This is a genomic window from Paenarthrobacter nicotinovorans, from assembly GCF_007670255.1.
Lineage (GTDB): Bacteria > Actinomycetota > Actinomycetes > Actinomycetales > Micrococcaceae > Arthrobacter > Arthrobacter nicotinovorans_B.
The window spans coordinates 1-194077 of the sequence record NZ_SZVS01000008.1; the positions used below are offsets into that span (position 1 = coordinate 1).

General features: G+C 64.5%; 145 protein-coding genes, 1 tRNA gene and 3 pseudogenes. 79 read left to right on the forward strand and 70 right to left on the reverse strand.

Annotated elements, in window-relative coordinates:
• Positions 1 to 199 precede the first annotated feature (199 nt).
• Both greA and FDP28_RS13175 read right to left on the reverse strand, forming a co-directional pair.
• Positions 200 to 694, reverse strand: coding sequence for a transcription elongation factor GreA (gene greA, locus FDP28_RS13170; protein WP_144661899.1), 495 nt, complete (start codon positions 692 to 694; stop codon positions 200 to 202).
• Between the two features lie 152 nt (positions 695 to 846).
• The gene (locus FDP28_RS13175; protein WP_144661900.1) at positions 847 to 1305 is read right to left on the reverse strand and encodes a DUF4307 domain-containing protein; all 459 of its coding nucleotides are present in this window, start codon (positions 1303 to 1305) and stop codon (positions 847 to 849) included.
• 88 nt (positions 1306 to 1393) lie between these two features.
• On the opposite strand from FDP28_RS13175, the gene mca reads away from it, so the two are divergent.
• Both mca and FDP28_RS13185 read left to right on the forward strand, forming a co-directional pair.
• The gene (gene mca, locus FDP28_RS13180) at positions 1394 to 2299 is read left to right on the forward strand and encodes a mycothiol conjugate amidase Mca (RefSeq protein ID WP_144661901.1); all 906 of its coding nucleotides are present in this window, start codon (positions 1394 to 1396) and stop codon (positions 2297 to 2299) included.
• Positions 2300 to 2405: 106 nt separating this feature from the next.
• Positions 2406 to 2711 carry a hypothetical protein gene (locus FDP28_RS13185; RefSeq protein WP_144661902.1) on the forward strand — a complete coding sequence of 102 codons (306 nt, stop codon included), beginning with the start codon at positions 2406 to 2408 and terminating at the stop codon, positions 2709 to 2711.
• Between the two features lie 37 nt (positions 2712 to 2748).
• Here the strand turns inward: FDP28_RS13185 and trhA are convergent, their stop codons facing one another.
• The gene (gene trhA / locus FDP28_RS13190; protein WP_144661903.1) at positions 2749 to 3390 is read right to left on the reverse strand and encodes a PAQR family membrane homeostasis protein TrhA; all 642 of its coding nucleotides are present in this window, start codon (positions 3388 to 3390) and stop codon (positions 2749 to 2751) included.
• A gap of 107 nt (positions 3391 to 3497) precedes the next feature.
• Between trhA and FDP28_RS13195 the strand changes: the two genes are divergently transcribed.
• Complete coding sequence (locus FDP28_RS13195) at positions 3498 to 4301, forward strand: isoprenyl transferase (protein WP_144661904.1); 804 nt, start codon at positions 3498 to 3500, stop codon at positions 4299 to 4301.
• 237 nt (positions 4302 to 4538) lie between these two features.
• The gene (locus tag FDP28_RS13200; protein ID WP_144661905.1) at positions 4539 to 5933 is read left to right on the forward strand and encodes a PhoH family protein; all 1395 of its coding nucleotides are present in this window, start codon (positions 4539 to 4541) and stop codon (positions 5931 to 5933) included.
• Between the two features lie 103 nt (positions 5934 to 6036).
• On the opposite strand, the gene FDP28_RS13205 is transcribed toward FDP28_RS13200, so the two are convergent.
• On the reverse strand, positions 6037 to 6702 hold the full coding sequence (locus FDP28_RS13205; RefSeq protein ID WP_144661906.1) for a GNAT family N-acetyltransferase: 666 nt from the start codon (positions 6700 to 6702) through the stop codon (positions 6037 to 6039).
• 33 nt (positions 6703 to 6735) lie between these two features.
• On the reverse strand, positions 6736 to 7497 hold the full coding sequence (locus tag FDP28_RS13210; RefSeq protein WP_144661907.1) for a hypothetical protein: 762 nt from the start codon (positions 7495 to 7497) through the stop codon (positions 6736 to 6738).
• Positions 7498 to 7558: 61 nt separating this feature from the next.
• Between FDP28_RS13210 and FDP28_RS13215 the strand changes: the two genes are divergently transcribed.
• Positions 7559 to 8110, forward strand: a complete 552-nt coding sequence (locus FDP28_RS13215) for a prepilin peptidase (RefSeq protein WP_144661908.1) — start codon at positions 7559 to 7561, stop codon at positions 8108 to 8110.
• A 65-nt stretch (positions 8111 to 8175) separates the two neighbouring features.
• Positions 8176 to 8649 (forward strand): NUDIX hydrolase, encoded by a 474-nt coding sequence (locus FDP28_RS13220; protein ID WP_144661909.1) that lies wholly within the window; start codon positions 8176 to 8178, stop codon positions 8647 to 8649.
• Between the two features lie 19 nt (positions 8650 to 8668).
• On the opposite strand, the gene FDP28_RS13225 is transcribed toward FDP28_RS13220, so the two are convergent.
• From FDP28_RS13225 to FDP28_RS13245, 5 genes are all read right to left on the reverse strand, one after another.
• Positions 8669 to 10264 carry an MDR family MFS transporter gene (locus tag FDP28_RS13225; protein ID WP_144661910.1) on the reverse strand — a complete coding sequence of 532 codons (1596 nt, stop codon included), beginning with the start codon at positions 10262 to 10264 and terminating at the stop codon, positions 8669 to 8671.
• Positions 10261 to 10947: a TetR/AcrR family transcriptional regulator gene (locus tag FDP28_RS13230; protein ID WP_144661911.1), complete on the reverse strand. Its 687-nt coding sequence runs from the start codon at positions 10945 to 10947 to the stop codon at positions 10261 to 10263. The genes FDP28_RS13225 and FDP28_RS13230 overlap by 4 nt, the downstream gene beginning before the upstream one ends.
• Positions 10948 to 11064: 117 nt before the next feature.
• Complete coding sequence (locus tag FDP28_RS13235; protein WP_144661912.1) at positions 11065 to 12492, reverse strand: class II fumarate hydratase; 1428 nt, start codon at positions 12490 to 12492, stop codon at positions 11065 to 11067.
• 87 nt (positions 12493 to 12579) lie between these two features.
• Complete coding sequence (locus FDP28_RS13240; RefSeq protein ID WP_144661913.1) at positions 12580 to 13194, reverse strand: carbonic anhydrase; 615 nt, start codon at positions 13192 to 13194, stop codon at positions 12580 to 12582.
• Positions 13195 to 13203: 9 nt separating this feature from the next.
• Positions 13204 to 13911 (reverse strand): DUF4245 domain-containing protein, encoded by a 708-nt coding sequence (locus tag FDP28_RS13245; RefSeq protein ID WP_260842466.1) that lies wholly within the window; start codon positions 13909 to 13911, stop codon positions 13204 to 13206.
• 201 nt (positions 13912 to 14112) lie between these two features.
• Here FDP28_RS13245 and glpX point away from each other — a divergent pair, with 201 nt between their 5' ends.
• The gene (gene glpX, locus FDP28_RS13250; protein WP_186313628.1) at positions 14113 to 15135 is read left to right on the forward strand and encodes a class II fructose-bisphosphatase; all 1023 of its coding nucleotides are present in this window, start codon (positions 14113 to 14115) and stop codon (positions 15133 to 15135) included.
• A gap of 365 nt (positions 15136 to 15500) precedes the next feature.
• Here the strand turns inward: glpX and FDP28_RS13255 are convergent, their stop codons facing one another.
• From FDP28_RS13255 to FDP28_RS13275, 5 genes are read right to left on the reverse strand one after another with little or no spacing between them, the layout of a single operon-like run.
• Positions 15501 to 16436 carry a lipid II:glycine glycyltransferase FemX gene (locus FDP28_RS13255; RefSeq protein WP_144661915.1) on the reverse strand — a complete coding sequence of 312 codons (936 nt, stop codon included), beginning with the start codon at positions 16434 to 16436 and terminating at the stop codon, positions 15501 to 15503.
• Between the two features lie 3 nt (positions 16437 to 16439).
• Positions 16440 to 17690, reverse strand: coding sequence for a mannose-6-phosphate isomerase, class I (gene manA, locus FDP28_RS13260; protein ID WP_144661916.1), 1251 nt, complete (start codon positions 17688 to 17690; stop codon positions 16440 to 16442).
• Between the two features lie 41 nt (positions 17691 to 17731).
• The gene (locus FDP28_RS13265) at positions 17732 to 19372 is read right to left on the reverse strand and encodes an LCP family protein (protein WP_186313629.1); all 1641 of its coding nucleotides are present in this window, start codon (positions 19370 to 19372) and stop codon (positions 17732 to 17734) included.
• A gap of 11 nt (positions 19373 to 19383) precedes the next feature.
• The gene (gene purE / locus FDP28_RS13270; protein WP_144661917.1) at positions 19384 to 19947 is read right to left on the reverse strand and encodes a 5-(carboxyamino)imidazole ribonucleotide mutase; all 564 of its coding nucleotides are present in this window, start codon (positions 19945 to 19947) and stop codon (positions 19384 to 19386) included.
• Positions 19944 to 21131: a 5-(carboxyamino)imidazole ribonucleotide synthase gene (locus tag FDP28_RS13275; protein WP_144661918.1), complete on the reverse strand. Its 1188-nt coding sequence runs from the start codon at positions 21129 to 21131 to the stop codon at positions 19944 to 19946. The genes purE and FDP28_RS13275 overlap by 4 nt, the downstream gene beginning before the upstream one ends.
• A gap of 179 nt (positions 21132 to 21310) precedes the next feature.
• On the opposite strand from FDP28_RS13275, the gene FDP28_RS13280 reads away from it, so the two are divergent.
• The gene (locus tag FDP28_RS13280; RefSeq protein ID WP_144661919.1) at positions 21311 to 21877 is read left to right on the forward strand and encodes a GtrA family protein; all 567 of its coding nucleotides are present in this window, start codon (positions 21311 to 21313) and stop codon (positions 21875 to 21877) included.
• A 36-nt stretch (positions 21878 to 21913) separates the two neighbouring features.
• Here FDP28_RS13280 and FDP28_RS13285 read toward each other — a convergent pair whose 3' ends face one another.
• The gene (locus FDP28_RS13285; protein ID WP_144661920.1) at positions 21914 to 22609 is read right to left on the reverse strand and encodes a TIGR03089 family protein; all 696 of its coding nucleotides are present in this window, start codon (positions 22607 to 22609) and stop codon (positions 21914 to 21916) included.
• Positions 22610 to 22984: 375 nt separating this feature from the next.
• Here FDP28_RS13285 and FDP28_RS13290 point away from each other — a divergent pair, with 375 nt between their 5' ends.
• Genes FDP28_RS13290 through FDP28_RS13300 form a run of 3 tightly spaced genes read left to right on the forward strand, consistent with a single transcriptional unit; the run spans position 22985 to position 28603 of the window.
• Positions 22985 to 23530 (forward strand): WhiB family transcriptional regulator, encoded by a 546-nt coding sequence (locus FDP28_RS13290; protein ID WP_144661921.1) that lies wholly within the window; start codon positions 22985 to 22987, stop codon positions 23528 to 23530.
• 11 nt (positions 23531 to 23541) lie between these two features.
• Positions 23542 to 26910 (forward strand): glycosyltransferase family 2 protein, encoded by a 3369-nt coding sequence (locus tag FDP28_RS13295; protein WP_144661922.1) that lies wholly within the window; start codon positions 23542 to 23544, stop codon positions 26908 to 26910.
• Entirely contained in the window at positions 26903 to 28603 is a 1701-nt protein-coding gene (locus tag FDP28_RS13300; protein WP_144661923.1) for a DUF5719 family protein, read from the forward strand. Before FDP28_RS13295 ends, FDP28_RS13300 begins: the two co-directional genes overlap by 8 nt.
• A 7-nt stretch (positions 28604 to 28610) precedes the next feature.
• Here FDP28_RS13300 and FDP28_RS13305 read toward each other — a convergent pair whose 3' ends face one another.
• Positions 28611 to 29129, reverse strand: coding sequence for a metallopeptidase family protein (locus FDP28_RS13305; RefSeq protein ID WP_144661924.1), 519 nt, complete (start codon positions 29127 to 29129; stop codon positions 28611 to 28613).
• Positions 29130 to 29271: 142 nt separating this feature from the next.
• On the opposite strand from FDP28_RS13305, the gene FDP28_RS13310 reads away from it, so the two are divergent.
• The 5 genes from FDP28_RS13310 (at position 29272) to FDP28_RS13335 (ending at position 33957) form a co-directional block, all read left to right on the forward strand.
• Positions 29272 to 29649, forward strand: a complete 378-nt coding sequence (locus tag FDP28_RS13310) for a DUF3499 domain-containing protein (RefSeq protein WP_186313630.1) — start codon at positions 29272 to 29274, stop codon at positions 29647 to 29649.
• A gap of 173 nt (positions 29650 to 29822) precedes the next feature.
• Positions 29823 to 30041 (forward strand): Trm112 family protein, encoded by a 219-nt coding sequence (locus FDP28_RS13315; RefSeq protein WP_144661926.1) that lies wholly within the window; start codon positions 29823 to 29825, stop codon positions 30039 to 30041.
• Positions 30042 to 30111: 70 nt separating this feature from the next.
• The gene (ahcY, locus tag FDP28_RS13320; RefSeq protein ID WP_144661927.1) at positions 30112 to 31590 is read left to right on the forward strand and encodes an adenosylhomocysteinase; all 1479 of its coding nucleotides are present in this window, start codon (positions 30112 to 30114) and stop codon (positions 31588 to 31590) included.
• Positions 31591 to 31695: 105 nt separating this feature from the next.
• The gene (locus FDP28_RS13325) at positions 31696 to 32928 is read left to right on the forward strand and encodes a L,D-transpeptidase (RefSeq protein WP_144661928.1); all 1233 of its coding nucleotides are present in this window, start codon (positions 31696 to 31698) and stop codon (positions 32926 to 32928) included.
• A gap of 204 nt (positions 32929 to 33132) precedes the next feature.
• Positions 33133 to 33957, forward strand: a complete 825-nt coding sequence (locus tag FDP28_RS13335) for a pentapeptide repeat-containing protein (protein ID WP_144661929.1) — start codon at positions 33133 to 33135, stop codon at positions 33955 to 33957.
• A gap of 30 nt (positions 33958 to 33987) precedes the next feature.
• Here the strand turns inward: FDP28_RS13335 and FDP28_RS13340 are convergent, their stop codons facing one another.
• A complete protein-coding gene (locus tag FDP28_RS13340; RefSeq protein WP_144661930.1) occupies positions 33988 to 34794 on the reverse strand; it encodes an RDD family protein in 807 nt (268 codons plus the stop codon).
• 138 nt (positions 34795 to 34932) lie between these two features.
• On the opposite strand from FDP28_RS13340, the gene FDP28_RS13345 reads away from it, so the two are divergent.
• From FDP28_RS13345 to FDP28_RS13360, 4 genes are all read left to right on the forward strand, one after another.
• Positions 34933 to 35928, forward strand: coding sequence for a stage II sporulation protein M (locus FDP28_RS13345; protein ID WP_186313631.1), 996 nt, complete (start codon positions 34933 to 34935; stop codon positions 35926 to 35928).
• Positions 35929 to 36065: 137 nt separating this feature from the next.
• Positions 36066 to 37184 carry a TIGR01906 family membrane protein gene (locus FDP28_RS13350; RefSeq protein WP_144661931.1) on the forward strand — a complete coding sequence of 373 codons (1119 nt, stop codon included), beginning with the start codon at positions 36066 to 36068 and terminating at the stop codon, positions 37182 to 37184.
• A gap of 140 nt (positions 37185 to 37324) precedes the next feature.
• Positions 37325 to 37744: a hypothetical protein gene (locus FDP28_RS13355; RefSeq protein ID WP_222120643.1), complete on the forward strand. Its 420-nt coding sequence runs from the start codon at positions 37325 to 37327 to the stop codon at positions 37742 to 37744.
• 5 nt (positions 37745 to 37749) lie between these two features.
• Positions 37750 to 40308 carry a DUF4132 domain-containing protein gene (locus FDP28_RS13360; protein ID WP_186313632.1) on the forward strand — a complete coding sequence of 853 codons (2559 nt, stop codon included), beginning with the start codon at positions 37750 to 37752 and terminating at the stop codon, positions 40306 to 40308.
• Between the two features lie 3 nt (positions 40309 to 40311).
• Here the strand turns inward: FDP28_RS13360 and FDP28_RS13365 are convergent, their stop codons facing one another.
• The 3 genes from FDP28_RS13365 to FDP28_RS13375 are packed head-to-tail and all read right to left on the reverse strand — an operon-like array spanning position 40312 to position 44308.
• Entirely contained in the window at positions 40312 to 40794 is a 483-nt protein-coding gene (locus FDP28_RS13365; RefSeq protein WP_144661933.1) for a hypothetical protein, read from the reverse strand.
• Positions 40795 to 40800: 6 nt separating this feature from the next.
• On the reverse strand, positions 40801 to 42633 hold the full coding sequence (locus FDP28_RS13370) for an AMP-dependent synthetase/ligase (RefSeq protein WP_144661934.1): 1833 nt from the start codon (positions 42631 to 42633) through the stop codon (positions 40801 to 40803).
• 10 nt (positions 42634 to 42643) lie between these two features.
• Complete coding sequence (locus FDP28_RS13375; protein WP_397321060.1) at positions 42644 to 44308, reverse strand: dolichyl-phosphate-mannose--protein mannosyltransferase; 1665 nt, start codon at positions 44306 to 44308, stop codon at positions 42644 to 42646.
• 253 nt (positions 44309 to 44561) lie between these two features.
• Here FDP28_RS13375 and rsmI point away from each other — a divergent pair, with 253 nt between their 5' ends.
• Positions 44562 to 45452 carry a 16S rRNA (cytidine(1402)-2'-O)-methyltransferase gene (gene rsmI, locus FDP28_RS13380; RefSeq protein WP_397321061.1) on the forward strand — a complete coding sequence of 297 codons (891 nt, stop codon included), beginning with the start codon at positions 44562 to 44564 and terminating at the stop codon, positions 45450 to 45452.
• 159 nt (positions 45453 to 45611) lie between these two features.
• Complete coding sequence (locus FDP28_RS13385) at positions 45612 to 47093, forward strand: NAD-dependent succinate-semialdehyde dehydrogenase (RefSeq protein ID WP_144661936.1); 1482 nt, start codon at positions 45612 to 45614, stop codon at positions 47091 to 47093.
• A 151-nt stretch (positions 47094 to 47244) separates the two neighbouring features.
• On the opposite strand, the gene FDP28_RS13390 is transcribed toward FDP28_RS13385, so the two are convergent.
• From FDP28_RS13390 to FDP28_RS13400, 3 genes are read right to left on the reverse strand one after another with little or no spacing between them, the layout of a single operon-like run.
• Positions 47245 to 49746: a transglutaminase TgpA family protein gene (locus FDP28_RS13390; RefSeq protein WP_144661937.1), complete on the reverse strand. Its 2502-nt coding sequence runs from the start codon at positions 49744 to 49746 to the stop codon at positions 47245 to 47247.
• Positions 49743 to 51194 carry a DUF58 domain-containing protein gene (locus FDP28_RS13395; protein ID WP_144661938.1) on the reverse strand — a complete coding sequence of 484 codons (1452 nt, stop codon included), beginning with the start codon at positions 51192 to 51194 and terminating at the stop codon, positions 49743 to 49745. Before FDP28_RS13395 ends, FDP28_RS13390 begins: the two co-directional genes overlap by 4 nt.
• Before the next feature lie 10 nt (positions 51195 to 51204).
• Positions 51205 to 52302: an AAA family ATPase gene (locus FDP28_RS13400; protein WP_144662033.1), complete on the reverse strand. Its 1098-nt coding sequence runs from the start codon at positions 52300 to 52302 to the stop codon at positions 51205 to 51207.
• Positions 52303 to 52466: 164 nt separating this feature from the next.
• Between FDP28_RS13400 and FDP28_RS13405 the strand changes: the two genes are divergently transcribed.
• The 5 genes from FDP28_RS13405 (at position 52467) to FDP28_RS13425 (ending at position 58585) form a co-directional block, all read left to right on the forward strand.
• Positions 52467 to 53363, forward strand: a complete 897-nt coding sequence (locus FDP28_RS13405; protein ID WP_144661939.1) for a TatD family hydrolase — start codon at positions 52467 to 52469, stop codon at positions 53361 to 53363.
• Positions 53364 to 53654: 291 nt separating this feature from the next.
• A complete protein-coding gene (locus tag FDP28_RS13410) occupies positions 53655 to 54809 on the forward strand; it encodes a resuscitation-promoting factor (RefSeq protein WP_144661940.1) in 1155 nt (384 codons plus the stop codon).
• 26 nt (positions 54810 to 54835) lie between these two features.
• A complete protein-coding gene (gene rsmA, locus FDP28_RS13415) occupies positions 54836 to 55717 on the forward strand; it encodes a 16S rRNA (adenine(1518)-N(6)/adenine(1519)-N(6))-dimethyltransferase RsmA (RefSeq protein ID WP_144661941.1) in 882 nt (293 codons plus the stop codon).
• Positions 55714 to 56706: a 4-(cytidine 5'-diphospho)-2-C-methyl-D-erythritol kinase gene (locus FDP28_RS13420; RefSeq protein WP_144661942.1), complete on the forward strand. Its 993-nt coding sequence runs from the start codon at positions 55714 to 55716 to the stop codon at positions 56704 to 56706. Before rsmA ends, FDP28_RS13420 begins: the two co-directional genes overlap by 4 nt.
• A gap of 43 nt (positions 56707 to 56749) precedes the next feature.
• Complete coding sequence (locus FDP28_RS13425) at positions 56750 to 58585, forward strand: ABC-F family ATP-binding cassette domain-containing protein (protein ID WP_144661943.1); 1836 nt, start codon at positions 56750 to 56752, stop codon at positions 58583 to 58585.
• Between the two features lie 125 nt (positions 58586 to 58710).
• Here the strand turns inward: FDP28_RS13425 and FDP28_RS13430 are convergent, their stop codons facing one another.
• Complete coding sequence (locus FDP28_RS13430; protein ID WP_144661944.1) at positions 58711 to 59112, reverse strand: VOC family protein; 402 nt, start codon at positions 59110 to 59112, stop codon at positions 58711 to 58713.
• 125 nt (positions 59113 to 59237) lie between these two features.
• The gene (locus FDP28_RS13435; protein WP_144662034.1) at positions 59238 to 59837 is read right to left on the reverse strand and encodes a TetR/AcrR family transcriptional regulator; all 600 of its coding nucleotides are present in this window, start codon (positions 59835 to 59837) and stop codon (positions 59238 to 59240) included.
• Positions 59838 to 60113: 276 nt separating this feature from the next.
• On the opposite strand from FDP28_RS13435, the gene FDP28_RS13440 reads away from it, so the two are divergent.
• The 10 genes from FDP28_RS13440 (at position 60114) to sufU (ending at position 74833) form a co-directional block, all read left to right on the forward strand.
• Positions 60114 to 60185, forward strand: a tRNA-Gln gene (locus FDP28_RS13440).
• 123 nt (positions 60186 to 60308) lie between these two features.
• Positions 60309 to 61808: a bifunctional UDP-N-acetylglucosamine diphosphorylase/glucosamine-1-phosphate N-acetyltransferase GlmU gene (gene glmU, locus FDP28_RS13445; protein ID WP_144661945.1), complete on the forward strand. Its 1500-nt coding sequence runs from the start codon at positions 60309 to 60311 to the stop codon at positions 61806 to 61808.
• Positions 61805 to 62785 (forward strand): ribose-phosphate diphosphokinase, encoded by a 981-nt coding sequence (locus tag FDP28_RS13450; protein WP_011774071.1) that lies wholly within the window; start codon positions 61805 to 61807, stop codon positions 62783 to 62785. Before glmU ends, FDP28_RS13450 begins: the two co-directional genes overlap by 4 nt.
• 320 nt (positions 62786 to 63105) lie before the next feature.
• Entirely contained in the window at positions 63106 to 63684 is a 579-nt protein-coding gene (locus FDP28_RS13455; protein ID WP_144661946.1) for a 50S ribosomal protein L25/general stress protein Ctc, read from the forward strand.
• Between the two features lie 120 nt (positions 63685 to 63804).
• The gene (gene pth / locus FDP28_RS13460) at positions 63805 to 64389 is read left to right on the forward strand and encodes an aminoacyl-tRNA hydrolase (RefSeq protein WP_144661947.1); all 585 of its coding nucleotides are present in this window, start codon (positions 63805 to 63807) and stop codon (positions 64387 to 64389) included.
• Between the two features lie 142 nt (positions 64390 to 64531).
• Complete coding sequence (locus tag FDP28_RS13465) at positions 64532 to 67264, forward strand: LuxR C-terminal-related transcriptional regulator (RefSeq protein WP_260842469.1); 2733 nt, start codon at positions 64532 to 64534, stop codon at positions 67262 to 67264.
• Between the two features lie 41 nt (positions 67265 to 67305).
• Positions 67306 to 69963 (forward strand): AAA family ATPase, encoded by a 2658-nt coding sequence (locus FDP28_RS13470; protein ID WP_144661948.1) that lies wholly within the window; start codon positions 67306 to 67308, stop codon positions 69961 to 69963.
• Positions 69964 to 70430: 467 nt separating this feature from the next.
• Complete coding sequence (locus FDP28_RS13475) at positions 70431 to 72920, forward strand: ATP-binding protein (protein ID WP_144661949.1); 2490 nt, start codon at positions 70431 to 70433, stop codon at positions 72918 to 72920.
• Positions 72921 to 73000: 80 nt separating this feature from the next.
• Entirely contained in the window at positions 73001 to 74326 is a 1326-nt protein-coding gene (locus FDP28_RS13480) for an aminotransferase class V-fold PLP-dependent enzyme (RefSeq protein WP_144661950.1), read from the forward strand.
• Positions 74327 to 74362: 36 nt separating this feature from the next.
• Complete coding sequence (sufU, locus tag FDP28_RS13485; protein ID WP_144661951.1) at positions 74363 to 74833, forward strand: Fe-S cluster assembly sulfur transfer protein SufU; 471 nt, start codon at positions 74363 to 74365, stop codon at positions 74831 to 74833.
• On the opposite strand, the gene nhaA is transcribed toward sufU, so the two are convergent.
• From nhaA to FDP28_RS13505, 4 genes are all read right to left on the reverse strand, one after another.
• Positions 74830 to 76119 carry a Na+/H+ antiporter NhaA gene (nhaA, locus tag FDP28_RS13490; RefSeq protein ID WP_397321059.1) on the reverse strand — a complete coding sequence of 430 codons (1290 nt, stop codon included), beginning with the start codon at positions 76117 to 76119 and terminating at the stop codon, positions 74830 to 74832. The two genes, sufU and nhaA, sit on opposite strands and share 4 nt — an antisense overlap.
• Positions 76120 to 76267: 148 nt before the next feature.
• Positions 76268 to 76489 (reverse strand): SCO4848 family membrane protein, encoded by a 222-nt coding sequence (locus FDP28_RS13495; protein WP_144661952.1) that lies wholly within the window; start codon positions 76487 to 76489, stop codon positions 76268 to 76270.
• Position 76490: 1 nt separating this feature from the next.
• Complete coding sequence (locus tag FDP28_RS13500; RefSeq protein WP_144661953.1) at positions 76491 to 76988, reverse strand: DUF2505 domain-containing protein; 498 nt, start codon at positions 76986 to 76988, stop codon at positions 76491 to 76493.
• Between the two features lie 47 nt (positions 76989 to 77035).
• Positions 77036 to 78565 carry an SDR family oxidoreductase gene (locus FDP28_RS13505; RefSeq protein ID WP_144661954.1) on the reverse strand — a complete coding sequence of 510 codons (1530 nt, stop codon included), beginning with the start codon at positions 78563 to 78565 and terminating at the stop codon, positions 77036 to 77038.
• Positions 78566 to 78673: 108 nt separating this feature from the next.
• Here FDP28_RS13505 and mfd point away from each other — a divergent pair, with 108 nt between their 5' ends.
• Entirely contained in the window at positions 78674 to 82306 is a 3633-nt protein-coding gene (gene mfd, locus FDP28_RS13510) for a transcription-repair coupling factor (RefSeq protein ID WP_144661955.1), read from the forward strand.
• A 4-nt stretch (positions 82307 to 82310) separates the two neighbouring features.
• Entirely contained in the window at positions 82311 to 83105 is a 795-nt protein-coding gene (locus FDP28_RS13515; protein ID WP_144661956.1) for a metal-dependent hydrolase, read from the forward strand.
• Positions 83106 to 83184: 79 nt separating this feature from the next.
• Here the strand turns inward: FDP28_RS13515 and FDP28_RS13520 are convergent, their stop codons facing one another.
• From FDP28_RS13520 to FDP28_RS13570, 11 genes are all read right to left on the reverse strand, one after another.
• On the reverse strand, positions 83185 to 83412 hold the full coding sequence (locus tag FDP28_RS13520; protein ID WP_144661957.1) for a hypothetical protein: 228 nt from the start codon (positions 83410 to 83412) through the stop codon (positions 83185 to 83187).
• 53 nt (positions 83413 to 83465) lie between these two features.
• Positions 83466 to 84158 (reverse strand): deoxyribose-phosphate aldolase, encoded by a 693-nt coding sequence (gene deoC / locus FDP28_RS13525; RefSeq protein WP_144661958.1) that lies wholly within the window; start codon positions 84156 to 84158, stop codon positions 83466 to 83468.
• 147 nt (positions 84159 to 84305) lie between these two features.
• The gene (locus tag FDP28_RS13530; protein ID WP_144661959.1) at positions 84306 to 85172 is read right to left on the reverse strand and encodes an FAD-dependent oxidoreductase; all 867 of its coding nucleotides are present in this window, start codon (positions 85170 to 85172) and stop codon (positions 84306 to 84308) included.
• A gap of 160 nt (positions 85173 to 85332) precedes the next feature.
• Complete coding sequence (locus tag FDP28_RS13535; RefSeq protein ID WP_144661960.1) at positions 85333 to 86676, reverse strand: patatin-like phospholipase family protein; 1344 nt, start codon at positions 86674 to 86676, stop codon at positions 85333 to 85335.
• Entirely contained in the window at positions 86673 to 87077 is a 405-nt protein-coding gene (locus tag FDP28_RS13540; RefSeq protein ID WP_144661961.1) for a hypothetical protein, read from the reverse strand. Before FDP28_RS13540 ends, FDP28_RS13535 begins: the two co-directional genes overlap by 4 nt.
• Positions 87074 to 87556 (reverse strand): hypothetical protein, encoded by a 483-nt coding sequence (locus tag FDP28_RS13545; RefSeq protein ID WP_144661962.1) that lies wholly within the window; start codon positions 87554 to 87556, stop codon positions 87074 to 87076. The genes FDP28_RS13540 and FDP28_RS13545 overlap by 4 nt, the downstream gene beginning before the upstream one ends.
• The gene (locus FDP28_RS13550) at positions 87553 to 88524 is read right to left on the reverse strand and encodes an acetoacetate decarboxylase family protein (RefSeq protein WP_144661963.1); all 972 of its coding nucleotides are present in this window, start codon (positions 88522 to 88524) and stop codon (positions 87553 to 87555) included. Before FDP28_RS13550 ends, FDP28_RS13545 begins: the two co-directional genes overlap by 4 nt.
• Complete coding sequence (locus FDP28_RS13555; RefSeq protein ID WP_144661964.1) at positions 88521 to 89594, reverse strand: alpha/beta hydrolase; 1074 nt, start codon at positions 89592 to 89594, stop codon at positions 88521 to 88523. The genes FDP28_RS13550 and FDP28_RS13555 overlap by 4 nt, the downstream gene beginning before the upstream one ends.
• On the reverse strand, positions 89591 to 91564 hold the full coding sequence (locus FDP28_RS13560) for a hypothetical protein (RefSeq protein ID WP_260842470.1): 1974 nt from the start codon (positions 91562 to 91564) through the stop codon (positions 89591 to 89593). Before FDP28_RS13560 ends, FDP28_RS13555 begins: the two co-directional genes overlap by 4 nt.
• Positions 91561 to 94215: a GMC oxidoreductase gene (locus FDP28_RS13565; protein WP_186313633.1), complete on the reverse strand. Its 2655-nt coding sequence runs from the start codon at positions 94213 to 94215 to the stop codon at positions 91561 to 91563. Before FDP28_RS13565 ends, FDP28_RS13560 begins: the two co-directional genes overlap by 4 nt.
• Positions 94216 to 94365: 150 nt before the next feature.
• Positions 94366 to 94797, reverse strand: a complete 432-nt coding sequence (locus FDP28_RS13570; protein WP_144661965.1) for a hypothetical protein — start codon at positions 94795 to 94797, stop codon at positions 94366 to 94368.
• Between the two features lie 113 nt (positions 94798 to 94910).
• Between FDP28_RS13570 and FDP28_RS13575 the strand changes: the two genes are divergently transcribed.
• Positions 94911 to 95504: a dihydrofolate reductase family protein gene (locus FDP28_RS13575; protein ID WP_144661966.1), complete on the forward strand. Its 594-nt coding sequence runs from the start codon at positions 94911 to 94913 to the stop codon at positions 95502 to 95504.
• Positions 95505 to 95675: 171 nt separating this feature from the next.
• Positions 95676 to 96107 (forward strand): LexA family protein, encoded by a 432-nt coding sequence (locus tag FDP28_RS13580; RefSeq protein ID WP_144661967.1) that lies wholly within the window; start codon positions 95676 to 95678, stop codon positions 96105 to 96107.
• Here the strand turns inward: FDP28_RS13580 and FDP28_RS13585 are convergent.
• Positions 96104 to 97114 (reverse strand): LacI family DNA-binding transcriptional regulator, encoded by a 1011-nt coding sequence (locus FDP28_RS13585; protein ID WP_144661968.1) that lies wholly within the window; start codon positions 97112 to 97114, stop codon positions 96104 to 96106. The two genes, FDP28_RS13580 and FDP28_RS13585, sit on opposite strands and share 4 nt — an antisense overlap.
• Before the next feature lie 137 nt (positions 97115 to 97251).
• Here FDP28_RS13585 and FDP28_RS13590 point away from each other — a divergent pair, with 137 nt between their 5' ends.
• Positions 97252 to 98718 (forward strand): sugar porter family MFS transporter, encoded by a 1467-nt coding sequence (locus FDP28_RS13590; RefSeq protein WP_144661969.1) that lies wholly within the window; start codon positions 97252 to 97254, stop codon positions 98716 to 98718.
• 21 nt (positions 98719 to 98739) lie between these two features.
• Here FDP28_RS13590 and FDP28_RS13595 read toward each other — a convergent pair.
• The 4 genes and pseudogenes from FDP28_RS13595 to FDP28_RS13610 all read right to left on the reverse strand — a co-directional run bounded on the left by FDP28_RS13595 (position 98740) and on the right by FDP28_RS13610 (position 101513).
• Positions 98740 to 100046: pseudogene (locus tag FDP28_RS13595) on the reverse strand (FAD-dependent oxidoreductase).
• The gene (locus FDP28_RS13600; protein WP_144661970.1) at positions 100043 to 100459 is read right to left on the reverse strand and encodes an arsenate reductase ArsC; all 417 of its coding nucleotides are present in this window, start codon (positions 100457 to 100459) and stop codon (positions 100043 to 100045) included. Before FDP28_RS13600 ends, FDP28_RS13595 begins: the two are co-directional and overlap by 4 nt.
• On the reverse strand, positions 100456 to 101166 hold the full coding sequence (locus FDP28_RS13605; RefSeq protein ID WP_144661971.1) for an aquaporin: 711 nt from the start codon (positions 101164 to 101166) through the stop codon (positions 100456 to 100458). Before FDP28_RS13605 ends, FDP28_RS13600 begins: the two co-directional genes overlap by 4 nt.
• Positions 101163 to 101513, reverse strand: a complete 351-nt coding sequence (locus tag FDP28_RS13610) for an ArsR/SmtB family transcription factor (protein WP_144662038.1) — start codon at positions 101511 to 101513, stop codon at positions 101163 to 101165. Before FDP28_RS13610 ends, FDP28_RS13605 begins: the two co-directional genes overlap by 4 nt.
• Positions 101514 to 101688: 175 nt before the next feature.
• Here FDP28_RS13610 and FDP28_RS13615 point away from each other — a divergent pair, with 175 nt between their 5' ends.
• Positions 101689 to 102987: a Y-family DNA polymerase gene (locus FDP28_RS13615; protein ID WP_144661972.1), complete on the forward strand. Its 1299-nt coding sequence runs from the start codon at positions 101689 to 101691 to the stop codon at positions 102985 to 102987.
• 13 nt (positions 102988 to 103000) lie between these two features.
• On the opposite strand, the gene FDP28_RS13620 is transcribed toward FDP28_RS13615, so the two are convergent.
• Genes FDP28_RS13620 through nirB form a run of 3 tightly spaced genes read right to left on the reverse strand, consistent with a single transcriptional unit; the run spans position 103001 to position 107830 of the window.
• Positions 103001 to 104158, reverse strand: coding sequence for a uroporphyrinogen-III synthase (locus FDP28_RS13620; RefSeq protein ID WP_144661973.1), 1158 nt, complete (start codon positions 104156 to 104158; stop codon positions 103001 to 103003).
• 12 nt (positions 104159 to 104170) lie between these two features.
• Entirely contained in the window at positions 104171 to 105205 is a 1035-nt protein-coding gene (gene cobA, locus FDP28_RS13625) for a uroporphyrinogen-III C-methyltransferase (RefSeq protein ID WP_144661974.1), read from the reverse strand.
• 12 nt (positions 105206 to 105217) lie between these two features.
• The gene (gene nirB, locus FDP28_RS13630; protein WP_144661975.1) at positions 105218 to 107830 is read right to left on the reverse strand and encodes a nitrite reductase large subunit NirB; all 2613 of its coding nucleotides are present in this window, start codon (positions 107828 to 107830) and stop codon (positions 105218 to 105220) included.
• 282 nt (positions 107831 to 108112) lie between these two features.
• On the opposite strand from nirB, the gene nirD reads away from it, so the two are divergent.
• Positions 108113 to 108505 carry a nitrite reductase small subunit NirD gene (gene nirD, locus FDP28_RS13635; protein ID WP_144661976.1) on the forward strand — a complete coding sequence of 131 codons (393 nt, stop codon included), beginning with the start codon at positions 108113 to 108115 and terminating at the stop codon, positions 108503 to 108505.
• Between the two features lie 3 nt (positions 108506 to 108508).
• Here the strand turns inward: nirD and FDP28_RS13640 are convergent, their stop codons facing one another.
• The 4 genes from FDP28_RS13640 to FDP28_RS13655 form a co-directional block, all read right to left on the reverse strand.
• A complete protein-coding gene (locus FDP28_RS13640; protein WP_144661977.1) occupies positions 108509 to 110257 on the reverse strand; it encodes a phospho-sugar mutase in 1749 nt (582 codons plus the stop codon).
• 100 nt (positions 110258 to 110357) lie between these two features.
• Positions 110358 to 111980: a glycoside hydrolase family 32 protein gene (locus tag FDP28_RS13645; RefSeq protein WP_144661978.1), complete on the reverse strand. Its 1623-nt coding sequence runs from the start codon at positions 111978 to 111980 to the stop codon at positions 110358 to 110360.
• A gap of 81 nt (positions 111981 to 112061) precedes the next feature.
• Entirely contained in the window at positions 112062 to 113663 is a 1602-nt protein-coding gene (locus FDP28_RS13650) for a glycoside hydrolase family 68 protein (protein ID WP_144661979.1), read from the reverse strand.
• 466 nt (positions 113664 to 114129) lie between these two features.
• A complete protein-coding gene (locus tag FDP28_RS13655; protein WP_186313634.1) occupies positions 114130 to 114930 on the reverse strand; it encodes a purine-nucleoside phosphorylase in 801 nt (266 codons plus the stop codon).
• 116 nt (positions 114931 to 115046) lie between these two features.
• Between FDP28_RS13655 and FDP28_RS13660 the strand changes: the two genes are divergently transcribed.
• A complete protein-coding gene (locus tag FDP28_RS13660; protein WP_144661981.1) occupies positions 115047 to 116456 on the forward strand; it encodes an NAD(P)H-quinone dehydrogenase in 1410 nt (469 codons plus the stop codon).
• Positions 116457 to 116569: 113 nt separating this feature from the next.
• On the opposite strand, the gene FDP28_RS13665 is transcribed toward FDP28_RS13660, so the two are convergent.
• The 4 genes from FDP28_RS13665 to FDP28_RS13680 form a co-directional block, all read right to left on the reverse strand.
• A complete protein-coding gene (locus tag FDP28_RS13665; protein ID WP_144661982.1) occupies positions 116570 to 117301 on the reverse strand; it encodes an MBL fold metallo-hydrolase in 732 nt (243 codons plus the stop codon).
• 110 nt (positions 117302 to 117411) lie between these two features.
• A complete protein-coding gene (locus FDP28_RS13670) occupies positions 117412 to 118974 on the reverse strand; it encodes an FAD-dependent oxidoreductase (protein ID WP_144661983.1) in 1563 nt (520 codons plus the stop codon).
• A complete protein-coding gene (locus tag FDP28_RS13675) occupies positions 118971 to 121169 on the reverse strand; it encodes a molybdopterin oxidoreductase family protein (protein ID WP_144661984.1) in 2199 nt (732 codons plus the stop codon). Before FDP28_RS13675 ends, FDP28_RS13670 begins: the two co-directional genes overlap by 4 nt.
• Positions 121170 to 122582 (reverse strand): MFS transporter, encoded by a 1413-nt coding sequence (locus tag FDP28_RS13680; RefSeq protein ID WP_144661985.1) that lies wholly within the window; start codon positions 122580 to 122582, stop codon positions 121170 to 121172.
• Between the two features lie 294 nt (positions 122583 to 122876).
• Between FDP28_RS13680 and FDP28_RS13685 the strand changes: the two genes are divergently transcribed.
• A complete protein-coding gene (locus tag FDP28_RS13685; RefSeq protein WP_144661986.1) occupies positions 122877 to 124286 on the forward strand; it encodes an MFS transporter in 1410 nt (469 codons plus the stop codon).
• A 65-nt stretch (positions 124287 to 124351) separates the two neighbouring features.
• Here the strand turns inward: FDP28_RS13685 and FDP28_RS13690 are convergent, their stop codons facing one another.
• The 9 genes from FDP28_RS13690 to FDP28_RS13730 form a co-directional block, all read right to left on the reverse strand.
• A complete protein-coding gene (locus tag FDP28_RS13690) occupies positions 124352 to 126166 on the reverse strand; it encodes an acetyl/propionyl/methylcrotonyl-CoA carboxylase subunit alpha (RefSeq protein ID WP_144661987.1) in 1815 nt (604 codons plus the stop codon).
• Between the two features lie 105 nt (positions 126167 to 126271).
• On the reverse strand, positions 126272 to 126943 hold the full coding sequence (locus FDP28_RS13695; protein ID WP_144661988.1) for a Maf family protein: 672 nt from the start codon (positions 126941 to 126943) through the stop codon (positions 126272 to 126274).
• Positions 126944 to 127161: 218 nt separating this feature from the next.
• Entirely contained in the window at positions 127162 to 129687 is a 2526-nt protein-coding gene (locus FDP28_RS13700) for an MMPL family transporter (protein WP_144661989.1), read from the reverse strand.
• Between the two features lies 1 nt (position 129688).
• Positions 129689 to 130399 (reverse strand): TetR/AcrR family transcriptional regulator, encoded by a 711-nt coding sequence (locus FDP28_RS13705; protein WP_144661990.1) that lies wholly within the window; start codon positions 130397 to 130399, stop codon positions 129689 to 129691.
• A 140-nt stretch (positions 130400 to 130539) separates the two neighbouring features.
• Complete coding sequence (locus FDP28_RS13710) at positions 130540 to 131022, reverse strand: YbjQ family protein (protein WP_144661991.1); 483 nt, start codon at positions 131020 to 131022, stop codon at positions 130540 to 130542.
• 87 nt (positions 131023 to 131109) lie between these two features.
• Positions 131110 to 132543, reverse strand: a complete 1434-nt coding sequence (locus FDP28_RS13715) for a dicarboxylate/amino acid:cation symporter (protein ID WP_144661992.1) — start codon at positions 132541 to 132543, stop codon at positions 131110 to 131112.
• A 900-nt stretch (positions 132544 to 133443) separates the two neighbouring features.
• Positions 133444 to 135126: a DUF885 domain-containing protein gene (locus FDP28_RS13720; protein ID WP_144661993.1), complete on the reverse strand. Its 1683-nt coding sequence runs from the start codon at positions 135124 to 135126 to the stop codon at positions 133444 to 133446.
• 71 nt (positions 135127 to 135197) lie between these two features.
• On the reverse strand, positions 135198 to 135434 hold the full coding sequence (locus FDP28_RS13725; RefSeq protein ID WP_260842471.1) for an acyl-CoA carboxylase subunit epsilon: 237 nt from the start codon (positions 135432 to 135434) through the stop codon (positions 135198 to 135200).
• Entirely contained in the window at positions 135431 to 137014 is a 1584-nt protein-coding gene (locus FDP28_RS13730) for an acyl-CoA carboxylase subunit beta (protein ID WP_144661994.1), read from the reverse strand. Before FDP28_RS13730 ends, FDP28_RS13725 begins: the two co-directional genes overlap by 4 nt.
• A 217-nt stretch (positions 137015 to 137231) precedes the next feature.
• Here FDP28_RS13730 and FDP28_RS13735 point away from each other — a divergent pair, with 217 nt between their 5' ends.
• From FDP28_RS13735 to FDP28_RS13820, 18 genes are all read left to right on the forward strand, one after another.
• Positions 137232 to 138110, forward strand: coding sequence for an SDR family oxidoreductase (locus FDP28_RS13735; protein WP_144661995.1), 879 nt, complete (start codon positions 137232 to 137234; stop codon positions 138108 to 138110).
• Positions 138111 to 138177: 67 nt separating this feature from the next.
• Positions 138178 to 139101, forward strand: a complete 924-nt coding sequence (locus FDP28_RS13740) for a biotin--[acetyl-CoA-carboxylase] ligase (RefSeq protein ID WP_144661996.1) — start codon at positions 138178 to 138180, stop codon at positions 139099 to 139101.
• Positions 139094 to 139687 carry a PH domain-containing protein gene (locus FDP28_RS13745; protein WP_144661997.1) on the forward strand — a complete coding sequence of 198 codons (594 nt, stop codon included), beginning with the start codon at positions 139094 to 139096 and terminating at the stop codon, positions 139685 to 139687. Before FDP28_RS13740 ends, FDP28_RS13745 begins: the two co-directional genes overlap by 8 nt.
• On the forward strand, positions 139677 to 140876 hold the full coding sequence (locus FDP28_RS13750) for an adenylate/guanylate cyclase domain-containing protein (RefSeq protein WP_144661998.1): 1200 nt from the start codon (positions 139677 to 139679) through the stop codon (positions 140874 to 140876). The genes FDP28_RS13745 and FDP28_RS13750 overlap by 11 nt, the downstream gene beginning before the upstream one ends.
• A gap of 163 nt (positions 140877 to 141039) precedes the next feature.
• A complete protein-coding gene (locus tag FDP28_RS13755) occupies positions 141040 to 147174 on the forward strand; it encodes an Ig-like domain-containing protein (RefSeq protein ID WP_144661999.1) in 6135 nt (2044 codons plus the stop codon).
• Between the two features lie 250 nt (positions 147175 to 147424).
• Positions 147425 to 153520, forward strand: coding sequence for an Ig-like domain-containing protein (locus tag FDP28_RS13760; RefSeq protein ID WP_144662000.1), 6096 nt, complete (start codon positions 147425 to 147427; stop codon positions 153518 to 153520).
• Positions 153521 to 153585: 65 nt separating this feature from the next.
• The gene (locus tag FDP28_RS13765; protein WP_144662001.1) at positions 153586 to 154557 is read left to right on the forward strand and encodes an AAA family ATPase; all 972 of its coding nucleotides are present in this window, start codon (positions 153586 to 153588) and stop codon (positions 154555 to 154557) included.
• A gap of 56 nt (positions 154558 to 154613) precedes the next feature.
• On the forward strand, positions 154614 to 156017 hold the full coding sequence (locus FDP28_RS13770; RefSeq protein ID WP_144662002.1) for a DUF58 domain-containing protein: 1404 nt from the start codon (positions 154614 to 154616) through the stop codon (positions 156015 to 156017).
• The gene (locus FDP28_RS13775; RefSeq protein ID WP_144662003.1) at positions 156014 to 158524 is read left to right on the forward strand and encodes a transglutaminase-like domain-containing protein; all 2511 of its coding nucleotides are present in this window, start codon (positions 156014 to 156016) and stop codon (positions 158522 to 158524) included. The genes FDP28_RS13770 and FDP28_RS13775 overlap by 4 nt, the downstream gene beginning before the upstream one ends.
• Positions 158514 to 160115 carry an RDD family protein gene (locus FDP28_RS13780; protein WP_144662004.1) on the forward strand — a complete coding sequence of 534 codons (1602 nt, stop codon included), beginning with the start codon at positions 158514 to 158516 and terminating at the stop codon, positions 160113 to 160115. The genes FDP28_RS13775 and FDP28_RS13780 overlap by 11 nt, the downstream gene beginning before the upstream one ends.
• Positions 160112 to 161020, forward strand: coding sequence for a PP2C family protein-serine/threonine phosphatase (locus tag FDP28_RS13785; protein WP_144662005.1), 909 nt, complete (start codon positions 160112 to 160114; stop codon positions 161018 to 161020). The genes FDP28_RS13780 and FDP28_RS13785 overlap by 4 nt, the downstream gene beginning before the upstream one ends.
• Positions 161007 to 162890, forward strand: coding sequence for an FHA domain-containing protein (locus FDP28_RS13790; protein ID WP_144662006.1), 1884 nt, complete (start codon positions 161007 to 161009; stop codon positions 162888 to 162890). The genes FDP28_RS13785 and FDP28_RS13790 overlap by 14 nt, the downstream gene beginning before the upstream one ends.
• On the forward strand, positions 162887 to 164623 hold the full coding sequence (locus tag FDP28_RS13795) for a serine/threonine-protein kinase (RefSeq protein ID WP_144662007.1): 1737 nt from the start codon (positions 162887 to 162889) through the stop codon (positions 164621 to 164623). Before FDP28_RS13790 ends, FDP28_RS13795 begins: the two co-directional genes overlap by 4 nt.
• Positions 164624 to 164671: 48 nt before the next feature.
• Complete coding sequence (locus FDP28_RS13800) at positions 164672 to 165376, forward strand: hypothetical protein (RefSeq protein ID WP_144662008.1); 705 nt, start codon at positions 164672 to 164674, stop codon at positions 165374 to 165376.
• The gene (locus FDP28_RS13805) at positions 165373 to 169821 is read left to right on the forward strand and encodes an FtsK/SpoIIIE domain-containing protein (RefSeq protein WP_144662009.1); all 4449 of its coding nucleotides are present in this window, start codon (positions 165373 to 165375) and stop codon (positions 169819 to 169821) included. The genes FDP28_RS13800 and FDP28_RS13805 overlap by 4 nt, the downstream gene beginning before the upstream one ends.
• Before the next feature lie 47 nt (positions 169822 to 169868).
• Positions 169869 to 172166, forward strand: coding sequence for an NAD-dependent DNA ligase LigA (gene ligA / locus FDP28_RS13810; RefSeq protein ID WP_144662010.1), 2298 nt, complete (start codon positions 169869 to 169871; stop codon positions 172164 to 172166).
• Positions 172163 to 172987, forward strand: a complete 825-nt coding sequence (locus FDP28_RS13815) for an inositol monophosphatase family protein (RefSeq protein WP_144662011.1) — start codon at positions 172163 to 172165, stop codon at positions 172985 to 172987. Before ligA ends, FDP28_RS13815 begins: the two co-directional genes overlap by 4 nt.
• Before the next feature lie 10 nt (positions 172988 to 172997).
• Positions 172998 to 174206 (forward strand): AAA family ATPase, encoded by a 1209-nt coding sequence (locus tag FDP28_RS13820; RefSeq protein ID WP_144662012.1) that lies wholly within the window; start codon positions 172998 to 173000, stop codon positions 174204 to 174206.
• A gap of 19 nt (positions 174207 to 174225) precedes the next feature.
• Here the strand turns inward: FDP28_RS13820 and FDP28_RS13825 are convergent, their stop codons facing one another.
• Positions 174226 to 175593, reverse strand: a complete 1368-nt coding sequence (locus tag FDP28_RS13825) for an LLM class flavin-dependent oxidoreductase (RefSeq protein WP_144662013.1) — start codon at positions 175591 to 175593, stop codon at positions 174226 to 174228.
• 320 nt (positions 175594 to 175913) lie between these two features.
• Here FDP28_RS13825 and FDP28_RS13830 point away from each other — a divergent pair, with 320 nt between their 5' ends.
• Positions 175914 to 176426 (forward strand): GNAT family N-acetyltransferase, encoded by a 513-nt coding sequence (locus FDP28_RS13830; RefSeq protein WP_144662014.1) that lies wholly within the window; start codon positions 175914 to 175916, stop codon positions 176424 to 176426.
• 55 nt (positions 176427 to 176481) lie between these two features.
• A complete protein-coding gene (locus FDP28_RS13835; protein WP_144662015.1) occupies positions 176482 to 176862 on the forward strand; it encodes a RidA family protein in 381 nt (126 codons plus the stop codon).
• A 9-nt stretch (positions 176863 to 176871) separates the two neighbouring features.
• On the opposite strand, the gene FDP28_RS13840 is transcribed toward FDP28_RS13835, so the two are convergent.
• Together FDP28_RS13840 and FDP28_RS13845 are read right to left on the reverse strand one after the other, a co-directional pair.
• On the reverse strand, positions 176872 to 177531 hold the full coding sequence (locus FDP28_RS13840) for a response regulator (RefSeq protein WP_144662016.1): 660 nt from the start codon (positions 177529 to 177531) through the stop codon (positions 176872 to 176874).
• On the reverse strand, positions 177524 to 179221 hold the full coding sequence (locus FDP28_RS13845; protein WP_144662017.1) for a sensor histidine kinase: 1698 nt from the start codon (positions 179219 to 179221) through the stop codon (positions 177524 to 177526). Before FDP28_RS13845 ends, FDP28_RS13840 begins: the two co-directional genes overlap by 8 nt.
• A 198-nt stretch (positions 179222 to 179419) precedes the next feature.
• Between FDP28_RS13845 and FDP28_RS13850 the strand changes: the two genes are divergently transcribed.
• Positions 179420 to 180910, forward strand: a complete 1491-nt coding sequence (locus FDP28_RS13850; RefSeq protein WP_144662018.1) for a CitMHS family transporter — start codon at positions 179420 to 179422, stop codon at positions 180908 to 180910.
• A gap of 59 nt (positions 180911 to 180969) precedes the next feature.
• On the opposite strand, the gene FDP28_RS13855 is transcribed toward FDP28_RS13850, so the two are convergent.
• Entirely contained in the window at positions 180970 to 182487 is a 1518-nt protein-coding gene (locus FDP28_RS13855; protein WP_144662019.1) for an LCP family protein, read from the reverse strand.
• Between the two features lie 149 nt (positions 182488 to 182636).
• On the opposite strand from FDP28_RS13855, the pseudogene FDP28_RS20800 reads away from it, so the two are divergent.
• The 12 genes and pseudogenes from FDP28_RS20800 to FDP28_RS13905 form a co-directional block, all read left to right on the forward strand.
• Positions 182637 to 183056: pseudogene (locus FDP28_RS20800) on the forward strand (cytochrome c oxidase assembly protein); the annotation flags it as partial.
• A gap of 119 nt (positions 183057 to 183175) precedes the next feature.
• A pseudogene (locus FDP28_RS20805) lies at positions 183176 to 183310 on the forward strand (cytochrome c oxidase assembly protein); the annotation flags it as partial.
• Positions 183311 to 183325: 15 nt separating this feature from the next.
• A complete protein-coding gene (locus FDP28_RS20810) occupies positions 183326 to 183457 on the forward strand; it encodes a hypothetical protein (protein WP_260842474.1) in 132 nt (43 codons plus the stop codon).
• 61 nt (positions 183458 to 183518) lie between these two features.
• The gene (gene gatC / locus FDP28_RS13865) at positions 183519 to 183815 is read left to right on the forward strand and encodes an Asp-tRNA(Asn)/Glu-tRNA(Gln) amidotransferase subunit GatC (RefSeq protein WP_144662020.1); all 297 of its coding nucleotides are present in this window, start codon (positions 183519 to 183521) and stop codon (positions 183813 to 183815) included.
• Between the two features lie 5 nt (positions 183816 to 183820).
• Positions 183821 to 185365, forward strand: a complete 1545-nt coding sequence (gene gatA, locus FDP28_RS13870) for an Asp-tRNA(Asn)/Glu-tRNA(Gln) amidotransferase subunit GatA (RefSeq protein WP_144662021.1) — start codon at positions 183821 to 183823, stop codon at positions 185363 to 185365.
• Entirely contained in the window at positions 185365 to 186873 is a 1509-nt protein-coding gene (gene gatB / locus FDP28_RS13875) for an Asp-tRNA(Asn)/Glu-tRNA(Gln) amidotransferase subunit GatB (RefSeq protein ID WP_144662022.1), read from the forward strand. The genes gatA and gatB overlap by 1 nt, the downstream gene beginning before the upstream one ends.
• A gap of 102 nt (positions 186874 to 186975) precedes the next feature.
• Positions 186976 to 187542: a DUF5666 domain-containing protein gene (locus FDP28_RS13880; protein ID WP_144662023.1), complete on the forward strand. Its 567-nt coding sequence runs from the start codon at positions 186976 to 186978 to the stop codon at positions 187540 to 187542.
• 294 nt (positions 187543 to 187836) lie between these two features.
• The gene (locus FDP28_RS13885) at positions 187837 to 188871 is read left to right on the forward strand and encodes an ABC transporter permease (RefSeq protein WP_144662024.1); all 1035 of its coding nucleotides are present in this window, start codon (positions 187837 to 187839) and stop codon (positions 188869 to 188871) included.
• Between the two features lie 42 nt (positions 188872 to 188913).
• Positions 188914 to 189837 (forward strand): carbohydrate ABC transporter permease, encoded by a 924-nt coding sequence (locus FDP28_RS13890; protein ID WP_144662025.1) that lies wholly within the window; start codon positions 188914 to 188916, stop codon positions 189835 to 189837.
• Between the two features lie 50 nt (positions 189838 to 189887).
• A complete protein-coding gene (locus FDP28_RS13895; protein ID WP_144662026.1) occupies positions 189888 to 191546 on the forward strand; it encodes a type 2 periplasmic-binding domain-containing protein in 1659 nt (552 codons plus the stop codon).
• Between the two features lie 121 nt (positions 191547 to 191667).
• Complete coding sequence (locus FDP28_RS13900) at positions 191668 to 192702, forward strand: LacI family DNA-binding transcriptional regulator (RefSeq protein WP_144662027.1); 1035 nt, start codon at positions 191668 to 191670, stop codon at positions 192700 to 192702.
• A 16-nt stretch (positions 192703 to 192718) separates the two neighbouring features.
• The gene (locus tag FDP28_RS13905; RefSeq protein ID WP_144662028.1) at positions 192719 to 193912 is read left to right on the forward strand and encodes a Gfo/Idh/MocA family protein; all 1194 of its coding nucleotides are present in this window, start codon (positions 192719 to 192721) and stop codon (positions 193910 to 193912) included.
• Positions 193913 to 194077 lie beyond the last annotated feature (165 nt).

Sequence of the window (194077 nt, forward strand, 5' to 3'; positions counted from 1 at the left end):
ATGTCCACGATGTCCTGAGACAGAGTGTCTACGAAGTCATGAGACAGAACTGTCCATTAAGTCATGAGACTCCACAGCTCCACTGAGCCCTCATAGCGACGTTTGCTGTCCCCCAGTTGGGTAGCCGGGCAACGCAAAACGCCGACCCCCTCCGCGAAGGAGGGGGCCGGCGTCGTCGTTTTATGGCGCTGTGTAAGCGTTAGCCGGAGTACGGCTTGGCGGAGACGATCTCCACCGCGATTTCCTTGCCGTTCGGAGCGACGTAGCTGAGGCTGTCGCCTTCCTTGTGGCCGATGATGGCCGCGCCGAGGGGCGACTTCTCGCTGAACACGTCGAGGTCGGAATCTCCGGCAATTTCGCGCGAACCCAGCAGGAAGGTCTCTTCGTCGCCGGCGATACGGGCAACAACCAGCATGCCGGGTTCGACGATTCCGTCGTCGGCCGGTGCTTCGCCCACGTGGGCGTCGCGAAGAAGGACGGTCAGCTGACGGATGCGGGCTTCAATCTTGCCCTGCTCTTCCTTGGCTGCGTGGTATCCGCCGTTTTCCTTGAGGTCGCCTTCCTGGCGGGCAGCTTCGATCTTCTGGACGATTTCCGCCCGGCCAGCGCCGGAAAGGTGGTCCAGCTCAGCCTTCAAGCGGTCGAAAGCTTCCTGGGTAAGCCAAGCCGCAGTGGCGCTGTTGGTGGTAGACACGGATTTCTCCTCTGGATCTGACAATGCAAAAGACCCCGCCTCGCTGGCCACTCGTACAACTCAGTAACCAACTTAACGGGGTGAAGGTTTCATCCATTGTAGTAAATCCTCTGGACGAACCCAAACCGGTTGAGCCGTGGGTCACACAGTTGTTATTTCCCGCTGTCCACTATCCAGCAGTTGTCCACCACGCCGGAGACAGCCGGGGACTCGGTCCGCAGGGTTGTCCGCTGGATGGTGGTCCGCCCGCCATCCGGGGTGTTCTCGGGCGGGTTTGCGCCAATTTCGACCACTTCCCAGCCCACCACGGCGAACTTGGAGTCCAAGGCCTTGATGGCACACTTTGCGGTGGCACCGGGGGATTTGGTGACCTGGTAGTCCACTTCGGCCTGGGTGTCGTCCACGGTGCTGTAGCCAATGTCTTTGAACGTCACGGGAGCCTGCGCGGACCCGGTTGCCACATAAGCGGCCAGTCCGATGGCAACCACCAGGGCGGCGATGACGATGTTCCGCTTGGTTTTGCGTGTCATGGCGCGCTTTTGGCCGCCGTAGCGATTGGCTAGGCTGGTGCTTGCCGGTACGTGGGTGGCCGAAGGGTCCTCTGAAGTCACCCATCCAGTTTAGTGCCGAACCGTGTGGCTCCTTGCCGCCGCACGAGCCACACCCCTGAGACCAGATCCATGAAAGAGGAGCCGTCACGTGAGTGCGTCCAGCAGTTCCGACCAGCAGCTGCGGCTGCTCGCCGTCCACGCCCACCCGGACGATGAGTCCAGCAAGGGTGCAGCAACCATGGCGATGTATGCTTCCGCCGGTGTGGAGGTCATGGTCGCCACGTGCACGGATGGATCCCGTGGGGACATCCAGAATCCCGCCATGGAGGATGCCCCGCATCCCAAGCGTGACATGGCAGGCGCGCGCCGCCTGGAGATGGCCAATGCGGCAGCTGTCCTGGGCATCCAGCAGCGTTGGCTCGGCTTCGTGGACTCCGGACTGCCTGAGGGTGACCCGCTTCCGCCGCTGCCGCCAGGATGCTTCGCGCTGCAGCCGCTTGAGCGGGCAACTGCTCCGCTGGTGCGCTTGGTCCGGCAATTCAAGCCCCACGTCATCCTCAGCTATGACGAAAACGGAGGATACCCGCACCCGGACCACATCATGGCCCATAAGGTAGCCGTCGAGGCTTTCGAGGCCGCAGGCGATCCTGAGCGTTATCCCGGCATGGGCGAACCGTGGACGCCGGCCAAGCTCTATTACGACCGCGCCTTCAGCCCTGCACGTTTCCGTGCCCTGCACTTTGCCCTGGAGGAGGCCGGCCTGCAGTCTCCGTATGCTGAGCGGTTGGCGGCATGGTTGGAGGCCGACGCCGAGGGGCACACGCCGCCCACCGGCGGTCATGAGACCACTACGCAGATCGACTGCGGCGACTTCTTTGAGGTCCGCGACGACGCCCTGCGGGCCCATCGGACCCAGATCGACCCCGTGGGGTTCTTCTTCGCCGTTTCGCCCGAGCTGCAGCGGACCGTCTGGCCGTGGGAGGACTACACCCTGATCAAGTCCCGGGTGGGCTCCGAGCTGCCGGAAAAGGATCTGTTCGCAGGGATAAGATAGGAACACCAGTAGTTTCTATCGTTCGTAGAAATTGCTGTATGGCCCTCCAGCATCCCGGTTCCGGCTCGCCGGCCGGCACGCACCAGCTCCCATAGAAGGTTTGACCGTGCACCACTTGATTCTCGCCCTGACTGTCACTCCGTCGCCCGATCCCACGGGCACGCTGCGACCTGGCCTGTCCGAGGATCAGGTGACGCCGGGTACTTGGGGCTTTGTCCTCACGGCCTTCATCGTGATCCTCACGACCTTCCTGATCGTGGACATGGTCCGCAGGATCCGGCGCGTTCGCTACCGTGCACAGGTGGAGGAGGCCCGCCTGGCGGCTGAGGCCGGTGGATCTTCCGAGGACGGTAACCCGGGTGGGGCGGGCGGCCCCGCCGACGGGAACGACGACGGCGGCCAGGCTCGCTGAAGGCGGCGCGGGACAGGCCTGGGCCGAGCGCCCGGGACTAGCTCAGTACCGCCATCATGATGGCGATGAAGTGTGCCGCGAAGGCAAAAACTGTAAACGCGTGGAACAGCTCATGGAAGCCGAAATGCTGCACGCTGAAGTTTGGCCTCTTGAGGGCGTAGAACACGGCGCCGGCAATGTATAAGGCTCCGCCGACGCAAATGAGGACCGCTGCAGGGGCGTTGGCGGCGAAGAACTGCGGCAGGTAGAACAACGCGCCGCACCCGAGGGCGATGTACACCGGCACGTAGAGCCAGCGCGGGGCGTGGGTCCACAACACCCGGAACAACACCCCGATGATTGCTCCGGACCACACCAACCAGAGCAACGTGGTGGCTTCAGGGCGTTCCAGCAGGGACCAGGCCAGCGGTGTGTAGCTGCCGGCGATCACCAGCATGATGTTGGTGTGGTCCAGGCGCTTGAGCAGCATGCGGACCTTGGAGGACCAGTTTCCACGGTGGTACACGGCGGAAACGCCGAACAGCAGGAAGCCGGTCAGCGCATAGATGGCAGAGGTGATTTTGCGGTCCGGGGTCGGGGCAACTGTCACCAGGACGATCCCTGCTGCAAGGGCGAACGGGGCGGCAACCGCGTGGATCCACCCGCGCCAGCGGGGCTTGGTTTCGAGGAGCTCGGCCATGTTTCAAGAGTAACCTACGTTTCGGTAGGTTACTTCTGGGTAACAAGTGTCGAGCGGTTTTTGACTGCCTGCTGCACCGGCTCACCACGTTGGGAAGGTAGCCTTGGATGTGCGTCGTCGTACAAGCAAGGAAGTCAGGTGAGTGTCCGGTGGAGCTGCCCGGTTTCCTCTATGGCTTCTATGAGCGCAAACTCCTGCGTTCCCTCCAGCAGGACCAGATCCCACGCCACATCGGCGTGATGGTGGACGGCAACCGCCGCTGGGCGCGACAGTTCAATGCCCCGACCAGCCAAGGACACCAGGCTGGGGCCGACAAAATCCATGAGTTCCTGGGCTGGTGCCAGGAACTGGGCGTCAAGGTCGTCACGCTCTACATGCTCTCCACCGACAACATGAACCGGTCCGGTGAAGAGCTGGACCTGCTCATGGGCATCATCGCCAACACCATGGACCGCCTGGACGAAGACGAGGACGTGTCCGTCCACGCCATGGGCGCCCCGGAACTGCTCCCGGACTATCTCGCCGAGCGACTGAATAAACTCACGTCCCGCACGCCGGTCCATGAAAAGATCCACGTAAACGTCGCCGTCGGCTACGGTGGCCGTCGCGAAATCGTCGACGCCGTCAGGGAACTTCTGCACGACGCCGCCTCCAAGGGGCGGACCATGACAGAAGTTGCAGATGAACTTTCGGTGGACGACATCTCCCGCTTCCTCTACACCCGCGGCCAGCCGGATCCGGACCTCGTCATCCGTACGTCCGGTGAGCAGCGGCTCTCCGGCTTCCTGATGTGGCAAAGCGCCTACAGCGAGTTCTATTTTTGCGAAGCGTTGTGGCCTGCTTTCCGCAAGGTCGATTTCCTGCGGGCCTTGAGGGATTACGCGGGCCGGCAACGCCGCTTCGGAACCTGACCACGCGCCGGTTCACTGAAAATTAACGAGCCCGACACGCGACTTGCCGGGAACGGATTGCGGAAATGAATGTGTCGGGGATTACGTTAATCCCATCAGCAGGCAAAACCGCCCGCTGATCGGGGAGGCCAGTATATGGAGCGGAACATCGCACCAGTTACATGGGAGGCCACGCCCGGCCTTCCGGCCGAGCCGCTTCACCATTAGGCCGGGCGACCGCCCGGGGCTGGAGTCGATGTGGCTATTTCTGAGCAACTGCCCGCAATGGTTTCCGACGGGGAAAGTGCAGCTACCTCTCGCGCCAAGCGGGTCCCACAAAAAGCGCGGGCGGCAACGTCCGCCACGGGCCGCAGCTATGTGATCGATACCTCCGTCCTGCTTTCCGATCCCCACGCATTGCTGCGGTTCGCCGAGCACGAGGTCATCGTTCCCATCGTGGTTATCAGCGAGCTCGAAGGAAAGCGCCACGATCCCGAATTGGGCTATTTCGCCCGGAAGGCCTTGCGCCTCCTGGACGACCTCCGCATCGAACACGGAGGACTGGACCGGGCCATACCGCTGGGCAACGATGGCGGCCTCCTCCGGGTGGAAATGAACCACATTTCCCCGGATGTCCTCCCGGCAGGTTTCCGCGGGGGCGACAACGACAGCAGGATCCTGGCAGTGGCCAAGAACCTGGCCAACGAGGGACACAACGTCACAGTGGTGTCCAAGGACCTCCCAATGCGGGTCAAGGCCTCGGCCATGGGACTGCAAGCAGACGAGTACCGCAATGAACTCGTCAAGGACTCCGGGTGGACCGGCATGGCTGAGATCGAAGCCAACGACGACGAAATCACCACGCTCTACGGGCACGAACCGGTCTTCATACCGGCGGCGGCCGAACTTCCCGTCAACACCGGACTGGTCCTTCTCTCCAACCGGGGCTCCGCTTTGGGCCGCGTTGGGGCGGATAAGCAGGTCCGTCTGGTCAAGGGCGATCGGGACGTCTTCGGTCTCCACGGCCGCTCAGCCGAGCAACGGCTGGCCATCGACATGCTGATGGATCCTTCGGTGGGCATCGTGTCCATCGGCGGACGGGCAGGCACTGGAAAGTCTGCGCTTGCCCTCTGTGCGGGCCTGGAAGCTGTGCTGGAACGCCGGGAGCACCGCAAGGTGGTGGTCTTCCGGCCGCTCTACGCTGTGGGCGGCCAGGAGCTGGGCTACCTGCCGGGATCCGAGTCGGAAAAGATGAACCCGTGGGCGCAGGCCGTGTTCGACACCCTCGGCGCCCTGGTCAGCCAGGAAGTCGTGGAAGAAGTCATGGACCGCGGCATGCTTGAGGTCCTTCCGCTGACCCACATCCGCGGGCGTTCGCTGCACGACGCTTTCGTCATCGTGGATGAGGCACAGTCGCTGGAGAAGAACGTCCTCCTGACCGTCATGAGCCGCATCGGGCAAAACTCCAAGATCGTCCTTACCCACGATGTCGCCCAGCGCGACAACCTCCGGGTGGGGCGGCACGATGGCGTGGCTGCCGTGGTGGAGACCCTCAAGGGACACCCGCTTTTCGGCCACATCACGCTGACCCGGTCCGAACGGTCGCCGATCGCGGCCCTCGTGACGGAGCTTCTGGAGGGGGCCGAAATCTAGCCCCATCGACCAGGTGCAGTGCCGGCGAAGGCCAGACATCCTCTGCGTGCTAGCTCGTTCCTCGCTTTTGACGCACGCTGCCGGATGTCTGGCCTTCGCCGTGTCAGCCACCCGCCGGAAGTTGCCGGATCCCCAGGTATTTGAGGAGTCCTTCGTGGCCCTGTACCTGGAGGGTCCAGTCGGGGCGTTTGAAGGTGGCCGGGGTGAGACGGACCCTTTGGACTTCCTCCACCTTGTCGCCCCAGCCATCGCGGAAGACGCCGTTGTGTTCATAGCCAAGGCTCGCGGAGACACCCAGCGACTTCCCGTTCCAGACGGCTGCGTCGGATTCGGCCACTTCAGCGTCCAGATAGTCGAACGCAAAGCTCACGACGGCGGCACGCATCTCCTTGCCGAAGCCCCGGCCCTGCGCGGACTGCTTGAGCCAGGAACCGGTACTGACGGTCCTGAGGGTCTTGAAGTTCTTGGCCCCAAGGTCCTGGACGCCCAGGAATTCGTCATCGTGCCAGACCGCGAGGAGGAGGGTCCAATCATCCTTGGTAAAGTTGCCGCGACAACGCCAGTACCACTGGGCCATGTTGGGCGCCAGCTCGGCATCGGGCATTTCGGCCCATGGCATGCTGAACGGGCTCTTTCCGGGTTCGTGGATTCCGGAGCGGGCCGCGTCAACCGCGGCCGGGATGTCGTCGTCGAGAATCGGCCGGACAGTCAACCTCGGGGTGGTGAGGGTGAGTCCGAACGGGGGCCATATATCTGCCAGCGATGTCATCGCCGTAGCCTAACCCGAAAAGACTGGGAGCCGTCAGGCGGCGGGGCCAATGTCCCAGGGAATGTGGCGGCGGACATCCGTCAGGTTCATGGATTCGGCCAGGAACAGGTCGTCCAGCATGTATTCGTCCACCCCCAGGATCTTCAGCCAATGGCCCACGCCGGACGTATCTCCGTCCAGGCTTTGACTGGCAACGCAGACCCCGGTTCCGGCGTCGATCCTGATCAATGTCCTTCCGGGGTGGACCAGGGGTTGGGCGGGATCCGAGGGTACATAGGTCCTGCTGGGAGTGACGATGGTTTCCAAGGCTGGACGGCCTTCGTGGTCCACTGAGCGGGGCTCTTCGAAGAAGACGCGGTTGGTGTCGGGGAACTCGAGGGGAACGGGAGAATTTCCGGCCAGCTCAACGGGATCCAAGGCTGCGGCGAGGCGACCATTACCGAAGGAAGGTTCTCCGTAGAGGGCCTCGGGACGGCGTCGGACCAAGCCGGCGTCGTCATAGACAGGCGTCACCAAGTGCGCGGGAAGCAGCCAGGAGCGCCGTGTGGCGCTGACGTACATGTCATCCCGGGAGTCGTTGATGCCGGTGGTGCTGTGCAGTAACTGCCCATCGCTTGTCTCCAGGCGGAGGGCTCCAGGGCGACGAAGCCAGGCTCTGACAATGTCGGCTCCGGTTCCAGGCCGCTCAAGGTACTCAAACCGCAGGGTTGTCCACTTCCATGGCGAAGAGCGGCATAGATTCCGGAATGTGGAGGACAAGTCAAAACCCGGTACATCTGCACTGTAGCGCCCCATATCCACAGTGTACCCAGACGTTCAAGCGGGCTGGACGGGCAAATCGGGGTAGCATCCGAGGGTGATCCGCCGACTATCCGAACTTTGGCCAGACAGCCCTTTGGCGTTCTGGCTGCTGGCGGCTGCGTGCCTTTACTTCGTGGTGATGGCGGTCAGGCTCACCGTCATCGACATCAGAAGCCACCTGCTGCCGAACCGGATCGTGCTTCCGTCCTACGGCGTGGCGGGCGTGCTGTTGCTGGCCGCAGCCATGTTGGTGGCTGCCTCGGGGGCGGGAACAGGCAAAACGGCCTCGGCAGCGCTGTTCGGGGTGCCGGGACTGGCGGCAGTAGCCGGTGGCGCGGTTCTGTGGTTCTTCTATTTCGTGCTGCGGTTCATCCATCCGCCTGGGATGGGCTTTGGCGATGTGAAGCTGGCCGGAGTGCTGGGGCTTTACCTTGGTTACCTCGGCTGGAGCCACGTCTTCGCGGGCACCTTCGCGGCGTTCCTCCTGGGCGGGCTGTGGAGCCTGGCAGTCCTGGCCACGCGCCGGGGGACACTTCGCTCAGCAATCCCCTTCGGCCCCTTCATGCTCGCCGGTGCGGTCGCGGCAATGGTGCTGCTGCCCGCATGAGACTAGCCTGTCAGCAAGGCTGCAACAGCGGCAGGATCGATCTTTCTTGTGAGGAACGCTGACTCATGGGTGCACCGGATTTCGTGCTGAAACTGCGGGAGAAGATTGGACATGACCCTCTATGGCTCCCGGCCGTGAGAGGAGTGGTGTTCGACGACGCCGGCAGGGTGCTGCTGGGCCAACGAGCCGATAACGGACACTGGGCCCTCATCACGGGGATGCTTGAACCCGGCGAGCATCCGGCGCCGGGGCTCGTGCGTGAAATCTTCGAGGAAACAGCAGTAGTTGCAGAGACCGAGCGGATCGTCGGCGTCGGGGTTGTTGGTCCGGTGACCTTTCCCAATGGTGACGTCTGCGACTTCCTGGACATCATCTTCCGCTGCAGGTATGTCTCCGGGGACGCCAGGGTCAACGACGACGAGTCCCTTGCGGTGGGATGGTTTGCTCTGGACGAACTTCCCGATATGAGCGCCGGGAACCTTGAAGCCATCCGGCTTGCCACGGAGCCCGAGGGCCCCGTGGCATACCAGACTGAGTAGCGCGGGCTCAGCAACCTGCCTAGCGGCGGGCCGCTTCGAGCTCTTCGGCTTCGGCACCGCCGATGGCTTCGCCACGGGCCACCATGCCCGCAGTATCGGAGAGTGGAATCTGCTTCAACGTGATCGCCAGGATCAGCGCAATGGCGATGAACGGAACCAAGTACCAGAACACCGGCGCCAAGGAGTCGGCATAGGCGTTCACGATCGCGTCCCGCAACTGCTCCGGCAGTTGTGCCAGTGCCTGCGGGTCCAGGGTGCTGGTGGACTGGGATGCTTGCTCGGCCGATGCCCCTGCGCCCGTGAAGGCTTTGGTGAGCGATTCGGCCAGGCGGTTGGTGAAGATGGAGCCAAAGACAGCGACGCCCAGGGAGGCACCTACTTCGCGGAAGTAGTTGTTGGTGCTCGTTGCCGTGCCGATCTGGTCAGCCGGTACGGAATTTTGCACCACCAACACGATCACCTGCATGATCAGGCCCAGCCCGGCACCAAAGATGAACAGCTGCACGCAGATCATCCAGATAGGTGTCTCGGCGGTCAAAGTGGTCAACCAGAGCATGGCCAGGATGGTCAGGGCCGCACCCATGATCGGGTACAGCTTGTACTTGCCCGTCTTGGAGATCCGGATACCCGAGAAGATCGAGGTACCCATAAGGCCCACCATCATCGGGAGCATCAGGAGGCCTGACTCGGCGGCGGAGGTCCCGGAGGACATCTGCAGGAACGTGGGAACGAAGGCGATGGCTGCGAACATGCCCAGGCCCAGCGTGAAGCCGATGGCCGTGGCGTTGATGAAAATGGGGTTCTTGAACAGGCTCAGCGGAATGATGGGGTCCTCGGCACGGCGCTCAGCCATGACGAAGGCGAAAGCGGCGAGGACCATGCCGGCGCCAAAGGCCCACGTCAGGGGAGAATCCCAGCCTTCGTCCTTTTTGCCGCCGAAGTCTGTGAAGAAGATCAGGCAGGTGGTGGCTGCGGAGAGGAAGATGACGCCCAGGATGTCGATCTTCTTTTCGGCTTTCTTGTTCGGCAGGGTCAGGGTGAACCAGGCCGTGATGAACGCGGCGATGCCGATGGGGATGTTGATGTAGAACGCCCATTCCCAGGTGAGGTGGTCAACGAAGAAGCCGCCCAGCAGGGGACCGGCTACAGCCGAGAGGCCGAAGATGGCGCCCAGCGGGCCCATGTACTTGCCGCGCTCCTTGGCCGGAACGATGTCGGCGATGATGGCCTGCGAAAGGATCATCAGGCCGCCGCCGCCCAGTCCCTGGATGGCACGGAAGATCACGAAGCCCCAGAAATCGGTGGCAAAAGCACAACCGACGGATGCCAGTGTGAACAGTGCGATGGCCACGAGGAACAGGTTCCGCCGGCCAAGGATGTCGCCAAACTTGCCGTAGATGGGCATCACGATGGTGGTGGCCAACAGGTAGGCAGTGGTGATCCAGGCCTGGTGTTCCACGCCGCCAAGCTTTCCGACGATGGTCGGCATTGCCGTGGAGACGATGGTCTGGTCCAGGCTGGACAACAGCATGCCTGCGATCAGCGCGGAGAAGATGATCCAGATTCGTTTCTGGGTCAGCAGCAAGGGTTCTGCTGCCTTGGAGAGTGTACTCATGCGGGGTCCTTCGGGGTTTCAAGGGGGTTGTTGCCCAGTTGGTGGTTCGTGGCCAGCGGCTGGGCAAAGAGTTTCCGCGCGGCATTGAGGTTTTGTTCGAGGATCCCGCGGTAACTGCGCGTGTTGTCCTCTGAGAAGAACTGCTGGGCCGTCTTCTTGGAAACCGCACCGAACAGCACTGTTGCTGTCATGACCTCGGGGTGTTCGGGATCCAGGCCTTCGCGGGCGGCCACCAGTGCGGCGAATTGCCGTTCCCGGGCCTCCCCTTCGACCGTGAGCCGTGCGAGGAGTTGAGGCTCGGCCGTAACGGCGGCAATGAACTGCTGTACTTCCGTGCGGCTGATGGACGAACGCTCCATGAGCGTCACGGTAAGGACGTGCAGTGCTGCCAGGAGAGTGCCCGAGATGCTGCCGGGTGTGCGGGAAGGGTTCTCGTTGAAGGCCTCCAGCACGTCCTCGGGAAGTTCATCCGAGAACGAACCGATCACGGCGTCTTCCTTGGTGTGGAAGTAGTTGAAGAAGGTCCGGCGCGAGATCCCTGCTTCTTCGCAGACTTCCTCGACGGTGAAACCGTTCAGGCCACGGGCGGCCGTAAAGGAACGCGCGACGGCGGTGATCGCCGTCCGCGTCGCGGCCCGCTTGCGCTCGCGGAGGCCGCCGTCGATATTTGCACTATTGCTCACAAAGTAAAGTTTTGCACCCTAACGCCTAAAGTGCAAAAACTCCGGGTACGACGACGGCCGGTACCTTCCGTGCGGAAGGTACCGGCCGTCGTCGTGCTTTGGGTCTTGCTCCGGCAGTTACGCCTTGTGAGCCGGGGACGTCATGGTGGTGACGTCGAGGGCCTTGTCGAGGTCGGCCTCGGACACCTTGCCTTCGCCCTCGCCGACGAAGCCGAGCTTCTCGGTAGCCTGGCGGATGGTCAGGCCCTCCTTGACGGCGATCTTGGCGATCTTCGCGGCGTTTTCGTAGCCGATGTACTTGTTCAACGGCGTCACGATGGACGGCGAAGCCTCGGCCAGGAAGCGGGCACGCTCGACGTTGGCGGTGATGCCGTCGATCATCTTGTCGGCCATGACGCGGCTGGTGTTGGCCAGCAGGCGGATGGACTCGAGCAGGTTGGCGGCCATGACGGGGATGCCGACGTTGAGCTCGAAGGCGCCGTTGGTGCCGGACCAGGCGATGGCGGTGTCGTTGCCGATGACCTGGGCGCAGACCATGATGGACGCTTCGCAGATGACCGGGTTGACCTTGCCCGGCATGATCGAGGAGCCCGGCTGCAGGTCGGGGATGGCGATTTCGCCAAGACCGGTGTTGGGGCCCGAACCCATCCAGCGGAGGTCGTTGTTGATCTTCATGAAGGAGATCGCGATGTTGCGCAGCTGGCTGGAGCCTTCGATGAGGCCGTCGCGGTTGGCCTGGGCCTCGAAGTGGTCGCGGGCTTCGGTCAGCGGCAGGCCGGTGTCGGCTGCGAGCAGTTCGATGACGCGCTCCGGGAAGCCGGCCGGGGTGTTGATGCCGGTACCGACGGCGGTGCCACCAAGGGGAACTTCGGCAACGCGGGGGAGGGCTGCGTTGATGCGCTCGATGCCGTAGCGCACCTGTGCCGCGTAGCCACCAAATTCCTGGCCCAGGGTGACGGGCGTGGCATCCATGAGGTGCGTACGGCCGGACTTGACGACGTCCTTGAACTCCACGGCCTTGCGGTCCAGGGAAGCGGCCAGGTACTCGAGCGCCGGGATCAGGTCGTTGATCAGGGCCGAGGTGGCGGCGACGTGGACGGATGTTGGGAAGACGTCGTTGGAGGACTGCGAAGCGTTGACGTGGTCGTTGGGGTGGACCACCTTGTCGCTGCCTGCGGCGGAGAGGGCGCGGGAAGCCAACTCGGCGATGACCTCGTTGGTGTTCATGTTGGAGGACGTGCCCGAGCCGGTCTGGAAGACGTCAATCGGGAAGTCGCCGTCGTACTTGCCGGTTGCCACCTCATCGGCTGCTGCGGCGATGGCCTCGGCGAGCTCGCCGTCGAGCACCCCCAGTTCAGCGTTCGCCAGTGCGGCTGCCTTCTTCACCCGGGCAAGGGCTTCAATGTGGGTGCGCTCGAGCGTCTTGCCGGAGATGGGGAAGTTCTCCACAGCACGCTGCGTCTGGGCGCGGTACAGGGCGTTCACGGGGACGCGAACTTCGCCCATCGTGTCATGTTCAATACGGAACTCAGTGGTGGAAGTCATGGGGCTAGCTTATGGCGATTGGACGCTTCACAGAAAACCCGCAGGGGAGTGCTACGTGCCCCGGCCAGGTGGCCGGGGCACGGCTTCCTAGAGCTCGCCGATCGCGGAAACAAGGGCCGCTTGGCCCTCGCCGAGTTTGTAGGAAAGGCCGATGACGGCCACGCGGCCATCCTCAATGGCGTCCGAAATCACACGCGAGCTGTCCGCCAGCCGTTCAGCGGTCTGCTTGACGTGCTCCACCACCATGTCGTTGACGTCTTCCTGGCCGTTGCGCTTGGCCGTGAGGACCGAGGGGGTGATGCGTTCGACGAGGTCGCGGATGAAGCCCGGCGGCATTTCACCCGTTTCCACGGCGCCCTTGGTTGCAGTCACGGCGCCGCAGCTGTCGTGGCCCAGGATGGCGATCAGGGGAACCTTGAGTTCGCTGATGCTGTACTCGAGCGAACCCAGGACGGCGTCGTCGATCACCTGTCCGGCTGTGCGCACCACGAAGGCATCGCCCAGGCCGAGGTCGAAGATGATCTCTGCGGCCAGGCGTGAATCCGCGCATCCGAAGATGACGGCGAAGGGGTTCTGGCCCTCGAGCAGGGACGAGCGGCGGGAAGCATCCTGGTTGGGATGCCGGGATTCGCCGGAAACAAATCGTTCATTGCCCTCGCGGAGGCGTTGCCAGGCCAGGGCTGGAGTCAGTTTAGTAGGCACCTTATTACTTTACGGTGCAGGTGTTGCGGGCTGTGAAACTGTTGCGCTGCTTTGAGCGGACGATGACGCGGTTGCCGTGCCCTGGTCGGCGGACTTCACGACGGCGTCGGCCAGTTTGGCGAATTCCTCAAGGCTCGCCGTGCCGCTCAGGATGATGGTGGTCCCCTTGTACTCGAGGACCATGCTGCGCTTTTCCTTGCCGGAGTCACGCAGTTCCCAATCCTGCCCGCCGGCATTGCGGGTTCCGGTCACCGGCAGGTTGCCGGTCTGCTGAAGGGTCCACGTGGGGTTGGCTTTGTTGGTCTGGGTGAGGCCGATGAAAGCTTCCTTGGGAGTGAGGAAACCAACCTCCCAAGTGGGGACGCCCGTTCCGCTTCCGGACTCCCAGCGGGCGTAGTTCGGGCGGAATGTGTCGCCGGTATCCGGCGTCACGGGTGTGAATCCCGCCACACCTTCGGCGTTTTTGGCGATGGAAGCTACGTCAATGGCGGGCCTGAAGCCCTCTCCCTTGGGAGCCGGGTTCATCAACACGATGGGCAGGAAAGCCAGTACGCAGACCAGAAGGGCGATGACCATGCCAATGACGGAGGCGTTGGCCCGTTTGGCAGCTTTCGCCGCGATGACGGGCTTGAAGGGGGCTTCCGGGGCATTGATGGGGTCGGCCGCCGCGGCTTCAGGTTGATTGCCGGCAGCGGACTTGTCCTGCGTTTCACTCACCACTCAATGATCCCTTATCGGGGCGGGGAACACACATCGGGCAACCTCACCACCGGTATTGCGGCCGGTGGTCATCCAACCACCCTGAGTGGACGTGGCGACTATGATCGTTGGTAGAGGAACCCCGGGTTGCCTTTGTGCAACCTTGCCCGGTCCCGTGAATCGTCACTCGAAGAAGAGGTTCAAGTGTCTCCTGCACCAATGACCCAGCAGTATTCCACGATTTCGCCGTCGCTCGCCGTCGGCATCGACGAACCCGACCGCAACCTTGCGCTTGAACTCGTCCGAGTCACCGAAGCCGCGGCTATTGCCGGTGGCCACTGGGTAGGCTTCGGCGACAAGAACAAAGCTGACGGCGCCGCCGTCGACGCCATGCGTTCGTTCCTTCACACCGTCCACTTCAACGGCGTCGTGGTGATTGGTGAAGGCGAAAAGGACGAAGCCCCCATGCTGTTCAATGGTGAACAGGTTGGCGATGGCACTGGTCCCGAGTGTGACGTTGCAGTCGACCCCATTGATGGAACCCGCCTCACCGCGCTGGGCATCAACAACGCCCTGGCAGTGCTGGCAGTTGCCGAGCGCGGCTCAATGTTCGACCCCTCGGCTGTCTTCTACATGGAGAAGCTCGTCACGGGTCCCGAAGCTGCCGACATGGTGGACCTTCGCCTGCCCGTCAAGCAGAACCTGCACCTGATCGCCAAAGCCAAGGGCGTCAAGGTCAACCAGCTCAACGTCATGATCCTTGACCGTGATCGCCACCGTCCGCTGGTCGAAGAGATCCGCGAAGCCGGTGCGCGCACCAAGTTCATCATGGACGGCGACGTCGCAGGTGCCATCGCCGCTGCACGTTCGGGCACCGGCGTCGACGCCCTTATGGGCATCGGCGGCACGCCTGAAGGCATCGTCGCAGCGTGCGCCATCAAGTCCCTCGGCGGCGTTATCCAGGGCCGTCTCTGGCCGACGTCGGACGAAGAGAAGCAGAAGGCGATCGACGCCGGACACGACCTCGACCGCGTCCTGTCCACCAACGACCTCGTTACCTCGGACAACTGCTACTTCGCAGCCACCGGCATCACCGACGGCGACCTCCTGCGTGGTGTCCGCTACCAGAAGGACCGTGTCCTGACGCAGTCCATCGTGATGCGTTCAAAGTCCGGCACTGTGCGCTTCGTCGATGCTGAGCACCACGCATCCAAGTGGGAGACGTACGCGCGCAAGGCGTAACCTCTCCTAGCAACTGAAGGACGGCGGGCATCGCTCGGCGGCTATCTCCTCGTACCTCGTCGATTTGATGCCGCTTTCGCGATGAGGCGCCTTTCGCTTTCCGGGTGCGTTAGTGCCGTGCCCCCAGTCTTAGCGCGTTTTGGGTGGTGCCGCCATAACCTACTTTGCCGCCGTCGAAAGCCCGACGGCGGCACCCGGGTGGGTGCCCGACGTCGGCCTTCCCGGGAGCGCGGCGCCGCATGTGCCGCCGCCACCTGCTTTGAAGCCGTGGGCAGCCTGACACGCCGCCACCAGCGGCGGGCCCCGACCCGGGCGCCCGCAAAGTGGGTCGCAGAGGCACGCCACTACACCAATACCGGGCGCCTTTAGCGGAGCTTGTCGCGGACCTTCCGGGCCAGCTGGTATGCGCCGTAGCGGAGTTTGTTGACCGGGAGGTCCCAGGTGCCGGGGTAGGAGACTTCGCGGCCACCAAAGGACTTCTTGAAGGCCGTGAAGCCGGCCCACTTGTGGTCGGGCTGGTCCTCGGGTGCCACGCCCCAGAGATCCACGTGCTTAAGGCCTTTTTCCTTGGCGTCGGCTATCAGCGTGACCAGGAGCGGGATGCCGGCACTGAGTTTGCGGTGCGTGTCATCCAGGGCGGCGTGGGCATAGACCCGGGTGTCTGCGGAGTCGTAGGCGAAAGCGGCGGCGATGGGCTCGCCCTCAAGCTCGGCAATGAACAGGGTTCCGGCGCCTGAGGGCAACAACGACGCCGCGACCTGGGTCAGGTATTCGTCGCTTTGCGGCTTGAAGCCATTGCGCGCCGCCGTCAGGTGGAGGAAGTGCAGCAGGATCGAGATATCAGACGGGTCCTGGGAAGCGCGGAACGTCACGCCCTTTTTGTGGATGTTCCGGTACAGGTTGCGGTTGGTCGGCTTCATGCCGGCCAGGACATCCTTGAAATCTCCCTCCAGATCCACCACCCAGCTGAGTTCGGGCTGCTGGTTGACCGGCGCGGGCCGCAGGCCCCGTGCGCGAAGGAGGGGACCGGCGTCGTCCGCTGTGAAACCTGCCGCAGCCGGTTCCATGCGGACGAACACTGCGTGCTCCGCCTTGGCCAAAGCCACCAGCGCTGCCGTGGCGGCGTCAAAGGCTTCCACCGAATCTGCCACCGGTCCGTAGGGTGCATAGATGACTTTGCCCGCCGGGTTCTTTTCCTCGATGGCGAGGAAGCTCCAGCCAGGACCGGATTGTTCGTGGACGCGGCGACCCAGGGAACGCTGGACTGCCGCCCACGCGGGCGTTTGAAGAAAGAATTCCATGCGTCAGTTCCCCAAGCCCGTGGTCACGGCGAAGGCAATGGCGGTTTCGGTGGCGCCCTGGACGGGGTGGACGTTGACCGGAGCCTCGATGTCGGGGATGAAAGCGGCGGCGCCGCGACCAAGCTGGAGATCGCTCTTGGGCGAGTCGAGCAGCACGGAACCGGAAACAACGACGACGACGGCCGGCCCCGTCTGCGCCAGCGGCACCGGGGCCGCGTCGGGGGCCAGCTCGATGCGCTGGAGCTGGAACTCCTTGAAGGGCGGGCGGTACAGTTCCTGCCCGAATTCCGTCCCACTGGCCTCGACACTCGGAACTCCGAGCGCCTCGAAACGCACAGTCTTCAGCAGCTCGGGAACATCCACATGCTTGGGGGTGAGGCCGCCACGGAGGACGTTGTCCGAGGACGCCATGACTTCGACGCCCAGCCCGTGCAGGTAGGCATGGACGTTGCCCGCCGGCAGGTAGACAACCTCGCCGGGTTCCAGGGACAAGTGGTTCAGGAGCAGGGAAATGAGGACCCCGGGGTCGCCGGGGAAGGCTTGGTTGATATCGAGCATCGCCGTCAAGGCCTGGCGGTGGGGCTCCAACGGCGCTCCCGCGGCCAGGACCGCGACGACCTCGTCGATGGCATCGGAGACCGCGCTGCCGCCCTCGATCAGGCGGCTGAAGGCAGCCTTCAGTGCCGTCGCCGGTTCGGCTTGGCCGAGGTCGGAGACGACGTCGGTGATCACCTGCGGAATGTCGACTGCAGCGGAGTCCAGGACATGGGCCAGGTGCTCGAAGATGCCGCGGGAATCAGCAGGGGAGCGGAAGCCGCACAGCGCCTTGAAGGGCGTGAGGGCAAAAATCATTTCCGGCTTGTGGTTGTCATCGCGGTAGTTGCGGTCTGCGGCGTCGGGGGCGACCCCGGCGGCATTCTCCCGCGCAAATCCTTCGCGTGCTTGTTCGAGGCTCGGATGGACCTGCAGGGACAGCGGTTGTTCAGCCGCCAGGAGCTTGGTGAGGAACGGCAGGCGGGGACCGAACTCGGCGAGGCTTTCCGATCCGAGGTTACGCTGTGGGTCGGAGGCGATCAGGGCGTCCAGGGGCTGGGTGACGCCATTGGGGTGGATGGCCGTGGAGGGGGAGTCCGGGTGGGCTCCGATCCACATTTCTGCCTCGGGACCGCCTGACGCCTGCCGCCCCAGCAGCTCGGCGATCGCCGTCGTCGAACCCCACGCGTAGGGTCGCAAAACATTCTCAATCTGGTACACGAAAGAAAGTCCTTATCGTTGCGCTGAACGTGGGGTGGAACTTACAGGGGTGCGCACTGGCCGTTGGTGGCCACGAGGTCGCGGATGCCCTGTTCATCGCCTTGGGCCTTGAGTCCGTTCAACAATTCGATGGTGATCGGCGTGCCGTCGGGGGTGGTGGTCACAGGAGTGAAGTCCGCCGACGGTGAAGGCAGCTGGCTCGCAGGCACCAGGGCGCTGACAGCTCCGGAGGCCATGACAGCTCCGGCTCCCGCCGCGGCACCGCTGCTGCCGGAGGGCACGACGGCGTCACTGGCCTTGGGGCTGTTGCTGGAGGGAGTCAGCAGTTCCTGGACCTTGGAGTGGATCACGTCGAAGTCGGGAACCGTGGAGAAGGAAGCATCGAAATCCGGTGGGCCGATGGTGAGGCGTTTGACCGGCTGGTTCTTGGACTTCAGTGCGAGATCCACGAAGCTGCCCAGCTGGTTGGACGAGATATTGGAATCAACCACCTTGGTTCCGGCGTTGGCGATGTCCTCGAACTTGGTCAGGAGGGTGGCAGGGTCCAACTGCTTGAGCATGGCCTGCTGCACGCACTGCTGCCGCGCAATCCGGGCGTAGTCGTCCACGAATTCCCGGGAACGTCCGTACCAAAGGGCGTGGAAGCCATCCAGGTGCTGGTCCCCCGCCGGAATCCAGCCATCGGGCATCCCGTGGATGCCGTTGGCCTCGTCGGTGACCGGGCCACTGATCGGTACCCAACCGCCGGCCTTGATGCGGATGCCGCCCATGGCGTCGATGAGCTTGGCAAAGCCGTCCATGTCCACCAGGACGTATGCCTGCACGGTGATGCCGAGCGTGCCGGAGACTGCTTCCAAGGTTGCTTGGGCGCCGGGGTCCTGGACGCCCGGGTAGAGGTCTTTGTACTTGTTGGTGACCTCGGTGTTGACGGCGTTGATGAGGCATTCGTCGCCGCAGTTGTAGCCGTCCGGGTAGATCTTCCGCATGGGCGATCCCTCGCTGAACTGGGCGTTCTGGAGGTTGCGGGGCACGGAGATGATGGCGCTTTCGCCGGTCTTTGCATCGACGCTGATGACGGACAGACTGTCCGGACGTCGTCCGGTCCGGTCATCTCCGGCGTCGCCGCCCATCATCAGGAAGTTGTAGCGGCCGTCCACGGGGTCGATGGCCGGACCGGCTTCGAAAATGCTGCCGATCGCGTTACGGCTAACGTTCAGGACATAGGCGATGTAACCGAGCGATCCGCTGGCGAGAATCGTGGCAAGTGCCACTACTACGGCGATGATGGGCCGCATTCCAGGAGCGAGGAGCGTTGGCCTGATGATCCGCAGGGTGTTGAGGAACAGATACGCCCAGCCCAGGGCGAGGGCCACCAGGACCACAATGATGAACAGCGACCCGACCGGGTGGGTCACAATGCCCAGCAGCAGCGTCCGGTTGGCCACAGCAAGGACGATGGTCACCAGCGCCAGCGCCCACACTGTGAGCGTCACGCGCAGGGCCAGGCGTCCAAGCTTGCGGTCGCCCGCGACGATCTGGGCACTGCCGGGAATAAAAAGGGTGAGGAGGACCAGCACGAAGGCGCGTTTGGTCCGCACCGGTGCACTGGCACCGGATGGGTAGCGGACTGGATCAGTCAGGGCGGAACCGGGCTGACTCGGGTTCTTCTGCATGGTAGTCATCCGCTGCCTTCCTAGCGGCTGCTCCGTGCTGAAGCGTTGTCCGGGGAGAAGACTTCCTCTACTTTGCGGCGAAGGTTTTCGCCCTTCTTGCTGGCCACATCGTTGAGTTCCTGTGCGAACGCGAGAAGGTCGCCCCGGAGCTGTGCAGCCAATTCGTCGGTGCCGGATGCGAGCACGCGTACGGCCAGGAGCCCTGCGTTGCGGGCACCGGCGATGGACACAGTGGCTACGGGAACTCCGGCCGGCATCTGCACGATCGACAGCAGGGAGTCCATCCCGTCGAGTGTCTTGAGCGGAACAGGAACACCGATGACGGGAAGCGGAGTTACGGAAGCCAGCATGCCCGGCAGATGGGCTGCGCCGCCGGCACCGGCAATGATTACGCGAAGGCCACGCTCATGCGCACTCTGGCCGTAGCTGATCATTTCCGTCGGCATGCGGTGGGCGGAGACCACATCTGCTTCGAAAGGGATGCCGAACTCGGCCAGGGCGTCCGCGGCTGCCTCCATGACGGGCCAATCGGAATCCGAGCCCATGACGAGTCCTACCAGCGGGGCTTGCGGTGTGGTCGTCATACGGTCTCCTCGAGTGGGGTCTGTTCGGGCTTGCGGCCATCACGGATGATGTTGGCCACAGTGGTTGCGCGCTCACGTACGGAGTCGACGTCGGCCACGGAGCTGCCGACGAGGTTGACGTGACCGATCTTGCGGCCGGGGCGAACGGATTTGCCGTAGGAGTGCACCTTCGCGGCGGGCTCGTACGCCAAAGCCGTGGGGAAGGCCTTGAAGAGGTCCTGGTTTTCCCCGCCAAGGAAGTTCTTCATGACAACGACCGGAGCCAGGGCATCGGTGGCACCCAGCGGCAGGTTTAGTACGGCGCGCAGGTGCTGTTCGAACTGGCTGGTGATGGAACCATCCTGGGTCCAGTGGCCGGTGTTGTGCGGACGCATGGCCAGTTCGTTGATCAGGAATCCCGCCCCGACGCCCGGAGTTTCGAACAACTCCGCAGCCATCACGCCGGTGACTCCGAGCTCGTTGGCGATGCGGAGGGCGGCTTCCTCGGCGGCGGCAGCGACTTCCACGGCAATATTCTGGGCCGGGGCAATGACTTCGTCGCAGACGCCGTCAACCTGGATGGTGTGCACCACGGGCCAGGCGCGGGACTCACCGCTGGGAGTGCGAGCCACCAGGGCGGAGAGCTCGCGGCTGAAGTCCACCTTCGCTTCGGCCAGCAGGGGACTCATGGCCTGGAACCAGTCCTCGGTCTCCAAGGCCTCGGCGGCGGAGTCGACGATCCTGACGCCCTTGCCGTCGTAGCCGCCGCGTGGCGTTTTCAGCACTACTGGCCAGCCGATCCTGTCCCCGAAGGCAACGAGCTCGTCCACGGTGTGCACGGCAGACCATTCCGGGTTGGGCAGGCCCAGCCGGTCGATGGCGGCCCGCATCACGAGCTTGTCCTGGGCGTTGACCAAGGCATCGGGACCGGGCTGAACGTTCACGCCGGCATCCAGCAGGGCTCGCAGGTGCCCCGTGGGGACGTGTTCGTGATCGAACGTCAGAACGTCCAGGCCTTTGGAAAACTCCAGGAGAGCGTTCAGGTCCTTGTAGTCGCCAATGGGGGCGGTAGCCACGGCGGCAACCGCCGAAACGTCCTCGCCTTCGGCCAAAACGCGCAGTTCGAAGCCCAATGCGGTAGCGGGCGGAGCCATCATTCGTGCGAGTTGGCCGCCGCCAACAACGCCAATTACTGGAAAAGTCACAAGGTTCAGCCTACCGAACCAGCGGCAGGATCACTGATTCTGTGGCTCATTTGGGCGCTTTTATCCCCGGTTCTTTACCCTCTATTGGCGTTCTCACAGCGTACTCCCGGGCAGTACGTGGAAATCGGCGCTAAAATGGTCAAGGCCCATCGGCCCACTTTCAACGGCCATGGAGGGTCATGATCACCACACTTGCAGATCGCATCCGCGGACTTGCTTCGCTCTTCTGGCGCGAAGTGGCCAAGTTCGGCGCTGTTGGTGGTGTTGCGTTCGTTATCGACAACGGCCTCACGTACTACCTGATGCACGGCCCGATGACGGACAGCCCGTCCAAAGCGCGTTTTGTTGGTGCCGTGGTGGCAACAATCTTCTCGTGGATCGCCAACAGGTTCTGGACTTTCCGGCATCGCAGGCAGGACAACGTCGTGCGCGAGTTCGTGATGTTCGTCATTATCAATGGCATCGGCATCGGAATCTCGACGGGCTTCACGTTCATTGCCAACTACTGGTTGAACATCACGGACAAGAACCTGCTTTTTGCGGCCGGTGTAGTGGGCATTCTTGTGGCCACGGTAGTCCGGTTCTTTGCCTACCGCTTCCTGGTCTTCAACAAGGAACTGGATCAGGAACCGGAATTTTCGCACGACCACGAACTTCTGGATATCCACCCCAAGGCCAAAGCCGGCGCGGAAGCAGGAGCAGGCAACCCGGCAACCGGCGAGCTTCCTTCCATCAAGAAGCCCTGACGCCCGATACCCCGGGCCGCTGCCGAACGGCTGACACTAGGAGCGGCTGACCCGCTCGTTGTCCAAGAGGTGGTCGGTGACCTCCACGTCGTCGTGGACGAGTACTACGGAGCCGTCCTCTTTCCATGCGCCGAGGGCCGCGGCGAGGCATGATTCCAATCCATCGCCAGTGCGCACCAGAAGCCGGACTGAAGGCTGCTGCGCAGCGGCGAATCCTTCCAGCAGCCCGGAGTGCAGGTGCCCGTCGGAACCGCGCACGGCGGGGCTTCCACCCTCGGGGTCGTCATGTGCCATGAAGACGTCGCCATGGGAGCGGACTTCTGCCGCGTAATCCACGACGCCGGATGGCAGCTCTCCGGGCCAGCGCATCGCAAGTGCCGCGAGCGGCACGGCGACCACCGCATCGAAGCCGGCCCGGGCGCCGTCGTCGGGCTTGTCGGTAACCAGGAGATCTGCGGAGCTGCCGTCCAGGACAACCTCCATACCCAGCTGCCAGGCAGCGAGAGCCCATACAAAAGACTTCCAGTGGGCCGGCAGGTCCAGGCGGATGGCCATGCCGGGTTCTGCGTCGAGTTCGTCCTGGAGCAGGTTGCTTGTTTTTGCCACCCAGTTGTCCAAAACGCGCCCGGACAGTTCCACCCGCTCGGAGTCGGGGCCGTACCAGGTGAGTCGGGGCGATGTTGAGTGCCCGGACCGGAGGGTGGTCATCAAGTTCACTGCCGGAATGCTCATGGGTCAATCTTGCCACGGCGGTCCCGCGCCACTGCCGGCAACAAGGCGTCGGATGTGATTTGCGCTACAGGCGGGTTTGTCCAGTCGCTGGTGGTGTCCGCCGCGCCTTTGCCGATTCCGCGGAAATTCAACGAATGTTCACACAAGCGATTCAGCGGTCCCGTTTCCCGCTGGTTTCGATTGGGGCAAGGCGCGGGATCTTGGGCGTGGCGCATCCCACTTTTCCACAGCTTCTTGATTATTATCCCGGCGCGGCTTGACTGACTGTAGTTACACGCGTGTAATTAGTAATCAACGCCGCTGCACAGACATCCCGAACACCACCGGGGGTCGGAAATACATCCAAGCAGCAGCTGCAAACTCAGGAGGGACGCCATGGGGCAAGCGTTGCGTATCCAGGAAGATGCAGTCGTCGCAGAACATGCGTCGGTGAAATACCGTTCGCGGGAAGTGCCGGGTGACTGGTACGTGGACCCTGCGGATCCGGAAGCGGCAGACCGTTACAACCAGAATGTGCAGCAGTCTTTGGAGGACCAGGCAACGGCCCTCCTCGCGGCACATGAGGCGTTGATCGGTGACCTGCCGTCTGGCCCGGAAGATGACCTCGACGATCCTCCCATGGAGCTGCGCCGTCCGCTTGAGACGCCCGGGCAGCCCGTCTGGATCGGTCTCCCCGGCCAGGGGGAATTCGACGACGAAGGCGAGCTTGGCTGGCAGACGGACGCGCTGTGTGCGCAGACCGATCCCGAAGCGTTCTTCCCCGAGAAGGGGGGATCCACCAGGGATGCCAAAAAAGTCTGTGGAGCCTGCAACGTGCGCTCACAGTGCTTGGAATACGCTCTGGCCAATGACGAGCGGTTCGGTATCTGGGGCGGGCTTTCCGAGCGGGAGCGCCGTCGGCTAAGGAAGCGAGCGGTCTAATTCTCAAGGAAGTGCACGTTACCGCCGTAGTGGTTTCCCACGACGGCGGTAACTACCTGCCCAGGACATTGGCGGCATTGTCGGACCAGACGCGTTCGGCAGATGCCGCCATTGGCATTGATACAGGTTCCACGGATAACTCCTTGGGTCTGCTCCGCGGTGCCTTCGGCGAAGGCAATGTCACCACCTTCCAGCAAGCGAAGAGCGGCTTCGGCGCTGCTGTCAGCGCGGGTCTTCAGGAGCTTGCTCCTGCAGGGACCCGCACCGGCGAGGGCCAGCCGGTGGAGTGGATTTGGCTGCTGCACGATGATGCCGCCCCCGCTCCGGACGCCCTGGCAGAGCTGCTGCACGCCGTCGAGCGCGCGCCGTCGGTAACCGTTGCCGGTTGCAAACAGCTCGGCTGGGACAACGGCCGCCACCTCGTGGATGTCGGACTTTCAACGAGCCGCTGGGCCGAGCGCCTGACCCTGATCGATGCCGACGAAGTGGACCAAGGCCAATACGACGCCCGGTCGGATACGTTTGCCGTCAACTCCGCGGGGATGCTGATTCGCCGGGATGTCTGGGAGCAGCTGGACGGGTTCGATCCCGCGCTGCCAGGCAGCGGCGACGACGTCGATTTCTGCTGGCGGAACTGGCTCGCCGGCAACCGTGTGGTTGTTGTGCCCTCTGCCCGCATGTTCCACGTGGAGCACCGCCCCCATGGCTTGGGCACGGCTTCGGCAGCGCGAAAAGCCCAGATCCATCTTCGGCTCAAGCACACGCCGTGGTGGAAGGTGCCGTTCCAGGCTGTTGGCGCCTTCTTCGGAGCTCTCGTCCGGCTGGTCCTGAGCATCCTTGTGAAGGAACCGGGGTACGGCTTCTCCCAGTTCACAGCAACCATCGCAGCATTGATTCGTCCTGTCGCGATTGCCCGGGGGCGCCGCGTCGCCGCCAGGACGCGGCGGGTCCATCGTTCCGTGGTGCGCGGCCTCCAAACGCCGACGCGGGAGGTCCGGGCCCATCGGCGATCCCTGTTGGAAGCCATCCGCCCCGGTGAGGACTCCCAGCCCTCCAGCGATCTCCTGGCTCCTGAGCCCAGCGGCGATGCCGCAGATGACTTCGCAGCGCTGGCCACGAACGAGCGGGGCTGGGTGGGGACCGGCGCTGTTGCCGCAGCCTGCATCGCCCTCGCAGCGGCCGTGGTCGGGTTGCTTGGACTCCTTCGCTCCGGTTCTGTCACCGGGGGAGGGCTCCTGCCTCTTTCGGAATCCCCTGCGGACATCTGGGTCAACGCGTCTACATGGTGGATCTCCCTTGGTGCCGGCTTGCCGGGCCACGGTGATCCTTTCGGCTACGTCTTGTGGATTCTCACCCTCCTCGGAGGCGGGGACGGGAACGCAGCCATGGCATGGCTCCTCATCCTCGCGATGCCGTTGTCCGCTGTTGGTGCCTGGTTCGCATCGGGCGCGTTGACCACCAAGCGCCGGTTCCGGACCGTGGCAGCCTTGATCTGGGCGGGATCTCCGACTCTCCTGATTTCCATCAATGAAGGCCGCATCGGTGCCTTGGTGGCCCACCTGATGATGCCGCTGCTGCTGCTTGCATTGGTGCGGGCATCGGGATCTGCCATCGGGCAGCCGAGGGCACCGTATTCCACGACGTCCCACGCACCCTCCGGTGCCAGGCTCGCTCCTGTCCGCAGCAAGCCCGGCATTAATGGGACGCCTTCGTGGACGGCGGCAGCTGCAGCCGGTTTGGCCATGGCTGTGGTCACGGCATCGGCGCCATCGTTGCTGGGTCCCGTCGTCGTTGCCGTTGTCCTGGCTGCCGTGGTGCTGGGGCAGCGCGGCAAAACCATGTGGTGGTCGTTGCTGCCCACTCTTGCTTTGTTCCTTCCCTACGGCCTTTCCGTACTCGACAGGCCCCGCTCCCTGCTGGCTGATCCCGGACTTCCCCTCGGGTTCGATGCCGCCCCGCTGTGGCAGCAATTGCTCGGCCAGCCACTGGCATTCGGGATCGACGGCGGTCTGACCGGACTGTCGCTGTTCGGTCCGGGCCCTGTGCCATGGGCGTTGATCCTGGCCTTGCTCATTGGTGTGCCCGTCGTTCTGCTCGCCGTGGCGGCGTTGTTCCTGCCCGGCAAGCGCACAGCCCTGGCGCGGGTGTTCTGGCTGGCCGCCCTGGCCACCTTGGGAAGCGGCTGGCTCGTGGGGCACGTGGCCACCGGCGTCAACAACAACGTCATAGTCGGGCCTTTTACCGGCCCGGCCGTGTCCGCCTCGGGGATGCTTTTGTTGGCTGCTGCCTTGCTCGGGGCTGAGAAGATCTTCTCCGCGAGCCGCGGAACGTCTGATCCTGGCCGCCGGAGGCTTCCGCTGCGACGCGCTGCTTCTGCCGTCGTGGTGATCCTGCTGGTTGCGGGGCCTTTGGCTGGAATGGGAGCCTGGGCTGCGCAGAACGTCCTTCAACCCTCGACTTCCACGGGTTCCCCGGCGGTTTCCAAAACTCCGCAGTCGGCCGGGTCCCTGGGTGCCCACCGCCAAGTGTGGCCCACCGGGTCCGGCACGCTGCCCGCTACCGCCGTCGATCGCGGCCAAGGGCCCGAGCGTTCGCGAACCCTGGTGATCACCAGTGGCGAGCAAGGCGCCTTCACATCCTCACTCATGCGCGGAGCCGGAACAACGCTGGACAGCCTGTCCACGATCGCTTCCGCCAGGACCATCATGGGCGCACCGGGCCGGGAAGAACTCACGAGCGATGACGCCGCCACCGCATCGTTGCGGAGGGCCGTGGCGACGATCGTGGCCAGCACGGGGGTGGATCCCCGCCCCGACCTCGAGCAACTTGGCGCGGGCTTCGTGGTGCTGAAGGCTGCGGACAACGCGGACCAACTGACCGCGAGCAGGATCGACGCCGTTCCGGGACTCGTTGCCGTCGGTCAAACGGATGCGGGCTGGCTGTGGCGTGTGACGCCGCGCGGCCAAGCGGCGGCCAATGCTGCCGATGCGACGCACCGCGTCCGTATCGTCAACGGACAAGGTGCAACCGTGGGCACGCTGCCCTCCGACGAGGTGGCTGCCAAAGCCAGCGTCCCCTCCGGAGACGACGGCAGGAAAGTAGTGCTGGCTGAACGGGCTGATCCCGGCTGGTCGGCCCTGTTGGACGGCAAGCCGCTGACGCCGACAACATCCGGGTGGTCGCAGGCATTCGACCTCCCGGCCGGTGGCGGCGAGCTTGAAATCCGCTACACGAACCCGTGGGCTCTGTGGCTGGGAATTCTGCAGGTAGTGGTCATCGCCTTGACAGTCCTCCTGGCGATTCCCATGCCGGCCCGCCGTTCCCGCACGGGCATGTCGAGGGATGAAGTCTCCCTCCGTAAGGAGTACAGCAGTGTCTGAGGACCAGAACAACACGGCCGACGAAGCAACACCGGCGGCTGAGGCGAATCCGGCCGAGGACCCATCCCGCAGCAAGAAGTCCTCCCGCAGCGGGAAGTCCTCCCGCACGAAGGGTCCGCGACGGTCCAACTCGGGCATGGTCACCGGAGTGCTCTCGGCTGTGGTCATCCTGGCTGCCGGCGGAGGCGCTGTGGCTGCCACGTCGATGGTTCCCGGACCCTCCGGCGGTACCGGCACCGACATCCGTCAGGCTGACGTTCCGGCCGGCCGGGCCCTCGGAGTCTGCCCCGAACCGGCACGGCTGGTCAGTGGGACGGTGGTGGGTACGGACGCCGACTTCAGTCCCGTCTCGACCACGGCCTCAAGCGCCCTCAACGCTGTAGTCCTGAGCAACCCCGCTGGAACAGTTCCCGGCAGCAAGGTCACGGCCCTGGGTGGCGGGGCAGTCGCTGAGATTGCGAAGACTCCCACAAGCACTCCAACGCCTACGGCGGGGCCACCGGTTCTTGCAGCAGGTGTGGCGTCGATCAGCCCGGTGACCTCGCCGTCTGTGGTGGAGGCGGCGCCCATTGGAAATGAGCAGGCGACCATGGCCGCCAACCTCGGCTATTCGGCCACGGACGGTGACCTCCGTGGCCTGGCGTCCGCGCAGTGCCAGCCGCCAAGCAATGATTCATGGCTGCTGGGCGCGAACACCTCGGTTGGGCGCACCGCGGTCCTCAACCTGAGCAACCCCTCTGAAACCCCCGCCACGGTGAACCTCGACCTCTTCGGCTACGAAGGCCAGATACAGGCCCCGGGAGCCAGGGGACTGCTGGTGGCTCCGGGAACCACCCGCTCCTTGAACCTTGCGGGGCTGGCTCCGGGAGAATCGCAGCTTGCCGTCCACGTACGCAGCACTGGCGGCCCGGTGGCGGGAACCATCCAGCAAAGTGTGCTGCGTGGGCTCGCTCCCGGCGGAGTTGAATACCTTTCCCCGGGCGACGGGCCATCGAACGTCCAGGTGATGTCCGGCGTCGACATCCAGGACGCGGACGGCGTCAAAGCCCTGTCCGCAAAGTCCGGATTCGCCGACGCGGTGCCGGCCCTCCAGATCGCCGTTCCCGGTTCAACGGATGCAGTGGTGCAGGTCAGCCTGTACGGCGCCAATGGCGAGCGGAAGCTTCCCAACGGGGGAGTGGTCACGGTCAAGGGTGGTTCCGTTGCCACGATGAATCTTGATGGCGTTCCGGCCGGCAGTTACACAGTCCGTGCCAGCTCCGACGTTTCGTTTGTGGCATCGACCAGGGTCACCCGTGGCGCCAAGGCTGAAGATGCCACGGATTTCGCGTGGTCACCGGCATCGGCGCGACTGGGTAGCCAGCATTTGGTGGCCGTTCCACGTGATGGGCTGCGCTCCCTGAGCTTTGGCGTTCCCGAGGGCCGCGCCACGGTCAATTACGCTCCGGTCACGGCCGACGGCAAAGTAGGCAAGGCTGTTGACCTTGACCTGGCCGGCGGCACCACGTCTGTCATCGAGCTCCCGGCAAAGTCCGGAGACTCCGTCATAGCCGGATACGTGGTTTCTGCGTCAGGCGATCCCGTCTACGGCGCGATGATCCTTGGAAAACAGGGCCGAAACGACGTGTCCGTGGTGGCGATCCAGGATGCTGCGGCGGGGTTGGAGAAGGTTCCCGTCACAGTCGGCTACTAGCCGGCGGTTACTGGTAGCGGCGGCGGTACACAGGGTCCAGGGTTTCGGGGGGTACCCCCAGCATCTCTGCCGTGTACTCCACCACAACGTCATGGACCAGATCCTGCAGCTCGTCGCGGGTGGTGGTGCCCTGCTCCACCACCCGGCGGAAGACTGTGATCATGGGCGGTTCGCCGCGACCGCCGGGAGTGTAGGCACCCATGGGCGCCGGGTTGCCCGAGGCGACCAGTTGTTCCAGGTTCGGCGGGATCTCGTCCACCGCGAAGAGGACGCCGTCCAGTTGTTTGCCCCACATGTCCTGGAGGCGTTCGGCGGAGTCAAGCACCATGTCGTCGAACCGCTCCGAGCGGGTACGGAAACCTGGGAGGTTGGGAAGCATCAGCTCGCCCCTCAGCCCCCTGCCGTGGCGGTTGCGACGGCGCTGCCGGAATCCCCGCCCGCTTGATCCGGCGTGTTCCTGTGTCTGATCGCCATCGGCGTCAGTCCACCGGACGGTAAATCCGGGAACATGTGGCTGTGACTGCATATATCGACTTTAGTCCCGGGTAACGGCCAGCGCGACATCATTGTCCACACCGCGCCGAAGTCGCCGGAACCACGCCCTGCATTGGCAGCCACGGGGCCTCAATGCGCACCACACGTACCAAGTGGCGCTAATCTGGGATGTTGTGGGTGCTATTCGTCAGTGTTCAAGATCAGCCTGCCGCCAATCTGCGGTGGCCACTTTGACGTACGTGTACGCAGACTCAACGGCTGTCCTGGGTCCGCTTGCCACCTATGCGGAGCCGCATGCGTATGACCTCTGCACACAGCACGCCGACAGCCTCACGGTTCCGCGCGGCTGGGAAGTGCTGCGCTTGGCGATGCCTGCGACACCCCCGCAGCCTGGTCCGGATGATCTCCTGGCGCTGGCGAACGCAGTCCGCGAGGCAGCGTCAGCCGCCCCGGAAACACCTGCAAGGCAGAGCCATCCGCACATTGAAGCACCGGCCAGCGCCGAAGGTACGCGCAGGGGCCATCTCCGCATTCTCCGCGAACCGTCCTAAGGTTCCACCGCCGTAAGTTCCACCGCCGTTTGAGCGGACGACGGCGGCCTGTGCCGCCGTCGGGACCCAAACCGTCGCGGTGAACCAAAGCCTGCGCTCCCGCGCGGTAGTCTGGAAGCTGCAGATAAATCCGCCAGCGGCGCCAGGCCGGCGCCACCCAGGGAGCATCATTCATGCCAAAGGTCAGTCCTGAACTGTTGTCCATCCTGCGCTGCCCCGTGACGGGTTCACCGTTGGTCCAGGAGGGCGAGGAGCTGGTGTCGACAGCTGAAGCCGCGGACGGCACCAAGCCCCGCTACTCCATCGAGGACGGCATTCCGCTGCTGCTGCCTCCGGAGCTGCTGGCTGCGGCCAATGCGGCCGGCTCGAGCCAGCACGACTCCAAGGCCTAGCAGCCCGTTTTCCTACCGGGCTCGGATTCACAACGCACGTTTAACACCCGCACGGCACCTAAGGACTTCCATGACTTTCGACTACAAAGTGGCTGACATTTCGCTCGCTGAGGCAGGCCGCCACCAAATCCGGCTTGCTGAGCACGAGATGCCCGGCCTGATGTCGCTTCGCGCCGAGTTCGGCGCTTCCCAGCCGCTCAAGGGCGCGCGGATCGCCGGCTCGCTGCACATGACGGTCCAGACCGCCGTGCTCATCGAGACGCTCACGGCGCTTGGCGCGGAAGTCCGTTGGGCCTCCTGCAACATCTTCTCCACCCAGGACGAAGCCGCCGCTGCGATTGTGGTCGGCAAGGGAACTCCGGAGGACCCCCAGGGTGTTCCGGTCTTCGCCTGGAAGGGTGAAACCCTGGAAGAGTACTGGTGGACTGCCGAGCAGATCCTCACCTGGCCGGGCGCCGACACCAACCCCGAGTTGGGTCCCAACATGATTCTCGACGACGGCGGCGACGCCACGCTGCTGCTGCACAAGGGCGTGGAGTTCGAGGCAGCGGGCGCTGTCCCGGCGGCAACGGAAGAGGACCCCGAGGAATATGCGATCATCCTCGACCTCCTGCGCCGGACGCTGGCTGAGGACCCGCAGAAGTGGACCCGTATCGCAGGCCTCATCCAGGGCGTCACCGAAGAAACCACCACGGGTGTCCACCGTTTGTACCAGTTGGCTGAGCAGGGCAAGCTCCTCTTCCCGGCCATCAACGTCAACGACTCCGTCACCAAGAGCAAGTTCGACAACAAGTACGGCATCCGCCACTCCCTTCCGGATGGCATCAACAGGGCCACCGATGTCCTCATGGGCGGCAAGGTCGCCGTCGTCTGTGGCTACGGCGACGTCGGCAAGGGCGCGGCGGAAGCGCTGCGCGGCCAAGGTTCGCGCGTCATCGTTACCGAGATCGACCCCATCTGTGCGCTTCAGGCGGCCATGGACGGCTACCAGGTGGCCAAGTTGGAGACGGTGCTGGGACAAGGCGACATCTTCATCACCACCACCGGCAACAAGGACGTCATCCTTGCCGAACACATGCTCGGCATGAAGAACAAGGCGATCGTGGGCAACATCGGCCACTTCGACAACGAGATCGACATTGCCGGCCTGGCCAAGGTCGAAGGCGTCAAGAAGGTCCAGATCAAGCCGCAGGTGCACGAGTGGGTCTTCGACTCCGGCACGGACAAGGAGCGCTCCATCATCGTGCTCTCCGAGGGCCGCCTGCTGAACTTGGGGAACGCCACCGGCCACCCCTCATTCGTGATGAGCAACTCGTTCGCCAACCAGACGATCGCCCAGATCGAGCTGTGGACCAAGAAGGACCAGCCGGAGGGTGAACGCGAGTACCAGAAGCAGGTTTACGTTCTTCCGAAGATCCTGGACGAGAAGGTGGCACGCCTGCACCTGGATGCCCTCGGCGTGGAATTGACGGAACTGAGCAAGGAACAGGCCGAGTACCTGGACCTTGACGTAGCAGGCCCCTACAAGCCGGAGCACTACCGCTACTAGGGGCTCTCCGTAATCCACAATCGATGGAGAAAGGCCGGCACGCGATCAGCGTGGCCGGCCTTTCGACTAGAATTGGGTATTCAGTATGGCTTGCCGGGGGACAGGATGACGGGAAACATGACGGAAGTCGCCAAACGGAAAACGGGCAAGGTCCTTGCCATCATTGGGATCTGCGCGGCCATTGCCGTGGGCGGAATCGGCGTGGCCACCGTGCCTGGACTGCTGCCCGGGTCCTCGCAGGACACCGCCACCGCCCCGTCTCCCACCCCGACCGTGGAGGCCAAACCCGTAGAGGTAGGCATCACCCCGTTGGACGGCGCGGTGGAGTGGAACCCAGTGGTAGGTCCCCAGATCAAGGCAGTCAACGGCAAGGTCAAGAATGTCGTGTTGACCCCAGCTGATGGCGGGACTCCGGTGGTTGGCAAGATCAGCCCCGATGGCACCACCTGGACCACCCAGGAAGTCCTGAAGTTCAAGACCAAGTACAACTATTCCTATACGGTGGTGGACACTGCGGGGAAGGAAACCACCAAGTCCCAGAGCTTCACCACGGTGTCGGCCGCTTATGAGGCAGATGCATCCATCTACCCGCGAAACGGCACCACCGCCGGTTCCGGCCAGCCGATCGAAATCAACTTCAGCGAGCCCATCCTGGACAAGGCGGCCATGGAGAAGCGGGTGGCCATCACAGTCTCTTCCGGCCAGCCTGTCGCGTGGCATTGGTACTCGGACAAGAAGGTGCGCATCCGGCCTGAGGCATTCTGGGCTTCCGGAACCACTGTCACCGTTGACATGAAGCTTCTGGGTGTCGACTTCGGCAACAACATGATCGGCAATGGGGATGTGGTGTCCACCTTCACCACCGGACCGCAGCGGATAGCAGTGGTCGATGACACCACCAAGACCATGAACGTCTACTCCGACGGGCAACTGGTCCACACAGCCCCTGTATCCCTCGGCGGCGAGGACTGGTTGTCGCCCACGGGCTACGCGGTCATCCTCGAACAGGAACGCAAATCCAACTTCAACGCCGGCAGCATCGGCCTCAAGCCCGGAGACAAGGGCTACTACCCGCCGATGGTAGTGGACTATGCCAACCGGCTGACGTGGTCCGGAGTCTACGTCCACCAAGCACTTGAGGCTGCGTGGGGCGCCATCGGCAGGGTAAACGTCTCGCACGGTTGTGTGGGCCTGCTGCCGGATGACGCCGCATGGTTCTTCAACAACATGAAAACCGGCGACGTCGTGCAAATCCTGAACACGGGGGCACCGGCTGTTGAACCATTGGAAGGTTTCGGTGACTGGAACATTCCTTGGGCGAGCTACGCCCAGCGGTAATCCAGCTGTTAGGATCGGCGCAGTGATTATTTCTTGCGCTCTTTGACCCGGACTTCTCCTTGACCCGGATTTTCTGTGCCGACCATCTGTTGGCCTCCGGTTTTGTGCTGCCCTCCATCGTGATGACAGGTGTCCCTGAGGGGAACCCGCTGACGGGTTCCCCAGCTCCTTCCACCGGACCCACTTCATCACCTGGAGCACCATATGACCACCCAACCAACCCTTCGCCCGGACTGCGGCAATTGCTTTGCGCTGTGCTGCACTGCCTTGGGATTCGCCCGCTCTGCGGATTTCGCCATCGACAAGCCTGCAGCTTCGCCGTGCCCAAACCTGGATGCGGACTTTTCCTGCACCATCCATCAACGGCTGCGGCCCCGTGGGTTCACAGGCTGCACAGTTTTTGATTGTTTCGGTGCGGGCCAACTGGTCTCCCAGCACACCTTCGGTGGGACCAGTTGGCGGGAGCGCCCCGCTTCCGCACCCGGGATGTTCGCCGTGTTCAAAATCGTCAGGCAGCTCCACGAGATGCTTTGGTACCTGGACGAAGCCCGGCAGCGGACCTTCGATCCCGAGCTCGCCACGGCGGCAGCCAGCCTTGCCCAGCACGTGGCGGACACCGCCCGTGGTGACGCCACCACGGTCCTGGAGGCCGACGTCGAAAGCCTCCATGGGCGGGTGCGGAACCTCCTCATGGAGGTCAGCGGGGAAGTCCGTGCTTCCTACGGCGCGGACGAACGGCACTTGCCCGACGGCGGCCTGCAGCCAGGTGCCGACCTGATCGGCGCCCAACTGGAGAACCTCAGGCTCTGCGGCGCGGACCTTCGCGGTTCCTACCTGATAGGGGCCAAACTGACCGGCAGTGACCTGACGGCAGTGGACTTGCTGGGGGCGGATCTTCGCGGGGCAGAGTTGTCGGGCGCGGACCTTTCCTCAGCGCTCTACGTGACTCAACCGCAGATCAACGCAGCCGAGGGCAACTCCGGGACACTTCTGCCTCCGCGGCTCCGCAGGCCCGACCACTGGGGATGAGTCCGTTCCGGCCGCCCACCCCGGGCCGAACTAAAGTTCATGGCTGAACGGGAGCTTGCGCAACCGTGTGCCGAGCACGGCGTTCCTCTGCTCGGCCTGACGCAGGCGCGCAAGTTCCCGGTTGCGACGCTCCCCGAGGACTGCACCTATGTAGTCCTCGGGGATGGTCCCCGGCGGGGGAGGCGGTGCGACGTACCGGGCCAGCTCCGTGGCCAGGGATGTTGCCATGGACAGCCGTGATGCCGGTGCCATGAGGTACGCCTGCTGGACAAACGTACCGGCCCGGCGTGCGGTGGCGTCCGGTACGCGGCCAATGTCCGCCACGCTCACCCACCCTTGCAGGTAAGGCGGTGCAACAGGCATGATCCGGGGTTTTGACGGCACCCGGAGGCGGAGTGAATATGTTCCGGCAACGATGTCGCCCAGCCGTTTGGACTTCTCGTTGAACAGTGCCACCCCTATGGCCAAGCCACCGAAGGTCATGTAGATCTCCAGGAAGCCAAGCAGCCCACGGATCAGGGCGTGCCGGAAACGGATGGATCCGCCGTCGTCGCGCACGATCCTCAGACCCATGGCGAGCTTCCCCAACGAGCGCCCGCGGGTGAGGGTTTCCACGGTGACGGGCACCACCACGGCCGAGAAGACGATGCTGCACAGTACCAGTGCTTGGATCGCCGAGTCGTCAAGGTCAGAAGACGCCGACAGGACGAGGATGATCAGCAGGATTGTCAGAATGACCTGGGAAATGACGTCGAGAACAAGGCCCAGTCCCCGGGCCGCAAAAGACGCTGAGCGCAGCTCCAGGACCACTGCCTCGCCTGTGATGATCGAACTCAACCCAGCCCCCACGCTTTCCGTACATGCGGTGCCCAGCGGCGCCTGCACAACGAGTCTAGCGGCGTGCGAGGGGAATGACGCCGGTCTCCGGTGTACAGGTCGGTCCCAGTGGTGCGCTTCAGGCGTTAGGGTGGTGCCGTGGACATCGATGCCTTCTCGGCCATACATGGGGACAAATGGTCGCGGCTTCATTTCCTGGCGCATAAGCGCCGGTTGACGGGGGAGGAAGCGGACGAGCTGCTGCGCCTCTACCAAACGGTTTCGGGCCACCTGTCCCTGATCCGTTCGGTGGCTCCTGAAACCAGCCTGTCGTCGTCGCTGTCGGCAGCCTTGGCGCAGGCCCGCACGAGATTTACCGGCGCGCGCTCGAACTTCATGGAGGACCTGGCCCGCTTCTTCGTTATCTCACTGCCGGCCGCGTTCTACCGGATCCGCTGGCTGACCTTGTGGTGCGGGCTGGCGTTCACTGTGGTCGGCGTCGCGTACGCTTTCTGGATCGGCACCTCGCCGGACGCGCTGAGGGCGGCCTTCGGCAGCGACGAAAGAGTTCGCAGGTACGTCGAGGAAGACTTTATCGACTACTACTCCGAGAACCCGGCGGCATCGTTCGCCGGGGCAGTGTGGACCAACAACGCGTGGATTTCAGCCCAGGCCGTAGCGTTCGGCATCACCGGGTTCTGGGTGCCTTACATTCTTTTCATGAACGCCCAGGCAGTGGGGATCGCAGGGGGAGTCTTCATCGCATCAGGAAAAACCGATGTGTTCTTCAGCTACATCCTCCCGCACGGGTTGATGGAACTCACGGCTGTGTTCATCGCCTGCGCTGCGGGGCTCAGAATATTCTGGGCCATGGTCCGCCCCGGTCCCAGGACGCGGATGCAGGCAGTCGCTGATGAGGGACGGTCGTTGATCACGATCGCCCTGGGCTTGGTGCTTGTCCTGCTGGTGTCGGGCATTGTTGAGGGTTTCGTGACGCCCAGCCAGCTCCCGGTCTGGGCGAAGATCACCATCGGAGCCATTGTCCTGGCCGGATACTGGACCTACACGCTGCTTCTCGGCCGCCGGGCCGTACGTGCCGGGGAGACCGGTGACTTGGAAGCCAATGACGGCGGTTACAGAAGCATCGCCGCATAGACCTTACAGTTACGTTTCAATCTGGCGTTAGGCGGCTTGGTTCCTCGTGTCGCCGCAAACCCGGGCGGTAGGCTCGAATGCAGACAAGAGAGCCGGCAGCACGCATTCGCCGGTGGATGCCTACGGAAGTGAACCCTGTGAGCGACAAGAGCCCAAAACCACAAGAACCGGACACGGACGTCCACGAGGACCCCGATGAGCCGGCCTTCGACTGGATGAAGCCAAAGACGTCCAGTGGTGCCTCCCCGGCGGCCGCTGCGACGACGTCTACCGCCGCAGCCGGCGCCGGGCAGCCGGAGAGCCGCGCTGACCGGAAGGCAGCAGAAGCAGCCGAAGCCCCTGCCGAGCCGCCGCTGTTCGCTGACACGCTCGCGGATGCATCCTCGGGCAAGCAGCCCTCGCACTATTCTGAACCGTTGCCGACGTCGGCCCTTCAGGTCCGTCCGCCGGAAGACGAAGTGGCTCGGCGCAATGCTGAACGCGAGCAAGCCGCCAAGGTGAAGCCGGTTGGTCCCCGCGTCTTCCAGGTGCTGTTGGCGGTTTTCTACCCCGTCATCCTGCTGGTGCTGGCCGTGAGGGCAGTGACCAGCCCCCTGTTCCTGTGGGTGGAGTACAACCGTCCGGGTTTCCCCGGCGATGGCTATGGCTTCAACACTGATGACCGCATGACCTACGGCTCGTACGCCGTGGACTACCTCAGCAACTGGGCCGGTCCCCGGTACCTCGGTGGCCTGGTCAACCAGGACGGCGCCAAGCTCTTCAAGGACAGCGAAGTGGCGCATATGGCGGACGTCAAAACGGTGATTCTGTCATCCTTCGGCGCCGGGCTCCTGCTCATCATCCTCAGCATCATTGCCATCATCTACTTGCGGAAGCGGAGCAACGGCGGAATCCGTCGCGGGCTGTTCGCCGGCTCCATCGTCACCCTGGTTATCATCATCGGCCTCGCTGTATTGGCGGTACTGAGCTGGCAGCAGTTCTTCACGGAGTTCCACCGGATCTTCTTCGCCAACGGGACCTGGACCTTCTCCTTGGAAGACACCCTCATCCGGCTCTTCCCGGGACAGTTCTGGGTCGATGCGGGCATTGTGATCGGCGCGCTCGTGTTCATTGCCGCGACGTTGACCTTCATCTTCACGTGGCCGACCAAGCGGCGTCGTGGCCTGGTGTCCCGCGAGGCAGAACGCGACGCCGAGGACCAGGATGAATCAAGCGATGAGGTCTCCGACCCCGCTGTTGCGGGGGATCGCGGCTGAAGCGACGCCTAACCCATCTTCGTACTTAAAAACAGACACGAAGCCGAAAGCATTTCGGCTCCGTGTCTGTTTTATTGCCAGTTCGACTTGCGACCCTGAATGTCGGCCTCACCGTATATGCTGCGGGAAACGTCCAGTCGATGGGGGAGGACCATATGGCCGTGTTGAGGGTGTGCGATGAACAACTGCCTGGAACCGGGGTGTCAGCCGCGCAAGAACTGTCCGGGTTGCCTGATGTCATCACGGTAGAGGAATTGATCCGCTGGCGTGTGCGCGAGGAGGTCGCCCGCCACAATGCCCTTGCCGGTAGCCGCACCACTGTGGTGGCCGTGTCCGCCACCGAACGCGAGTTCAATGCCCGAGGGGCCCAAAGGACTGTCAAAGGACCTGGCCCCGAAAGCTGGGAGAAGCAGGCCGATGCCGCGGTAAAGGGCTTCGAACGGAACGCCTTCTTCGTGCTGGTGGACGATCGACAACTTTGCAGCCTTTCGGAACAGATAGACGTCAGCAAAGCTACGGAAGCAACTTTCATCAAGCTTGTACCACTGGTCGGGGGATGAGCGGAATGACTGAAACAGCAGCACCCAAGGCGTTCCCGCAGAAGCTGGCCCGGCTTGCCGATGAGCAACGGCACCGGCTGTTGGAATTTTTCGAGCCTGCGCATTCCGAATGGGCTGCTGGCGGGGAAGCCCTTAACGGTTACCGTCAGCAGTTTGCCCGTTATCTCGAGGAACTCGACCCCGAGGGGCGGAAGGGAGCGTTCGCCCTGACCTTCAAATACATACATGAGCGCAAGTATGGAATCGTCGAGTGGCGCCATGAACAGCCCGATAACCCCGGTGGACGGGTTCGAATGCCGTCACTGGTAGAGCAGGGGCTTTACGCGTTGTCGGCGATGGCTCCGTTGGAGTGGGATTTCGAAGAACTCGACTGGATGCTCTCCCACGTGCCCTACTCGCAATACATCTTTCCGTCGTGGCGGCAGGCATTTCACGAGCCCGTGATGTCACTTGATTCCTCTGAACGCAGGAGCATTCCGGCTGCGACGCGCCGAATGGAAGCCATCCTTCTCCTGGATTTCCGGGATGGGCCGGGCCTGCACCCCGAAGTGCGGAAGTTCAATGAATTGCTGCTCGATGACGACCCCGGGACCGGCCGCATACCGCTGCAGTACGTAACCGATGACGACGACTTTGGGCCCCGGGTCGGCGAGACACTCCAAGCCGTTTTCCCCGGGTACCAGTCCGCACGACTACTACTTTTCATGAGCGAACTGACCGGTCCCAAGCCCACTGCCAAGTGGAAGCGCGCGGCAGCGAAGTACGTGGCCGAGCAGCCTGTGGCACTAATGGCCGCTCAGCGACTGCTTGGCATTACAGCGGAGCGAAACCCGACATCGGACTTTGGTGAGTTCTCCTGTCTCACCCCGTACTCGGGATCGGTGGTTCGCGCTTCTTTGTGGCTGCTGGCTTTCCAACCGGATGCCCCGGAACAGATAAGCCTCATCCGTGATGCCAGCGCCTACCTCGGAGCCGGACACAATGGCAAGAACGGAGTCTGCCGTTCAACAACAGGAGCCAACGCGGGTGTTGAGGCGCTGTTGGAGATCGCCAGGAGCCACCCGGACGCCACCACTGAAGTGGTTGGTGCCCTCGCAAGGATCCGCGATGTTGTTAAAAACAAGAATCTGCATAAGCGCCTTGTCAGCGTCATCGACCAGCTCTCCTCGGAACGGGGCATCGCCCCCTCGGAACTCCTGGAAACGGCTGTTCCGGATCTCGGGTTCGATGCCCAGGGCGTCAGGGAATTTGCCGCGGGCAGCTACACGGCAAGGGTCGCCCTGACAAACTCAACCGGTGCCGCAGCCGTGGAGCTGGTTTGGGTCGATGTGGACGCCAGACGCGTGGCAATGCCGTCTGAGTTCAAGAACACGCCGCTGCTTGCTGAAGTAAAACTAGCCGTGAGCGAAGCAAAAAGGAGCCTCGGCAGCCAGCGCCGGCGGCTGGAGGGCCTTATGGCTTCAGACAGGTCGTGGACCGGGGCCGACTTCCGGACCCGGTACCTGGAACACCCCGTGGTCGGAACCATCGCGCGGCAGCTGCTGTGGACCCTGGCATCCAACGAAGGCGGATTTTCCGGTTACCCTAGGCGCATTGAGGGGGACGCGGGCTGGGAACTGGCGGGAATCGACGGTGAAGTCCGTGAAATCACCAGCGACGCCGTCGTCGTGTTGTGGAAGCCCTGGGAGCGCGGTGCGGAGGAAGTGCGGGCTTGGCGCCTGCACCAGATGAAGCAACAGATCAGGCAGCCCTTCAGGCAGGTGTACCGCGAGCTGTATCTGCTCACCGACGCCGAGCGGCAGACCAAGCTGTATTCCAACCGGTTCGCGGCTCATATCCTTGACTATCCGAGGGCGCAGGCGCTCCTGAAAGACCGTGGTTGGCACGGCACGCAGTTGGGCTCTTGGGACGGCGGCCAAGACAGCCAACTCTACGTAGAGTTCCTTGACGAGCGGCTCAGGGCGGGTTTCAGCATCGAACTCCTCGAAGTCCACGACGACCTGGCATCTCTGTGCACAACCAACAGGGTGTGGTTCGAACGGAACGTAGCCCGGGATACCTGGGAGCCAGTAGACCTCGGTGAGGTGCCACGGGCAGTTTTCAGCGAAGCAATGCGTGATGTTGATTTGGTTACCGCAGTGGCCGCAATCGGGCCGGACCTGGAATGGGCGGACCACCCCAACAGCTCTGTCCAGATTTACTGGAGCGCTTCACATACAGCGCCTCTCACGGAATCCGCCCAGACGCGACGCGAATACCTTGCCAACATCCTTCCCCGCACAATCCTTGCAGAGAATTGTGAGTTGACTGATCGCCATCTCCTCGTCCGAGGCACGCTTCGTAGCTACAAGATCCACCTCGGGTCAGGAAACATCCTGATGGAACCGGACGACTCCTACCTTTGCATTGTTCAAGCGCCCGGCTCACGAGCAGAACGCATCTTCCTTCCCTTCGAGGAAAAGGCGGGACGGCTGGCTACGATTCTGTCCAAAGCCTTCATGCTCAGTAATGACCACAAGATCAAGGATCCCTCCACCCTTAGCCAGATCCAGGGCAGCCGATGAGCGTCAGCCAGTTTCACGGGCAGTCCGGGCCCTAAGAATGCTGATGAGTAGTTCGGGGCGGTCTGTGCTGGCGATGACGGTCTTGCCGTTTTTCATCGTGATGCTGATCTCGGGGCCGCCGACCAGGTATCCCACCATGCCGGGTCCCATGTACCGAAGCCCGTAGCCGTTGATGCCGGCGGCGTTGTCGGTGGTGACCATGGCGATTTGGTCCCGAGGCAGTTTGCGTTTGAAAATGCCGCAAAAGTCTATGACCACATTTTGTTGATCGACTCTCACCGTGACCGTCATGAAGCCGACAAATGCCCCGGTCGGCAGCATCACCAAGGGGACCAACAGGAAGTCGATGCGGCGCTGAGCCAATGCGAGAGCTATGAAGAGCACGCCGAAGGCCATGATCGCCAGCCCGATGTAAAGGGGCAACAGTGTTGCCCGCACCCGGGAGTAGTAAAGCAGCGGAGCCGGCATTACCGATCGATCTGACATGCGCTCCTACTTCGCGTAGAGCTTCTCCACAGTCGAGGAAAAGTCTGCAACCACGGCCGCGCGCTTGAGCTTCAGTGACGGCGTCAGGTGCCCGGACTCGACGCTGAGTTCTGCCGTGATGAAGGCGAACTTCCTGATGGACTCAGCCGCCGAGACGAGCTTGTTGGCCTCATCCACGGCAGACTGCACGGCCGCCCTCACACGCTCGTCGTGGGCTGCTTCCTCAAGACTGAGAGCGGGATGCTTATTCTCGGTGCACCAATCCGCGAGGCCCTCAGGGTCCAGACTGATCAAGGCCGCCACGAAGGGTCTCCCGTCGCCCACGACGACAGCCTGACCCACCAGCGGGTGTTCGCGCAGCTTCTCTTCCAAAGGAGCAGGGGCCACGTTTTTGCCGCCGGCAGTCACCAGAAGATCCTTCTTGCGGCCGGTGATGGTCAGGAAGCCGTCAGCGTCCAGCTCACCCAGGTCTCCGGTCCGGAAGAAGCCATCCACAAAGGCGGCCTCAGTGGCTTCCTCGTTGCCGTGGTAGCCCTTGAACACCCCGATGCCCTTGACCAACACCTCGCCGTCCTCGGCCACCCGGATGGTGGTTCCCGGCAGGGGGATACCCACGGTGCCGATGCGCGACATGCTGGGCGTGTTCACCGTGCAGGGGGCGGTGGTTTCAGTCAGGCCGTAGCCTTCCAGAACGGGGACACCAGCACCGTGGAAGAAGTGGTTGTCCCGCAGGCTCAGTGGGCTGGCTCCAGAGACCGTGTAGCCTACGTTGCCACCGAAAATCTCCCTCACCTTGGGATAGAGAAGCTTGTTGAACGCGCTGTGCTTGGTTCGCAGCAGCCACCCCGGGCCCACGCCTTTCCCGCGCGAGGCGAGATCAACCGCCGTCGAATATTCGACGGCGGTTGCGGACGCCGCCGCGAAAAGGCCGGCTTTTCCGGACATGGCGGCCTTGTGGCTGGCTCCGGCGTAGACCTTTTCGAAGATCCTTGGGACAGCCAGCAGGAACGTCGGCTTGAAGGATCCGAGGTCTGCCATCAACCCGCTGGCTCCGGCGCTGTGACCCAGGGTGATGCCTGCGGTGAGGCACACTACCTGGACGGCCCTGGCGAGGACGTGTGCCAGTGGGAGGAACATCAAGGTCCTTGCTCCCGGTTGCATCAGGAGCTCCGGCAGGAACGGGATAACGTTCCGGGCCACCAGCACGAAATTTCCGTGGGTGATTTCGCAACCTTTTGGCTTGCCCGTGGTTCCTGAGGTGTAAACGATGGAGGCGATATCGGCCAGCTTTGCTGCGCTGCGCTGACGCTCCAGTTCTGCATCCATGACGCCGATCCCGACGGCGGACACGCTGGTGAGGTTGGGGGCGTCGCCGTCGTGTTCCATCCGGATGATGGCGATGGGGTCCTCGCCGAGGAGCGCGGACTGGTCCACTACGGAATGAACCAGTTGGGCCTTCGCGGCGTCCTCCACAAAGATGCGCCGGGCTCCGGAATCGGCCAGGATCCATTCGATCTGGCCTGCGGACGACGTCTCGTAGATGGGCACTGTGACGCCGCCAGCCATCCAGATTGCGAAGTCCACCAGGGTCCACTCGAAGCTCGAATGCGACAAAACCGCCACGGGGTCACCAGGGTTGAGTCCGCCGGCGATGAGTCCCTTGGCCAACGCGGTGACGTCCGCGAGGAACCGCGCGGCTGAAACGTTGAGCCAGCCGTTGGCTGTGTTGTGCGCGTACAGGACGCCGAACGGATCCTTGGCGCACCGCTCCAGAAGCAGGTCCGTCACATTGCTGTCCTCGTCGGCCTCGACCAGGAGCTCCGTGCTGGCTTCCCTCACTGCTTGCCTCCTAGATCCACGACGGCATCCACATTCTCATTCGCCATTCCTGGTAGCTGATGACTTCCGCCGTCAGCACCGGATAGAAGAAGGCCGTGGCAATGACGGCCAGAACCACGACACCTGCCACCACATACAGCCCGGTGCGTTTACGCCAGGGGGGATCGGTGCTGCGTCCGAGCACCAAGCCCAAAACGTACGTCAGGGCAAGGACCAGGAACGGTTCGAACGAGACCGCGTAGAAGATGAACATGGTGCGTTCGGGGTACATGAACCACGGCAGATATCCGGCGGCGACCCCGGCGAGGATGGCTCCGGCCCGCCAATCGCGGCGTCCCGCCCACCAGAACAGCAAGATGACCAAGGCGATCGTTCCGCCCCACCAGACCACGGGATTTCCCACTGGCAGGATCGCCGAGGAGCAGGTCTCCACGAGGCAGCCCGCTGTTCCCTGCTTGGGTGACTGGTAGTAGAAGGACGTGGGGCGGCCCATGACCAGCCAGGTCCATGGACTGGATTGATAGGGATGTTCGGCGCTGAGCCCCTGGTGGAACTTGTACGCCTCCAAGTGATAGTGCGCCAGTGAGCGCACGGAATTGGGCAACCAATCCCAGCCCGGCGCCGGGTTGGTGACAGCCCACTGGCGGTAATAGGCGTCCTTCGACAGGAACCAGCCTGTCCAGGTTGCGGTATAGGTGACCACCATGACCGGAATGATGGTGAAGAACGCAGGGATGCCGTCTTTGACGACACCGGCACTGAACCAATTCCTGATACCCGCGATCCGGCGGGCGTTCAGGTCCCAGAGCACGGTCATGACTCCAAAAACCGCCACGAAGGACAACGCAGACCATTTGGTTCCCACGGCGAGCCCGAGGCAGATGCCGGCCACAAGGCGCCACCACCTCATTCCCAACCAGGGGCCGGCCACCAGTTGGCTCGCCAACGGCCGGTTGCCGGGCGAAGCAGCCGCTTGCGCGGCGAGCCGGGAGGCCAGACGACGGCGGCCGTCGTCGCGGTCCATCAGAAGGGCGCCAAAAGCGGCGAAGAGCCAGAACGCGAGAAAGATATCAAGCAGCGACGTCCGTGAAAGGACCAGATGGTGCCCGTCAACGGCGAGCAGCAGACCCGCAACCGCCCCAAGGGTGTGGGAGCGGAACAGCTTCAGGGCAATGAGCGAAACCAGGAAGACCGTGAGCGTGCCGGTGAGGGCTGCTCCGAACCGCCAGCCGAAAGGGTTGTCGGCGCCGAACAGCCACATACCGAAGGCGATCATCCACTTGCCAACCGGTGGATGGACAACGTACTCGGGGGTGTTCAGCAGGATGTCGGGGTTGCCGGCGTTGAAGGAGTCGTTGGCATTGGCCGGCCAGCTACGCTCATAGCCGCTTACCAGATAGGAGTATGCATCCTTGACGTAGTACGTTTCGTCGAAAACCAGGCTGTGAGGGACGTCAAGCCGGAAGAACCGGAGGATGCCGGCAAGGACCGCGCTGATCGTGGGAATCAGCCAGAACCAAAGCCTCAACGATGCCGGGTAATCGCGCCAGCTCTGGATACCGCCGATGAGGCGCTGCTTCAACGCTTCGACACTGAATGCCTCAGCGGGGCGCTCAATCCAGCGGTGCCCGTCGAGGCCTCGACCAGCCCCTGGCTTCTTCTTCCCGTCGCGGATTGTTCCCGGAGGTTGCCAAGCAATCAGTTTCCTTACCGGATCCCGGGAAATTGTCCCGTCAGGGCGGTGGCCCACGACGCCCGGCAGGTCCGGCGTTGCGGGACTCCCGGATGCGGTGTCGGATACGGGTGACTGGTTCACCCGCCCATGCTACCTGTCGATCCTTGGCGCCAAGCTGAACTGCTGTTTCGCCCGGCGTGGGCAGTAGGCTTGGCAGGTGGACGAAGAGCGAAGCACCCCCGTTGAAACCCCGTTGGACAACGAATCCCGTGAACCGGGGAAGCCTGCGGTTCCCAACGGGTTCGCCCCTGGAGTTGGCCGGATCGTCCTTGCCGCCACGCCCATAGGCAACGTCGGCGATGCGTCCTCACGGTTGATTGAGCTCCTGGGAACCTCGGACATCATCGCGGCGGAAGATACCCGCCGCCTGCACCGGCTGGTCCAGTCCTTGGGCGTGGAAGTCTCGGGCCGGGTCATCAGCTACCACGAACACAACGAGGCCACCAAGACCGCTGAGCTGCTGGATCATGTGCGCGCCGGGAAGACCATTCTCATGGTCAGCGACGCCGGTATGCCGGCAGTCTCGGACCCGGGTTTCCGTCTGGTGGAGGGCGCTGTGGAGGCCGGCTTGACTGTCACCGCGGTTCCCGGGCCGTCTGCTGTCTTGACGGCACTTGCCCTGTCGGGCCTGCCGACGGACCGCTTCTGCTTCGAAGGCTTCCTGCCGCGGAAGTCCGGAGACCGGAATTCCCGCCTGGCCGATCTTGCTGATGAACGCCGGACCATGGTCTTCTTCGAGGCTCCGCACCGGCTCGAAGTCATGCTGCGCGCACTGCACGAGCGCTTCGGAGCGGACCGTCGGGTGGCCGTGTGCCGGGAGCTCACCAAGACCTACGAGGAAGTCATCCGGGGCACCTTGCGTGAGCTTCTGGAGTGGGCCGAGAACAATGAGGTCCGCGGTGAGATCGCCGTGGTCGTGGCTGGTGCGCCTGAACAGGAGCCCGGCAAGCCCGAGGACCACGTTGCCGCAGTGAACGAGCTCATTTCCCAGGGCATCCGCTTGAAGGAGGCCGTGGCGGCCGTTGCCGAGGACGCGCGCGTCAGCAAGCGGGAGCTGTACTCAGCGGTGTTGGCAGCCCGCTGACAAAGCTGTGCAGCTGCACAAAATGGCGTCCGTATGGCAGTGCGTGAAGGCGTAGACACTCCTTCCGGCGGGGCAGTACCGTGGCAGTAATTCAAGCCACTTCCGGCAAGGAACCCCCGTGGTGCAAATCTCCAAAGCACCCAAGACGAAGGAGTCGCCATGACTGTCACGGTTGAACGCGAAAGCGAACTGCTGGCTTCCGTTCCCACCGGCCTGCTGATCAACGGTCAGTGGCGCCCGGCTGGGTCGGGTAAGACCTTTGATGTAGAGGACCCCGCCACGGGCAAGGTCCTGCTCAGCATCTCCGACGCCGGCGCGGAGGACGGTGCCGCCGCCCTCGACGCCGCCGCTGCCGCACAGGCCGACTGGGCCCGCACGGCCCCGCGCGAACGCGGTGAAATCCTGCGCCGCGCCTTCGAGCTTGTTACCGAACGCGCCGAGGACTTCGCCCTCCTCATGACTCTGGAAATGGGCAAGCCGCTGGCCGAAGCCCGCGGTGAAGTGACCTACGGTGCTGAGTTCCTGCGCTGGTTCTCGGAAGAAGCTGTCCGCGTATCCGGCCGCTACTCCGCTGCCCCGGACGGCAAGAACCGCCTGCTCGTCCAGAAGAAGCCGGTTGGCCCCTGCCTGCTGATCACCCCGTGGAACTTCCCGCTGGCCATGGCCACCCGTAAGGTTGCCCCGGCTGTGGCCGCCGGTTGCACCATGGTCCTCAAGCCTGCCAACCTCACCCCGCTGACCAGCCTGCTCTTCGCACAGGTCATGCAGGAAGCCGGCCTTCCCGCGGGTGTCCTGAACGTCATCCAGACTTCCACGGCCGGTGCGGTTACCGGCCCGTTGATCAAGGACGACCGCCTCCGCAAGATTTCCTTCACCGGCTCCACTCCGGTGGGCCAGGCACTCATCCGTGAAGCTGCGGACAAGGTCCTGCGCACGTCCATGGAACTGGGCGGCAACGCGCCCTTCGTCGTGTTCGAAGACGCCGACCTGGACAAGGCTGTTGAAGGCGCCCTCGCTGCCAAGATGCGCAACATGGGCGAGGCCTGCACGGCGGCCAATCGCTTCATTGTGCACGAGTCCATTGCTGACGCCTTCGCTGAGAAGTTCGCCGCCAAGATCGGTTCGCTCACCACCGCCCGCGGCACCGAGCCTGAGTCCAAGGTCGGCCCGCTGATCGACGGCAAGGCACGCGACGGCGTCCACGCCCTGGTCAGCGAGGCCGTTGAAGGTGGCGCCGAGGCAGTCACCGGTGGTGCCGCCGTCGACGGTCCCGGTTACTTCTACAAGCCCACCGTGCTGAAGAACGTTGCCGAGGACGCCCGCATCCTCAAGGAGGAGATCTTCGGACCGGTAGCCCCGATCATCACCTTCTCCTCCGAAGATGACGCCGTTCGCCTGGCCAACAACACCGAGTACGGTCTGGTGGCCTACGTCTTCACCAAGGACCTGAACCGCGGCCTGCGCATCAGCGAACGGATCGAGACCGGCATGTTGGGCCTGAACGCCGGCGTCATTTCCAACGCCGCCGCTCCGTTCGGTGGCGTCAAGCAGTCCGGCCTCGGCCGCGAAGGCGGTTCCGAAGGCATCGAAGAGTACCTCTACACCCAGTACGTAGGTATCGCGGACCCGTACGCCGACTAGGCTGCGAAGGATCCCGTCGGCCGCTCTCGCAACAAGAACGGTTGACACCCAGGGCCCGGCCAGGAACCACAAGTTCCGGCCGGGCCCTGTGCCGTTGGTGCTAGTGTGCCGTTGGCGCTCATGCGCCGTCGGAGCCTTGGCGACTGGGGCCTTAGCGACGCTGGGGGAGAACCTCGCGCAGGGAGCGCCAGCCACGGACAACCGCCCATGCCAAGCCTTTGCCCAGCCTGCCCACCGCCCTGAACGGCGCACCCAAGGCCCGGCCCCAGCGGCGCATCATCGACGGCGGAAGCCAGTCCGCGCGGAATCGAACCAACCAGCGTGCATTGTTCCGTAACGACTCACGCACGACGGCGATGCGGGGCGACGCCGGCGCGGCCGCCACCGCAAGGCGGCCATAACGAAGCCGCTCGTAGTCCGCGGTGAGGGACGCGACTGCGGTGTGAGCGGCGTCGTCGAGTCCTCCCGACTCTCCCAAGGCCGCACTGGAGCGGAGCCTCGCGGAGAAGTGCCGGGGTGTCTCGCTGGGCGTCGAGGATATGCCGTAGTCGGTGGCAAGGTCCTGCAGCTCGGCCCACGCCAAGTCCGGTCCGGGGTCCTTGTACCCTGGCGGCAGTTCACCCGTGTTATCCCGGGGTTTGCTGTTCAGCCGCCGTCGCCTGAGAACGGTCCTGCTGAGCCTGGGGGAGCCCAGGAAGCCGAGCAGGAGCACCACACCGGCCGCGACGGCACCGATCACAGGGAGGGGGTTGACGTTGCGCGGGCCGGCTGCCGGTGCCCCAGCCTCGGGGACGGGGAGCGGGGCCGTAGCCACCGGGGCGGGGGTGGTCAGGGGTTCCTTCTCGTCGGTGTTGGTGCTGAGGTTGCCGGGGACGGAGTTTTCTGCCGCGTATTCAGGGACAACGCCACGGGACGGGGTAGGTTCAAACGGGACCCAGCCGAGGCCTTCGAAGTAGAGTTCCGGCCAGGCGTGTGCGTCCCGGGCATCGACCTCGTACTCGGGGAACGAGCCCTGCCCCACCAAAGCAACCGATTCGCCGGTCAGGCGTCCGGGCGCGTAGCCGACAGCGATGCGGCTCGGAATTCCTTCGGCCCGTGCCATGACCGCCATGGCTGAGGAGAAGTGCACGCAGTAGCCGCTCTTGACCGCCAGGAAATCGGCCAGGACAGAGAGGCCGTTTCCGTCGTAGCCGTTCTGCACGGGAGCCTGCAAGGAATAGGTGAAGGCGCCCGAACGCAGGTACTTCTGGATGGCCAACGCTTTGGCGTAATTGTTGTTTCCTGCCGGCGCCGTGACCGAATCCGCGGTTTGACGCACGATGTCGGGCAGGTTGGCGGGGATCCTCAGGAAGTCGTCGGAGATGGATCGCGGCGGTGCCGTGGCTTGCGACAGGGCTGCTGCGGTGACCTTCGGCGCGGCTGAGAAGACCACGTAGCGTTGCGCCCGCGTTGTGGTCTCCGTGCTCATGATGCTCAGCGTGTTTGGATCCCAGGTCCACCGTCCGTTAAGGCCATTGACCGATGCCGGGGCGAACGGGGCCGGGAGGTAGGGACTGGTGAACAGGCCGGCATTGACGGAGGTCACGGCATTGACCACCTGGCCTTGGACGGCGTAACCGGTCTCAATCCTGTCCGCTCCCGCACGGCGTTCAGCCACACGGTCATTGGGCGCCCAGGTTTCGCCGTCGAAGTTGTCGATTGTGACGGATCTCAGATACAGAGGCGTCGTGGCGCTTGTCGCATAGGTGATCCGGCCGGACCCTGTGGGGCTGCGGAGACTGTTGCCCAAGGTGATCATCGGATTGAGCCCGTTGGCTGTGCCCCAGGGACTGAGCCGTGAACCTTGGGGGAACGTGCCCGTTTCGAATCCGGGGATGGCGAGGGGCACAACCATGGTCAGCGCCAGAGCCAGCCCGCCGGTGACCAACGAGCGCCTGAATTGTCCAGGGCCCCGCCCCGTTCCCGACTGCAACCGGGCATCAGGGGCGAACCAGTGGCTGCATCCGAGGATCAGGAGGTAACCCACCGCCGCGCCCAGGAAACCGGCAATCCCCACGCTTTGCGGTTTGATGGTTGCCGGAACCACCATGATCGCCAGGATGCCGATGCCGCTGGCGGCCGGCATGGAAAGCGGAACCGCCAACGCGTCGATGAGGATCACCAGCAGTCCAAGGCAGGCGCACATGACAAAAACTATCCCGGCGTTCGGCGCGACGGGCGCACTCTCGGAGACGACGGTCTCGGCGGCCCGCTTGATATGGCGCCCGACGGCGGTGAAAGTTGCCGGAGTCGGGATAAAGCCCGCCAGGCTCTCCTGGCGGCAGAACGTGAAACTGAGAATGGCCGCCAATGACACAAAGGACCCCAGGGTGGCCAGCAGGGGCTGGGCGCGCAGGGACCTAAGGGCTGCCAGCGTCACGGAGACCACAAGGACCGTGGTGATCAATGGCATGAACCAAGCCCAGCCCCTGAGGACGCCATTGAGCGACAAAGCGGCACCCAGGACTGCCACCGAGATGGAACCGGCCATCATCCACGGGTAGGCCCCGGGGCCGGCACGACGCGGCTTGGGTTGTCCGCCGGGCGGGATTGGGCGCGGGGCACCACCGGCGGGGCTCGGTGGCGGGCTGCCGCGGTGGGAGGTGGCGGTCATCGCGGCACCGCCGCTCCACGACGGACGTCCATGGCAGCACCTGCAGCGGCGACAATCCCACCTTCGTCAAAAGCGGACCAGGCAGATGCCAGCTGGGACTTGGCTGTCACGGGGGCTACCCTCCATCCGGCTCGTCGCAGGATCTCCAGCGCCTCCTCACTGCCTCGCGACGGGTCGCTGATGACCAGGGCGAAGGCGTTGGCCCCATAGGCCGCCGCAGGAGCCAGCGCCCTGGCCTCAGCCGGAGTCACAGCGCCCAGCAAGGCCAGAAGGGGTCCACGCAAACGGTGGGCCGCCAGCTTGTCCATGAGGCGGTCATCAAAGACTGACTCCGGAGCGTCGGTGAACGCCTGTCCCGTGCGGGCCTCACGGTGATCGGCTCCAAGGTTGTCAGTGCGGTGATGTTCGGCCCTGACGTGCCTGGGCCCGCTGAGCTCGATGGCCGCCAGGCCCTCCGCAATGGCCTGCAGGCCGCCCGCGCCGGAGAACTCCTCGGTGTCCGGATCCGGCGCCGAGCGGGAACGAAGGAACGCGGGGGCGCCGAAGGCATCAAGGACCCGCAAGGAATAGTTCCGCTCCGACAGATGCGCCGCTACGGACATCGCGGTGGTCACCATCCACTCAAAGTGAGGGCTCGTGACCAGGTCCGAATCTTCATCATGGGAGCCAAAGACAGACCCCGCACCGGTGGCGAAGGCAGAAAAACGCTGATCCAGGATGAGGGTGGCCTCCGGAGTGGTCACGGACTCTTCCTGGCGCACCATCAGCTGACCATGACGTGCCGTGGCCGCCCAGTGGACCCGGCGCATGGGGTCCCCGTGACGGTATTCACGGGTCATGATGTCGTCGTCGCTGGGGTTGGCGCGGATCCGCGTCGCCGTCACGCCGTCGTTCCCCCGCGCCCCCGCCAAGCCGGTGACCGGAAGTTCGACGGCGGCCGGCGTCACGGTGAGGAGGTCGCCGTCGTCGATCGAATGGCGCCTCAAGGAGAGGCCGAAGGGATCGCTGAACTCGGCCGTGACCGGACCGATCCGGAACTGACCCCGCTTACCCGAGCGAAGATGGTACTCATAGCGGCTGGTGCCGCCCGAGGCGGAGCGGGCCGGGAAACGGAAGGCGGGAGGTTCGCCAAAACGGGGCGGCAACTGCTCCTCCATGATGACGTGCCCGGTGGAATAGTTCGTCCGCGCAACCGCGAGGCGGACGGTGGTGGTGCTGGAGGTTTCCACAGTGGAGGGATTGAATTCCCGGTACACCTGGAACTTGGGTTTGAGGACACGGACGCCGGCAAGGGCCACCAAGGGGAGCAGGAGCAGCAGGACCGCCAGGGAGAGCAGATCGCGCCGGCCCATGACATAGGCAGAGCCCAGGGAAATCGCGCCAGCAGCCAAGAGGCCCCAGCCCCGGGTAGTGAACAGGTGCTTGGGAAGCCGGTCCATGAGTGCCATCGCGTGCCTCCTAAACGGCGTGGCGGTCCCTGCGCCACGCGCCGGGCGGTTCCTCGGCAACCGGAAGGGATGCCAGGATTCCGCGGAGGACGGTTTGGGGGGTGTCGCCGGAACTGGCCGCCTTCCGGTCCAGGATGATCCGGTGGGCGAGCACGGACTCCGCAACATCCACCACATCATCCGGAAGAACAAAGTCCCGGCCATCCAAGGCCGCTGTTGCCTTTGCAGCACGCAACAGTTGCAGCAGCGACCGGGGACTGGCGCCGAGGCGCAGGCGGGCGCTGTCGCGGGTGGCCCTTCCGATGGCCACCGTATATTCCTTGATGGCGGTGGATACATGGACCTGCTGGACCGTAGCGATCATGGCAGCGACATCACCGGCCGTGACCACCGGAGTCACCTTGACCAGGGGAGAGGCGGCCTGATGGGTTTCGAGCATCTCGATTTCAGCGTCCTTGTCGGGATAGCCCATCGAAATCCTGGCCATGAAGCGGTCGCGCTGGGCCTCGGGCAATGGGTAGGTGCCCTCCATCTCGATCGGATTCTGGGTGGCCACCACCATGAACGGCGAGCCCAGCTGGTAGGAATGGCCATCCACGGTGACCTGATGCTCCTCCATGCACTCCAGCAGCGCCGACTGGGTTTTGGCCGAAGCCCGGTTGATCTCATCGCCGATCACGATGTTGGCGAACACGGCTCCCGGACGGAATTCGAACTGCCGCGATGACTGGTTGTAGATCGACACACCTGTGACATCCGAAGGCAGGAGGTCGGGGGTGAACTGGATGCGCGAAACCGTACAGTCCACGGTGCGGGCCAAGGTCTTTGCCAGCAACGTCTTCCCGACGCCCGGCACATCCTCCAGCAGCAAATGGCCCTGCGCCAGCAGGACCGTCAGCGCCAATTTGGCGGCATCGGCTTTTCCGTCAATGACTTTGTTAATTGAATCCAGGATGCGCTCGCTGGCATCGTGGAACCTGTCCTGATCCATGATCTGCGGCCGGTGCCCGTTCAGTCCCGCGCCGTCCCGGCTGTCCCGGGGCAGCGGACTGTATGCCCCGCCCTGGAGGGGCGAAGATTCAACGGTGACTTGTCGCTTGGACTCCATGGATTGCCCTTCAGCCTTGGCCGCGGCACCGCCGGTGCTGGCCGCTTGTCCGTTCCAGACTACCCAGAGTTTGGCCGTCCCTGACATAGTGCTTCCGGAATTTATGTGCCAACTGGAATTTATCGGGCACAACAGGGGGACCGTAGTCCGATTAAGGTGGGAGCATGTGCAATTCCCTTGCTCCCGTCCCGTACCGTGCGTCACAAGACGCCGAAGAAAAGCCGGATCCCCGCCGGGAGTACCCGCCTGCCCCGGAGCCCTTGCCGGTGCCGGTGATGGACAACCACACGCACTTGGACTTCCGGCAAGGTCTGCTAGAGGTGTCGGTCCGGGACGCGATGGACTCCGCCGAGGCCGTGGGCGTGCAAGGCGCTGTCCAGGTTGGTTGTGACTTGGAGTCCTCGCGTTTCACCGTCCAGGCCGTCGAGGCGGACCCCCGGCTGCTGGGTGCTGTGGCAATCCACCCCAACGATGCCCCCGTGTACGCGGGGCGGGGTGAATTGGAGTCGGCGCTCGCGGAGATCGAGGACCTCGCATCCCACCCGCGGATCCGCGCCATCGGCGAAACAGGACTGGATTTTTTCCGCACCCACGGGGAAGGCCTGACGCATCAGCGCTACTCGTTCCGGCGCCACATCGACATCGCCAAGCGACTGGGGCTCTCCCTGCAAATCCACGACCGCGACGCCCACGACGACGTGGTCCAGGTGCTCCGGGAAGAAGGTGCCCCCGAACGCGTGGTGTTCCATTGCTTCTCCGGCGATGAGGAACTGGCCCGGATCTGCAACGACAACGGTTGGTACATGTCGTTTGCCGGAACCATGACGTTCAAGAATGCCGGAAACCTGCGTTCTGCCCTGGCCATCGCCGAACCGGGCCGGATCCTGGTGGAAACGGACTCGCCGTTCCTCACGCCGCACCCCCACCGGGGACGCCCCAACGCCAGCTACATGGTTCCGTACACCGTTCGGTCCATGGCTGAAGTGACAGAAAATGACTTGGCCGAACTCTGTTCGCGCTTGGCCGAAAATACGCTGGAAGCTTACGGTTCCTGGGCGTAAACGGGATTTTTTCTCCCGTGGAGGCAGTCCTCTCATGAATACCCGGTATGCAGAAGTCTTGGCCCGTTTATAACAGATCGGTTACTGTGTTAAACAAGTAGCCGGGGTCGGGGAAGGCCTTCGGACAACCGGGACGGTTGATTCCGTACCCATCAGTTGAATGTTTTTGGCGGCGCAGATGCCGGCAGCAAGAGTGGGACCAGGCAGTTTTGCCTGGCCCCTCGGTTTTGCGGCTGGCATTATTTCTGTGCTTTTCCCCGTGCCCGGATGGTCTGAGAGTTATGGGCAATCGTGATCAAGTTCTTCACAACGGATGGCAAGTTCAGCTTCCTCAAAGTAGGTGCCCAGTTGCTGGTGGTTGCAGCGCTGGTGGTCGGTGTGGTCGCCTTTGTCGGCAACAACAAGACCGTCACCCTCAACGTCGACGGAAAAGTGAGCTCCATCCAGACCTTCGGCGGCACTGTAGATGAAGTAGTCAGGGCAGCCAAGGTCGAGTTGAAGGACGCAGACCGCGTTTCGCCGGCTCTGGACGCACGGGTCGACAACGGTTCCGTGGTGAACATCAACCTCGCCAAGGCCGTCTCCATCGAACTGGACGGTGCGCGCAAGACGGTCAACACCACCGCCTCCAACGTCGAAGGCCTGGTCAGTGAACTGGGCGTGGCAAGTTCTTCGCAGGTTTCCCAGCCGAAGGAAGCTGCACTGGAAGTCACGGGTTCCTTCGTCTCCATCTCGACCCCCAAGACCATCAGCGTGGTAGCCGACGGCAAGAGCACCAGCACCACCACGACGGCGGCCGACGTCGCCAGCGTCCTGAAGGACGCCGGTATCACTGTTGGCGCCAACGACCGCCTCTCACAGCCCGGTAACGCCCCGGTCATCCAGGACATGGTGATCAAGGTTTCCCGCGTGGACACCAGCAAGACCGCCGAGGCCACTGAAGAAGTACCTTTCGACAGCGTCAAGACTGAAAGCGCCGATCTGTTCAAGGGCGAAGAAAAGGTCACACAGGCAGGCGTCGCGGGTTCCCTGGTCAAGACGTTCAAGCTGGTTCTCGTCGACGGCCGCGAAGCATCCCGAACGCTGGTCTCCAGCAACGTAGCCACCCCGCCTGTGGCCGAAAAGATCAGCGTAGGCACCAAGGCCCGTCCCGCCGCCGCTCCCGCAGCCGCTGCCGCCCCCGTGGCCAGCGGACCCACCGGTGCCCCGAACGAAGCCATGTGGGACAGGATCGCCCAGTGCGAGTCCGGTGGAAACTGGGCCATCAACACCGGTAACGGCTACTACGGCGGTCTCCAGTTCTCCGGCCCCACCTGGCTTGCCAACGGCGGTGGCGCGTACGCTCCCACGGCCAACCTGGCCACGAAGGCCCAGCAGATCGAAATCGCCAACCGCCTTTACGCCAAGAACGGCCTCAGCGACTGGGGCTGCGCCCACGCAGCGTGATCCCGGACAGGCGATACGATACCTAGGTGACTGAACCGAATTCCGAACCCGCCGCCGTCGCGCCTTTGCTTGGCGCCACAGACATCCGACGGCTCGCCGAAGAAATCGGTGTACGCCCCACGAAAACACTGGGGCAGAACTTTGTGATCGATGGCAACACCATTCGAAGGATCGTCTCGGCGGCCGGCATTGACGCTGGCGAGACGGTCCTCGAGGTAGGGCCTGGACTGGGCTCCCTGACCCTGGGGCTCTTGGATGCCGCCAAGACTGTTGTAGCGGTGGAGATCGACCCCGTCCTGGCCGAAAAGCTGCCCGAGACGGTTCGCTCCTGGCGCCCCGAGGCCACGGACAACTTCCACCTGGTCCTCTCCGACGCCATGAAAGTGACGGAACTTCCGGTTGCCCCCACGGCGTTGGTGGCCAATCTGCCCTACAACGTGGCCGTGCCCGTGGTCCTGCACCTGCTCCAGCATTTCCCCAGCCTCCGACACGGCCTGGTCATGGTCCAGGACGAGGTTGCCGACCGCCTTGCCGCCACCCCGGGGTCCAAGATCTACGGCGTTCCCTCGGTCAAAGCGGCTTGGTACGGTCACATGCGCAAGGCCGGTGTCATCGGCATGAACGTGTTCTGGCCGGCGCCGAAAATCCATTCCGGACTCGTCGCGTTCACCCGGCACGAACCTCCCGCCACGCACGCCACCCGCGAACAGGTCTTTGCCGTCATTGATGCGGCCTTCGCCCAGCGCAGGAAGACCCTCCGCGCGGCCTTGGCAGGCTGGGCAGGAAGTGCCGCCGAGGCCGAACGTTGCCTCCTGGCTGCCGGCGTCGACCCCACAGCACGCGGCGAGGTCCTGGACATCTCCGCCTATGTCAGGATCGCCGAAGCCCGCCACCCCGTGGGCGCATGAATCCGGGAACCCGTAAGCCCGGCATCCTCCCTTTTGCGGGGGACCGGTTCCATGCCCGGACAGTCCGCGTCAAAGCGCCGGGCAAAGTCAATGTCTCCTTGAGCGTTGGACCGCTCAGGGCCGATGGCTACCACTCCGTGGCGAGCGTCTACCTGGCGGTGTCCCTGTATGAGGAAGTAGCTGCCACCAGCACGGAAACGCCGGGAATAACGGTGAGCATCAGTCCGGACAGCACGCTGGACCTGGACGGTGTGGACATCCCGTTGGACGAACGAAACCTCGCATACAAAGCTGCGGCGATCATGGCCGAGGTCTCCGAAAAGCCCACAGGTGTGCATTTGGAGATCACCAAGCGTGTCCCTGTCGCCGGCGGCATGGGTGGCGGTTCGGCCGATGCCGCGGCAACCCTGCTGGCTTGTGACGCCCTGTGGGACAGCGGGCTGTCGCGCGAGGAACTCGCGCACCTGGCGGCCGAGCTGGGCGCGGACGTGCCGTTCTCGCTCCTGGGAGGCACCGCCGTCGGACTTGGCGTCGGCGACAAACTCTCGCCCGCGCTGGCAAAAGCCCAGATGGACTGGGTCCTCGTGTTCGCCGACTACGGACTGTCCACTCCGGACGTGTTCCGTACCCTGGATGGGCTGCGCGACTCTGAAGGCGTGGACGTTCCCGAGCCCGTGGACGTGGATCCCACCATTCTCCAGGCCCTGCGCAATGGAGATCCGGAGACCCTCAGCCGGGTACTCATCAATGACCTTCAACGGGCTTCGATCACCCTGGCGCCGCAGCTTCGCGACACCATCGGACTGGGTGAAGCACGCGGTGCCCTGGCGGGCATGGTCTCAGGCTCCGGGCCCACGATCGCGCTGCTCGCGCGGGACTCCGTGTCAGCCAGTGTCCTTGCCGAGGAGCTGACCCACCGGGGCCACACCGCCGTCGCAGTTCACGGACCTGTTCCCGGAGCGCGGATCATCTCCGATACGCTCCTCTAATACCCCTGTACCTCCGCATTCCAGCAGTAGAAAGTAGTACCCATTGGCTCACCTGCTCGGCGGCGAAAACCTCACCGTTTCGTTCGCGACCCGCACTGTCCTCGACGGCGTCACCCTCGGTTTGGAGGATGGCGACCGGATTGGCATGGTGGGCCGCAACGGTGACGGCAAATCCACGCTCATGCGGCTGCTTGCCATGCGCTCGACCCCGGATTCAGGCCGGGTCACCAAGCGCGGTGACGTCACCGTGGGCTATCTGGACCAGGCTGACGTACTCGACGGCGACCTGACGGTAGGCGCTGCCATCGTTGGCGACCGCGCCGACCACGAATGGGCTGCCAACCCCAAGATCCGCGAGGTCATGGGCGGACTGGTTGGTGATGTCGACTGGCACGCCAACGTGCACTCGTTGTCAGGCGGCCAGAAGCGGCGCGTTGCCTTGGCGAAGCTGCTCATCGAAGACCACGACGTCATAATGCTGGACGAGCCCACCAACCACCTCGACGTCGAAGGCGTCGCCTGGCTGGCGCGCCACCTCAAGTCGCGCTGGCGCGCCAACCAGGGTGCTTTCCTGGTGGTCACCCACGACCGCTGGTTCCTTGACGAAGTCTGCAACTACACCTGGGAAGTCCACGACGCCATGGTGGACATGTTCGACGGCGGTTACGCCGCCTACGTTCTGGCCCGGGCCGAGCGTGACCGCATGGCCGCCGTCGTCGAAAACAAGCGCCAGCAACTCGTCAAGAAGGAACTTGCCTGGCTGCGGCGCGGTGCGCCCGCCCGGACGGCAAAGCCGAAATTCCGGATCGAAGCTGCCAATGAGCTCATCTCTGATGTTCCGGAGCCACGCGACTCGGTGGCGCTGAGCAAGATGGCGACGGCACGTCTGGGCAAGGACGTTCTGGACCTTGAAAATGTGACCCTGGATTTCCAGGGCGGCGAGTCCGGGCAGAAGCTCTTCGACAACATCACCCTGCGCCTGGCACCGGGGGAGCGCCTCGGGCTGGTTGGCGTCAACGGCGCAGGTAAGTCCACCCTGCTGAAGCTGCTCAACGGGGAGATCCAGCCGACGTCGGGCAAGGTCAAGCGCGGCAAAACAGTGGTTACTGCTGTCCTGACGCAGGACGTGAAGGAGCTCGACGAAGTATCGGACCTGCGGGTCATCGAAGTGATCGAGCGCGAAAAGCGGTCCTTCAGCGTTGGCGGCAAGGAATTCACCGCCGGCCAGCTGGTTGAGCAACTCGGATTCACGAAGGAAAAGCAGTGGACGCCGGTCGCGGACCTCTCCGGTGGTGAACGACGCCGGCTCCAGCTGCTTCGCCTGCTGGTGGGGGAGCCGAACGTCCTCATGCTCGACGAGCCCACCAACGACCTCGACACCGACACCCTTGCCGCTGTTGAGGACGTCCTGGACGGCTGGCCCGGGACCCTGGTTGTGGTCAGTCACGACCGCTACCTCCTGGAGCGCGTCACCGACCACCAGATGGCGTTGTTGGGCGACGGAAAGCTCCGCGGGCTGCCCGGCGGTGTGGATCAGTACCTCGAGCTGCGTGAGGCCGCGTTGGCCTCCGGCGCAGTGTTGGGTGGCTCCACGGCTCCGACGGCGGCCAGCGGATCCGAAGGTGCGGGCTCCGCCGCGCAGTCCGGGGCCAGCGAAGCCGAGAAGCGGGAAGCCCGGAAGGACCTCAACAGGATCGACCGGCAACTCGGGAAGCTGGCGCAGCAGGAGGAGAAGCTCCACACCCAGATGGCAGCGAAGTCCGAATCCGGCGACTTCGATGCCCTGAGCGAGCTCAACGTCAAGCTTCGGGAGCTGCTCGACGAGAAAGAGGGACTCGAGCTGGAGTGGCTCGAAGCTGCAGAGGTCCTGGGCGAGTAGTCCCAACCCTCACTCACGTCCCCCGGGTTTGGTGTGGACGCTCGCTCACGTCCCCCGGGTTTGGCGTGGACGCTCGCTCACATCCCCCGGGTTTGGTGCCGACGCTCGTTCACATTCCCGAGCGCTTACGCCCCGGGTTCGTAGCCGATCAGCCAATGCAGGCCGTATCGGTCGATGACCTGTCCGTCCGAGGCGCCCCACGGTTTGGGCGCCAACGGGTCAACGATCCGGCCGTCGTCGGCGAGCTTGTCGAACCACTCGTGCAGAAGCGGAGGTTCCGCGGCGCCGAGGAGGGAGAGCATGGCCCCTTCCATATGGACCGACTTTTCCCCGTTGGCGGCATCGGAACCCATCAACGCCACGACGCCGTTGAGAACGCCGTGGGCGATGGCATCGGAAGGTCCGTCGTCGCGCCCGAAATCCGCGTAGGAGTGCAACGATAGTTCGCCTCCAAAGACGTCCGCGTAAAAGCTGAGGGCCTCGCGCGCCGTGCCAGGAAAGCTGAGGTAGAGCTGGGGTGCTGTCATGCGCACATCCTACTCATGCCGGAAATTGCACCAGGTGACGCGGTGGGTTGTGAGTGAGGGTTTGGCTCAATGTGGTGGGTTGTGAGTGAGGGATTGGCTCAATGTGGTGGGTTGTGAGTGAGGGTTTAGCCCTCCGAACGCAGCTCCGGTTCCTTTTGCAAGCCGGTCAGTCCGTTCCAGGCAAGGTTGACCAAGTGTGCCGCTACAGCGCGCTTGTCGGGTTCACGGCTGTCGAGCCACCACTGCCCGGTCATGGCAACCATTCCCACCAACATCTGGGCGTACATGGCGCCGTCGGCCGCGCTGAAGCCGCGGCGTGCGAACTCGTCCGAGAGCAAATGTTCCACGCGGGCGGTGACGTGGGAGAGCAGGGTGGAGAAGGCGCCTTCGGGCTGCGAGGGCGGGGCGTCACGCATAAGGATCCGGAAGCCGTCAGTGCGGTCCTCGATGTAGCCAAGGAGGGCCAAGGCCGCGCGCTCCACCAGGACGCGGGGCTTGGCCTCGGTGCTGAGGGCCTCCGTGATGGAGTCCAGAAGGATCCGGAATTCGGTCTCCACAACCTGCCGGTACAGGCCTTCCTTGGAACCGAAGTGTTCGTAGATCACCGGTTTGGAAACGCCCGCGGACGCAGCGATTTCCTCGATGGTGGTGCCATCCAGGCCGCGGGCGGAGAACAACGCCCTGCCGATGCCGATCAACTGTGACTTGCGCTGCTGACCGGTCATCCGGATCCGCACCTGCTGGCCGTTGGAGCCGTGGTCCAACGGGGCGGACGTGCCCTCAGGCCGGGAAAGTTCAGTGCGCTTGCTCACCTGACCATCATGCCGCAGATGCCGTGCCGGGCGGGTGAAGGCGCCGTGCGATGGTGCGTCGCGAAGGGTTTGCCGGTGGGCCAAGTCGCGAAGCACGCAATGGTCATGGCAAACTAGTTTCTTGTGTGTGGAACCCGGTACTCCGGGAGACCCTCCGGGCCGTTGGTCCGAAGGAGGAGCCACACACGGTCCGCTCTGGTGTAACGGCAGCACCCCGGCCTTTGGAGCCGTGGAGTATAGGTTCGAATCCTATGGGCGGAACGGTCGGAAAACGCGCTCCTTCTCTGTACCTGTGACGGCTCTAACGGTGCCTGGGTCCATTGTTGGATGGCAGCGATCCGAAGCCGGGTTACCCGGGACATACAGAGCAAGGAGAGCCAGTACGTGAGCCCCGAAACCAACGGTCCCGCAGCGGTGATCGTCTTGGCCGCAGGCGCCGGAACGCGCATGAAGTCGCGCACTCCCAAGATCCTCCACGAAATCGGCGGCCGGTCAATGGTTGGCCACGCTCTCCTCGCAGCCCGCGCCATCAACCCCGCAAAGCTCGCGCTGGTTGTGCGCCACGAGCGTGACCGGGTGGCCGAGCACGTTTCGGCACTGGACCCCGAAGCTCTGATCGTTGACCAGGACGAGATCCCCGGCACCGGACGCGCGGTGGAAGTAGCCCTGAACGCGCTCGACGCCGAAGCCCCCCTCACCGGCACAGTCGTGGTCACCTACGGCGACGTTCCCCTCCTGACCGGTGAACTGCTGGCCGAACTGGTTGCCACGCACGAGTCCGAAGCCAACGCCGTAACGGTCCTCACCGCCGTCCTGGACGAAGCCACCGGCTATGGCCGCATCCTGCGTGCCGAAGACGGTACCGTGACGGGCATCCGCGAACACAAGGACGCAAGCGACGCCGAGCGCAGCATCCGCGAAGTCAATTCCGGTATCTACGCCTTCGACGCCGCTGTCCTGCGCAAGGCACTCGAAAGCGTTACGACGGATAACGCCCAGGGTGAGATGTACCTCACCGATGTCCTCGGATTGGCGCGCGACGCCGGTGGCCGGGTCGCCGCCGTCGTGACTGAAGACCGCTGGCAGGTTGAGGGCGCCAACGACCGCATCCAGCTTTCGGCGCTGGGCGCCGAGCACAACCGCCGCATCATCGAAGCCTGGATGCGTGCCGGCGTGACTGTGGTGGATCCCGCCACCACCTGGATCGACTCCACCGTCACCCTTGACGAGGACGTCCGCCTCCTGCCTAATACGCAACTGCACGGTTCCACCACGGTGGCCAGGGACGCTGTCGTCGGACCTGACACGACCCTCACCGACGTGAACGTCGGCGAAGGCGCGAAGGTGGTCCGCACCCACGGATCGGGTTCCACGATCGGTGCGAAGGCAACCGTAGGTCCGTTCACCTACCTCCGGCCGGGCACGGTCCTGGGCGAGACCGGCAAGATCGGTGCGTTCTACGAGACCAAGAATGTGACCATCGGCCGGGGCTCGAAGCTCTCCCACCTGGGATACGCCGGCGACGCCGAAATCGGCGAAGACACCAACATCGGTTGCGGAAACATCACCGCAAATTACGACGGCGAGAAGAAGCACCGCACGGTGATCGGCTCGGGCGTCCGCACAGGTTCGAACACGGTCTTCGTCGCTCCCGTCACAGTCGGCGACGGCGCGTACAGCGGCGCCGGGGCAGTGATCCGCAAGGACGTTCCCGCTGGGGCCCTTGCCGTCAGCCTCGCAGCCCAGCGCAACGCCGAAGGTTGGGTCATCGCCAACCGTCCGGGCAGCGGCTCCGCCAAGCTGGCCGAAGCAGCGCAAGAGCTGACCTCCACCTCCACCTCCACACAATCCCCGGCAACCACAGAAGAAGGCAATCAGGCATGAGCGAAATTACCGCACACGGCGAGAAGAAACTGATTCTCGCCGCCGGAAGGGCGCATCCGGAGCTGGCGCAGGAAATCGCGAAGGAGCTGGAGACCGAGCTCCTGCCCATCGACGCCTACGACTTCGCCAACGGTGAGATCTACGTCCGTTCGGCCGAGAGCGTGCGAGGCACTGATGCCTTCGTCATCCAGGCCCACCCGGCACCGCTGAACAACTGGCTCATGGAGCAGTTGATCATGATCGACTCCCTCAAGCGCGCCTCCGCCAAGAGGATCACGGTCGTATCCCCGTTCTACCCGTACTCCCGCCAGGACAAGAAGGGCCGCGGCCGCGAGCCCATCTCCGCCCGACTGGTTGCCGACCTCTACAAGACCGCTGGCGCCGATCGCATCATGTCCGTGGACCTGCACACCTCGCAGATCCAGGGCTTCTTCGACGGTCCCGTCGACCACCTGATGGCCATCCCGCTGCTGGCTGACTACATCCGCACCAAGGTTGAAGCAGACAACATCACGGTGGTTTCCCCTGATACCGGACGTGTCCGCGTGGCCGAGCAGTGGGCCGAACGCCTGGGCGGCGCCCCGCTCGCGTTCGTGCACAAGAGCCGTGACCTCACCGTGCCCAACCAGGCCGTCTCCAAGACGGTTGTGGGCCAGGTGGAAGGACGTACCTGCGTTCTGATCGACGACATGATCGACACCGGCGGAACCATCTCCGGCGCAGTCCAGGTCCTGAAGAACGCCGGTGCCAAAGACGTCATCATCGCCTGCACCCACGCAGTCTTCTCCGACCCCGCGGCGCAGCGCCTCGCTGACTCGGGTGCCCGCGAAGTTGTTGTCACCAACACCCTGCCGATCCCGGCTGAGAAGCGCTTCCCGTCGCTCACCGTGTTGTCGATCGCGCCTTTGATCGCGCGCGCCATCCGCGAAGTGTTCGACGACGGTTCGGTCACCAGCCTGTTCGACGGCAAGGCCTGACTCCATCTGAGCTGAGCTGAAACGGGCCATCCGCCACCTTCGGGCGCGTGGGTGGCCCGTTTTGCACCCGTTTTCTCCGAATGCAGGCAGCGCTGGTAGACTCTTGGGGATACCTTGGCGAGGGAGAGCACATCCGGTCCGCGTTTCGTGGACCAGGGTTGCGGGTCTCCGTTATCGACTGGGTCTGCATCTCCTTCAACACAGGCGGAACGGCTGCAACCGGCCGTGCTCAGCCGGGCGTCGAAGGTCTCCAGACCTCCGCCCTTGCTGATAGACCAGCCCGGACACCGACCGGGCGCCACAGTAATCAAGGAGTACACATGTCTGAGCAGAAGCTCACCGCAGAACTGCGCACCGAATTCGGCAAGGGCTACGCCCGCCGTGCACGCATGGCCGGCCAGATCCCGGCTGTCATCTACGGCCACGGTGCAGAGCCGATCCACGTCAACCTGCCGGCCAAGGCCACCACGCTGGCTGTCCGCGTTTCCAACGCCCTCCTGGCGATCGACGTCGACGGCGAGCAGCACCTGACGCTGGTCAAGGACATCCAGCGCGACCCGGTAAAGCAGATCATCGAGCACGTTGACCTGCAGACCGTCCAGGCCGGCGAGAAGGTAACCGTTGACGTTGCCATCCACGTGACCGGCGAAGTTGCTCCGGGCGCCGTCGCGACCCTCGAGGCCACCACCATCTCCCTGGAGGCCGAGGCAACCCACGTTCCCACCGCCGTCGAGGTTGACATCGAAGGCCGCAAGGCCGGCGAGAACGTCCACGCTTCGGACCTCGTCCTGCCGAAGGGTTCCACCCTGCTCGCCGACGCTGAGACCCTGGTTGTCCGCGTTGCCGAGGAAGCCGCAGCTGAAGAAGCCGAGGAATCCGAGGAAGCAGCTGCCGAGTAGTCTTTGACTGCTTGAGGCTGATGCCTTTGAGTGGCCGGGTCCCTTGGGGTCCGGCCACTTTCCTTTTTCCATGACGCCCTTATCTTCGCTGCGTCGCACAACGTTTCCTAGGATGAGACCATGACTGACACCTGGCTGATTGTCGGCCTCGGCAACCCCGGCAGTGAGTACAGCAACAACAGGCACAATGTGGGCCAAATGGTGCTGGATGAACTGGCCTCCCGCATGGGTGGGAAATTCAAGGCCCACAAAACGCGCGCCCAGGTAGTGGAGGGCCGCCTTGGTCTTGGCGGCCCCCGCGTGGTGCTCGCCAAGCCGATGACCTACATGAACGTCTCCGGCGGTCCCGTGGCAGGGCTGTGCAAGTTCTTCGACATCGCTGCCGACCACGTCATTGCCGTCCATGATGAGATCGACATCCCTTTTAACACAGTCAAGCTAAAAATCGGCGGCGGGGAGGGCGGCCACAACGGCCTCCGCGACATCTCGAAAGCTTTGGCAACAAAGGACTATTTGCGGGTCCGCGTGGGCGTCGGAAGGCCCCCGGGACGCATGGATACCGCTGATTTTGTGTTGCGGGACTTCGCCACGGCTGAGAAGAAGGAACTTCCTTTCCTCCTGGACGAAGCCGCCGACGCCGTCGAACTGCTTATTGGCGAAGGCCTGCTCGCGGCCCAGCAGAAGCACCACCCCGCGAAAGCTTGAGCAAACCTTGAGTAAAGCCTGATCAAAGACTGACGGCTTCGAGCAGCTTTAGGCCTACACACTGTCGGCGCCCGAAGGTAGTGTGCATGGTACGCAGATGAGCGGTGGGGGACTATCGCGATTGTGTTAGCTAAGGATGCAGATGTCGGCGGAGTTGCTAAACAGGAGCGGTGGAGGCGCAGCGAGGGCTGCGGCTCCCGATCTCGTGGGCGGACCAAGCGACCGCCAGACCTGGTCACTGCTGGCCCGGAGCCATGATTTGTCCAGGGCCGTCAAGTATCTTGACTCGCCGGAGTCTTATGGTGTGATCCTCACTGGCGAGCGGGGGATCGGCAAATCCGGCTTGGCGCGGGCCGTTGTGTCGTCCCTCGGCCCCAAGGTCCACAGCCTGCAGCTTCGCAACACGGTAGCGAATGGCCAAACCCCTTACGGGTGCCTCGGTTTCCTGTTGGCCCGTTTGCCCTCGGAGGCTGTCGGTTCTCCCACTGGCATCCTCCATGCCGTAACCAGCCTGATCAGGAGCGAAGCCGCGGGGCGGGAGACCGTCTTCATCCTGGACAACGCAGGCGGCATGGATCCCATGAGCACCGGCGTTCTGCTGAACCTGATGGCCACGGGTACCGCCAAAGTGGTGGCTACGGTCCAGCGCGCCAGTGATCTTCCCGCAGATTTCCACCGGATGGTCCTGGACGGGGAACTGGGCGAGGTCCACCTGAACACGCTCAGCGAGGAACAAACCAAGCAGGTGTTGGGCTCGGTCCTGGGCCACTACGTCTCCACAACGCTGGCGGGCTCCTTGCATGCGGCCGTGGGCGGCAACCCCATGCTGTTGCACGCGCTCCTGGAGGAGCAGCGCCACCGGGGCAACCTGGTCCTTAACGACTCCGTGTGGACCCTCCGTGACCGGATCACCCTCGAGGGCGCCACGGTGGTGGAGGATTTCGTCCGGTCCAGACTGGCGCGCGAACCGCAGGCCAGCAGGACGGTGGTGGAAGTCCTGGCATGCGCGCAGCGCGCCAGATTGGTGGATCTCGCAGCCATCTTCGGGACACAGGTCCTGGTGGAGATGGAGGAATCCGGCCTGCTCACGGTGGAGCGGGAGGCCGAGCATTGGGTGTGCCTCCGGGACCCCTATGTAGGCGAAGTGGTCCGCAGTTGGCTCAGTACGCGCCGCATGAAGGAACTCCGGGTCATGCTGCACGGTTCCGAAGAGCCTGAACCCAGCGGCCTGGCACCGCAGGACCTGTTGAGCTACGCCGCCTGGATGCACGCCTGCGAGGATGAACCCCAGCCGTCGCCGGCATTGGCTCTTGCCGCCGGACTGGCTGCCTTGGACGACTACGATCCCAACTTCGCCATCCAATGCACCGTATCGCTGAACCCCGGGGACGCCGAATGGGTGCGCGGGCAGCGGCTCAAAGCCGCTGCCTACCTCATGCTGGACCTGCCCCTGCACGCAGCCCAGGCGCTGGACGAGATTTCCGAGGCACACATCGCCGGACTGGATCCGCTGGAGTTTGCGGAGGTCACGGCCGCACAATGCCAGGCCATGACCTGGATTGACGGCCGGTCCGCCATGGTCCCCGGAGTCCTCTCGGAGGCCTTCGAAAGGCTCGAAACGATGGCCTCCGGCTATCCTTCGGCAACGATGACCAAGGCCCGGAACAGGCTGCAGCTGTGCAACTACGAGTACAAGACCTTCATGGGCGAGTACGCGTCCATGGTCGAGGACCTTGAAAAGGAGTTGGCGAAGGACATCGCCGAGGACCGTGAGCATTGGCTCCGCTCGTCCTTTTTCCTGATCGAAGCCCGCTGCATTCTGGGCCGGGAGATGGAGGCCCAGCAGCTTGCCCGCAGCGTCTCACGGCATCTGGCGGACTCGGACGGGCCGGCACAGTTGGAGGAAGCTTTCGCTCGGCATGCGTTCCTGGTCCTTTTGTTGTCGGGCCAGTGGCGCAAGTGCATCGAATTGATGAGGCGTACTCCCTCAAGGCCCTCCCGCCTCCAGTACCGGGGTGCGCTCACCGAGCTGGGCGTCGGCCTGGCGTATGCCTATGCAGGCAAGCCGGCCAGCGCCGTCGAACCGCTGCGCTCCGCAGTTGCGCAGTTGGAGCTCCGGCCCGCCATGAACATGAACAAAGTGGCGTACGCTGCCACCGCCTTCGCGTATGCCCAATTGGGCAATTTCGTCGAGGCCGGCCGCTACCTGGACTTGTACAGGACCTGCAGGGGAGAGGGGATGTACTTCTCCGAGTCGGTGGCGGTGTTCTGCGCCGAGATGGCAGGCAGGTGGATGGGTGACCCCGATGTGAAGGAGCGGTTGCTTGAGCGCGTTCACGACGACATCGAGGAGCAGCGCTTCACGACGGCGGGTATCTGCCTTTTCGGGGCCACCGTGGAAGGCACTGATGAGGAGTACCGGCTGCTGGAGGACATTGCCGGCCGGCGCCAGGGACCGCTGGCCAAGATTTCCGGGGACCTCGCCCGTGGCTCCTTGAACAAGAGTTCCCGCAGCTTGTTGGAAGCCGCCGATGCCGCCGCGTCCCTTGATCTGCTGGTGGTGGAGGCGCGTTGCGTGGCCATGGCCTTGGACTTTGCCCGGGATGCCGGCGAGACCACGACAGCCCGTACGGCCCAGCTGAGGTTGGAGCGCCTGGAGCATTCCGTGTCCGCGCTTCCCATCCAGCCGCGTTCCGACGCGCCGGTATTGACCGAGCGGGAGCGCCAGATTGCTAAACTCGCGGGAAAGGGTGTCAGCAACCGCGAAATCGCGATGGATATTGGGGTGTCTGTGCGGACTGTAGAAGGCCATTTGTACCAAGTGTTCACCAAGCTCGGTGTGTCGTCTCGGGGCGAGCTTAATGGGCTCCTATGAGATAGGGCGGGCGGCATCCACATTCTGCGTGCGGGCTGCCCATGCAGGCTGAGTACCTTGTAGGCCGGGACACCGATCTTGAACTGGCCTTGGAGATATTGCGTCAGGAAGGCGCCGGGGCCGTACTTGTCGTGGCGGACGCCGGCATTGGCAAGACTGCCTTTTCTGACGAGCTTGCAGCCCGCCTGGTCTCGGAAATGGTGGTGATGCGGATCCACGGGAGCCCTGCACTGTCTGCCGTGCCCTTTGGAGTCCTGGCACCCTACTTGCTGGATCTACCCGTTGAGCAGGCCACTTCTCCGGTAGCGATCCTCCGCGAATTCTGGTCGCAGTTCGAGAAGCGGCGCGGCGGCGAAGGTGCGCGCCTCTTGCTCGTGGTCGATGACGCGCACGACCTCGACGAAGGCAGCACCCAGATCCTTGCCGAACTGGTCACCGCCGGGTGGGCGCGGCTGGTGGCCACCAGCAGGCCCAGGCCCGGTCTGCCGGCAGCGCTGCTTCAACTCTGGTACGACGGCCTGGCCGAGCGTCTGGAGCTTCATCCCCTGGACAAGGACACCTCAACCGAACTGGTCGAGAAGACGTTGGGTGGGACCGTCATGCCCAGCGCGGCCGAGGTACTGCACGCCCTGTCCGAAGGTAACCCGCTGCTGCTGCGATGCCTGCTTGACGACTCGCGGGCCGACGGGAACCTGGTACGGCGGAACGGTGTGTGGCTCTTGACCGGCGAGCTTTCCGGAAGCGGCGAAAACCTGGCCGAGGTTGTCAGGAACAGGGTGCTGCGGACCAGCGAGGCCGAGCGGGAGGCAATGTTTGTCATCGCCTTGTCCGAGCCCGTCCCTGCCGCTTTGCTGGACGCGGAGGTGGGCAGGGAGACCGTACGGTCCTTGATGGACAACAGGCTGGTCATTCCCACGAACGGTGCCGGCAGCCCGCTTAAAATGTGGCATCCCATGTACAGCGAGGCGCTCCGCCAGATCGTTTCGCCCGCCCGCAGCCTCCAGATCCGGCAACGGATGGTCCAACACCTTGCCTCGGAACCCACCACCGCCGAGGGTCTGCTCCGGACGGTGAGCTGGGCGCTGGACTGCGGTGCCGACGTCGATGACCAACTGCTGTTGCGGGCCGCGTTCCTGGCCGTCAAGCTCCTCCAGAACCCGTTGGCGCTTGCAGCGGCGGGCAAGGTCCGCTCCGAGGCGCTGCGCCCGCGCGCCCGCGCGGTCATGGCAATGGTCAGCTATAACGACGGCGACTATAACAGTGCCGTGCGCCTGCTGGAGGAGGGCAACGGGTTCCTTGATGCCGATCCGCTGGGACCGACGGGTGCGGGCCTGCTATGGGCGGCCGCCCGCTCGGCGCGAGGCGATTCGGCGTCGGATATCGCCTCCGATGCCCGGACGGCGGCCAAATCACTGACCGATGGGACTGGCCCCTCTGACGCCGTGGCCGTGCAGGTCAAACGGCACGCCTGGACGTTGGAGTTGGCCGCGCTGGCCCAAGAGGGCCGCTACAGCGAACTTCGCGATGGCCTGGACTCGTTTGCCGAAGAGCTCCGGACGGATGACCCGGACAGTGCGGTGAACCGGATCTTCCTGCTGGCCATGCAGTGCGAGCTGCTCACTGTTGAGGGGCAGCCCGGGCATGCGCTCGACGCGGGCCGCGAAGCGCTGGTCCTGCTCGATGAACATGGCGGGAACCTGCTGTACGTGGCCGATTTCGTCGTACTCCGCTACGTCCTGGCGGCCCTGGAAGCGGGTGACTGGGGTGCAGCCGATGCCGCCCTTGACCGGTACGCCGCCAGTTCGACCATGGGGCTGATCACCTTCGGGGGAGACATCCAGACACTCAAGGGGCTGGCCCTCGTGCGTCAGGGCCGCACGGACCAGGCCATGGCACTGCTCACTCCGGCCGTCGAGGCACTCCGGGTGAAGGACCCCCAGCTGCTCGTCAGCCTGGGACACGCCTTGGCGCTGTATGCGGCAGCCAAGTCCGGCAACGCGTCGCTCGCGCAACGCTTGGCGGGCGAAGAGGTCCCCGGCAGGGGCAACAGCTACGTGGAGGCGCTCGCCGGCCTTTTCGCCTTGGCCGGCCATGAACTTCTCAGCAAAGGGTCCGGACTGCAGAAGCTTCGGGAACTGCCGGAAGCCGGGGGCCTGCACGCGTTGCCGGGCTTGCTCCTGCAAAACCTGGTCCTCAGGACGGAGCTCGGGGACGCCGGTGCCACTGCGTCCATAGAAGAAACTGCCTCCCGGATGACCGGAGCCTGGGCGGCAGGATGGCAATCATTGGCCGCAGCACAGCTCAGCGGCGCCGGACAGGGCTTCGTGAACGCGGGAAACCTCATGTCCGCGGCAGGGATGCCCGGTCCGGCTGCGGCGGCGTTCGATAAAGCGGCCGCAACCTTCGACGCCGAAGGCAAACGCCCCGAAGCCCGACAGGCGGCCGTCATGCGGGACGTCAGCGAGGCGAGCATGGGCGACTCCCTGGTCCGCGATCCACACACCGATTCCGATCACTCGGTGCCACTGACGCGTCGTGAGCAGGACATCGTCGCGCTGGCCGTCTCGGGCCTCACCGATCGCCAAATAGCGGAGAAACTCATGGTGTCGGTCCGAACCGTGGAGGGGCATTTGTACCGCAGCTACGCGAAGCTGGGGATCCGCCGTCGTGAAGATCTTGGCTCTGCTGTCCGACGCTGACGCAGTGTCCGCTTGAGTACCCCAAAGAGACCCTTGGCACCCCTGTGCCCAATTTCCGCAGGATTTAGCCAATCGCTGGAGTAATCGGCCTGCGTTTCGTGTCGGAACCAAGTAGTGCCGCCTGCGGGTACTGAGTACAACACAGTATCGGCCGGTAAAAAGCCTCCAAGTAATCGAGTACCGATTACTGGTGTTTGGCTTTTGCGCCCCCGGCAATATTGATCTTGGAAGAACGGTTCAGCCCCAAGCATCACCGGGATTCCGAAAGTCGCATCAATCGCATCGGTGGTCTCTTTAGCCGATGCCCCGGCCACCGGAAGGTGGTCCGGCCCTGAACGAAGCCGGCGGCGACAGAGTCTTCTGAGACCGAGACTCTCCCCCCAGCCGCCGCCGGCTTCTAAGCCAGGGACCCGCGAATCGCCAAACAAAACTTTCCCGGACATGGGACTGCTGCAATTGGAGTGTGCATGCTGCCGGACCCTTGGCTGGACGAAGACCACGTCACAGCCAGGCTGGGATCCCCGCACTTCCCCGACAGGGCACAATTGCTGGAGCTGGTTCTTTCCACGGTACGTTCTCCCTCCACCACAGGAATCGTGGTCGCAGGAGAGAAAGGTTCCGGAAAAAGCCACTTGCTGCTCTCGCTCAAGGCCGGCCTCCCCGAAACCATGGATGTCCGCACCTTTGCCGGAAGCCTTGATGCCACCCAGTACGGAGTCCTTGCCCAGGGGGTTCCCGGCGCGGCACCCAGGCCCGGAGTGAGCGCCACGGCCGCATCCAGCTACTACCCACCGGCCCACCGCCCCGATGCGGCCATGGACGAGGGGCCGATGCCGGGACTCCACGTCCTTCGTGCCCTCACCAACACCCTTGGGCCTGCGAGCTACGTGTACTCGGCTCCTGCCTTGCGCCGACGCAGCAAACGGCATGACCTGTCCTCCAAGCCCCAGCTGGTCCTTCTGGTGGACGACATCCACTACGTCGACCCAGCGTCCCTTGGGGTCCTGCTGCAGCTCATTCCCGGATTCGGTGCCAAACTCGTAGCTACCGCGGACAGCCGGCGCCCGTTGCCCCAGGACCTGTACCAGCTCTGGGAAGACGGCTTCATGGAGCAGTACCTCCTGCCGCCGTTCACCCTCACCGAAGCGCATGCAGTGTGCGTGTCCCTCCTGGGCGGGAAGGTCCAGCAACGGGCGAGCAGCCTCCTTGCAACGATGAGCGGATTCAATGTGGCCGTCCTGTGCCTCGCCGTGGAGGACGCGCGGCGTGCCGGGCTTCTGGTGCGGCGGGAGGGCTATTGGACGATCGACACCCGCGCCCACTGCTACTGGCCGGGCGTTGTGGAGCATGTCCAAGCGGACAATGAAGTCCGCCCGGCGGAGGAGCGGCTCGCTTTGGAACTGGTCGCTTTGGCCGAGCCGGTCGCCTTCGAGATCCTGGAACGCCATTGTGGGCAGAAAGCCGTGGAAAACCTGCTGGCGGACCGTCGTATCAGGCTGATGCCAGGCTGGCGACCCATGGTTCGTATGGGTTCATGGCTGTGGGGCGAGGCTACCCGGCTTGCTGTCCCGCGGTCCCGGAGCCTTACCCTCCACCAGCAGATCGAGGAACCGGGCCTCACCCGGGAGACGGCGCCGAGCATGTTGCGATGGATGACCTGGACCCTGGACTGCGGCCTCGACCTCGCCGATGAGCTCCTTTTGGCCGCAGCGCCTGTCGCGGACCGCCCCTCCACCGCTGAACTCGTGCTCCAAGCGGCAGCAGCGGTCAAAGGAGCCGATCACGTGGAAGAAGCCGGAATGATCAGGGCGAGGGCTTTGATTGCCGAAGGCCGGATAGCCGAAGCCACGCCGGTCCTTCGGCAGTTGGCGATGGCAGGTCCGGATGAGGTGAAGCTCGACGCCGGCCATCGGCTGATGGCCTTGGAGCTGCTGGGTGCGGTGCGGGGTGATCTGCCTGCCGGGGAGGTCGCCGACGACCCCGCGGGCCGGATCACAGCGGATGTCCGCGAGGCCGAACGGCTGCTCCCCTCCGGCGCGGCAACGCAGGCCCTGGTGCGTTCCACCCAGGCAATGAAGGCCGTGGGCAATGATCCGGCGATGGAAACGTTCCGTGCCGGCGTGCTTCTGCGGCACGTGATCTGCTTGCGCCACAACCTTGGCTGGAACGCCATGGGTCCGCTTCTGGATTATCCGGCCCACGACATACCCAGGCCTGTGGCCGAGTGTTCGGAGGTTGCACGGGCTTATGTCCAGCTCAGCCAAGGCTTCGCGCGGGCTGCGCGCGTGACCTTGGAGGAGGTGCTGGCGGAACTGTCCGACGCCGGCCTGCCGCCGGTCCGCTCTTTCGCCCAGGCGATGCTGGCCTACTGCGAAGCGTTGACCGGTGACCTGGCCGCGGCCCTGGCCCGGGCCAAACGAGGTACCCGGGAAGCGCACAGGGCTTCGGCCAGGACATCGCCCGAAGACCTCCTGCCCCAGCTCAGCTCCCTCTACATTGCAGCAGCCCGGGACGTCGCTTCAGGCACGGCGACGCATCTTCCGGCGCTGGCGGGGCAGCTCCACGACCAGGGCAAGGTGTTGCTCGAAGCCGAGGCTCTCTCCCTCCTGGCGCTCAACGCAAGCAGCATCGCCGTCGTCGACGATGCCGTGCTGAGCCGCCTGGCGGCCGCCGCGACCGCCGTCGAGGGTGCTGGAGGGGCCGCCCTGCGCTCCTTTGCTGGCGCCCTGTTGGAGGACGAGCCCAAGGCACTGGAAGCGGCGGGGCGCTCGCTGTCCGCCGACCGGCTGTTCGCCCACGCCGAGCTCTGCTGTGCCAAGGCGGCTCCTGCGTACAGGGCCCGCTCACGCGCTGCGGCGGCCCGCAGGTCGGACGCCCTGGTTGAGCGGCTTCGCAGCGTCCTGGGCAGCGGGACTGTGCCGCCGCTGGGGTGGCTCCCCGGGAGGGCAGGCAGCTGACGTGCTGAACGGCACACTGCCCGATCGGGCCCTGCGTGGGATAATGGGGAGTCCCTGAAGGATTTTCCAAGGAGCGCCCCTTGACTGCCGTATCAACTCCCGTCTCGTTGCAACAGTCCGTGCATGCCATGGACAACGCGGAGGTGTTGCGGATCCGGAACGACTTCCCGGTGCTGGATCAGCTGGTCAACGGAAAGCCCCTGATCTACCTCGACTCCGGCGCTACCTCGCAAAATCCGCTCAGTGTCATCGAAGCTGAGCAGGAATTCTACGAACAACGCAACGCAGCGGTACACCGCGGAGCGCACCACCTTGCGGTCGAAGCGACCGAGGCGTTCGAGGACGCCCGGCAGACCGTGGCGGACTTCATCGGCGCCCGGTACGAAGAAACCGTGTGGACCTCCAACGCCACCGAGGGCCTGAACCTCGTCAGCTACGCCCTGTCCAACGCGGCTTTGTGGGCTGCACAGGGCCGGGGCGGCTCCGGATTGAAGGACCTGGCCATCGGCCCGGGTGACGAAATCGTGGTCACCGAAATGGAACACCACGCCAACCTCATTCCCTGGCAGGAGCTCGCGTTCCGCACCGGCGCCACACTGAAGTACATTCCCATCACCGACGACGGCGCCCTGCGCCTCGATGCCGCAGCGGAGATCATTGGGAACCGGACCCGACTGCTGGCTTTCACGCAGGCTTCGAACGTCCTGGGCACCATCAATCCCGTGGCCGACCTCGTTGCCATGGCACGGCGCGTAGGCGCGCTGGTGGTTCTGGATGCCTGTCAGTCGGTTCCCCATATGGCCGTTGACGTGAAGAAGCTCGATGTCGACTTCGCGGTGTTCTCCGGCCACAAGATGCTGGCTCCCACAGGCGTCGGAGTGCTCTACGGCAAGCAGGAGCTCCTTGATGTCCTGCCGCCGTTCCTGACCGGTGGTTCCATGATCACCACGGTCACCATGGAACGCGCCGAGTACCTGCCCCCGCCGCAGCGCTTCGAGGCCGGAACACAGCGCATCTCCCAGGCTGTGGCGCTGGCAACCGCCGTGAACTACCTTTCCGAGACCGGAATTGACCGCATCCACGCTTGGGAAGCGACGTTGGGCCAGCGCCTGGTCAAGGGTCTTGAGAGCATTGAGGGCATCCGCGTCGTCGGTCCGGCATCCGGTGCCGAACGGATTGGCTTGGCAGCGTTCGATGTCGCCGGAGTCCACGCCCACGACGTCGGGCAGTTCCTTGACGACCGTGGCATCGCCGTCCGGGTCGGCCACCACTGCGCCCAGCCGCTCCACCGCCGCCTCGGCCTGACGGCCACCACCCGGGCGAGCACCTACCTTTACAACACCACGGACGACGTCGATGCCTTCCTCGATGCCGTCTCCGGAGTACGGGCCTACTTCCAGGCCTGACCACAACGACTTTTTGAAGAAACGGGCGTCGGCACCATGAGTCTTGACCAGCTGTACCAGCAGATCATCCTTGACCACTCCAAGCAGCGGCACGGCAGCGGCCTCGCCGGAACACAGGCACCGTCAGGAGCCGCTACCGGCCAATCGCACCAGTTGAACCCGGTCTGCGGGGACGAGGTAACGCTTAGGTTGGCCGTCGCGGACGGGACCGTGAAACAAATCAGCTGGGATGGTGCGGGCTGTTCGATCTCCATGGCTTCGGCTTCCGTGCTGAGCGAGCTGGGGGAGGGCATGTCCGTTACGGAACTGCACTCGGTGATCGACAACTTCCGCGAGGTACTCCGTTCCCGTGGAAAGGTCCAGGCTGATCCGGAGATCCTGGGCGATGCCGCTGCCTTTGAGGGGGTTGCCCGTTACGCGGCCCGCGTCAAGTGCGCCATGATCTCCTGGGTCGCCGCTGAGGACGCACTCAACCAGGCGACCACAAGCCAAGTACCCCAGGCCTAGGCACGCGAGAAGACGTCAGGCACCCCGTCGCCGTCGTCGTCCCGTTCTTCGTCCGCCTGAACCTTCCGGTACCGCCGGTTGCGGGCCTTGAGCACGACGGCGGCCAGCAGCGCCGAGAGCAGGGAACCTGCCAGGATGGCCACCTTGGCGTGGTCGTTGTGGGCCGAGCCGGCGCCGAAGCTCAGCTCGCCGATGAGCAGCGAGACTGTGAAACCGATGCCGGCCAGGAGCGCGAGGCCGAAGAGGTCGATCCACGCGATGCTCGAATCCAGGGTCGCCCGGGTGGTTTTGGTGACCAGGAACGTCGTGCCGAAGACACCGACGGCCTTGCCCACCACCAAAGCTGCAACGATGCCCAAGGCCACCGGATCCTTCAGTGCGTCGCCCATGCCTTCCAGTCCGCCCAGGGCCACGCCGGCGGAGAAGAAAGCGAACACTGGCACTGCGAAACCCGCTGAGAAGGGGCGGAGCCGGTGTTCGAAGTGCTCGGCCAAACCCTCGGCCGGTTCGCCTTTCTTCCCGCTCGCGAAGACCGGCACGGCAAAACCGAGCAGGACGCCTGCCACCGTGGCATGGATGCCGGAGGCGTGCACGAAACCCCAGGTTGCCAAGGCCAGCGGCACCAGGAGGTACCAGCTGCGGATCCGTTTCTGCACCAGGAACGTGAAGAGGGCCAACGGTACTGCGGCGGCCAGCAGCATGAGCGGCTGGAGGCCGGTGGAATAGAAAAAGGCGATGATGCCGATGGCGATAAGGTCGTCCACTACGGCGAGGGTGAGCAGGAATGTCCGGAGCGCCGCGGGCAGGTGTGTGTTGATGACCGCCAGGACCGCCAAGGCGAACGCGATGTCCGTGGCCGTGGGGATGGCCCAACCCTTGAGGGTTTCAGGTGATCCGAGATTGAACAGGACGAAGATCAGGGCCGGGACTGCGACTCCGCCGATCGCCGCCGCCACCGGGACGATTGCCCGGGCGGGCTTGCGGAGCTCGCCGGCCACGAATTCGCGCTTGAGTTCCAGGCCGGCCAGGAAGAAGAAGACTGCGAGTAGCCCGTCGGATGCCCAGTGGCCGAGGCTGAGCTCAAGGTGCCAGGGTTCGAAGCCGAGCTTGAGGTCGCGGAGGGCGAAGTAGCCGGCTGCCGCGGGGGAGTTGGCCCAGATGAGGGCAACGACTGTGGCTGCCAGAAGGAGTGCGCCGCCAACGGTTTCCGTGCGGAGGATCGAAAGGATCCGGCGGTACTCGGGGTAGCTGGAGCGGGAGAAGACGGGTGGTGAGTGCTGGGCCAATGGGGTTCCTTGCCTGGTTCGGGGTATCACTAAGACTCCGCCGACCAGACTTCCCGGCACACCACTGTCCATCCTACCCAACCAGGGGACAGTAAACGCTCCAATGACGGCTCAATGGAGCGTTTACTGTCCCCGAGTTGGGTGGAACTCAGGCGACGAGGCCCGCGATTCCGATGACCGCCGTCGCGAGTCCCAGCACCATGGAGATGGTGACCAGGACGACGTGAACGGTCAGGAACTTGGTGGCCTTGCCTGCGGCGTCGCGGGCCCGGGGGTCCTTCATGACGCGCTTGAGGAACTGCGGCCACACAACCAGCGACCAGATACCGGCCACAATCAGCACAACCGCAAGGATTGCGGGAATCTGCACGCTAGTGGCTTTCGAGCCAGGCCTGGGCCTGCTGCGACTGGATGCCCAGGGCCTTGCCCACCATGGGCTCGGCAGCGTCGGCGATCTTTCCGCCCAAGAACGGAACCGACGACGTCACGTTGCCTTCGAGCTCGATGCGGGTGCTGCCACCCTCAGCGACGAGCCGCTGGACCGCGGTGACGTCCAGCGGGGCGCCGGCGATCTTCAGGGCGATCTTGCTGGCGCGTGAACCGTCGGCAGCGGGGGCTTCCCACTCCTCGGTCTGCGTTACCTTGAGGGTTTCGCCAACAAACTTACGCGCGATCTCCGGCAGGCGGGTGGTGGGCAGCGTGCGGACCGTGGTGGTGGTGAAAGCACCGGCGGTGTCGCCGTCGACGGCGAACGATTCCAACGAGCCGCCCACGTATTCGCTCGTGTGGCGCAGGAAATCCTCGTCGACAAAGACGGCCGCTACGCGGTCAACGCTGTGGGGCAGGGTGGTGGATGCACTCAGGGCCATGGGTCCTCCGTGGATGGTGGTGGTGAAGCTTTTTAGCTCCCAACATCCTACGGGGTCCGGGCGGACTCACTGGAACGCGCTTCGTCCTGGAGCTCTGTTGCAGCCGCTGAGATGTTGCGGGCCATCGAGGGGAAGATGAACCCATGGAACGGGTACACGCCCAACCAGTAGAGCCGGCCAGCCAGGCCCCGAGGGAAGAAAATGGCGCGCTGCTTATAGAGGCTGCCGTCGCCGTCGGGCTCCACACCCAACTCCAGCCAAGCACCGCCGGGAGCACGCATTTCGGCCCGCAACCGCAGCAGGTGGCCACGGTCGATGGCTTCGACCCGCCACCAGTCCACAACCTCGCCCGTGTTCAGCGTTTTGGGGTGTCGGCGGCCCCGCAACAGTCCCGCGCCGCCCTGCAGCTTGTCCAGCCAACCGCGCACCTTCCAGGCCAAGGGCATCGAGTACCAACCGTTCTTGCCGCCGATGCCCTCGATGATGGTCCACACGTATTCCGGCTTGGCCTCGCTGTGGAAGGTCCGCTCGTCCAGGAACACTTTGTAGCCGGCCCAGTCGGGGTCACTCGGCAGGGGATCGGCGTCGATGCCCGCATTGGCCCACGTGGTCTCCACCTGGCCGTCCCGTTCCTTGCCCAGCGCCAAGGCGACGGCGCGGCGGTAGGGGGTCAGGCCGCCGTCGGGCTGCTTGATGTAACGGTCGACGTCGTGCTCCCGCGACACGGCGTCATGCTGTAGTGACTGAACCAGCGGCAGGGACATGGACAGCGGGATGGGGGTGACCAGGGCAACCCACAAGCCGGCGAGCTTGGGCGCAGGGACGGGAAGGGCGATGACCAGCCGCCGGGGGAGCCCGCGTTCGACGGCGTACTCGTTCATCATCTCCTTGTACTTCAGGACGTCGCGGGAACCGATGTCGAAGGAGCGGTTCAGCTTGTCCGGAAGGTCGGCAGCGGCCACCAGGTAATGCAGCACGTCCCTTACGGCGATGGCTTCGATCCGGTTGTTGACCCAGCTGGGTGCGGGCATGACCGGGAGCGTGTCTGCCAGATGCCGGATCATCTCGAAGGACGCTGAGCCCGAACCGATCACCACGCCGGCCTGGAACACAATCGAGTCCACTGCCGACTCCAGGAACACCTTGCCCACGGTCTCGCGGGAGCGCATGTGCGTGGAAAGTTGCGTGTTCTCCGGGTGCAGTCCACCGAGGTAGACGATCCTGTCGACGCCGGCCTCCGTCGCTGCCTTGGCGACCAAGCGGGCCATGGCTTCTTCCTTGGCTTCGAAGCCGCTGCCTGAGGCCATGGAATGAACCAGGTAGTACAGGACGTCCACGCCCTGGAGCGCCTCGGTGAGGCCGTCGGCGTCGGACAGGCTGTTTTCAATGATCTCAACGTCGTTATGCCACGGCACGTCGGCGATCTTTTGGGGCGTACGGACCAGGACTTTCACGCGGTGACCGGCTTCAAGGAGGCGCGGGACCAGGCGGCCACCGATATAACCTGTGGCGCCGGTCACCAGCACCGTCTTAGTGTTGTGCGGGGTGTTGGAATGCGTAGCTTCCGAAGGCTGCAAAGGAACTCCTGGGGCTGGGGTGGAGGTAGGCTGGAATGACCCGGCATTCTTCTGAATTTCCGGGCATTTGTGTTGCCTGCCCTTGGACCCACCCTAGGAGTTTCTGCCATGAGCCTCAACGGTCTGCGCCGCGCACTGGCGGAGGACAAGACGTTTGCGCGCGTTCGTACAGAGGCCCAGCGGCCCTTCAGCGACCGCAACACCGACTACCAGATCAGCGCCCCCACCGGCATGCGGGCCGTCCTGATCGCCGAAATGGCAGATGCCCTGGCCGATGCCGCTGCCGATGGTGGCGGCGCGCCGGTGGTCCTCGCTGTCACTGCCACGGGCAGGGAAGCCGAAGACCTCACAGCCGCCCTCGCCTCCTACCTCCCCGCGGATTCCGTTGCCGCTTTCCCCAGCTGGGAAACCCTTCCGCATGAGCGTCTCTCGCCGCGCTCGGACACTGTGGGCCGGCGGCTTTCGGTGCTGCGCCGCCTGACGCACCCGGAAACCTCGACGGCGGCCCCGTTGCGGGTGGTGGTGGCTCCCGTTCGCGCCGTGGTGCAGCCGATTGTGGCCGGGTTGGGCGACCTCGTTCCCGTGACGCTGCAGGTCGGGCAGGAGCGGTCCTTCAGCGAGGTCGTGCGCGCCTTGTCCGACGCCGCCTACGCCCGCGTGGACATGGTGACCCATCGTGGTGAATTCGCCGTCCGCGGTGGCATCCTTGACGTCTTCCCGCCCACCGAGGACCACCCCATCCGTGTGGAGTTCTTTGGCGACGAGGTAGACCAGATGCGCTGGTTCGCCGTTGCCGACCAGCGTTCCCTGACCGCGCCAGGGGTCCACCACCCCACGGAACTGCACGCCCCTCCGTGCCGCGAAATCCTCATCACTCCCTCCGTGATGTCCCGCGCCGCCAAGCTGAAGGCCGACATGCCGGCCGCAGCAGACATGCTGGAAAAGATCGCCGGTGGCATCGCTGTTGAGGGTATGGAATCCCTGGCCCCGGTGCTGGTGGATGCCATGGTTCCGTTCGTGGACCAGCTCCCGGCCGGTTCCCTCTCGGTGGTCATCGAGCCCGAAAAGGTACGCACCCGCGCGCACGACCTCGCGGCGACCAATGAAGAGTTCCTGGAAGCGGCCTGGTCAACAGCGTCCGACGGCGGTGCGGCGCCACTGGATCTGTCGTCCCAGGCTTCGACAGACCTGCATGCCGCCAGTTTCCGCTCGCTGACGGACACTCGCTCCGCCGCGTTGGAACACGGCGTTTCCTGGTGGTCCATCACCTCCCTTGCCTCGGACGAGGACCTGGTCCTGGACATTGATGTCCTCAACATGCGTGCCAGGGAACCGCGCGGCTACCAGGGCGACGTCGCTGAAATGCTCGAGTTCATCGGCTCCCGCGTCCGCGATCAGTGGCGCGTTGTAGTGGTGACCGATGGCCCTGGTCCCGCCCAGCGGCTGGCCGAGCTGTTCCATGACGCAGAGATTCCGTGTTCCCGCGTCGAGTCCCTGGATAACGAACCCCAGCCGGGCATCATTGAGGTGACCACTGCCGCCGTCGGCCGTGGCTTTGTCCTGGACGGACTCAAACTGGGGCTGTTGACGGAGGCGGACCTCCTGGGCCGCGCCTCGGCCAGTTCCACGAAGGACATGCGCCGCATGCCGTCCAAGCGACGGAACGCGGTGGATCCGCTCCAGCTGCACGCCGGGGACTTCGTGGTGCACGAGCAGCACGGCATCGGCCGGTTCGTGGAGCTCATCCAGCGCAAGGTGACCGGGACGTCGTCGTCCGATGCCGGACTGCGCGAGTACCTGGTGCTGGAGTACGCGCCGTCGAAGCGCGGCGCCCCTGGCGACCGTCTCTTCGTGCCCACGGACCAGCTGGACCAGGTGACCCGCTACGTGGGCGGTGACACTCCGGCCCTGAGCAAGATGGGCGGCGCGGACTGGGCCAGCACCAAGTCCAAGGCCCGCAAAGCTGTCAAGGAGATCGCCGGCGAACTGATTCGCCTGTACTCGGCCCGTATGGCATCCCGGGGGCACGCCTTCGCCCCGGATACTCCGTGGCAGCGCGAGTTGGAGGAGGCGTTCCCTTACGTGGAGACTCCTGACCAGTTGACCACCATCAACGAGGTCAAGGCGGACATGGAACGCGAGATCCCCATGGACCGGCTGGTGTCCGGTGACGTGGGCTACGGCAAGACCGAGATCGCCGTCCGCGCGGCGTTCAAGGCTGTCCAGGACGGCAAGCAGGTGGCAGTTCTGGTGCCCACCACGCTCTTGGCGCAGCAGCACTACGAGACGTTTACTGAACGTTTTTCGGGGTTCCCCCTCCGGGTGAGGCCCTTGTCCCGGTTCCAGACCGCCAAGGAAGCCAAGGAGACTGCCGAGGGCGTCAAGAGCGGTGCCGTGGACGTGGTGATCGGAACACACAGGCTGCTGTCCAAGGACTTTGAGTTCAAGGACCTTGGCCTGGTCATCGTGGACGAGGAACAGCGCTTCGGCGTCGAACACAAGGAAGCGCTCAAGAAGATGCGCACCAACGTCGATGTCCTGGCCATGAGTGCCACGCCGATCCCGCGAACCCTGGAAATGTCTCTCACGGGCATCCGGGAAACGTCCACGCTGGCCACACCGCCGGAAGAACGGCACCCGGTGCTGACGTACGTGGGCCCCTTCACCAACAAGCAGACCTCGGCAGCGATCCGCCGCGAGCTCATGCGCGAGGGCCAGGTGTTCTTCGTCCACAACCGCGTGTCCTCGATCGAGCGCATCGCCGCCCAGATCCGGGAGCTTGTCCCTGAAGCGCGGGTGGAGGTGGCGCACGGGCAGATGTCCGAGAGCCGCCTGGAGAAGATCATTGTGGACTTCTGGGAGAAGCGCTTCGACGTCCTGGTCTGCACCACCATCATCGAGACGGGCCTGGACATCTCCAACGCCAACACTTTGATCGTGGACGGAGCAGACAAGTACGGCCTCTCGCAGTTGCACCAGCTCCGTGGCCGTGTTGGCCGTGGCCGCGAACGTGCCTACGCCTACTTCCTTTACCCCTCGGAAAAGCCCCTGGGCGAGGTGGCTTTGGAGCGCCTCAAGGCAGTGGCAGCGCACAATGAGCTCGGTGCGGGCATGCAGCTGGCCATGAAGGACCTTGAAATCCGTGGTGCGGGCAACCTGCTGGGCGGAGAGCAGTCAGGCCATATCCAAGGCGTCGGCTTCGATCTTTACATCCGGCTGGTGGGCGAGGCCGTGGCCGAATATCGTGGCGAGGCGGAGGAGAAGGCCGCCGAAATGAAGATCGAGCTGCCCGTCAACGCCCACCTGCCGCACGACTACGTGCCGGGGGAGAGGCTGCGCCTGGAGGCCTATCGCAAGCTCGCAGCTGCGACCACCCACGAAGCGATCGACGAAGTCCTCGCCGAACTCGTGGACCGCTACGGTGAGCCGCCGCTCCCGGCCCAAAACCTCATTGCCGTGGCCCGCTTCCGGGTTGGTGCCCGCGAGGCCGGCCTGTCCGACGTCGCACTTCAAGGCAACTTCATCCGCTTCTCGCCGGCGCAACTGCCCGAATCCAAAACCATGCGCCTAAACCGCATGTACCCGGGTTCCCAGGTCAAGCCAGCCTTGGACGCCGTGTTGATTCCCAAGCCCAAGACCGCCAGGATCGGCGGACGGGACCTCCAGGATGCCGAGATCCTGCAGTGGGCCAACAACGTCATTGAAGCGATCTTCGCCGATGTGCCCGTGAAGGCAGGCTAAGCGAATGATGGGAGGACACCACGCCGCGTCGGGAGCCGCGGCGTGGATAGCCATTGCCTCAACCGGTCCCTACGCCTTGGGCTGGTACCCCCTGGATTCCACCGGAATCCTGATTGGCGCCATGGCGACGGCGGGAACTGCGCTCGTGTGCGACTGGGACCACCGGCACAGCACCATTGCGAACTCGTTGCCGCCGCTGTCCAATGTGATCGCGGTGGGGATCGAGAAGGCCAGCGGCGGGCACCGGCAGGGTACGCACTCGCTGCTGGGGGCCTCAGCGTTCGTGGTCCTCGCCGCGATGGCCGCGCAGTTCCAGATGATGACCCCGGTGGGCAAACTTTCCATCGGCGCGGGCCTGCTGTGCATGTTCATGATCAACCTGGCAGCCAAGGCGTTGAATCTGTTCCCGAAGTCCGGGTGGATCACCAACTGGCTCTTTGCCCTGGTCATGGCAGGTTTGGTGACCTGGTTTGCTCCTGACCAGTGGGGTTGGCTCCCGTTGTCCATGCTCACGGGCGTGGTGGTTCACATCGTGGGGGACATGATCACTGTGGGTGGCGTGCCCTTGTTGTGGCCGATCGTCATCAAGCCGCCGAAGTTCCTGCGGAAATCGCTGGTGAGTGGAATCTGGCGGGCGAACGGTGCCTTTTCCCTGCCGCTGCTGGGCCGCGCCGGATCCCGACGCGAATGGCTGGTGCTGATTCCCGTCAGCGGCTACGCGATGGTCGGTATGGGGGCCGCGGCCTGGACGCTGGCCCAACTGCACTGGCCGGCCTTCCTGGCGGCCCTGGCGCTTTAAAAGAGCAACGCGGGGTCACTTACGGCCCATCCCGAAGGGGATGATGGGCCGTAAGTGACCCCGCGTTGCTTTAAGGCTTCTAGTTCTCGCCGGCGGAGTCCGAGCGGCCGAGGATGGTCTGGGGGATCCAGAAGGCCAGGGCGAAGAGACCCAGGCACACGGCCATCGGCCACGGGTTGTCCAGGCTCAAGAAGGAGAGCGAGTAGATGGCACCCAGGAAGAGCACGATGATGACCAGGAACAAGACAATGCTCGTGCCGAGACTGTTTTCTTTTTCAATGGGGGCACTTGTGGTGTTCTTGGACATTCATTCCTCCTCGGCCCCGCGGGGCTCAAAAATCTCTGGCAGTTGCGGAAGCCTCAGTAGGCAGATGAACCCTGTTCACCTTTGACGATGGCAATTCCGGAACTCGCTCCGATACGTGTTGCACCAGCAGCAATCATAGCCTGTGCGTCGGCCAGGGACCGCACGCCGCCGGAGGCTTTGACGCCGAGCTCCGGACCTACCGTGTTGCGCATCAAGGCAACATCTTCCACCGTGGCGCCGCCACCGTTGAATCCGGTGGAGGTCTTGACGAAGTCTGCGCCGGCCTCAACGGCTGCTTCGCAGGCGATGACTTTTTGTTCGTCCGTGAGCATGGAGGTCTCAATGATGACTTTCAGGATGGCTTCGCCGGCGTGCACGGTTTCTGCCACGGCGCGGATGTCATCAACCAAAGCGCCCTTGTCATTGGCACGGGCCGAGGCCATATTGATCACCATGTCGATCTCGTTGGCGCCATCGAGCACGGCGCCGCGGGCCTCGAAGCTCTTGACGTCGGTCGGCGTTGCACCCAGCGGGAAGCCGATCACCGAACACGTCAGCACTCCCGAGCCCCGGAGGGCTTTGGCGACGGTTTTGACCCACACAGGGTTCACGCAAACGGACTTGAACCGGTACTCGACGGCCTCTGCGCATACTTTGAGGATGTCGGCCTCGCTGGCCTCCGGCTTCAAGAGTGTGTGGTCGATGTAGGAGGCGATATTTGCAGGGGCGACGGCTTCGTTGCTCAATGGAATCCTTCCGTGCAGGGCGTGGCCGGCCCGGTGGCCGCAGGGTTGTCACTGCCCGTCAAAGGACCATCTTGCCACACCGGCGCGGGTCTGCCCGGGCCTGCCCGGGGTGCTCAGGCAGGCCCGGGCAGACGTCGATTGGGCAGCTTAGGCAGCCATGGCGGTGGGGATCGCGCTTCCCGCCAAACCGAGGAGCATGCCCGATGCACACAGCATTGCCGAGGACTCAGCGGACAGCAGCAGGCCCAAGCGCAGGCCGTCACAGGACGCGGCATCACCGATCGCCCAGATGCCGGGGACCGAGGTGGCGAGGTCGCGCCCTACGGCGATTCCGCCGTCGAACGCTATCTGGAGTCCGGCGCTTTCGGCGAGGTCATTGCGTGCGGTGCGTTCCTCGGCCAGGACGACGAGGTCACCCTTCATGCTGCTGCCGTCCTCGAAGACAATGCCGGCTGCGGCCTGCGCCTGCCCGGATCCTGCCGGATCGGCGGCGACCACGGCTGTGGGGCGCAGGGTGGTCCGGACTGGACGGACGCCGCGGGCCCGGAGCACGGCTTCGGCCTGGCCCGCTGCTGGACCATTGCCGACGAGGATCCCCAGGGGACGGCGGCCGACTGAGCGGGTGACATCCTTGACTGCCTCACCGATGGAGGCGGCGTCGTCGATGGTGGAGTAGCTCAACACCGCGTCGGCGCCTTCGACGGGAGGCAGCGCGGGGGCCGATCCCGTGGCGATGACCAGTTGGTCGTAGCTGAAGTCCATGCCATCCACAGTGGTGACCACTTTGGCCTCTGCGTCAATGAAACTTGCGGCCTGGCCGAAGCGCACGGAGACCTGGGGCAGTTCCGCCAGTTCCAGGAGGGCATCGGGGCAATCGTCGCGGTTGCTGAGCACGGTGATGGTACCGGCGAAGGATTGTTGACGGTTGTCGGTCCTGCCCGCCAGCCGCCGCACCAGTGCCTGGGCTGCGGGGCCGGCGCCGGCGATGACGATGTGAAGGGAAGTGGAGGACATGGTGGGCCCTTTCGCTGATGACCTGTTTGGTGCTGTTGATCATCAGCGTAGGGGGCCGGTTTTTCGCGGGTGTTTCGCCGCTGTTGCCATCATTGGCGTGTTCGTAGCGTGCTGTTTACCGGCCGGTAATAACGTGCGTCACATCCTTGTGCATGCGCCGTCAGTACCGCCGCAAAAGCTCGCGGAATCCGTTGGTGGTGAAGCGGGCGACCACCTGTGCGCGCGCCCTCACACCGTGGGCGCCGACGGGTTCCACGGATGCCAGAAGGCCCGCCACATCGCCCAGGCCCATGGTGAGTTCCACCACGTGCCCGCCCATCTCCAGCCGGGCAGTCCGGATGTCCGTCCACGCATCGGGACCCGGGTCGTCATGCAGGCTGCGGGTGAGGGCTACCTCCTGCCAGCTGCCGTCCAGCCGCACCCGGGCGCGGTAGGTGAGGTCCTCGCCGTTCACTTCAACCCGGCCATCGGCCAGGAAAGCACGGCCGGATTGTGGGTGGTCAAGGTAGCCGCTCAGCTGCGGTGGTGCGCCCCCGGGTTCCGAGGGGACGACGACGGCGGCCCGGAACTTCAGCGGTTGACCGTCGAGTTCGCCATGCAAGACGTCGTTGAAACGGACACCCGGCGCGGGTTCGGTCATCGCGGTGCAGCGGGCATCCTTTGCGAGACCGTCCGGGTCCATCGCGTCGAGGTACGCCCGGGCATCGCGGTACCCCATGCCGATCAGTGTGTCGGCGTCGATCCGTCCCAGGTAGAACTCGGGATCCAGCGGCAAGGGATGCTCGGGCCGGATCACATGCAGCACGAACTCACGGCCCGCGGCGGCCGCAGCGTCAAAGTCGGCCAGAAGGGCACCCATGGCACTCATCTCGATCATGTGTACGTATTGCTCCAGCGGCCCGTCGCCCCAGTACGGGGAATTGCCGACGCACCAGATCAGCCAGACTTCCCCTGCACCCCGACGCAAAGCCTCTCCCACGTTCGCGTCCCGGATCCATACGGCGTCGGTCCAGATCTTGCCGTCCCGGCGGAGCGGCTTGAGGAAAATGGGCAAGGACATTCCCGCCGCCATCAGTTCGGCGTCAATGGCGGCAGCGTCAATCGCGTGGCACTGTTTCGAGGTGAACTCCACCACGTTGAAGGAACCTTCGACGGCGTCCGGCCCAGCGGCGCGGTCACGGATGGTTCCTGCGCTGATGCCCAGGGCGGGGAAAATCTTGTCCAGGATGCCGTCGGCGTCGCCCAGAGCGGGCAGCGCCCAGGGCCCCTTGACGTAGTCGCCGAAGGGCAGGGCCGAGCTGAAGTCCTTGACGTCCACGGCGGACCAGCGTCGGCACATGTCGTCCGCGGAAACCCCGGAGAGCATCATCCCGGCTGTCAGGATGCCGCCGGAGGTGCCGTCGATGTGCTGGAAGTCCAGACCTTCCTCGGCGAGCGCCTTGACCACCCCTGCCTGCCACGCCACCCGCATGCCGCCACCGGCGAGGACCAAGGAGCGTTTCATCGTCCGGCCAGCCCCGGGGCAGTTGCCGGGATACGGATCCTGCGCCAGTAGATGAACAGGAGGACCGCTGTCGCGAGGTCGAAGAAGGCGACCCCCAGCGCAATCGGGGCGAAGACTCCGTTCAGCACCCCGATGCCTACCGCCCCGAAGGCCCCGGCTTTCTGGAGCGTGGACCAGAGAACCACCAGAGGGGAGGGAGCACCGCTGAGCAAGCTGTGGAGGAGCAGTCCGCCGACGATCACCATGAACATGCCCACTGTGCCGAAGAGTTGGCGGCTGGTGGCGGTGTCCTCTGCGCCCAGCAGGCGGAGGATGGGCCCTCCGAAGGGCACTTGGACCGCGCCGCTGAGGACGGTGATGCCGGCGATGACCGTGAGGACCGCGCGAAGGGGATCATTCATGCGAAGGACTCCAGGAGGCGGCCGCGGTCAACGAGGAGCCACACCATCGACGCCCAGGTCAGGGTGGAGACATAGAAGCGGATGTCGTTGAGCAGCATCCACCGTTGAAGCAGCCACCGGAGTTCGGCGTCGTCGGCGAAGTCGCCGCCCCGGATCCGCACGTTGATGGGGATGATGAGGCCTTGCCCCACGACGGTCAGCGTAATGATCCCCACCAGGCAGATGATGGCGAAAATGACCCGGACCGTACCCCATTCGGACCAGACAAGGATGCCTCCGGAGATGAACATGATGGGTACCACGATGGTGAAGAACTTGGTGGCGGCCCGGGTGGGGATGCCAAAGTGCATGTCCACGTTGTCTCGGGCCAGTGAACGCCAGGTGGGGTAGAGGAAGAACTTGAGGACCCACATGGTGCCGACGTACATGGTGGCGCCGAAGAGGAAATAGAGGGCATTGACCAGCAGGAGCCAGTTCATCTCGCGTCTCCGCCTGGTTCCAGGCCCGGCACGGCCCCTGGCACCCGGCTTCGGTCCGGGGGAGCCAACCACTCCTGTCCTTGCCCGAGGTCGGTGACACTGTCCAGCATGTCGCCACCGCGAAGCGCTACTGCCTCCAGCTGGGTGGGGGCAGTGAGGAACCATGCTTCGTAGTGGTCATCCAGGACGCCGTGCGCTTGCGGCAGCCAGGCGGTGAAGACCGGTTTGTTTTCGACCTGCAGTGCTTTCAAAGGCTCGACGCCGGGCACGTCACCCAGGATGAGGCGCGCCTTGGCTTGTGCTCCAAAGGCGATGTCTCCTGTGGCCTCGAAGTAGATGTCGGATTTCCACAGCATGTTCCGGAAAGCGCAGTAGTTGGATGCGGCCAGTTTCAGGGGCAGTCCCAGGGGCTCGGGCCGCTCAATTTCGATGTAGCAGCCCAGTTGGCCGTCTTGGTCGTACTGTGCGGACACGGTGGAGTCGGTGACCACGAAGTCCAGGTTGGCCTGGTGTTTGGGCATGCCCCAGATCCCCTTGCCGCCTTTGACGGAGATTTCCGTGCTGACGGGCAGGTCCACCACGAACTGTCCCAGCTTGAAGGTCTTCTGGAACAGCAACGGCAGCAGGGGCGGGGCAGGCCTGCTGCCATGGGTGATGGCGATGGCCAGGGAGTACTCGATGTATTTGCCGATGTCCGTGGACTTGTAGTTGACCACGGTCACGACCAGCAGGCCCTTGCCGCCGAGGCTGAAGGGCCTCATTTCAGCGCCGGGCAGGACCGCTGCGGCCGCGCGTTTGTTGATGGGGAAGGCCGCCATCAACACCGGGGAATCGTCGGAGTTGACCGGCATGACGTACTTGATTCCGTCGGCAAAGGCATGCTGGCCACGGAGCTGTTCCTGCCGTCGGGGAACCGGTGAGGGCATGAGCTTGAGCAGGGGAGTGAGAAGTTGGGTGAGGTTCTTCATGGCGTTGGCTCCTGGTGTGTGCCCCTCTGTTGGGTTCCGTTCAGCTCCTGGACGATGACAGGGAACGTGTCTTGCCAGGCACGCTCGCCAAAGAAGACATCAAGGTGTCCGTAGCCCGGGATGAGATGGAGGGAGTCTTTGCCGGGGCGGTGTTTTTGGAAGAAGTCGTAACTGCGTTGCTGGCTCTCCGGGAGGAAGCAGCGGTTGTCCAGGCCCGCGATGAAGGCGAAGCGGGCGTCCGTTTGCGGAGCTTCCGCCACGAGGTTCGCCGGGAGTTCCGGGTGGTTTCCGGCGGCCACCATGTGCCCGGCCTTGATGCTTCGGCCCATTTCTTCGAAGAATGTCACCGGCACCTCCGCGAACTCGCCGCTGAGCCACTGGTGCGTGGCGTCGTCGAGGTTTTCGTGCGACCAGAGGGCGGGACGGCCGCTGCCGTAGGTGAAACTGACCATCTTGCAGACGGTGTTTTCGCACTCGTGGTGGGTGGCTTTGACCAGGCCGCGGATGGCCCGGGTGAAGTAGCCCTGCGATTTGTAGCCCCAAGCGGGCGACAGATACGGGGTGAAGACTTTCACCACAGGTGTCAGGTAGTCGATCTTCAGGCGGGAGAAGGCCGGCACCACCGGGTGGAGCGAAACCGCGTTGGAGACAATCGTGTCCACGTGCGGCAACAGCCCGGCGACGGCGGCCATGGTGAACGATGTTGACCCCTGGCAGTGGATCACAGCCTTCATCGTTTCCGCCCCAGTAGCCTTCAGGACATGCTCGACGGCGGCCGGATGGTCATTTACGGCGGCGTCGGCAAGGGTCCAGGACAGGGGGTCGAGGTCGATGGAGGCCCGCCAATTGAGCATCCACACGTCCCAGCCGTCTTCCAGGAGGACATCGACCAGCGTGGTCCGGATCGGTGGCCTGAAGAGCTCGGCACGGACCCCGGAACCGTGGACAAGCAGCACGGGGCCTTTGGTGGTTTCCGCCGGTGAGGTCACGTGGACCAGGCTCAGTGGAGTGTTGTCCCGGGCACGGAACGGGATCACCTCCGTCCGGTGCTCGGCACGGGTAATGATCATGGTGGGCTTCCCTCCTGTGCATTGCCGATGGCCTGTGTATTGCTGACGGGCTGTGCATTGCTGACTGCCTGTGCGATGGTGACGGGATTTTCAAGCAGCCGCACGGCAGGCAAGCCGGCCTCGGGAACCAGCCGCGCGCCGTCGTCGTTCCTCTCCAGCCGCCAGTCGCGGCAGATGGTGTCCACCGCCAGGGGGTAGACGGTCAGCGAGCCGTCCGCGGCGAGGTGGAGGCGGAGGAAGCCTTTGTGGTCCTCAATGGCCTGGCCGGACATCTTCCACGTGGACACTTCGCCGCTGGGCGTCGCCAGGATGAACAGCGCGAACGCCTCACTTCCCAGCACCCAACCGCCCACGTACACCAGGGCCAGTGCCAGCAGCACCACCAGGAAGTCCGGCCAGGTACCGGGCCAGGGAAGCAGGATCACGACGGCGGCACTCACCGCGAGCGCGGACAGCTGGCAGAGCGCTCCCCGGGCAAAGACGATGATCCCGGCAGTGGTCAGATGCAGGATATGCGCTGCAAAGGTGGTCACCGTCAGAAGCACCGGGATGGCGAGAACCACGGCGGACACAAGGAGCGCGGTGTTGCCGTGCGTGAGCCCACGCAGGCTCTCCATGAAGGAAGCGCCGCTGAAGGCGCTGAACACGGTCCAGACGGTCAGGGCGGCAACAACGTGCACCACGCCCATGGTGAGGCCGAAGCCCGGGTTGCGCACCGGTAGCCAGGCCGGGGTGAACGGATTGGCCAGTCGCGGGCCCAGGAGGTGTGAGTCGGCTCGGTCGGGATAAATGGTGGGGGTTCGCGTGAAATGGCGGGTGGGCGGCTGCTGGTTGCCTGGGGGTGGGGCGCTGGTCGACCCTCCCGGACCGGCGGGGGCGGGAAGGTGGAGCTCCTCCGGCAGCCAGTGGGCGTCCGACAAATACGCGCCACCGAGTCCGCATGTCATGAGCTGGGTCTTGGCGTGTAGGCCCGGAGAGTCATCTTCATAGCGTGAATAGTGGTGGAGATCGCCGGTGAGCCAGAGTCGGACACTGGCCCCTGTTGCTTCAAACAACTGTGTTTCCGGGTTGAAGCGGCGGTGCAGGTAGTCCTGCTCAAAAAAGCCGGCTTGCCGGAAGCCTGCGCTCCCTTTGACCCAGAAGGGCGCCGCGACGCACAGCATGATCGCGTCCCCGGGCTGCAATTGGGAGGTGACGTTCCGGTAGAAGTACTCAAGTTGCGGCTCGTCGATGTACTGGCCCAGTTGGCTGTCCAGGCCCAGCAGCCACCACCCCGGGGTGCCGCGATGGCCCGGCCGGGGAGCGTCGCCCGTGAGCCGCAGGGCGAAGTAGCTGCGCGTCTGGATGGTCCGCCATCTGCCGATGCTCCGGTTCCGCGTGAAGATCCGGATGAACGACGTCAGGCCGTCATACCAGTCGTGGTTGCCGGGCAGGGCCACCATGATCGGCGCTTCGGTGAGTGGCCCGTGTGCAGGCAACGCCATCCGGTAGGGCCCCACCATCCGGTCCTCATATCCGGCCGGGGACGCCACGGGGTACACCTCGTCGCCACCGAGGACCAGGATATGGCCCCTGGGAAGATCGAAACCTCCAACACTGAGCACGTCCTGCGCCAGCAGGGAGGCAACCGTGTAGGTGGCATCGAAGCCGTCCCCAAGGTCGGCCGTGAAATCGAGCCACAGTTCGGATGGTCTTTCCGCGCCCCTTTCAAGATCAGCGGGGGCCGGCAGGCCGCGCGCGATGACCGCAGGCTGCGCGGGTTGGCCAGGAGCGGGCAGATTGTCCAGGCTCAGCTGATCGGCGGGGAAACTGCCCTCCAACTCGCGTTTGTCACCGAAATCGGCGAACACTGTGGCGGCCATGACTTTCAGCGCAGTGCGCGCCAACGACTTCGGCGCGAGCCACCGTACCGCCGTTCGGGGCGTGAAACCCAGGACCGCGCGGAGCTGGGCGAGCTCCCGGCTCTTCATCGCTTCGGCTTAAGGGGGAACGGCACGCGCCTGGGTACCCGACCATAGACCCGCCACAGCTCGCCGCCAAACAACGTCCCGAACGTCAGCAGGCCCGCAGCGGGAGCAGGCCCCGCTGCCCGGAAGGTGGTCAGCTGCTTGGCGAAGTCCAGTGGGCGGATGAACATGATCCCCGCGCCGACGACGCCTTCCCGGGTGCCTCCCACCTCGATGTCCGGTGGGACGTGGCCCTGCAGAATCGTTGCGTACAGCGTAGTGGTATCGGGCCAGAGGTCCAGGCCCGCCTCATTGTGGATGAGCTTGTGTCCGGCGAAAGTGAAGGGCGTTCCGCCCGGGTCCCGCAACCACAACCGGTACAGCATGCGCCTGGCCGGCCTGCCGTCGTCGGAACTATCTTCCACGAACAGGTTGAACCAGCCACGTTCCACGGGCTGCCGGCCCCCGAAGTAGTCCGCCAGTACGTAGCCCTCCGCCTTGGCCGGGTGCCGGGGATCAGCGGCGAACGCGTCAATGTCCTCCGCGGTAATGGTCAGTTCGAACATGATCTTCCGGGACCTGTCCCTGCCCAGGCTCCTGCCCTTCTCCGGATCGGTGACGCCCGGGCTGAACCAACCGTGCATCTGCTCGGTGAAGCGGACCGAGGTAGCTTCCTTTGCCGCCCTGCCTGGCATTTGCAGGCCACGCGTACCCGGCGACTGCGCCTGTGCCCGGGCAGGGGCGCTCGCAGGCTGTTCGGGCCGCGCCGCCTTGCCTTTGGTGGCATCAGGCGCCAAGGACCGCGGTGCCATACTGCCGACGTCGACGACGGCGCCAGCCGCCTCCCGCTCGATTGTGTCCTGGGCCGCGGCCGCGTCGCCGGGGCTGATGCCGCGGTGTCGGGCCTTGGTGCCCGCTTCGACGATGTGGGCGCTGGCCCGTTCGGCGAAAGCGGCGATGGTCAGTGACGGGTTGGCGCCAACCGGTCCAGGCATCGCAGCACCATCGACCACGAACAAACCGGGGTAGCCAAAGACTTCCCCGTACGAATCACACACGGCCTCGGCGGGGTGCCTTCCGGCAGGTGCCCCACCGATCGGATGGACGGTGATCACGCGTTTTGCCCACCAGAGCGGATTGTCGATGAAGTCGCCGTCCAGGTCCTTCGCGATCTCCGACATTGTCTGCCGGACCCGGCCGAAGTACTCGGTGGATGTTGCCATGGTCCAGGCGATGGCGAGCCTGCCGTCGCGGAGTGTCATGACGCCGTCGGGTATGTCCCGGCCCATACCCAGCAAGGGCACCGAACTGGCCGATAACCGCCCGTCACCCAACGCAGCGGCGAGGTCCGCCGAGACGTTGGACCGGCCGGCGTCGAACAGCCTGTCTTTGAAGAGCTGGCCCGCCACTTTGGCTGTGCGCTTGACGGCGGTCTTCAGCCGGGCCGTTTCGATCAGCCAGTTCATGAAGGCCGGATACCCGGCGTCCTCCACGTAGTAGCCGCGGCCGTCGCCGTCGTCGTCGTTCGAATCCGGGACCCTGACTGCGGTGGTGATGACCGGTCCCTTGCTGCCGGTGAGGGTGCGGACGCCGGGGCGGGAGCCGTTGGAAGCGGGTGTCTTGGCGTCCATGATGAACGTCAGGAGGTCGCCGTTGCCGCTGAACCGGGTACCGAGGGCGTCGCTGAGGGCCGGGAGGGAGCCATGGTTGCGGAGCAGGAGGAAATTGGTCCCGAACGTCCCCGCACCCAGGATGAGCCGGCGACAGTGGATGATGCGCTCGGTGAGCAGCCCGCCCTGGTTATCGGGGTGGTGGATGACGTAGCGGACCTCGTAGCCACCGCCTTCCGTGCCGGGAGCCAGAGGGCGGATGCCCCGGACATCGTGGAAGGTGCGGATGTCAGCGCCCTTGAAGGCCGCCGCTGACAGGTAGTTGTGGTCAAGGGTGTTCTTGGCGCCGGCGTTGCAGCCGATGTCGCATTCACCGCTCAGGGTGCAAGTAGTCCGCACAGTGCTGGGGCCGTGGATGCTGCTGTAGTGGGGGAGAGGCAGTGCTTGGTTGGTGCGGGGTGCTGCGCCCGGGCCGCTGGAGAAGGTGACGGCGATGGGAGGGCGGGTGATGGAAAGGCCCAGGTTTGCCGCTGTCTTCTCCATGGCCATGGTCTTGGCTGTGTCCTGGTACGGGTAGGGGACGGGCTGCAGCATCGCTTCAGCGGCGTCGTAGAAGGGATCGAGGTCGGCCCTGGTAAACGGCCAATTCTCGTAACCGCCTCCCGGGACCGGGGACTCGTTGACGAACCACTTCTCGTCCTTGCGCAGGAGCACGTTGGCGTAGATGAGCGAACCCCCTCCGAGTCCGCTTGAGACCAGCCCCTCGGTCCCGCGGAAGGTCCACGCATCGAACAGGCCGTACAAGCCGCGGTCCGGGTCCCAGAAGTTCTTGCCCATCTCCGACGGCGTTCGGGCAAAACTCCCGGGCGGGTACGGTTTACCGCGTTCCATCAACACCACGGACTGGCCGGCTTCGGCGAGCCGCAAGGCCGCTACCGAGCCGCCAAAACCCGATCCCACAACCACCGCATCCACCTTCTCGATGCTGTGCGGGCTGTGGCGTCGTGGATCATCAGCGGATTCAGGACCCGCATCCCCACTGTTCCCGGTCCCCAGACGACCCATGGCCGTTCCTCTCAGAGGAGAGCTGACTACATGGCAGCGGCAGAGGGCGCCGGCGTGGCCGGGCGTTGCCTCCGCGGACTATGGGCCTTATGTTCCCACCGGGCAGTGGATCTGTAAATGAGGTGGACTAATGCTGTTATTGCCCGGCTGTCAAAGGATCCGCGCGTAGACCATGTCGAAGTCGTGCTCCAGCGGTCCGCCCGGGTACGTTCCGCGCTCCAGACGGGCGGTGATCGTGTTCCGGTCTTCGCTGAACCGGCCTACGAACCGTTGCGGCCAGTCGGGTCCGTCCCTGAAGAGCGTCCACACGTCGTCCTTCAGTGTCATGTCGTAGATCCGGGCGACGCCGCGGGAGTCGAAGTAGTGCTGCTGGAAGGCCCCGTCAGAGCCGGTGGTGCCGATGATGCTGACGGCGTTGGGATACTCCGGCCGTTGGACTGTGGAGCGCTGGATCAGGAAACCGCCACCTTCCAGCCACTCGAAGCTGGTCCGGCCGTATGTTTGTGCCGTGGGAATGGTGGTCTCCCAGACGCCAACAAGGACGTTGAGCTGCTCCAGCGCAGGTTCAGGATTCCGTGCCATGACCGCCTTCTTTTTCGTGCGTGCCGACAGCTTCAGGGTAGAACCAGCCGGGTCCGCCGCATAGGGTGTGCCGGGTCTGGTCGTGCTGCCTGGCCCAATGGCAGGATGGGCCCATGACCCTCGTTACGTGTGATCTCACTGTGTCCCTTGACGGCTACGTTGCCGGTCCGCACCAGAGCCGGGAGCAACCGCTCGGTGAAGGCGGAGAAAAGCTGCACCGGTGGCAGTTCAAAGAACGCGACATCAACGCGGCCGAGGTGGCCGGGATTCTCGAAGCCGGTGCGTACATCATGGGCCGAAACATGTTCGCCGGGCCGGGGGAAGGGCTCTGGGAGAAGGAATGGCGCGGCTGGTGGGGTGAAGAACCGCCTTACCATGCCCCGGTTTTCGTGCTGACCTCCCACGAGCATGAGCCCCTGGTGATGGACGGCGGCACCACGTTCCACTTCGTCAATGACGACATCGAGTCGGTGCTCGCACGCGCCAAGGACGCTGCGGGTGGGAAGAACGTTGCCATAGCCGGAGGTGCTTCGACAGCCAGGCAGTTCCTGTCAGCCGGACTGATCGATGAGCTGCGCCTCCACGTCGCGCCGGTGGTCCTGGGCGGCGGCGAGCGCTTGCTGGATGGGGTGGGGGAGTTGAAGCTGGAGCCCCTGGAGGTCCGGGGAACCAGCCTGGTCTCGCACCTGCGGTACAAGGTGGGCTAGGGGCTGCCAGCCGGCGCTGGGGGAACGCCGAGTTCGCGGGAAAGCTGCCAATTCGCCGGAAGCTTCCCTGCGAGCTCGCACCGTTCCCGCGAACTCGCCGGGAACCGCGCGGAATGTCCGCCGATCGCTGTACACTCGAGTATCGAACATATATTCGAATAAAGGTGTGTTGTGGGCGTGATAGTCGGCCCCCGCGTGATAGATGCGGGCTTTTCCTTGATGTCGGTGCTGCTGGCTCCCGTGGCTGTGGCGGCGGGGTATCCCTCGCCGGCGCAGGATTACTTCGATGGCAGGATTGACCTCAATGAGCACCTGATCAAGGACGTCACCAGCACTTTCGTCGTGCGGGTCACCGGCCAGTCCATGGAAGCTGCCGGGATCAGCGACGGCGACGAGTTGATCGTCAACCGGGCGTTGGAACCCAAGGACGGGTCCGTCGTCGTCGCTGTTTTGGACGGTGAGCTGACCATCAAAAGGTTGCGTATCACCCCGACGGGCGTGGTGCTGCAGGCGGACAACCCCGCCTTTCCGGACATCAAGGTAGCGGCGTTATCGGAACTGACCATCTGGGGCGTAGCGACGACATGCCTCCACCATGTCTAGGCCGCCGGTGGTGCCGTCGAACTGCGGATGACCAGTTCCGGCGTCAGTTTCCGGTCCGCGACAGGAGCATCCGGATTCTTGAGCCGTTCAAGAGCAATCATGCCCGCGGCCTGGCCCAGGGTGACCGCGTGGAGGTTGACCGTGGTGAGGCCGATGCCGTGCAGCTTGGCGATCCTCGAATTGTCATAGCCCACCAGCGACAGGTCCTCCGGGATGGACAGTCCCAGGGCGTGGGCGGCCTCGCGGGCGCCCAGGGCCAGTTGGTCGTTGTGGGTGAAGATCGCCGTAGGTCGGTCCGCTTGTGCCAGAAGGGCGGTGGCGGCCCGCTGCCCGGCTTCCTGGGTGAAGTCTTCGGCCGCAAGCGTCAGGGGCTTCAGCCCGGCGTCGTGCATGGTCTTTTGGTAACTGCGACGCCGGACGGTGTGTCCGTCATAATCGGGTCCGGCAATGTGGGCGATGCGCCGGTGCCCGAGGCCGAGGAGGTGCTCCGTGGCCGCCCGCGCACCCACGACATCGTCCGAGTACACGCTGTCAACGCCCGGTACCGGCCGGGTGACGCTGACCAGCGGCACGATCTGCGCCAACTCCTGCACTTGCTCGTCCGGATCCAGCAGCGTCGCAGCGATGATGATCCCCGCCCGGGCCTCTATGAGGGACTCCAGCGCGCCCCGGTCAACGCCGTCCACGGACCGGGATACGCTCAGGATGAGCCGGTTCCCTTCCTGCGGAAGGGCCATGCGCACGCCGCTGAGGATGTCGGCGTAGACCTCGTTGCGGATATCCATCAAGTAAAGCCCGACGGCGGAACGGTGCTTGCGTGCCAGGTCGGCGGCGGCCGCGTTGGGTCGGTATCCCAGACGCTTGGCGGCGTCGAAGATGGCTTCCTTGGTTTCGCCGCTGACTCCTGGTGCTCCCCGGAAGGCGAATGACACCAGCGTTCTGGAGACACCCACTTCGCGGGCTACATCACTTTGCGTTGCGGGTCGGTGTGGGCGGTCGGCGGCCATGCCCTCCATCCTCCCATGTCACAGAAAGGACAAAATGAGGTGTTTGTTAGTTTGACCTTACATTTAAGCCTTTCGCGCGTTACTCTGGTTCCAGAGCGGTTATTTATGATCCGCAACACACTGACAAAGGAGTCCTGATGTCTGCAACGCAATTGCAGCGGGAAGGTGCCCCCGGGGCCGCCCTTCCTCCGCTGACCAACGGTCCGCACCGGAAGCGCCTTGGCCTTGTAGCTTTGGTTGCCACGTTCGGCGGGCTGTTGTTCGGCTATGACACTGGTGTCATCAACGGCGCCCTGCGGCCCATGACAGCCGACCTTGGGCTGACACCCCTGACGGAGGGGATCGTCACCAGCTCACTGCTGTTCGGCGCAGCGGCCGGGGCCGTGGGCGGTGGACGCCTGTCGGATTCCTGGGGCCGCCGGAAATCCATCCTCCTGCTCGCGGTGCTCTTCCTGGCTGGAACCATCGCCTGCGTCTTCGCGCCGAATTTTGAAGTCATGGTCCTGGGGCGCGTCATTCTGGGCCTGGCTGTCGGCGGAGCGTCCACTGTGGTGCCCGTCTTCCTGGCCGAGCTGGCGCCCTACGAGATCCGTGGTTCGCTGGCCGGGCGCAACGAGCTCATGATTGTCATCGGCCAGCTCGCTGCCTTCGTGGTCAACGCCATCATCGGCAACATCTGGGGAGAGTTCGGGGGAGTGTGGCGCGTCATGCTGGCAGTCGCCGCGCTGCCTGCCATCGCACTGTTCTTCGGCATGCTCCGGATGCCCGAATCTCCTCGCTGGCTGATTTCCAAGGGACGCTGGGAAGAGGCCTTGGCAGTCCTCAAGACCATCCGCTCGGTGGAGCGTGCCGAGGCTGAAATGGCGGACATCAAGCACCTCGCCGACGAGGAGCGGGCTTCCAAGGCAACCTCCTGGGGTGCACTGAAAGACAAATGGATTCTTCGCATCATCATGGTCGGCATTGGCCTCGGGGTGGCCCAGCAGCTGACGGGCATCAATTCGATCATGTACTACGGTCAGTCCGTGCTGGTCGAGGCCGGATTCGACTCCAATGCGGCGCTCATCGCCAATATCGCTCCCGGGGTGATCGCGGTCGTTGGGGGCGTGATCGCTTTGACCTTGATGCAGCGCGTCAACCGCCGAACCACACTGCTCCTGGGCTTCACGCTGACCACTGCGTGCCACTTCCTTATTGGCATCGCTTCAATCCTGCTTCCTGTGGGAAATGCGGCCCGACCGTTCGTGATCCTGTTCCTGGTGGTGGCCTTCGTCGGCTCGATGCAGACGTTCCTGAACATCGCCGTGTGGGTGATGCTGTCCGAAATCTTCCCGCTGCACGTTCGCGGTTTCGCCATCGGCCTTTCGGTGTTCTGCCTCTGGATTGCCAACGCGCTGCTGGGCCTGTTCTTCCCCACCTTGGTCGCCGGCGTGGGCATCACAGGGACGTTCTTCCTGTTCGGTGTTGTGGGTATCGCGGCGCTCGTCTTCATCTACACCCAGGTCCCGGAGACCCGCGGGCGCACGCTGGAAGCGCTCGAAGAAGACGTCAGCACCGGCGCCATCTATTTGGTGCACCGCAAGGATTCCTCTGCACGCTCCTAGCTGCGTATCTGCTTCCGGTTGTTATTCGGCGCGGCGTTCGAGCAAGACGGTGTCCCTCCAGGCTCCGGCTGCTGGTTCTGCGGGAAGGCTGGTGGAGCAGACCCCTGTTTCGGGCAGTTCCAGTTCCAGCGCTTCTGCGGCTGCTGTGTCACCGGCCAGGGCAGCGGCGATGGAGCGGACTTGTTCGTAGCCCGTGGCCATGAGGAAGGTCGGTGCCCGGCCATAGGACTTCATTCCTGCCAGGTAAAAGTCCTTCTCGGGGTGGGCCAGGATCCGTGCGCCGTGCGCCGGGACGGTGCCGCAGCTATGGAAGTCCGGGTCGATCAATGGTCCCAGCGCTTTGGGGGCGTCGACCGCCGGGTCCAGCTCCAGCCGCAGTTCGGCAAGGATGCCCAGGTCCGGGCGGAAGCCGGTGGCCGGGATGACCCGGTCAACCTCCACCGTCCGGCCGTCAGCTGCGTGGACGATCACGGCAGCGCCGGTGGTTTCGACGCTTTGGGCGCGGAAGCCGGTCAGGAGCTGGACGGCACCAGTCTCGACGGCGGTGCGCAGGCGGGTGCCCAGCTGGCCGCGGGCGGGGAGTTCGTCGGCGTTACCGCCACCGTAAGCCCTTGCGGGGGTGGCGGCGCGGATGGCCCAGACGACTGTGGTGCCGGGATGGGTGCGGGCAAGGCGGGCGAGATCCAGGACCATGTTCGCGGCCGAGTGACCGGACCCGACGACGAGGGTCCGGTGGCCTGCGAAACCATCCTGGGTGACATCGGGTAGGGCTCCGGTGATGATCCCAGCAGCGCGGGCTTTGGCTTCGCCGGGAACCGGGAGGCCGTGGGAGCCAAGCGGAGCGGGGGTGTTCCACGTTCCTGAGGCATCGATGACGGCCCGCGCCAAAACCTCGGTGGTCTGGCCGTCGTCGTCCTGAACCTGCAGGACGAAGGGTGCCTGGTCGCGGCCCTGGCTTCGGCCTTTATCCATCCCTGCCGGGTCACGGCAACCACCTTTGAACCGGTGCGGATCCTCTGCCTGAGTTCCTGGGTTGCGGCCAAGGGTTCGAGATATTGGGTGACGATTTCGTGCCCATAGGGCAGCGCGGTCGGGCGGGGCGCTTCCCAGTCCGTTCGCTGGAGCAGGCGGACGGCAGCGGAGTCGAGGTTGTATTTCCAGGTAGAGAAGACTCGAACATGCCCCCACCCTTTGATAGCGGAACCAACGGTGGGTCCGGCCTCGATCACCAGGGGTTCGAGTCCGCGTTCGAGCAGGTGCGCGGCCGCGGCCAGCCCGACCGGCCCTGCCCCAATCACCGCGACGGGCAGGGAATCGTGCCCGGTCATTGCTGGGCTTCCGCCGGCGTGAGGCTGGCAATCAGGGCCTCGACCCGGGTTTTGATCTCGTCGCGGATGGGCCGGACGGAGTCGACGCCTTTGCCTGCGGGGTCTTCCAGGACCCAGTCTTCGTAGCGTTTACCCGGGAAGTACGGGCATTCGTCCCCGCAGCCCATGGTGATCACGACGTCGGAGTCCTTCACGGCCTCGGTGGTGAGAATCTTGGGGATTTCGGCGGACATGTCGATCCCGATCTCGGCCATCGCCTCAACCGCTGCGGGGTTGACCTGGCTGGCAGGTTGGGAACCTGCGGAGCGGACCTCGATGGCGCCCCTGCCCAGGGTGGTCAGGAATGCGGCGGCCATTTGGGACCGTCCGGCGTTGTGGACACAAACGAACAGGACGGAGGGTTTGACGCTCATGAGAGCACCTTTCGATCATCCGCGGCATCAGCTGCGGCAACATCAGTGGTTTGGGGACAGAGGAAACGAACCAGGACCAAGCCGAGCGCACCGCCGACCATTTGGGCGGCGATGAAACCCGGCGCGGAGGCCGGTGCGATCCCTGCGAAGGTGTCCGTGATGGTTCGGGCGATCGTTACGGCGGGGTTGGCGAAGCTGGTGGAGGAGGTGAACCAGTACGCGGCGGTGATGTAACCGCCGACGGCGATAGCCACCCGGTCGGCGCGTCCGGGACGGATGGTCCCAAAAACGATGACCAGCAGCCCTGCCGTAGCAATGACCTCTGCCAGCCACAGACCAGGACCGGTGCGTTCATGGGTGGACAACGTGACCGGAGCCAGATCGAACATCAGGTTCGCCGCGACGGTCCCGGTCAATCCACCCAGCACCTGAGCCGCGACCAAAAGGGCGGCAGCCCGGGTGTCGATCATTCCAAGGGCCCGTTCGACCAAGGTGACCACAGGGTTGAAGGAGGCTGAGACCGGCTGCAGGGCAAGGATCAACGCGACCAAAGCCGCGCCTGTGGCGAGGCTGTTCTGCAGCAGCTGCAGCCCGACGTCCTTCGGTGACAGCCGGGAGGCCATCACTCCGGAACCAACCACGGCAGCGACCAAGAGGCAGGTGCCGAGGAATTCCGCAGCCGCCCGGCGCAGGAGCAAGGGATTCACTGGGCCTGTCCGCCGATCAAGGCTGCCAGGTTCTGCAGGGCTTCGGTGCGGGCCTTGTAGTAGACCCAGACTCCGCGCTTTTCCCGGTCCAGCAAACCGGCTTCGTGCAGCACTTTCAGATGGTGGCTGATGGTCGGCTGCGACAACTCGAAGGCATCGTTCAGGTCGCAGACGCATGCTTCCCCGCCCTCGTGTGAGGCCACCAGGGACATCAGCCGCAACCTCACGGGATCCGCCAAAGCTTTTAACAGCGGCGCAACGCCGTCGGCTTCCTTCTCCGACAATGGCTCGCGTGCCAGCGGCGAGCAGCAGGCAACGGTCTGGACCGGGGTCAGCTCCAAAGACATAGACACAGGTAAATATTTACATTCATCAATATCTTAAGCAAGGCCATGCGGGGCAGTGCAGTTTTATTGTCGGTGGCCGGAGGTACAGTTGATTTATTCGAATATATGTTCGAATATTCGGCGTGTCTCTCCATCTTCGGTGGGCGCGCGTGGTATTGCCGAGCCAAGGAGGAGCATGTCCCGGCCAGCCCTTATGCGTCAGATGCAGGAGATCGCACACGTGGACATCAACTGCTTCTATGCCTCCGCGGAACGGGCTTTCAACCCTGCCCTGGAAGGCAAGCCCCTGATTGTCCTGTCCAACAACGATGGCTGTGCGGTCACCAGATCGCCCGAGGCAAAGCGGCTTGGCATCGGTCTGGGGGATCCTTGGTTCAAGCTGGCTCCGCGGGCAAAGGAGTGGGGACTCATTGCCTTGTCCAGCAATTACGAACTCTACGGGGACATCAGCTCACGGGTCATGGAGTTGTTGCGGCGCTACTCGGCCTGGCAAGAGGTGTATTCGATCGATGAGGCGTTCCTGGGCGTCAAAGGCCGGCCGGAGGAACTCTTGCACCTGGGTCGCTCCATCAAAGAGGCCTGCCGCAGGAATGTCGGGGTTCCGGTGTGCGTCGGAATCGCCCGCACCAAAACGCTTGCCAAGCTGGCCAACAAGTGGGCCAAGCATAATCCTGCCTTCAACGGGGTGTGCCGCTGGGATTCGGTCCCGGAAGCGCAGCGTGAGGCGCTCATGGCCCGGCTTTCGGTCATCGAGATCTGGGGCATCGCCACCAGGCTCACCAAGCGCCTGAATGCCATGGGAATCCACTCGATCCTGGACCTGGTCCGCGCCGAGCCTGTTGCCTTGCGTGACAAGTTTTCCATCGTCATGATGCGCACGGTCCTGGAGCTGCAGGGTACCCCGTGCATCCCCATGGAAGAGGAACGGATCGGGCGAGACCAGTTGATCTTCTCGCGCTCCTTCTCCACACCGATTACGACGACGGCCCAGCTGCGGCAGGTGCTGAGCGTCTACGGTCAGATGGCAAGCGCCCGACTGGCCAAACACGATCTCCAAGCCAAGCTCTTGACAGCGTTCGCGGCAACATCGGTCTACAACCCGAACGACAAATCGTTTCCGACCGTCAACGTCTCACTCCCCATGCCGACGTCGGACCCTGTCCTGCTGACGAAAGCCGCCCACGCCCTGGTGCCGAAGATCCAGGAGGGAACAAAGTACGCCAAGGCCGGCATCATGGTCACCGACCTCCGTCCCACCGGCAACCAAAAGCCCTTGGAGATCTTCGAGAACCGGCATGAGGAACGCGGCATTGGGAGCTTGCTGGAGGAAGTGAGCAAACGCTACGGCCGGGGCTCCATCGGCCTCGGACATGCGGGCATCAAGGGTGGACCGGACTGGTCCATGAAGCGGGACATGCTCAGCCCCCGCTACACCACCAATTGGGACGAACTTCCCTTGGTAAAGGCGGCGTAGCGTGACGGAGCTGCTAGGCGCGCAGACGGTATCCGCGCTTCACCACTGTTTCCACGAGCTTTCCGTCAGGCAGCGAGGAACGCAGCCGGCTGACCGTCATGTCCAGGGCATGTACGGAGCCCCGCAGATCCAAAAGATCCGACAACGCTTCACGCGACAAGACCGCACCTCCTGCCCCAAGGAGCGCCCGCAACAGCAGGAGGGGAGCCGGTGCCAGTTCCACCACTTCGCCGTCGATCCGAAGGCAACGCCCGCGCAGTTCGATCGTGGCCGTCTTGGTCTCCAGGCGTCGCACGTGGTTCAGCGACAGGTGCTCGGTGACGAGGCGGATGAGCGCACCCATGCGGTAGCGGTCGGGGATCAGGGGAGTCAGCCCGGCGTCGACCAGTGGCTGTGCCGTGACAGGCCCCACGGCGGCAACGGTCACGGGACCCTTGAGCGCCTCGATGAGTTGTCGGTACAGGCCCATTTCGTGCGCGGTGCTCCACATGGCGTCCACGGCCGGGGCACTGGTGAAGGTCAGGACGTCGAGATTGCCATTGACGACGGCCTCGATCAGGCGCGGCAATTTGTCCTCGCCATCAGGCTTGACCCAGCGGTAGGGAGTCACCGTCAAGACAGTCGCTCCCGACATGCGGAGCCGCTCCAGTTGGCGAACGTCCGTGTACCCGTGCAACTGCACTGCCACGGTCTTGCCGCGCACACCCTCCACCAGCAGCATGTCCACCAGGGTGGCCGTGGTCTCGTCACTGCTGATTCCGACGTCGGCCAAACCCGCCGCCCGCACGGCGCCGCGGGCCTTGGGTCCCCTGACGAACATGCGGCACGCGGACAGGGTCTCCAGCAGTTGCTCCCCGATGCCGAAGGAATCGGCCGCCTCGCACCAACGACGCATGCCATAGGCAGTGGTGGCTATGCAGATATCAGGCTTGGCCTCGATGATGGTGCGGGTGTCTTCGATGAGGATCATGTCCTCTTGGACCGGGGCGATCTTCAACGCCGGAGCGTGCAGGACGCTGGCGCCGCGCCGCTCGAGGGCCTCGATGAGGTCGCGGGAACGGCGGTGCGAGGTGACGCCGATGCGGAATCCATCCAGGGGTGCTTCGGCGGCCTCTGCGGTGTCCGGTGCGGCATTGGGGTCCAGGGCTTCGATGGCACGTGCAACAGTCATTTCTATTTACCTTCAGGCTTCAAGGAGCGAAGCCGCGAGTCGGCTCAGTTCAGCGGATGCTTCGGCGTGATTCCGGTTGGCTTCGGCCACCCGGACCACTTCACCGATGACCAGGACTGCCGGGTTGCTGCAGCCGGTCGCCGCTGTTTCGATACTACCGAGGTCGGCGATGGTGGTGCGCTGGCCGGGTCGGTAGCCACGTTCCACAACGGCCATGGGCATGTCGGATGTCATCCCCGCCCGGCGCAGGCCGGCGGCCAGCTGAGGCAAGGTTCCTATGCCCATGAGGACCACAATGGTGCCACCCAGTCCAGCCAGGTGGGTGTGTTCCTTCTCCGTCAGGGGAGCGTGGCCGGAAACCACTGTGAACATGTGGCTCACTTCCCGGTGCGTTACTGGAATCCCCGCGGCCGCAGGCACGGAGATGGCGCTGGTGACACCCGAAACAACCCGGACAGGAACGCCGGCTGCGACGCACGCCGCAACCTCCTCGCCGCCACGTCCAAATACATACGGGTCGCCGCCCTTGAGCCTGACGACGTTCTTGCCGAGCAGTGCCGCTTCCACCATGAGCTTTTCGATCCCACGCTGCGTCACCTTGTGCAGGCCAGGCTGTTTTCCGACATCCACAAGCTCCGCGGAGGTCAGGTCCGCCAGTTCCTGGCAGGGGGCCAAACGGTCGTAGAACACGACGTCGGCATCCCGCAAAGCGTCTACGGCACCTACCGTCAGCAAGTCCAGTGCGCCTGGTCCTCCACCCACCAGGGTCACGTGTCCGGCCGCCCCCGGTGCCGGCTCAAACGCCACGGGGATGCCCGCGGCGCGGCAGCGGTCCACCAGCGCGGCCCAACGGTCGTCGCCGTCGTCCACTACGGCTACCAGGAACGGGCGATCCGGGAGCTGGCCGTTGGCCGGCACCGCGTCCGGAGTGCTGAGGCGGTGGACTGTGGCGCCGGCGTGCTGGTAGCGGCGGACGGCTTGCCGGGCGGTCTTGTCGGATCCTGTGACCAACACATCGCGGCCGGTGAGATCAATGGTGAGCTGCATAGGGACCCCTTGTTATTCGCTGCGGACCGGGATGGTGGAGGCGATGAGCACGCCGCCCTTTTCTTCATTCGTGGCAGGGCGGATCTGGCCGCGCTCCGGAACGAAGGCAATGGACTCGTCCTTCTGGTCGGGGGCGTTGACGAAGGAGCGGAAACGGCGGAGGCGCTCCGGGTCCTTCAAGGTCTCTGCCCACTCATCCTGGTAGGTGTCGATGTGCTTGGCCATCGCGGCTTCAAGTTCGGCGGCAATACCCAGGGAATCGTGAACCACCACGTCCTCGACGTGTTTGATGTCGCCGTCGAGCTCTTCCTGCCAGCGGGCGGTGCGCTGGAGGCGGTCGGCGGTGCGGATGTAGTACATCAGATAGCGGTCGATGTACTTCAGCAGCGTTTCGTCGTCGAGGTCCTTGGCGAGCAACTTGGCGTGGGCCGGAGTGGCGCCGCCGTTGCCTCCCACATAGAGGTTCCAGCCATCGGCCGTCGCGATCACGCCGACGTCTTTGCCCCTGGCTTCGGCGCACTCGCGGGCGCATCCGGAAACACCCATCTTGAGTTTGTGGGGACTGCGGAGGCCCCGGTAGCGCAGTTCCAGTGCGATGGCCATGGCCACGGAATCCTGTACGCCAAAGCGGCACCACGTGGATCCGACGCAGGACTTCACTGTGCGCAGGCTCTTCCCGTAGGCCTGGCCCGACTCGAAGCCCGCGTCCACCAGTTCCTTCCAGATGTCCGGCAGTTGCTCAAGCCGGGCACCGAACATATCGATCCGCTGGCCACCAGTGATCTTGGTGTAGAGGTTGTACTTCTCGGCAACTGCTGCGATGACCCCAAGACCCTTGGGGGTGATTTCACCACCGGCGATGCGGGGGACCACCGAATAGGTTCCGTCCTTCTGCATATTGGCCAAAGCGCGGTCGTTGGTGTCCTGCAGCGAGCCGCGGCCGGCGTCCAAAACGTAGGCGGAGTGCTGGCTGGCCAGGATCGAGGCGATGGTCGGCTTGCAGATATCGCAGCCTGCACCCGTGCCGTACTTGGCCATGATCTCCTCGAAGGAGGTGAGCTCCAGGACACGGATGGCATCGAAGAGTTCCTGGCGGGAGAGGCTGATGTGCTCGCAGAGGGCTTTGGAGACCTCGATCCCGGACTTGGTGAGTTCGCCTTCCAGGAGCTTCTTGAGCATGGGAACGCAGGAGCCGCACTGGGTTCCGGCCCGGGTGCACCCCTTGAGCTCTCCGAGCTCCCGGACCGGGGCGTTGCCTTCGCACGTGCCGCAACCGTTGATGGTGTCGCGGATGGTACCGGCAGCCACGTTGTTGCAGGAGCACAGGATCGCGTCATCGGGCAGTTCTGTCTCCGGGGCCTCCCCGCCGCCGGCGGCGCTGAGGTACGCTCCCGGTTCGGCAGGCAGTTCACGGCCCAGCAGGGGACGCAGGCTCATGTAGGGGGAGGCGTCCCCGACGAAGATGCCGCCCAGGAGGGTCTTTGCATCATCGGTGGTGACGATCTTCTGGTACACGCCACGGGCGGGGTCGGCGTAGACGATTTCCAAGGCGTGCTCGGTGCGGGCAAAGGCGTCGCCGAAGCTGGCAACGTCGACTCCGGAGAGCTTGAGTTTGGTGGCCGTGTCGAAGCCGGGGAATGTCGCTTCGCCACCATGCAGCCGGTCGGCAACGATTTCAGCCATGGTGTTGGCCGGGGCCACCAGGCCCAGGCACATCCCACCAAAGTTGGCCACCTCGCCAATGGCCCAGATGCCCTCCACCTCGGTGGCGCAGAAGTCGTTGATGACCACACCCCCACGCGGGCCAAGGCTGAACATCTGCTCTTCGCCCTCGGCTGCACGGAAGAGGTCATCCCGGGGCCTGACACCAATGGCCACAATCACCAGGTCGGCGGGGATGGTACGGCCGTCCGCCATGAGAACTCCGGTGACCTGGCCGTCGTCGTCCGTCAGAACTTCGGAGGGAAACACGCCGCCGTGCACCTCGAAACCCTTGGCCGCGATCAAACGGCCCAAAGCCTGGCCCGCACCTTCATCCAACTGGGTGTTCATCAACCACGGGGAGCCGTTGATGACAACAGGGGTCGCGCCGAGCTGCTCGGTACCGGCGGCGGACTCGAGGCCCAGCAGGCCACCGCCGATGGTGACCGCATTGACCTTTCGGCCGAGTTTCGCGGTCAACTCCGCGATTGCTTTGTTGATGGACCACACGTCCTCGAGGGTGCGGTAAACATGCGTATGGTCGGCGCCGGGAATGGGAAGCCGGGCAGCATCAGAGCCCGTCGCAACCACCAACTGGTCGTAGGCGTACACGCTGCCCGCGGCGGTGGTGACGTTCTTGGCAACGGGATCAATCCTCACCGCGCGCTCGCCGGTCTTCAGTTCCACGGCCGGGTGGTCCCACATTGCGGCATCGCCCAGAGTGAGGTCAACGGTGGTTTCCGTCAGGGCCTTGCTCAGCGCCACACGGTCGTAGGGAAGGTGCGCCTCCTCGGTCAGCACGGTGAGCTGCCAGCCTTCAAGACCGCGATTGACCATGGCATCGGTGAAGCGGTGGGCGGCGGGGCCGCCGCCGACGATGACGACGCGGCGTGGAGTCCCTGTGCTTGAAGTGTGTCCGGTCACTGGTGGGCCTTTCGCAAATGGTGCAGACGGATCTCCGCAACGTGTGGTCCCAGCCTAGGAAGGGGCAGTTTCGCTTCAGTTTCCCGTTTGTTTCGTGGTCTTAACTTCTGCATCACGAACGCGTTTCAGCAGGTGTGAGGTGTCTTTTACCAATCGGACACAAAGGCGCACCCCGGACGAAACACCCCGGTTTTAGCGTGGAGGAGTGGTCACAAGCGTGGCCTGGTCCGGCAGATGCGGCAGTGGAATACGGCACTTCCGGACACAGTGAGAGGGGCTGAAATGACCGTAATTCTGGACCGCGCCGGGACTTTGGACAATGCCAAGGGACTGGCCGAGGGCATCACCTGGCACCGCGTTTGCCTTATGGACGAACTCGAGCCCGCCTGGGGAGAAGCTGCGTTGATTCAAGGGCGGCAGGTCGCACTCTTTCGAACAGGACCCTCAGAGGTATTTGCCGTCGCCCAGCAGGACCCGGCCACTCTCGCCAACGTCATGGCGCGCGGAATCATCGGCTCCCGGGGCAGCCGGCCCACCATCGCTTCACCGCTCCACAAAGAGGTCTATGACCTTGAAACAGGTGAATGCTTCAGCAATGCCGAACTCAGCCTCGAAGTCTTCGCTACCCGCCTCGTGGACGGCTTTGTTGAAGTTGGGCTCCAGGAATCGGTGTGAAAGCTACTGCCCCAGCGCTTCGCGGACATCGCCAAGCACATCATCCAGGGCGGTCCGCGCCGCTTGGCGTGCTTCGGGCAGTTCCGCTGCCGATTCCACCGGACGGATCACTTCCAGGTAGCACTTGAGCTTGGGTTCGGTGCCGCTGGGCCGGATGATGACGCGGCTCTGGTCACGCGTGAGGTAGAGCAGCCCGTCCGTGGGAGGCAGGGCGTCGCTTCCTTCCGCCAGATCCGTGGACACTTCGACGGCGGAACCTCCAAACGCTTCGGGCGGGTTGACCCGCAGGCGGTTCATCATGGCATCGAGAAGGCCCAGATCGGCCACGCGGATGCTCAATTGGTCGCTCGCGTGCAGGCCGTGCACCAGATACAGATCATCCAGGGTGTCGAAGATCGACTTGCCCTCAGCTTTGGCAGCCGCCGCCATCTCGGCGATCAGCACGGCGGCCGAGATTCCGTCCTTGTCGCGGACCAGCTCCGGCGCCACACAGTAACCCAATGCTTCCTCGTACCCGTAGGTGAGGCCGGGAACCCGGGAAATCCACTTGAAGCCCGTGAGCGTTTCTTCGTGGGCAAAGCCTGCCGACGCCGCGATCCGGGAGAGCAGCCGTGAGGACACGATCGAGTTGGCGAAAACACCGGTGTGCGCATCGTCCGAGGAAGCGGAGGCAGCCAACCGGGCCACGATATGGGCTCCCAGCAACGCCCCAACCTCGTCGCCACGCAGCATGCGCCAGGCACCCGTCGCGGGGTCCAGGGCAGCAACCGCAGCGCGATCGGCGTCGGGATCATTGGCCAACACGATGTCCGCGCCGGCCTCCTCGGCAGCGGCGAGTGCCAGGTCCAGTGCGCCGGGTTCTTCCGGATTCGGAAAAGCAACGGTGGGGAAGTCCGGGTCCGGCTCAGCTTGCTCCGCCACGAGGGTCACATCAGTGAACCCGGCGGCATTCAGGACCGAGACGGCCGTCCCGCCGCCCACGCCGTGCATCGGCGTCAGAACAATTTTCAGGTCCCGCGCGGGGAAGTGCTCCCGATCCACCAGCTTGGCCATGGACGTTTCGTAGTCCGAGGCAATCGACCCCGGCAGTACAGACCAGCCGGAATCGGCCAGTTCGATGGACTCCAACGCCCCAACGGCCTCGATCCTGGCTGCTATTTCGGCATCGTAGGGGGCGACAATCTGCGCCCCACGGCCACTCTCAGCCACCGCATGCCGTCCCAAGTAGACCTTGTACCCGTTGTCCTGCGGCGGGTTGTGGCTGGCAGTGACCATCACGCCGCCGTCGCACTCCAGGCTCCTGACCGCGTAGGCGAGCAACGGCGTCGGAAGGGCTGCCGGCATAAGGAACGTTTCGATGCCCGCGGCAGTGAAGATCGCCGCTGTCTCTTCCGCGAAGATGTCCGAGTTGTACCGGGCGTCAAAGCCGACGACGGCGCGTGGCCGCGTTCCCGGTGCAGCTGTGGTCACGGCTTCGGTGAGGAAAGCTGCCAGTCCTGCTGCCGCCCGGCGGACCACCACGCGGTTCATGCGGTTGGGCCCGGGACCGAGGGCGGCGCGGAGGCCCGCCGTGCCGAATTGCAGGGTGCCGTTGAAGCTGTCGCCCAGTTCCTGGGCCGCTCCCGCATCACCGGCTGCGGCGAGGTCGGCAAGCTCCAGGAGGGCCGCCGTCGTCGTTGGATCGGGGTCCTGGGCGGCCCACTGGCGGGCGTCGATGATCAGCTGTTCACGTGCGGCATCACTGGATGTCATAGGGACAAAACTATCCTCAATGCACACGGCAAGGGCAACGCGGGGTCAGATATGGCCCATAAATCGGGTCGTAATGGGCCAAATCCGACCCCGGGTCGCCTTAGAACGGACGTGAGTGCACGTCGAAGCGGGCCTCTCCGTCCAAGCTGAACACCGACGTTCCCGCAGCGTCCCAATCCGGGAAGAACGTGTCCGTAATGACCGCCGTGCCATCCCCGGCAAAGACCTCCACCGATGAGGAATCGAGGAGGACTGTGAGATGGACCTTTCCGTCGCTCCCGGTAGAAGGAAGGGACACCTGGTGGTAAGGGCTGAACTTCTCGGAGAAGTTGGTGGTTCCTGCCTGTGAACGGTCCACCTTCAGTGTCCGGTTTTCCTTGGTGTAGGAGATCCGCAAACCGGAGTTGCCGTCGGCGGAGCGGCGGAGAATGACGCCGGCCTCCCGCGCGGACGACAGGTCCAGATCGAGCTCAAGCAACTGGGTGCGAGCCCCAAAGTCCCCTCCCAAGTCCTGGATCGAGGAGTCCACGGTGAGGTTTTTGTTGTTGATCTCACCGCCCCGGCGTTCCAGTGCTTCCCTGGCCGTGCCCGCGATTGCGGAGCGCAGCTCATAGCGGCGCTCGCCCCGGACCAGCGTGAGTTCCCTGGGAATGGCCATGGAGCCACGCCAGGGAGTGGTGGGGACGTTCTGGGCGTAATCCCAGTTGCCCATCCAGCCCAGCAGTACGGGTTTGTCCCCGGGCGCGTTGGAGATGGAGTTGGCGGCGTAGTAGTCGGCTCCGTGGTCCAGCCATTGCGACTCTGACAAAGGAGCGTCGGGGGCAGCGGCGTTTTCGGCAGTGAAACGGGTCCCGTCGAATTCGCCCACGAAGTACTGCATGCCGGACCCGCCCGCGATGCCGCCTGGGTTGATGCTCAGCACCATGACCCACTTTTTCGCCGTGGAGCCCTCCACCGGCATCTGGACAAGCTCTGGGACCTCCCACAGGCCACCCTGGGCTCCGACGCCGGAGAAGTCGCTGAGGTAGTCCCAGTGGAGCAGGTCGGTGGACTTGAAGAGCTTGACCACCTGGGCGTCGGCCACCACGGTAGTCATCACCCAGTATTGGCCGGGCTCGTACCAGAAGACTTTGGGGTCACGGAAGTTGTTGTTGGCGGGCGCGAGGTTGAGCACAGGATTACCGGAGTACTTCTGCCACGTGGTACCGCCGTCTAGGCTGTACGCGACTGATTGCGCCTGGGCTCCTTGGGGGAGCGCGCCGTTTTTGCCGTAGGCGCTGGTGTAGAGGGCTATCATCGGCGGGTTTCCGGCCGATCCAAGGCCCGAAGCATTGTTGCTGTCCATCACCATGCAGCCGGAGAAGATCTCTTCCGCGGCGCTTGCCTCCATGGCTACCGGTTGCTGTTCCCAATTCACGAGGTCTTTGCTGGTGGAGTGGCCCCACGACATGTTGCCCCACGAATTGGCGCGCGGGTTGTACTGGTAGAACGCGTGGTACGTGCCGTCGTGGTAGATCAGTCCGTTGGGATCATTGAGCCAATTCTTCTCGGCCGTCAGGTGTGCCAAGGGCCGCCACGGATCCGAAGCGGTGGGCGTCCGGCCCGCCGTGGTGGGCGCCGGCGTCGGGCCTGCCGTGCAGGAGGCGGCAGAAAAGGCGACGACGATGGCGGCACTTGCGGCCAGCAATTGGCGGCGGGACAGGTGGGGGCTGGGATGAGTCATGGGAAGAATCCTGAAGGGTTGGGGTGGCGGGGTGCGCCATGTTGTGGCCGGCGCACCCCGCCGTGGCCGTAGGGCCGGGTGTTACTTGTAGAGGCCCTCGCCGCCGACGCGGACGTTGGTGGGGAGGTAGCCGAACGGGCCGAGGCCGTTCTGGCCGAAGCTGCGGTCAACCTGCGTCACGCCGGCCTTGAAGTTCATCTTCACGGTGGGTGAGAGGGAACCGCCGCGGACGCCGTCCACGTTGTCGATGAACGACTGCACCAGGCCACCGGGCTGCACGTAGTGTGAGTACGCCTGGAACTGGCGGCCGTTCTGGCGCGGGTCCGGACCTTCGGGCGCGTTGGCCGGCATGTTCAGGTCCGTGGGTGATCCGAGCGCCAGTCCGCTGTTGTTGACGGGCTGGTAGTCGGAACGGACACCGTCGCCGACGAAGCCGTAGACGCCGTCGGGGCCGCGCATGCCATCCGCGTACGTGAACTGGTGGCTGATGGTGAACAGGTAGTACTTGTTCTTGCCGTTCTCGTTCTGGATGAAGATCTGCGGGCGCTCTGTCTGGTCATTGACGCAGTTGGCGGACAGGAGCGGGGGCAGGAAGCTCCACTTGGTCAGATCCTTGTTGTCGGCCACAGCCAGGCCCACGTTCGCGGTCTGGTACCAGGCGCCGGTGGTGCTGTTGACCTGGTCCACGGTCTCAGCGTGGGGATCGCCAGGGCGGTACCCGAGGTCCTCCTGCTTGCACTTGTAGGAGCCGCGGGTGCCGCCAGTGTTGCCTTCGAACACCATGAAAGTCTTGCCCGGGTGGGCGGGGTCACTGAAGGTGTACGGATCGCGGAAAGCGAAGCCCGGGTTCTGGGCCTTGTTCTGGTACAGCTTTCCGTCCGGTTCCAGCAGCTTGGTGTGCTGGAAGCCGTCGAAGCTGACGCCGTCCTTGGTGGCGTGGATGTTGCCCAAGGCCTTTGCGATGACGGCATCCGGGGCAATCCCGCCGCCGCCCGCGTTCCGCTCGGCGACGTCGTAGAACGTGGTGGCCGTGTAGAAGACGTTGATCTTGTTGCCCTGCATCAGGCGTGTGGAGCCGGACCATTCGGTGTTGCCGATGGAGGTGTTGGGCAGGAAGAGATGTCCGCCGTAGTTCCACTTGTCCTTGGCGGGATCGGCGTTGGTCTTCCGGAAGAAGTAGCCGATCCGGGCGTTCCAGTGGCGCTGGTCGAAGCCGTAGCCGGCGTGCCGGTCGGCCACCAGGGCGAAGATGACGTCCCAGCCCTTGTAGCTGATCTGGTTGGCATTCTCGTCGGTCAGCGACCACGTATCCCACACCCACACGTCATCGTTCATTGCCGGGAAGTCCTTGGGGATCTCCGGCATGGTGACGTTGGGGCTCATGGAGTTCTGGCCGGGCGTCACGTTGGGGTTGCTTTGGGCCATGATCTGCTTGGCGTCGGCCCGGGTCCACTTCGAGGTGAAGTTGGCGGCCGGATCGTAGGCCTGCTGGGTGTGCAGCGACGGCAGCGGGAAGCCGGGCGTGGGTGCCGGCATGGTGCTCGACGGCGGGTCGGCAGGCAGGTTCGCCTGCGCGGCCGGCGTCACCAGCAGGATGGTGCCCGCTACGCTGGCGGCCGCTGCGACGGCTACTGCCCGTCGCAGACGCCGCCGAGGCCGTTGGGGGTTTGAGTGCGTGTTCATGCTTGCTCTTCTCGCGGAGTGTTGGACTTCGTGGAGTGGGGCGCATGCCCTGTTCCCCGGTTGGGGTCTCGACCCGGGCGTCCATCGATCCGCTGGTGGCGTCATCGAAGGACGCCATCGTTTCGAGGTGGCGGTGAGTCCCCGGCAGGGTGCTCACCACAGGTGGTCCCGGCACGTCGACTTACCGGAACAGACTCCACGCTAGACACGTGTTAGGCCGCAAATCAAAGGGTGTTTCAGGCGCCCGAACAGCTACCCGCCAGTACATGCGCAAGCGCTTACATTGCCAACGTGCGCGCGTGGCATATGCCGCCGTCGAGAATCAAATGTTGCGCAATAAATCTGTTTTAATCTGTGAATTTACTGTGCGTTTACGCCCCCGTTAAAAACAACGCGGGGTCACTTATGGCCCATGTTTGTCCTAAACATGGGCCATAAGTGACCCCGCGTTGCTCTAAGGGAGCGGTTAGAGCTTGGCGATGATCTCCGCCAGAAGCTTCGAGATCCGCTTGCCCGCTGCCTGCCCGGCCTCCAGAACTTCCGCGTGGCTCAACGGAACCGGGCTGATGCCCGCGGCGAGGTTCGTCACCAGCGAGATGCCAAACACTTCCATGCCCGCATGGCGCCCGGCAATGGCTTCCAGCGCCGTGGACATGCCCACCAGGTCCGCGCCGATCCGCTTGGCATACTGCACCTCGGCCGGGGTCTCGTAGTGCGGGCCGGTGAACTGTGCGTACACGCCCTCCTGCAGAGAGGAATCCACTTCGCGGGCCAGTTGCCGGATGCGTGAAGAGTAGAGGTCGGTGAGGTCCACGAACGTTGCACCCTCAAGCGGTGAAGTTGCGGTCAGGTTGATGTGGTCACTGATCAGCACCGGGGTGCCGGGTGTCCAGTCCTCGTTGAGTCCGCCACAGCCGTTCGTCAGGACCAGTGTCTTGCAACCGGCGGCAGCAGCCGTCCGGACGCCGTGGACAACCGAGCGGACGCCACGGCCTTCGTAGTAGTGCGTCCTGGCACCCAGGACCAGGGCGCGCTTGCCCTCCTTCGTGAGCACGGAACGGATGGTGCCCACATGGCCCACCACGGCGGGCTTGTGAAAGCCCGGCACCTCGGAGGCGTTCAAGGTTGCCGTGGTCTCGCCGATGAGATCGGCGGCCTCGGCCCAGCCGGATCCAAGCACCAGCGCTACGTCGTGGGACTCGACGCCGGTCTCGGCGGCTATGAAGTCTGCGGCGGCCTGGGCGGCTTCAAAGGGGTCTGTGTTCATCAGCTCAGTGTTACTCACTGGTACAAGCTACCTTGCGCCAACGGCAATCAGGTAGGGGCAGAGGTGAGGGTGGGCTGAGTGGCAGCCTGCGGAGCAATAAGCGAGAATTGAGGATTGTGACCACCCAAGTTGACTTCAGTGCCCCCCGTATCGCGATCCTGGGAGGTGGTCCCGGCGGATACGAAGCCGCCATGGTAGCCGCCTCACTGGGTGCCCACGTCACCGTCGTCGAGCGCGCCGGCCTCGGCGGATCCGCCGTGCTGACCGACGTCGTGCCTTCCAAGACCCTGATCGCCACCGCCGACCTCATGACCCGCGTCGGTGAGGCGGACGAGCTGGGAGTGAAGTTCGACGGCGATGGCGCGGCCTCCAAGCCCCGCGCCGACCTCAAGCACATCAACGACCGCGTCCTGAACCTGGCCCACGGACAGTCCAACGACATCCGCGCAGGCCTCGAGCGTTTGGGCGTGGAAATCGTCATCGGCTCCGGCAAACTGCTGGACAACAACACCATCGAGGTCCTGACGTTGGAAGGGACCCGCACCATCGACGCCGACGCCATCCTTTTGGCCGTGGGCGCCCACCCGCGCGAGCTCCCCACGGCAAAGCCCGACGGCGAACGCATCCTCAACTGGGCCCAGATCTACAACCTGGACGAACTTCCCGAGGAACTGATCGTCGTGGGATCCGGTGTCACCGGGGCCGAATTCGCCTCCGCCTACAACGGCCTGGGCTCCAAGGTCACCTTGATTTCCAGCCGCGACCAGGTCCTCCCCGGCGAGGACACCGACGCTGCCAAGTTGCTGGAGGGTGTCTTCGAACGCCGCGGCGTCCGCGTTTTGTCCAAGTCCCGCGCGAATGCGGTTGAGCGGACGGACGACGGCGTGAAGGTCACCTTGGGCGACGGTTCCGTGGTGACGGGCTCGCACTGCCTGGTGTGCGTCGGATCCATCCCGAACACCGCAGGGGTCGGACTCGAGGAGGCCGGCGTAACGCTCACCGAATCGGGCCACATCAAGGTCGACGGCGTTTCCCGCACCACTGCGCCCAACATCTACGCTGCCGGCGACTGCACGGGCGTTTTTGCTTTGGCATCCGTGGCTGCCATGCAGGGCCGGATCGCCATTGCACACTTCATGGGCGACGGCGTGAAGCCCCTCAAGCTCAACCAGGTGGCATCGAACATCTTCACCTCCCCGGAAATTGCTTCCGTTGGTGTCTCCGAGGCCGATCTCGCCTCGGGCAAGTACCAAGGCGATGTTGTGATGCTCTCGCTGCTCAGCAACGCCCGCGCCAAGATGCGCAATACCAAGGACGGCTTCGTCAAGATCATCGCCCGCAAGGGCTCCGGCACCGTTATCGGTGGCGTGGTGGTGGGACCGAACGCGTCGGAACTGATCTTCCCGATCTCCGTGGCTGTTACTCAGAAGCTCCACGTTGATGATGTGGCCAGTGCCTTCACCGTGTACCCGTCGCTGACCGGCTCCATCTCGGAGGCCGCACGCCGGCTGCACGTTCACATGTAGCTTGTTGCTTCACGGGCCGCCTGCCGGGCACCCGACTTCGCTGGAAAGCTGCGATGACGCCGGGAAACTTCCGGCTAACCCGCAGCGTTCCCGCGAAACGGGCTTTTTGCGTCTTAGGAGTCCAGGGCAGCCACTGCTTCGGCCAGGGGCATGTGGAGGGCAGGGCCGTGGCCGGGGAGGATCACGTTCGCTTCCAGGCTCTCCAGTCGCCGGGCAGAGGACAGTGCTGCGGCCGGGTCCGAGTGGAACATCTTGTGCAGCATCTGGGGCCCTTCCTTGCTGCTGATCGGATGACCGCTGACGAACGTATCTCCCACGGCGATCGCTCCGGCGCCCCGCAGCCGGAGGACCACGTTTCCGGGGGTGTGGCCGGGGAGCGTGATTGCTTCGGGCGGGCCGGGGAGGGCCGCGAGCCGCTCAGGGGTCCAGGCTTCGGCGAGCACGGCCGGCTTGGCTTGGAGGGCCTTGGCCTTGATGACATGGATCATCCAGCGCAAGACTGTGGGACGCCAGATCCTGGCCAGCACTTGGCCCATGGTGACCTGGTGCTTCTCCTTGCCCTGGACGTGGGCCAGCTCCTCCGGGGAGCAGAGGATGGGCGTGCCGTAGCTCTCAGAGAAGTACGCGGCCGAGCCTGTGTGGTCCACGTGGCCGTGAGTGATGAGCATGGCCTTGGCCTCGGCGGGATCGAGCCCCAGTTGGCGGATGGAGGACAGGACCGCGTCCCGGTCCGCCGGGTATCCGCCGTCGATCAGGATGAAACCTGTCTCGTCGCGGACAATGAGCCAGTTGGAGGCGGGCCCTTCGACAAAATGGACGCCGGGGGCGGGTTCAGAGATGTTCACTGTCGGAAGTCTAGTCCGCCGGGCGTTCACGTGACTTCGCTGGAAGCTTGCGAAGACGCCGGGAAACTTCCGGCGAACCCGCAGCGTTCCAGCGAAGTCACGGCACGGCCTCAGGCAACAGCCCCTTGGAAGTGCTTCTCGATGAGGCCCTTGATGTCCTCGTGGCATCCACCGCAGCCGGTTCCGGCGCGGGTTGCTTTGGAAACCTCCGCAACGGAAGAGCAGCCCTCCACCACGGAATCCCCGATACTGGCGGCGCTGACACCGGCGCAGCGGCAGACGGTCCGCTGGGGGTCGTTGTTCGCGGCCCCCGTATCGAGTTGGTCCGGACCATCGAGCCGAAGCAGCAAGGAGCGGTCCGCTGGCAGCTCCGAAGCGCGTTCGAACAGCATCACCAGCTCGGCGGCAGTCCTGGGCATCCCCACGGCAACCAAGCCCTCCAAAACCCCGCCGCGGGTCGTCATTTTCACGTAGCGCCCGTGCTCGGGATCGGCCCACTGTGAGATCTGCCGGCGCGGACGACCGGCAGCGGCCCCGGCCTCAAGCAGTTCCTCGTCCCAAGGATCGGCCTGGTTGCCGCCCGCCACGGCCAGGTTGAGGCCCCGGGCCTTGAGGACAATGACACCGGGCTTCTCTACTGGCAAGGGCTCCAACGAATCCGCGGCGGCCTGTCCGTCCCTGGCCAGAACCATCAGGTACTCCGCCAGCCACTCGGCCTGCCGCCACCCGGGACCAACAAGGCCGGAAGGACCAGCGGCTGTCCGGCACTCAACGCAGGAGGCATCAGAGCAACGGACTTCGGCGCAGTCACCGATCGCGAACATGTGGGGCTCATGGTGCGTACGCAGATGGTGGTCCACCAGGACTCCGGTGCCAACAGGCAGACCACAGCCCTCTGCCAACTCACTCCGCGGCCGCACGCCGCAGGACAAGACCAGCAGGTCGCCGTCGATCGCGGAGCCGTCATCGAGCAGCAACGCTGAGAACGAGCCGCTGGGACCCGCGGTTTCGACGCCGGTGGAGCGTGCGTTGCCAGCCACGCGGATTCCGTTGCTGCGCAGACTCGCAGTCAGGACGGAGCCACTGCCGCGGTCGATGCTGCGGCCCAGTGGAAACGGTCCGTTGTGCACCACGGTTGCCTGGGCGCCTTCCTCGGAGACGGCCAAAGCAGTCTCCAAGCCGAGCACGCCGCCGCCAAGGATCACTACGCGTTTTCGGCCGGCAACAGCGGAGCGCAGCACAGCGGCATCCTGGAGGTCGCGGAGGGTAATGACGCCGGCCGGCAACACAGGTCCGGACGGTTCAGGGTTCAACCCCGTGAGGTTGGGAATGACCGGCCGTGAACCCGTAGCGAAGACCAACCGGTCGTAGTGCTCAGCGCTGCCATCGGAGAGGACAACGCTCTGCCGCGCACGGTCGATCCTCTTCACCGTTGTGCCCAGCCGTACTTCCACCCCGGAAGCTTCCAAATCGGCAGCATCCGCCATGGCCAGGGCGTCGGCTGTCGTGCGCCCCACCCCAAGCTCGGCCACCATCACGCGGTTGTAGGCTGCCTCGGTTTCCTGTCCCACAACGAGCAGTTGCACAAGCCCCGAACGAACGGAGGGAAGCAGCTCATCGACCAAACGGGCAGCCACCGGCCCGAATCCAACAACAACAATGCGCTCGCTCATTGAGCCTCCTCGGCGTACAAAGGCAGTCCCGCGTCGACCAGGGCGGCGGGGACGGGGTTGGAAACAGCGCGCCGGACCCACACCCGGCTGGTCTTGAATTCCGGCATGCCGGAGATCGGATCAGTGGTGGCCTCGGTGAGCCGGTTGGCGTTCTCCTGGCCGGGGAAGTGGAAGGGAAGGAAAACGGTGTCCGGACGGACGGTGTTGCTCAGCTCAGCCCGGCACAGCACCTCGCCGCGCTCGTTGCTGACTGTGGCGTAGTCGCCGTCGGTGATCCCACGGGAGGACGCGGTTGCAGGGTGGATCAGCAGCCGTACCTGTGGTTGCGCGGCGAGTAAGTCGGCGACGCGCCGTGTTTGCGAACCCGACTGGTAGTGCTCCAGCAGGCGTCCGGTGGCCAGGGCCAGGGAATCATCCGCGAACGACCGTACGGCCTTCTTGGACGGGGTCACGGGAACCATCACGGCCCGGCCATCGGCGTGCGCGAAACCATCGGCAAACAGTCGGGGAGTGCCGTTGCTGCCCACGGGGTACGGCCAATAGGCCGCTTCGCCGCGGTCCAACATGGCGTAGTCGATGCCGGAGTAATCCGCCAGGCCACCGGCAGAAGCCACACGCAATTCCTCGAACACGGTTTCCGGATCGTCGCTGAACGTGGACGGGGCCTCCAGAAGCTCGGCAAGCCGGGCCATGAACCACAGTTCGGTCCGGACACCCGGGGGAGGGGTCAGCGCACGCCGACGCCGGATCACGCGTCCCTCAAGGTTTGTCAGCGTGCCCTCTTCCTCGGCCCACTGCGTCACCGGCAGCACAAGGTCCGCCTCCATGGCCGTCTCCGACATGAAGAAGTCGCAGACCACCAGGAAGTCGAGGTCCCTGAGCCCGGCAGTGACGGCATTGGTGTCTGGTGCCGAGACCACCACGTTGGCGCCGTGCACGAGAAGGCAACGGACGCCGTCGGGCTTTCCGAGCGATTTCAGAAGTTCGACGGCGGGCAGTCCCGGACCAGGGATGAGCGACTCGTCGATGCCCCACACGGAAGCGATATGGGCGCGTGCCGCAGGATCGGTGATCTTGCGGTAACCCGGGAGCTGGTCGGCCTTCTGGCCGTGTTCGCGTCCACCCTGGCCGTTGCCCTGTCCGGTGAGGGTGCCGTAGCCGCTTCGCGCCGAGCCGGGCAGGCCCAGAAGGAGGCTGAGGTTGATGGCGGCCGTGGCGGTGTCCGTTCCGTCCACGTGTTGTTCGACGCCGCGGCCACTGAGGATGTAGCTGCCGCCGGTACGTGCTCCCTGGGCGAGTCGGCGTGCGGTGTCCCGGATGAGGTTCGCGGGGACGCCGGTGATGGACTGGACCCGTTCCGGCCAGAACGCGGAGAGGCTGCGGACCAGCGCGGGGTAGCCGGAGGTACGGGCCGCCACGAAAGCTGAGTCCACCAACCCCTCATGGACCACTACATGCGAGATGCCCAAAAGGAGAGCCAAATCAGTACCGGGCGTCGGCTGCAGGTGGAGGCCGCCGCCGTCGGACGTCAATGCGGCAGTAGCCGAGCGGCGGGGGTCCACCACGATCAGGCCGCCCGCGTCGCGTGTGCCATGCAGGTGCTGGACGAAGGGCGGCATGGTGTCGGCGACGTTGGAACCGAGCAGGAGGATGACCGACGCCGAGTCCAAGTCCGTGACCGGGAAGGGGAGTCCGCGGTCCACGCCGAACGCGCGGTTCCCGGCTGCTGCTGCCGATGACATGCAGAACCGGCCGTTGTAGTCGATCCGGGAGGTACGAAGCGCCAAGCGGGCGAACTTGCCCAACATGTAGGCCTTCTCGTTGGTGAGGCCGCCGCCGCCGAAGACTCCGACGGCGTCGTTCCCATACTGCCCCTGAGTGTCCTTGACCGCCGCCGTGATGAGCGTGAGGGCCTGCTCCCAGGAGATCGGTTGGTGGACGCCGTCGGAGCCTTTCAGCATCGGCTCGGTGACCCGGCCGCTATGGCGCAACAACGACGCCGATGTCCAGCCCTTGCGGCACAGCCCGCCCCGGTTGGTGGGGAAGTCGCGCCCGGAAACGTCGAGGGGCGCGGTGGGTTGGGCAGGCCCGGCGGCCGCTGCCGCCTGACCCGCCACCTCAGGGGTGGCCGGGCTCAGCGTCATGGCGCACTGGAGCGCGCAGTAGGGGCAGTGGGTATCGGCGCCGTTGGGCATCTAGATGTGTCCGATCGTGTTGCGCTGGCGGGCAGGGCGGATGTAGCAGACCCAGCAAACTGCCAGCATCAGGACATAGGCCGCCACGAATCCGTAGAACGCCGGGGTGTAGGAGCCGCTGGCCGTGTTGGAGGCGTTGAGCACCTGCGGAATCACGAAGCCGCCGTAGGCGCCGATCGCCGAGATCAGGCCCAGGGAGGAGGCTGCGAGGCGTGCTGTGGCGGCGCTGCTGGCACCGGAGCGGGCTGCGCGGCTGGACGTCGCGAAGATGACAGGGATCATGCGGTAGGTCGCACCGTTTCCGAAGCCGCTGGAGACGAAGAGCAGGAGGAACAGGCCCAGGAAGAGCCAGAAGTTCTTCAGTGGCAGCGTCCAGATCATTGTGAGGGTGATGACGGCCATCGAAGCGAACGCGGTGATGGTCATACGCGCCCCGCCCATGCGGTCGGCCATCCGTCCGCCGTAGGGTCGGGCCAGGGAACCGACCAGCGGGCCGAGGAAGGCCAGGGACAGTGCGACTGCACCGACGTGGATCGAGGAGAACTCCGGGAAGTAGTCCTTGATCAGCTTGGGGAAGACACCGGCGAAACCGATGAACGAGCCAAAAGTGCCGATGTACAGGAACGCCATGATCCACAGGTGCGGTTCCTTCACCGCGGCCAGGGAACCGGCTACGTCACCCTTGGCGCTGGTGAGGTTGTTCATGTACTTCCAGGCGCCGAAGGCGGCGATGATGATCAGCGGGATCCAGATGATGCCAGCCATGGGCAGGTTCACGGTTCCGGCCGCCAGCAAGGTGATGGCGATGGGGACAACAAGCTGTGCGACGGCGGCACCCAGGTTTCCGCCTGCGGCGTTCAGTCCCAAGGCCCAGCCCTTTTCACGTGCGGGGTAGAAGAAGGTGATGTTGGCCATCGAGCTGGCGAAGTTGCCGCCGCCGAAGCCGGCGAGGGCGGCCATGAGGAGCATGACGCCGAACGGAGTCTGCGGGTTCGAGACACACAGCGCGAGTCCCGTAGTAGGGATCAGGAGCAGGAGTGCCGAGACGATGGTCCAGTTCCGGCCACCGAACCTGGGAACCATGAAGGTGTAGGGGATACGAAGTGTCGCGCCTACGAGGCTGGGGATGGAGATGAGCCAGAAGATCTGGTTGGTGTCGAAGGTGAAGCCGGCCGCGGGGAGTTGGACAACCACGATGGACCACAACTGCCACACAACGAATCCGAGGAATTCTGCGAAAATGGACCAGTACAGGTTTCGCTTCGCGATGACCCGGCCTTCGGCTTCCCACTGGCCCTTGTCTTCGGCATCCCAGTTGGCAATCCAGCGGCCTGGGCGGTGTTCGAGGGCGGTGGTGGCGGCAGCAGTGGACTGGACTGGAGCCAGTGCATCTGCGGTGCTTTCAACAGTCACGGAGTGCCTCCTTGGTGGGGGTCGGTGTTCTTCCAAGGTAGGTTTGGCGCATTTCGTCGACGGTCGCGGTTTGTAAACGGGCTGTGACATTTCCCTATCAGCGCGGTCACCGGCGCGTGAGGCTTCGGTGAGGTATTGTGGCGCAGACCACATAGTGGGACTTTCTTGTTCGTCCGCATGTTGGACATTGTTGTCCAGTGAGTGGACGGCGGGAACTATTATTGAACTCTCAAATAATCCTTCTCCGGGTGGTGCGCTCAGGCACCGCACGGCGTGAACGAAAGCTGCTACTACATGTCTTCCACTGCACCATCCAAGGAAGGCGAGTCCACTCGACCGGTGAACTCGCGGGGGCGGGTGATCTTCGCCAGCCTGATCGGCACCACGATCGAGTTCTACGACTTCTACGCGTACGCGACGGCGTCTGTGCTCGTCTTCCCGAAGCTCTTCTTCCCCGATGCCACCGACATCAACGCCCTGCTCAGCGCCTTCGCCATCTTCGGCGTCGCTTTCTTCGCACGGCCTATCGGCGCTGTGGTCTTCGGACACTTTGGTGACAAGATCGGCCGCAAGGGAACCCTGGTGGCTTCCTTGCTGACGATGGGTATTGCCACCTTCCTTATCGGCCTTCTCCCCGAAGCATCGTTGCCCGGGTGGGCCATCCTCGCGCCGCTGCTGCTTGTGGTCCTGCGGTTCTTCCAGGGCCTGGCCCTGGGTGGCGAATGGTCCGGTGCCGCCTTGCTCGCCACCGAGAACGCCCCCGAGGGAAAGCGCGCCATCTACGGTACGTTCCCGCAGCTGGGTGCGCCCATCGGCTTCATCATCGCCAACGTGATCTTCATCTGGATGAACGTTGCCCTGACGCCCGAACAGTTCCTGGCCTGGGGCTGGCGTGTGCCGTTCCTCGTGAGCGCCGTATTGGTGATCGTGGGCCTGTATGTCCGGCTCAAGCTCGTGGAGAGCGCATCCTTCACCAAGGTTGTCCAGCAGGACAAGGTCCAGAAGCTTCCGCTGGGTGCCACGCTCAAGAACCACTGGCGTCCCGTGGTAGCGGGCACGTTCATCATGTTTGCCACGTACGTGCTGTTCTACATCATGACCACGTTCACCCTCTCCTACGGCACCAAGCCGACGCTGGCAGGTGCCCAGGCGGCGGCTGAGAAGGCCGGCAAGCCGATGACCGCGGAGCAGATTGCCGCGTTCGTGCCCGGTCTTGGAATCTCCCGTTCGGACTTCCTGTGGATGCTGATCATCGGTGTGGTCTTCTTCGGTATCTTCACCGTCGTCTCCGGTCCGCTGGCCGAAAAGTGGGGACGCCGGAAGTTCCTGCTGGGTGTCACCGCAGGCATCTTTGTCTTCGGTGCACTCTGGTTCACCATGTTCGGACCCGGCCAGGCGGCAGCCATGGTCGGTCTCATCGTCGGCTTCACCCTCATGGGCCTGACTTTTGGTCCCATGGCGGCCATCCTGCCCGAGCTGTTCCCGGCCAACGTCCGGTACACGGGCTCGGCAGTGGCTTACAACCTGTCGTCCATGATCGGTGCCGCTCCTGCATCCTTCGTGGCCATCGCCCTCTGGTCGGCGGCCAACGGAAGCACCTGGCTGGTGGGGGTCTACATGGCCGTCGCAGCGGTGATCACTTTCATCGCGCTGTGGCTCACCCGCGAAACCAAGGACACGGACTACGAGAACAACGTAGCCTAAGCAGCCCTTAACGACGGCGGCCCCGCACCGAAAGGTGCGGGGCCGCCGTCGTTAAGCCGTGGTTGTTAGTCCTCGATGGTCGCGATGACAGCGCCGGCCGCGACCGTTTCACCGGGGGCTGCGGAGAGGCCCCGGACGGTACCGGACTTGTGTGCCGTGAGGGGCTGCTCCATCTTCATGGCTTCGAGAACCACGATCAGGTCGCCCTCGGCCACCACGTCACCGTCGGAGGCGGCCACCTTGACGATGGTGCCCTGCATCGGAGAGGTCAGGGCGTCGCCGCCGGCGGCAGCAGCTGCGGCACCGGCCGAGCGGGAGCGCTTCTTCGACTTGCCCGCTTTGGCACCCGTCCCGGTGGAGGCAGTGGCGACGCCGGCACCCAGGCCGGAGGGCAGGACCACCTCAAGGCGCTTGCCTCCAACCTCGACGACGACGCGCTGGCGCTCACCGGCGTCGGGCGTTTCAGCGTTGGCGCCGGCGGCGGACCAGGCGGGGATGCTGTTGACGAATTCCGTTTCAATCCAGCGGGTGTGGACCTGGAAGGGGCCCTCCGCGGGAGCAAATGCGGGATCCGTGACAACGGCGAGGTCGAAAGGAATGACTGTGGGGATGCCCTCAACCACCATCTCCTCAAGCGCGCGGCGGGAACGCTGGAGCGCCTGCTCGCGGGTAGCTCCGGTGACGATCAGCTTGGAGAGCATGGAGTCGAAGTTGCCGCTGATGATGTCGCCCTGCTCGACGCCGGAATCGACGCGGACGCCGGGGCCGGTCGGGTTCTTCAGCGTGCTGATGGTGCCCGGTGCCGGCATGAAGTTGCGGCCCGGGTCCTCGCCGGTGATGCGGAATTCGAAGGAGTGGCCACGGACCTCGGGGTCGTCGTAGCCGAGCGCCTCACCGCGGGCGATGCGGAACTGTTCGCGGACGAGGTCGATCCCGGTAACTTCCTCGGAGACGCAGTGCTCCACCTGCAGGCGGGTGTTGACCTCGAGGAAAGAGATGGTGCCGTCCTGGCCCACCAGGAATTCGCAGGTTCCGGCGCCGAGGTAGTTGGCTTCCTTCAGAATGGCCTTGGAGGACTCGTAGAGGCGCTTGTTCTGTTCTTCGCTCAAGTACGGGGCAGGAGCTTCCTCAACCAGCTTCTGGTTGCGGCGCTGCAGCGAGCAGTCGCGGGTGGACACGACCACCACGTTGCCGAAGGAGTCCGCCAGGCACTGGGTTTCGACGTGCCGGGGGGCATCCAGGAAGCGTTCGATGAAGCACTCGCCGCGACCGAAGGCTGCTGTGGCTTCACGGACGGCGGACTCGTAAAGCTCCGGGATCTCGTCCATGGTGCGCGCCACCTTGATGCCGCGGCCACCGCCACCGAACGCGGCCTTGATGGCAACAGGGAGGCCGAATTCCTCGGCGAACTTGAGGATCTCGTCCGCGTCCTTGACGGGGTCGGCTGTGCCGGGGACCAAGGGTGCGCCGACCTTCTCGGCGATGTGGCGGGCCTGGACCTTGTCACCCAGGGCCGAGATGGCTTCGGGCGAGGGACCGATCCAAGTGATTCCCGCGTCAATGACCTTGGCGGCGAATTCGGCGTTTTCGGCAAGGAAGCCGTATCCGGGGTGGATGGCGTCAGCACCCGACTGCTTGGCGACATCGATGATCTTGTCCATCACCAGGTAGGACTCTGCGGCCGTGTTGCCGCCCAAAGCGTAGGCCTCGTCGGCGAGGCGGACGTGCAGGGCATCGCGGTCCGGGTCCGCGTACACGGCCACGGAGGCAATGCCTTCGTCCCGGGCGGCTCGGATGATGCGGACCGCGATTTCGCCGCGGTTGGCAATCAAGACCTTGGTAAGAGGGCTGGAAATGGGCTGCGCCGGGTTAGCTGACAAGTTGTTGACTCCTTCTGTCCTTCAGGGAGCCTAGCGTGATTGTGAGGGTTCCGCCCATATTGATGGGGGATTCCGTGTGTGAACGGCCGTTCCTTTGTAGGGTTGCTACAAAGTGTTCTCCTGTGTTTCCGAGGCCCACAGTTCCGTGACGCTCACCTTCGCGTGGACCAGCAGGTCCCGGAGGGTGGAGATGGAAAGCCCGACGACGGCGTGCGGGTCGCCGTCGACCTTGCGGATGAAGGCCCCGCCCAAGCCGTCGATGGTGAAGGAACCGGCACAGTGGAGCGGTTCCCCGGTGGCGATGTACGCATCGATTTCCTTTTCGGACATTTCGGCGAAGTGCACTTCCGCACTCGAGACGGCACCCAAGGTGGCGCCCGTGCCCTCGGCCGGCTCGTCGTCGTCGACCTCTGCTGCAGTCTCCCGGCAGTCCACCAGCCAGTGCCCCGTGTGGAGGATGCCCTTGGAGCCGCTCATGCGCAGCATGCGCTCCTTCGCGACGTCGGCGGTGTAGGGCTTGCCGTGGGACTCGCCGTCGAACTCGAAGACGGAATCGCAACCGATCACCAACGAGCCCTCAGCTTCGGGAAGGGCGGCAACGGCCTCTGCCTTGGCCCGGGCCAGCAGCAGCGCGGTGTCGTGTGCATCGGTGACGCCGTACCTGGCCTGGACCGCTTCCTCATCCACGTCCGAGACCACGATGTCGTGCGCGATGCCCGCTTCCATGAGGAGCTTGGTGCGGGCGGGGGACTGGGAGGCAAGGATCAATCGGGTCACGCCCTCCAGCCTAATACGGACGCCCTCTCACATCCCTACGGCTTCCGGCCAACCCTCTCTCACATTCCACCCCCAAATGCCGGACCCTCTCTCACATCCCACCCACAAATGCCGGACGCTCTCTCACTTTCGTGGAGACAGTGAGAGAGCGTCGGTGGGTTATGCCCGGGGATGTGAGAGAGCGTCGGTGGGTTATGCCCGGGGATGTGAGAGAGCGTCTAGTGGACCAGTTCCTCGGAACCGCTCTTCGAACGGTCGCTGCGCTCCAGCTTCGCGCCCTCAACATCCACGTCCGGGAGGATCCGGCCCAGCCACTTCGGCAGCCACCAGGCCTTCTCGCCGAGCAGGTACATGATGGCGGGCACGATCGTCATGCGGACAACGAAAGCGTCGATCAGCACACCGAACGCCATCGCGAAGCCGAGCGGACGCACCATGGTCAGGTGGCTGAAAATGAAGCCGGAGAACACGCTGACCATGATGATCGCGGCCGCCGTCACCACCGCGGCTGCGTGGCTGAAGCCTGTGCGGACGGCGTGCTTGGCGGACTCGCCGTGCATGAAGGACTCCCGCATGCCGGAGGTGATGAACACCTGGTAGTCCATGGCAAGGCCGAACAGCACACCGATCAGGATGATGGGCAGGAAGCTCAGGACCGCGCCCGGGTTCGCGACATCGAAGACGGATCCCAGCCAACCCCACTGGTACACGGCAACCACGGCACCAAACGCGGCCGCCAGCGAGAGCAGGAACCCGCCGGTCGCCAGCAGCGGCACGACGATAGAGCGGAACACCAGCAGGAGCAGGATCAAGGAAAGCCCCACCACAATGGCCAAGTACGGCGGCAAGGCAGCGCCCAGCTTTGCGGAGACATCGATGTTGCCGGCAGTCTGTCCGGTCAGGCCGATGGTGACGCCGAGGTCGTCCTGTATGGCGGTGCCCTTGGCGCGAAGATCAGAGACTACTTGGACGGTACCGGCGCTGGCAGGGCCCTCCTTCGGAATGACCTGGAAGACGGCGGTACGGAAGTCGTCGCTGATGGCCACGGGGACCGCCGCTGTCACGTTCTGCACACTGCGGAGCTGACCGGCGACGTCGTACTGCTTGTTCTTGGCATCGTTCTCGTTGAGGCCCTCGGGGAATTCGGCCACCACGATGATCGGGCCGGTCATGCCTTCGCCGAAGCTGCTGCGGGTGAGGTCGTAGGCCTTGTACGCCTGCGAATCGACAGGTTCCGAACCGCCGTCGGGCAGTGCCAGCCGCAGCTGCGAAGCGGGCAGTGCCAAAGCGCCCAACAGCACGACGCTCGCTATGAGGGAAACCCACGGATGACGCGTCACCAGGCCACCCCAGCCGCGGCTGCTGCGCTTTTCGTCACGCTCGCGGTCCGCGGCTTCGTGCCCCGGCTCGGCGTTGTGTGAGGCAGCCTTCGCCCAAGCCCGCTTGGAGATGAGCCTGCGGCCGATCAACCCCAGGACGGCAGGCGTCAGGGTCAAAGCGACGACGACGGCGACCCCGACTGTCGCTGCGGCGGCAACACCCATGACGGCAAGGAAGGGCAAGCCCGGCACTACCAGGGCAGCCAGCGCGATGATGACCGTGAGGCCGGCGAACAGCACAGCGTTGCCCGAAGTGCCCGTTGCGAGGGCTGCGGATTCTTCCCCGTCCATCCCGGCCAGCAGCTGGGTCCGGTGACGGTTGACGATGAAGAGGGAGTAGTCGATTCCCACCGCGAGGCCGAGCATCAGCGCAAGCATGGGGGAGATGGAGCTCATATCGATCACGCTGGTGAGGGCGAAGGTCCCGCCGACACCCACAGCCACGCCGATCAGGGCCATCAGGAGAGGCAGGCCTGCGGCGATCAGAGTGCCGAGCATGAGGATCAGGACCAGGGCCGCAACGGCGACGCCGACAATTTCAGCGATGCCGAAAATCTCCGAGACGTCCTCGGTGATCTCCTTGCTCGCGTAGGCAGTGACGCCGGCCGAGGACACGCCGTGGACGATCTCCTGGACTTCCTCCCGGACCGCGGGATCGACGGCATTGATGGAGGTCTTGAACTGGACCTGGGCCACAGCGGCCTTGTTGTCGCTGGAGACGAAGCGCAGCCCTTCGGAGGCCTCGGCCTGACGCTTGCCGAGTGCGAGTTTCACGGCGCCCTCGGCAGCTTCCTTGTCTCCGGCGTCGAGCTTTTCCTTGGTCGCGGCCAGCTGGGCGCGCTGCGCACCCAACTGGGCGTCAATCTGGGCGGGCGTGAGGCCGGAAGCGGCAAGCTGCTGTTCGGCGGCGGCGAGCTGGGCTTCGCCGGCAGTGAGCTGAGCGCGTCCGGCGTCCAGCTGGGCTTTGCCTTCGGCTGCCTGGGCCTCGCCCGCGGCGATGTCACCGGCTGCCTTGTCCAGTTGTTCCTGCGTTGTGAAGGGGTTCACCGTGGACTGGACGTCGGGGATGCTCTTCAGTTTCTCGAGCGCTGCGCCGACGGCATCTTTCTTCGCCTGGTCAAAACCGGAATCTCCGGCGTCGAAGACCACACTGGCGGAACCGCCGGACGCGTCCGGCAGGGCTTCTTTGAGCTTGTCAGCCATCCGCTGCGTCTCCGTGCCGGGGATGGTGAAGTTGTTGGACATGGTGCCGTGGAAGGCGGCGGCAGAGCCGCCTACGGCCACCAGCACCGCGAGCCATATGGAGATGACCAGCCAGCGGCGGCGATACGAAAATTTGCCGAGGCGGTAGAGGAACGAAGCCATGTCAGAACCGATCTGTGGTGGAAGGAACGGGTGCGGTTTGAGCGGAAGCGCCCGACGACGGCGCGAAGCCGCCTCCCAGCAGCCCCATCGCGTCGATGAGGTGCTGGCGTAGGACGGCCAGTGATTCGGGGGAGAGGTCGGGTCCGCGCTCGGCGAACCAGACGTTCATGGCTGCTTTGCCACAGGAAATGACGGAGCCCGCCAGTGCATGCAGGTAGAGCTCGCTGACGCCTGCGCCCAGCCTGTAGCGGGCGGCGTCGATGATCTGCTCGGTGCAGTGGTCCCAGGCTTCGAGCTCGGAGCGGGCCAGGGAACGGTTGTCCTGGGTCAGGCTGAACAGCTCGGCCATGGGGGCAACGGACATGGGGTCGGCGAGGGCCATCAGCGCGGCTTGGGCGGATTCAAGGATCGACTCATCCGCTGGCCGCAGCCGGAACTGCTCCAACGCCCGGTCCATGAAGCCGTCCGCGACGGAGGCGAGGGCAGCTTCGAGGCTGGGGAAGTAGTTGAAGAAGGTGCGCCGGGAAACACCTGCGCTGGCGGCTATGTCCTCGACGGTGAAGTTCCCGGCTCCTTTGCTGCGGAGGAGATCCAGGGCTGCGCCGGCAATGGAGCTGCGGGTAGCGGCCTTGTTGAGTTCGCGCCGTGAAGGAGTGCTCTGCCCGGTTGATGGGAGCGCAGAGCCTTGCTCCTGGCTGCTGGTGGAAGTCACATACTTACACTAAGTGCAACTTTGCACTGTGCGCAAACTGATTTTTCGTGGCATACAAAAAATCCCGCCCACGCCCGTTCTCCTCACCGAAGAACGGCAGGGAGAGCGGGCGAAAGCGGGACCAGGGGACGGAAGGAGGGTCAGAACTGATGCGGCGGGGCCGGAGGTGCCGGCTGCTGCGGCTGGACCGGCGGCGCCGGCGGCTGCTGCGGCTGTGCCGGTTGGGATGCCTGCTGGCCGGCGTTCTGGCCTGCGTTCCTGGTCAGGTAGATCGACTGTCCGGTGGCACCGGGCTCACCCTCGCCCAAAGGAAGTACGTAGACGGCCGTTCCATAGGCGCACACTTCGGTCCAGTTGGTGCCCATTTCGGAGGTGTCGAAGCGCATGGCAACAATGGCGTTGGCGCCGCGCTGCTGTGCTTCGTTGACCATGCGCGCCATGACTTCCTGGCGGCTTTCGTAGAGCGCGCGGGTCATTTCGGGCAGCTCGCCGCCGCCCAGTGAGCGGAAACCGGCGAGCATCTGTGAGCCGATGTCCCGCGATCGGACGGTCAGGCCCATGACTTCGCCGAAGACGGCGTCAATACGATGGCCCGGGATTTCATTGGAGGTGACGATCAACATGGTCAGAGCCTATCCAGCTTTCGCCCATTAACGGGGAAATCCCCCGGGGAGAACTCCCCAGGGGATCAACACCGTAGTCGGCTGGAGCTAGGCTTTGGCGCCGGCCAACTCGCGCTCGTCGGCTTCCGCAGCGGCCTTGTCGGCGGCGTACTCGTCGGCGAACGCCGCACCGTTGCGCGGTGCGTTGTACAAGGACTCGTCCAGGATGCCCTGACGCTTGGCGACAATCGCAGGTACCAGTGCCTGGCCGGCCACGTTGACCGCGGTGCGGCCCATGTCCAGGATGGGGTCGATGGCCAGCAGGAGGCCGACGCCGGCCAACGGCAGTCCCAGCGTGGACAGGGTCAGCGTGAGCATGACCACGGCGCCGGTGGTGCCTGCGGTAGCGGCGGAGCCCAGGACCGAGACCAGCACGATCAGCAAGTACTGGCTGAAGTCCAGGTTGATGCCGAAGAACTGTGCCACGAAGATCGCCGCAACAGCCGGGTAGATCGCGGCGCAGCCATCCATCTTGGTGGTGGCGCCCAGCGGCACGGCGAAGGAAGCGTAGCCCGAGGGAACGCCGAGGTTCCGTTCAGTGACGCGCTGCGTGAGCGGCAGCGTGCCGATGGAGGAACGGGAGACGAAGGCCAGCTGGACGGCAGGCCAGACGCCGGAGAAGTACTGCTTGATCGACAGGCCGTGAGCACGGACCAGGATCGGGTAGAGCACGAAGAGGACCAGGGCCAGGCCGATGTAGATGGCAGCCGTGAACTTGCCCAGGGAACCGATGGTGTCCCAGCCGTAGATCGCAACGGCATTGCCGATCAGGCCGATGGTTCCCAGCGGGGCGATACGGATGATCCACCACAGGACCTTCTGGATGACGGCCAGCGCGGATGCGTTGAACGTCAGGAAAGCCTCAGCCTGCTTGCCCACCTTGAGGGCGGCAATTCCGACGGCGATCGCAATCACCAGGATCTGGAGGACGTTGAAGCTGACGGACGTGCTCACCGTGGTGGCAGCGTTGGCGCTTTCCGTGACAGTGGAGCTCGCGCCCAGGCCCAGGAAGTTCTTCGGGAACAGGCCGATCAGGAAGGCCCACCAGTCACCGGTCTTGCCGGCGTATTCGGCCTTCTGGGTGATGCCGGTAGCAGCGCCCGGCTGCAGGAGCACGCCGAGGCCAATACCGATCAGCACGGAAACGAGGGAGGTAATGGCGAACCAGAGCAGGGTGTTCCATGCCAGGCGCGCTGCGTTGGAAACCTGGCGCAGGTTCGCGATGGAGCTCACCACCGCAGTGAAAATCAAAGGAACGACGGCGGTCTGCAGCAACGAGACGTAGCTGGAGCCGATCGTTTGGAGGGTTGCGCCGAGGCCGTTGGGGGCAGCCTTGGTGCTGCCCGTGTACTTGGCGATGAGGCCAAGAACCAGGCCGACAATGAGGGCAGCGATGATCTGGACGCCGAAGGAACCGGCCCACTTGGGGAGCCGGAAGCCGGTCTTTCCAGCTGAAGGGGATGTTTGGATTGAGGTGCTCACCGGAACACGGTAGGTGCTTCCCAAATAACATAGCGAACGGACGTTGAGAAATGTTACGTGCGCAAATGTTATTCCCTGTGCGTTTGTGACGTTGCTCTCGGGCATACACCGGTGACGAGGGTGGGCGGTGCCGGCGTTGTTGTTGTGGTCCGCACCCAGTAGCGCCGATCGCACCCGTAACCGCTGGTGCATTTCGCGGCTAGGGGTGCGAAGGCAACACCGAAGGGGTGCGCTTGGCGGAATCGGGTGCGACCACCAGTGGACATCCGCCGAGAGGTTGACCTGGAAAGGTGCACCTGGAGAGGGCATGGGGTGGGTGTGGCAAATAGGGCGGGCGCCGGCGTCGATGTGGTCCGCACCCCGTAGCGCCGATCGCGCCCGTAACCGCTGGTGCATTTCGCGGCTAGGGGTGCGAAGGCAACGCCGAAGGGGTTCGCCTGGCGGAATCGGGTGCGACCACCAGTAGACGCCCGCCGCAACGTGCAACTGGAAAGGGTGGACCGGCAAGGGGGTGGGGTGAGGGTGGCAATTAAGGTGGGCGGCGGCGTTGTTGTTGTGGTCCGCACCCCGTAGCGCCGATCGCACCCGTAACCGCTGGTGCATTTCGCGGCTAGGGGTGCGAAGCCAATGCCGAAGGGGTGCGCCTGGCGGAATCGGGTGCGACCATCAGTGGACATCCGCCGAGAAGTTGACCTGGAAAGGTGCAGCTGGCGAGGGCATGGGGGGAGTGGCAAATTGGTTGGGCGGTGCCGCCGTCGATGTGGTCCGCACCCCGTAGCGCCGACCGCACCAGTAACCGCTGGTGCATCTCGCGGCTAGGGGTGCGAAGCCAATGCCGAAGGGGTGCGCCTGGCGGGAGTGGGCGCGCCCCCCCCCGGCCGGGGGGCGCACTCAAGCGGGTCAGCCCAGCAAGGCCCTCCGCAGCACGTCCAGGCCGACCGAGCCGATGTTCAGGGCTTTGCTGTGGAAGGACTTGAGATCGAAGTCCTCCCGCCCCTCGAGATCTGTCCTGATCTGTTCCCAGAGACGTTGGCCTACCTTGTAGGAAGGTGCCTGTCCCGGCCAGCCGAGGTAACGGGCGAATTCGAACTGAAGCTGCCCCTCGCTGATATCAAGGTTGGCCTTGAGGAAATCGAAGCCCTTCTCCGGGGTCCAGGTGCCGGAGCCCCAGCGTTCGGGGATGGGCAATTCCAAGTGGACTCCGATGTCGAAGACCACGCGCGCCGCACGCATGCGCTGGCCGTCCAGCATGCCCATGTGGTCGCCCGGGTCCTTGAGGTAGCCCAGCTCCAGCATGAGCTGTTCGGCATACAGGGCCCACCCTTCGCCGTGGCCGGAGACCCAGCAGACGTTGCGGCGCCAGTTGTTCAGCAGCTCGCGGCGGTAAGTTGCCGTCGCCACCTGCAGGTGGTGTCCCGGGACGCCCTCGTGGAACACTGTTGTGGTCTCGGACCAGGTGGTGAAAGTGTCTTCGCCGGCGGGCACCGACCACCACATCCGGCCGGGCCGTGAGAAGTCGTCCGAGGGGCCGGTGTAATAGATGCCGCCCTCATCGGTGGGGGCAATCATGCATTCAAGGGTCCGCATGACGTCCGGGATGTCGAAGTGGACGTCCGCCAGTTCGGACACGGCGCGGTCGGAGAGTTCCTGCATCCAGGCCTTCAGGGCGTCGGTGCCCTTGATCTGCCGTGCGGGATCGTTGTTGAGGATGCTCTTGGCTTCCTCGATCGAAGCGCCTGGCTTGATCTGACCGGCAACCTTTTCCTGCTCGCCGATGAGCCGGTCCAGTTCCTGCACGCCCCAGGCATACGTCTCTTCCAGGTCCACCTCTGCACCGAGGAATGACCGGGAGGCAAGGGCGTAGCGCTCACGTCCAACAGAATCCTTTTCGGGGGCCACCGGGAGGAGCTCGTCCCGCAGGAAGGCGCCCAACGCGCTGTACGCCGAACGCGCGGCGGCCGTACCGGCGTCGAGCTTGTCCTGGACCCCGGCCGGCAGCGGCGCGTCGCCAATCCGGGCGTTGGCGGCCAGTTTGGCGAAGAAGCCGTCCTCGGCGGCGTAACGGCTGGTCTGCTCGATGACGATGCGGACCTGCCGGGCAGCGGCGACTTTTCCGGAGCCGGCAGCTGCGCGCAGTGATGAAATGTAGCCCTCGATCGCGCCCGGCACGTTGGCCGCCCGGCCGGCGATGTGCTCCCACTGTTCTGCCGTGTCGGTAGGCATGAGGTCGAAAATGGCGCGGATGTCCTGGGCCGGGGAAGCGATGTTGTTCAGGTCCGCCGCGTCCCAGCCGGAGGCATGGATCTCCAGGTCCAGGCCCAGGCGCTCGCGCATCGCATCAAGCGTCACGGCGTCGGTTTCGTCCGCGGGCGCAAGGGCAGCCAAGGACTCCAAAGCGTCCCGTGCCGCCTGGGCGTGGGCTGCCGCCCCGGCCGGAGAGTAGTCCTGGTACTCCGTTTCGTGGCCAGGCAGCCCAAGCGTCGTGGCGAAGCTGGGATTGAGTTCGATCAGCTTTTCTGTGTACGCGTCAGCGACGGCGTCGATGGCAGACTTCGGGCGTACGGGGGTGTTTGCAGTAGTCACCCACAGAGCCTAACCGTGACGAACGCCACGTGAAAGGGTTGTTGAACTTATCCGCAACGTGCCGCGGAAAATCAACCCCGGCTGCGCCTCCATGCGCCCGGACCCGGAGTGGGGTCAAGACGCAACTGCTGGCGGCGTACCCAGTGCCTGACGTTCGGCTTGGATGGCGCCGTTTCCGGCGGGGTACCAAGGGAAACCACGACGGCGGCAATCGCCGCGAGCTCTTCGGCTGTCGGTTCGCCCTTGACCACCGAGAACAGGGGCTGCACGGGCTCGTCCGTCGGCGAAGGGGTCTGTGCGGTGGTCACAGCGGGATGTTTCCGTGCTTCTTGGTGGGCAGGCTGGCCCGCTTGTCACGCAGGGCGCGCAGGCCACGAATAATCTGCAGGCGGGTATCCGACGGTGCAATGACAGCGTCAACATAACCAAGCTCAGCGGCCTGGTACGGGTTGAGGAGTTCTTCCTCGTAGCCCTGGATGATCTCTGCACGGCGGGCCTCGACGTCCCCGCCGGCTTCGGCCACGGCTGCCAGATCGCGGCGGTACAGGATGTTCACGGCACCCTGGGCGCCCATGACGCCGATTTGGGCGGTGGGCCACGCGAGGTTGAGGTCGGCACCGAGCTTCTTGGAACCCATCACGATGTACGCTCCGCCGTAGGCCTTGCGGGTGATGACGGTGAGCTTGGGAACAGTAGCCTCGGCGTAGGCGTAGAGGAGCTTGGCGCCGCGGCGGATGATGCCCTGGAACTCCTGGTCCTTGCCGGGGAGGAAGCCGGGGACGTCAACCAGGGTGATGATGGGGATGTTGAAGGCGTCGCAGTGGCGGACGAAGCGGGCGGCCTTTTCCGACGCCGAGATGTCCAGCGTTCCTGCGAACTGCATGGGTTGGTTGGCCACGATGCCAACGGTGTGCCCTTCAACGCGGCCGTAGCCAATGATGACGTTGGGGGCGTACAGCGACTGCATTTCCAGGAAGTGGGCGTCGTCCACGATCTGCTCAATGACCTTGCGCATGTCGTAGGGCTGGTTGGCCGAATCCGGGATCAACGTATCCAGGGCGAGGTCGTCCTCGTCCAGTTCCAGCTCCTGGTCGTGCTCCACGACGGGAGCCTCGGAGAGGTTGTTGGACGGCAGGAAGTCAAGGAGTTCACGGACGAACTCGATTGCATCGGCTTCATCGGATGCCAGGTACGTGGATGTGCCGGTGGTGGCGTTGTGCTGGCGTGCCCCGCCCAGGGTTTCCATGTCCACGTCTTCGCCGGTGACGGTCTTGATGACGTCCGGGCCGGTGATGAACATGTGGGAGGTCTTGTCCACCATCACCACGTAGTCGGTCAGGGCGGGGGAGTAAGCGGCGCCGCCGGCACAGGGGCCCATGATGAGGGAGATCTGCGGGACCACGCCGGAGGCGTGGACGTTGTTGCGGAAGATGTCCGCGAACATGGCCAAGGAGGCGACGCCTTCCTGGATTCGTGCGCCGCCGCCGTCGTTGATGCCGACAACCGGGCAGCCGTTACGGAGGGCAAATTCCTGGACCTTGACGATCTTTTCGCCGTTGACCTGGCTCAGGGAGCCGCCGTAGACGCTGAAGTCCTGGCTGTAGATGGCAACCAGGCGGCCGTCCACGGTGCCGTATCCGGAGACCACGCCATCGCCCAGGGGCTTCTTCTTTTCCATGCCGAAAGCGGTGGAACGGTGGACGGCAAGGGCGTCGAACTCGACAAAGGAATCGGGGTCGACGAGGAGGTCGATGCGCTCACGGGCGGTGTTCTTTCCGCGTGCGTGCTGCTTTTCGATCGCTTCCGGGCCGGAAGGCTGCTCTGCCCGTGCCTGGCGGTCGCGGAAGTCGGCAATCTTTCCCGCTGTCGTTGTCAGATCGTGGCTCATCAAGTGTCTCCGGCTCTGTAGCTGATATTCGCTGGCGCAGTCCTGAGTGCGGACAAGTAGCTGACTTAAGTAGCTTCCGTACAAAGAACAGGCCCCGCAGGCCAGTCTAGTGACGCGTTTGCCGCGAACCGCTGTAGAAACCCTACAATTTTCCGCGTCGTAGCCAAATCGGCCACTATGTTACCCGTCAGTAACATAGTTGGGTTAGAGTGTCCCCATGACTTCAAGCAACGATGCTTCCAGCACACTTTCCCAAAGCGGCAGCCCCTACGTCGCCAAGGGTTCGCTCAAAGGCAGGACCATCCTGATGTCAGGCGGCAGCCGCGGCATCGGCCTGGCCATCGCCACCCGCGCAGCACGCGATGGCGCCAACATTGTCCTCATGGCCAAGACCGGGGATCCGCACCCGAAACTCGAGGGGACCGTCTTCACTGCGGCAGAACAGCTGGTCGCCGCAGGCGGGCAGGCCTTGCCGCTGGTCGGGGACGTCCGCAACGATGACGACGTCGCCGCCGCGGTTGCCGCGGCCGTCGAGCGTTTCGGGGGCATCGACGTCGTGGTCAACAACGCCTCGGCCATCGACCTGTCCCGCACCGATGCCGTAGACATGAAGCGTTACGACCTCATGCAGGACATCAACGTCCGGGGCACCTTCCTGTTGTCGAAGCTGTCGTTGCCGGCGCTCAAGGAGTCAGGGAACGGCCACATCCTGACGCTCTCCCCGCCGCTGAACCTCGACCCCAAGTGGGCGGGCATGCACTTGGCCTACACCATGGCCAAGTACGGGATGAGCCTGACCACCCTGGGACTCGCAGAAGAGTTGAAGGACGACGGCGTGTCGGTCAACTCGCTGTGGCCGTGTACCTTGATCGACACCGCTGCGATCCGGAACATGCCAGGTGGCCGGCAGATGGTCCAGGCCGCACGCGGACCGGAAATCATGGCCGACGCGGCCCATGCAGTGTTGACGGGTTCAGGGGCCACAGGGAACTTCTACACCGATGAAGAAATCCTGCGCGCGGCCGGCGTCACTGATTTCGCCCCCTACAGCCTGGGTGCTCCGGAAGACCGCTTGGTGCCGGACATCTTCCTCTAAGCCTATTAACGGGTTCTTTTCAGGGCAGCGGGCCTTTCCTGACGGCGCAACTGGATAGGATTCAGCTATGGATGCCGAACAGCCAAGCAACAGCGAACCGCAGGTACCCTCCAAGGACGTGGAACGGCCCGCGCTGGATCGCGAATCGTTGCAGCAGCCGAACTTCCTGTCCGCCACCGGCATCCCGCAGTTGGAAATCGTCGACTCGACCGGCTCCACCAATGCGGACCTCATCCGTGCTGTGACCGTTGAGCCGAAAAAGTGGGGCGATCTCGCCGTACTGACGGCCGAGCACCAGACGGCGGCGCGCGGACGCCTGGACCGGCACTGGGAAGCGCCCGAACGGTCGGCGGTATCGGTCTCCATCGTGCTGCGGCCCGTCACATCCCAGGGCATGCCGGTTCCTACCCAGAGCTACTCGTGGTTGTCACTGCTGGCAGCAGTCGCCTTGCGCGAAGCGTTGCAGGAAACGGCCGGGGTGACTGCCGAGATCAAGTGGCCCAATGATGTCCTGGTCAAGGGCCGGAAGATCGCAGGCATCCTAGCCCAGATGACGCCCCTCGGGGACGGCTCCGTGCCGGCAGTGGTCCTGGGTGTCGGCCTCAACGTCTCCCTCGCCGAGGACGAGCTGCCGGTTCCGACGGCGACGTCCCTCGCCGTCGAAGGGGCCACGACGACGGACCGCACCGCGCTGCTGAAAAGCTACCTTTCGCGTTTTGCCCGGTTGTACCGCAGTTTCTGCAATTCCGAGGGAGACCCTGCCGCGGGTTTGGCCGGCGGAGCCTCGCTGCACAAACGGGTTGAGTCGGCCATGGTCACCCTGGGGCGGGAAGTCCGGGCGCATCTGCCCGGCGATCTCGAGCTGGTGGGGCACGCCTCCCGCCTGGACGAGCACGGCTCCTTGCTGGTGGTTGACCATGGCGGCAGGGAGCACGTCATCACTGCCGGCGATGTGGTGCACCTGCGCGCCACAGAAAGCGGTTATGCGTAAAGAGTTGCTTCCGGGGGAGCAGGTCATCACCATCACGCGTCAACAGGCCCGCTCCCTCTTCTTTCCCGTGCTGGCCTTCATCGTTGTTCCTGCCGTCGCTGCGTATGCGTGCGCGTGGATCGTCAAAGGCAACGCGCAGCGCCTCGTTCCTTTTATCTCGTCGGAGTGGACGCCTTGGCTCTTGGGTGCGTGTGTTGTGCTGGCGGTGTGGTTCCTGGCGGCGTACAGCCTCAAGCGCGTCCTGAAGTGGCGGTCCGTCCGGTACATCCTGACCAGCCGGCGCATACTTGCCAGATACGGAATGTTCCGGCGCAACGATTGGCAGGTATCCCTGGCGTCCATCCGCAATGTGGGAGTCCACCAAAGCCTGGTCCAACGGTCATTGCACTCAGGGAATATATCCTTGGATACCGGGCACTCCGGAGCAGCGTTGCTGACCGATGTCCCTGAGGCAGGCAAATTCAGGGGTTTCATTCTTGACGCGATGGACGAACTCCCGCAAGGTGAGCCTTTTGAGGGCCAAGTGCTGGACGACTATGAAGAATTGCCGTGGGAATTGAGAGAAGGTGGATGGGATGAGCGTTGAGGATCAGCAGTCCGGCGAGGACCTGGACCAGGAGTTCGACGCCGCACCCGAACCTTCGGACGCCGCAGCGGACACTCCCGAGGACGACGACACCGAACCGGACCCCGTCCGGACGAGCGTGCCGACCGGTCCTCCGACTGGCGTGATGTCGGCGGAGCGGCTCGCCATCAAAGCCTTGGAATCGAAACTGCTGGGCGGCGAACGCAAGCTTCGGCGTCGTGAGGTGGCCGCCGGCGCGGGCGTGTCCATCCTGTCCGCCCGCAAGGTGTGGCGGGCACTGGGTTTCCCGAACTTCAACGATGAGGACGTGGCGTTCACCGAACGCGACCAAGCAGCGCTGTCCCGCATCCTGGACCTGGTGCGGGCGGGTCTGCTGACCGAAGAAGCCGCCATCTCCGTGACCCGGTCCATTGGCCAGATGACAGACCGCATGGTTGTCTGGCAGATCGAGGCCCTGGTGGAAGACATGGTCTCTGAGCAGGGCATTCCGGACGCCGTGGCCCGCAAGCAATTGGTGGGCCGCTTGCCCTCCCTGGTGGACTCCCTCGAAGAGATCCTCGTCTACTCCTACCGCAGACAGCTTAATGCCGGCATCCAACGGCTGGCCGTGCGCGCCGAGGCCGGGCTGCAGGCCAGCGAAGAAGGCCGCGAAGGTGACGAGGACGATTCTCCGTTGCCCTTGGCGCGCGCCGTCGGTTTTGCCGACCTCGTTTCGTACACCAGCCTCTCGCGGCGCATGAATGAAAAAACGCTGGCCCAGCTGGTGCAGCGCTTCGAGAACAAGTGTGCCGAAATCATCTCCGTTGGCGGTGGTCGACTGGTCAAGACCGTGGGCGATGAAGTGCTGTACATTGCCGAGACCCCGGCTGCCGGGGCCGAGATTTCCCTCGCTTTGGCACAGGCCTTCACTGAAGACGAGATCCTGCCCCAATGCCGCGTGTCCATGGTGTGGGGGCGAATCCTCTCGCGTCTTGGCGACATTTACGGACCCACGGTGAATCTGGCCGCGCGCCTGACAACGCTGGCCCAGCCGGGTACGGTCCTGGTCGACGCCATGACCGCTGCCGCCCTGGGGCAGGACGACCGCTTCGTGCTGGTGCCGCAGAAGTCGGAGAACGTGCGCGGCTTTGGCGAGATCCACCCGGTCATGCTGGCCCGGGGCCGCGGCAAGGGCCTGGTGCTGGACTAAACGCACCAACGCCCCCGGAAAGCCCAACCTGCTTAAGTGTTGCGCGCGTCCTGCTTCATGTTGCGCGGCCTTGGCTAATCGATGGATTAACCCGGTACTCTTACCTTGTTTGTGTCGTGATGGCCGGAGTTCGGTGCTGGCTGCCTATTAGTGGGGAATGTGGATGGCTCTGACCGATGGGTCCGGGAATCGCCGTGTCAAGATTCGTCGGCGGAAGATCATCACGGCTACCGCTTTCACAGCCGCCGCCGCGGTCCTGGTGACCGGTGCGATCCTCTACCCAGGGTTCAAGACCACCGAAGTGGACCTCAATGACGGCGGCGTCTGGGTGGTCAGCAAGTCCAAGGGTGCGGCCGGCCGGCTCAACTACCCGTCCAAGTCCCTGGACGGCGCCGTCACCCCGGCGAGCAAAGACTTCGACATCCTGCAGCAGGCCAGCGACGTTTTCATCGACGATGCCGATGGCGCCACAATCAACCCGGTCAGCGCAGCCAACATGCGCCTGGGCGGTGACCAAAAGCTTCCGGGATCGGCCGAGGTCAGCTTCGGCAACAGGGTTCTGGCGGTCACTGACACTTCCAAAGGCAAAGTCTGGGCACTCACGGCAGGATCAGTGGGCGGGTTCAGTGACGAATCCGAACCCGTGCTGGAGCAGTCCACCGGCATCGTCTCGGTGGTTGGCATGGACGACACCATCCACACCGTGGACCCCGAAACCGGGAGCCTGACGGACACCAAGGTCGATGCCAACGGCCAGTCGGTGGACTCGCAGGTCCGCAAGGATGACGCCTTGAAAGCTTCGGGTGAGCTGCAGCTGACGGCAGTGGGGGACAAAGCGGTGGTCCTCAACGAGGCCACGGGAAACATCGTCCTGCCCGGTGGAGCGACAGTCCATCTGGACGACGCCCGGGACGCCAAGCTGCAGCAAAGTGGACCCGCTGCGGATTTCGTGGCCATTGCCACCACCAAAGCACTCTTGCTCCAGCCCCTCGATGGAAGCACAGCCAGGACCATCTCCGCCGAGGGCCAAGGTGTTCCTGCTGCGCCTGTCCACTTGGGCAGCTGCACGTACGGGGCGTGGTCCGGGGCCAACAAGTACCTCCGCGAATGCACCAACCAGGCCGACAGCCGCCGCGCCGACGTGCCCAAGGCGAGCGCGTCGCCGTCGTACGTTTTCCGGGTCAACCGCGATCTCGTGGTCCTCAACGACGTCAATTCCGGCAACGTCTGGATGGTGAACCAGAACATGCAGCTGGTCAACAACTGGGACGACGTCATCCCGCCGGAGCAAACATCGGACGACGCCGACAAGGACTCCGCCGATGAAGTCCAGCAGACGGTCCTCCCGGACCGCAGCAAACCAAACACTCCACCGGTCGCGAAACCGGACGCCTATGGCGTCCGGGCGGGCAAGACGACCCTCCTGCCGGTGCTGGACAACGACGCCGACTCCGACGGCGATGTCCTGACCGTTTCTGCCGACCAAGCGCTGAAATCCGGGGCGCTGGCGCCCGTCTACGGTGGGACGGGCTTCCAGATCACTGTTCCTCCCGGTCAGTCCGGAACGGAATCGTTCAAGTACTCGGTGGATGACGGCCGCGGCGGTACGGCTTCGACGAACGTGGACCTCAGGATCGTTCCGCCGGGTGAAAATGCCGCTCCCCAACAAAAGCCCAACAGGAACAACGCCCTGGTGGTGCAGACCGGCAAAATCGCCAACCAGTACATCCTCACCGACTGGATCGACCCCGACGGCGATGACCTCTTCGCCGTGGCGGCCAGCAGCAGCGATCCCGCGGACCAGGTCCGGATCCGGCCCGATGGGCTGTTGACGTTCCAGGACTCCGGCGCGGGCCCGGGCAAGAAAACCATCTCCGTTACGGTTTCCGACGGCACGCTGAGCACCGAAGGCCGGATCAGCGTCGACGTCCGCGCCCCGGGAGCCCTTCCGCCCATCGCCAATGCCGACCACGTGGTGGCGGTCGCCGGCCAAGATACGGTGATCGCTCCGCTGAAGAACGACTCCGACCCCCAGGGCGGCACCCTGCGTCTTGCCCAAGCACAGCCGGACGAGCAAGCCACGGCAGTGATTGGTCCGGACCAGCAGACGTTCACGTTCAACTCCACCAGCGTCGGCCCGCACTATGTCACGTACATGGTCACCAACGGCCCGGCGAGTGCGCAGCAGTTGGTACGCGTCGACGTCGTGTCCGGCAGCAACGATGGCGCTCCTGTCGCGGTCCGGGACATAGCGCTTCTGCCCAGCGGTGGCAGCACGGTGGTGGACGTGCTGGGCAATGACTCCGACCCCGCCGGCGGCGTGCTGGTGGTCCAGTCCGTGACGGCAGCCGACGGACTTCCTGTCTCGGTGGCGGTCCTTGACCACTCGGTCGTCAAGATCACCGATATCCATGCCACGGGCCAGCTGTCCCTGAAGTACACGATTTCCAATGGCAAGGCCTCGGCCACGGGTGACATTTCCGTGCAAGTGGTCCCGGCCCCCAGCAAACTCCAGGCACCGCAAGCCAAGCCCGACGAAGTGTCAGTGCGGGTGGGCGACGTGGTCACCATCCCCGTGCTGGCAAACGATTCCGATCCCAACGGTGGCGAACTGAAGCTCGATCCCGTCCTGGCCCAGCAGCCGGACGCCGCCGACGGAAGGATGTTCATCGCGGGAAACTACCTGCGCTTCATCGCGGGCGAGGTGCCCAAGACGGTGTATGCGATCTACAAGGTCAGCAACTCCTCGGGACAGACCGATTCGCAGCAGGTGACCATCCGCATCCGCGCACGTGACGACGCCACCAACACCCGGCCCGAGCCCCGTAACCTCACGGCCCGGGTTGTGGCGGGCATGACCGTCAAGATCCCGGTTCCGTTGGATGGCATCGATGCCGACGGCGACTCCGTGCAGCTCATCGGCGTGGACAAGGCGCCGGCCATGGGCACCGCAGTGGTGCGGGACGGCTACATTGAGTTCACGGCCGGGGGAAAGTCCGCTGGAACCGACACCTTCAGCTACCGGGTCCGGGACCGCATTGGCGCCGAAAACACGGGAACCGTGATTGTGGGCATCGCTCCGGCAGAGGCAAACAACCAAAAGCCGATCGCCGTCGACGACGCCGTTGATGTCCGCCCTGGCCGCCGCATCGCGGTAGACGCCCTGAAGAACGACTCCGATCCCGACGGCGACCCCATCGCCCTGGTCAATTCCTTCGAAGCCAACCCCGGCCTTCAGGTGGAGGCTGCCTCCGGCAAGGTCCTGCTGACCGCACCCGGTGCAGCCGGTGTCGAGAGCATCAGTTACCGGATCCAGGACGACAAGAAGGCCGAAGCCAGCGCTGTGGTCCGGGTACAGACAAGCCCGACGGCGCCCCTCCACGTGCCGATTGCCGTGGACGACCACGTCACGCTGGCTGAGACGCTGGGCAAGACAGCGGTCGACGTTCCGGTCCTGAAGAACGACTCGGATCCCGACGGCGTAGCTGAGGACCTCACGATCACTTTGCCGGACGCGAACCCGAATGCACGCGTCGGTACCTCGGGCAACGTGGTGGTGACCCTCGGTCCACAGGATCAGCTCATTCCGTACACCGTCACTGACATCGATGGTCAGTCCGCGACGGCGGTGATGTGGATTCCGGGCCAGGGCCTCCAATACCCGACGTTGGCCAAGACGGACCCGGTGGAGGTCATGTCCGGCAAGGACGTCACCTTGTCGCTGCAGGAGTATGTCCGCGTCCGGGATGGCCGCCAGGCACGCATCACCGTGGCAGACAAGATCCGTGTGCAGGGTGGAGATCCCACCAACGTTATCGCGGGCGATGGAAACGCGCTGCGCTATGCTGCGCAGGCCGATTACGTCGGTCCTGGTTCCATCACCTTTGAGGTCACCGATGGTTCCGGCCCGGATGATCCCCAAGGGCTGAAATCCACGCTGACCATCATGACCAAGGTGATTCCGGACCCCAACGCCAACCACCCGCCCACCTTCAGTGGCGCTTCGGTAGAGGCACCCAAGGGGGAGACCACCGACGTCGAGCTGGCCAACCTGGCCAAGGACGTGGACGAGCGCGACCAAGGCAACCTCAAGTTCGAGCTCGACGGGAAACAACCAACTGGTTTCCAGGCGAAAGTTGAAGGCTCCGTCCTCAAGATCAGCCCCGATCTTTCCCTCAACCCCGGTGCCGTGGGTACTTTCCCGCTCAAGGTCACCGACGGCCGTTCCGACGCCGTACGGGCAACCGTGACCGCCACCGTTGTCTCCTCCAACCGGCCGCGCCCGGTGGCGAACGACGACTCCGTGGATAAAGCCAACGCAGGCCGCGCGGAAACTGTCAATGTCCTCTCCAATGACTTCAACCCCTTTAGCGATGCGCCGTTGACCATCGAAAACGCTGCGGTGGAAACAGGATCTGCCGCCGGTCAGCCGACGGTCTCCGGTGACTCGATCACCGTCACCCCCGCGGACGGTTTCAAGGGTGTGATGGTGGTCCGCTACACGGTGCTGGATAAGACCAAGGACCCCTCAAGGCAGGCCACGGGCCGTGTCCGTATCACGGTACGGGACAAGCCTGACGCTCCCTCTGCACCGGTTGCCACGGACGTACGGAGCCGGACCGCTGTGCTGAAGTGGACACCGCCGTCGGACAATGGCGCAGCCATCACCAAGTACACGGTGAAGGCGGCAGGCTTCGAGCAGGTGTGTCCCACCACCACCTGCACCCTGTCCGGGTTGACCAACAACGTGAAATACGTGTTCACCGTGTTCGCCACGAATGAGGTAGGCGATTCGCCGGCATCAGCGGCTTCCAACGAGATCAAGCCCGATGAGAAGCCGTCACCTCCCGATGCCCCCGCCGTCAAGGCGGGCGATAAGAACATGGCCATCACCTGGACTCCTGCCAAGACGGAGGGGTCCCCGGTGAAGCACTACAACCTGGAAATCTCGCCGCCTCCCGCCAACGGCATTGCTGTGAAGAACGAGGTCACAGGCCTCAGCTATACCTGGCCCGGCCTCACCAACGGCGTGAAGTACAAGGTACGGGCCCAGGCAGTGAACGACCTGGGCCCGTCGGACTGGGGCATGTACTCCCTTGAGGACAACCCGGCAGGTCTTCCGGGTGCCCCCGCTGCACCCACCACCGCTGTGGTGCAGTCCGTGGGAACCCAGAACCAGCTTCGTGCCGACTGGACCGAGCCGGACACCAACGGTGATCCGATCAAGGCGTACTACGTCACCATGAACGGCGGTAACGGTGTCACCCAAACACAGACCGTTGCCGGCAGCGTACGGTCGGCCACCTTCACCGCGAACAACTCCGAAGCCGCGTACACTTTCACAGTGCAGGCCGAGAACAAGGCGGGCAAGGGTGGCGTCAGCCCTGCCTCGGCACCTAGGCGTGCCACCGGCAAACTCGGAACAGTCAGCAACGTCACCGCAACTCCGGCCAACACCGGAGCGGCCGGCAAGCAAGTGACCATCAATTTCTCTGCGCTCACTCCGGCCCAGCGAAACGGATCCACCCAGGGCGAAGTCAGCTACCGCTACAACGCCAGCACCGGCCAGTCCGGCCCTATCACCCCGGGCCAAACGGTGGGTGGATTTGCCAACGGGCAGGCCACCTCCATCACGGTGACAGCAGTCTCGTCTGTGGCTCCCAGCTCGGATGCGAGCGCCCCGGCCAGCACCACACCGTACGGTTCTCCGGGTACGCCGTCGGCATCAGGTACCAACGGCGGCCAGAACCAGACGACCCTGACCCTGAACTGGTCCTCGCCTTCCACAGCGAGCAACGACGTTGCTGCCACCAAGATCAGGATCACCGGCGGCGGGACGGATACCGGGTGGATCAACGAATCCGCCTCCGGCAGCCGGGTGGTGAACACCGGCGGTTACAACCAGACACGCACCATTGAAGTCCAAACGTTCAACTCGGTGGGCCAGGGTGGGCCGGTTGCTTCTGCAAGTGCCCAAAGTGGACCGCAGAAGACGTCGTGGGACGCTACGCTGCCGGCCGGCAGTTTCCGTACCTGTACGGACACAGCGGCATCGGGACAGACGTCCTGGGACCCGAACACACCGGGCCACCGCTGTGACGGCGTGGTCTACGGCGCCCCGTGGCAGTACGAGTCAAACGGTTCCTTTACGGTCAATTGCTACATCAACCGCAGTACCCCGTACCTGAACTACGCTGCCTGGTACCGCCTGACCAGTGGGCCGAACGCAGGCCGCTACATCGCGCAGGGCAACACCACCCTGGGCGATCCCGGACCCCACCAGATTCCGCAATGCTGAGGCCATCAGCTGAGCGGTGCCGGGAAGTTGTCCCCATCGCGTCCCACGGCGGCAGCACTGTACGCTGCCATAGCCAATGGAGAGCCCGCTCGCGGTTTTCCTTGGCTGGCCGTGGGGCGCGTGGGATAGTCTTAGGGACTGAAAATTCCGCCGCCGTTCGGGGGTACTGCGGATTGTACGGCTGCCGGCACGTGCCGGTCGGCTTGGAAGCCACGTGGGGGCGGCTTAAAACAAAGGGAATTCTGGGGCTGTGACAACTTTCTTCGGCAAGCTGGGGCTGAAAAAGCGTCAAAACAAGAAAATCATTACGGGCACCGCTGCGACTGCGGCTGGCGCTGTGCTGATCGCCGGGGCTGTGTTGTACCCGGGTTTCAAGACCACGGAGGTGGACTTGAACGACGGCGGTGTGTGGGTTGTGAGCAAAACCAAGAACGCCGTCGGTCGGTTGAACTATCCCTCCCGTGTCCTTGATGGCGCGGTGACGCCTGCCACCACCACGTTCGATGTCCTGCAGCACGAGGGCAACGTCTTTGTCGATGACGAGTCCGGCTCGACCATCAACCAGGTCTCTGCGGCGAACCTGAAGCTCGGTGGCGACAAGCAGCTCCCGTCGTCGTCACAAGTGAGCTACGGTTCCACCGTCCTCTCCGTGACGGACCCTGCCCGCGGCAAGGTGTGGGCGCTTTCGCCCTCGACTGTCAACGGCTTTGACGAGGAGGGAACTGAACCCGTTTTGACCGGGGACCAGGGATTGGTCTCAGCGGTCGGCACGGACAACCGCATCTACACGGCAGACCCCGGCAAGGGCGAAATCTCGGTCATCACCGTTGACGCCAACGGCCAGCGCACCAATTACGAGGTCACCAAGGTTGACGAGCTCAAGGGCGCGGGTGATCTCCAGCTTTCCGTGGTGGGGGACAAGCCTGTGGTCCTGGACGCGGCCTCCGGCAACCTGTTCCTTCCTGGTGGCCGCAGGCTGCAGCTGCAGGATGCCCGCGAAGCAAAACTCCAGCAGACCAGCGAGGACAGCAGCTACGTGGCCATCGCCACCCGCAAGGCACTGCTGAAGCAGCCGTTGGACGGCTCCACTGCCGCAACGGTCAACGCTGACGGTGAGGGCGTCCCCGCAGCTCCCGTCCAGGTCAGCAAGTGCGTCCACGCCGCCTGGGCCGGCGCGAACAAGTACATCCGAGACTGCGACAACGACGCCGATGACAAGAAGAACGACGTCCCCAAAGCCAGTGCCTCGCCGAGCTATGTCTTCCGTGTCAACCGCGACCTCGTGGTGCTCAACGACGTGAACTCGGGCAGCGTCTGGCTGGTCAACCAGAACATGCAGCTGGTCAACAACTGGGACGATGTTGTCCCGCCCAAGAACCAGTCCGATGACCAGGACCAGGAGTCCGCGGACAACAACACCATCAACGTCCTGCCGGACCGCACCAAGCCAAACCGTCCACCGGAAACCAAGCCGGACGAATTCGGTGTCCGCCCCGGCCGCACCTCCATTTTGAGCGTCCTGGACAACGATTCAGACCCCGACGGCGATGTCCTCACCGCGTCCGTGGGAGCCAACGGCCCCAAACTGGGCACGTTGGAAAACATTTACGGCGGCTCCGCCTTCCAGATCAAGGTGCCCGCCGACGCCAAACCGGGAACGGAAGTCTTCGACTACAACGCCGCGGACGGACGCAGCCTGTCCGCGGGCGGGAAGGTCACCCTCCATGTGGTGGCCCCCGAAGAGAACAAGCCTCCGTTCTTCAAACGCGGCGAGCCCACCACCATGGTGGTGGAGCAGGGAAAGTCGGTCAGCCAGAACATCCTGACCGACTGGATGGACCCCGACGGCGACGACCTGGTCCTGCTGGACGCCAAGACCGACAACGACCAGGACCAGGTGAAGGTGCGCCGCGACGGCCTGCTGACGTACCAGGATTCCGGCGCCGCGCCGGGCAAGAAGAACGTCACCATCACCGTGTGGGACGGCCGCGCCACCACCACCGGACGCATTGTGGTCAACGTGCAGCCCCCGGGTGCCCTGGCCCCGGTGGTCAATGCGGACCACGTGACAGCCGTGGTGGGCCAGGACTTGGTCATCGCACCGTTGAAGAACGACGTCGATCCCAACGGCGGCGCATTGCGCGTGGCCCACGTCGAGGCCGCCGGACCGGCCGAACTCGGTCCTGTGACCGACGGCGGCACCTTCACGTTCCGGAGCACCACACCTGGGCCGATCTACTTGACGTACATCGCCAGCAACGGCCCGCAAAGCAGCCAGGGGCTCATCAGGGTCGATGTGGAATCCGGCAAGGATGCAGGGGCGCCCGTTGCCGTCCACGACGTAGCGCTGCTGCCCGTGGGTGGGAGCGTCCTGGTGGATCCGCTGGCCAATGACTCAGATCCCTCCGGCGGCGTGCTGGTACTGCAATCGGTAACTGTTCCGGATGGTTCGTCCGCTTCAGTCAGTGTGATTGACCACAGCGTCCTTCGGGTCACGGACGTGCTCGGCTCCAAGGATCCCTTCGTCTTCAGCTACACCATGTCCAACGGCCGCGCCTCAGCCACCGGCACGGTGGGCGTCGTGCCGGTACCGGCTCCCGCCGTCGTGGAAGCTCCCCAGCCCAAACCGGACGAAGTGAACGTGCGCGTCAACGACGTCGTCACCATTCCTGTCCTGGACAACGACACGCATCCGCAGGGTGAAGAGTTGTCCGTGGACCCTGTCCTGGCGCAGAACATTGCCGCAGAAGACGGAAAGGCGTTCATCTCGGAGAAGACCCTGCGCTTCATCGCGGGCCCCACGCCCAAGACCGTGCGTGCCATCTACAACGCCGTTGATCCGCAGGGCCAGAAGAGCGCCGCCGCGGTGACCATCCATATCCTTCCGCTCGAAGGCACCCAGAACTCGCGGCCGCAACCGAAGAACCTGACGGCGCGCGTTGTGGCAGGCGGCAGCGTCCGCATTCCGGTTCCGCTGGACGGCATCGATCCCGACGGCGATTCCGTCCAGCTCACCGGCATCGACAGCACCCCCACCATGGGAACCGCGACGGCGGGGAGCAGCTTTATCGACTTCGTCGCCGCTGGTGACGGCGCGGGTACGGATACGTTCCGATACAAGGTGATTGACCGCCAGGGCGCGGTCAACACCGGAACGGTGACGGTCGGCGTCGCTCCCCGCGGGGACAACAACCAGAAACCGGCTCCCGTCGATGACGAAGTGAAGGTACGGCCTGGCCGGCAGATCGCGGTCGATGCCATCGCCAACGACACCGACCCCGACGGTGACATCATCCGCATCCTCTCGGACAGCCTGGAAGCCGATGCCGGCCTGGACGCCCACGTCAGCAAGACCAGTGGACGCGTCCTGGTGACGGCGCCGGCCGCGGAAGGCACCGTGAACGTCCGCTACTCCGTGGCGGATGACCGTGACGCAGTGGGACAAGCCAGCATCCGCGTGGTGGTCAAGAACGACATCCCGCTCCAGGCACCGATTGCCCGTGACGACCGCGTGACCTCGGCCCAGACGCTCGGGAAAACCGCCGTGGATGTTCCCGTGCTCAAGAACGATGAAGACCCCGACGGCGTGGGGGAGAACCTCAAAGTCAGCACCGAGGTGACCACTGCTCGTCCCGGGCCGGACGGCAATGTGATCGTCGAGCTCACGGAACAACCGCAGCTGGTTCCTTACACGGTGGAAGACGTGGATGGCCAGAAGTCCACAGCCATCATCTGGGTTCCAGGCATCGGCCAGCAGGTCCCCACCCTTGCCAAGGACGAGGTCATTGAGCTGGTTTCGGGCCAGTCGGTAACGGTCGACCTCGCCGAATGGGTGAAGGTCCGCGACGGCCGCTCACCCCGGCTGACACAGACCGACCGCATCAAGCTCATCGGCGCCGACGGAGCAGATCCCGTGGCCAACGGCGGTACCGGTCTGAAGTACACCGCCGGAGCCGAGTACGTCGGTCCGGGCTCGATAAGTTTCGAAGTGACTGACGGCACGGGTCCGGACGATCCCAACGGACTGAAGTCCACCTTGAGCATCCGGACCAAGGTGTTGCCGGACCCCAACAAGAACAACCCGCCTGTCCTTCTCGGCAGCGATCTTGACGTTCCGAAGGGTGATTCCGCGAGCCTGGATCTGGGGAAACTGACCTCGGATCCTGACTCGGACGATGTCCAGAACATGAACTATGAGCTGACAGGGGGAGCCACCGGAGGCTTCAAGGTCTCCATCGAAGGGAAGACCCTCAAGGCCTCCGCGGACGACTCCGTCCAGATCGGACAGTCAGGCACGGTGCAGGTGAAGGCCAAGGATCGCCGCGGGCTCGAAGCCGTGGCCACCTACAAGCTTTCGCTCTCGGCCTCCAACCGTCCCAAGCCCGTGGCAAACGACGACGCCGAGCCGGACGCGCAGTCCGGCAAGCCCGTCACGGTCAACGTCCTGGCCAATGACTCGAACCCGTTCCCGGACACGCCGTTGAAGATCGTTTCGGCCGTCACGGAGACCGGCCAGGGTACGGCCGAGCCGGGTGGTGACAGCGTTACTGTCACTCCTGCTGGTGGTTTCACCGGCACCATGGTTGTCGCGTACACAGTGCAGGACAAGACGGGCGAGCTCTCCCGCTATGCCACGGCCCGCATCCGTTTGACCGTCAAGGACAAGCCGGCGGCGCCCAGCACGCCCCTGGCCCAGAGCGTGGGCGACCAAACGGCATTGCTCACCTGGAACGCCCCGGCTGACCGTGGTGCGCCCATCACCAAGTACACGGTGTACGGCGAGAACGGCTTCAAGCAGGATTGCCCCGCCAACACCTGTACGCTGACTGGCCTTACCAACAACGTGAAGTACCACTTCGCCGTCACGGCAACGAACGCCATCAACGAATCCGAGCGTTCCCCGGTCTCGGCCGAGGTCCGTCCTGACGTCAAGCCCGATACCCCCGTGGCTCCCACGTTGAAGTTCGGCGACAAGCAGCTCTCGGTCGCCTGGGTTCCCCCGGCGAGCAAGGGTTCACCCATCAAGTCCTATGACCTAGAGATTTCCCCCGCCCCGGCAGGACAGAATCCCCAGATCCAGAACCTGACGGGTAACAGCCACGTGTGGACCGGCCTGACCAACGGCGTGGCCTACAAGGTCCGGGTCCTGGCCCGCAACGATGCCAAGGAACCGTCGGAGTGGAGCACCTACTCGGCCGCGGAGACTCCCGCCGGAGTTCCGGCGACACCGGCTGCCCCGTCCGTCGCGGGTGCCGGTTCCGTGGGCAACCAGAGCCAGCTGCAGGTCAGCTGGGCGGCCCCGAACAACAATGGCGACGCCGTGTCCAGCTACACGCTCACCACGTACCGTGGTGGCGCGGTGGTTGGTTCCCAGGCCGTGGCAGCTACCTCCCAGAACGTTACAGTGGACAACTCGGAAGCCGACTACTCGTTCACCGTCTCGGCCACCAACAAGGCTGGCGTCAGTGGCGTGAGCCAGCAGTCCAACGCCATTCGTGCCGCCGGCAAGCCTGGAATGGTGGGTGCACCCTCGGCAGCACTGGTGGAGACCAACGCCGACGGCGGCAAGATCCGTGTCGCGTTCAACCCGCTCTCCGCGGCGGAACGCAACGGTGCCAACGCCAACGAGATCAGCTACCGCTACGCCCTGACCTCCGGCTCGGGCACCGGTGCGATCCCCGCCGGTGGCGGAGTTGTGGCAGCCCCCAACGGCGCCGACACGGCCGTGGTCGTGTGGGCCATCTCCTCCCGGAACCCCACGCCCGGTGACCGCAGCCCGGCGTCGAATACCGTGAATCCCTACGGCCTTGCCTATGCTCCGACCGTTACCGGCAGCAAGAGCAGCGGCGTGGGGGACAAGACGGTGTCCTGGACCTGGAACGCTCCCAACGGCAACGGCCGGCCGGTTACCGGCTACCAGTACAGCCTCGACGGCGGGGCGTGGCAGAACACCGACCAGCGGAGTTTCTCCAAGACTGTCGGCTTCAGCGAAACGCACACTCTGCAGGTTCGCGCCGTCAGCGGGGGACAGGCAGGACGTGTGGGCAGCGACACCTCGCGCAGCGGTGCCGAGCCGCCACCGCCGCAGCCTCCGGCAGGCGAGGTCAGGGCCCACAACAACACGTGCCCCGGCCAGCCTGGAAGACCGGACACTTACAACCCGAGCGGCCCGAGCTGTGGCGTTGGCTGGGTCTCCAACTCGGAAGGGTGGTTGAACGTCAACTGCACCAAGGACATCTACAACAACGGCACGCCGTGGTACCGCGTCACCGAGGGCAGCCACCCGGGCTGGTACGTGAAGTCCACCACCGTGGATCTGCGCGGAACCAAGCCCGGCGGTTGCTAACCTCTCCGGTCGGCACCAACAACAACTTCATCCCAACACCCCAACACAAGGAACAGGATCAACCGATGACCATGACAAGCGAGCAGGCCGCGTGGTTTGCAGAAACGTTCGAGAAGCTCGTTGCCAACGTGGGCCAGGCCGTTCTGGGCAAGGAACACGTCATTCGGCTGACCTTCACCGCGATGCTGGCGGAGGGCCACGTCCTCTTCGAGGACGCACCGGGCACGGGTAAGACCTCGCTGGCCAGGGCCTTGGCCGCCACGGTCCAGGGTTCGCACAACCGCATCCAGTTCACCCCCGACCTTCTGCCCTCCGATGTCACCGGTGTGACCATCTACGACCAGAAGACGCAGAAGTTCGAGTTCCACAAGGGCCCGGTCTTCAGCAACATCGTCCTGGCCGATGAAATCAACCGAGCCTCACCGAAGACCCAGTCCGCCCTGCTGGAGGTCATGGAAGAGTCCCGCGTCACCGTCGACGGAACCACCTACGAGGCCGGACGGCCGTTCATGGTGCTGGCAACGCAGAACCCGATCGAGCAGGCCGGTACCTACCGTCTTCCCGAAGCCCAACTGGACCGCTTCCTGATCAAGACCTCCATCGGCTACCCGGACCACGCTTCCACCGTGCGCCTGCTGGGCGGCTCCAACCTGAAGGACCGCTCAAAGGACCTGGCTGCCCTGATCACCACCCAGGCCGTGGCCGACATGGCAGACCTCGCGGCGACAACCCACGTGGACACCGCGGTGCTCGAGTACATTTCGCGTCTGTGCGAGGAGACCCGCAACGCCTCCGAAACCCGGTTGGGTGTTTCGGTTCGTGGTGCCCTTGCCATGGTCCGTGCCGCCAAGGTGTGGGCAGCAGGACAGGGCCGGAACTTCGTGCTGCCGGACGACGTCAAGGAACTGGCACCGGTGGTGTGGACGCACCGTCTGGTCATGGACCCTGAGGCTGAATTCTCGGGCGCCACACCCGAGGTCGTGCTCGCGCGTGTCCTCTCTGAAGTGGCTGCCCCGCAGCAACGCGCCACGGCCTGAGCCAACACAGTCCCGGCGTTTCCCTTCCTCGCACCAGTTCGAACAAAGGCCCCCACATGTCCTCCAGCAAACCCCTGAGCCGGGCTGCTGATTCGCTTAAGCGCGCCACGTCAGCACTTGGCGGCACCCTGCGCTCCGCGCGTGGTTCCGGCAACGACGCGGGCAAACGCCCGGGCAGCCCTAAAAGGCCCGGCACTACCAGGAAACTGCACCCCGCGGCCGTGTGGGCCGAGGCCGCCGGAGCAGCGGGGGAGATCCTCGCTCCGGCGTGGGAGAAATTCCGCGCCCTCTGGCTGCGCTATGCCTGGCCGGTCCTCTCCGTTGTCAGCCTGCTCGGCTGGGTGGTTCTGGCGGCATCGATCGGGCTCTGGTGGGCAGGACAGGCGTGGGGCTGGCAGGAGGCGAAGTCCGCGGCGTTGGTGGCGTTCCTGCTGTTCCTGCTGGCTGTCGGCTTTATTGTGGGCCGATCGGCGTACGGCGTGGTCCTGGACCTGGCCCGCACCCGCGTGGCCGTAGGCGATGATGCGGTGGGAAGCATTGCGGTCTCCAACGTCTCGGCACGCCCGTTGCTGCCTGCAGCGCTGGAGTTGCCTGTCGGTGCCAACACGGCCGTGTTCCACCTGCCCCGCATGAAGCCCGCACAGGTGCACGAGGACCTTTTCACCATCCCGACGGCCCGCCGCGCCGTCATCGTCGTCGGACCCGTGCGCTCGGTGCGCGCCGACCCGCTCCACCTGCTGCGCCGGCGCGTGCTCTGGACCGAACCCGTGGACCTGTTCGTGCACCCGCGGACCGTGGCGCTGGGCGGTTCAGCGGCCGGCTTCATCCGCGACCTTGAGGGCATGCCCACCACTGAACTTTCCAGTGCCGATGTTTCGTTCCACGCCCTTCGCGATTACGTGCCCGGCGATGACCGGCGGCACATCCACTGGAAGACCACGGCCCGTACCAACAAGCTCATGGTCCGCCAGTTCGAGGAAACGCGCCGGGCCCACCTCGCTATTGCCCTGTCGATCAACACCGATGAGTACGATTCCGAAGCGGAATTCGAAATGGCGATCTCGGTGGCCGGGTCCATTGGCCGCCAGGCGATCAGCGAACAACGCGACCTCGATGTCCTGACCCAAAAAGGTCCGCTCCGCTGCGAAACCGGCCGTAACCTGCTGGATGACATGACACGGATCATCGGCGCACCCCTGCGCAAGACCGCCGTCGACCTCGCCCGGACCTTGTCCGATACCGTCCCGAATGCCTCCGTGGTGTTCTTTGTCGTGGGCAGCCACGTCACCGCCACGCAACTGCGGTCAGCGGCGGCCTCGGTCCCGCCGGGAGTCCGCAGCCTGGCCGTCCGCGTCCAACCCGGCGCCGCGCCGTCGAGGGCCAATATCGCGGACCTGACCGTCCTCACCGTTGGCGACCTCGACGATCTCGCCATCGTTCTTCGAAAGGCGGCAGCATGAGCACCGCGCCCAACGTCCGAGTGCGTCCGCGGGCGGAGAAATCCGCGAAGGCCAATGCCCGCAAACGCGCTGCAGGCGGATCCATGTTCGCTGACGACCGTCCGTTGTGGCACTTCTTCGTCGACTGCGGCGCCCTGGTGGTTCTGCTTTTGCTGGGCGTCCTCGGATTCACCCTGAGCTTCGGCGGCGACGCGCGCTTCCTGGTCGCAGGCCTCGGCGGCGTGGTCCTCGGGCTCGGCATCGCCGTCCTGAATGCCCACCTGCGCCTTGGTTTGCTCATCACGGCAGCTGCGGCTTTTGGTGCCTACATGCTGTTCGGTTCCGCGCTGGCGGTTCCGGATTCTGCTGTGCTGGGCTTCCTGCCGTCCCTGGACTCCCTGCGCACGCTGCTGCTGGGCATTGTTTTCTCCTGGAAGGACATGCTCACCGTCGGTGTTCCCGTGGGTACCGCCAACGGAACGCTGATTGTGCCGTTCCTGAGCGCGCTGCTCATGGCCCTGGCCGCCGGGCTCCTGACGTGGCGGATGAAGAGCCCCTACTGGCCGCTGCTTCCGGTGTTGGTCCTCTTCGTCACCGGCATCGCCTTCAGTACCAGTTCGGGCTTCCTGAACGTGGAGCGCGGCGTTTCCCTGACGATCATCTCGATCGTCTGGGCGACGTTCCGCCGCGAGGTGCTCCGCCAGCGCAGCACCAGGACCGTCTCGGCCAACAGGCCGGATTCCGACGCCGGTACGGCCCGCCGCGGCCAGCTGCGCCGCCTAGGTACTGCTGCAGCGGTCATCGCCGTCGCCGTGGGCGTGACGGCCCTTGCCTCTCCCTTGGTGACAGCCAGCGATGACCGAAAGGTGCTGCGCAACACCATCGTCCCGCCCTTCGATCCCCGGGATTACATCACTCCGCTGGCGAGCTTCCGCAACTTCGTCAAGGACGAAAAGGACACCACCCTGTTCACCGTCAAGGGCCTGCCCAAGGATGCCCGCGTTCGGCTGGCTGCGTTGGATGCGTTCAACGGCTTGAACTACACCATGGATCCGAACAGCTCCGGCAACTTCAGCAAGGTCGGCGACGCGAAGTCGCTGAACACGCTGGCCGATTCCGGGAGCCCGGTCCAAGGCACCAACTACACGTTGGACATCACGGTTGAGGACTATCAGGGTTACTTCGTTCCAGGTGGCCGCCACACCACGGGAATGAGCTTTGCGGACACCTCGGGAGCAGCGTCGGGGCTCTACGTCAATGCCGGCACCGACACCGCAGTGACCACCAAAGGCCTGGGCAAGGGGGAGAACTACACCGTCCAGGTCTCGGACCCCGGAACGTTGGAGCACGGGCAGCTGACCCAGTATGACTTCGCCAAGCTCACGCTGCCCGAAGCCGAGGAAGTACCGCCGATCGTCGCATCACAGGCGAACGAATTGTCGGCGGATGCACCCACCGCCATCGACCGCGTCCGGCAGATCGAGGCGCACTTCCAAAAGAGCGGCGCCTTCAGTAACGGCCTGGTGGCAGAGGGGCAGCTTCCGAGCCTTCCCGGCCACAGCGCGGCCCGCATCCGCAACATGCTCTCGGCCAAGCAGATGCTCGGCGACGACGAGCAGTACGCGGTCTCCATGTCCCTCATGCTCCGGCATTTGGGTATCCCCTCGCGCGTTGTCATGGGCTTCTATCCGGATCCCAAGAGCCCGGAGAACGGCGCCGGCGACATCAAGATCACCGGCAAGGATGTACACGCTTGGGTGGAGGTGGCTTTTGACCGCGTCGGTTGGGTTTCCTTCGATCCCACCCCGCCCAAGGACAACGTGCCCATCCCGCCGGATCCGCAGAACAAGTCCAAGCCCAAGCCCCAGGTGCTGCAGCCGCCGCCCCCGCCGCAGGAGCCCGCGGACCTGCCGCCGGACTCCACTCCGGATGCCCTGGACGCGGACGAGAAGAAGAACAACCCGTGGCTCTTCTGGGGGCCGCTGCTTGCCGCCATCGGCGTGGCATTGATTCCGTTGGCGATTCTCGCCGTGCCGTTGCTGCTGATTCTGCTGTTGAAATCACGACGCCGGAAGGCACGTTTCCGTGATGGCCACCCCGCCCAGCGGGTCGGCGCGGGATGGAGCGAGGTATTGAGCCTTGTCACCGACATGGGTGCCTCGATCGACTCCAAGTCCACCAGGCGCGAGTCTGCCTCGGTGATCGCGGAAGCGTTCCCCACCGCTGGGAATACCACCACCATGCTTGCCCATCGCGCGGACGCCGCAGTGTTCGGCGCGGGGCAGCCGAGTGAGTCGGAGGTCAAGGAGTACTGGGAGATCGTGGACACATCCCTGACCGACATCACCGGCAGTGTCGGCTTCTGGAAGCGGCAGCAGGCACGGTTCTCACCGCGTTCGTTGCTGGCGGACGCCCGGGCGGCCCTGCGTCGTCGTCAACAAGGTCCAGCCCGGAACCAAACTCCGGGTGAACCGGGGGCGCGGCGCTTGAAGTTGCCCTTCACGAAGGACAGCACCGATGAGCAATGACACGGAACTGTGCCCGGCCTGCCGGCATGCCGTCCGGCCCGGCGCCGCTTTCTGCAACCAGTGCGGATCGCCGCTGAACAACCGCGGAGCCCGCAAGGAGGGCAACATCAACCATGCCCAGCGGGCTGCACTGGAGTCGGCTGCCCGGCAGGGCCTGTCCGATCCCGGTAGTATCTCCGTAGTGTCGGCGCCAGCGTCGCCGGCACATCCGGGGACAAGCACTGTCCCGGACAGGACGCCTGGGCCAGGGGGAGGGACCACTATGACCACCAAGCTCGACCTCGTTCCCGCTTCTGCCGGCAAACGGCTGGGCGCGGCGGTGTTGGACTGGTTGGGGCCGGTGGCTGTCCTCGCCACAACGTTTGCCATCGGCATCGCGGGCATTACGCAAACGCGCCGGAACGGCTTCATTGTTTACGACACCGGCCTGCTGGTCCTCCTGGGCAGCATCGGCCTGGCCGTGACTGTGGTGTACATCTTCGTGTTGTTGGCCCTTGAGGCGAAGTCCGGGAACACCATTGGCAACCAGCTCATGGGAATCCGCAGCACTGATGCCGATGGCTACGCTCCTGGTGCTGGCGCGGTGTTTGTCCGGGGCATCCTGACCGGTGCTGTCCTGATCGTGGGGTCACTGGCTGCTGTCATCCTGTCGGCGTTGGGACTCTTGGGACTTGTTGTCTTTATCGCTTTGCCGCTGATGGTGCTGGGGGTTGCCTGGGCCATCCTGGTGGTGCTCTCCAACGCCTGGGATTCCAACGGCAAGGTGCGCGGCTGGCACGACAAGGCGGCCAAGACCTTGGTGTTCGACGTCAATGCGGGCCGCAATCCCGTCACGACCGGAGGAATCCAAGGTCCTTACAGCTTCGCTCCCATGGACCTTCCTCCGGTACAACCGGTGATCTCCCCAGTGCCGTCGGGACGCGCTTCCACCCCGTCGCTGCCCGTGCCAAGCCAATCCGCCCCCGCACAGACGACCCCCGGACAGACGACTCCCGCCCAGGCGACGTCCCCGCATCAGGCGGCCTCGGCGTCGTCCGTTGCCCCGGTCGTGCAGCCCTCACACGACCCGAACCAGTGGCGGCCGCCGACGCCCCGCCAGGTGCCGGCCCCGCAGCAAGCGCCTCTCACGCAGCAGGCACCAGTTGCGCAGCAAGCTCCGGTCGTTCCGCAGCCTCTCACGGTCCCGGCGCCGGGACTTCCCGCCCATCCTGACGACGACGTCGAGCGCACCCAGATGCGTCCAGGTACGGCCCGTGCACAAGCTGTCCTTCTGATACGGATCGACGACGGCCAGGACGTCCAGCTCGGCGGAAGCGTCCTTCTTGGCCGGAACCCCGCTGCGCAGCCCGGGGAAGTCGTCGAGCAGCTGCTGCCGGTGTCGGATCCGGGCAGGTCGATTTCCAAAACCCATCTGCATCTTCGGGTGGACGGGGATGGCGTGTGGGTCACGGACCGCAATTCCACCAATGGCAGTGCCGTCACCACCCCTGACGGTTTGCAAACCAGGCTCACGCCCGGCGAGGCATCCTTCGTCCGGCCAGGTTCCACCGTTCAATTCGGGGACCGTTCCTTCCACCTAGGACAAGCATGAATTCACAGCCGGCCACCAACGCCAACGCCGACGCCGTGCGGACCACCGGCGGGTCATCGTTCCGCCTGAGTTACGGCTACGGAACGGACCGCGGACTGCGTCGGGAATTGAACGAGGATTCGTTCATCGCCGCCGACCCTGTGTTCGCCGTCGCTGATGGCATGGGCGGCCACGAGGCCGGTGAGATCGCCAGCGGCATGTGCGTGCGCACCCTGGGGAGCGCTCCCGAGCTCGCCTCAGGGCTGCGGAGCGCCTCTGCAGCGGACCTGCAGGCATGCCTCTTGAAAGCCGATGCTGCCATCAGGGAGGCCACCGGTGCCCGTGCCGGCACCACGCTCTCGGGCGTGGTGGTTGTGGAACAAATGGGTTTGCCGTACTGGCTGGTGATGAACATCGGCGATTCCCGGACCTATCGGCTGAGCCAAGGTGAATTCGCGCAGATCAGCGTGGACCACTCGGAGGTACAGGAGCTGGTGGATTCCGGGGACATCACCTCGGAGCAGGCCGCCGTCCACCCGCGCCGCCACGTGGTGACCCGTGCCCTGGGCACCGGGGATGAAACCGAAGCGGACTTCTGGCTCCTTCCCATCCAGGAGGGCGACCGGATCATGGTCTGCTCGGATGGTCTCAACGGTGAACTGGGCGATGACCACATGTTCCGGATCCTCAGCACAGTGGCCCACCCGCAGGACGCCGTGGACGCCCTCATCCAAGCGGCGCTCCGGAGCGGCGGACGTGACAACGTCACCGTGATTGTGGTTGACGCCAAGAACGTACTGAACGACGCCGGTATCGCCATCACAGCGCCCCGCCCGGAAGTCGGGACAGACGTGGAGGAGGACACCCTTCCCAAAGCCTGGGTAAATGGCACCGACCATGAGGAAGACGCCGATGGCAAGCAGTAACCTCCTGTCCCACACGCGGTACCGGCAGGGCGAGTGGTTTGGAGTTATCCGCAACGGAACAGCTGTACTTCTCGGTCCCGACACCCCGCACGCCCTGCTGGATACCGTGTGGGAATTGCTGTCTTCCTCTCCCGAAGCCCACGAAGTCCTGCACGAAGTAACAGAGGCTTTTGGTGTTTCGCTGAGCAGGATCCCGCCGTTCGGAATTATCGATTCCAAGGATGCGCTCCGGGTCTTCCTTCGCGGCGACCTCGAATTGGCGGTACAGCTGGCCGATCGCCAGGAACACCTGACAGGCCGTGATGTCACCACCTGGACGGAGCGCCGCATCGCCGGCGCCACGGCCTTGAGCATCCACATCGGGGCACAAGCCACCGAAGGGATGGAACGCCCACGGCTGGATACCCTCCCGGTGAAGGACGGCGTGGTGTTGTTGGCTTCGTTGGAGGCCGGCGGGCAGGGCATTGCTGTGGACGGGCCGACGGCGGCGGAACCGGCCTCGGAGCCTGCAGCTGCGGCTGCGGCACCTGCCGTGCAGGCACCGGCGGCCTCTGTCTCCGACGAAACCATGATCGGATACCACGAAGCCGACCTTGGGCTGACGATTGCACCCGGACAAGCGCCCGTCATTGACGGGCACCTCGGCGGCGCGTCTGCTCCGGTCGACGAACCCGCGTCCGGGGACGAATCCGCCTCCGGGGAACCGGAAGCAACTGAAATCAGTGCCCCCGAAGATTCCGGGGAGTCCTTTCCCAATGGGGTTGAGGTAGAGCAGGCCGCTGCAGAATCCGTTGCGGGGGAGTCCGGGGAGTCCGGGGAGGAGCCCGAGGAGGGGCCTGACGGGGAGCCTGCTCCAGCCGAAAGCGACGATGACCTTGTGGTGAACGACCACGAGGTCCCGGTCCACACCAGCACCACGGATCCATTGAGTCCCTCTCTGGAAAACACCACGAACTACGATCACCTGTGGGACAAGACGGTGATGCGCAACATCGAGGACGCCGCGGTGCGCCTGGACAGCGATGCCGATGACCACGACGCTCCGGTCAGCCATGCACCTGCTCCGCAACCGCCGTCGGCTCCGCAACCGCCGTCGGAAACCGAACAACCAGCGCCGGAACCTTCGACGCCGGTACCCGCGCCGCCGTCGGAAGCCAGCCACTCAGCCGCTCCGGCCGCATCCGGTGGCCTGATCGATTCTGTGCCCTGGCTCCGCAGCGCGCCGTCGGCGCCGCCGGTGGCCCAGCCGGCACCGCAGGTTCCGGCTGCCTGGACGCCTGCACCGGCATCTTCGGGCAGCGTGGTGGACGAGGACTCGGACCACGACGGGCAGACCATCATGAAAAGCAGCCTTCCCCGGACCAGTGACACGGGGGAGGCCGGGACATCCGGTGACGCACCCGCCGTCAACGGCCCGAGCGTCCTGGCCAGGGTCTGCCCGCAGGGGCACGCCAACCCACCCACCTATCCACTGTGCTCGGTGTGCGGAGCTCCCATCAGCGGGGATGCCGTTCATGTTCCGCGCCCGCGTTTGGGCCGCATGCGTCTTTCCACTGGGGAACTGATCGACCTGGACCAGTCGCTCATCATTGGCCGCCAGCCCTCGGTTTCGCGTGTCCAGGGAGGCACGATGCCCCGCCTGGTCCAGGTGGAGAGCCCTGGCGGGGACATTTCCCGATCCCACGTGGAGGTCCGGTTGGAAGGGTGGCACGTGATGCTGTGCGACCTCAAGGCCACCAATGGCACCGTGCTCATCCGCGAGGGCCAGGCACCCCGCCGGCTTGCCCAGAATGAGATGGCCATCCTGCTGGACGGCGACATCGCCGAACTCGGTGACGACATTTCATTGCGTTTTGAGGAGATTCTTTGAGTTCCAAGAGGCCCCCCGCACCGCCTCCCCCCATCCCGGGCTTCAAATACATCAGCCTGCTCGGCTCGGGTGGCTTTTCCGACGTCTACCTTTACGAGCAAGACAGGCCGCGCCGAAAAGTAGCCGTCAAGGTGCTGTTGTCAGACCTCAAGACCGAGGGTGCGCGCCGCCGCTTCGAATCCGAAGCCAACCTGATGGCGCAGCTGTCCTCGCACCCTTACATCGTGACGATCTTCGAAGCGGAGATCACCGAGACCGGACACTCGTACCTGGCCATGGAGTACTGCTCGCGGCCGAGCCTCGATGTGCGGTACAGGCGCCAGCGCTTCAGCGTCGATGAGGTCCTTGCTGTCGGCATCCAGGTGGCGTCCGCCGTCGAGACCGCCCACCGGGCCGGAATCGTGCACCGGGACATCAAGCCGGCCAACATCCTGGTCACCGACTACAACCGCCCGGCGCTGACGGACTTCGGTATTTCCGGCACCATCGGTGCCGATTCCGAGGACGACGCCGGCATGTCCATTCCGTGGTCGCCGCCCGAGCAGTTCCGCGGCGGCGCAGTGGACGGTGTGCCGGTCGACATCTGGGCCTTGGGCGCCACGCTCTATACGCTTTTGGCGGGCCGCTCCCCCTTCGTGCTTCCCGGGCAGGACAATTCGCAGCGGGAATTGATCTCCCGCATCACCAACGCACCCCTTCCCAGGCTTGGCCGCGCGGATGTTCCGGAATCCCTGGAACTGGCGCTGGCAACGGCCATGGCCAAGTCTCCGGGATCCCGGTACTCCTCGGCGCACGCCTTTGCCTTGGCCCTGCAGCGCATCCAGACCGAGCTGAACCTGTCGGTGACGCCTTTCGAGGTGCTTGAGGAACCGGGGCACGGCGACGATCAACACCCTGACGACAACGTCGAGGAAACCCGGGTCCGGAGCATCGCATCGATCGATCCGGACGCCTCGGGTACTGCCGGCACCGGCTCAGCCCCTACCTTCCCGGCGCGGACTTTCCCATCCACTGTCCCGGCCACCACGTCGCAGACCGGCAACACGACGCAAACTGCCAGCACCTCCCAGACCGCACAAAGGCCCGCCGTGTGGCAAGCGCCGGCCCAGCAGTTACCCCCGCAACAGCCGCTTCCGCAGTTCCAGACCCAGCAGGCAGCAGGGGCCGACACCGACACCGGAGAATCGACTGTCCTTCGTGGGTGGCAGCCGTCGGGCCGCACTGCGAACGTCGACGATACCGTCAGCCGCACAGCATCGCGGGCAGCATCCGAAACCTCGGAAGAGGCGCCGGTTGTTGACCACAGCAAGCGCAACCTGTGGCTCGCGGTGACTGGCGCCGCCGTCCTGGTGGTCGCGATCGTCGTCGGGGTTGTCCTCGGCGCCAACGCGCAGCCGAAGGTCGCGCCGACTGAGGCGGCGAGCGTGAAGCCGGCGGATCCCCTCGGCGATGGCGGGGTACCGGAAGTCGAAGGCCTGAGCGGCACGCGGGACCCGGTGAAGCCGGACTTCGCCGACTTCAGCTGGACAAATCCGCAGCCCAAGCCTGGAGACACGTACAAATGGCGATACCGCACCGCCCTCATCCCGGAAGGCGAATACGAGTCCGTGAAGGAGCCGAAAGTACGTGCTTATTTCGGCAAGGAAGAGAAGCTCTGTATCCAGGTCATCATTGTCCGTACTGACGGTTCGGCATCTCCGGGAGACAAGGGCTCCATCGCCTGTGTGCAGTAACCACCGGCCAACGCAACGCAAACACCGCCCACTGAGGAGGCACAGATCATGGGGGATCTAGCAATAGATTTCTGTGGGGAATGGTACGAACCATCCGACGAAGACGTCTTTGATATCGGCCGCGAAGGCGATCTCGAGGTCGACGACAACCCGTACCTGCACCGCCGCTTCCTGCAGATTGCCCGCTACGACGGCATCTGGTGGCTGAGCAACGTTGGCAGTGTGCTCTCCGCCACGATCGCGGACGGCTCGGGCGGCATGCAGGCGTGGCTTGCACCCGGCGCCAGGATTCCGCTCGTGTTCAGCCACACCAACGTCATCTTCACCGCCGGCCCCACCACCTATGAGTTCGCGGTGCACCTGAAGACACCCTCATTCCGGCACGAGGCCCGCGATGACGACCAGGCCGGGGACACCACCATCGGCCCCGTGGTTTTCACTGACTCGCAAAAAGCGCTCATCGTTGCCCTGGCCGAACCCATGCTGCGGCGGGAGGGCACCGGTTTCAGCGCCATTCCGTCTTCCGCCGAGGCTGCCAAGCGCCTGGGCTGGGCCCTCACCAGGTTCAACCGCAAGCTCGACAACGTCTGCGACAAACTGGACCGCGTCGGGGTTGTGGGCCTGCGTGGGGGAGCCGGAAAACTTGCCACCAACCGCCGGGCGCGCCTGGTGGAGCACGCCGTGACGTCCCATTTGGTGACTCCGGCCGACCTGCATCTTCTTGAGAAAATGAGTGGAGTCGACGAAGGATGAAGTTCCGCCTGACACTGCGGCGTGACCCTGCCGAAGCGAAGGACCTCGCCGTCACGGTGGATGGCCGCGCCACCGTGGCCGATATCGCCACTGAACTCTGGTCCGCCGACCCCGCACGCAAGGGGACCGAACCGCCGTCGAACCTGTCCATCAGCGTGGACGAAGCGTTCGTTGGCGGCGGCCTGTCCGGCCACGTCCTCAGGCCCACGGACAACCTGCTCGAATCCGGTCTTCGCCCGGGTTCGAAGGTTTCCCTGGCCCACGTCAGCGAGGAATTTGCCTCCACCGGCCACGGGAGCAACAGGGGACCCGCGGCGGCGACGTTGCGCGTCATGTCAGGGCCCGACGTCGGCCGCGAATTTTCGCTGCCCTTCGGCACCAGCTACATCGGCCGGGACCGGGACGCGGACATCCGGCTCTCGGATCCGCTCACCTCCAAGCGACACGCCCGCATCACGGTGGGCGAGACCGTGGAAATCGTGGACACGAACTCCGCCAATGGCCTCCTGATGGACGGACTGCCTGTCACCCGGGCAACACTTGCTTCCTCTGACACCGTGACGCTGGGCGATACGACGGTGGGAGTGGTATCGCTGTCCCGCAACCACGGCGGAGGGCCTTCCTCGCCGCTGGTCGACTTCAACCGGTCACCGCGGGTCCTGCCCCGCTTCGAATCGCCCAAGCGGGTGCCGCCGGCCGGCCCCAAACGGCCTGAACACCAACCGTTCCCGTACATCATGCTGGTCGCGCCGCTGCTGATGGGCGCTGTGCTCTTCGCGGTGACGCAGAACCTGCTGTCCGTGCTTTTCATGGCCATGATGCCGCTGTTCATTGTGGGTCACTACGTGGACCACAAGATGCAAAGCAAGCGCCAGGTGAAGGAAGGCCACAAGCAGTTCAAAGCCTCCATGCTGGCCTTCCGCGAGGACATCGACAGGCAGCAGAACATCGAACGCGCAGTCCGGTTGCAGGAAGCGCCCTCGGTGAGCGACACCGTGGATGCGATCTACAAGCTGGGTCCCTTGTTGTGGACCAACCGCCCCGAGCACCAGCATTTCCTCGGCGTGCGCTTCGGCCTGGGCTCGGCACCTTCGCGCATCCCTTTCGATGAACCGACGGCCAACGACACAGAACCGCAGTACATGCGTGAAATCCAGGAGTGCCTGCAGCAGGTCCGCGTGATCGAGGGAGTGCCGATTGTCTCGCAGCTGCGTACTTCCGGTTCCTTCGGGGTCGCCGGCGATCGCAGCGTGGTGGATGATGTGGCCCGTGGCATGGTGCTCCAGCTGGTGGCCCTGCATTCGCCCGCGGAGGTAGTCCTCACGGCCCTGACGTCGCCGCGTTCGCGTGAGCGCTGGGATTGGCTGCAGTGGCTCCCGCATGTAGGTTCAGGCCACAGCCCCTTGTCCGGCGACCACCTTGCCGCCGGCCCGGGGGCGGGTGCTGCCTTGTTGTCCCGCCTGGAGAACCTCGTCGAAGAGCGCGAGGCCTTGTCCAAGGAGCCCGGCCCGCAGCCGCGTCCGGCCCTTAAGGACGAGAGTGCAGAGACTCCCTCCCCGGTGGTCCCGGCCGTGCTGGTGATCGTGGAGGACGATGCTCCCATCGACCGGGGCCGCCTCACGAGGTTGGTTGAGCGTGGGCCCGATTACGGCGTGCATGTCATGTGGGTGGCGGCGAATGTGCAGTCCCTGCCTGCCGCGTGCCGCGACTTCCTCTCCGTCGACGGCGACCACGGCACCACCACGGGCCAGGTCCGTTTGGGCCGCCACACCTACCCGGTGAGCTGCGAAAGCCTCGACGCCGATCTCGCCACCCAGCTGGCGCGCATGATGTCGCCGCTGGTCGACGTCGGAAATCCGCTTGAGGACGACTCCGACCTTCCGCGCGCCGTCTCCTACGCCAGCCTGATCGGCAAGGAGCTCATGGACAATCCGCAGGCTGTGGCCGAGCGGTGGCAGGAAAACAACTCCGTGCACGCCACGGCGGTTCCCAACCGGAAGGACAACGGCAGCCTCCGCGCCCTGGTCGGTTCCAAAGGCGTGGAGCCCTTCTACCTTGACCTGAAGAACGAAGGACCCCACGCGCTGGTCGGTGGTACCACCGGTGCCGGTAAGTCCGAGTTCCTGCAGTCCTGGGTCATGGGCATGGCCGCCGCCTACAGCCCCGACCGCGTGAGCTTCCTCTTCGTGGACTACAAGGGCGGTGCCGCCTTCGCGGACTGCCTGCATTTGCCCCACACCGTGGGCCTGGTGACGGACCTGTCTCCGCACCTTGTGCGCAGGGCTCTGACCTCCTTGCGGGCCGAACTGCACTACCGCGAACGGCTCCTGAACAGGAAGAAGGCCAAGGACCTCTTGGCGCTCCAGCGCGAAGCCGATCCCGAGGCTCCGCCGTACCTGATCATCATCGTGGACGAATTCGCGGCCCTTGCCACCGAAGTTCCAGAGTTCGTTGACGGTGTTGTGGACGTCGCGGCCCGTGGCCGTTCCTTGGGCCTGCACCTCATCCTGGCCACCCAGCGCCCGGCCGGTGTCATCAAGCACAACCTGCGGGCCAACACCAACCTCCGTGTAGCCCTGCGCATGGCCGATGAAGTGGACGCGGTGGACATCCTGGGTGTCCCTACTGCTGCCTACTTCGATCCGTCCATTCCCGGCCGTGGTGCCGCCAAGACGGGGCCCGGGCGTATCCAGGGCTTCCAGACCGGCTACGCCGGTGGCTGGACCACCGAGAAGCCCCAGCGTCCCCGGATCGACATCGTGGAGATGGCTTTCGGCTCCGGAGCAGTGTGGGAACCGCCGCTGGAGGCACAGGTGGAAGAAGAGCCTGCCGGGCCCAACGACATCGCCCGGATGACGGCAAACATCATTCGCGCTGCCGACGTCCTGTCCATTGCACCGCCGCGGAAACCGTGGCTCAACGAGCTCGCCCTGACCTACGATTTCTCCAAGCTTCCCAACCCACGCACCGACGAACGGCTGCTGCTGGGCGTCGCGGACGACCCCGCCCACCAGGACCAGCCCACTGTGTTCTATGAACCGGACAGGGACGGCAACATGGCTGTCTACGGGACGGGCGGATCCGGCAAGTCGGCAGCATTGCGGGGCATCGCCATCGCCGCGGCCGTGACTCCCCGCGGTGGTCCGGTGCACGTTTACGGCATCGACTGTGGCTCGTCGGGCCTGAAGATGCTGGACGGTCTTCCGCACGTTGGCGAAATCATTAATGGAGACGACGTCGAGCGTGTGGGCCGCCTGTTGCGCTGGCTCAAGGAAGTGGCCGACGACAGGGCGGCACGGTTCGCCGAAGTCAGGGCCTCCACCATTGTCGAGTACCGGCAACTGGCCAACCGGCCGGACGAAAAGCGCATCTTCGTCCTGGTGGACGGAATGTCCGCTTTCCGTGAAGGTTACGAGTACAGCAACCTGTCCGCGCTGTGGGACATTTTCCTGACTCTCGCCACGGACGGCCGTCCCCTCGGCATCCACCTCGTCGTCAGCGGTGACCGCACCAACTCCGTTCCGGCGTCGCTCCTTGCCTCCATCCAGAAGCGGTTGGTCCTGCGGCTGAGCTCCGAGGACGACTACATGACCATGGATGTCCCCAAGGACGTCCTCAACGCCGCCTCGCCACCGGGGCGCGGGCTGCTGGATGGACTCGAAGTCCAGCTCGCCGTGCTGGGCGGGAACTCCAACCTGGCCCTCCAGGCGCGTGAAGTGGCCAAGCTGAGCCAGGCGATGGTCCGCCAGGGCCTGGAGCAGGCGCCGCAGATCCAGCGCCTTCCCGAACTCGTGGACCTGGACATTTTGCCCACCGGGGCCCCGGACAACCCGGTGATCGGTGTCGACGACGAATCGCTGGGTTCTGCGGCCATCGCCGCCAAGGGTTCGCTTCTATTGGCGGGGCCTCCCGGCTCCGGACGGACCGTTGCGCTGGTCACCCTGGCGTACGCCCTGCGGCGTTCGAACCCGCGTACCGACCTGATCTACATCGGATCCCGCCGCTCGGCCGTGGCGTCACTGAACATCTGGAGCCGCTCGCTGGTAGGACCAGATGAGGTCTCCGATGTCATTGACGACCTCATCGACAAAGCCTCCGACAACCCGGGCAGCATGGCGATCTTCATTGAGGGCCTGACCGAGTTCACGGACACCCTGGCGGAGTCGGGAGTGGGCCGCTTGGTAACTGCCGCCATCAAGGCAGACCAATGGGTAGTGGGCGAGTCCGAAACCTCCACCTGGTCCCAGGCTTGGTCCTTGGCGCAGCCCTTCAAGTCTGGACGCCGAGGTCTGTTGCTCAACCCCGGGGACGTGGAGGGCGACACCCTCCTCAACACCTCGCTGGGCCGCATCAGCAAGGACTTCATTCCAGGTCGTGGATACATTGTGGGCCGGGGCAAGGTCCGCAAACTGCAGATCGCCATGCCACCGGAAAACCGGGGCTAGGGAGGCTCTTGGGCCAGAATGTCGGCCGCTTGCGGCAAGATAGAGCTGTGAGCACACCAGAGAATCCGGATCCGGTCGACACCACAACCCAAGAGGCGGCTGCGGCCATCGTCGCAGAGGAAGGGACCCCGCCTTCTGGGTCCCTCAGGGAGGAATACGAGGAGCTGGCGGACCTCGTCCGCAAGTACCGGTATGCCTATTACCAGGAAGACTCGCCTACGGTTTCGGACGCCGAGTTCGATGAGCTTTACCGTCGCCTGGAAGAGCTGGAAGCACTCCACCCGGAGCTGGTCACCAATGACTCGCCCACCCAGCAAGTAGGCGGCGAAGTCTCCTCGGCGTTCGCCGCGGTCGAACACCTGCAGCGGATGTACAGCCTGGACGATGTTTTTTCCCTGGAGGAGCTCGAGGCCTGGGTCCGCAAGGCCGAAGCGTCAGTTGCCAAGCTCGGGGATTCCGTCCCGCCCATCGCGTGGCTGACGGAGTTGAAGATCGATGGACTGGCCGTGAACCTCCTCTACCGTGACGGCAAGCTGGTCCGGGCGGCTACTCGTGGCGATGGCACCACCGGTGAAGACATCACCCACAACGTGCTCACCATCAAGGAAATCCCGCGGGAACTGAGCGGTTCCGGTTACCCCTCCGAAGTGGAAATCCGCGGGGAAGTGTTCATCCCTTCCAAGGCGTTCGTCGAGTTCAATGAGGCCCTTGTGGCTGCCGGTAAGGCGCCGCTGGCGAACCCACGCAACGCCGCCGCGGGTTCGCTGCGCCAGAAGGACCCGGCTGAGACCGCAAAGCGTCCCCTGAGCATGTATGTCCATGGCATCGGAGCCCGTGAGGGACTTGAGGCCAAGAGCCAGTCCGAGACTTACACGCTGCTGGAGCAGTGGGGTTTGCCTGTAAGCCCTTACCTCAAGGTGCTGGAAACCTTCGAGGAAGTCCTCGAGTTCATCGCCCACTACGGTGCCCACCGCCACGACCTTCAGCATGAGATTGATGGCATCGTGGTCAAGATCGATGACTTCGCCACCCAGCGCGCCCTGGGCTACACCTCGCGCGTACCTCGGTGGGCTGCTGCCTACAAGTACCCGCCGGAGGAAGTGCACACCAAACTCCTGGACATCGCCGTCAACGTTGGCCGGACGGGGCGCGTGACGCCCTTCGGCTTGATGGAGCCGGTGAAGGTCGCCGGTTCAACGGTGGGGATGGCCACCCTGCACAACCAGGACGTCGTCAAGGCCAAGGGCGTGATGATCGGCGACATCGTGATCCTCCGCAAGGCCGGCGATGTCATTCCGGAAATCGTGGGTCCTGTGCTTGCCTTGCGCGACAAACAGGATCCTCCGGTCCGCGAATTCGTGATGCCCACTGAGTGCCCCTCCTGCGGAACTCCGTTGGCACCGGCGAAGGAGAGCGACGTCGACATCCGTTGCCCCAACGCCAAATCCTGCCCGTCACAACTCCGTGAGCGTGTCTTCCACCTGGCCGGCCGGGGTGCTTTCGACATCGAGGCCCTTGGCTGGGAGGCGGCCATTGCGCTCACCCAGCCTGCCGAGCCCGAGATCCCGCCCCTCACCAGCGAGGCCCGGCTCTTCAGCCTCACACGCGAGGACCTGCGGGATGTCCTGATCCGACGCGAAAAGCGGTCCAAGGGCGTGGGAACAGGCCAGTACGAGCTCGTGCCGTACTTCTACACCAAGGGAACGGCCAAGTCGCCTTCCAAGCCCACGGCCACCACGGAAAAGCTCTTCGTGGAACTGGAGAAGGCCAAGAAGCAGCCTCTGTGGCGGGTTCTGGTGGCATTGTCCATCCGGCACGTGGGTCCCACGGCGTCGCGGGCATTGGCGACGGCGTTCGGCACCATGGAAGCCATCCGCAACGCTACCGAGGAACAGATTGCGCACGTCGACGGCGTGGGGCCAACCATTGCTGCTGCCCTCAAGGAGTGGTTCGCGGTGGATTGGCACAACGAGATCGTGGACAGCTGGGCTGCGGCAGGGGTGAGGATGGAGGACGAGCGGGACACCTCCGTGCCGCGGACCCTTGAGGGCCTCACTGTGGTCGTCACCGGCACCTTGCCCAATTTCAGCCGGGATGAAGCCAAGGAAGCCATCATCATCCGTGGTGGCAAGGCCTCCGGCTCAGTGTCCAAGAACACGAGTTATCTGGTAGCCGGTGAGAGTGCCGGCACCAAGCTGGACAAGGCCGAACAGCTCGGCATTCCGGTGTTGGACGAGGACGGTTTCCGCGAGCTTTTGGCCAACGGTCCGGCAAAGACCGAAGCAGACGCTGAGGCGGAAGCTGCGGCGGACACCGACGCGGCGTCACAGGCAGCTGCACAATGACGGACGTCACTGAGCTGTTGGCTGTCGCCAAACGTGCGGCGGCCGCAGGAGCCGCGGTGCTCGCCCAACGCTCCGTCAGCGGTACCGCGGGCGATGGCCTGCAGACCACCAACAAGGGCGAGGCCGGCGATTGGGTCACCTCCTTCGACATCGCCGCAGAGAACGCGGTGCGTGAAGCGATCCGGGCCGAACGGCCCGGAGACACCATCACGGGGGAGGAGCACGGGACCACGCGCCCCGCGAGTCCCTCGGGGTACCGCTGGTCCATTGACCCGCTCGATGGCACCACCAACTTCATCCGGAACATCGTCTACTACGCCACCTCTGTAGCCGTGGCGGATTCCGACGGCGTGTGGCTGGCCGGCGTTGTTCACGCACCAGCCCTGGGGCGCGTGTACTCGGCAGCCCGTGGCCAGGGTGCGCATCTGGAAACGGCCGGAGAAACCACTGCGCTGGTGGGCCCCGTTCCCGGGCGGACCGGGCTGATCCTGGCTACGGGCTTCAGCTATGACCCCGGCACCAGGGCGGACCAATCAGCGGGCCTGGCCCAGCTCATGGATGGTTTTGCCGATGTGCGCCGGCTGGGTTCTGCGGCACTGGACCTTTGCCTGGTGGCTGACGGGACCTTTGACGCGTACGGGGAGCGTGGCTTGAACGAGCACGATTTCGCTGCCGGTGCCCTGATCGCGGAAGAAGCCGGCTGCTGGGTGCGGAGGCCCCGATTGACCAGTCCCTTGGATGGTGGTCCGAGCGCTGAGGATCGCCTCGCGGCCTGGATGTGTGCCGGAGCCCTGGAACTTTCCGGCAAATTCCCCTTGTGACCGGTAACCCGTGATCAGGACGCTGGCCATTGCCAATTACCGCTCCATCCGGGACCTTGCCATCGAGCTCCACGGTCTGGATGTGGTGACCGGAGCCAACGGCAGCGGAAAGTCGTCGCTGTACCGGGCGCTGCGTTTGCTCGCTGAATGCGGTGGAGGTGATTCGGGCAACGTCGTGGGCGCCTTGGCCCGGGATGGCGGTTTGGCGTCGACGCTCTGGGCTGGACCTGAGAACATCAGCCACGCCATGCGGCGCGGTGAGGTGCCTGTGCAAGGCACTGTCCGCCAGGCGTCCGTGAACCTTAAGCTGGGCTACTCCGGGGACGACTTCGGCTATCTGGTGGATCTGGGCATGCCCCTTCCGGGAGGGACAGGATTCGACCAGGAGACGGGGCGTCCACGTCCCTCCGCCTTCGCGCTTGACCCCGAAATCAAGCGGGAGCAGATCTTCTCAGGTCCGGTGGCCAGGCCTGGCTCCTTGCTGGTGGACCGCAAAGGCAGTCTGGCCAAACTCCGCGATGCCGACGGCGGGTGGACAGAGCTGTCGCGGCGCCTGGATACCTTCGAAAGCATGCTCACGGAAGTTTCGGACCAGGACCGCGCGCCGGAGGTAGTGCGGGTGCGGGACTCCGTGCGTTCCTGGCGCTTCTATGACCACTTCCGCACGGACCCGGACGCTCCTGCCCGTCAGGCGCAGATCGGGACCCGCACCCCGGTCCTGCACCACAGCGGCAGGGACCTGGCGGCCGCCCTCCAAAGATTGCGGGAGGTGGGCTTCGAGAAAAAGCTGGATGCCGCCGTCGAGCATGCTTTCCCGGGAAGCAGGCTGGACATCGCTGTCAACGACGGCAGGTTCAGTGTGGAGCTCAAACAACCAGGCATGCTCAGACCGATGAAAGCGGCAGAGCTCTCCGATGGAACGTTGCGGTTCCTGCTCCTCACTGCGGCCCTCCTGACACCACGGCCCCCGGAACTCATGGTGCTGAACGAACCCGAAACCAGCCTCCATGTCGAGCTGATGCCGGCGCTGGCCGGACTGATTGTCCAAGCCAGCGCCTACAGCCAGCTGATTGTTGTGACGCATTCCGAAGCCCTGCTCACGGCGCTGCGGGAGACCGGAGCTGCCCATGAGCACGAGCTCTACAAGGAGCTGGGGGAAACCAGGATCAAGGGCCTCGGAGCACTTGAGGATCCATTGTGGAGCTGGCCCAAGCGCTGATCCCACCCGCGGGGTCCGCCTAGAAGGCAGAACCAATCGACGTCAGCTCCTGGGCGGCGCTTCCCGCATAACGGTTCGCCGGCCGCTCCAGCCCGTAGTGCCCGCGCAGTGTGGTGGCCGTGTACTCGGTGCGGAAGAGGCCACGCTGCTGCAGGATCGGCACTACCTGGTCCACGAAGATCTCCAGACCGGAGGGAAGAACAGGCGGCATGATGTTGAAGCCGTCAGCTGCCCCGGCCTGGAACCATTCCTGGATGGCGTCCGCCACTTGTTCCGGGGTGCCGGAGAATGTCCGGTGCCCACGGCCTCCACCCAGCCGCCCGATCAGCTGCCTGACGGTCAGCTGCTCACGGCGTGCCAGTTCAACGATCAGCGTGTAGCGGCTCTTGGCTCCCTCGATCTCGTCCTCGGAGGGCAGGTCCGCGGGAAGCTGCCGGTCCAAGGGCAAGTCTTCGGGCGCAAGCCGCAAGGTCCGGGCCAGCTGTTCGCGTGCGTACTCGGGCTTGATCAGTTCATCAAGCTCACGGTCCAGCCGAAGGGCTTCGGCTTCGGTCGAAGCGATAACCGGTACGATGCCGGGCAGGATCTTGATGCCTTCCGGGTCCCTGCCTGCGGCTGCCGTTCGTGCCTTCAAATCCGTATAGAACTCCTGTGCACCGGCCAAGGTCTGGTGCGCAGTGAAAACGGCCTCGGCATACTGGGCCGCAAGGTTCTTTCCGTTCTCCGAGGAACCGGCCTGGACGATCAAGGGGTGGCCCTGGGGTGAGCGGGGAACGTTCAGGGGCCCGCGGACACGGAAGTGCTTCCCTTCGTGATCGATGACCCGGATCTTTGTGTCGTCTCCCCAGACGCCTTCGGCCTTGTCTGCCAGGATGGCGTCATCTTCCCAGCTGTCCCAAAGCTTCTGGGCTACCTCGATGAACTCCGCTGCCCGTTCGTAGCGGACAGCGTGCGCCGGCTGGTCATCGACGCCGAAGTTCCGCGCGGCGTCGGGGCCTGCGGTGGTCACGACGTTCCAGCCGGCACGTCCTCCGCTGACCCAGTCCACGGAAGCGAAACGGCGTGCCAGGTTGAAGGGGTCGTTGTACGTCGTGGATGCAGTGGCAATCAGCCCAATCCTCTGGGTAGCGGTGGCGATCGCCGTCAGCAGCACCGTAGGCTCCAGCTTTCCGGCCGGACGACGACCCACCTCGCCAAAGAGGACGGGGGAGTCGGCGAAGAAAATGGAGTCCAGCTTCCCCCGTTCCGCGGTGCGGGCAAGGTGCTGGTAGTGCTCGATCTTGGTGGAAGCAAAAGGATCGCTCTCCGGAAGGCGCCACGAAGCCTCGTGGTGTCCGGTGCTCATGAGGAAGGCGTTGAGGTGCAGTTGGCGCTTTGGCGGGGTCATGGTTTCTCCTCGGTTCGGGACGGTTCGGCGCGGGTGTGTGGCAACTTAAGCACGTCGCCGAAGACCACCGCCAGCATGCCGACATGTGGCCGAAACAGCGCGAAACCGGGGTTCACCGGACGCAACGGGACGGCATTCAACGCCACGGGAGGCAATAGAAAGCCTGCCGCCGGAGCCACCCAACCCAGCCCGTCGCCGTCGGGAGTCGTGCGGGGTCGGCCGCCCGTCGGGGCAGGTGATGGTCCCGCCCAGGTGATAGTTCCATCACGGAAAGGGGCATTTGGCGCCCGGGGCATCCACGCTGCGACTACCATTGGTAGGTGCTTTCGCCGATTACCGTCCGTCCCGCCCTGCCTGAAGACTACGACGCCGTTGCCCGCATCACGCAGGACTCTTACGTGACGGCGGGGTACTACGGCGACGCCGACCACCCGTACCTGCAGAAACTCCAGGACGTCGCCGGGCGCGCTGAACACGCAGAGATCCTCGTCGCGGAGCGCAACGGCGAGGTGATCGGATCTGTCACAGCCGCTCCGGCCGGGGGTGGGTTCTCCGACATCGGCCTAGCGGACGAGTTGGAATTGCGGACCCTGGTGGTCGATCCGGCCGTCCAGCGCTCCGGTGCGGGCCGGGCCTTGGTGCAGGCCGTCGTCGACCAGGCGAAGTCCATGGACGGCATCAACGCCGTATCGCTGACAACCGGGGCGACGTGGGAAAGTGCCAACGCGCTGTACAAGCGCACCGGCTTCGACCGCGCTCCGGAGCGTGACTGGTTCGTTCCCGGCACCGACATAAAACTGTTCGTTTACAGGCTCGAGCTCGGGCAGTCATAAAGTTTCCTTCGAAGCGCCGGTCACCGGGCCGGGCGCAACGACAGGAAGGCGCGGCATGCGCAAGACATTCGGTACGGGATCGGTCTGGGAACAGACCCTTGGCTACTCCCGCGCAGTCCAGGTGGACAACACACTTTTCATTTCGGCGACGGCTGCCAGTGGTCCTGACGGGATCGTCGGTGACGACTTCTACTCCCAGACCAAGTACATCCTCGAAAAGCTCGGCACGGTCCTCGAGGACGCCGGCTTCTCCTATGACGACGTGGTGCAGTCCAAGCTGTACCTGACGGACATCAGCAAGTGGGAAGACGCAGGCCGTGCGCACGGTGAGGTCTTCGGCGAGATCCGCCCGACGCTGTCCCTGGTGCACGTGCTGCCGTTCCTGGATCCGCAGATGCTGGTGGAAATCGAGCTCGTGGCGCAGAAGTCCGCCTAACCCCTTGGGTCAGCCCGGGACGCCGTAGCGGTGTTCCGGGCGGCCTGTGCTCCCGTAGCGCAGCTGGATTTCGACGGCGCCATCATCAGCAAGCGAGGACAGGTACCTTTGCGCTGTGGCGCGGGAGACGCCGACGCGTTCGGCCACTTCTGCCGCGGAGTACTGATCGCCGGGGACCAACGATTCGAGGACCGCGGCCTCGGTGGCGGAGCGCGGCTTGGCGGCGGGGGCGACGTCCCCGGGAATCAGGGAGCGCTTGGCCCGCTCTATGGTGGTCTGGTCCACGGCGCTTTGTTGCCCCAGGATCCTGCGGTAGCGCGCATAGGACCTGAGCTGCTGCGACAGGGACTCGGCGGTAAAGGGCTTGAGCAGATAGCCCAACGCACCCCTGCGCAGCGCCACTTTGATGGACTGGGCATCGGAAGCGGCAGTCAGCATCACGGCATCGACGTCGAGTTGCCCCAGGAGATCAAGCCCGGACCCGTCCGGAAGGTAGACATCCAGCAGCACCAGATCGGGGCGAAGGCTATGGATGGCCTGCAGCGCCTGGGACACGGAGCCGGCCGGGGCCAACGCCATGAAGCCCGCCACCGAGTCCACATACGCTGCGTGGAGCCTTGCCACGTGGAAGTCGTCATCCACGATCAGCACCCGCAAATCCTCAGCCATGGTTGTCCTCCGTCATTGTTGCGCCCGCATCCTGGGTACCGGCTCGGGCAGTGTCCATCACTCCGGGGATACTTGCCATGAAGACTGCGCCCGGCCCTCCCATCGTGCCCGGCTCCAGCACACGGACGTCGCCGCCACGTCGCCGCGCCAGCTGACGCACCAGGGCCAGCCCCAATCCTTGTCCCGCACCCGGGCGTGCCGTGTGGTCCGCCGTCGTGAATCCTTCAGTGAAAACCTCTTCGGGGTCCAGCTCTCCCAAACCATCCCCGGAGTCCGCCACCACGATGTGGAGCGCGCCGCCGTCGTGGCTTTGCTCGTCCAGCAGCTCAATGTCCACCCAGCGTTCATCGCCGGAACCGGCGACGGCGGCGCTGACCGCATTGTCGATCAGGTTGCCGAGCACTGTGGTCACGTCCTGGGGATCGGCCACGTGCCCACGGACCAGGGTCTCGGGGCCGACGCGCAGAGCCACGCCGCGTTCGGAAGCTTCGACTCCCTTGGCACCAATGAAGGCCTGCAGATAGGGATCCTGCAGGAGTTCGGCTTGCTCCACGGGAAACTTCAGGGGCCCGGTGGCTGAGATCCTGGCCAGGTATTCCTTGGCAGATTCGTACTGGCCGATGCTCATGAACCCGGCAATGGTGTGCAGCTGGTTGGCGAATTCGTGGCGCTGGGCCCGGAGCGCCGTGGACATGGTTCCCACGGCATCGAGCTGCTGCGTCAGTTGTTGCAACTCCGTGCGGTCCCGCAGCATGACCACCCAGCCGAGGTCTTCCTGCCGGTGCCAGGCTTTGCGTGCGCTGGCTACCAGGACCCGACCGCCGGCAACGATTTCCACGGCCTCGGCGTCCTGCGCCGCGGGTTTGGTGAGCCGCTTGAGTTGTTCGGGGACGTCCGCCGAGATCCAGTCCTGGCCCGTGGCATCAGGCATGTCCAGGAGCCGGGAAGCGGCAGCGTTGAAGACGGAGATGCGACCGTCGGCAGCGATGCCGATCACGCCGTCGTCCACGCCTTGGAGGACCGCCACCTGATCATGGACCAGGGTGCTGATTTCTTCCGGCTCCAATCCGAGGGTGAGCCGCTGGAGTCGCCGCCGGAGCAGGAAGGAGGCCAGGACGCCGGCCAGCAGGGCCCCGCCGGCGGTGAGGGCGATGGGAGCGATGTCCCGGACCAGGCTTTCCGTCAGCGACTCCACGGAGTAACCAACGCTGACTTCGCCCACTATCGTCGTGGAGCCGGGGGAGTAGACCGGCACCTTGGCCCCGGCAGAAGGCCCCAGGGTGCCGGTATTGCGTGTGGTGATTTCCTCGCCCGCCAACGCAACGGACGGATCGGTGCTGACCCTTTCGCCGAGTCGTGCGAGGTCCGGATGGGCAAGCCGCAGTCCTGTTTCGTCCGTGATGACAACGAAGAGCGCGCCGGTCCGGACCCTGGCCGCCTCCGCGGCTGTCTGAAGGGGACCGGCCGCCAGGACGTCGGGTGGCGGGGTGCCTTCTTCCTTACTGATGACTTGGACGTCGGCCCGGACATCCGGGTCCGCGGCTACTGTCCTTGCCAGGGTCAGGGCTTGGTTTTCGGCTTCGTCGCCGATGCGTTCATAGACCAGCCACGCGTGGACGGCGCCACTGAGCAGCACTACCAGCAGCACCACCCCTAGCTGAAGGAGAAGGGTTTGGGTGGAGAAACGCATGCTGACTCTGCTGCTACGGGGCACCGTCACTCCTTTCCTCCAGATCCATTGAAGCACTGAGCACAATGCGCAAAACGTTCGCAACGAGCAGTAGTCCGATCAATTCCCACAAACCCCTGCCCGTGACGGACGCCACCCTATTGTCTGTAGTGCGCATCACACCGACGTGGCGCCATTCACAGTAGTAAGGAGCCGGCCGTGCTGGTTTTGCTTGGATTCGCAATGATTGCGGTATTCATGGTCCTGATCATGACCAAAAAACTGACGCCAGTCCTGGCGTTGATCATCGTCCCCACCGTTTTCGGTCTCTTCGCCGGAGCCGGGCTCGGAATCGGGCCCATGGTCATGGATTCCATGAAGTCCATGACCTCCACGGCCGCGCTCCTCATGTTCGCGATCATCTACTTCGGGTTGATGATCGACGTCGGACTCTTTGATCCGCTGGTCAAGTTCATCCTCCGCAAGCTGGGCAACGACCCCGCCAAGGTTGTCCTGGGCACTGCGATCCTGGCTGCCGCTGTGTCCCTCGACGGCGACGGCTCCACCACCTTCATCCTCACCACAGCCGCCATGCTTCCCGTGTACCTGCGCCTGAAGATGAGCCCCGTAGTGCTCACCTGCGTGGCGGGACTTGCCAACGGCACCATGAACATCCTGCCGTGGGGAGGACCCACCGCACGCGCTGCTACAGCTCTGAAACTGGACGTCAATGACGTTTTCGTCCCGATGGTCCCCTCGCTCATTGTCGGCCTGATCGTTGTGCTGGTCTTCTCCTGGCTGCTCGGCCTGCAGGAACGCAACCGTCTGCGCACCGTAGCTCCCGAGATCTGGGGCGACGTCGCCGATCCTTCCGAGGCGTTCGACGGCGGCAACGGCCGCGGCGGCGCCGTGGCAGCCGGCACCGGTGCCGGTGGGTCCGGCAAGGGCGGTTCCCGCTTCGGGGCCGGCCCAAGCAAAACCGCAGGCAAGCCGGGCACCGGCGTCGTGGTCCTGGAACGCACCGAAGAGTTGGTGGACGAACACGACACCGCCATGGCAGACACCGCACTGGACCCCAACCGCGCCACGCTGCGCCCCAAGCTGTTCTGGTTCAACCTGGCCCTCACCGTCGCCGTCATGGTGACCCTCGTTGCCAACATCATTCCGTTGCCGTTCGTCTTCATGGTCGGTTCCGCCATCGCGCTCCTGGTGAACTTCCCCAAGGTCAAGGACCAGGGTGCACAGCTGATTGCGCACGCGCCGTCGATCGTCGCCGTGGTCAGCATGGTCATGGCCGCCGCCGTCCTCACCGGCGTGCTGAACGGTACGGGCATGGTCAAGGCGATGTCCGAGTGGCTGGTCCAGATCATTCCTGCGGACATGGGCCCGTTCATGGCGGTCATCACCGGCCTGCTGAGCATCCCCATGACGTTCTTCATGAGCAACGATGCCTTCTACTTCGGAGTACTGCCGGTCCTCAGTGAAACTGCCGCACACTACGGTGTCGGGGCGGCGGACATGGCCCGCGCGTCCATCACCGGGCAACCCTTCCACCTGCAGAGCCCGCTGGTTCCGGCCATTCTCCTGCTGGTCTCATTGGCCAAGGTTGAACTGGGCGACCACCACAAGAAGGTTCTTTGGCGCACCGCGGTCATCTCGCTCGTCATGCTCGCCGTCGGTGTCCTGACGGGCGCCATCGGCATCGGCTGACAGCCTGCCGCCACCGCCGCGCGGGAACGGCCGCGCGGCGGGAACACCACAGCTCATGATCAGCCTGCCGGGTTTGTTGCCTGGCAGGTCTGGTCATTTGCTGTTTGGCTGGGAATGGTTCCCTGGGCCGGGGCAGGGGCAGGCTTGTCGCCGGTTGCGAAGTCCTCGCCGGCGTAGAGCTGGACGCCCTCGATGCCGGTGACCTCCTGGACGCTGGTCGCCGGCAAGCCAAACAGGGCCGCGATATCGCTTGCCACGTCATCGAAACCGGCCTGGTAATAGACCATCGTCTGAGTCCGGGGCTGGGCCTGCAACCGGGTTGTTTTGGTGTAACCGGCAGCAGCCAGCGTCGCAGCAATGGCGTTGCTGCGACCGGTCACGGAGGTTCCGTTCGCAACGGAGACCGGCTGGAGTGCCTTGTCGAAGGACGGCTTGGCCGGGGCGCTGGATGCATCGGCCGGGGGAGTGGTTGCGCCCTGGCTGAGGTCTGCGCTGTGCTGCAGGGCAGAGAACAGCTGGGAGGCCGCGGGTTCTGCCAACGCCAGCCGGTTGGGGTCGGACGGCGCCGGAACGGTCGGGACGGTGATGAAGTTGACCTTGGCGGGGTCGATGTTCTTGAGGCGGTCGGCGATGGTCAGCAAGGACGGAACTGAAGACAACCCTGTATCCACTGTGAGGTTGCTTGTCATGGTGTCCGCAATATCCAGCACTTTTTGCGGGTTGGTCAGTGTTCCCTCGGATTTGAGCTTCCGGACCAGGGAGCCCAGGAACGCCTGCTGGGCCTGGATCCGGCCCAGGTCGCCGCCGTCAGCGAAAGCATGGCGGGTGCGCAGGAACGCCAGAGCCTGGTCACCTTCCACCTGCGAGGTTCCCTTGGGCAGCCGAAGTCCGGAGTCGGGATCGTCGACGGCGGAGTTGACGCAGACGTCGACGCCTCCCACCTTGGTGGAGAGCTCCTTGACCGCATTGAAATCCGCCATCATGAAGTGGTCGATCTCCAGGCCCGTCAGTTTGTTCACGGTATCCACCGCACAGCCGATCCCGGCTTCGGCCATAGCGCTGTTGATCATGGCGTCCTCGCGGGCCGCATGTTGCTGGTTGGTGGCTTGGTCCTTGCATTCGGGTACGTCGACCATGAGGTCCCGGGGGAGGCTGATCACGTTGACGTTGTTGTTGTCCGCGGAAATATCCACCAGCATCATGACGTCAGATTGGCCGTAGCCCGATGACTGGTCGGCAGTACCGTACTGGCTGTTCTTGCCGCTGCGGGTGTCACTTCCCAGGACCAGGATCTGGAGCCTGTCCTTGCGGTCATCCACCGGGCCCTCGGTACGGGAACCTCCGGCACCCAGGGCGCTCGTGGAAATGTTGGACTGCAACCGCCACAGCCAATAGCCACCAAAACACAGGACACCGAGCAAAACCGCTGCCACCACAATGACTGCCCATCTCAGCCAGCGGCGCCGTCTGCGCGGGGGTGAAGCGAGGCTGCCATCAACCAGCTTCCCCTGCCCGGGGTATGCGGCAGCAGCTGGATCGGGTCGGTTGGGGTCGGGACTCTCGTGACGACCTTGCACAGGGCCGGCCTTTCCTAGGGGTCAGAAGCGGCTCATATTACTGAGCGAATCTGGGAACTTCCCCTATCAGCTTGCTCCAATATCATGGCCGGGTGCCGCCCTTTGAACTTCTTGGCAGTGCCTGGCGAATCGACTGGGCAGCCCTCGCGATGGTCGTTACCTTCGGCGTGCTCTACGGCCTTGGGATCAGTGCCGCTGCCAGGAACGGCCATCGATGGCCAGTCTGGCGCGCGATTGCCTTCTACGGTCCGGGCCTTGGATCCATGGCAGTTCTCACCTGTGGATTCACAGGTGTCTACAGCGCAGACCTGCGCTGGGCGTTCACCGTGAAGGTCTCGCTGCTCCTGTTTGTTGTGCCCCTTCTGTTGGGACTCGGCCGGCCCCTCACGCTGGCCCGCGCAGCCTTCTCCGGCAGGGGCGCGGAAGTGCTCGACGCCGTGCTGGCTCACCGCGTTGTGCGCTTCTTCAGCAATTCCCTGGGCGCCCCGCTGCTGGGGCTGGCGCTCTTTTCCACCTTCCTGACACCGGCGTTCCACGCATTGCGGGCCGATCCCTGGGCCGAGGCCCTGGTGACGGTCTGTGTTCCGTTGCTCGGCCTCCTGATGGCCTTGCCGATCATCGAAGAAGGCGATTTCCAGCGCTCCAGCGCCTACATCACCTTGAGTTCGTCTTTGTTTTCATCGAGCTCCTGCTCGATGCCGTCCCGGGCATCCTGCTCCGTCTCAGTGGCCAGGTGCTGGACCACGCCACGACCACGCAGGCCATGGCGCCATGGTTCCCGGACCCACTGCGCGACCAACAGCTGGCAGGAGATGCACTGTGGTTCATCTGCGAAATCGTGGACCTGCCCCTGATCATCTTGATGTTCGTCCGGTTCGCCCGCAGCGACAAACGCGAAGCCCGCAGTTTCGATGAACTGACCGACGCGGAACTGGACGAACTGAACGCACAACACCTGCACCGGCGCTGAAGCCGGCGCGCAGCCAAGTAGACTGGTTCGGAAAACCAATTGAACTTTGCAGGGGAGATCCATGGCTGCGATCAACCGTGACGACGTCGCGCATCTTGCGCGTCTGGCTCACATTGAAATGAGTGCCGAAGAACTGGACAGGATGGCTGTTGAGCTTGCCGTCATCGTGGATTCGGTGAAGAGCGTGAGCGAGGCTGCCGGGGACGACGTCCCGGCCACATCGCACCCGATTCCGTTGACCAACGTGTTCCGTGAGGACGTCGTGGGGCACACATTCACGGCAGAGCAGGCATTGTCCGGCGCACCGGACGCCTACGAGAACCGTTTCAAAGTCCCGGCAATCCTGGATGAGGACTGATCACGATGACTGAGCTGAAAAACGAACTCATCCACCACTCAGCTGCCGACCTCGCAGCCAAGCTGGCCGCCCGCGAAGTTTCCGCCGTCGAGGTTACGCAGGCGCACCTTGACCGGATCGCCGACGTCGACGGCCAGGTCAATGCCTTCCTGCACGTCAACAGCGAAGAGGCTTTGGCGGTTGCCGCCGAAGTGGACGCCGCCCGCGCCGCCGGCGGCGAAGAGCTGCACGCCCTTGCCGGTGTCCCGATCGCGGTGAAGGACCTCATCGTCACCATCGGCCAGCCGACCACCGCCGGTTCGAAGATCCTCGAGGGCTGGCACAGCCCGTACGACGCCACCGTGGTGAAGAAGCTCCGCGCAGCAAAGATGCCGATCCTGGGCAAGACCAACCTGGACGAATTCGCCATGGGTTCCTCCACGGAACACTCGGCCTTCGGACCAACCCGCAACCCGTGGGACCTGGAGCGCATCCCCGGCGGTTCGGGCGGTGGCTCCGCTGCCGCCGTCGCCGCTTTCGAAGCGCCGCTGGCGCTCGGCACGGACACCGGTGGATCCATCCGCCAGCCCGGCGCCGTCACCGGAACCGTGGGCATGAAGCCGACGTACGGTGCTGTTTCGCGCTACGGTGCCATCGCCATGGCCTCGTCGCTGGACCAGATCGGTCCGGTGTCCCGCACGGTGCTGGACTCCGCCCTGCTCCAGGAAGTCATCGGCGGCCACGATCCCTTTGATTCGACGTCCCTGACGGACCCGTTCAACAACCTGGTCGCTGCTGCCCGCCTGGGCAACGTTGCCGGCATGAAGATCGGCATCATCAAGGAACTGCACGGCGAGGGCTACCAGGCCGGTGTCGAGAACCGCTTCAACGAGTCTCTTCAGCTCCTGAAGGACGCCGGCGCCGAAATCGTCGAGGTTTCCTGCCCCAACCTCAAGTACGCCCTGGGCGCGTACTACCTCATCATGCCGTCCGAGGTCTCCAGCAACCTGGCCAAGTTCGACGGCGTCCGCTTCGGTCTGCGCGTCCTGCCCAAGGACGGCCCCATGACCATCGAACGCGTCATGGGTGCCACCCGTGCCGCAGGTTTCGGCGACGAGGTCAAGCGGCGCATCATCCTGGGTACCTACGCACTGAGCGCCGGCTACTACGACGCCTACTACGGTTCGGCGCAGAAAGTCCGCACCCTGATCCAGCGCGACTTCGACGCCGCCTTCGCCCAGGCGGACGTCCTCATTTCCCCGACGGCGCCCACCACGGCGTTCAAGCTGGGGGAGAAGCTGGATGACCCCCTGGCCATGTACTTGAACGACGTCGCCACGATTCCTGCGAACCTCGCAGGCATCCCGGGCCTGTCCCTGCCGGGCGGCCTTGCCGATGAGGACGGCTTGCCCGTCGGCATCCAGTTGCTGGCTCCGGCCCGCGAGGATGCCCGGCTGTACCGCGTGGGTGCGGTCCTCGAATCCATCCTTGAAGAGAAGTGGGGCGGTCCGATGCTGGCACAGGCACCTGTCCTTGGCTCCGCTTCCACCACCGCCGGAGGTTCCAACTAATGTCCGTCGACGCAATCCTGAGCTTCGAAGAGGCCATGGAGAAGTACGATCCCGTCCTGGGGTTCGAGGTCCACGTGGAACTCAACACCAAGACCAAGATGTTCTCCTCTGCACCCAACGTCTTCGGCGATGAGCCCAACACCAACGTCAACGAGGTTGACCTCGGCATGCCCGGCGTCCTCCCCGTGGTGAACAAGGCCGCCGTCGAATCCTCCATCAAGATCGGCCTTGCCCTGAACTGCAAGATTGCCGAATCGTGCCGCTTTGCCCGGAAGAACTACTTCTACCCGGACACTCCGAAGAACTTCCAGACCTCGCAGTACGACGAACCGATTGCCTACGACGGTTACCTCGACATCGAGCTCGAGGACGGAACGGTCTTCCGCGTCGAAATCGAACGCGCCCACATGGAAGAGGACGCGGGCAAGCTGACCCACATGGGCGGCGCTGCAGGCCGCATCCAGGGTGCAGACTACTCGCTGGTGGACTACAACCGCTCCGGTGTGCCGCTGGTGGAAATCGTCACCAAGCCGATTGAGGGCGCCGGAAGCCGGGCACCCGAACTGGCCAAGGCCTACGTCGCCGCCGTCCGTGAAATCGTGAAGAACCTGGGCGTTTCCGATGCCCGCATGGAGCGCGGGAACGTCCGTTGCGACGCCAACGTCTCACTGCGCCCGCATGGACGCGAACGCTTTGGCATCCGTTCGGAGACCAAGAACGTGAACTCGCTGCGCGCCGTCGAGCACGCTGTCCGTTACGAAATCCAGCGGCACGCCGCCGTCCTCGAGTCCGGCGAACCGGTCATCCAGGAGACGCGCCACTGGCACGAGGACACGCGTTCGACGACGTCGGGCCGGCCAAAGTCTGACGCCGACGATTACCGCTACTTCCCTGAGCCCGACCTGGTTCCGGTTGTAGCGTCCCGTGAGTGGGTGGAGGAATTGCGCGCTACGCTTCCCGAGCCCCCGGCCGAGCGCCGCAAGCGGCTCAAGGAAGCCTGGGGATATTCGGACCTGGAGTTCCGCGATGTCGTGAACGCCGGTGTCATGGACTCGATCGAGGAGACCATCGCAGCCGGTGCCTCCGCCGACGTCGCCCGCAAGTGGTGGATGGGTGAGATCGTGGGCCGCGCCAAGGTCGCCGACGTCGAGCCCGCCGAACTCGGTGTGACGCCGCAGCTGATTGTCGAGCTCAACAAGCTCGTCGAAGGCGGCAAGATCAACAACAAGATGGCCTCGCAGGTCCTGGACGGCGTTCTTGCCGGCGAAGGAACGCCTGAGGAGATCATCGAAAAGCGCGGCCTTGCCGTGGTTTCGGATGACGGTCCGCTCCTGGAGGCCATTGACGCTGCTCTGGCTGCCCAGCCTGACGTGGCGGAGAAGATCCGCGGCGGTAAGGTACAGGCCATCGGCGCCATTGTCGGTGGCGTCATGAAGGCCACCCGTGGCCAGGCTGATGCAGGACGCGTTCGCGAACTCATCCTCGAGAAGCTCGGGGTGGAGGGCTAAGTACCCGCGCACCCAACCGGGTCGCAGTTGTTGCCTTTCTGAGCCCTCAGAAAGGCAGCAACTGCGGCCCACTTTTCGTTGGTCCGGGCGCACAATTAAGCCATGGCCACTCTTTCGCCGGGCCTTCGCAAGGCCCTTCTCGCCGGTGGGATTGCCGTCGCTGTGACCGGTGCCGGGGGCGCCGCCGTGTGGGCCGGCACCCAGCCCAACCCCACGCCGTCGGACACGTCCTCCAGCACCCCTGCGCCAAGTCCCTCCGCGTCAGCCAAAGCCGGGCACCAGCAGGTCCGCGGCCAAGGGATCCACGGAGAGCACGTGCTCAAGCAGCCGGACGGGAGCTTCCGCACCGTTGTGACACAGGCGGGAACCATCGAGTCAGTCAGCGGCTCTGACATCACCGTTAAGAGCGAAGACGGCTTCACGCAGCGCTACACCATCAATGGCGGCACGAAGATCAGCAAAGTCCCGGCAGACGCGGCTCAACTACGGAACGGCAGGGGCAAGCCCACGTTGCCGTCGGCCACTGCGGCCGAGCTGAAGACCGGAGATACTGTGCACATCAGCGGCACGAAGGCCGGAGATGCGGTCACCGCCGACAGGATCGTCTCCGGAGAACTGCCGGCCGGCGTCAAGGGCCACGGCATGAAGCGCGGGCACGGGCCCATCTAGTCGTTCACAGGCTAGCTTTCACGGGCGACGCACCCCTTTCCGCCGCACGCGCCAGTAGCTCATCAGCCTCGCGCCCTTTTGCGCCCTTCGCACCCGCGGTTACAGGTGCGCGCCGCGCAGAGTGGCGCGATGAAGGCCGCCTGGTTTTCCGGTTGTGACGAATACTGATTTCTATGAGCAGTTTCAATCATCTTCTTGCAAAAGTTTGGTAGCTCCTTTATGGTTTGTTAAACGGTTAACGAGCGTGGCGCGAATCACAATGACGGATTTGCGCTCAGCACTTGAGGAGACAGCATGAACTCGACGACGGAACAAGCTCCGGCATTGCCCGAAGCCCGCCGAGTCCCACCCATCGCAGGTGGAAACGCCCTCGGAGCCGGTGCGAAGAAACGTAAGAAGAACAAAGCTCCGCAGAAGAGCTTCCGGTCCCGGCTGCGGCGCGACAAGCAGATGCTCCTCATGATGGTGCCGGGCGTGGTGTTCCTTCTGCTGTTCTTCTACATCCCGATCCTGGGCAACGTCATCGCTTTCCAGGACTACCAGCCGTACCTCGGCATCGGAGACAGCCTCTGGGTGGGCTGGCAGAACTTCGTGGACTTGTTCGGCAACCCCGACTTCATCCATGCTTTCTGGAACACCCTGTACCTGGCCGCGTGGCAGCTGGTCTTCCTCTTTCCCGTGCCACTGGTACTGGCCCTGATCGTGGACTCCCTGATCAGCACCCGGGTCCGGAAGATCTTCCAGAGCATCGCCTATTTGCCGCACTTCCTGTCGTGGGTGCTGGTGATCGCGTTCTTCCAGCAGATGCTCGGCGGGGCCGGCTTCGTCAACAACCTGCTCCGGGACTGGGGCATGGAACCCATTCCCTTCATGACCAACCCGGAAACGTTCCCGGTGATGGTAGTGGTCCAGATGATCTGGAAGGACGCCGGCTGGGCCATGATCATCTTCCTTGCGGCCCTGGCCAGCATCGACGCCTCGCTCTATGAGGCCGCGGCTGCCGACGGCGCCGGGCGGTGGCGGAGGATGTGGCACATCACCCTCCCCGGGCTGCGTCCAGTGATTGTCCTGCTCCTCATCCTCCGCATCGGAGACATCCTTTCGGTCGGCTTCGAGCAGTTCATCCTGCAACGGGACGCTGTCGGAGCAGGAGCTGCCGAAGTCCTGGACACCTTCACGTACTACACCGGTGTGGTGGGAGGCGGGTGGAGCTCGGGAGCTGCCGCCGGCCTGGCAAAGGGCGTGGTCAGCGCCCTGCTGATCTACGGCGCCAACAAACTTGCCCACCGCTTCGGCGAAGACGGAATCTTCGCAAAACAAGTGCGCTGACAGCCACGCCAACCCGCGCGCCCGCCGCACAAGGAGAAACCCATGGCAACAACACTCTTTGCAAGAAAACCCCGGGAGCTGACGTACAACCCCAAGCGCCCGGTGTGGAAGGAAAAGCCTTCCGCCCTCTACCAAACGGTCAAAGCAGTAGTCCTGATCGTCTTCAGCTTGTCCATCCTCACGCCGATCCTCCTGGTCGTATCGACGTCCCTGGCTGACACGGAGCAGCTGGTCAAAGCCGGCGGTTTCGTGCTGTGGCCCGAGCGGCCAACACTGGAGGCCTACGCCACCATCTTCAAGGGCCCCATGGTCCTGCAGTCCCTCGGGGTGAGCATTCTGATCACCGCCGTTGGCACCATCCTGGCGCTCTTCGTGACCATCACCATGGCTTATGCCACCAGCCGTCCGGTGTTGTTCGGCAGGCCCGTGATCCTGGCGGTGCTCTTCACCCTGCTCTTCGCGCCCGGGCTGATCCCGTCGTTCCTGATGATCCGTCAACTGGGGCTGCTGGACTCCCTGTGGTCGTTGATCCTTCCCGGAATCTTTGGAGCCTTCAACTTCGTGGTCATGCGCTCGTTCTTCATGAACATTCCGGGCGAACTCATCGAAAGCGCCAGGATCGACGGCGCCAACGACTGGCAAATCCTGTGGCGCATCGTGATGCCGCTGTCCAAAGCCGTGATCGCCGTCGTGGGCCTGTTCTATGCGGTGGGCTTCTGGAACTCGTTCTTCAACGCGCTTCTCTACATCAACGACCACAGCAAATGGCCCATTCAGCTGTTGCTGAGGAACTTCGTGGTACAGGGCAGCGGGGCCGCAGACCAGCTCGGCATCACCACAACGCCCCCGCCGCAATCCATCCAGATGGCCGTCGTCGTGGTGGCCTTGGTCCCCATCCTGATGGTCTACCCGTTCCTCCAAAAGCACTTCGCCAAGGGCGTCATCACCGGCGCCGTCAAGGGCTAAGCCCAACAACCACCTCCACACCAAAGCACGTAACCAGAAAGGGTTATGCCATGACGAGCACTACCTCACAGGCTGGATTCAGCCGCCGCGGTTTCCTTGGCCTTGCAGGCTTGGCCGTGACCGCCGTCGGCCTGTCCGCCTGCGGTGGTGGCGGCGCCGGAAGCAACGGAGGCGCCGCCGCCTCCGCTTCGGTGAAGTTGCCCACCTATAAGGAATTCACCGGCGTCACTCCTGACATTGCAGGCAACGCCCAGGGCCTCCAGGCCGGCTATTTCAAACTGCCCACTCCTGTGCAGTCCGTGAAGACGCCCCCGCTGAAGGGGAAAGTCACTGGCCTGACCGAAACGTTCGACACCATGAGCCCGGGCCTGAAGGACAACCCTTTCTGGCAGCGCCTCAATGCCAAGCTAGGCGGAGACCTGGAACTGCAGATCGCCGAGGACATCGGCGATGGCTACCCAGCCAAGTTCGCCACGGTCCTTGCCAGCAACGACCTGCCGGACATGATGTGGGTACCGCCGAACCAGGGCATCCCCAACGTGGGTCCGATGCTGGAGGCCAAATTCCAGGACCTCACGCCGTACCTTTCCGGTGACGCCGTCCTTGAGTACCCCAACCTGGCCGCGCTCAAGCCCGATTCCTGGAAGACCGCCGTCGTCAACGGGAAAATCTGGGGAGCGCCTATCCCGAGTACCCCGTTCGGCCAGGTCTACCTGGGCAACCACGACATGTGGGCCAAGGTGGGTGGCTTCGAGGCTTCCAGCGCTGATGAATTCCTGGACAAAGCCAAGGAACTGACACGTCCTGGTGACCAGCAATACGCCCTGGAACCTGCCTACATCAACGCCCTCCATATGGTGACCGAGTGGTTTGGAGCCCCGAACAGCTGGGCCGTCAACAAGGACCGTACGCTGACCCACCTTTATGAGACCGACGAGTACATGGCCGGCGTGGAGTTCACGGCAAAGATGTTCGCTGCGGGTGTGTTCTATCCGGACTCCAAGGCCACGGACATCCGTTCCCGTGTAGCCAACGGCAGCGTTGCGGCCCAGGTAGTGGTGGGCCCTCACGACCTCCGCAGCTACCGTGCCCTGAACAAGACCGCCCGCTTTGACGTTCTCATTCCTTTCAGTGCCGACGGCAAGGTCAAGCCCACCTACGACATGGGCTACGGCACCGTGGGCTTCACACCGTTCAAGAAGGCCGAAGAAGGCAAGATCCGCGAGCTGCTGGCACTCATCAACTACCTGTCCGCGCCGTTCGGCACGGTGGAGTACATGCAGAAGAACTTCGGCGAGCTCGGGCAGGACTACACCATCGACGCAGCCGGCAACCCGGCCCGCACCGACACAGGAAGCACCAACGCCCCGGGCCTGGTCTCGGCGCTGAACATCATGGCCAGCCCCGAAAACGTCATCTTCAATCCTGGATTCGACGACGACACACGCTACGTCAGCGAGCAGGAGAAGAAACTCCTGGAGATCGCCTGGCGCAACCCCACCAACGGCTCCTACTCGGACACCAACGCCAAGGTGGGCGCCAAGATCACCAAGCAGCTCCGGGACAAGGTAGTGGACATCATCACCGGCCGCGCCAAGATCGACGAACTCAAGGACGCCGTCAAGCGCTGGAAGAGCGAGGGCGGGGACAAGATGCGCGATGAGTACCAGGCCGCGCTGGACCCCAACGCGCCAGTCTTCCGGAGCTAAGTCTCTCGTTGTGAGGCCCGCTTTGCGCACTTTGGCTCGCCGAAAACACGCAAAGCAGGCCCCGCAACGCAATACGATCGAGCAAAAGAACGCGTCGCGCACACCAACAGCAGGGGGAACCATGGCAAAAGCAGGCAGCACCGGAGTCCGGCCCACCATCCGAATGGTGGCCGAGCTGGCGGGCGTGTCGACGGCCACGGTTTCATATGTGTTGTCAGGCCGCCGGGGCGATGGCGGACCGGGCGTTTCGGATCCGACGGCGGAGAAGGTCAAGGCCGCTGCGGAGCGGCTCGGCTACCGCCCCAACCAAGCGGCCCGGGCCATTCGGACGGGACGGACCAACACCGTGATCCTGTCGTTGACCATGCTCTCCGATCCCTGGTCGTTGTCAGTGATCGAGGCCGTGCAGAAGGCTGCGGTACCACTCGGGATCACCCCGATGATCCTCGGCGATGCGGACTGGGTCAAAGTGCTCGGAACGCACAACGCGGACGCCGTGTTCGTCGATGCTGTCCGCCATGACCAGCGGGAGGACCTGCGGAAATTGGCGGAACGTGGGACCACCTTGGTGGTCTTTGACGAAGAGGTGGAACCCGACGGTTTTGATGTGGTCCGTTCCATTGCCGGCCCCGGTTGCCGCATGGCCGTGGAGCATCTGCTTCACGGCCATGCAAAGGTGGCCTGCCTGACGCCTGCCACCGCTGCCGGCACTTCCGGCGGCACGCGCTACCGGGCTTATTCGGAGGCGTTGGCAGCGGCGGGCATCACGGAGCGGCAGGATTACGTAGGACTGTTCGATGGTACGAGCGCCGGCGCCTATGCCGCTGCCACCCGGCTCCTCAGCATGCCGGACAGGCCCACCGCCATCTACGCCACCACGGATTATGCCGCTGTCAGCGCCATCAACGCGGCCCAACGCCTGGGCCTGGGGGTCGGCTCGGACGTGGACATCATTGGTGTGGGCAACACCGTCGAAGGCGAACGGATGTCGCCTTCGCTGAGCACCGTCGGTCCCGTGGACTTCTTCGACAAGCTCGCCCGGCGGCTCCTGAAACGGGCAACCGGCCATGCAGACCCTGCCGTCCTCGACTTCCCCTGGCACCTGTTCGTGCGCGAATCCGCGCCGCACCGCAGCGCCGCCACCAGACTTAGATAAGAACCAGCAAAGGAACATGCACACCATGGAAAAGGATTTGAAGGTCGGCATCGTAGGTTTTGGCCTGCGTGCGGGGTTGTGGAAGCACGCCCACAAGCCTGGCCAGGGCTCGGAGGTCACCATTATCTGCGACCTCAGTGAACGCGGGCGCGCCGATGCCGCCGAGCGCGTTCCGACGGCCCACATCACGGACAACCTCGAGGAGCTGCTGGAAAGCGGCCTGGACGCCGTACTGGTCCTGACCCCCGACAGCCAGCACGCCGCCGTCGCCGTACGGACCCTGCAGGCAGGCATTCCGACATTTTGCGAGAAACCCTTGGACATCACTGTCGAGGCCGCGGACCTGATCCTGAAAACCGCCTACGAAACCGGTACGCGCCTGTACGTGGGCCACAACATGCGCCACATGCCCGTCGTAGTACAGATGCGCCAGCTCATCGAAGAGGGCACCATCGGCGAGGTCAAGGCAATCTGGTGCAGGCATTTCGTGGGCCACGGCGGCGATTACTACTTCAAGGACTGGCACGCGCAGCGGGCCAATGTCACGTCCCTTTTGCTCCAAAAAGGTGCCCACGACATCGATGTCATCCACTGGCTGGCGGGCGGCTATACCAAGCGGGTTGCCGCCGTCGGCGATCTTGCCGTCTACGGTGACGTAGCCAACCGTTCCGACAACACCGGCAAGCGCATGGGGGACTGGTTCTCCCTGGACAACTGGCCGCCGACTGAGCAGAAGGACCTGGCGGAGGTGATCGACGTCGAGGACATTTCCATGATGAACATGGTCCTGGACAACGGGGTGCTGGCCTCTTACCAGCAGTGCCATTTCACTCCGGATTACTGGCGGAACTACACCATCATCGGCACCAAGGGCCGGATCGAGAACGTCGGCGACGGCCCGGGGGAGGCCATCCATGTTTGGACCTCACGGACGTCGGGGCGCGGGGAACCTGACCGGATCATCACCATTCTGGACGGCGAGGGCGGCCACGGTGGCGCGGATCCGAGGCTGATCGAGGAGTTCCTGCGTTTCGCTTCGGAGGGCGGCGTAACCCAGACCAGTCCCGTTGCGGCGCGGCAGGCTGTGGTGGCGGGAATCCTGGCCGCGGAATCGCTGCGCGGAGACGGTTCGGCGCGTGAAGTGCCGGAACTGCCCGCGGACTTGGTGGAGTACTTCGACGCCGGACAGCCCGCCCTGGTCCGCGACTGACCCCGGCCGGCCGCGCCCCCGCCGCCGCTGACCCGACTGGGGGACAGATAACGCTCCAGTGAGCCCTCAGTAGAGCATGTGCTGTCCCCTAGACGATATGTGTGTGGCCGGGTGCAGTTGGCTGGTCGGTTTCCTTCTGAGGGCGCGATTGTTGCCGGGCAAGGT

What these genes read in the sequence shown, in the direction of transcription:
- trhA (WP_144661903.1), bottom strand. Translation starts at nt 3,390, where the DNA reads ATGGCCGAGCTCCTCGAAACCAAGCCCCGCTGGCGCGGGTGGATCCAC.
- FDP28_RS13195 (WP_144661904.1), top strand. Translation starts at nt 3,498, where the DNA reads ATGTGCGTCGTCGTACAAGCAAGGAAGTCAGGTGAGTGTCCGGTGGAG.
- FDP28_RS13205 (WP_144661906.1), bottom strand. Translation starts at nt 6,702, where the DNA reads ATGACATCGCTGGCAGATATATGGCCCCCGTTCGGACTCACCCTCACC.
- FDP28_RS13210 (WP_144661907.1), bottom strand. Translation starts at nt 7,497, where the DNA reads ATGGGGCGCTACAGTGCAGATGTACCGGGTTTTGACTTGTCCTCCACA.
- FDP28_RS13220 (WP_144661909.1), top strand. Translation starts at nt 8,176, where the DNA reads ATGGGTGCACCGGATTTCGTGCTGAAACTGCGGGAGAAGATTGGACAT.
- FDP28_RS13225 (WP_144661910.1), bottom strand. Translation starts at nt 10,264, where the DNA reads ATGAGTACACTCTCCAAGGCAGCAGAACCCTTGCTGCTGACCCAGAAA.
- FDP28_RS13235 (WP_144661912.1), bottom strand. Translation starts at nt 12,492, where the DNA reads ATGACTTCCACCACTGAGTTCCGTATTGAACATGACACGATGGGCGAA.
- glpX (WP_186313628.1), top strand. Translation starts at nt 14,113, where the DNA reads ATGACCCAGCAGTATTCCACGATTTCGCCGTCGCTCGCCGTCGGCATC.
- FDP28_RS13255 (WP_144661915.1), bottom strand. Translation starts at nt 16,436, where the DNA reads ATGGAATTCTTTCTTCAAACGCCCGCGTGGGCGGCAGTCCAGCGTTCC.
- FDP28_RS13265 (WP_186313629.1), bottom strand. Translation starts at nt 19,372, where the DNA reads ATGACTACCATGCAGAAGAACCCGAGTCAGCCCGGTTCCGCCCTGACT.
- purE (WP_144661917.1), bottom strand. Translation starts at nt 19,947, where the DNA reads ATGACGACCACACCGCAAGCCCCGCTGGTAGGACTCGTCATGGGCTCG.
- FDP28_RS13280 (WP_144661919.1), top strand. Translation starts at nt 21,311, where the DNA reads ATGATCACCACACTTGCAGATCGCATCCGCGGACTTGCTTCGCTCTTC.
- FDP28_RS13285 (WP_144661920.1), bottom strand. Translation starts at nt 22,609, where the DNA reads ATGAGCATTCCGGCAGTGAACTTGATGACCACCCTCCGGTCCGGGCAC.
- FDP28_RS13290 (WP_144661921.1), top strand. Translation starts at nt 22,985, where the DNA reads ATGGGGCAAGCGTTGCGTATCCAGGAAGATGCAGTCGTCGCAGAACAT.
- FDP28_RS13305 (WP_144661924.1), bottom strand. Translation starts at nt 29,129, where the DNA reads ATGCAGTCACAGCCACATGTTCCCGGATTTACCGTCCGGTGGACTGAC.
- FDP28_RS13315 (WP_144661926.1), top strand. Translation starts at nt 29,823, where the DNA reads ATGCCAAAGGTCAGTCCTGAACTGTTGTCCATCCTGCGCTGCCCCGTG.
- ahcY (WP_144661927.1), top strand. Translation starts at nt 30,112, where the DNA reads ATGACTTTCGACTACAAAGTGGCTGACATTTCGCTCGCTGAGGCAGGC.
- FDP28_RS13325 (WP_144661928.1), top strand. Translation starts at nt 31,696, where the DNA reads ATGACGGGAAACATGACGGAAGTCGCCAAACGGAAAACGGGCAAGGTC.
- FDP28_RS13335 (WP_144661929.1), top strand. Translation starts at nt 33,133, where the DNA reads ATGACCACCCAACCAACCCTTCGCCCGGACTGCGGCAATTGCTTTGCG.
- FDP28_RS13355 (WP_222120643.1), top strand. Translation starts at nt 37,325, where the DNA reads ATGGGGGAGGACCATATGGCCGTGTTGAGGGTGTGCGATGAACAACTG.
- FDP28_RS13360 (WP_186313632.1), top strand. Translation starts at nt 37,750, where the DNA reads ATGACTGAAACAGCAGCACCCAAGGCGTTCCCGCAGAAGCTGGCCCGG.
- FDP28_RS13365 (WP_144661933.1), bottom strand. Translation starts at nt 40,794, where the DNA reads ATGTCAGATCGATCGGTAATGCCGGCTCCGCTGCTTTACTACTCCCGG.
- FDP28_RS13385 (WP_144661936.1), top strand. Translation starts at nt 45,612, where the DNA reads ATGACTGTCACGGTTGAACGCGAAAGCGAACTGCTGGCTTCCGTTCCC.
- FDP28_RS13390 (WP_144661937.1), bottom strand. Translation starts at nt 49,746, where the DNA reads ATGACCGCCACCTCCCACCGCGGCAGCCCGCCACCGAGCCCCGCCGGT.
- FDP28_RS13395 (WP_144661938.1), bottom strand. Translation starts at nt 51,194, where the DNA reads ATGGCACTCATGGACCGGCTTCCCAAGCACCTGTTCACTACCCGGGGC.
- FDP28_RS13400 (WP_144662033.1), bottom strand. Translation starts at nt 52,302, where the DNA reads ATGGAGTCCAAGCGACAAGTCACCGTTGAATCTTCGCCCCTCCAGGGC.
- FDP28_RS13405 (WP_144661939.1), top strand. Translation starts at nt 52,467, where the DNA reads ATGTGCAATTCCCTTGCTCCCGTCCCGTACCGTGCGTCACAAGACGCC.
- FDP28_RS13420 (WP_144661942.1), top strand. Translation starts at nt 55,714, where the DNA reads ATGAATCCGGGAACCCGTAAGCCCGGCATCCTCCCTTTTGCGGGGGAC.
- FDP28_RS13430 (WP_144661944.1), bottom strand. Translation starts at nt 59,112, where the DNA reads ATGACAGCACCCCAGCTCTACCTCAGCTTTCCTGGCACGGCGCGCGAG.
- FDP28_RS13435 (WP_144662034.1), bottom strand. Translation starts at nt 59,837, where the DNA reads ATGACCGGTCAGCAGCGCAAGTCACAGTTGATCGGCATCGGCAGGGCG.
- FDP28_RS13450 (WP_011774071.1), top strand. Translation starts at nt 61,805, where the DNA reads ATGAGCGAAATTACCGCACACGGCGAGAAGAAACTGATTCTCGCCGCC.
- FDP28_RS13455 (WP_144661946.1), top strand. Translation starts at nt 63,106, where the DNA reads ATGTCTGAGCAGAAGCTCACCGCAGAACTGCGCACCGAATTCGGCAAG.
- pth (WP_144661947.1), top strand. Translation starts at nt 63,805, where the DNA reads ATGACTGACACCTGGCTGATTGTCGGCCTCGGCAACCCCGGCAGTGAG.
- FDP28_RS13465 (WP_260842469.1), top strand. Translation starts at nt 64,532, where the DNA reads ATGTCGGCGGAGTTGCTAAACAGGAGCGGTGGAGGCGCAGCGAGGGCT.
- FDP28_RS13470 (WP_144661948.1), top strand. Translation starts at nt 67,306, where the DNA reads ATGCAGGCTGAGTACCTTGTAGGCCGGGACACCGATCTTGAACTGGCC.
- FDP28_RS13475 (WP_144661949.1), top strand. Translation starts at nt 70,431, where the DNA reads ATGCTGCCGGACCCTTGGCTGGACGAAGACCACGTCACAGCCAGGCTG.
- sufU (WP_144661951.1), top strand. Translation starts at nt 74,363, where the DNA reads ATGAGTCTTGACCAGCTGTACCAGCAGATCATCCTTGACCACTCCAAG.
- FDP28_RS13500 (WP_144661953.1), bottom strand. Translation starts at nt 76,988, where the DNA reads ATGGCCCTGAGTGCATCCACCACCCTGCCCCACAGCGTTGACCGCGTA.
- mfd (WP_144661955.1), top strand. Translation starts at nt 78,674, where the DNA reads ATGAGCCTCAACGGTCTGCGCCGCGCACTGGCGGAGGACAAGACGTTT.
- FDP28_RS13515 (WP_144661956.1), top strand. Translation starts at nt 82,311, where the DNA reads ATGATGGGAGGACACCACGCCGCGTCGGGAGCCGCGGCGTGGATAGCC.
- FDP28_RS13520 (WP_144661957.1), bottom strand. Translation starts at nt 83,412, where the DNA reads ATGTCCAAGAACACCACAAGTGCCCCCATTGAAAAAGAAAACAGTCTC.
- FDP28_RS13530 (WP_144661959.1), bottom strand. Translation starts at nt 85,172, where the DNA reads ATGTCCTCCACTTCCCTTCACATCGTCATCGCCGGCGCCGGCCCCGCA.
- FDP28_RS13535 (WP_144661960.1), bottom strand. Translation starts at nt 86,676, where the DNA reads ATGAAACGCTCCTTGGTCCTCGCCGGTGGCGGCATGCGGGTGGCGTGG.
- FDP28_RS13540 (WP_144661961.1), bottom strand. Translation starts at nt 87,077, where the DNA reads ATGAATGATCCCCTTCGCGCGGTCCTCACGGTCATCGCCGGCATCACC.
- FDP28_RS13545 (WP_144661962.1), bottom strand. Translation starts at nt 87,556, where the DNA reads ATGAACTGGCTCCTGCTGGTCAATGCCCTCTATTTCCTCTTCGGCGCC.
- FDP28_RS13550 (WP_144661963.1), bottom strand. Translation starts at nt 88,524, where the DNA reads ATGAAGAACCTCACCCAACTTCTCACTCCCCTGCTCAAGCTCATGCCC.
- FDP28_RS13555 (WP_144661964.1), bottom strand. Translation starts at nt 89,594, where the DNA reads ATGATCATTACCCGTGCCGAGCACCGGACGGAGGTGATCCCGTTCCGT.
- FDP28_RS13560 (WP_260842470.1), bottom strand. Translation starts at nt 91,564, where the DNA reads ATGAAGAGCCGGGAGCTCGCCCAGCTCCGCGCGGTCCTGGGTTTCACG.
- FDP28_RS13565 (WP_186313633.1), bottom strand. Translation starts at nt 94,215, where the DNA reads ATGGGTCGTCTGGGGACCGGGAACAGTGGGGATGCGGGTCCTGAATCC.
- FDP28_RS13570 (WP_144661965.1), bottom strand. Translation starts at nt 94,797, where the DNA reads ATGGCACGGAATCCTGAACCTGCGCTGGAGCAGCTCAACGTCCTTGTT.
- FDP28_RS13575 (WP_144661966.1), top strand. Translation starts at nt 94,911, where the DNA reads ATGACCCTCGTTACGTGTGATCTCACTGTGTCCCTTGACGGCTACGTT.
- FDP28_RS13585 (WP_144661968.1), bottom strand. Translation starts at nt 97,114, where the DNA reads ATGGCCGCCGACCGCCCACACCGACCCGCAACGCAAAGTGATGTAGCC.
- FDP28_RS13590 (WP_144661969.1), top strand. Translation starts at nt 97,252, where the DNA reads ATGTCTGCAACGCAATTGCAGCGGGAAGGTGCCCCCGGGGCCGCCCTT.
- FDP28_RS13600 (WP_144661970.1), bottom strand. Translation starts at nt 100,459, where the DNA reads ATGAGCGTCAAACCCTCCGTCCTGTTCGTTTGTGTCCACAACGCCGGA.
- FDP28_RS13610 (WP_144662038.1), bottom strand. Translation starts at nt 101,513, where the DNA reads ATGTCTTTGGAGCTGACCCCGGTCCAGACCGTTGCCTGCTGCTCGCCG.
- FDP28_RS13615 (WP_144661972.1), top strand. Translation starts at nt 101,689, where the DNA reads ATGTCCCGGCCAGCCCTTATGCGTCAGATGCAGGAGATCGCACACGTG.
- FDP28_RS13620 (WP_144661973.1), bottom strand. Translation starts at nt 104,158, where the DNA reads ATGACTGTTGCACGTGCCATCGAAGCCCTGGACCCCAATGCCGCACCG.
- cobA (WP_144661974.1), bottom strand. Translation starts at nt 105,205, where the DNA reads ATGCAGCTCACCATTGATCTCACCGGCCGCGATGTGTTGGTCACAGGA.
- nirD (WP_144661976.1), top strand. Translation starts at nt 108,113, where the DNA reads ATGACCGTAATTCTGGACCGCGCCGGGACTTTGGACAATGCCAAGGGA.
- FDP28_RS13640 (WP_144661977.1), bottom strand. Translation starts at nt 110,257, where the DNA reads ATGACATCCAGTGATGCCGCACGTGAACAGCTGATCATCGACGCCCGC.
- FDP28_RS13645 (WP_144661978.1), bottom strand. Translation starts at nt 111,980, where the DNA reads ATGACTCATCCCAGCCCCCACCTGTCCCGCCGCCAATTGCTGGCCGCA.
- FDP28_RS13650 (WP_144661979.1), bottom strand. Translation starts at nt 113,663, where the DNA reads ATGAACACGCACTCAAACCCCCAACGGCCTCGGCGGCGTCTGCGACGG.
- FDP28_RS13655 (WP_186313634.1), bottom strand. Translation starts at nt 114,930, where the DNA reads ATGAACACAGACCCCTTTGAAGCCGCCCAGGCCGCCGCAGACTTCATA.
- FDP28_RS13670 (WP_144661983.1), bottom strand. Translation starts at nt 118,974, where the DNA reads ATGAGCGAGCGCATTGTTGTTGTTGGATTCGGGCCGGTGGCTGCCCGT.
- FDP28_RS13675 (WP_144661984.1), bottom strand. Translation starts at nt 121,169, where the DNA reads ATGCCCAACGGCGCCGATACCCACTGCCCCTACTGCGCGCTCCAGTGC.
- FDP28_RS13685 (WP_144661986.1), top strand. Translation starts at nt 122,877, where the DNA reads ATGTCTTCCACTGCACCATCCAAGGAAGGCGAGTCCACTCGACCGGTG.
- FDP28_RS13700 (WP_144661989.1), bottom strand. Translation starts at nt 129,687, where the DNA reads ATGGCTTCGTTCCTCTACCGCCTCGGCAAATTTTCGTATCGCCGCCGC.
- FDP28_RS13710 (WP_144661991.1), bottom strand. Translation starts at nt 131,022, where the DNA reads ATGTTGATCGTCACCTCCAATGAAATCCCGGGCCATCGTATTGACGCC.
- FDP28_RS13730 (WP_144661994.1), bottom strand. Translation starts at nt 137,014, where the DNA reads ATGAGCCACGATCTGACAACGACAGCGGGAAAGATTGCCGACTTCCGC.
- FDP28_RS13735 (WP_144661995.1), top strand. Translation starts at nt 137,232, where the DNA reads ATGACTTCAAGCAACGATGCTTCCAGCACACTTTCCCAAAGCGGCAGC.
- FDP28_RS13740 (WP_144661996.1), top strand. Translation starts at nt 138,178, where the DNA reads ATGGATGCCGAACAGCCAAGCAACAGCGAACCGCAGGTACCCTCCAAG.
- FDP28_RS13745 (WP_144661997.1), top strand. Translation starts at nt 139,094, where the DNA reads ATGCGTAAAGAGTTGCTTCCGGGGGAGCAGGTCATCACCATCACGCGT.
- FDP28_RS13750 (WP_144661998.1), top strand. Translation starts at nt 139,677, where the DNA reads ATGAGCGTTGAGGATCAGCAGTCCGGCGAGGACCTGGACCAGGAGTTC.
- FDP28_RS13755 (WP_144661999.1), top strand. Translation starts at nt 141,040, where the DNA reads ATGGCTCTGACCGATGGGTCCGGGAATCGCCGTGTCAAGATTCGTCGG.
- FDP28_RS13765 (WP_144662001.1), top strand. Translation starts at nt 153,586, where the DNA reads ATGACCATGACAAGCGAGCAGGCCGCGTGGTTTGCAGAAACGTTCGAG.
- FDP28_RS13770 (WP_144662002.1), top strand. Translation starts at nt 154,614, where the DNA reads ATGTCCTCCAGCAAACCCCTGAGCCGGGCTGCTGATTCGCTTAAGCGC.
- FDP28_RS13775 (WP_144662003.1), top strand. Translation starts at nt 156,014, where the DNA reads ATGAGCACCGCGCCCAACGTCCGAGTGCGTCCGCGGGCGGAGAAATCC.
- FDP28_RS13780 (WP_144662004.1), top strand. Translation starts at nt 158,514, where the DNA reads ATGAGCAATGACACGGAACTGTGCCCGGCCTGCCGGCATGCCGTCCGG.
- FDP28_RS13785 (WP_144662005.1), top strand. Translation starts at nt 160,112, where the DNA reads ATGAATTCACAGCCGGCCACCAACGCCAACGCCGACGCCGTGCGGACC.
- FDP28_RS13790 (WP_144662006.1), top strand. Translation starts at nt 161,007, where the DNA reads ATGGCAAGCAGTAACCTCCTGTCCCACACGCGGTACCGGCAGGGCGAG.
- FDP28_RS13800 (WP_144662008.1), top strand. Translation starts at nt 164,672, where the DNA reads ATGGGGGATCTAGCAATAGATTTCTGTGGGGAATGGTACGAACCATCC.
- FDP28_RS13805 (WP_144662009.1), top strand. Translation starts at nt 165,373, where the DNA reads ATGAAGTTCCGCCTGACACTGCGGCGTGACCCTGCCGAAGCGAAGGAC.
- FDP28_RS13815 (WP_144662011.1), top strand. Translation starts at nt 172,163, where the DNA reads ATGACGGACGTCACTGAGCTGTTGGCTGTCGCCAAACGTGCGGCGGCC.
- FDP28_RS13825 (WP_144662013.1), bottom strand. Translation starts at nt 175,593, where the DNA reads ATGACCCCGCCAAAGCGCCAACTGCACCTCAACGCCTTCCTCATGAGC.
- FDP28_RS13835 (WP_144662015.1), top strand. Translation starts at nt 176,482, where the DNA reads ATGCGCAAGACATTCGGTACGGGATCGGTCTGGGAACAGACCCTTGGC.
- FDP28_RS13840 (WP_144662016.1), bottom strand. Translation starts at nt 177,531, where the DNA reads ATGGCTGAGGATTTGCGGGTGCTGATCGTGGATGACGACTTCCACGTG.
- FDP28_RS13845 (WP_144662017.1), bottom strand. Translation starts at nt 179,221, where the DNA reads ATGCGTTTCTCCACCCAAACCCTTCTCCTTCAGCTAGGGGTGGTGCTG.
- gatC (WP_144662020.1), top strand. Translation starts at nt 183,519, where the DNA reads ATGGCTGCGATCAACCGTGACGACGTCGCGCATCTTGCGCGTCTGGCT.
- gatA (WP_144662021.1), top strand. Translation starts at nt 183,821, where the DNA reads ATGACTGAGCTGAAAAACGAACTCATCCACCACTCAGCTGCCGACCTC.
- gatB (WP_144662022.1), top strand. Translation starts at nt 185,365, where the DNA reads ATGTCCGTCGACGCAATCCTGAGCTTCGAAGAGGCCATGGAGAAGTAC.
- FDP28_RS13880 (WP_144662023.1), top strand. Translation starts at nt 186,976, where the DNA reads ATGGCCACTCTTTCGCCGGGCCTTCGCAAGGCCCTTCTCGCCGGTGGG.
- FDP28_RS13885 (WP_144662024.1), top strand. Translation starts at nt 187,837, where the DNA reads ATGAACTCGACGACGGAACAAGCTCCGGCATTGCCCGAAGCCCGCCGA.
- FDP28_RS13890 (WP_144662025.1), top strand. Translation starts at nt 188,914, where the DNA reads ATGGCAACAACACTCTTTGCAAGAAAACCCCGGGAGCTGACGTACAAC.
- FDP28_RS13895 (WP_144662026.1), top strand. Translation starts at nt 189,888, where the DNA reads ATGACGAGCACTACCTCACAGGCTGGATTCAGCCGCCGCGGTTTCCTT.
- FDP28_RS13900 (WP_144662027.1), top strand. Translation starts at nt 191,668, where the DNA reads ATGGCAAAAGCAGGCAGCACCGGAGTCCGGCCCACCATCCGAATGGTG.
- FDP28_RS13905 (WP_144662028.1), top strand. Translation starts at nt 192,719, where the DNA reads ATGCACACCATGGAAAAGGATTTGAAGGTCGGCATCGTAGGTTTTGGC.